The organism is Candidatus Limnocylindrales bacterium, assembly GCA_035626395.1.
GTDB lineage: Bacteria > Desulfobacterota > Binatia > UBA1149 > CAITLU01 > DASPNH01.
In genome coordinates, this window is record DASPNR010000042.1 from 345,368 (window position 1) to 576,053 (window position 230,686).

General features: G+C 68.1%; 171 protein-coding genes (1 of these 171 only partly in view). 76 read left to right on the forward strand and 95 right to left on the reverse strand.

Features of this window, described 5'->3' with window-relative positions; genetic code table 11:
- Nucleotides 1-351 carry the beginning of an NAD(P)/FAD-dependent oxidoreductase gene (locus VEC57_17275; protein ID HYC00888.1) on the reverse strand. The gene continues 1,038 nt to the left of window position 1, outside the view, so only the first 351 of its 1,389 coding nucleotides appear in the window; its start codon is at nt 349-351; the stop codon falls past the left edge of the window.
- A gap of 204 nt (nt 352-555) precedes the next feature.
- On the opposite strand from VEC57_17275, the gene VEC57_17280 reads away from it, so the two are divergent.
- The 10 genes from VEC57_17280 to VEC57_17325 all read left to right on the forward strand — a co-directional run bounded on the left by VEC57_17280 (nt 556) and on the right by VEC57_17325 (nt 12,383).
- Complete coding sequence (locus VEC57_17280; protein HYC00889.1) at nt 556-1,440, forward strand: ChaN family lipoprotein; 885 nt, start codon at nt 556-558, stop codon at nt 1,438-1,440.
- A gap of 183 nt (nt 1,441-1,623) precedes the next feature.
- Complete coding sequence (locus VEC57_17285) at nt 1,624-2,649, forward strand: DJ-1/PfpI family protein (protein HYC00890.1); 1,026 nt, start codon at nt 1,624-1,626, stop codon at nt 2,647-2,649.
- Entirely contained in the window at nt 2,624-3,262 is a 639-nt protein-coding gene (locus tag VEC57_17290; protein HYC00891.1) for a DJ-1/PfpI family protein, read from the forward strand. The genes VEC57_17285 and VEC57_17290 overlap by 26 nt, the downstream gene beginning before the upstream one ends.
- 257 nt (nt 3,263-3,519) lie before the next feature.
- Nucleotides 3,520-4,383 carry a DUF2911 domain-containing protein gene (locus VEC57_17295; protein HYC00892.1) on the forward strand — a complete coding sequence of 288 codons (864 nt, stop codon included), beginning with the start codon at nt 3,520-3,522 and terminating at the stop codon, nt 4,381-4,383.
- 29 nt (nt 4,384-4,412) lie between these two features.
- The gene (gene bshC / locus VEC57_17300; GenBank protein ID HYC00893.1) at nt 4,413-6,059 is read left to right on the forward strand and encodes a bacillithiol biosynthesis cysteine-adding enzyme BshC; all 1,647 of its coding nucleotides are present in this window, start codon (nt 4,413-4,415) and stop codon (nt 6,057-6,059) included.
- Nucleotides 6,056-7,264 (forward strand): N-acetyl-alpha-D-glucosaminyl L-malate synthase BshA, encoded by a 1,209-nt coding sequence (gene bshA / locus VEC57_17305; GenBank protein HYC00894.1) that lies wholly within the window; start codon nt 6,056-6,058, stop codon nt 7,262-7,264. The genes bshC and bshA overlap by 4 nt, the downstream gene beginning before the upstream one ends.
- The gene (locus VEC57_17310) at nt 7,261-9,813 is read left to right on the forward strand and encodes a PIG-L family deacetylase (GenBank protein ID HYC00895.1); all 2,553 of its coding nucleotides are present in this window, start codon (nt 7,261-7,263) and stop codon (nt 9,811-9,813) included. The genes bshA and VEC57_17310 overlap by 4 nt, the downstream gene beginning before the upstream one ends.
- Before the next feature lie 19 nt (nt 9,814-9,832).
- Nucleotides 9,833-9,985 carry a hypothetical protein gene (locus VEC57_17315; GenBank protein ID HYC00896.1) on the forward strand — a complete coding sequence of 51 codons (153 nt, stop codon included), beginning with the start codon at nt 9,833-9,835 and terminating at the stop codon, nt 9,983-9,985.
- A gap of 103 nt (nt 9,986-10,088) precedes the next feature.
- Nucleotides 10,089-11,768, forward strand: coding sequence for a sodium:solute symporter (locus tag VEC57_17320; protein ID HYC00897.1), 1,680 nt, complete (start codon nt 10,089-10,091; stop codon nt 11,766-11,768).
- A 171-nt stretch (nt 11,769-11,939) separates the two neighbouring features.
- Nucleotides 11,940-12,383, forward strand: a complete 444-nt coding sequence (locus VEC57_17325; protein ID HYC00898.1) for a low affinity iron permease family protein — start codon at nt 11,940-11,942, stop codon at nt 12,381-12,383.
- A 66-nt stretch (nt 12,384-12,449) separates the two neighbouring features.
- On the opposite strand, the gene VEC57_17330 is transcribed toward VEC57_17325, so the two are convergent.
- Nucleotides 12,450-13,649 (reverse strand): hypothetical protein, encoded by a 1,200-nt coding sequence (locus VEC57_17330; GenBank protein HYC00899.1) that lies wholly within the window; start codon nt 13,647-13,649, stop codon nt 12,450-12,452.
- Nucleotides 13,650-13,942: 293 nt separating this feature from the next.
- On the reverse strand, nt 13,943-15,493 hold the full coding sequence (locus tag VEC57_17335) for a choice-of-anchor L domain-containing protein (GenBank protein HYC00900.1): 1,551 nt from the start codon (nt 15,491-15,493) through the stop codon (nt 13,943-13,945).
- 137 nt (nt 15,494-15,630) lie between these two features.
- On the opposite strand from VEC57_17335, the gene VEC57_17340 reads away from it, so the two are divergent.
- Nucleotides 15,631-16,146, forward strand: a complete 516-nt coding sequence (locus VEC57_17340; protein HYC00901.1) for a GNAT family N-acetyltransferase — start codon at nt 15,631-15,633, stop codon at nt 16,144-16,146.
- A 159-nt stretch (nt 16,147-16,305) separates the two neighbouring features.
- Here the strand turns inward: VEC57_17340 and VEC57_17345 are convergent, their stop codons facing one another.
- Entirely contained in the window at nt 16,306-19,974 is a 3,669-nt protein-coding gene (locus VEC57_17345; GenBank protein HYC00902.1) for a hypothetical protein, read from the reverse strand.
- 769 nt (nt 19,975-20,743) lie between these two features.
- Between VEC57_17345 and VEC57_17350 the strand changes: the two genes are divergently transcribed.
- Nucleotides 20,744-21,088 carry a hypothetical protein gene (locus VEC57_17350; GenBank protein HYC00903.1) on the forward strand — a complete coding sequence of 115 codons (345 nt, stop codon included), beginning with the start codon at nt 20,744-20,746 and terminating at the stop codon, nt 21,086-21,088.
- A 108-nt stretch (nt 21,089-21,196) separates the two neighbouring features.
- On the opposite strand, the gene VEC57_17355 is transcribed toward VEC57_17350, so the two are convergent.
- From VEC57_17355 to VEC57_17365, 3 genes are read right to left on the reverse strand one after another with little or no spacing between them, the layout of a single operon-like run.
- Nucleotides 21,197-24,559 carry a multidrug efflux RND transporter permease subunit gene (locus VEC57_17355; protein HYC00904.1) on the reverse strand — a complete coding sequence of 1,121 codons (3,363 nt, stop codon included), beginning with the start codon at nt 24,557-24,559 and terminating at the stop codon, nt 21,197-21,199.
- A gap of 6 nt (nt 24,560-24,565) precedes the next feature.
- Nucleotides 24,566-25,984 carry an efflux RND transporter periplasmic adaptor subunit gene (locus tag VEC57_17360; GenBank protein HYC00905.1) on the reverse strand — a complete coding sequence of 473 codons (1,419 nt, stop codon included), beginning with the start codon at nt 25,982-25,984 and terminating at the stop codon, nt 24,566-24,568.
- Nucleotides 25,977-27,599 (reverse strand): TolC family protein, encoded by a 1,623-nt coding sequence (locus VEC57_17365; GenBank protein ID HYC00906.1) that lies wholly within the window; start codon nt 27,597-27,599, stop codon nt 25,977-25,979. The genes VEC57_17360 and VEC57_17365 overlap by 8 nt, the downstream gene beginning before the upstream one ends.
- A gap of 44 nt (nt 27,600-27,643) precedes the next feature.
- On the opposite strand from VEC57_17365, the gene speA reads away from it, so the two are divergent.
- Entirely contained in the window at nt 27,644-29,569 is a 1,926-nt protein-coding gene (gene speA / locus VEC57_17370; protein HYC00907.1) for a biosynthetic arginine decarboxylase, read from the forward strand.
- Here the strand turns inward: speA and VEC57_17375 are convergent, their stop codons facing one another.
- Nucleotides 29,570-31,861: an HNH endonuclease signature motif containing protein gene (locus VEC57_17375; GenBank protein ID HYC00908.1), complete on the reverse strand. Its 2,292-nt coding sequence runs from the start codon at nt 31,859-31,861 to the stop codon at nt 29,570-29,572.
- A gap of 408 nt (nt 31,862-32,269) precedes the next feature.
- On the opposite strand from VEC57_17375, the gene VEC57_17380 reads away from it, so the two are divergent.
- Together VEC57_17380 and VEC57_17385 are read left to right on the forward strand one after the other, a co-directional pair.
- Nucleotides 32,270-33,292 carry an archease gene (locus VEC57_17380; GenBank protein HYC00909.1) on the forward strand — a complete coding sequence of 341 codons (1,023 nt, stop codon included), beginning with the start codon at nt 32,270-32,272 and terminating at the stop codon, nt 33,290-33,292.
- Nucleotides 33,293-33,410: 118 nt separating this feature from the next.
- A complete protein-coding gene (locus VEC57_17385) occupies nt 33,411-34,847 on the forward strand; it encodes an RtcB family protein (protein HYC00910.1) in 1,437 nt (478 codons plus the stop codon).
- 11 nt (nt 34,848-34,858) lie between these two features.
- Here the strand turns inward: VEC57_17385 and treZ are convergent, their stop codons facing one another.
- Genes treZ through glgX form a run of 3 tightly spaced genes read right to left on the reverse strand, consistent with a single transcriptional unit; the run spans nt 34,859 to nt 41,356 of the window.
- A complete protein-coding gene (gene treZ, locus VEC57_17390; GenBank protein ID HYC00911.1) occupies nt 34,859-36,562 on the reverse strand; it encodes a malto-oligosyltrehalose trehalohydrolase in 1,704 nt (567 codons plus the stop codon).
- Nucleotides 36,559-39,192 (reverse strand): malto-oligosyltrehalose synthase, encoded by a 2,634-nt coding sequence (gene treY, locus VEC57_17395; GenBank protein HYC00912.1) that lies wholly within the window; start codon nt 39,190-39,192, stop codon nt 36,559-36,561. The genes treZ and treY overlap by 4 nt, the downstream gene beginning before the upstream one ends.
- Nucleotides 39,182-41,356: a glycogen debranching protein GlgX gene (gene glgX / locus VEC57_17400; protein ID HYC00913.1), complete on the reverse strand. Its 2,175-nt coding sequence runs from the start codon at nt 41,354-41,356 to the stop codon at nt 39,182-39,184. Before glgX ends, treY begins: the two co-directional genes overlap by 11 nt.
- A gap of 195 nt (nt 41,357-41,551) precedes the next feature.
- Between glgX and VEC57_17405 the strand changes: the two genes are divergently transcribed.
- On the forward strand, nt 41,552-42,550 hold the full coding sequence (locus VEC57_17405; protein ID HYC00914.1) for an LLM class flavin-dependent oxidoreductase: 999 nt from the start codon (nt 41,552-41,554) through the stop codon (nt 42,548-42,550).
- 58 nt (nt 42,551-42,608) lie between these two features.
- Here VEC57_17405 and VEC57_17410 read toward each other — a convergent pair whose 3' ends face one another.
- On the reverse strand, nt 42,609-43,586 hold the full coding sequence (locus tag VEC57_17410) for a TerC family protein (protein HYC00915.1): 978 nt from the start codon (nt 43,584-43,586) through the stop codon (nt 42,609-42,611).
- Nucleotides 43,587-43,700: 114 nt separating this feature from the next.
- Between VEC57_17410 and nhaR the strand changes: the two genes are divergently transcribed.
- A complete protein-coding gene (nhaR, locus tag VEC57_17415; protein HYC00916.1) occupies nt 43,701-44,630 on the forward strand; it encodes a transcriptional activator NhaR in 930 nt (309 codons plus the stop codon).
- Between the two features lie 18 nt (nt 44,631-44,648).
- On the opposite strand, the gene VEC57_17420 is transcribed toward nhaR, so the two are convergent.
- The 3 genes from VEC57_17420 to VEC57_17430 all read right to left on the reverse strand — a co-directional run bounded on the left by VEC57_17420 (nt 44,649) and on the right by VEC57_17430 (nt 48,334).
- Nucleotides 44,649-46,325 (reverse strand): transporter substrate-binding domain-containing protein, encoded by a 1,677-nt coding sequence (locus VEC57_17420; protein ID HYC00917.1) that lies wholly within the window; start codon nt 46,323-46,325, stop codon nt 44,649-44,651.
- Between the two features lie 402 nt (nt 46,326-46,727).
- Nucleotides 46,728-47,363, reverse strand: coding sequence for a methyltransferase domain-containing protein (locus VEC57_17425; protein HYC00918.1), 636 nt, complete (start codon nt 47,361-47,363; stop codon nt 46,728-46,730).
- Between the two features lie 14 nt (nt 47,364-47,377).
- The gene (locus VEC57_17430; GenBank protein HYC00919.1) at nt 47,378-48,334 is read right to left on the reverse strand and encodes a pyridoxal-phosphate dependent enzyme; all 957 of its coding nucleotides are present in this window, start codon (nt 48,332-48,334) and stop codon (nt 47,378-47,380) included.
- Nucleotides 48,335-48,483: 149 nt separating this feature from the next.
- Between VEC57_17430 and VEC57_17435 the strand changes: the two genes are divergently transcribed.
- Both VEC57_17435 and VEC57_17440 read left to right on the forward strand, forming a co-directional pair.
- Nucleotides 48,484-49,710: a lytic murein transglycosylase gene (locus VEC57_17435; protein ID HYC00920.1), complete on the forward strand. Its 1,227-nt coding sequence runs from the start codon at nt 48,484-48,486 to the stop codon at nt 49,708-49,710.
- A 1,144-nt stretch (nt 49,711-50,854) separates the two neighbouring features.
- Nucleotides 50,855-52,174 carry an HNH endonuclease signature motif containing protein gene (locus VEC57_17440; protein HYC00921.1) on the forward strand — a complete coding sequence of 440 codons (1,320 nt, stop codon included), beginning with the start codon at nt 50,855-50,857 and terminating at the stop codon, nt 52,172-52,174.
- A 195-nt stretch (nt 52,175-52,369) separates the two neighbouring features.
- On the opposite strand, the gene VEC57_17445 is transcribed toward VEC57_17440, so the two are convergent.
- From VEC57_17445 to VEC57_17500, 12 genes are all read right to left on the reverse strand, one after another.
- Complete coding sequence (locus VEC57_17445; GenBank protein ID HYC00922.1) at nt 52,370-52,681, reverse strand: cytochrome C oxidase subunit IV family protein; 312 nt, start codon at nt 52,679-52,681, stop codon at nt 52,370-52,372.
- Between the two features lie 9 nt (nt 52,682-52,690).
- Complete coding sequence (locus VEC57_17450; GenBank protein ID HYC00923.1) at nt 52,691-53,338, reverse strand: cytochrome c oxidase subunit 3 family protein; 648 nt, start codon at nt 53,336-53,338, stop codon at nt 52,691-52,693.
- Nucleotides 53,331-55,019 carry a cytochrome c oxidase subunit I gene (gene ctaD / locus VEC57_17455; protein ID HYC00924.1) on the reverse strand — a complete coding sequence of 563 codons (1,689 nt, stop codon included), beginning with the start codon at nt 55,017-55,019 and terminating at the stop codon, nt 53,331-53,333. Before ctaD (VEC57_17455) ends, VEC57_17450 begins: the two co-directional genes overlap by 8 nt.
- On the reverse strand, nt 55,019-56,062 hold the full coding sequence (coxB, locus tag VEC57_17460) for a cytochrome c oxidase subunit II (GenBank protein HYC00925.1): 1,044 nt from the start codon (nt 56,060-56,062) through the stop codon (nt 55,019-55,021). The genes ctaD (VEC57_17455) and coxB (VEC57_17460) overlap by 1 nt, the downstream gene beginning before the upstream one ends.
- Nucleotides 56,063-56,068: 6 nt before the next feature.
- The gene (locus VEC57_17465; protein HYC00926.1) at nt 56,069-56,926 is read right to left on the reverse strand and encodes an SCO family protein; all 858 of its coding nucleotides are present in this window, start codon (nt 56,924-56,926) and stop codon (nt 56,069-56,071) included.
- A complete protein-coding gene (locus VEC57_17470) occupies nt 56,923-57,555 on the reverse strand; it encodes a hypothetical protein (protein HYC00927.1) in 633 nt (210 codons plus the stop codon). Before VEC57_17470 ends, VEC57_17465 begins: the two co-directional genes overlap by 4 nt.
- The gene (locus VEC57_17475; protein HYC00928.1) at nt 57,552-58,751 is read right to left on the reverse strand and encodes a hypothetical protein; all 1,200 of its coding nucleotides are present in this window, start codon (nt 58,749-58,751) and stop codon (nt 57,552-57,554) included. The genes VEC57_17470 and VEC57_17475 overlap by 4 nt, the downstream gene beginning before the upstream one ends.
- Nucleotides 58,744-59,319, reverse strand: a complete 576-nt coding sequence (locus VEC57_17480) for a cytochrome c (protein HYC00929.1) — start codon at nt 59,317-59,319, stop codon at nt 58,744-58,746. The genes VEC57_17475 and VEC57_17480 overlap by 8 nt, the downstream gene beginning before the upstream one ends.
- Before the next feature lie 239 nt (nt 59,320-59,558).
- Nucleotides 59,559-60,098: a DUF3341 domain-containing protein gene (locus VEC57_17485; GenBank protein HYC00930.1), complete on the reverse strand. Its 540-nt coding sequence runs from the start codon at nt 60,096-60,098 to the stop codon at nt 59,559-59,561.
- Between the two features lie 3 nt (nt 60,099-60,101).
- Nucleotides 60,102-61,481: an NrfD/PsrC family molybdoenzyme membrane anchor subunit gene (gene nrfD / locus VEC57_17490; protein ID HYC00931.1), complete on the reverse strand. Its 1,380-nt coding sequence runs from the start codon at nt 61,479-61,481 to the stop codon at nt 60,102-60,104.
- Between the two features lie 115 nt (nt 61,482-61,596).
- Nucleotides 61,597-64,764 carry a TAT-variant-translocated molybdopterin oxidoreductase gene (locus VEC57_17495; GenBank protein HYC00932.1) on the reverse strand — a complete coding sequence of 1,056 codons (3,168 nt, stop codon included), beginning with the start codon at nt 64,762-64,764 and terminating at the stop codon, nt 61,597-61,599.
- 11 nt (nt 64,765-64,775) lie between these two features.
- Nucleotides 64,776-65,504 carry a cytochrome c3 family protein gene (locus VEC57_17500; GenBank protein HYC00933.1) on the reverse strand — a complete coding sequence of 243 codons (729 nt, stop codon included), beginning with the start codon at nt 65,502-65,504 and terminating at the stop codon, nt 64,776-64,778.
- A gap of 386 nt (nt 65,505-65,890) precedes the next feature.
- Between VEC57_17500 and VEC57_17505 the strand changes: the two genes are divergently transcribed.
- A complete protein-coding gene (locus VEC57_17505; GenBank protein ID HYC00934.1) occupies nt 65,891-69,373 on the forward strand; it encodes a S8 family serine peptidase in 3,483 nt (1,160 codons plus the stop codon).
- A 65-nt stretch (nt 69,374-69,438) separates the two neighbouring features.
- Here VEC57_17505 and VEC57_17510 read toward each other — a convergent pair whose 3' ends face one another.
- A complete protein-coding gene (locus VEC57_17510) occupies nt 69,439-70,323 on the reverse strand; it encodes an alpha/beta hydrolase (GenBank protein ID HYC00935.1) in 885 nt (294 codons plus the stop codon).
- 185 nt (nt 70,324-70,508) lie between these two features.
- Here VEC57_17510 and VEC57_17515 point away from each other — a divergent pair, with 185 nt between their 5' ends.
- A complete protein-coding gene (locus tag VEC57_17515; protein ID HYC00936.1) occupies nt 70,509-72,029 on the forward strand; it encodes a hypothetical protein in 1,521 nt (506 codons plus the stop codon).
- Between the two features lie 181 nt (nt 72,030-72,210).
- Here the strand turns inward: VEC57_17515 and murI are convergent, their stop codons facing one another.
- Nucleotides 72,211-73,035, reverse strand: coding sequence for a glutamate racemase (gene murI / locus VEC57_17520; protein ID HYC00937.1), 825 nt, complete (start codon nt 73,033-73,035; stop codon nt 72,211-72,213).
- 227 nt (nt 73,036-73,262) lie between these two features.
- On the opposite strand from murI, the gene lnt reads away from it, so the two are divergent.
- Nucleotides 73,263-74,798, forward strand: coding sequence for an apolipoprotein N-acyltransferase (gene lnt / locus VEC57_17525; protein HYC00938.1), 1,536 nt, complete (start codon nt 73,263-73,265; stop codon nt 74,796-74,798).
- Here the strand turns inward: lnt and VEC57_17530 are convergent.
- The 3 genes from VEC57_17530 to VEC57_17540 form a co-directional block, all read right to left on the reverse strand.
- Nucleotides 74,780-74,959 carry a hypothetical protein gene (locus VEC57_17530; GenBank protein ID HYC00939.1) on the reverse strand — a complete coding sequence of 60 codons (180 nt, stop codon included), beginning with the start codon at nt 74,957-74,959 and terminating at the stop codon, nt 74,780-74,782. The genes lnt and VEC57_17530 overlap by 19 nt on opposite strands.
- A gap of 521 nt (nt 74,960-75,480) precedes the next feature.
- Entirely contained in the window at nt 75,481-76,011 is a 531-nt protein-coding gene (locus VEC57_17535; GenBank protein HYC00940.1) for a peroxiredoxin, read from the reverse strand.
- 104 nt (nt 76,012-76,115) lie between these two features.
- Nucleotides 76,116-77,501: an LLM class flavin-dependent oxidoreductase gene (locus VEC57_17540; GenBank protein ID HYC00941.1), complete on the reverse strand. Its 1,386-nt coding sequence runs from the start codon at nt 77,499-77,501 to the stop codon at nt 76,116-76,118.
- Between the two features lie 166 nt (nt 77,502-77,667).
- Here VEC57_17540 and VEC57_17545 point away from each other — a divergent pair, with 166 nt between their 5' ends.
- Nucleotides 77,668-78,777 carry an LptF/LptG family permease gene (locus VEC57_17545; protein ID HYC00942.1) on the forward strand — a complete coding sequence of 370 codons (1,110 nt, stop codon included), beginning with the start codon at nt 77,668-77,670 and terminating at the stop codon, nt 78,775-78,777.
- Between the two features lie 111 nt (nt 78,778-78,888).
- Here VEC57_17545 and VEC57_17550 read toward each other — a convergent pair whose 3' ends face one another.
- Complete coding sequence (locus VEC57_17550) at nt 78,889-80,631, reverse strand: ABC transporter ATP-binding protein (protein ID HYC00943.1); 1,743 nt, start codon at nt 80,629-80,631, stop codon at nt 78,889-78,891.
- A 157-nt stretch (nt 80,632-80,788) separates the two neighbouring features.
- Between VEC57_17550 and VEC57_17555 the strand changes: the two genes are divergently transcribed.
- The 5 genes from VEC57_17555 to VEC57_17575 all read left to right on the forward strand — a co-directional run bounded on the left by VEC57_17555 (nt 80,789) and on the right by VEC57_17575 (nt 86,900).
- Nucleotides 80,789-83,236, forward strand: coding sequence for an ELM1/GtrOC1 family putative glycosyltransferase (locus VEC57_17555; GenBank protein ID HYC00944.1), 2,448 nt, complete (start codon nt 80,789-80,791; stop codon nt 83,234-83,236).
- Complete coding sequence (locus VEC57_17560) at nt 83,233-83,961, forward strand: 2,3-bisphosphoglycerate-dependent phosphoglycerate mutase (protein ID HYC00945.1); 729 nt, start codon at nt 83,233-83,235, stop codon at nt 83,959-83,961. The genes VEC57_17555 and VEC57_17560 overlap by 4 nt, the downstream gene beginning before the upstream one ends.
- Before the next feature lie 2 nt (nt 83,962-83,963).
- On the forward strand, nt 83,964-85,205 hold the full coding sequence (locus VEC57_17565; protein ID HYC00946.1) for a CDP-alcohol phosphatidyltransferase family protein: 1,242 nt from the start codon (nt 83,964-83,966) through the stop codon (nt 85,203-85,205).
- Between the two features lie 52 nt (nt 85,206-85,257).
- Complete coding sequence (locus tag VEC57_17570; GenBank protein HYC00947.1) at nt 85,258-86,037, forward strand: NTP transferase domain-containing protein; 780 nt, start codon at nt 85,258-85,260, stop codon at nt 86,035-86,037.
- 65 nt (nt 86,038-86,102) lie between these two features.
- A complete protein-coding gene (locus tag VEC57_17575) occupies nt 86,103-86,900 on the forward strand; it encodes a DUF72 domain-containing protein (GenBank protein HYC00948.1) in 798 nt (265 codons plus the stop codon).
- 77 nt (nt 86,901-86,977) lie between these two features.
- Here VEC57_17575 and VEC57_17580 read toward each other — a convergent pair whose 3' ends face one another.
- The 7 genes from VEC57_17580 to glgP form a co-directional block, all read right to left on the reverse strand.
- On the reverse strand, nt 86,978-87,670 hold the full coding sequence (locus VEC57_17580) for a glutathione S-transferase N-terminal domain-containing protein (protein HYC00949.1): 693 nt from the start codon (nt 87,668-87,670) through the stop codon (nt 86,978-86,980).
- A 75-nt stretch (nt 87,671-87,745) separates the two neighbouring features.
- Complete coding sequence (locus tag VEC57_17585) at nt 87,746-90,283, reverse strand: FtsX-like permease family protein (GenBank protein ID HYC00950.1); 2,538 nt, start codon at nt 90,281-90,283, stop codon at nt 87,746-87,748.
- Nucleotides 90,280-90,987 carry an ABC transporter ATP-binding protein gene (locus tag VEC57_17590; GenBank protein ID HYC00951.1) on the reverse strand — a complete coding sequence of 236 codons (708 nt, stop codon included), beginning with the start codon at nt 90,985-90,987 and terminating at the stop codon, nt 90,280-90,282. Before VEC57_17590 ends, VEC57_17585 begins: the two co-directional genes overlap by 4 nt.
- Nucleotides 90,975-91,703, reverse strand: coding sequence for an arylesterase (locus VEC57_17595; GenBank protein HYC00952.1), 729 nt, complete (start codon nt 91,701-91,703; stop codon nt 90,975-90,977). The genes VEC57_17590 and VEC57_17595 overlap by 13 nt, the downstream gene beginning before the upstream one ends.
- Before the next feature lie 151 nt (nt 91,704-91,854).
- A complete protein-coding gene (locus tag VEC57_17600; protein HYC00953.1) occupies nt 91,855-92,589 on the reverse strand; it encodes a hypothetical protein in 735 nt (244 codons plus the stop codon).
- Nucleotides 92,590-92,717: 128 nt separating this feature from the next.
- Complete coding sequence (locus VEC57_17605) at nt 92,718-93,215, reverse strand: hypothetical protein (protein HYC00954.1); 498 nt, start codon at nt 93,213-93,215, stop codon at nt 92,718-92,720.
- Between the two features lie 12 nt (nt 93,216-93,227).
- Nucleotides 93,228-95,351 carry an alpha-glucan family phosphorylase gene (gene glgP, locus VEC57_17610; GenBank protein HYC00955.1) on the reverse strand — a complete coding sequence of 708 codons (2,124 nt, stop codon included), beginning with the start codon at nt 95,349-95,351 and terminating at the stop codon, nt 93,228-93,230.
- Between the two features lie 365 nt (nt 95,352-95,716).
- On the opposite strand from glgP, the gene VEC57_17615 reads away from it, so the two are divergent.
- A complete protein-coding gene (locus VEC57_17615) occupies nt 95,717-96,388 on the forward strand; it encodes a hypothetical protein (GenBank protein HYC00956.1) in 672 nt (223 codons plus the stop codon).
- 155 nt (nt 96,389-96,543) lie between these two features.
- Here the strand turns inward: VEC57_17615 and VEC57_17620 are convergent, their stop codons facing one another.
- The 4 genes from VEC57_17620 to VEC57_17635 form a co-directional block, all read right to left on the reverse strand.
- Nucleotides 96,544-97,590, reverse strand: coding sequence for a right-handed parallel beta-helix repeat-containing protein (locus tag VEC57_17620; protein ID HYC00957.1), 1,047 nt, complete (start codon nt 97,588-97,590; stop codon nt 96,544-96,546).
- A gap of 207 nt (nt 97,591-97,797) precedes the next feature.
- Complete coding sequence (locus VEC57_17625) at nt 97,798-99,354, reverse strand: DUF3536 domain-containing protein (protein HYC00958.1); 1,557 nt, start codon at nt 99,352-99,354, stop codon at nt 97,798-97,800.
- A gap of 8 nt (nt 99,355-99,362) precedes the next feature.
- On the reverse strand, nt 99,363-101,600 hold the full coding sequence (gene glgB / locus VEC57_17630; GenBank protein HYC00959.1) for a 1,4-alpha-glucan branching protein GlgB: 2,238 nt from the start codon (nt 101,598-101,600) through the stop codon (nt 99,363-99,365).
- Nucleotides 101,597-103,645 carry a 4-alpha-glucanotransferase gene (locus VEC57_17635; GenBank protein ID HYC00960.1) on the reverse strand — a complete coding sequence of 683 codons (2,049 nt, stop codon included), beginning with the start codon at nt 103,643-103,645 and terminating at the stop codon, nt 101,597-101,599. The genes glgB and VEC57_17635 overlap by 4 nt, the downstream gene beginning before the upstream one ends.
- Before the next feature lie 123 nt (nt 103,646-103,768).
- On the opposite strand from VEC57_17635, the gene VEC57_17640 reads away from it, so the two are divergent.
- Complete coding sequence (locus VEC57_17640; GenBank protein HYC00961.1) at nt 103,769-105,937, forward strand: choice-of-anchor Q domain-containing protein; 2,169 nt, start codon at nt 103,769-103,771, stop codon at nt 105,935-105,937.
- Entirely contained in the window at nt 105,937-106,644 is a 708-nt protein-coding gene (locus tag VEC57_17645) for a hypothetical protein (GenBank protein ID HYC00962.1), read from the forward strand. The genes VEC57_17640 and VEC57_17645 overlap by 1 nt, the downstream gene beginning before the upstream one ends.
- 195 nt (nt 106,645-106,839) lie before the next feature.
- Here VEC57_17645 and VEC57_17650 read toward each other — a convergent pair whose 3' ends face one another.
- The 6 genes from VEC57_17650 to bfr all read right to left on the reverse strand — a co-directional run bounded on the left by VEC57_17650 (nt 106,840) and on the right by bfr (nt 111,424).
- Complete coding sequence (locus VEC57_17650) at nt 106,840-107,475, reverse strand: response regulator transcription factor (GenBank protein HYC00963.1); 636 nt, start codon at nt 107,473-107,475, stop codon at nt 106,840-106,842.
- 10 nt (nt 107,476-107,485) lie between these two features.
- Nucleotides 107,486-108,595 carry a histidine kinase gene (locus tag VEC57_17655; protein HYC00964.1) on the reverse strand — a complete coding sequence of 370 codons (1,110 nt, stop codon included), beginning with the start codon at nt 108,593-108,595 and terminating at the stop codon, nt 107,486-107,488.
- A 313-nt stretch (nt 108,596-108,908) separates the two neighbouring features.
- Entirely contained in the window at nt 108,909-109,604 is a 696-nt protein-coding gene (locus VEC57_17660; GenBank protein ID HYC00965.1) for a nucleotidyltransferase, read from the reverse strand.
- Nucleotides 109,605-109,720: 116 nt separating this feature from the next.
- Nucleotides 109,721-110,485, reverse strand: a complete 765-nt coding sequence (locus tag VEC57_17665) for a metallophosphoesterase (protein HYC00966.1) — start codon at nt 110,483-110,485, stop codon at nt 109,721-109,723.
- Nucleotides 110,478-110,732, reverse strand: a complete 255-nt coding sequence (locus VEC57_17670) for a BON domain-containing protein (protein ID HYC00967.1) — start codon at nt 110,730-110,732, stop codon at nt 110,478-110,480. The genes VEC57_17665 and VEC57_17670 overlap by 8 nt, the downstream gene beginning before the upstream one ends.
- A gap of 215 nt (nt 110,733-110,947) precedes the next feature.
- Nucleotides 110,948-111,424 carry a bacterioferritin gene (bfr, locus tag VEC57_17675; GenBank protein HYC00968.1) on the reverse strand — a complete coding sequence of 159 codons (477 nt, stop codon included), beginning with the start codon at nt 111,422-111,424 and terminating at the stop codon, nt 110,948-110,950.
- A 621-nt stretch (nt 111,425-112,045) separates the two neighbouring features.
- On the opposite strand from bfr, the gene VEC57_17680 reads away from it, so the two are divergent.
- Together VEC57_17680 and VEC57_17685 are read left to right on the forward strand one after the other, a co-directional pair.
- Nucleotides 112,046-112,375, forward strand: a complete 330-nt coding sequence (locus VEC57_17680; GenBank protein ID HYC00969.1) for a DUF6370 family protein — start codon at nt 112,046-112,048, stop codon at nt 112,373-112,375.
- A gap of 141 nt (nt 112,376-112,516) precedes the next feature.
- On the forward strand, nt 112,517-113,188 hold the full coding sequence (locus VEC57_17685; protein HYC00970.1) for a lysophospholipid acyltransferase family protein: 672 nt from the start codon (nt 112,517-112,519) through the stop codon (nt 113,186-113,188).
- An 18-nt stretch (nt 113,189-113,206) separates the two neighbouring features.
- Here VEC57_17685 and VEC57_17690 read toward each other — a convergent pair whose 3' ends face one another.
- The 4 genes from VEC57_17690 to VEC57_17705 form a co-directional block, all read right to left on the reverse strand.
- Nucleotides 113,207-115,333, reverse strand: coding sequence for a hypothetical protein (locus VEC57_17690; protein ID HYC00971.1), 2,127 nt, complete (start codon nt 115,331-115,333; stop codon nt 113,207-113,209).
- Nucleotides 115,330-116,460 (reverse strand): hypothetical protein, encoded by a 1,131-nt coding sequence (locus VEC57_17695; GenBank protein ID HYC00972.1) that lies wholly within the window; start codon nt 116,458-116,460, stop codon nt 115,330-115,332. Before VEC57_17695 ends, VEC57_17690 begins: the two co-directional genes overlap by 4 nt.
- 84 nt (nt 116,461-116,544) lie before the next feature.
- The gene (locus VEC57_17700) at nt 116,545-120,849 is read right to left on the reverse strand and encodes a transglutaminase-like domain-containing protein (protein HYC00973.1); all 4,305 of its coding nucleotides are present in this window, start codon (nt 120,847-120,849) and stop codon (nt 116,545-116,547) included.
- 429 nt (nt 120,850-121,278) lie between these two features.
- Nucleotides 121,279-123,603 carry an AI-2E family transporter gene (locus VEC57_17705; protein ID HYC00974.1) on the reverse strand — a complete coding sequence of 775 codons (2,325 nt, stop codon included), beginning with the start codon at nt 123,601-123,603 and terminating at the stop codon, nt 121,279-121,281.
- A gap of 723 nt (nt 123,604-124,326) precedes the next feature.
- Between VEC57_17705 and VEC57_17710 the strand changes: the two genes are divergently transcribed.
- Nucleotides 124,327-126,447, forward strand: a complete 2,121-nt coding sequence (locus VEC57_17710) for a CRTAC1 family protein (GenBank protein ID HYC00975.1) — start codon at nt 124,327-124,329, stop codon at nt 126,445-126,447.
- A gap of 144 nt (nt 126,448-126,591) precedes the next feature.
- Here VEC57_17710 and VEC57_17715 read toward each other — a convergent pair whose 3' ends face one another.
- Nucleotides 126,592-129,282: a hypothetical protein gene (locus tag VEC57_17715; protein HYC00976.1), complete on the reverse strand. Its 2,691-nt coding sequence runs from the start codon at nt 129,280-129,282 to the stop codon at nt 126,592-126,594.
- Nucleotides 129,283-130,218: 936 nt separating this feature from the next.
- Between VEC57_17715 and VEC57_17720 the strand changes: the two genes are divergently transcribed.
- Genes VEC57_17720 through VEC57_17750 form a run of 7 tightly spaced genes read left to right on the forward strand, consistent with a single transcriptional unit; the run spans nt 130,219 to nt 139,156 of the window.
- Nucleotides 130,219-130,683: a chemotaxis protein CheW gene (locus VEC57_17720; GenBank protein HYC00977.1), complete on the forward strand. Its 465-nt coding sequence runs from the start codon at nt 130,219-130,221 to the stop codon at nt 130,681-130,683.
- Nucleotides 130,673-132,160, forward strand: a complete 1,488-nt coding sequence (locus tag VEC57_17725; protein HYC00978.1) for a CheR family methyltransferase — start codon at nt 130,673-130,675, stop codon at nt 132,158-132,160. Before VEC57_17720 ends, VEC57_17725 begins: the two co-directional genes overlap by 11 nt.
- Nucleotides 132,157-132,723: a chemotaxis protein CheW gene (locus VEC57_17730; protein ID HYC00979.1), complete on the forward strand. Its 567-nt coding sequence runs from the start codon at nt 132,157-132,159 to the stop codon at nt 132,721-132,723. The genes VEC57_17725 and VEC57_17730 overlap by 4 nt, the downstream gene beginning before the upstream one ends.
- Nucleotides 132,724-132,754: 31 nt before the next feature.
- Nucleotides 132,755-134,506: a methyl-accepting chemotaxis protein gene (locus VEC57_17735; GenBank protein ID HYC00980.1), complete on the forward strand. Its 1,752-nt coding sequence runs from the start codon at nt 132,755-132,757 to the stop codon at nt 134,504-134,506.
- Nucleotides 134,507-134,539: 33 nt separating this feature from the next.
- Complete coding sequence (locus VEC57_17740) at nt 134,540-136,831, forward strand: response regulator (GenBank protein HYC00981.1); 2,292 nt, start codon at nt 134,540-134,542, stop codon at nt 136,829-136,831.
- A gap of 13 nt (nt 136,832-136,844) precedes the next feature.
- The gene (gene cheB / locus VEC57_17745; GenBank protein ID HYC00982.1) at nt 136,845-137,918 is read left to right on the forward strand and encodes a chemotaxis-specific protein-glutamate methyltransferase CheB; all 1,074 of its coding nucleotides are present in this window, start codon (nt 136,845-136,847) and stop codon (nt 137,916-137,918) included.
- Nucleotides 137,915-139,156, forward strand: coding sequence for a response regulator (locus VEC57_17750; GenBank protein ID HYC00983.1), 1,242 nt, complete (start codon nt 137,915-137,917; stop codon nt 139,154-139,156). The genes cheB and VEC57_17750 overlap by 4 nt, the downstream gene beginning before the upstream one ends.
- Before the next feature lie 99 nt (nt 139,157-139,255).
- Here the strand turns inward: VEC57_17750 and VEC57_17755 are convergent, their stop codons facing one another.
- A complete protein-coding gene (locus VEC57_17755; GenBank protein ID HYC00984.1) occupies nt 139,256-139,951 on the reverse strand; it encodes a hypothetical protein in 696 nt (231 codons plus the stop codon).
- A 225-nt stretch (nt 139,952-140,176) separates the two neighbouring features.
- On the opposite strand from VEC57_17755, the gene VEC57_17760 reads away from it, so the two are divergent.
- A complete protein-coding gene (locus VEC57_17760) occupies nt 140,177-140,875 on the forward strand; it encodes a hypothetical protein (GenBank protein HYC00985.1) in 699 nt (232 codons plus the stop codon).
- 100 nt (nt 140,876-140,975) lie between these two features.
- Here VEC57_17760 and VEC57_17765 read toward each other — a convergent pair whose 3' ends face one another.
- Nucleotides 140,976-142,100, reverse strand: a complete 1,125-nt coding sequence (locus tag VEC57_17765; protein ID HYC00986.1) for an SGNH/GDSL hydrolase family protein — start codon at nt 142,098-142,100, stop codon at nt 140,976-140,978.
- Between the two features lie 163 nt (nt 142,101-142,263).
- Entirely contained in the window at nt 142,264-144,468 is a 2,205-nt protein-coding gene (locus VEC57_17770) for a hypothetical protein (protein HYC00987.1), read from the reverse strand.
- 300 nt (nt 144,469-144,768) lie between these two features.
- Between VEC57_17770 and VEC57_17775 the strand changes: the two genes are divergently transcribed.
- Nucleotides 144,769-145,458, forward strand: coding sequence for a DsbA family protein (locus VEC57_17775; GenBank protein ID HYC00988.1), 690 nt, complete (start codon nt 144,769-144,771; stop codon nt 145,456-145,458).
- Nucleotides 145,455-146,060, forward strand: coding sequence for a DsbA family protein (locus tag VEC57_17780; protein ID HYC00989.1), 606 nt, complete (start codon nt 145,455-145,457; stop codon nt 146,058-146,060). Before VEC57_17775 ends, VEC57_17780 begins: the two co-directional genes overlap by 4 nt.
- Before the next feature lie 10 nt (nt 146,061-146,070).
- On the opposite strand, the gene VEC57_17785 is transcribed toward VEC57_17780, so the two are convergent.
- Nucleotides 146,071-146,541 carry a DUF1330 domain-containing protein gene (locus VEC57_17785; protein HYC00990.1) on the reverse strand — a complete coding sequence of 157 codons (471 nt, stop codon included), beginning with the start codon at nt 146,539-146,541 and terminating at the stop codon, nt 146,071-146,073.
- A gap of 63 nt (nt 146,542-146,604) precedes the next feature.
- Nucleotides 146,605-147,300, reverse strand: coding sequence for a DUF938 domain-containing protein (locus VEC57_17790; protein ID HYC00991.1), 696 nt, complete (start codon nt 147,298-147,300; stop codon nt 146,605-146,607).
- 160 nt (nt 147,301-147,460) lie between these two features.
- On the opposite strand from VEC57_17790, the gene VEC57_17795 reads away from it, so the two are divergent.
- Both VEC57_17795 and VEC57_17800 read left to right on the forward strand, forming a co-directional pair.
- The gene (locus VEC57_17795) at nt 147,461-150,118 is read left to right on the forward strand and encodes a DUF6351 family protein (protein ID HYC00992.1); all 2,658 of its coding nucleotides are present in this window, start codon (nt 147,461-147,463) and stop codon (nt 150,116-150,118) included.
- Between the two features lie 167 nt (nt 150,119-150,285).
- On the forward strand, nt 150,286-151,164 hold the full coding sequence (locus VEC57_17800) for a VacJ family lipoprotein (GenBank protein HYC00993.1): 879 nt from the start codon (nt 150,286-150,288) through the stop codon (nt 151,162-151,164).
- Nucleotide 151,165: 1 nt separating this feature from the next.
- On the opposite strand, the gene VEC57_17805 is transcribed toward VEC57_17800, so the two are convergent.
- Nucleotides 151,166-151,828 (reverse strand): ABC transporter substrate-binding protein, encoded by a 663-nt coding sequence (locus VEC57_17805; protein HYC00994.1) that lies wholly within the window; start codon nt 151,826-151,828, stop codon nt 151,166-151,168.
- 213 nt (nt 151,829-152,041) lie between these two features.
- Between VEC57_17805 and VEC57_17810 the strand changes: the two genes are divergently transcribed.
- From VEC57_17810 to VEC57_17820, 3 genes are all read left to right on the forward strand, one after another.
- Nucleotides 152,042-153,331: a Glu/Leu/Phe/Val dehydrogenase gene (locus tag VEC57_17810; GenBank protein ID HYC00995.1), complete on the forward strand. Its 1,290-nt coding sequence runs from the start codon at nt 152,042-152,044 to the stop codon at nt 153,329-153,331.
- Between the two features lie 11 nt (nt 153,332-153,342).
- A complete protein-coding gene (locus VEC57_17815; GenBank protein HYC00996.1) occupies nt 153,343-154,650 on the forward strand; it encodes a multiheme c-type cytochrome in 1,308 nt (435 codons plus the stop codon).
- A gap of 386 nt (nt 154,651-155,036) precedes the next feature.
- Nucleotides 155,037-156,227 carry a class I SAM-dependent methyltransferase gene (locus VEC57_17820; GenBank protein HYC00997.1) on the forward strand — a complete coding sequence of 397 codons (1,191 nt, stop codon included), beginning with the start codon at nt 155,037-155,039 and terminating at the stop codon, nt 156,225-156,227.
- Between the two features lie 128 nt (nt 156,228-156,355).
- Here the strand turns inward: VEC57_17820 and VEC57_17825 are convergent, their stop codons facing one another.
- The gene (locus VEC57_17825) at nt 156,356-157,960 is read right to left on the reverse strand and encodes a tetratricopeptide repeat protein (protein HYC00998.1); all 1,605 of its coding nucleotides are present in this window, start codon (nt 157,958-157,960) and stop codon (nt 156,356-156,358) included.
- A gap of 202 nt (nt 157,961-158,162) precedes the next feature.
- Here VEC57_17825 and VEC57_17830 point away from each other — a divergent pair, with 202 nt between their 5' ends.
- Nucleotides 158,163-158,945, forward strand: coding sequence for a hypothetical protein (locus VEC57_17830; protein ID HYC00999.1), 783 nt, complete (start codon nt 158,163-158,165; stop codon nt 158,943-158,945).
- Here VEC57_17830 and VEC57_17835 read toward each other — a convergent pair.
- The gene (locus tag VEC57_17835) at nt 158,942-159,487 is read right to left on the reverse strand and encodes a VOC family protein (GenBank protein ID HYC01000.1); all 546 of its coding nucleotides are present in this window, start codon (nt 159,485-159,487) and stop codon (nt 158,942-158,944) included. The genes VEC57_17830 and VEC57_17835 overlap by 4 nt on opposite strands.
- 62 nt (nt 159,488-159,549) lie before the next feature.
- On the opposite strand from VEC57_17835, the gene VEC57_17840 reads away from it, so the two are divergent.
- Nucleotides 159,550-160,314 (forward strand): rhomboid family intramembrane serine protease, encoded by a 765-nt coding sequence (locus tag VEC57_17840; GenBank protein ID HYC01001.1) that lies wholly within the window; start codon nt 159,550-159,552, stop codon nt 160,312-160,314.
- A 9-nt stretch (nt 160,315-160,323) separates the two neighbouring features.
- On the opposite strand, the gene VEC57_17845 is transcribed toward VEC57_17840, so the two are convergent.
- The 5 genes from VEC57_17845 to VEC57_17865 are packed head-to-tail and all read right to left on the reverse strand — an operon-like array spanning nt 160,324 to nt 164,176.
- Nucleotides 160,324-160,551: a (2Fe-2S)-binding protein gene (locus tag VEC57_17845; GenBank protein HYC01002.1), complete on the reverse strand. Its 228-nt coding sequence runs from the start codon at nt 160,549-160,551 to the stop codon at nt 160,324-160,326.
- A complete protein-coding gene (locus VEC57_17850; GenBank protein ID HYC01003.1) occupies nt 160,548-161,633 on the reverse strand; it encodes an FAD:protein FMN transferase in 1,086 nt (361 codons plus the stop codon). The genes VEC57_17845 and VEC57_17850 overlap by 4 nt, the downstream gene beginning before the upstream one ends.
- 10 nt (nt 161,634-161,643) lie before the next feature.
- The gene (locus tag VEC57_17855; protein HYC01004.1) at nt 161,644-162,186 is read right to left on the reverse strand and encodes a hypothetical protein; all 543 of its coding nucleotides are present in this window, start codon (nt 162,184-162,186) and stop codon (nt 161,644-161,646) included.
- A gap of 3 nt (nt 162,187-162,189) precedes the next feature.
- A complete protein-coding gene (locus tag VEC57_17860; protein HYC01005.1) occupies nt 162,190-162,720 on the reverse strand; it encodes an FMN-binding protein in 531 nt (176 codons plus the stop codon).
- Between the two features lie 25 nt (nt 162,721-162,745).
- Nucleotides 162,746-164,176 (reverse strand): hypothetical protein, encoded by a 1,431-nt coding sequence (locus VEC57_17865; GenBank protein HYC01006.1) that lies wholly within the window; start codon nt 164,174-164,176, stop codon nt 162,746-162,748.
- Nucleotides 164,177-164,340: 164 nt separating this feature from the next.
- Between VEC57_17865 and VEC57_17870 the strand changes: the two genes are divergently transcribed.
- Nucleotides 164,341-165,669, forward strand: a complete 1,329-nt coding sequence (locus VEC57_17870; protein HYC01007.1) for an FAD:protein FMN transferase — start codon at nt 164,341-164,343, stop codon at nt 165,667-165,669.
- 183 nt (nt 165,670-165,852) lie between these two features.
- On the forward strand, nt 165,853-166,833 hold the full coding sequence (locus tag VEC57_17875) for a nitronate monooxygenase (protein HYC01008.1): 981 nt from the start codon (nt 165,853-165,855) through the stop codon (nt 166,831-166,833).
- Nucleotides 166,834-166,917: 84 nt separating this feature from the next.
- Here the strand turns inward: VEC57_17875 and VEC57_17880 are convergent, their stop codons facing one another.
- The 15 genes from VEC57_17880 to VEC57_17950 form a co-directional block, all read right to left on the reverse strand.
- On the reverse strand, nt 166,918-170,775 hold the full coding sequence (locus tag VEC57_17880) for a hypothetical protein (protein HYC01009.1): 3,858 nt from the start codon (nt 170,773-170,775) through the stop codon (nt 166,918-166,920).
- Complete coding sequence (locus tag VEC57_17885; protein ID HYC01010.1) at nt 170,775-172,604, reverse strand: hypothetical protein; 1,830 nt, start codon at nt 172,602-172,604, stop codon at nt 170,775-170,777. The genes VEC57_17880 and VEC57_17885 overlap by 1 nt, the downstream gene beginning before the upstream one ends.
- Nucleotides 172,594-174,771: a heme-binding protein gene (locus VEC57_17890; protein HYC01011.1), complete on the reverse strand. Its 2,178-nt coding sequence runs from the start codon at nt 174,769-174,771 to the stop codon at nt 172,594-172,596. Before VEC57_17890 ends, VEC57_17885 begins: the two co-directional genes overlap by 11 nt.
- Entirely contained in the window at nt 174,771-176,471 is a 1,701-nt protein-coding gene (locus VEC57_17895) for an FHA domain-containing protein (protein ID HYC01012.1), read from the reverse strand. The genes VEC57_17890 and VEC57_17895 overlap by 1 nt, the downstream gene beginning before the upstream one ends.
- A gap of 5 nt (nt 176,472-176,476) precedes the next feature.
- The gene (locus tag VEC57_17900) at nt 176,477-177,313 is read right to left on the reverse strand and encodes a hypothetical protein (protein ID HYC01013.1); all 837 of its coding nucleotides are present in this window, start codon (nt 177,311-177,313) and stop codon (nt 176,477-176,479) included.
- A 251-nt stretch (nt 177,314-177,564) separates the two neighbouring features.
- Nucleotides 177,565-178,323, reverse strand: coding sequence for a ferritin-like domain-containing protein (locus tag VEC57_17905; GenBank protein HYC01014.1), 759 nt, complete (start codon nt 178,321-178,323; stop codon nt 177,565-177,567).
- Nucleotides 178,320-179,513 (reverse strand): hypothetical protein, encoded by a 1,194-nt coding sequence (locus tag VEC57_17910; protein ID HYC01015.1) that lies wholly within the window; start codon nt 179,511-179,513, stop codon nt 178,320-178,322. Before VEC57_17910 ends, VEC57_17905 begins: the two co-directional genes overlap by 4 nt.
- Before the next feature lie 126 nt (nt 179,514-179,639).
- On the reverse strand, nt 179,640-180,632 hold the full coding sequence (locus VEC57_17915) for a cytochrome c oxidase assembly protein (GenBank protein ID HYC01016.1): 993 nt from the start codon (nt 180,630-180,632) through the stop codon (nt 179,640-179,642).
- Nucleotides 180,629-181,006: a hypothetical protein gene (locus VEC57_17920; protein ID HYC01017.1), complete on the reverse strand. Its 378-nt coding sequence runs from the start codon at nt 181,004-181,006 to the stop codon at nt 180,629-180,631. The genes VEC57_17915 and VEC57_17920 overlap by 4 nt, the downstream gene beginning before the upstream one ends.
- 8 nt (nt 181,007-181,014) lie before the next feature.
- A complete protein-coding gene (locus VEC57_17925) occupies nt 181,015-181,620 on the reverse strand; it encodes a cytochrome c oxidase subunit 3 (protein ID HYC01018.1) in 606 nt (201 codons plus the stop codon).
- Nucleotides 181,617-183,593, reverse strand: coding sequence for a cytochrome c oxidase subunit I (ctaD, locus tag VEC57_17930; protein HYC01019.1), 1,977 nt, complete (start codon nt 183,591-183,593; stop codon nt 181,617-181,619). The genes VEC57_17925 and ctaD (VEC57_17930) overlap by 4 nt, the downstream gene beginning before the upstream one ends.
- Entirely contained in the window at nt 183,590-184,603 is a 1,014-nt protein-coding gene (gene coxB, locus VEC57_17935) for a cytochrome c oxidase subunit II (protein ID HYC01020.1), read from the reverse strand. Before coxB (VEC57_17935) ends, ctaD (VEC57_17930) begins: the two co-directional genes overlap by 4 nt.
- A 19-nt stretch (nt 184,604-184,622) precedes the next feature.
- Complete coding sequence (locus tag VEC57_17940) at nt 184,623-185,144, reverse strand: c-type cytochrome (GenBank protein HYC01021.1); 522 nt, start codon at nt 185,142-185,144, stop codon at nt 184,623-184,625.
- A gap of 68 nt (nt 185,145-185,212) precedes the next feature.
- The gene (locus tag VEC57_17945; protein HYC01022.1) at nt 185,213-186,154 is read right to left on the reverse strand and encodes a substrate-binding domain-containing protein; all 942 of its coding nucleotides are present in this window, start codon (nt 186,152-186,154) and stop codon (nt 185,213-185,215) included.
- Between the two features lie 28 nt (nt 186,155-186,182).
- Nucleotides 186,183-187,994 carry a methanol/ethanol family PQQ-dependent dehydrogenase gene (locus VEC57_17950; protein HYC01023.1) on the reverse strand — a complete coding sequence of 604 codons (1,812 nt, stop codon included), beginning with the start codon at nt 187,992-187,994 and terminating at the stop codon, nt 186,183-186,185.
- Between the two features lie 258 nt (nt 187,995-188,252).
- Between VEC57_17950 and VEC57_17955 the strand changes: the two genes are divergently transcribed.
- Nucleotides 188,253-189,053, forward strand: coding sequence for an enoyl-CoA hydratase (locus tag VEC57_17955; protein HYC01024.1), 801 nt, complete (start codon nt 188,253-188,255; stop codon nt 189,051-189,053).
- A 13-nt stretch (nt 189,054-189,066) separates the two neighbouring features.
- On the opposite strand, the gene VEC57_17960 is transcribed toward VEC57_17955, so the two are convergent.
- From VEC57_17960 to VEC57_17980, 5 genes are all read right to left on the reverse strand, one after another.
- A complete protein-coding gene (locus VEC57_17960) occupies nt 189,067-189,519 on the reverse strand; it encodes a hypothetical protein (GenBank protein HYC01025.1) in 453 nt (150 codons plus the stop codon).
- Between the two features lie 197 nt (nt 189,520-189,716).
- Entirely contained in the window at nt 189,717-192,167 is a 2,451-nt protein-coding gene (locus VEC57_17965; GenBank protein HYC01026.1) for a cyclic nucleotide-binding domain-containing protein, read from the reverse strand.
- 93 nt (nt 192,168-192,260) lie between these two features.
- Nucleotides 192,261-192,620, reverse strand: coding sequence for a hypothetical protein (locus tag VEC57_17970; GenBank protein ID HYC01027.1), 360 nt, complete (start codon nt 192,618-192,620; stop codon nt 192,261-192,263).
- Between the two features lie 57 nt (nt 192,621-192,677).
- Entirely contained in the window at nt 192,678-193,379 is a 702-nt protein-coding gene (locus VEC57_17975; protein ID HYC01028.1) for a M15 family metallopeptidase, read from the reverse strand.
- Nucleotides 193,380-193,486: 107 nt separating this feature from the next.
- Nucleotides 193,487-194,512 (reverse strand): magnesium transporter CorA family protein, encoded by a 1,026-nt coding sequence (locus VEC57_17980; protein ID HYC01029.1) that lies wholly within the window; start codon nt 194,510-194,512, stop codon nt 193,487-193,489.
- A 204-nt stretch (nt 194,513-194,716) separates the two neighbouring features.
- On the opposite strand from VEC57_17980, the gene VEC57_17985 reads away from it, so the two are divergent.
- The 8 genes from VEC57_17985 (at nt 194,717) to VEC57_18020 (ending at nt 202,805) form a co-directional block, all read left to right on the forward strand.
- Entirely contained in the window at nt 194,717-195,418 is a 702-nt protein-coding gene (locus VEC57_17985) for a hypothetical protein (protein ID HYC01030.1), read from the forward strand.
- Between the two features lie 168 nt (nt 195,419-195,586).
- Nucleotides 195,587-196,537 (forward strand): hypothetical protein, encoded by a 951-nt coding sequence (locus VEC57_17990; GenBank protein HYC01031.1) that lies wholly within the window; start codon nt 195,587-195,589, stop codon nt 196,535-196,537.
- 39 nt (nt 196,538-196,576) lie between these two features.
- Nucleotides 196,577-197,032 (forward strand): GNAT family N-acetyltransferase, encoded by a 456-nt coding sequence (locus VEC57_17995; GenBank protein ID HYC01032.1) that lies wholly within the window; start codon nt 196,577-196,579, stop codon nt 197,030-197,032.
- A 115-nt stretch (nt 197,033-197,147) separates the two neighbouring features.
- Nucleotides 197,148-198,110, forward strand: coding sequence for a serine O-acetyltransferase EpsC (gene epsC, locus VEC57_18000; protein HYC01033.1), 963 nt, complete (start codon nt 197,148-197,150; stop codon nt 198,108-198,110).
- A 141-nt stretch (nt 198,111-198,251) separates the two neighbouring features.
- On the forward strand, nt 198,252-199,406 hold the full coding sequence (locus VEC57_18005) for an acyl-CoA dehydrogenase family protein (GenBank protein ID HYC01034.1): 1,155 nt from the start codon (nt 198,252-198,254) through the stop codon (nt 199,404-199,406).
- A gap of 58 nt (nt 199,407-199,464) precedes the next feature.
- The gene (locus VEC57_18010; GenBank protein HYC01035.1) at nt 199,465-200,601 is read left to right on the forward strand and encodes a hypothetical protein; all 1,137 of its coding nucleotides are present in this window, start codon (nt 199,465-199,467) and stop codon (nt 200,599-200,601) included.
- Nucleotides 200,602-200,744: 143 nt separating this feature from the next.
- Nucleotides 200,745-201,395, forward strand: a complete 651-nt coding sequence (locus tag VEC57_18015; protein HYC01036.1) for a DedA family protein — start codon at nt 200,745-200,747, stop codon at nt 201,393-201,395.
- A gap of 12 nt (nt 201,396-201,407) precedes the next feature.
- A complete protein-coding gene (locus tag VEC57_18020; protein ID HYC01037.1) occupies nt 201,408-202,805 on the forward strand; it encodes an ATP-binding protein in 1,398 nt (465 codons plus the stop codon).
- On the opposite strand, the gene VEC57_18025 is transcribed toward VEC57_18020, so the two are convergent.
- On the reverse strand, nt 202,756-204,870 hold the full coding sequence (locus VEC57_18025; protein HYC01038.1) for an ATP-binding protein: 2,115 nt from the start codon (nt 204,868-204,870) through the stop codon (nt 202,756-202,758). The two genes, VEC57_18020 and VEC57_18025, sit on opposite strands and share 50 nt — an antisense overlap.
- A complete protein-coding gene (locus tag VEC57_18030) occupies nt 204,854-206,356 on the reverse strand; it encodes an ATPase domain-containing protein (protein HYC01039.1) in 1,503 nt (500 codons plus the stop codon). The genes VEC57_18025 and VEC57_18030 overlap by 17 nt, the downstream gene beginning before the upstream one ends.
- Before the next feature lie 450 nt (nt 206,357-206,806).
- Between VEC57_18030 and VEC57_18035 the strand changes: the two genes are divergently transcribed.
- Together VEC57_18035 and VEC57_18040 are read left to right on the forward strand one after the other, a co-directional pair.
- Nucleotides 206,807-208,660 (forward strand): acyl-CoA dehydrogenase, encoded by a 1,854-nt coding sequence (locus VEC57_18035; GenBank protein ID HYC01040.1) that lies wholly within the window; start codon nt 206,807-206,809, stop codon nt 208,658-208,660.
- Nucleotides 208,661-208,735: 75 nt separating this feature from the next.
- Nucleotides 208,736-209,593 carry an acyl-CoA thioesterase II gene (locus VEC57_18040; protein ID HYC01041.1) on the forward strand — a complete coding sequence of 286 codons (858 nt, stop codon included), beginning with the start codon at nt 208,736-208,738 and terminating at the stop codon, nt 209,591-209,593.
- A gap of 108 nt (nt 209,594-209,701) precedes the next feature.
- On the opposite strand, the gene VEC57_18045 is transcribed toward VEC57_18040, so the two are convergent.
- From VEC57_18045 to VEC57_18055, 3 genes are all read right to left on the reverse strand, one after another.
- Entirely contained in the window at nt 209,702-211,918 is a 2,217-nt protein-coding gene (locus tag VEC57_18045; protein HYC01042.1) for an AsmA family protein, read from the reverse strand.
- A gap of 261 nt (nt 211,919-212,179) precedes the next feature.
- The gene (locus VEC57_18050) at nt 212,180-214,690 is read right to left on the reverse strand and encodes a DUF4215 domain-containing protein (protein ID HYC01043.1); all 2,511 of its coding nucleotides are present in this window, start codon (nt 214,688-214,690) and stop codon (nt 212,180-212,182) included.
- A gap of 141 nt (nt 214,691-214,831) precedes the next feature.
- The gene (locus VEC57_18055) at nt 214,832-215,677 is read right to left on the reverse strand and encodes a MaoC family dehydratase (protein ID HYC01044.1); all 846 of its coding nucleotides are present in this window, start codon (nt 215,675-215,677) and stop codon (nt 214,832-214,834) included.
- Nucleotides 215,678-215,837: 160 nt separating this feature from the next.
- Here VEC57_18055 and VEC57_18060 point away from each other — a divergent pair, with 160 nt between their 5' ends.
- From VEC57_18060 to VEC57_18070, 3 genes are all read left to right on the forward strand, one after another.
- A complete protein-coding gene (locus VEC57_18060; protein ID HYC01045.1) occupies nt 215,838-216,680 on the forward strand; it encodes an LLM class F420-dependent oxidoreductase in 843 nt (280 codons plus the stop codon).
- Entirely contained in the window at nt 216,680-217,852 is a 1,173-nt protein-coding gene (locus VEC57_18065) for an acyl-CoA dehydrogenase family protein (protein HYC01046.1), read from the forward strand. Before VEC57_18060 ends, VEC57_18065 begins: the two co-directional genes overlap by 1 nt.
- 99 nt (nt 217,853-217,951) lie before the next feature.
- A complete protein-coding gene (locus VEC57_18070) occupies nt 217,952-218,578 on the forward strand; it encodes a class I SAM-dependent methyltransferase (protein ID HYC01047.1) in 627 nt (208 codons plus the stop codon).
- A gap of 5 nt (nt 218,579-218,583) precedes the next feature.
- On the opposite strand, the gene VEC57_18075 is transcribed toward VEC57_18070, so the two are convergent.
- Nucleotides 218,584-219,447 (reverse strand): alpha/beta hydrolase, encoded by an 864-nt coding sequence (locus tag VEC57_18075; GenBank protein HYC01048.1) that lies wholly within the window; start codon nt 219,445-219,447, stop codon nt 218,584-218,586.
- 92 nt (nt 219,448-219,539) lie between these two features.
- On the opposite strand from VEC57_18075, the gene VEC57_18080 reads away from it, so the two are divergent.
- The 6 genes from VEC57_18080 to VEC57_18105 all read left to right on the forward strand — a co-directional run bounded on the left by VEC57_18080 (nt 219,540) and on the right by VEC57_18105 (nt 226,744).
- The gene (locus VEC57_18080; protein ID HYC01049.1) at nt 219,540-221,879 is read left to right on the forward strand and encodes a thioredoxin domain-containing protein; all 2,340 of its coding nucleotides are present in this window, start codon (nt 219,540-219,542) and stop codon (nt 221,877-221,879) included.
- A gap of 108 nt (nt 221,880-221,987) precedes the next feature.
- A complete protein-coding gene (locus VEC57_18085) occupies nt 221,988-223,355 on the forward strand; it encodes an ATP-binding protein (GenBank protein ID HYC01050.1) in 1,368 nt (455 codons plus the stop codon).
- 151 nt (nt 223,356-223,506) lie between these two features.
- Entirely contained in the window at nt 223,507-224,343 is an 837-nt protein-coding gene (locus VEC57_18090; protein HYC01051.1) for a DUF5715 family protein, read from the forward strand.
- Complete coding sequence (locus VEC57_18095) at nt 224,340-225,056, forward strand: gamma-glutamyl-gamma-aminobutyrate hydrolase family protein (GenBank protein ID HYC01052.1); 717 nt, start codon at nt 224,340-224,342, stop codon at nt 225,054-225,056. Before VEC57_18090 ends, VEC57_18095 begins: the two co-directional genes overlap by 4 nt.
- Nucleotides 225,053-226,003: a TIGR03560 family F420-dependent LLM class oxidoreductase gene (locus VEC57_18100; GenBank protein ID HYC01053.1), complete on the forward strand. Its 951-nt coding sequence runs from the start codon at nt 225,053-225,055 to the stop codon at nt 226,001-226,003. Before VEC57_18095 ends, VEC57_18100 begins: the two co-directional genes overlap by 4 nt.
- 108 nt (nt 226,004-226,111) lie before the next feature.
- Nucleotides 226,112-226,744: an outer membrane beta-barrel protein gene (locus VEC57_18105; protein HYC01054.1), complete on the forward strand. Its 633-nt coding sequence runs from the start codon at nt 226,112-226,114 to the stop codon at nt 226,742-226,744.
- On the opposite strand, the gene VEC57_18110 is transcribed toward VEC57_18105, so the two are convergent.
- On the reverse strand, nt 226,732-228,057 hold the full coding sequence (locus VEC57_18110; GenBank protein ID HYC01055.1) for a hypothetical protein: 1,326 nt from the start codon (nt 228,055-228,057) through the stop codon (nt 226,732-226,734). The two genes, VEC57_18105 and VEC57_18110, sit on opposite strands and share 13 nt — an antisense overlap.
- Before the next feature lie 336 nt (nt 228,058-228,393).
- Between VEC57_18110 and VEC57_18115 the strand changes: the two genes are divergently transcribed.
- From VEC57_18115 to VEC57_18125, 3 genes are all read left to right on the forward strand, one after another.
- Nucleotides 228,394-228,939, forward strand: a complete 546-nt coding sequence (locus tag VEC57_18115) for a porin family protein (protein ID HYC01056.1) — start codon at nt 228,394-228,396, stop codon at nt 228,937-228,939.
- A 70-nt stretch (nt 228,940-229,009) separates the two neighbouring features.
- Nucleotides 229,010-229,738 carry an outer membrane beta-barrel protein gene (locus tag VEC57_18120; GenBank protein ID HYC01057.1) on the forward strand — a complete coding sequence of 243 codons (729 nt, stop codon included), beginning with the start codon at nt 229,010-229,012 and terminating at the stop codon, nt 229,736-229,738.
- A gap of 58 nt (nt 229,739-229,796) precedes the next feature.
- Nucleotides 229,797-230,462 carry an outer membrane beta-barrel protein gene (locus VEC57_18125; GenBank protein HYC01058.1) on the forward strand — a complete coding sequence of 222 codons (666 nt, stop codon included), beginning with the start codon at nt 229,797-229,799 and terminating at the stop codon, nt 230,460-230,462.
- The last annotated feature ends 224 nt before the right edge of the window (nt 230,463-230,686 follow it).

Consider the following 230,686-nt stretch of genomic DNA (forward strand, 5'->3'; position numbering starts at 1 on the left):
GACGACCTCGCCGAGCAGGACCGTGACGTTGCGGCGCTCGCGCAGGACCTCGCGCAGCGGCGCGGCGATGTCGCCGGGCGAGAGCGCGCCCGTGGCTACCTGGTAGAGCAGCGGCTGGAAGAGATGGAAGTTCCGTTTGTCCAGGATGGTGACGTGCACGTCGGTGTCGGCGAGCTCGCGCGCCACGTGCAAGCCGGCAAAGCCGCCGCCGATGACGACGACCCGATGCGGCCGCGACAGGCCGGCACTCTCTTTTTCAGCGCCATCGTCGCGCGTGGTCGCTCGCGCCGCGGTCGCCTCGACCGGCTGCTCGCTTGCGACCATGGACCGCAGGACGGCCGGCAGGTTCACGGCCGCCGCTCCTGGCGAGCGCCCGTGCGCTCCATGCGCTTCTCCGATGGCGGCCACAGCTGGAAACGGCGCCTGCGCGGCAAGCGCCCGAGCGCCGTCGCAATCATCGTCCTCTCCCTCTGGGTGAGCGCGTGCACCGCTTCGCCTGCCGTTTTGCCCTCTGTCACCGGCGATCAGCATAGCTTGTCAGGAAAACTCTGGGATGTGGCGCGTCAAAAATTCGTCTCGCCCGACCATCTGGTGCGTGTTGCCGGCAGCGCAGATGCGGTGCTGCTCGGCGAGCAGCACGACAATCCCGACCATCACCAGCTCCAGGCGTGGGTGCTGCAGAGGCTGGTCGAGCGGCGCCGACGGCCGGCCGTGGCGTTCGAGCAGCTGGATTTCGAGGACCAGCCGGCCGTGGACGAGGTCCTGCAGCGGCGGGGCGACGCGGAGCAGCTGGACGTCGCGGTGCAGTGGAGCCGCAGCGGGTGGCCGCCGTTCGAGATCTACCGGCCGGTGTTCGAGGTCGCGCTGCAGGAGGGGCTAAGCATCCGCGCCGCCAATCTGTCGCGTGCGCGGCTGCGGGATCCGAATCTGCTCGACGAGATCGCAGTGCCGCTGCCGCAGCGCCTGCGCAACGAGATGGCGCAGGAGATTGCCGAAGCCCATTGCGGGCACGCCAGCGGGCGCATGACGGAGGCGATGATCCTGATGCAGCGCCACCGCGACGCGCATATGGCCGCGGCGCTGGCCGATGCGTGCGGCGTGGCGGCGACGCGCGACGGCCCGGCGTCAGCGGCCGGTGTCGCCAGCGAAGCGAGGCGCGACGTCGGCGACAGCGACGGATCCTGCGTGCTCATCGCCGGCTTCGGGCACGTGCGGCGGGACCGCGGTGTTCCACTCTATCTGCGGCACCAGTGGCCGCAGCTTCGCGTGGTGTCGGTGGCTTTCCTCGAGGTCGCCGAGAATCTCGAGCATCCGCAGGACTACGCCGCCGCCTTCGGCGACGACCCGCGCCCCTTCGATTATTTCTGGTTCACGCCGGCGATCGCGCGGCCCGACCCATGCGTCGAGTTCCGGCGTCAGCTGGAGGGGCTGGCGCGCTGAGCTCGCGCTGCGGCCGCAGCCGTTGCGTCCCGCCCGCGCCGCCGGCGGCCTGAGCTCGCGCTGCGGCCGCAGCCGTTGCGTCCCGCCCGCTCCGTGGCCGCATCGATGGCCGGATACGCCATGGCAGGATCGGTGGGCTCGTAGTCATTGCGGCCAAGGCGGCGCCAGCCCATACTCCGCGCCATGAGCCCGCAGCCTCGCCATCCCCGCCGCATCGTCATGGTGACGTTCCCGCAGGCCGAGATGCTCGACGTGGTCGGACCGCTCGAAGTCTTCTCGGTGGCCTCGCGCTTTCTCGAGCAGACCGGCCGCACCAGCGGCCCTGCCTACATCGTCGAGATCGTGGCGCAGGCGCCGGGCCGGATGACGATGGCGTCGGGGCTGCAGATCGTCGCGTCGCGATCGCTGCGTGGCGTGCGCGGTCCGATCGACACGCTCTTCGTCCCCGGCGGCGAAGGCACCAACGTGGCGATGCGCGACGCCGTGCTGATCGACTGGATTCGCCGCACCGCGCGCACCACCCGCCGCGTCGCCTCGGTCTGCACCGGAGCGTTCCTGCTCGCGCGCGCCGGGCTGCTCTCGCGCAAGCGGGCCACGACGCACTGGCGCTTCTGCGACCGACTCGCGGCCGAGCATCCGGACGTGCAGGTCGAGCCCGACTCGATCTACGTGCGCGACGGGAGGGTTTTCACCTCGGCCGGCGTCACCGCGGGCATGGACCTGGCGCTCGCGCTGGTGGAGGACGACTACGGAAAGGAGGTCGCGCTGACCACGGCGCGCCTGCTGGTGCTGTTCCTGAAGCGTCCCGGCGGACAGTCGCAGTTCAGCACGCAGCTGGCTTCGCAGTTCGCCGAGCGCGAACCGATCCGCGATCTGCAGGCCTGGATCATCGAGCATCCCGAGGCCGATCTGAGCGTCGAGGCGCTGGCCAGGCGCGTGGCGATGAGCCCGCGCAACTTCGCGCGAGTGTTCACGCGCGAGGTCGGCGCGACGCCGGCACGCTTCGTCGAACGCGTTCGCGTCGAAGCGGCACGCCGGCGCCTGGAGCAGGCCGGCGGTGGAGTGGAAGAGGTCGCCGCCGGCTGCGGCTTCGGCACCGCCGAGACCATGCGCCGCGCATTCCTTCGCAACGTCCAAGTCAGCCCGAGCGCGTATCGCGCACGCTTTCGAACGGAGAAGAGCCATGGAGATCTGCGTAGTCCTGTATGACCATTTCACCGCCCTCGACTGCATCGGTCCCTACGAGATCCTGAGCAGGCTGCCGGGAGCTCGCCTGCGGTTCGTGGCCAAGAAGGCAGGGCCGGTCACGGCCGACACGGGCATGTTGTCGATCGTCGCCGAAGCGGCGCTGAAGGACGTCAGCAGGCCCGACATCTTCCTCGTGCCCGGCGGGCCCGGCGACGAGGCGGCGGCGCACGACGCCGAGATCGTCGACTGGCTGGCGCGCGCGCACGAGACCAGCAAGTGGTCGACGTCGGTCTGCACCGGGTCGGTCATCCTCGGCGCCGCTGGCATCCTGCGTGGCCTGGATGCGACGACACACTGGGCGAGCGTGCCGCGCCTCGAGTCGTACGGAGCGCGTTACGTGCACGACCGCGTGGTGCAGCGAGGCAAGGTGGTGACCGCAGCCGGGGTCTCGGCAGGCATCGACATGGGACTGACGCTGGCGGCGCTGGAGGCTGGCGAGGACTTCGCCAAGATGGTGCAGCTGGGCATCGAGTACGATCCCCAGCCGCCCTTCGACTGCGGCTCTCCGCTGAAGGCGCCGGCGCATCTGCGAGAGGCGTTGCAGTCTTTGATGGAAGGCACCCGCGCCGCGTAGGGCGGACGCCGATAGTGCCCGATCTGCTGCGTTGCGCGGCGAGTGCTCGCTCCGGCGGGCCTCCAGCCCGCCTACGCTGCGCGCTCGCTGCGCGCCTTGCATCTCGGGCACTCTCGGCGCCCGCCGCGTAGGGCGGACGCCGATAGTGCCCGATCTGCTGCGTTGCGCGGGCACGCTCGGCGCCGGCGGCGTAACTCGCATCGGCGAGCGGCCGTGGCAGACTCCTCGCACACATCTTTTCCACGAGGAGTTTGCCGATGCCGCAGGTGTTCCCGTCTCGCGTTCCGCTCGCCGTCCTTGTTGCGTTGATCTGGATCGCGCCTGCGTGGGCGCAGACGGCGGCGCCCGAACTGCCGCAGCCGAGCCCGCTGGCCAAGGTCGAGCAGCGCGTCGGCGTCACCAACTTCTCGATCGAGTATTCGAGCCCGGCCGTCAAAGGCCGCACGATCTGGGGCGCGCTGGTGCCGCACGACCAGCTCTGGCGCACCGGCGCCAATGCACCGACCAGGCTTACCGCCAGCCGTGATTTCGCCTTCGGCGGCAAGCAGGTGCCGGCCGGCAGCTACGTGATCCTGACCATCCCCACCGCCGGTCAATGGACCGTCATCCTCAACTCGAACCTCAAGATCCAGGGGACCCGCGACTACAGCGAGAGCGCCGACGTCGCGCGCGTGACCGTGCAGCCCGAAACCATCCCGCACCGCGAGCGCCTGACGTTCCTCTTCTCCGATACCACCGACAGCTCCACGCGGCTGGATCTGGAATGGGAGACGATGCGCGTGTCGGTCCCGATCACCGTCGACACGGCCGCGCATGCGCGCGAGAGCATCGACAAGACGCTGGCGGAGGCGTGGCGGCCTCACTGGGCATCCGCGCGCTATCTGCTCGACACCGGCGGCGACCTCGATCTTGCGATGAGCTACATCGACACGTCCATCGGCATCAAGTCGACGTGGTGGAACCAGTGGATCAAGGCGCAGATTCTGGCGAAGAAGGGCAGGAAGGCCGACGCTGCCGCCGCGGCCGAGCAGGCGCAGACTCTCGGCAAGGGCGACGTCATCTACGAAGCGGCGTTCAAGACCGACGTCGAGAAGAGCCTGACCGAGTGGAAGCAGCCCTGACCGGCCGGCGCTGAGCGCGGCGGCCCGACGTGCCCCAGAGCATCTTCGAAGCGTATCTCGGCGGCGCAGCGACGCCGCTGTACGGCGCGCATTTCGCCGACGCGCCGGCGCGTCGCGCTGCCGTCGCGCGCGCCTGCGGCAGGCCGCTCGACGGCCGCGTCGCCGGCGTGCTCCAGCGGCAGAATGCGGCGTACGCGACCAGTGCCGCACGTGACGACAACCTGCGCGCGCTGCGCGACGGCGCCGCTGCGGTCGTCACCGGGCAGCAGGTCGGGCTGTTTGTCGGGCCGCTCTTCAACCTCTACAAGGCGGCAACGGCCATCGCCGCCGCTCGTGCGATGTCGCGGGAGTCGGGCACGGCGGTGGTGCCGGTCTTCTGGCTGCAGACCGAGGACCACGACCTTCCCGAGATAGCCGAGATCCGCGTGCTTTCCTCGCACCCGCGGCGGCTGTGCGTGGCCGCTTCTCCTGACGAGCGTATCTCGCTTGCTCACCGAACGCTTCCTCCGGAGATCGACGACTGCCTGGCCCAGCTGCACCAGGATCTGGCAGGGCTGCCCTATGCCGACGAGCACTTGCAGCGGCTGCGACGGCATTATCGGCCGGGGCGGCGCTGGGCGTCGGCATTTGGCGGTGTGCTCGCGGAGCTGTTCGCGCCCGAGGGGCTGGTGCTGATCGACCCGCGCGACGAGGAGCTGGCGGCCGTTGCGGCGCCGGTGCATCGACGTGCGCTGCAGGAGGCCGCCACCCTCGCCGACGCCCTCGTGCAGCGAACGAGCGAGCTGGAGAACGCGGGCTATCCGGCGACGGTGCACGTGCGCGAGGGAGCCCCGCTGGCATTCTTCCATCCGCATGGAAGCGAGGGCCCGCGATATCGCCTCGAGCCGCGCGACGGCCGCTTCGCCGAAGTCGGCGGCACGGGCTCGCACTCGCTCCAGGATCTGCTGGCGGCGCTGGAGCAGGATCCGCTGCGCTTCAGCAGCAGCGCGCTGCTGCGGCCGGTGGTGCAGGACGCGCTGCTTCCCACCGCCGCCTACGTCGGCGGCCCGGGGGAAGTTGCGTACTTTGCGCAGCTCGCGCCGCTGTACGCCGCCTGCGGCATGGCGATGCCGCTGGTGGTGCCGCGCGCGCGCATCCGACTGATCGAAGAGCGCGCGCGCCGCGTGCTCGCCCGTCTCGGCTTGCACGCCGACGATCTCGGGCGCAGCGACGACGCCATCCTGGCAGCGGCCGGCATGGCCGCGACGCAGGAGAATCCGGCTGCCGAGCTGCTGCGGTCCTTCGACGCCGCGCTCGACAGGTGCCGCGCGGACATCGAAAGCGCCGGCCCCGGACTTCCCGATGCGTTGGCCAAGACGCATGCAACGGTGGAGCGGGCGTTGCTGCGCCTGGCCGAGAAGATCGAGCGCGCGCGGCTGTATCGCGATCAGTCGCTGGTCGAGGACGTGCGGCGCCTGCGCACGTGGCTGCGGCCGGAAGGCCAGCCGCAGGAGCGCTACTACGGCCTTGCCTATTTCGCCGCGCGCTACGGGGAGCGCGCGGTGCTCGAGACGGTGCTGCACGCGATCGACCCGTTTGCCGGAGCAGCCATCGACGTCGACCTGGGCGAGCCGTCGCCGGCAGCGGCGGCGGCCGCAGGTAGGACGATGAGCGCGAGCGTCACAGGAGCACGATGAGCGCGAGCAGCGTCAGCGCGAGCCTGGCCGTCGGAATCGTCTGCTATCCGACGCTCGGTGGCAGCAGCGTCATCGCTTCCGATCTGGCGGTCGGGCTGGCCGGTGCAGGGCATCGGGTGCACGTCATCGCCAGCGCTCCGCCGAGCCGCCCGCTGCCGGAGTCGGACCGGCTGTTCTTCCACGAGGTCGCGGTGTCGACGACGCCGCTGTTCGAGAACCCGCCGTACGCCATGGCCGTGGCGGCGACGATCCTGGGCGTATGCAGCGAGCACGAGCTCGATCTGGTGCACGTCCACTACGCCGTGCCCCATGCAACCAGCGCCTACCTGGCGCGTCAGGTGCTGGCCGCCGGCAACGGCGCGAAGCGGCCGCGGATGATCTGCACGCTCCACGGAACCGATGTCACTCGCACCGACGGGGACCCGGCCTACCGCGACCTCACCCGCTTTGCCGTCGCCACCTGCGACGGCGTCACGGTCCCGTCGCAGTTTCTCCGCGAAGCGGCGTACCAGCGGCTCGGCCTGCCGCGCCACCTCGAGGTCGAGGTCATCGCCAACTTCGTCGACACCGAGCACTTCACTCCTGCCACGCAGCGCGACCGCACGCGGCTGGAGGACCTTTTCGCGGCGGCGGCCGGTCCGCAGTGCGAGCACGACGGGCCCGTGCTGTTCCACGTCTCCAACTTCCGTCCCGTCAAGCGCACCGGCGATCTGTTCGAGGTTCTGGCGCGCGTGCGCAAGCACGTGCCGGCGCGTCTGGTGCTGGTCGGTGACGGTCCCGAGCGCAGCCACGCGGCGCAGCGTGCGCGCGAGCTCGGCCTGACGCGGGCGGTGTGCTTTCTCGGCAAGCGCGGCGACTTCGTCGAGCACCTGCGGCACGCGGACGCGTTCGTGCTGCCGAGCCAGAGCGAGAGCTTCGGCGTGGCGGCGCTGGAGGCGATGAGCGCGGGCGTGCCGGTGTTCGGCTACCGCGTCGGCGGACTGCCCGAGGTCGTCGGCGAGGACGCGGGTACGCTGGTCGAGCCGTTCGATGTCGATGCGCTGGCCGCGGCGGTGGTGGCCGTGCTGCAGGATCCGCAGCGGCGCGGCGCCATGGGAAGCGCGGCGCGCGCACGCGCGGTGGAGCGGTTCCGATGCGAAACCGCGCTGGAGCGTTACGTCGCCTACTACCGGCGGATCCTCGCGAGCGGCCGGTCGAAGGCATGAAAGCTACGGTGAACGTTGCCGGCACGCGCGATGCCCGCACGCGCGCGCCGAGTGGGCGCAGCCACCGGGCGATCGGTGCGACGTGCATGCTGGCGGCGATGCTGCTGGCGGCGCCGCCGGTGCAGGCTCAGGAGCCTCTCATGCATGCAGGAATGCTGGCACATGCGCTCGATCGGCTCACGGTGACGGGCCGCGTGCTCTACGTGGCCGCGCATCCGGACGATGAGAACACGCGCCTTCTCACCTACCTCTCCAACGGCCGCCACTGGACGGCGGCCTATCTGTCGATGACTCGCGGCGGCGGCGGCCAGAACCTGATCGGCACCGAGCAGGACGCGCTTCTCGACGTCCTGCGCACCGAGGAGCTGCTGGCGGCGCGCAGGCTCGACGGCGCGCAGCAGCGCTTCACGCGCATGCGCGACTTCGGCTTCTCCAAGAGCGCGCAGGAGACGCTGTCGATCTGGGGGCATGAGGAGGCGTTGTCGGACGTCGTATGGGTGATCCGCACGTTCCAGCCCGACGTCGTCATCGCACGCTTCAACGAGCTTCCGCCCAATCACGGCCACCATACGGCCTCCGCGATCCTGGCGCGCGAGGCGGTGGAGGCGGCGGCCGATGCCGACCGCTTCACCGATCAGCTCGGGCGCGGCGCCAGCGTGTGGAAGGTGCATCGCCTCGTGCTCAACGTTCCGTCCTGGAGCGAGGCTCCGCCGCCGCCGGCCGATGCCATCGTGCTGGACGTGGGGCAGTACGACGCGCGGCTGGGGCTCGGCTACTCGGATCTGGCCGCGCGCTCGCGCAGCCTGCACAAGAGCCAGGGCTTCGGCACGGCCGGCGAGCGCGGCGCAGTGCTCGAGCGCTTCGTGCCGGTGTCCGGTGCGCCGCTGGCGGGCGATATCCTCGAAGGGATCGATGCCAGCTGGATGCGCTACGGTGCAGCTGCCGCACCGCTGGTCGAAGCGCTGAGCGCAGCCGGGCGCGCGCTCGACCGCGACGCGCCCGAGAAGGCGGTTCCCGCGCTGCTGTCGGCGCGGACGGCGCTGGCGGCACTGCCGCAGCACGACGTGCGCGTGCGCGATGCACGCGCCGCCCTGGAGGCGGTGGTTGCGGCAGCAACGGGGCTTTACGTGCGCGCGACGGCGGAGCGGCCGGAGGCCGTGCCCGGCAGCAGCGTCAAGATCAAGCTGGAGGTGACCGCGCGGCGCGAGCACCCGATGCGGCTGCGGCGCGTGTCGTTTCCCGGCGCCGAGCCGGTGGCCGACGACTCGGCGCTGGCCGTCAATCAGAAGAAGGAGATCAGCGTGGTCGTTGCCGTCCCGGCCGATGCGCCGATCTCGGCGCCGTACTGGCTGGCGGCTCCTTCCCGTTCCGGACACCAGGTCGTCGAGGACCTGCGTCTGGTCGGCGAGCCGAGCGGCCCGCCGCCGCTGTCGGTCGGCGTCGATCTCGACGTCGGCGGTCACGAGATGCACGTCGACGTGCCGGTGGTGTTCGCGTGGGTGGATGGAGTGCAGGGCGAGCGGGTGCGCAGCTTCCTGGTGGTGCCGCCGGCCACGGTGACGCCGTCGCGTCAGGCAGTGATGCTGCGCAGCGGGGCGCCGGCGCCGGTGTCGCTGCGCATCCGTGCAGGCAGGGACGAGCTCAGCGGCGAAGTCGGTCTCGAGCTGCCGGCCGGCTGGACTGCGCAGCCGCCGGTCGTGCCCGTGACGCTGGCCAAGGCGGGCGACGAGACCACGGTGCAACTGCTGCTGACGCCGCCGGCCGGCGCCGCCGGCGGCGTTCGCATTCGCCCGTACTATCAGGAGCATGGCCGGCGATGGTCGCACCGCCGCGACGTCATCGATTACGCGCACGTGCCCATGCAGGTCGTGCTGCAGCCGGCCGAGATCGCCGCGGTGCCGCTCGAGCTGGAGCTGCCCGGCGGACGCATCGGCTTCATCGAGGGGCCCGGCGATACGGTGGCCGAAGACCTGGGGCACGTCGGCGCGGCGGTGGAGCTGCTCGACGATGCGGCCATCTCCGGCGGCGATCTGTCGCAGTACTCGGCGATCCTGGTCGGCATCCGCGCCTACAACACTCGCGCGGTCCTTCGCAGCGCGCACGAGCGCCTCATGCGCTACGTGGAGCAGGGCGGGACGGTGGTGGTGCAGTACAACACCAACAGCCGCCTTGCGCCGCTCAGCACGCCGATCGGTCCGTATCCGCTGACCATCGGGCGCGAGCGCGTGACGGACGAGACGGCGCCGATGACGCCGCTGGATCGCGAGATGGCCGTGCTGCACTCGCCCAACGTGATCACCGAGGCGGATTTCGAGGGCTGGGTGCAGGAGCGAGGGCTGTATTTCGCCGAAAGCTGGGACGACCGTTATCTGCCTGTCTTCGAAAGCGGCGATCCGGGCGAGAAGCCGCTTCGCGGCGGTGTTCTGATCACGACGCATGGTCGTGGCCGCTACGTCTACACGGGACTGTCCTTCTTCCGTCAGCTCCCGGCCGGCGTGCCCGGTGCCTACCGGCTGCTCGCCAACCTGCTGTCGCGCCCGCAGCCATGACGGAGACGCGGAGGCGGCCATGACTGGCATGGACACCGACGACAGGACGGCCGACGCCGCCGAAGCACCGCCGCCGCTCCTTCGAACCTGGCGCAACCTCTACCTGCTGGTGCTAGGCGAGCTGCTGGCGCTGGTGGCGATCTTCTGGGCGCTGACGAGGTGGGCATCGTGAGCGCTGCACGAGTCCTTCACGATGCCGGCGCACCGGCCGGCGACGTCCGTGTCGTGAGCGCGGCATACACGGCGCACGCAGGCCGGCCGGCGAGGCAGGCCCGATGAGCGTCGTCGACTGGGCCGTCATGCTCGGCACCATCGCCTTCATCGTCCTCTACGGGATCTGGAGGACGCGCGGCGCCGCTGATATCGACACCTACTTCCGCGGCGGCAACACGCTGCGCTGGCCTACCATCGGCCTGAGCATCATGGCCACGCAGGCCAGCGCCATCACCTTCCTGTCCACGCCAGGCCAGGCCTACGAAGACGGCATGCGGTTCGTGCAGTTCTACCTCGGGCTGCCGCTGGCGATGATCGTCATCAGCGCCGTCTTCGTGCCCATCTACTACCGGCTGGGCGTCTACACTGCCTACGAGGTGCTCGAGCACCGCTTCGATGCGCGCGTGCGTTACCTCGGCGCCGTGCTTTTCCTCATTCAGCGCGGGCTGGCTGCCGGCATCACGATCTACGCCCCCGCGATCATTCTCAGCGCCATTCTCGGTTGGGACCTCCAGCTGACGGTCCTGGCCATCGGAGCGGTGGTCATCGTCTATACCGTCACCGGCGGAACCAATGCCGTGGCGCAGACGCAGAAGCAGCAGATGATCGTGATGCTCACCGGCATGGTGGTGGCGGCCGTGGCCGTGTACGTGCGCCTGCCGCAGCAGGTCGGGCTTCCCGAGGCTCTTCATCTTGCCGGTGCCCTCGATCGCATGAACGTGCTGAGCTTCGAGCTGGACCCGGACAGCCGCTACAACTTCTGGTCGGGAATCACCGGCGGGTTCTTCCTGGCGCTGTCGTACTTCGGCACCGACCAGTCGCAGGTGCAGCGGTATCTCTCAGGCCGGTCGGTGACCGAGAGCCGGCTGGGCCTGCTGTTCAACGGGATGCTGAAGATCCCGATGCAGTTCCTCATCCTGATGACGGGCGTGCTGGTGTTCGTGTTCCACCTGTTCACGCCCGCGCCGGTCTTCTTCAACGAGCCGGCGCTGGCGAGGATCGAGACGACGGCGCATGCGGGCGAGCTGCGCGAGCTGCAGGGCCGCTACGCGACGGCTGCCGCGCGGCAGACGGCTGCGGCCATGGCCTTCGTGGGGGCGGGAGAGGGGGACGACGTTGTCCGGCAGGAGCTTCGCGCGGCGGCGGCCGAGATCGGCGCTCTTCGCAAGGAGGCCAAGGCGCTGGTCGCCCGCGCCCTTCCCGACGCCGAGACGCAGGACGCCGACTACATCTTTCTCGGGTTCGTGCTGCGCTACGTCCCGGCCGGTCTGGTTGGGCTGCTGGTGGCGGTCATCCTCTGCGCAGCCATGAGCTCCATCGCCAGCGAGCTGGCCGCCCTCGGCGCCACCACCACCGTCGATCTCTACAAGACCCTGGTCGCGTCGGGCAGCTCGCCGCGCGCGGACCTCATGGCTTCCAAGGGATTCACCATCCTGTGGGGACTGATGGCAGTGGCCTTCGCGAGCTTCGCCGCGCTGCTCGACAACCTGATCGAAGCGGTCAACATCCTCGGCTCGATCTTCTACGGCACGGTGCTTGGCCTCTTCCTGGTCGCGTTCTTCCTGCGCCGCGTCACGGCGACGCCCGTCCTCGTGGGTGCCGCGGTGGCGCAAACGACGGTGATCGGCCTGTTCTTCTTCTCCGACCTCGGGTTCTTGTGGTTCAACGCCATCGGCTGTTCCCTGGTCGTGGTGGTGGCGATGATGGCAGAGGCCCTGCGCAAAGTTTCACCGGCTGCCTGACGGCCGCTGCGCGTTCGAAGAATCAGCCGCGCCTTTCGGACCGCCTTCGTCGACAACGGGAGCTGCCAGGAGCCTGACGCGCGTGCGTCCCCGGCGGCCAGGGCATTCCTGGCTCGCCGCCGCCGCGTTAGCCTGGATCCATGATCTCGCCGACGCGACGGAGGTATGGATGTGAATGGTAACTGGTTCGAGCGGTTCGCCAGGGCATTGGCGCTGCGGACGGGCCGTCCTTCGACGTTCGGGGTCGCCGTGGCCCTGGTCGTCATCTGGGCGCTGACGGGGCCGATGTTCGGCTACAGCGACACGTGGCAGCTCGTCATCAACACCTCGACGACCATCGTCACGTTCCTGATGGTGTTCCTGATCCAGAACACGCAGAACCGGGACACCGTGGCGATGCAGCTCAAGCTCGACGAGCTGATCCGCTGCACGAAGGGCGCGCACAACGCGTTGCTGAACCTGGAGGCGATCGACGAGGCGCACCTGTCGGTGTTCCAGGCGAAGTATCAGGAGCTGGCCGAGCTCGGACGCAAGGCGATCCACGACGGCCTGAAAGACACGGGAACCGTCGACTTCGACTTCGACGGGGTGCTGGAGGAGGAAAGGGCGGAGTAGGCCGTGGCGCGGGCCCGGCATCTTCTCGACGGTGTTCCGCGAGAAGGTGCCGGGCCCGCCAGCGGTTCAGCAGGCCGAGCAGTTGAGCTCGACGTTCTGGCCAACCGCCGCCTTCAGCGTCACGAGCGCATCGCTGGCGGTCACGCTGCCATTGCCGTTGGCGTCGCAGACACACAACTGGCAACTGAGCGCGCCAACGGCGGTGCGCAGGATGAAGAGGGCGTCGCTGGCGGTGACGCTGCCGCTCGGAGGAGCCGGATCGCCGCAGCTGCCGGCCGGGCCTTCGGTGGTGGTCGTGGTCGAGGACGTCGTGGTCGAGGACGTCGTGGACGTGCCGATCAGCAGCGTCACGTCGAACTCGGCGTAGACCGGCTTGTGATCGGACAGGTCGTCGCCTTCGGCGTCGTCGAAGAGGTCGTCGGGCACGTCGTAGGCCACAGCCTCCAGCATCACCTCGTCGCTGCTGCGGTACATGATCTTGTCGATGCGCTCGCACTCGGCGCCCGCCTCGTCGGCTGCGCACCCGCCCATGATGTCGGTGCCGGGGCCGGGCACGACGCCGCCGCGCTTGAGCTCGACCCAGACGTCGGTCAGGCCGGCCTGCGTGATCAGCGTTTCGACGTTGTCGTTGCCCGAGCGCGTAAACAGGCTGTTGGTGTCGCCCATCAGGATGATGGCGTCACCTGCCAGGTTCGTGTTGATGTAGTTGACGAGCTGCGTGATGTTCGCGCGCCGTGCCGTGCGGCTGCCCGTGTCCTGTCCGGCGTCCGCGTGCAGATTGATGACCTTGACGAAACCGCCCGGCACCAGCTCGACCGTCGCCACCGAGAAGCCCTTGTTGGTGTCGCAGTCGCTGCCGGCCTGGCCGAAGCTGCCGAAGCAGTTCGCCCACTGCACCTGCGTGTAGTCGGTGAACGCATAGTCCGACATCATGTCGAGACCGTCGCCGATGTTGTTGGGGCCGCCGTTGTCCTTCGCGGTCTCCTGATCGTAGGCGGCGCCGCCCATGATCGTGTTGTAGTAGGGGACGTAGAACAGCTCCTGCAGGAGGACGAGCGAATCGGTGCCGGCGTATTCCCCGCCGGCGGTGTGGAAGTCTTCGAGCTTGGGCGCGATGGCCGCGATCTCGGCCGTGCGGTCTTCGATGACCTGCGGCGGCAGGCCGCGAACGTTGTAGGTCAGGACGGGAACGATTTCGGCGCTCGCTTGCGCCGCCAGTGAGCATCCAAGGGCCGTAGCGGCCACGACGAGGTACGCTTGTTTCATCTTTCTCCCCGGAATTCTTAGCCGGATATCGTCAAGGGAATCGGGAGGATCATCGGAGTCAGCCGAGAATCCGCCGGCTCAGTCAGCCGAGAATCGTCGGCTCCGCACATTGCCGCACCCCGATGGTCCAGGTTCGTGGAGGGAGAATAAAGCCGCGAGTCCTCGAAAATCAAGGCAGCTTACGAATCTGGCGATGAGCTGAAGCATAACTTGCGCCAGTAAGGGCGGTCCGACGCGGCTGCGCCGAGAAGCCGGCGTATCTTCCATCGTTCTGGCGCGCAGGGCCGGCCCCTTCAGGGCACTCCGCCCGCCAGGCCCCATCGGAGGTTGTCGATGAGCACTACGCTGTCGCCGCTGCCGTCCGTCACGTCGAAGACCATCAGGTCGAGTGTGATCTCTTCACCAGGCACGACCGGCGCCGTTGCTGTCGTCCAGATCGTGCCCGCCCCGAGCACGTCATCCATTCCCGTGCCGGCCAGCTCCGCGGTGCCTCCGGCGCAGGAGACGCACGGCTTGGAATTGGCGCACAGGTCAAAGCGAGTGTTGTTGAGGCTGACTGGATTGCCGCCGTGCAGGGCGATGTTGCCGTCGGCCGGCAGACCGGCGGCTTCGGACGTCAGCAGCGCCAGGAAGAAATCGTTGTAGGCGGTGCAGTAGTACGTCTGGTAATCCGCATTGAAGAATCGGAAATCGAAGCTGACGGACACCGCATTGGTGGGCACGCGGATGCGAAGTCTCGTATCGATCGGGTCGCGAGAGTTATTGCCGGTCGCGCACGTCTCCTCGCAGCCCTGCGACGGCAGCGTCCCGCCATGCGCTGTCAGATAGGCGGCGGGCGGCGTGGACGTCACCGAAAAGTCGGTTCCGCTGGCGGGGACGACGTATCCGGGATCGTTCTCGTCCCTCATGCGGCCGCTCGACAGCCCGGCCATCGTCACGTTGGCTGTTGGAACGATGGCGGTGCCGTACCCCGTCAGCGCTGCCGCCTGGTAGTTCTGCATGTTCGCGAGCTGGGAGCTGGTCGGCGCGCTGCCGTCGGACAACAGGAAAGACGCCGAGAGAAGGCCCCACTTCCGCTGCGCCAGCGCAGCGTTGGGCGTCGTGGTCTGACACAGATCCATGGCAGCGGCGATGTCGTTTGCCGTCACACCAGTGACGTCCTGTCCGAAGCTGCACGCCGCAGCCGGCGTGTCGTCCGATGTCGACGCGTCGCAGTCGTCGTCCATGCCATTTCCCACCATCTCGAATGCGCCCGGATTGACGAACTCGGGGTTCGGCGTGCACGCGGCGGTCTCGCAGCAATCTCCGTCGTTGGCGCTCCAGCCGTCGCCATCGTGATCGACTTCCGGCTCCAGAATGGTGGTGGTCGTCACCAGTGTGGTCGTGGTCGTGGTCGTGACGATGCCCTGCACGGCGGGCACGCACAGCCGCGCAACCGACTTCAGTCTGGTGGCGCGAAAGCCGAACTGGTCTGTGAACGCGACCGGCGCCACGTCGATGTCGGGACACTTCACCTTGTAGCAAAGATAGTCGTTGGACTGCAGATCCTGCGCAGGCGGCTGTCGCGGGGGCACGGGCGCGGTTCCCGGATCGATGAGGGCTTTTGCCGCAGGCACGCACACCTGCACCGTCTTTCCCTTGACCTCACACGATGATGGAAGCTGGAACGCCGCCGCCATCGTCGTCAGGTGAACGACGGCGGCCCTGAAGCTCTGCGTGTCGGCGGCCTTGAAGCATTGCAGATGGTCGAACGTCGGTGCAGCCACGCCGGCGAAAGGCGATGCGAGCGCCAGGAACGGAAACGACAGGGTGAGAACGCGAACGGAAACGGACCTGGAACGCATGGCTGCCTCCAAACCGCGGCCCGACTGGCACGGGCTGCCTCCGGCGACCTTTTCTCGGACGGATGGACGCAATGACGGGCAGGCGCCGTGCCAGGCGCGCTTGCTACGGCCGGCTTCGCAGGCTGACATGGGCGCCGATGAGCTACAGCATAGGCTTTGCGAGCGCCGAGGATCTGCCGCAGCTGCCGCCGATCGAGGAGCGTGCCGCCGCGATGTTCGACCGCATCGAGGCGCTGAGAAGCGTGCCTTTGATCAACTCGGATCCCACGGCGTTCGAGCATGCGCATGCCGCCGGTCTGCTGTGGGTGGCTCGCGACGCCGCGGGCGCTCCGGTCGGCTTCGCACTGTGCGAACGGCTCGGCTCCGACATTCATCTCGAGGAGCTCGACGTCGACCCCGTTCACGGATGCCGCGGCATCGGCCGCGCCCTCGTGCTCACCGTCTGCAACCACGCTGCCGGCCTCGGCCATGATGTGACCCTGACAACCTTCCGCGATGTTCCGTGGAACCAGCCTTTCTACGAACGCCTCGGCTTCCGGGAGATCCCGCGCGACGAGATCACGCCCGAGCTGGCCCAGCGGGTCGCCGACGAAACATCGCGAGGGCTTCCGCGCCATCTACGCATCCTCATGCGCCGCCGCCGAACGTCCTAGCCGGACCGAGCGCGACGTCGCAGAGTAGGCCAGAGGCAAGGCGGCGGCGCGTAGAGCGAGCGCAGGCGCGCTGGAGGCCCGCCGGAGCGAGCGATCGTGCCGCCAACGCCGCAGATGGCGCGCCATGCGACGTGGCCGGCCGCGCCCCCGCAACACGCATCACTCATCCGACGGCGGGATGCAGTTGAGCTTCAGCAGATCCGAATCCTTGCTGCCGCCTGCACTGGTGGCCGCCGCCTTGAACGTCATGCGCGTGGCGCGGTCGGCCAGCGGGCCGCTGAGAGGCACGACGATCTGCGTCGTCTCCGTGCACATGTCCTCGGTCAGCAGCGGCGTCGCGAACGTGACGATGTTCTGGCGCGAGCCGCCCACGGTGCCGCCGCCGAGCGCCGCCACCGCATCGCGCAGCGCCAGCGCGGCGTCGGCTTCGTGCGGCCGCGCGCTGATGGGCAGCGGCTTCTTGAGCTCCCACGTTGCGGTGTCGCTCGGATCGCAGAGCTGAACGCCGGCCGCATCGCTCAGGCGCGCGTCGTCGACGTTCAGGCACACCGCGACCTGGAACGTGCAGGCGCCATCGGCAAGGCCGTCGCCGTCGCAGCTCGGATCGCCGTCGGTGCACGTCTGCTCGAGGTTGAGGAAGCCGCGCTTGTCGCTCTCGGGCTCGTTGAAGGGATTGACCACCGACCACTCGGACTGGCAGTCCGTGGCCAGGCTTCCGCGTCCGGGGATGAGCGCGCCTTCGAGGCGCCCGAAGTAGAACTCGGAGAAGTAGCACGTCTGGAACGGCCATTTGTTGGCCGTGCGGTTGCAGCAGTTGGCCACGCTCGAGCGCCCCGTGCCGGGCGTATCGGCGCAGTTGCCGGGCGCGGCCGCAGCGCTGCAGAACGCCGTGTTCTGCTGGTGCACGTCGCCGCACTCGTCGAGCGGGGCCGGGTGGAAGCCCTCGTGGTCGAACAGCTCACCGTCGCGGCGCAGGCGCAGGTTGTCCTCCTGCGTCGCGCCGCCGCCGACGCAGTTGCCGCAGGCGCAGTCGCCGTTGGCGTCGCAGCTGGGCTCGCCCACTTCGGTGCACGCGCCGTTGTCGATGCACACGCCCTTGTCGACGACGTTGTCGTTGTCGCGATCGTCCCAGCACAGCTCGATCGTGATCGGCGCGGCGAAGGTCTGATCGTCGGGCAGCATGATGATCTTCATGACCGAGGTCGTGCCGCCCTTGAGCTTGATCGGGTCGCTGAAGGGCTGGCCGGTGGCAGGGTTGATCGGATCGTCCTCGCCCACCGAGACGCTGATGCTGGTGTCGGTCGCCAGCGCGCCGGCCGGCACCGAGATGGTGATGCAGTTGCCGAGCGTGAAGCTGCCGCCATTGGGGCCGATGGACTGGCCGCCCGAGATGTCCTGGTCGCAGCGCTCGTTGATCGCGTTGGCCGGGCATGGATCGCACACGTCGCCGCCGTCGCAGCAGCCCTTGCGACCGTCGGGCACCAGCGAGGGGTCGTCGCAGCCGCCGAGCGCGAAGAAGTCGGGGTCGGGGCAGTCGGTGTTGAGCTGATCGGGGTTGAACTCGGTCGGACACGTGTCAGCGGCCAGGCAGTGGCCGTCGCCGTCGGGGTCGGTGTCCACGCACTGCTGCGTGGCGGTGTTGCAGACGAAGCAGATGTCCTGCGCCGGGCACGGATCGCCGGGGCTGACGCAGGCGCCGCTGCCGTTGCACTGCTCGACGCCGGTGCAGAACTGGCCGTCGCTCGTGCAGGCCGTGCCTGCCGGGCGGTTGCAGGTGTCCTGCGACTCGTTGCACAGGTTGGCGCAGAACGCGCCGCCCGTGCACGGATTGCCGGGGCTGATGCAGCTGCCGGCGCCGTTGCACTGCTCGACGCCGTCGCAGAACACGTTGTTGCTCGCGCAAGGCGTGCCGGAGCCCGCAAAGCCGTTGGCCGGGCACGTGGTGCTCGCGCCCGAGCAGGTCTCGGCGACGTCACACGCGTTGGCGGCTGCGCGGCAGACCGTACCGGCGTTGCCGGCAGGATGCGCGCACGTGCCGGCGCCGTCGCACTGGTCGAGAGTGCACGGATTGCTGTCGGCGGCGCACGCGGTCCCCGAAGGCTGGAAGCCATTGGCCGGACATGCGCCCGAAGTTCCGTTGCACACTTCGGCCACGTCGCACGAAGACGCGGCCGCGCGGCACACGGTGTTGGCGGGACGCAGCGGGTGCGTGCAGGTGCCGGCGCCATCGCACTGGTCGGCGGTGCAGGCCTGGCCGTCGTCGGTGCACGCGGTCCCCGAGGATGCGAACGTATTGGCCGGGCACGTGACCGAAGAGCCGGTGCAGTTCTCGGCGGGATCGCAGGTGCCGTTGCCGGCGCGGCAGACGGTGCTCGATGGCGCCAGTGCATCGGCAGGGCACGCGGCCGACGTACCGCTGCAGGTCTCGGCAACGTCGCAGACGCCGGCCGCGCCGCGGCACGTCGTCGCCGCTGGCTGGAACCTGCACGTGGAGGTGTTGCAGCAGGCGCCGGTCTCGCAGTCCTCGCCTGGCTCGACCGTGCCGTTTCCGCACTGGGCCATCAGATAGCGGGCGACGGCGAATCGGTCGGTGCCCGAGGCGATGGAGCCGCCGGCGACGACGAGCTTGAGATCGGCCGGCTGCAGCGCGGCCGAGAAGATGCGGTCGTCGGCGCTGGAGCCGAAGTCGGTGGTCACCTTGCCGTCGCCCGAGAAGGTCGTGTCCAGCGCGCCCGTGGTGCCGTAACGGGCGACGGCGAAGTTCTGGTTGCCGGCGTTGTCGACGAGGCCGCCGGCGACGATCAGGACGTTGCTGGCGTCGATGCTGTGCACGCGCACGGCGTTGGCCTCCGAGTTGGCGCCGAAGTCGGTGACGACGCGGCCGCTGGTGCCGAACGTGTTGTCGGTGATGCCGAAGGAGGTGGTGCGGGCGAGGAAGAAGTCGGTGTTGCCGCCGGAGTCGGTGGTGGTGCCGGCGATGGTCACCTTGGTGGAGGGACCGAACGACATCGCATGCGCGCGTGCCTCGGTCAGGCCGAAACGATCGACCTTGACGCCGTCGCCGAACGCCGAGCTGTCGAGGCTGCCGTTGGAGGTCAGGAACAGCATGATCACGGCGTCGCCCGTGACCGAGCTGATGTCGCAGATGCCGAAGCCGACCGCGACGATGCGGCCGGTGCCGTCGCTCTGCACGCCCACGCCGCGGATCTCGGGAGCATCGCAGTTCAGGAAGCTGTGGGTCATCGTGCCGTCACTGTCGAAGGTGGTGTCGATGCTGCCGTTGGCGGTAAAGCGCGCCACGCGCACGGTGCTCGGACCGACCAGTCCGGCCACGACGTACTTGCCGTCGGGCTGGACAGCCAGTGCCTGCGCGAATCCGTCGAAGTCCGTCGGCGAGATGGCGCCGGCGCCGCCGGGGCCGAAGGTCGTGTCCAGGTTGCCGCTGTTGGTCAGACGGCCCAGCAGAAAGTCGGTGCCGCAGCGGCCGGCAAAGACGATTCGGTTGCTCGCATCGATCAGGATCGCGTTGATGCGCAGCGAGCTGCACCCTCCGATCACCGTCTGCAGGCCATCGGTCGAGAAGGTCGTGTCGAGCGTGCCGTCGGCGTTGAAGCGCGCGATGGCGCCGGTGCCCGGGCTCGTCAGCTTCTCGCCGGCAACCACGATCTTGCCGTTGCCGTCGACCGCCACGGCGTAGGCGGTCTGATTGCCGGTGCCGGAGAAGGTCTGGGTCGTGATGCCGTCGGTGCTGAAGGTCGTATCGAGATCGCCGGGAGCGGCGTACGCGCCCGTCGGGGGCGCAAACAGGGAGACAATGAGCGAACACACGAGCAGAACGCGGACGAAGCAACGCTGCATTCGAGCAACCCTCCAGACTTTCCGGCGCCGCTGCGGACGGCGCGTGAGCGACGCGCCGTTTGGCAACGGCGCGCGGCGAGCAAACGCCGCTGTGGACGGCGCGCGAGCGGCGCGTCGCTGCCGACGGCGCGCGACGCAAGAACCCCACCGCAAACTTAGCCGCGCACTCGAAGGCGAAGAAGAGGGTTTACAGGAAAGTCGGTAGCATGATGCGGGGATGGCGCGCGCTGCACGCATTCCTCGGCGCCGAACGCACCGGCGGACGACCAGTGAACTGCCAACGCCGAGGCGTCGGCGCGCGCGCACGGGCGAAAGAACGTGAAGCGGCAAGGCTGACGACCGTTAGGCGAAGGCGGGAGCTCGCGCAGCGGCGAAGGCGGCAAGAACAGCGAAGGCGGCGTCGGCGCAGGGACCGACGCGGGAGGGAGTTCGTCGGTTGATCGCTGCGTCGGCGCCGCCACTGGCGCGAGCACGCGAAGCATCGCGCATGCATCGGGGATGTCCGGGTAAGGCAGGGAGGAGAGAAGCCGGCTCGCTCGAACGTCCCCGACATGGCGATCGTGGCATGCGAGGGGAGGGCCAGGAAGAGCGGCGGCGTGTGTTCGCCCCGCATCGGCGTGGCAATGCGCCGTAGCATGCGGCGCAGCTACAAAGATCCTCGACAATCGGCCGGCAGGCGCGGATCATCGACCGAATTCGGGGCTGCCTCGCGCGCGCCGCGCGGGGAAGTGGGGGAACGGTGAGAGTTCGATCGATTGCAGCAGCGCTGGCGGCAGCCGCCGCGCTATCTCTGACCGCGCCGCAAACGGCGAGCGCGGATTCGAAGACCGAGCAGTTCCTGGCGCGCACCGCGCTGCTGGGAAGCCCTAGCCAGTGGGGCCTGGTCCAGCGGCTCTCGGGCGTACTTCAAAAGGATGACTTCATCGCTTACGCCGACCGCGGCTGGGCACGCAAGGTCAAGACGGGGGCCTATCTGCGCATCGGCCAGTCGTTCGACGAGGAGCGGCGCGCGGGCTTCTACATCGGCCTGGAGCAGGAAAGCGTACGGCTGATGTTCAAGGTCGATCTGGGCGTGCCCGAGTAGGCGCGATCTCCAGGGCCGGCTCGCCCCGAAGCCGAATCACGAGCGCGCGTCGAGCGTGGCTGCGGGCGCCACGGTTCGAGCGGCCGGTCGGGCGGCGCCGCCGTTCGATCAGCGTTCGGTAGCGGCCGGCGCGACCGGGCCCGGCAGGGGCTGGCGGCGCCGCGCGGAGCGTTCGGTCAGGCCGCGAATGACCGTATAGAACACCGGCGTGAAGAAGATGCCGAAGATCGTCACGCCCAGCATGCCCGAGAAGACGGCGATGCCCAGGGCGAAGCGCATCTCGGAGCCGGCGCTGGAGCCGCGGATCAGCGGCAGCACACCGAGCAGGAACGCCAGCGACGTCATCAGGATGGGGCGCAGGCGCACGTGGCTCGCCTCCACCACCGCCTCCAGGCGGCCCTTTCCCTGATCCTCGAGCTGCTTGGCGAACTCCACGATCAGGATCGCGTTCTTGGCGGCCAGGCCGATCAGCACGACGAAGCCGATCTGCGTGAAGATGTTGTTGTCCGAGCCGGTCAGCCATACACCCGTCAACGCCGCCAGCAGGCACATCGGCACGATCAGCACGATGGCCAGCGGCAGCGACCAGCTTTCGTAGAGCGCGGCCAGCACCAGGAACACCAGCAGCGCGCCGAGCGCGAACACGAATACGGCGGTGTTGCCCTGCTGCCTCTGCTGCAGCGCGATCTCGGTCCACTCGATGCCGGTATTGGGCGGCAGCTCGCGCCGCGCGAGCGCTTCCATCATCGCGATCGCATCGCCCGTGCTGACGCCGGGACGCGAGGCGCCCGAGATCTCGGCTGCCGGGAACATGTTGTAACGGTTGATCGCCGCCGGGCCCGTGATGTCGCGCACGGCCACCATCGTCCCGAGCGGCACCATCTCGCCGCGGTCGTTGCGCACCTGCAGCTTGGCGATGTCGCTGGCTTCCATGCGCTCGCTGGCCTCGGCCTGCACGATCACCTGCCAGTTGCGGCCGAAGCGCGTGAAGTCGTTGGCGTAGGCCGAGCCGAGATAGACCTGCAGCGTCTCGAAGACGTCGTCGAGCCCCACGCCGAGCGCTTTGGCCTTGGTCCGGTCCAGGTCCAGGTAGATCTCGGGCATGCTGGCGCGGAAGCTCGAGAACAGCCCGACCAGCCCCGGCTGCGCGTTGCCCGCGCGAATCAGCCCTTCGGTCGCGGCCTGCAGCCGCTGCGGCCCGAGGTCGCCGCGGTCCTGCACGTACAGCTTGAAGCCGGCGGTGTTGCTCAGGCCCGGCACCGCCGGAGCGCCGAAGACGACCATGGCGGCGTCCTGGATCTCCAGGAAACGCTTGCGCAGGTTGGCGGCCACCGCGTTCGCCGAAAGGCCGCGCGCGACGCGCTCCTCGTGCGGCTCCAGGATGATGAACAGACCGCCCTGGCTCGAGATGTTGCTGCGCGCGAGCAGCGAGAAGCCGGGCAGACGGATCGTGTGCGCGACGCCGGGCGTGGAGTGCAGGATCTCATCCACGCGCGCCATCACTTCCTTGGTGCGTGACAGGCTCGAGCCGTCGGGGAGCTGGACGTTGCCGATCAGATAGCCCTTGTCCTGCTCGGGAATGAAGCCGGCCGGAACGCTCTCGAACAGCAGGCCGGTCACTCCCATCAGCCCTGCGTAGACGACCAGCATCAGGACGCCGTGACGCACCACGCGCGAGACGCCTGCGCTGTAGCGCGTGGTCAGCCGCCCGAAGCCGGCATTGAACAGGTCGAAGATGCGCAGCAGGCCGCGGTTGATCGGCGCCGCGAAAATCCAGCCGACGATCGCGCCGATTGCCGCCAGCGCGAGCCAGGGGCCCCACGCCGACCAGCCGGTGGCGGAATGCGCAGCGTGCGACGGGTCGCCGAGCAGGGATGTCATCGTCGGCTCGAGCAGCCATGCCAGCGCAACGCCCGCGGCCAGCGCGATGCCGATGCGCGGCAGCGCCTCGCGCTCTTCGACCTCGTGACGAGGCTTGATCAGCAGCACCGCGCGCGCCGGCGCCATCGTCATCGCGTTGATCGCCGAGATGATGGTGGAGGCGGCGATGGTCAGGCCGAACTGCCGGTAGAACTCGCCGCTGATGCCGGTGACGAAGGCGGTGGGAATGAAGACCGAGGCCAGCACCAGCGTGATGGCGATGACGGGGCCGGTGATCTCTTCCATCGCCTTCAGCGTCGCTTCGCGCGCGGGCAGCCCCTTGTCCATCCAGCGCGAGACGTTCTCGACGACGACGATGGCATCGTCGACCACGATGCCGATGGCCAGCACCAGGCCGAACAGCGACAGGTTGTTGAGCGAGAAGCCGAGCAGCGACATCACCGCGAACGTGCCGATCAGCGACACCGGCACGTCGATCATCGGCAGCAGCGTGGCGCGCCAGTCCTGCAGGAACAGCAGCACGACCAGGAACACCAGCACGAATGCCTCGATCAGTGTCTTGTAGACCTCGTTGATCGACTCGGCCACGAACGTGGTGGTGTCGTAGACGATGCGGTACTCGACGCCCTCGGGGAAGGATTTGGCCAGCTCGTCCATCGCGTCCCGGACGTCCTGCGCCAGCTCGACCGCGTTCGCGCCCGGCAGCGGGAAGATGGCCATGCCGGCCGACGGCGCGCCGTCGAGGAAGCTGGCGCCGTCGTAGCTGCGCGCGCCGAGCTCCACGCGCGCAACCTCGCGAAGCCGCGTGATGGCGCCGTCCTCGCCTGTCTTGATGACGATGCTGCCGAACTCCTCGGGCTCGAGCAGGCGCCCGAGCGTGCGCACCGTGTACTGGAAGTCGGTGCCGGCGGGCACCGGCTCCTGCCCGATGCGCCCGGCCGCGACCTGTACGTTCTGCTCGCGAAGCGCGCGGATGACGTCGCCGGCCGACATGCCGAGCGCCGCCAGCTTGGCGGGGTCCAGCCACACCCGCATGCTGTAGTCGCGCGCGCCGAGCAGGCTGAGGTCGCCGACGCCGGGCAGGCGCGCGATGTGCTCGCGGATGTTCAGCGTCGTGTAGTTGCTCAGGTAGATCTGGTCGTAGCGTTTGTCGGGCGAGATGACGTTGACGACCAGCAGCATGTTGGGCGAGCGCTTGCGCACCGTCACGCCCTGGCGGCGCACTTCTTCGGGAAGTCGCGGCTCGGCGATGGCGACACGGTTCTGCGTCAGCACCTGCGCGGTATCGAGGTCGGTTCCGAGCTGGAAGGTGACCTCGATGTTGAGCGCGCCGTCGTTGGTCGACCGCGAGAGCATGTAGAGCATGTTCTCGACGCCGTTGACTTCCTGCTCGATGGTGGCCGCCACGGTCGACGCCACCACCTCGGCGTTGGCGCCGGGATAGACGGTGGAGATGCTGATGGTCGGCGGCACGATCTCCGGATACTGCTCGACCGCCAGGTTGGGCAGCGCGACCAGTCCGAGAACGACGATGACGACCGACAGGACGGTGGCGAAGACGGGACGGTCGATGAAGAAGCGAGCGAGCACGTGGCGTCAGTTCGCGGCGCCGCGCCGCGGTGGCGATGAGCCTGTGCCCGGCTGCTGCGCCGCAGCGTTGCCCGTGCCGGCGCCGGGCTGCGGCGCGGCGGCGCTGCCTGCGCCGGTGCCCGGCTGCTGCGCCGCTGCGCTGCCTGTGCCGGCGCCGGCCGGCGTCGCGGCGGCGTTGCCTGCGCCTGGAGTGCCTGCCGGCCCGTTGCTTGCGCCGGCCGCGCCGAGAATGCCGCCGGAGGGCTCGGGCGCCGCGGCTACCGCATCCATGGTCGTTTCGTGCGCGACGACCGTGATGCCCGGGCGCGCGCGCAGCAGGCCGTTGACGATGACGCGCTCGTGCTCGCCGACGCCGCTGAGCACCGCTCGCATGCCATCGTCGGTGCGCTGGCCCAGGCGCACGATGCGGGGCTCGACCACGCTCTGATCGTTGACCACCAGCACGTACTTGTTGCTCTGATCGGTGCCGATGGCGCGATCGGGCACCAGCAGGGACGGCACCGGCGGCCCCAGGCTCAACCGCACGCGCACGAACAGGCCCGGCTGAAACAGGTTGTCGGGGTTGGCGAAGACGGCGCGCGCGCGAATGGTGCCGGTGGTCGGGTCGGCCTGGTTGTCGACGAAATCGAGCACGCCCTTGTGCGGATAGCCGGTCTCGTTGGCCAGACCCACGTAGACGGGCAGGTTGAGACTTCGGATGTCGGCCGGCGCCACGCGCTGTCCTGCGGCAAGACGCCGCTCGCGCTGGTGCAGGACCATGCGCTCGTCGCAGTCGAAGTAGGCATAGAGAGGGTCGGTCGCGACGATGGTGGACAGCACCGGCGAGTTGACTCCGGCCTGCACCAGGTTGCCGACGGTGACGGCGGTGTTGCTGATGCGGCCGCTGATCGGCGCGGTCACGCGCGTGAACTCGAGGTCCAGGCGCGCGGCATCGAGCTTGGCCTGTGCCGCGCGAATCTCGGCGGTGGCCGAATCGCGCGCCGCCACGGCCGTCTCCAGCTCGCTCTTGCTGGCGGCGCCCTGCGGCAGAAGTCTCGTGGCGCGCGCGACGTCCGCCTCGGCCTTGCGCAGCGCCGCCTGCCAGCGGCCGACGTCGCCGCTCGCCTGCGCGGCCGCGGCCTCGTACGGACGAGGATCGATGACGAACAGGATCTGGCCTTTCTCCACCATCGCGCCGTCGGTGAAGTTCACCTCGACCAGGTAGCCCGAGACTCGTGCGCGGATCTCGACCTTGTCGACCGCCTCCATGTGGCCGCTGGCCTCGAACATGTCCTCGACCGGCCGGACCACGGGACGGGCCACGCTGACCTCGGGCGGCGGCAGCTCGGCAACTGCCGGGCCGCGGTTGCCGCAGGCGGTCAGCGCGGGCAGCGCCGCGAGCATCATCGCGGCCAGCAGGGGCGAGCGCGGGCGAGCTTCAATCATGATCGTCCAGCATGCTGCCCCAGGCGGTGCGTGCCCGCATCTGTGCCTTGGCGCGCTCGGAGACGAAGTCGCTGCCCTCGCGGATCTCCCAGCCGCCGCCGAGGGCGCGATAGAGCGAGACGAGGCTGGCCGCCTCGGTGCCGCGGATCTGGACGTAACGGTCGTGCGCCTCGACGAGGAACTGCTGGGTATCGAGGACACGCGTATAGTCGGCGGCGCCTTCGCGGTACTGGATCAGCGCCAGGTCGACGGCGCGCTGGGCCGCGGCGATGCTGTGCTCGAGCGCAATCGCCTGCTCGCGCGCGCCGCGGTAGCTGGCGATGGCGTTCTCGACCTCGCGCTGCGCCTGCAGCACCTGGCCTTCGTAATCCGACAGCAGCGACTGGAAGCGCGCGTCCTGGATCCGGACCTCGTGGGCTATGCGGCCGAAGTCGAGGATGCGCCAGCGGAACTGCGGGCCGCCGAACGCTTCGAGCGCGCTGCCCTTGAAGAGATCGACGCCGTCTTCGGCCGCCACGCCGATGCTGCCCGTCAGGGACAGGCTCGGCATGTACTCGGTCTTGGCAATGCCGATGCGCGCACTCTGGGCGGCGAGCCGTCGCTCGGCAGCGCGAACATCGGGCCGGCGGCGAAGCAGCTCGGCTGGCACGCCCACGCGAACGACGTCGGGAACGACGGGGATCTCGGCCCGTCCTTCGTGCAGCTCGGGCAGCGCGGTGGGAGCCACGCCCAGAAGCACCGACAGGGCATGCTCGCTGATGCGAAGCTGCGCTTCCAGGTTGGGCAGCAGCGCGCGGGTGTTCTCGAGCAGCGAAGCCGCCTGAGCGGCGTCCAGCTCGGTGACGGCGCCGCCGCGGAAGCGCACGTCGGCGATCTCGAAGCTCTGCTGCTGGATGTCCAGGTTGCGGCGCGCCACGGCCATGCGCTTCTGCAGCGTGCGGTAGCGGACGTACTCGGAAGCGACTTCGCCGAGCAGGCTCACCAGCACGTCGTCGTAGGTGGCGATGCTGGCCAGCATCTCGGCGTCGGCAGCTTCGATGGCGCGTCGGTACTTGCCCCACAGGTCGATCTCCCAGGATGCGTCGTAGCCGAGGGACCACTCGCGCAGCGCGCCGCTCGGGCCCGAGCCTCCGGCCGCCGCCGAGGCCCTGGCCGTCGCGGTCTGCGCGCTGGGATCGGTGAAGGCCAGGCCACCGCGGGCCGAATGGTCCTGGGGAAAAAGGTCGGCGCGCGCCAGGCCTCGTCGCGCGCGCGCCTCGAGCACACGGGCGCCGGCGCTGGCCAGGTCGGTGTTGTTGGCGTACGCCTGCGCGATGAGCGAATCGAGCGCGGGGTCGGCGAAGATGCTCCACCAGGTCCGGTAGTCGGCGGGCTCGGCGGTGACGGAGATCCCGTCGGCTCCGCGCCACTGCTCCGACAGCGGCGGCGGCGGCGTGGCGTAATTGGGCCCTAGCATGCAGCCGCACAGGAGGGCGGATGAGACGGCACACGGGAGCAGGCGCGCGCCGGCACGGGAGGCGTTGGATGAGAGGTGCGGCAACGGAGACCCCGCTGCGGTCTGTTTCGCCCAGGCGGAGGTGATTCGCAATAAAGGGCGTGCGCCCGGGCAACGCACGCGCTAGTTAGGCGCGCGCGCGGTTTTGTGGCAACGAGGACGACGTGAGCAACGGCGAACAAGGCAACGGCTGGTCCATCATCAAGAGCTCCGATCTGTATCAGGTCCGGGGCTGGGGCGAGCCGTACTTCTCGATCAGCGAGCAGGGCACGCTGCTGGTCACGCCCGATCCGGAGAAGCCGAACCGCAAGATCGACCTCTACGAGCTGGTCGGCGATCTGGAAGCGCGCGGGCTGGATCTGCCGCTGCTGATCCGCTTCAGCGACATCCTCAAGGACCGCATCCGGCGCCTCAACGAGTGCTTCCACAAGGCGATCGCCGACTACGGCTATCCGGGCACCTACCGCGGCGTCTTCCCGGTCAAGGTCAATCAGCAGAAACACCTGATCGATGAAGTGGTCGAGTTCGGGCAGCCCTGGCAGTACGGGCTGGAGGCCGGATCGAAGCCGGAGCTGCTGATCGCGCTGTCGGCAATCAGCGATCCCAACGGCCTGATCATCTGCAACGGCTACAAGGATCGGAAGTACATCGAGACCGCGCTTCTGGCGCAGCGATTCGGCAAGACGGTGATCGTCGTGCTGGAGCGGCCCGAGGAGCTCGATTTCGCGCTGGAGGCGTTCGAGAAGACCGGCATCCGGCCCTGCCTGGGCGTGCGCGCCAAGCTGTCGTCGCGCGGGGTGGGGCGCTGGAAGAACTCGGCCGGCGATCGCGCCAAGTTCGGCCTGACGGTCAGCGAGATCGTGGAGGTGTGCGACCGCCTCGGCGCCGCGCAGATGCTGGACTGCCTGCAACTGCTGCACTTCCACATCGGCAGCCAGATCTCGAGCATCATCCCGATCAAGAACGCGATGCAGGAGGCGGCCAACCTCTACGTGGAGCTGGCCAAGCTCGGTGCCGAGATGCACTACATCGACGTCGGCGGCGGCCTGGCGGTCGACTACGACGGCTCCAAGACCGACTACCACGCCTCCAAGAACTACAACGTGCAGGAGTATGCGCACGACGTCGTGGCGGCCATCCAGGAGGCGTGCACGAAGGCATCCCTGCCGTGCCCGACCATCATCAGCGAGAGCGGGCGCGCGGTGAGCGCGCATCAATCGGTGCTGGTGTTCGAGGTGGTGGGGACGCACGAGGTGCGGACCGATGAGGCGGCCGATCCGGGCCCCGGTGCGCATTCGGTGCTGCGCCACCTCTACGAGACGTATCTCGGAATCCAGCCGAAGAACCTGCAGGAGGCGTATCACGACGCGCAGCAGGGCAAGGAAGAGGCCGAGAGTCTGTTCAAGCTGGGCTTCCTGAGCCTGCGCGAGCGCGGCCAGGCCGAGCGGCTGTTCTGGGGATGCTGCGCCAAGATCGCGGCCACGGCGCGGCGCCTCAAGCGGGTTCCCGAAGAAGTGGCCGAGCTGCCCGAGCAGCTGGCGGCGATCTACTACGGCAACTTCTCCGTGTTCCAATCCGTGCCCGACAGCTGGGCGATCGACCAGCTCTTTCCGATCCTGCCCATCCACCGGCTCAACGAGGAGCCGACGGTGCGATGCGTGGTGGCGGATCTGACCTGCGACAGCGACGGAAAGATCGACCGCTTCATCGACGTCGAAGATCCCAAGCAGGTGCTCGAGGTGCACAAGGTGCGGCCGGATCAGCCGTACATGATGGCGATCTTCATGGCGGGCGCATACCAGGAGATCCTCGGCGACCTTCACAACCTCTTCGGCGATACCAACGCGGTGCACGTGCGGCTGTCGGAGGACGGAGAGGACGACTACGAGGTCAGCCACGTGGTCAAGGGCGATTCGATTCACGAGGTGCTCGATTACGTGGAGTACGAGCCGAGCGTGATGGTCGAGCGGATGCGGCTGCAGGCCGAGCGCGCCAAACGCGAAGGGCGCATTACCGTCGATCAGGTCAAGCTGCTGCTCAAGCATTACGAAGAGAGCCTCGGCAGCTATACCTATCTCACCGACGATTGATCATGCCGCGGCGGCGGCGCCCGCCTCGGCCGGCTCGCGTCTTGCGGAGCCGCTGTCCGCGGCGGATGCGGCGGGGGCATTTCTTGGGGGTGCGTCATGATCATGCCGCAGCCTTCGCGCGCCTGTATCGGCCGGCTCGCGTGTTGCCGCGGAGGTGTCTGCGGCAGATGTGGCCGGAGCACGACTTGCAGATGCGTCACGCGCCGCTGCGGCCGATGGCGCCGCCGGCGCGCGCTCATAGTAGTCGCCGCGAAGTTGCAGAATCGGCGTGCCGTCCGGCTTGAATCCGATCTGCCATACGAGGTCGTCGGGCGCGTGACCGCTGGCTCGAATGACGTAGCCGTGCAGGCCGCGCTGGTGGTGCCACAGGCATACGGCCACGCGGTTCCACGGATCGTCGGGGCCGCGCAGCGACCGGAAGATCACGTGATGATCGTGAAGCTGAGCACGCGCGGTGCAGCCGGGGACGCTGCAGCGCCAGCCGTCGCGCGCGAAGATCGGATCGCGATGGCCCGGAAGCGCGCGCCATTGCGCGAGGATGTCTTCGAGCATGCGTCGCAGCCCATCGCCGCGCCGGTCGCCCGGCTGCATGAAGCACGTCTGAAGGTGATGGAACCACTCGACGATCCGGGCGGGACCTACGAAAGAGACCGTGCACGGCATCGGCGCCGGTACGACGCGGAGGTGGGCGCCACGCATTTGCCGGCTCTCATCGGCCGTGCGGGGCGACTGGCCGGCGGCGGGATCATGGATTGTCGCGTGTCGGCGCAGCTCGTCCCAGATGCCCTCGAGCGACATGCGCGGCGGCGGCGGTGGCCCGATGGTGCAATGGTGGTCGATGTGCGCCCGCGCCTTGGCGTACAGAAGCTCCTGTCGGAGCCGTCGAAGCGTGACGAGGCGCGCGCGCTCGGCCCACGCCCTGGCATGAACGCCGTGCGACACGGGCGCGAGAGCGGCGACCTTGGCGCGCGTCAGCTTTCCGGCCCGATAGGCTTCGAAGATTCCGGAGCCGCGTCGGGAGCTGTCGCGTGCCATTCGAAGAAGGTCGCGAGTCTTGCGCGGGCAGATGCCGAGTCGAGCATGCGCATAGTCCTCGAGCGTGGCGTGGCCCAGATGACGGTAGAATCCGGACGGCGCGTGCCGAGCCATCAGGTCGGCCAGGCGTGCATCGTTGGTCTGCATCACCGCAACGACCTTGCGCATGCGCCGATCGAGCCGCGATGGGTGACACGTCCGAAGTGCGTGCATGCCGAGCGTATGTCGCAGGTTCGGCGGCAGGGCGGAGAGGCAGCCGTCGTCGTCGCGGCTGCCCGCGCGGCGGTGGTCGCACTCGCCGCCCCACGCCTGCAGTTGCCGCTCTGTCTCGTCCGCACGTGCGTCGATGTCTTCAGCGGTCTGTTGCCCTTCCAGCGAAGCCAGCATTTCCCGATTGATGGTTGCCGATGAGCTGGCTTCCATGCACATCGCCTCGACGAGATTCCAGGTCGCGGCTTCGCGACCGATGAGGCGCGCGGCGTATTCACAGGCTTCCAGCCATAGTCGGTGGGTGCGCTCGCTGCACGGCACGGCCACGCGAGCTGCACGTTCGCCGTCGATCATTCGTACCGGCGCCGATTCGTTCCACCATTGCTGGTAGAGCGTGTCGTCGTCGGCCTTGGCTTGCGCTTGGGCCGCGGTGTCGTCGGTGTCGATCGCGTTCTGCCGCTGCTCCGCCGGATCCTGTTCTGTAAACGCCGTGCCGGCCTCGGCGCCCGTCGCAGCATCGTCTGTGCACGCCGCACCAACCTCGAGGCCCGTCGCATCATTGTTCGTCGTTGCGGCGGCGCTCTCCGCGCCCGGCCTTGCCATCGTCGCCGCGTTGCCCGACCCACCAGTCGCCGCAGGCCGCTCCGCCATCAGAACCGCAACAAGCTCATGGTTGAGGAACGGGATCCGCTCGATCGGCACCCCTTCATTCAAGGCGTGGACCTTGGCTTCGAGCGCTCGTCCGGTTGATGCACGCGCTTCCGCGAGCCACAGGTCCGGATGGCGCAGGTGCTTGATCGACGCGATGGCTCGCACCTGCGTCCAATTGAGCTCGCCGCGTGTGTAGGCGGCATCCATCGATGGGACGCTTGCGAGCCGAGCCGAAACCCTTGCCATCGTGGCGAGCTCGCTTGCCGAGATGCCGAGCCGTTCGCGACACCAGTCGCTGAGCCGCGCAAAACCAAGCGCCTGCCATGCCTTGCGCTCACGCAGCGCCACGGCGAGCTCGCCAAGGACGCGGCGGCAACGCGCATCGAGCCGTACCACCGCCGCGATTTTTCGGTGAACCTCATACGCTCCGACAGTCCCACGCTGCGTTTCGGACAACCGCGGGACGGAGGCATCGCTGGCAGTATCCGTGTGCGCACTGCGCTTCAGCCCTCGAAGTGGCAGACGATCATCGACTCCGGGGGCTCTCGCGCCATCGTCGCGTTGGCAGCGCATGTACGAAGATTTAGCGAAAGCGCGCGACCTCGACAAGCGATTTTCGCCTATTTTCATGCTGGATCCGTAATTCTTCGTCCGGCGGACCGACGCGTCGCCGCCGCCGGTCTTGCGTGCCGCGTCCCCGCGTCGAACAGGCTGCGGTACCGAACTCGCGCGGACGCGCGTGGCGGTCGCGCCGCGTCGTTGCGGCTCGCGCGCGGTGGCAGGCGGCACGTAAGGTTGGTGCACGTGCGCGAGCGGACCACCCTCACCAAGGCAGCGTTGCTTCGGCGCGACGGTGCAAGCCCGAGCAAACCGCTCTACCCTCACTTCATGGCCGCACCGCAGCGCAACTCCACACTGCAACGCACCTCCACACCGCCATGCACCGCGGCGCCGCATCGCACCTTGTGGATCACCGCGAGCGATCCGAGCAGCGAGGCCTGGCTGCGGTACGGGATCGACCGGATCGGCAGCGGAGTCGTCGACGCCGAGGCGTGGCGGGCGGACGACGTACTCATTGCGCGTGTCGAGGCGACCGCGGAGGCACCGACGCGGCCGCCGCATCTCGCATGCTCGCTCGAGCCGCCATCGGCGTGGACGCAGGAGCTACCGCGCGTCGCACTGCGCTCGCGCTTCGTCACCGAGGAAACGGACCACACTGCCGACGAAGGCTTCCTCGTCAACGCCAGCACGCGCGGCGACCTGCTCTGTGCTGCCGCCGAGGCTCTTGCGGCGCTGATGGTCGAGCCGGAGAGCATTGAGCTGCGAGAGGAGCGTCCGTGCAGCGTCGCACTGGAACCGCCGCCGACCGCGGCAGGCGCGCCGCACGCCACCACCAGCGACACACTCGCACCTCTCGAAAGGAACGGCCGCGGCCGGCAGCCCTCGCCTTTCGCCGCCGACCGCCTCGATCCGCAGGCCGCACCGGACCGGCTCGCGCCCACCGCCGGCGACGCCCCCGTTCATCAATCCGCGCCCACCGCCAACGACAGGCTGCATCTCGAGCATGCTTCACCCGACGATGACGAGCGGCTCTTTCGCTGGCTTTCGGAGATCCTCTTCCTCATGGACGCGCGCCGCTTCGCGATCCGGCGCGTGGTGCTGACCCGCGACGACGATAGCGGCGTCGACGGCTTCGCCTGCGGCGAGCCGCTCGACATGGAGCGGCATGCGGTTCGCGGAGCGATCAAGGCAATCACGTACCACGGCATGGAGATTGGCCGCGAGCCCGACGGCACGTGGCGGGCGCACGTCGTGGTCGACGTTTGAACGGCGCGGCAAGGCTACGAACGGGTGCACCCATGACGCAGCCGAAATCTCCCGCCCAGGTCGGCAGTCGCCCGACGCCGCCGCGCAGGCACCGCGAGGTCACGAACCCATGCAACCCATGATGCAGCTCGAACGGCTCGACGAGGTCCGCTGGCGCCTTCCGCGTCAGGGCAACATGCGGGTCGACGGGATGATCTATGCCGACGACCTGCTGATGACGCACATCCAGAACGACCCGTGCGTCCAGCAGGTCGCGAACGTGGCCACGCTGCCCGGCATCGTCGGGCGCGCGCTGGCGATGCCGGACATCCACTGGGGCTACGGCTTTCCCATCGGCGGCGTGGCCGCGTTCGATCCGGACCAGGGCGGCGTCGTCTCACCGGGCGGTGTCGGCTACGACATCAACTGCGGCGTGCGGCTTCATGCGACGCAGCTCGAGCGCGGGCACGTGGCCCGCGATCGCGACCGCATCGCCGATGCGCTCGCGCATGCAGTGCCGGCCGGCGTCGGTGTCGGCAAGCCGGACGCACGCGTGGCCGACCTCGACGCGATTCTCGCTGACGGTGCGCGATCACTCGTCGGCACCGACATCGTCACGCCGGCCGATCTCGACTCCATCGAAGAAGGCGGACGCATTCCCGGCGCCGCGCCGCAATGGGTCAGCGATCGTGCCCGCGAGCGCGGCCACGGGCAGATCGGGTCGCTCGGCAGCGGCAATCACTTTCTCGAGCTCGATGTCGTTGCCGAAGTCTACGACGAGGAGGCGGCGCAGCGCTTCGGGCTCCAGGAAGGCGGCGTGACGCTTCTCGTGCACAGCGGCTCGCGCGGGCTGGGACACCAGGTGTGCGAGGACATGCTGGCGCTGATGCTGCGCGCGTCGCAGGCAGCCGGCATCGTGCTTCCCGACAAGCAGCTGGCGTGTGCACCGCTGTATTCGGACGACGCCAGGCGCTACCTCGGCGCGATGGCGGCGGCGGCGAATTTCGCCTTCGCCAACCGCTCCCTCATTGCGCACCGCGCGCTGAACGCGCTGGCGGCCGCGACCGCGCGCAAGAAGCCGGACCTCAAGGCGCGGCTGGTCTACGACGTGTGCCACAACATCGCCAAGTACGAGGAGCACGTCATTGACGGCCGGCCGATGCGCGTGTGCGTGCATCGAAAAGGCGCCACGCGCGCGTTCGGTCCGGGGCATCCGGGCGTCCCTGCGAATTACCGCGACGTCGGCCAGCCGGTGATCATTCCCGGCGACATGGGCCGCTACAGCTACGTGCTCTGCGGCCAGAAAGGAGCGATGGACGAGACGTTCGGCAGCGCCTGCCACGGCGCGGGGCGGCTGCTCGCTCGCAATCAGGCCAAGAAGCTCGCGAGCGGCAGGGAAGTGCAGAAGAGAATGGCCGGACTCGGAATCGCGCTGCGCGCGGCGAGCATGTCGGCGGTCTCCGAGGAAGCGCCCGAAGCCTACAAGGACGTGGCCGACGTCGTCGGCGTCGTCGAGAAGGCAGGCATCGCCCGGCGCGTCGCGCGGCTGGAGCCCCTCGTGGTCGTCAAAGGCTGACGCGCTGCCGCTCAGCCCCGCACCGCAACGATCACGCCCGGCCCCGGCAGCCGCTGCCACTCCGCATTTGCCTGCGACCGCAGCACGATCCGCCACGGCCCTTGCGGCGGCGCGATGAGCGCGGGCTCGGTGCCGACGTTCGCAGCGACGAGCAGCGACCCGCGCCGCAACACCAGCACGCGCTGGCGCTCGTCCCCGTCGACCTGCACATCGGCGGCGTCGATCGGATGGTCGCGCCGCAGCCGCAGCAGCTCGCGATACCAGCGCAGCATGTCGTCGTGCGCGCCGTCCTGGATCTCTTCCCAGCGAAGGCGCGAGGCCTCGAAAGTCTCGGGCGCCTGCGGATCCGGCACCTCGCCGCGCCACTGGAACGAAGCGAACTCGCGCCGGCGTCCTTCGCGAACCGCGCGCGCAAGCTCCGCATCCTGGTGGTCGGTGAAATAGAGGAACGGCGTCGACGCCGCCCACTCCTCGCCCTGGAACAGCAGAGGCACGAACGGGCTGAGCAGCGTCAGGGCCGCCGCGACCTTCAGCGCCGGCGGCTCCAGGAGCTGGCTGAGCCGCTCGCCGAAGCCGCGGTTGCCGATCTGGTCGTGATTCTGGCTGAACACCACCAGCTGGTCGCATCGCACATCGTTGGGCTCGCGCCCGTGGCTGCGACGGCGAAAGCCCGAGTAATCGCCCGCGAAGACGTATCCGCGCTGCCAGGCACGGGCCAGCTGACCGAAGCTGCCGAAGTCCGAGTAGTAGCCGTCGCGCTCGCCGGTGAGCAGCGAGTGCAGCGCATGGTGGAAATCGTCCATCCAGTGCGCATGCAGGCCGAATCCGCCGCGCGACACCGGCCATACCAGGCGCGGGTCATTCGCGTCCGACTCGGCGATCAGCAGCAGCGCGCGGCCGCTGTCCTTTTCCAGGCCCGCAACGGCACGAGACAGCTCCTCGAGAAAGTGCGTTGCGCGCATGTCGTAGATCGCATGCACCGCGTCCAGGCGCAGGCCGTCGAAGCGGTAGTCGCGCAGCCACATCAGCGCGTTCTCGATGAAGAACGCGCGCACGGAATCGCTGCCCGCGTCGTCGAAGTTGATCGCCGGCCCCCACGGCGTTCTGTAGCGGTCGGTGAAGTAGGGGCCGTAGCTGGCGAGGTAGTTGCCGTCCGGCCCGAGGTGGTTGTAGACGACGTCGAGCAGCACCGCCAGGCCATGATCGTGCGCCGCCTGCACGAGCCGGCGAAGCTCGTGCGGAGTGCCGTACGCCGGATGCGGCGCGTACGGATAGACGCCGTCATAGCCCCAGCCGCGGCTGCCCGGGAATGTCGCCAGCGGCATCAGCTCGACGTGCGTGACGCCGAGGTCGCGCAGGTAGGGCAGCTTCTCGATCACTCCGGCATAGGTGCCCGAGGGGCTGAACGTGCCGACGTGCAGCTCGTAGATCACCGCCTTCGACAGCGGCACCGGCGCGAACGCAGCGTCGTTCCATTCGACGCCTTCGAGGGCGATCGCCTGCGAGGGCCCGTGAACTCCCTCGGGCTGCCAGCGCGAGGCCGGGTCGGGGAAGGGCCCGTTGCCATCGACGCGCAACCTGTAGCGCTGTCCCGCCTCCAGGGCGCAGGTCCAGGCTCCGTCGCGCTCTTGGCGCAGCGGTCGCACCTGATCGTCGACGATCGCTTCCACGGCGCGCGCATCGGGCGCCCACACTCGTAGCGTGACCTCGCTCATCGTCGCAGGAGAAGCGCCACCGGGAAGGCACCGAACAGATGCTCGGGCGCCGCCTCGCCGCGAAACGAGCCGCCCCCGAGAACGTCGTCCCATTGCCCGTCGGGCAGCGGCACCACGGTGTCTTCCCACTGTCCGGCGAGCGCGAGCGTGAAGCGCGGCACCACGACCATCAGCTCCTCGGCGCGGATGTACGAAAGCAGGTGCTGCAGCCGCGGCCCGCGCGCGCCGTGCGGATGATAGGCGGCATCGGCGCCGAACAGCTCGGGCCGCTGGCGGCGCAGGCGCAACACCGTAAGGATGAGCCAGAGCTTGGGCATGCCGCTCTCCATCTCGGCCATGGCCTGCGCGGCCGTCATGCTCTCGGCACGCTCGAGCATGCCTTGCAGCGCGCCGAAGTCGACGGGCCGCCGATTGTCGGGGTCGACCAGGCTGAGGCTCCAGCGCTCGGTGCCCTGGTAGAAGTCGGGCGTGCCCGGCGCCGTCAGCTTGATGAGCGTCTGCGCCAGGCTGTTGATGCGGCCCGCTTCGCCGATCTGCGTCACCAGTGCTTCGAGCTCGGCGACGAAGTCGGCGTCGGCGAAGAGCGCGTCCAGGAACTCGTGCACGCCGTTCTCGTAGTCCTCGTCCGGCTCGTGCCACGAAGTATGGATCTTCGCCTCGCGGCACGCCTTCTGCATGTAGAGCCAGGCGCGCTCCGCGTCGATGGGCCAGGCGCCGACCAGGGTCTGGTAGAGCAGGTACTCGGCAAGCTTGTCGGCCTTGCGTCCTTTCCACGCTGGCTGGTTGCGCGCGCTCCACGAGCGCAGGGCGGCTGCCCACGCCTCCACGGCCTCGGTCAGCACGTCAATGCGGCAGCGCACGTCTTCGCTGCGCTTGGTGTCGTGCGTCGACGTGCCCAGCAGGCTGCGCGGCCAGCGCGAGGCGATGTGCGAGCAGAACTGATGAAAGCGATCGGTCGAGATGCCGAGCAGCGACGGCTGCGAGCCGACCTCGTTGCACGAGAGCAGGCGGTCGTAGAGGTAGAACGTGGTGTCCTCGGCGCCTTTGGCCGTTACGGCCGGCGTCAGCTGCTGCCACCGCGCGAGCAGCTCGCGAGACAGTTCGCCGTCGCCCGTCAGCACCTTCTCGAGCGCGTCGAATACCTGCGGCTGCACGCCGGCGGCCTGCGCTCGCGCGGCGCCGAGCGCATCCAGGAGCAGGCGCCAGTTCTTTTCGTCGGCCGAGCCGTCGGCAGCGGGTTCCGTCGCCGACGCTCTCAGATACGTCCGGTACACCGGCAGCATGCACGTGAGCAGCTCGAGTGCCTGCCGCATCTGGCGACGGCTCAGATCGTGCGCCCGACAGCACGCCTCGGCGGCCGCCATCGCCAGCGACGTCAGCCGCACCAGGTCGGCTTCGAAGCTGGTGGCGACGATCTCGAGCTTCTTGGCCCGGACCAGCGCCGGATAGTTGACGGTGTGTCCGGTGAAGTCGTGATAGGCGGCCGTCAGCGCATCGCTCTTCTGCTCGTCCATCCACAGCCGGCCGACGCGGTCGAGGAAGTCGTAGCCGACGGTGCCGTCGACGGGCCAGGAGGAAGGGAGCTCTTCCTCCGCATCCAGGATCTTCTCCACGTAGATGCGGCCCTGCGGAAACATCTGCCGCAGCCGCTGCAGATACCCGAGCGGATCGCGCAGCCCGTCGGGATGATCCACGCGCAGCCCGTCCAGCTCGCCGGCCTCGATCATCCTGCGGATGCGGGCGTGCGTGCGCTCGAAGACGTCGTCGCGCTCGATGGCCACGCCGACCAGGGAGGCGATGTTGAAGAAACGGCGGTAGTTGACCAGCTCGCCCTCGCTCTTCCACCAGCACAGCTTGTAGAACTGCTGTTCGAGCAGGTCGTGCATCGCGTCGGCATCGGCCGACACCGCGGTGCAGCGCTCGCGCAGGTCGCTGCGCCAGCGGGAGTTGCTGCCGAGCTCGCGAATGTCGCCCGCAGCCGTCTCGGCCAGCGCGCGGAGGCGCTCGACCTCTCCTTCACCCGGCAGCTCGCCGTGCTGCAGCCGGCGAAGCTCGTCCAGCATCGCGGTCAGCGCGCCGTCCGCCGGTGGCATCACGCTTGCCCATGAACCGGGCGAAAGCGGCCAGCTCTGTTCGTAGTAGTAGATGCGCGGCAGGCCCGCCTCGGCGGCCTCCACGCGCAACTCTCCCGCAGCCAGCGCCTCGGCGTACGGCTTTCCGAGCGTGCACAGGCGCAGGCACCAGCGGCCGCCGTCGGCGCGCGCCGCGACGTCGAAGGTGCGCTCGCAGGCGCTGAACGGCCCCCGGCTCAGGAGGTCTTCCCACCACGGATTGGCGCTGCTCGCGCTCATGTGGTTGGGCACGATGTCGAGCAGCACCTTCAGGCCGTGACGGCGCACCGACGCCTGCAGCGCCTGCCATCCTTCCTCGCCGCCGAGCTCCTCGTTGATGCGCAGAGGATCGGCAACGTCGTAGCCGTGCGTGCTTCCCGGCGCCGCCTGCAGCACCGGCGACAGATAGACGTGGCTGATGCCGAGCCGCGCCAGATAAGGAACGGCCGCCGCAGCGCAGGACAGATCGAAGCCGCGATGGAGCTGCAGCCGGTATGTAGCCGTCCAGTTATCGGCCACGACGCAGGACCACCATCGAGCGACCGGCGAGCTGGACGAGGCCGCTCTTTCGCAGCCTCTCCTTGTCGGGCGCGAGCTCCGGCCGCGCCGTGTCGAACACGGTGCGCCAGATGCGCTGGCGCAGCTCTTCGGGGACGCGGAACTTGATCGGCTCGTGGTAGGCGTTCAGCAGCAGCAGGAAATCGTCGTCCTGGACGCGCTGGCCGGCCGAGTCGCGGATCTCGGGCGCGTCGCCGAGCAGCAGCATGCCGAGCGTGCGCATCCAGCCGCCGTCTTCCCAGTCTTCGTCGCGCATGGGCTGGCCGTCCGAGCGCAGCCAGCGGATCGTCTCGACGTCGGGCGTGTCGGGGTTCTCGTCGCGGAAGGTGCGGCGGTGGAACGTCGGATGCTCGCGCCGATAGCGACTGAGGCGGCAGGCGAAGTCGAAGAACGCCTGCTGCTCTTCGCTGAGGTTCCAGTCGTACCAGGTCAGCTCGTTGTCCTGGCAGTAGCCGTTGTTGTTGCCCCGCTGGCTGCGCGCGATCTCGTCGCCGCCGCCGATCATCGGCACGCCCTGTGAGAGCAGGAGCGTGGCCAGGAAGTTGCGCATCTGCCGCCATCGCAGCGCGCGGATCTCGGCATCGTCCGTCTCGCCTTCGACGCCGCAGTTCCACGAGGAGTTGTCGTCGGAGCCGTCGCGGTTGTCGTCGAGGTTGGCCTCGTTGTGCTTGCCTTCGTAGGAAACCAGGTCGGCCAGCGTGAAGCCGTCGTGTGCCGTGATGAAGTTTATGCTCGAGGAGCGCAGGCGTCCGGCGTGCTCGTAGAGGTCGGCGCTGCCGCCGAGCCGGGTGGCCACGTCGGCGTGGAGGCCCATGTCGCCGCGCCAGAACCGTCGCACGGTGTCGCGGTAGCGGCCGTTCCACTCGGCCCAGTTGTTCGGGAACTTGCCGACCTGGTAGCCGTCGGGCCCCAGATCCCACGGCTCGGCGATCAGCTTGACCGAGGCCAGCGTGGGGTCCTGGTAGATGGTGTCGAAGAAGGCGCCCAGCTGCTTCACCTCGTCGAGCTCGCGGGCCAGCGCAGCCGCCAGGTCGAAGCGGAAGCCGTCGACGTGCATCTCGGTGACCCAGTAGCGAAGGCTGTCCATCATGAGCTGCAGCGAATGCGGGTGCACCATGTTCAGAGTGTTGCCGCAGCCGGTGAAGTCCATGTAGTAGCGCGCGTTGCCCGGCACCGTCCGGTAGTAGGCGAGGTTGTCGATGCCGCGGAACGACAGCGTCGGGCCCATCTCGTTGCCTTCGGCGGTGTGGTTGTAGACGACGTCCAGGATCACCTCGATGCCGGCCTTGTGGAGGCGCCGCACCATGTCGCGGAACTCCCACACCACACCGAAGGGATGCTCGCGCGCCGCGTACAGCGGATGCGGCGCGAAATAGCCGAGAGTGTTGTAGCCCCAGTAGTTGCGCAGGCCCCTGTCGACGAGGTGGCGGTCGTCGAGAAAGTAGTGCACCGGCATCAGCTCGACGGCAGTGACGCCCAGGCGCTGCAGGTGCTCGAGCACCGGGTCGCACGCAAGGCCCGCATAGGTGCCGCGCAGATTTTCGGGGACTGCCGGATGTCGCATCGTCAGTCCGCGCACGTGCGTCTCGTAGATGATGCTCTCGTGCCACGGCACGCGCGGTGGCTCGTCATCCTGCCAGTCGAAGGACGGGTCGGCGACGACGGCGAGCGGAGCAAAGGGGGCGCTGTCGCGCTCATCGAACGATAGATCACCGTCGGGAGAGCCGATGGTGTAGCCGAAGACGGCGTCGTCCCAGTGCAGGCCGCGGCCGATGGCTTTGGCATACGGATCGAGCAGCAGCTTGTTGGCGTTGAACCGCAGCCCTGCCGCGGGATCGAACGGCCCGTAGACGCGGTAGCCGTAAAGCTGGCCCGGGCGCAGATGCGGCAGATAGCCGTGCCAGAAGTCGTTGGTGCGCTCGCGCAGCCGCAATCGCGCCGATTCGTGGCGATCCTCGGCGCTGTCGAAGAGGCACAGCTCCACCGCTTCTGCGCCGGCGGCGAACAGCGAGAAGTTCACGCCCTCGCCGTCCCACGTTGCGCCTTGCGGGAAAGGTTCGCCCGGGAGCAACACGAGCTCGCGCGTGCCCTCCCGAAGGGGTGCATGCATTTCCATCAGCTTCATTCTCGTCCGATGCCTGGATGCCGGCTCGGGCCGGCGGGGCGAAACCAAGCTTAGCGTGCCTTCCGGCCGTGAGTAGGGGCACTGGAAAAGATGATGCGCGGTCGCGTGTCACCGGGTGCTGCCGCCGCTCCTACGCTGCCTGCCGTCCGCGGACGGCTCGTTGCGCTTCATCGGCGCACGCGTCAGGAGGGGCGCGTGGCGCTGTTGTCGGTTCTCGACCTTGCACCCATCATCGAAGGCGGAACGGCCGCCGAGGCGCTGCGCAACAGTCGCGACGTTGCGCGGCATGCCGAGCGCTGGGATTACCGGCGCTTCTGGCTGGCCGAGCATCACGGAATGCCGGGCATCGCCAGCGCCGCTACGGCGGTGGTCATCGGGTACGTCGCCGAAGGCACCGAACGCATCCGTGTCGGCGCCGGCGGCATCATGCTGCCGAACCATTCGCCGCTGGTGATTGCCGAGCAGTTCGGCACGCTCGAATCGCTGTACCCCGGACGCATCGATCTGGGACTGGGCCGCGCTCCGGGCACCGACCCGGTCACCGCGCGCGCCTTGCGTCGCAACCTGGAATCGGGGCCCGAGACGTTTCCGCAGGATGTTCTGGAGCTGCTGGCGTACTTCTCCGATCCCGATCCCGATCGGACCGTTCGCGCGGTTCCGGGCGCGGGACTGAAGGTCCCGATCTGGATCCTCGGCTCCAGCCTCTATGGCGCGCAGGTGGCCGCGGCACTGGGCCTGCCGTTCGCGTTCGCCTCGCATTTCGCGCCGACGCAGATGATGCAGGCGCTGGAGCTGTATCGCAGCCGCTTCCGTCCCGGCGCGCTCGAGAAGCCGCACGTGATGCTCGGCTTCAACGTCTTCGCCGCCGACACCGACGAGGAGGCCCGATTGCTGTCGACGTCGGTGCAGCAGGCTTTCGTGGCGCTGCGCCGCGGCCGCCCCATCCAGCTGCCGCCGCCGCTCGAAGGATTCGACGAGACGCTGGCTCCGGCCGAGCGCGCGGTGCTCGAGGCGGTGCTGTCGTGCTCGGCCGTCGGATCACCGGAGACCGTGCGTGAAGCGATGGCGGCGTTTCTCGACCGGACGCGCGCGGACGAGCTGATGATCGTCTCGCAGATCCACGATCATCGCGCGCGCCTGCGCTCGTTCGAGATCGCGGCGCAGCAGGCGCGGATGCTGGCGGCCTCGTCGTGACGGTTGGGCGCGCGCCTGGCCGCCGGTACCGAGGACCGGCCGGTGACGCGCGACCGCTCTACTCTACCTCGACCTTGGGGTCCTCGAGCAGCACGTCGCAGCTCACTTCGCGAGCCGACGGCGGCTTCCACAGCGAGACGAGGACGGAGGCTCCGAGGATGCCGGCTATGGCGGCGAGCGAGACGCCGATGGGAATCTTGTAGACGTCCATCAACAGCATCTTGGCGCCGACGAAGATCAGCACGAAGGACAGGCCGACCTTGAGATATGCAAACTGCGTGATCACGCCCGCGAGCAGGAAGTAGAGCGAGCGCAGGCCCAGGATCGCGAAGATGTTGGAGGTGAAGACGATGAAGGGGTCGGCGGTGACGGCGAAGATGGCGGGGATCGAGTCGACGGCAAAGATCAGGTCGGTGATCTCTACCGCCAGCAGCGCCAGCAGCAGCGGCGTGGCGTAGCGGCGGCCGGCGCGCACGATCGTGAACTTGTCGCCCTGCATCTCGTGCGTGACGGGGAACAGGCGCTGGAAGCCGCGCAGCAGCGGATTCTGCTCCGGATGCATCTCCTCGTGGCGCTGCAGCAGCAGCTTGATGCCGGTGATCGCGAGGATCGCGCCGAAGACGTAGATTCCCCAGTGGAACCGCTGCAGAAACGCCGCACCGGCGAAGATGAACGCGGCTCGCATCACCAGCGCACCGATCACACCCCAGAACAGCACGCGATGCTGATAGCGCGCGGGCACGGAAAAGGCGCTGAAGATGACGACGAAGACGAAGATGTTGTCGACGGCGAGCGCCTTCTCGATCAGGTAGCCGGTGGCGAACTCGAGCGCGCGCTCGGTGCCGAACCAGGAGTAGACGCCGAGATTGAAGATCACCGCCAGCACGAACCAGATCGCGCTCCATGCCGCCGCCTCCTTGACGCTCACCTCGTGGGCATTGCGGTGAAACACGCCGAGGTCGATGGCCAGCATCGCCAGCACGAAGGCGAGGAAGGCCGACCACAGCATGGGCGATCCGATGGTTTCCAGTGGCATCTGCAGGCTCCGTTGCGTCGAGGGGCGGCGGCCGTGTCGTCGGCAGCTCGTGCAGCGGTTGTAAGGCCTTTGCCTTATGTCGACAATAACGAAAACCGGACATAATCTGTCGGTATGAGCGACAAGACCGAGAGACGCATCGAATGGCTGAACTACCACCATCTCCTCTACTTCTGGGTCGTGGCGAGGGAGGGCGGCCTGGTGGCCGCAGGCAGGGTGCTGCGCCTGTCGCATCCGACGCTCAGCGCGCAGATCCACGCGCTGGAGAACCAGCTCGGCGAGAAGCTGTTCACGCGCTCGGGGCGGCGGCTGGAGCTGACCGAGATGGGACGGGTCGTTCTGCGCTATGCGGACGAGATCTTCTCGCTCGGGCGCGAGATGCTCGACACCGTGCGCGGCCGGTCCACGGGACAGCCGATGCGCCTGGATGTCGGCATTGCCGACCCGGTGCCCAAGCTCGTCGTGCGGCGCCTGCTCGAGCCCGCGCTCAGCCTGGCTGATCCGGTGCGCCTGGCCTGTCACGAGGACTCCTACGGAAAGCTGCTGGCCGACCTCGCGCTGCACTCGCTCGACATCGTCATTGCCGACGCGCCGGTCCCGCCCGGCAGCAGCGTGCGCGCGTTCCACCATCTACTCGGAGAAACGGGTGTCACGTTCTTCGGCACCGCCGAGCTGGCCAGGAAGTTCCGGCGCGGGTTTCCGAAATCCCTCGACGGCGCACCGATGCTGCTGCCGCTCGAGAATCTCAGCCTGCGCCGCGCGCTCAATCAGTGGTTCGACCGGCTCGACATCAAGCCGGCGGTGACGGCCGAGTTCGAGGACAGCGCGCTGCTGTCGGTGTTCGGCGGCGACGGAGTCGGAATCTTTCAGGCGCCGACCGTGATCGAGAAGGAAGTGACGCGCCAGCACGGCGTCGAGATCATCGGACGGACCCAGGAAGTCCGGGAGCGATTCTACGCGATTTCGGTGGAGCGGCGGCTCAAGCACCCGGCCGTCGTGGCCATTTCCGATGCCGCGCGCCACGAGCTGTTCGCTCGTTCATGAGGCTGCGGGCGTTGATCGTCACGTCTCCACGAACTGCCGGTAGTGCTCGAAGCGCTCGAGGATGCGCTCGACGTACATCACCGGCTCGATGCCTCGGCAGTAGCCGAACTTGACGACGGGGTCGGCCGCGATCTTGGCCTTGGATTTCTCCAGCAGCCAGTAGGACACGTCGCGCCAGCTTTGGGGGTCGCCGCCATACTTCTCGGCGAGCCGGCGCGCATCGTCGACGTGACCGGGCCCGACGTTGTACGAGGCCAGGATGAACTTGAGCCGCTCCTTCTCGTCGGCGATGCGATCGGCCCAGCGCGTCTGCAGCGACTGCAGGAAACGGACGGCGCCGCTCACGTTGTCCTCCGGCTTGAACAGATCGGTGACTCCGACTTCCTTGGCCGTGCGCGGCATCAGCTGCAGCAGTCCGGCCGCGCCGGCCCACGACTTCGCCTTCGGATTGAAGCGAGACTCCTGGTAGGCCTGCGACGCGAGCAGCCGCCAGTCCCAGCCGAGCGAGGGCGCGTAGCGGCGCAGCAGATCGTCGAACGGTGACAGCTTGCCCGTCGCGGAGGTCAGGTACTCGCTCTCGACGCGCTCGGTGAACGCTCGGCGGTCGGCGAAGTACTTCCTGTACATGACCGCCAGGTGCCCCGACCTCTCCTTGCCTTCGAGCCAGGCGTTGAGCGCCGCCAGCAGCTCGGTCGATGCCGCGGGCAGCGCCCATACGATCTCGTGCGTCTCTCCGAGGATCGGCTTGATCTTGAGGTTGGTGAAGTAGACCTCGGTGAGCCTGCCGATGTTCTCGTGCGCCACGGTGTAGGTGATCTGGCCCTCGGCCACGCGCTTGATGAGCGCTTCATCGCCCGTCTGCACCTCCACAACATGGATGTCGCCGGAGATGCTGTCTTCCAGCTCGATCAGCGTGCGTTCGTAGGCGGAGTCCTGGGGAACGTCCACTCGCTTGCCGGCCAGCTGCCACGGCTTCTCGATGAGACGAACGCCGGCCTCGATCTCCTGGATGGTTTTGCTGCGCCCGCTCGCCGCCTGAGTGGCTTCCGGAGGAAGGTCCGTCGCGACGATCGGCCGCTCCTGCTGAACGAGCACGGGGTCGGACTGATAGAGCGGCCGTGTGTAGGCGATGCGTCCTTCGAGCACGTCGGTGCGCGCCAGGCGTCCGGCGGCGATGTCACCCGCGCCCTGGTCGAGCCGATCCAGAAGGGTCGTCGGATCCGAGACGACTTCCACTCGCAGCGTCAGGTGGTTCTCTTCGGCGAACTGCCGCATCAGCTCGTATTCGAATCCCATCGGCTCGCCGCGGTAGAGAAAGTAGGAGGTCGCGTTGGTCGGCGTCAGCATGAGGATCTCGCCGGCCGCGCGGATCGCGGCAAGATCGCGCGAGTGTGCGGGCTCGTCCTCCTTCGCTGCCGCCGCCAGCTCAGGGGACTTCTCCGTATCGGGCGCCTTGTGCACTCCGACGGGCCTGGCCGCTTCGGGAGGATCGGACGGCTCCTGCGCAGCCGCGGGCGGCGCCTCGACGAGCTCGGGGAACGGCGAGTCCTGACCGTCGTGGATGACGTCGTCGTCGCTGCGAGAAGGTGTGGCTGCCGCCGGCGGGTCCGGCGCGCGCGAGTCGGGATCGCTCTGACACGACACCGTTGTCAGGAGCAGCACGAGGCAGATTGCAGGGCGCGTCAGCAGCTTCATTGTGGGAACGTCGCGCAGATCCTTCGCCGCCTGATGCCGCGCTGACGTGCGTGCCGCCCCGGCTCGCTCCAGCCCAGCCTTCCGTGCACGAGTATTGAGCGGCTTTGCGCGCTCAGCCAGCCTTCGCGGGACGATGCGCATCATGCGGGGCGAAGCGACAGTGGAAGCGGTCGCGCAAGCAGTTGCGATTCCTCGCTCCTTGCGTTCAAGCAGGGGCAGCAGACGAGCGAGGCGGGCACGGCGCGCGTTTCCGCCACCGCTGCGGGCGTCGCACCGATCGAGGCATGGTTCGAGCGTTGCGCACCAGCCTCGCCACCACCACGCGCGTCATGCCGTCGACCGGGCGCGCGGCGAGGCACGAGTGCGCGGCCCAGCTGACGGCGTTGCAGCACGAGAACTGCATCATCGCGCGAGCCCGCCGTTTGTGTGCAGGCCGGCGCTTGCCTTGCTGCCGCAGAACAATCCGAGCGTCCCCGGGAAGGCGTCGTGGGTGGAGACCTCGCTCGCGTCGGCAAAGCCGGCCTGCTGCATCATCCGGACAAGCTCGCCGCGGCATGCCGCGGCGGTTTGCAGGAAGCCGTCCGTGGCGCGCACCGTCCAGAACGCGAGCCGCAGCGCTGCCGTTGCCGGCCGCGTCCAGTCGAGCACGACGATGCGCCCGCCCGGCCCCAGCACTCGATGCATCTCGCGGAGCACGCGCTGCTTGCGCGCATCGTCGAGGTGGTGGAACAGCAGGCTCGAGACCACGGTGTCGAAGGACATCGGCTGGAACGGCAGAGCCTCGGGCCGGCCATCCATGAGCGCGACGTCGACGCCTGCCGCTGTCAGCTTCCGCTGGGCGGACGCGCGCAGGCGCTGGTTCTCGTAGACCGCCGTGACGACGGCGCCATGGCAGGACCGTTGGATTGCGATCGAGATCGGCTGCTGGCCGTGACCGAGGCGGCCGTAGAGGCTCACGTCCAGAACCCGCTCGCCGGCGGCAAAGCCGACATGGCTGGTGATCATGGAGGCGCGAAGGGTTGGCGAGTCGAACGTCATGCAACGCTCGCGCCTCACCAGGGCAGGTAGTCGAAGTCGACGTTGCCTCCGCTGAGCACCACTCCGACCCGGCGCACCTGCGATGCGGCAGGGAAGCTCGGCGCCAGAACCGCGGCGACGGCAACTGCCGAGCTCGGCTCGATGAGCAGCTTGGCCCGCTCCCACATCAGGCGCATGGCCGCGATGATCGACTCTTCGCTGACGGTGATGACGGCTTCGACGTGATCGCGAAGGATGGGCCACGTAAGCTCGCCCAGGCTCGTGCGGAGCCCATCGGCGATGGTTGCAGGGGCGGTCTGCGGAATCAGCCGCCCTGCGGCTACGGACCGCGCCGCATCATCGGCTCCTTCGGGTTCGGCTGCGAAAATACGAACGCGCGGGTGCAGCGACCGCGCAACCACGCTCATTCCGGAAATGAGCCCGCCGCCGCCGACCGGAGCGAGGATGGCATCCAGATCCGCGACCTGCTCGAAGAGCTCGAGCGCGGTCGTGCCCTGTCCGGCGATGATGGCTGGATCATCGTATGGCGGCACGTAGACCGCGCCCGTCTGCGCGGCCACATCGGCTGCGGTCCGCTCTCGCGCTGCCAGCGTCGGAGCACACAGGATCACGCGTGCGCCGTAGTCCGCGACGGCTCGAAGCTTCACCGCCGGCGTTCCTTCCGGCATGACGATGTGCGCCGGAATTCCTCGCTGCCGCGCCGCCAGCGCCAGCGCCTGTGCATGGTTGCCCGAGCTGTGCGTGACGACGCCGCGTCGCGCGCGCTCTTCGTCGAGCTGCAGGACCGCATTGCACGCGCCGCGGTACTTGAACGCTCCAACCTTCTGGAAGTTTTCGCACTTGAAGAAGAGCGAGCGCCCGGCGCGCTCGTCTATGGTGGAGCACGTGAAGACGGGAGTGCGGTGGACGTAGCCGGTCAGGCGACCGGCGGCCGCTCGGACTGCGGCCAGATCGGCGGCGTAGGCGGGCATGGGGGCGCCATAGCACCGGCCCGGGCGGACGGCCAGCCACCCACTCCGATTCGCTGCGCCGCCAGTGGCCAACGCGGCCGCGCGCCCCTGCCATCAAGCGTCGGCGTCGCCAGCTTCCTCGTGCGCGCGGAGGTGCCATTGTCGTGATCATGGTTCAGCGCCGACTCGTTCCCGCACTGCTCATCGCGGCGATGCTGGCGGTGACCACGCCCGTCTGGAGCGCGCAGGCCCCGAAGGCGCGCACCTCTTTCAACCAATGGGTCAAGGATTTCCGGCCGCGTGCCCTCGCGCGCGGCATCTCCGCGGCGACGTACGCTCGGGTGACCGAGAAGCTTCAGCCCGACATGACGGTGTTCGAGAAGGTCGACGCGCAGCCCGAGTTCCAGGAGCAGCTGTGGCAGTACCTGAACCGCCGCGTCTCCGAGTGGCGCATCAACGTCGGCAGAGAGAAGCGAAAAGAGCACGCCGCGCTGCTCGAACGCATCGAAAAGGATTTCGGCGTCCCGCCCAGCGTCCTTCTCGGCCTTTGGGGCATCGAGTCCGGCTACGGCGACCCGCTCGTGCAGAAGAATCACATGCGTCCGGTCTTCCCGGCCCTCGCCGCGCTGGCATGGGGCGAGCCGCGGCGGCGCGACTTCTGGCAGCAGCAGCTGCTGTTCGCGTTCGTCATTGTCGAGCGCGGGTGGTCGACGCCGGGGGAGATGAATGGCTCGTGGGCAGGGGCGATGGGACACACGCAGTGGATGCCCGAAGTGTGGGTCAACGTGGGCATCGACTTTGATCGGGACGGGCGGGTCTCTCCCTTCGGAGCGCCGGACGACGCGCTAGGCTCCAGCGCACGCTATCTCGTGCAGCGCGGCGGATATCGGCGCGACGAGCATTGGGGATATGAGGTGCGACTGCCCGCTGGCTTCGTCGTGACGTCTGCCTCCAGGAGCTACAGCAACTGGGAGAAAGCTGGCGTGCGGCGAGCCGACGGCCAGCGATTTCCACAACCGAAGGCAACGGCGAAGCTGTGGGTGCCGGCCAAGGGTGGACCGGCGTTTCTTCTCGGACCGAACTTCTACGCGGTGCGCACGTACAACCCGTCGAACAATTACACGCTCGCGATCCTGCACCTCGCCGACCGCATCGCCGGCGGCGGCCCGTTCGTTCAAGCTTTCCCCGGCGGCGAGCGTGCTCCAACGCTTGCCGAGCTCCAGGAGGTTCAGCGGCGGCTCACCGCGCTCGGCTACGACACCGGCGGTACCGACGGACGCGTCGGTACCGGTACCATGCAGGCGGTGCAGAAGTTCCAGAAGGCCAACGGAATCAAGCCCGCGGATGGTTACGCGGGCGTGACGTTGTTGGAGAGATTGCGGGAGATGGGGCGGTAGCGCCGTTCGCGCGACTCTGGCGTCGACCGTCGCAGGTACTTGGACATCATCGGAGGCACCACGCGCGTTCGCTTCCCATGCCGCGTGTGGATCCGGACCATCAGGCAGGCCAATCGCGGAACCTTCTTCGATTTCGCCAAGCGGACAATCGACCTTCTTTCGGACGCTGCGCTCGATGATGCGAGCGGTGCTGCGGATCACATGTGGTCCACGGAATAACAAAGAAATATGGCCGAAAATGGGCGACAAAGCGCTTGCCCATTGGATCGTTTTCGTATTACGTTCGCCACGATGATCGACGCCTGCCGAGGCTTTGGTGCCGGCGATCCTCAGCCTTTCGGCCGTCTGCCGCTGGCCGGGACGCCTATCACTGCAGAACGCTGCAACTGGCGCTCGCAGTCCGAGCCGGAGCCGGAGCCGCGGCCTCCGCAGCAGCCGAATCCGTACGCGTCGATGCCCGCGGCGCTGCCTCCGGAGGCTGAAGCGCTGGATCGGCAGGCGTGCTCTGTCGCAGCGATGGAGACGCAGTGCCGTCTGGTCGAAGCGAGGATCGTCGCCGAGCTATTGAGGCGGAAGCTGTGGCGGCCGCTCGGCTTCAGCCGCTTGCGCGACTACGCTGCCGAGTGGCTCGGCGTCTGCGATCGCACGCTACAAGAGGACGCGCGCGTGGTAACGGCGCTCGAGTCGCTGCCGGCAATTCAGCAAGCGTTTCTCTGCGGAGCGATTCGCTGGACGCACGCGCGGATGCTGGTTCGCATCGCGACGCCTCAGACCGAGCGCGGATGGCTGCGCTTGGCTCTGATTTCGACCACACGCCGACTGGCAGAGCTGTTGGACGCCGCACGCCGCGGTGATCCTGCGCCCGGCGAGGGTGCGGCTCCAAATGCGTGCGCATCGGGAGGTGGTGATGGTGCGGCTCCAGATGCGTGCGCGCCGGGAGGTGGTGACGGTGCAGGTCCAAATGCGTGCGCATCGAGGTGGTGACGGTGCAGGTCCAGATGCGTGCGCGCCGGGAGGTGGTGATGGTGCAGGTCCAGATGCGTGCGCGTCCGACCGAAGCGACGGCGCGGGGCCGCATGCGCGCTCGCCGCTTGGCGCCGCGGCTTCATCCGCTGCCAGCGACGACCCGCTCGTCCACTGGACCATGACAACCACGCGCTTTGGCCGGCAGCTCTGGCGCGTGATGATCGATCTCGCCTCCCGGATGCACGGCCAGGACGTTCCGGCATGGCGCGTTGCCGAAGCCGTTGCCGGCGAGGCGACGAGCTGGCCGTATTGCGACCCGCCTGGGCCCCAGCCTCCGCCGCCTCCGCGCCCGGGCCAGCGCAGAGAGGCCTTCGTCAAAGCCTTCGAAGCTCTCCACGGTACCTGCGAGGGGTTCGGCTGGGTGCGGCCGCCGCAAAGGCCAGCCGTCGTCTTCGAACTCGACCGACTGCTCGTTGGCCTGGCCGACGCCGACGCCTTCGAGATCGACGCCCGCCTGCGCATTGCCCGCGAGGCGATGCAGCGCATCGATGCACAGCTCGCCACAACTCTGCGCAGGATCGCCGACGGTCGGCTGCACCAGAGAATGGGCTTCGCCGATCTTCGGCTGTACGCGGAAGCGCGCCTCGGCATGTGCGGCAGCAAGGCCATGGCTCTTGTCCGCCTCGATCGCGAGTGCGCGTACAAGTCGCCGCTTCTACTGCAGGCCTACCGCGACGGGCGCGTCGGCTGGCTGGCCGCCACCGCGCTGCTGCGCGTGATCGGCAGGAACCATGAGCAGGCCTGGATCGAGCGCGCACGGAAGGTGACGCTGCGGCGGCTGAGCGCCGACATCAGCTGGGCGCTCGACCGCGCCGACGACGACCGCGGCGATGCTTTCCAGCCCCCGCCGCCGCTGGACCTGGACGTGACGGCCGACGCGCTCGGTCGCATCGATGAGGCCAACGTCCAGATGCGTGCGCACACGCAGGCCGACATGGAGAGCTTCAGCCGCCGCGTCGGCTCCCGAATTGGAATACTGATGCCTGCCAGCGTTGCCTCACTCCTCGAGGACGCCATCGAAGGGTGCCGCCGGGCCATCGAGCCCCGTTGGCGAAGCTTCGAACGAATTCTTGCGCACGCCTATCTGACCTGGACCTCACTGCCGCAGCACGAAGACCCGCTGTTCGCGCGCGACAGCTACCGCTGTCAGGTCCCCGGCTGCAGCCGGCGCGGCATGCTGCACCGGCATCACGTCTGGTTCCGCTCTCTTGGCGGCCCCGACTTCAGCTGGAATCTGACGTGCGTGTGCGAGGAGCACCACGGCGACTTCATCCACCGCGGCTTCATTCGCGTCGACGGCTGCGCGCCCGACGGCCTGATCTGGGAGCTCGGCTGCCGCGCCGGCAAGCCGCCGCTCATGCGGCTGCGTGGGGATGTGTACCTGTGGAAGGCACGGGCGAGTGAAGCCGGAAACGCGCAAATGGAGGCCGCAAGGTGAGGGCGGTGCAGGGTGGCGCGCCACCTTGTCGCAGGAGCCTTGCGTCACCTGCGCACATCGGGACGCCGACCGCCCAACGCCAATCGCCGACCGCCCAACGCCAATCGCCGACCGCCCAATCGCCGACCGCCCAATCGCCGACCGCCCGCTGCCGCGACAATCCGCCGCCGCGGCGCGTCCGCCGCCGCCGCCGACCTACTTTCCGAGAATTCCCATCAAGCCGCGCGAGGTCATGTCGACCATCGTCAGCCCGATCATGATCACGAAGAACAGCACCCCCGCGCCTACCGTCAGCCAGATCAGCGGCGAGCTCTCACGCACGTGCATGAAGATCAGCATGACCATGAGAGCCTTGGCCACCGCAATGGCGAGCGCGACCACGTTGTTCATCGCTCCCATGTCGACGTACGCAGCGCCCACCGTCAGGGCGGTGAAGACCATCAGCGCACTGAACACCATCAGGTACGCGCGAACGGTGGCCTTGGGATCGTAGTGATGAACCGACATCGCGCGCTCCTAGCTGTGCCGCCCGATCAGATACAGGAGCGGGAACAGGAAGATCCAGACAAGGTCGACGAAGTGCCAGTACAGGCCCATCACCTCCACCGGCGTGTGCCATCGCGGCCCGTACTGCCGTCGCAGCGCAGCCACCAGAATCACGGCCAGGATCCCGATGCCGATGATCATGTGCACCGCGTGCAACCCGGTCAGCGTGAAGTAGATGGAGAAGAACAGCCGCTGCAGCGGGGCGTCGTCGGCCTGATAGAAGAAGTTCCCGGGGAACAGCCCCTCGTGCCATTTGTGCGTGTACTCGTAGGCCTTGACCCCGAGGAATACGAGCCCGAGCGCCATCGTCCCGAGCAGATACATGGCCAGCTCCCGCTGCCGGTCCACGCGAGCCGAATGCACGGCCATGGCCATCGTCAGCGAGCTGGCAATCAGCACGACAGTGTTGAAGGCCCCCAGCACGACATCGAGATGATGGCTGCCGTGGACGAAAACGTCCGGGTAATGCGCGCGATAGACGACGTACGCGCAGAACACGCCGCCGAAGAACAGGATCTCGGTGACGAGGAACACCCACATCCCGAACGTGGAGGCATCGAGCTGCTGCTGCTCGGTGGCGAAGTGGTGCTGGAGGCGCGAGGCGGTGCTGCTAGACATGGACGTTGCCCTCGGCGGGGAAAGCGACACCTTCGGCGATGGCAGCATGCGGGCGCACGGCCTCGCCGATGCGCGTGGGCAGCTTGTGGATCTCCGGGTAGTCGTACGGCTCCCAGGTCACCGTCGGCGTGTGGTCGAAGTTGTGGGGCGTCGGCGGCGACTGGATCATCCACTCCAGGCCGAATGCCCCCCACGGATTGCGGCTGGCATGGCGCCCGAAGCGCAACGACGCCAGCAGGTAGATCAGCGGCAGCAGATAGCCGATCCCGAGCACGCTGGCGCCCGCCGTCGAGAGCACGTTCAGCACCTGGTACTCCTCGGGATAGTAGTGGTAGCGCCGCGGCATCCCGGCGTAGCCCGCGATGAATTGCGGGAAGAACGTCAGGTTGAATCCGATGAAGATCAGCAGCGCCGCCGTCTTGGCCGCGATGTCGTTGTAGAGCCGCCCCGTGATCTTTGGCCACCAGAAGTGCAGCCCGGCCATGTAGCCCATGATCGCGCCGCCGACCATGATGTAGTGGAAGTGCGCGACCACGAAGTAGGTGTCGTGCACGTGCAGGTCCAGGCCGAGCGCACCGAGGAAGAGCCCAGTGAGCCCTCCGACCAGGAACAGCCCGATGAAGCCGAGCGCGTAGATCATCGGCGCCTCGAAGCTGACGGCGCCCTTGTAGAGCGTGGCGGTCCAGTTGAAGACCTTGACCGCCGAGGGGATGGCCACCGCGAACGTCAGCACCGAGAACACCAGCGCCGCGTACATCGACTGCGTGGTGGTGAACATGTGGTGTCCCCACACCAGGAAGCCGATCAACGCGATCGCCAGAGAGGAGGCCGCGATGAAGCCGTACCCGAAGATGCGCTTCTTGGAGAATGCGGGGATCACCTCGGAGATCACGCCCATCGACGGCAGGATCATGATGTAGACGGCCGGGTGGGAGTAGAACCAGAACAGGTGCTGGAACAGCACCGGATCGCCGCCCGCCTTGGGATCGAAGATGCCCAGGCCGAACCCGCGGTCCAGGCCCACCATCAGCACGGTGATGGCGATGACCGGCGTGCCCAGGATCATCACCAGGCTGGTGGCGTAGTGCGCCCACACGAACAGCGGCAGCCGGAACCACGTCAGCCCCGGCGCGCGCATCTTGTGTACGGTGACGATGAAGTTCAGCCCCGTCAGGATCGACGAGAATCCGGTGATGAAGATGCCGAGCGCCGGAAAGACGACGTTCGTCGTCGCGTACCCGGTGCTGTACGGCGTGTACATCGTCCACCCGGTGTCCAGGCCGCCGCCGACGGTGGCGGCAATCCCGATGCTGGCGCCCACGATGTAGATGTACCAGGACAGCAGGTTCAGCCGCGGAAACGCCAGATCCTTGGCGCCGATCATGATCGGCAGCAGGAAATTGCCCAGGGTGGCGGGGATCGACGGGATCAGGAAGAAGAACACCATGATGATCCCGTGCAGCGTGAACGCCTTGTTGTAGGTGTCCGACTGCATGAGGTCGCCCTGCGGCGTGAGCAGCTCGGCTCGCACGGCGCCGGCCATCAGGCTGCCCAGGAAGAACATGATGGTGATCGAGACCAGGTACAGCAGCCCGATGCGCTTGTGGTCCACGGTCAGCAGCCAGCTGCGGATGCCGTGATCCACGTTCAGGTAGTTCACTCTTCGTTCGGTCGCTTCCATCACTGGACTCCGACTTGGTGGCGCGCGTCCACCGCCGTCGCGCTGCCGGCGCCGGGCTCGGCGCGCAGCGATTTCACGTATTCCACCAGTGCCCGCAGCTGCTCCTCGGTGAGCTGACCCTGGAACGTCGGCATCACGGGCGGGTAGCCCTTCACCAGCTTGGTCATCGGCGTCAGGATCGATTCGCGAATGTAGGCGTCATCGGCCGTCACCGTCTCGCCCGTGGCCAGCTCCACCGAATGTCCGGCCAGGCCGGCAAGCTGCGGGCCGATGCCGCCGGGCGTGCTGAGGTGACAGGTCTGGCACGCCTTCTCGAGGAAGAGCTGCTCGCCGATCTTCGCGGGCGTCGGGGCCTGACCCGAGGCGGTGGCCGATGCCGTCGACAGGCCGCCGGTGGCGGCCAGGTCGGTGACGTTGCCGGTGGTGAGCCAGGTCTGATACTCCGCCGGCTCCATCACGATGACGCGGCCGATCATGCGCGAGTGCTCGGTGCCGCAGTACTCGGCGCAGAACAGGTGGTAGGTGCCGAGCTCGGTGGCCTCGAACCAGGTGGTCGAGTAATGGCCAGGCACCACGTCGGCCTTCACGCGGAACGCCGGCACGTAGAAGCTGTGAATCACATCCTCGGAGGTCATCGTCAGCTTGACGGGCGTACCGACCGGGACGTGGAGCTCGTTGATCTCGCGCCGCCCCGCCATGTGCTGCACCTTCCACATCCACTGCCGCCCGGTGACGAAGACTTCCATGGCGTTGTCGGGCGGCCGTGACAGCTTGAAGTACAGGCTGGCGCCCCAGGCGAAGATGAACATCACCGTCACGAAGGGAATGAACGTCCAAACGATTTCCAGCGGCGTGTTGCCGTGAATGTCCGCGCCGATGGTGTTGCCGGCGCGCCGGCGGAACCGGTAGGCGAACGAGATCATCGAGAAGACGACGCCGAGCGCCACCGCCGAGCACACCGCGATCAGGAAGCCGTAGAGCGCGTCCACCTCGAACGCGTGAGTCGAGGCCTGCGGCGGAAACAGGAACAGGGACGGAAACATTTCTGATCAGCTCCTCGACGGAGAGCGCCTCTCGTGCCTGCGGCTGAGCACGATGAAGCCGAGCAAAGCGATTAAGGTTGCCACGCCGCCCGCCCGCACCGCAGCCATGGCTTCGGTGCTGTATTTCCCGATCGAGGCGTCATAGCGGAAACAGAACAGCATCAGCGCGTCGACGAGGTTGCCGATCTTCTCCTCGGCAGCCTCCACCAGCGCCAATCGGATGTCGCGCGACGAATACTCGATGCCGTACAGGTAGCGTGCCAGGCGTCCCTGCGGCGTGGCCACGATGATCCCCGCCGCATGCGCGTAGTCGCCCGTCTGCGGCAGATAGCGGTAGGAGAAGCCGGCAGCGTCGGCAACGGCACGGATCGACTGCTCGGTGCCGGTCAGGAAGTGCCAGCCACCGCCGCTGCCGCGCCGCTCGTAGCTCTCGAGGTAGACGTCCTTCTTCTTGCGCGCCAGCTCGGGCGTCTCGGTTGGATCGATGCTGATGACCACGACGTCGAACTCGTCGCCGGCGGTGAAGCTCATCGGCCGCAGCGCCTTTACCGTGCCGTTGAGCACCAGCGTGCACAGCATCGGGCACTCGTAGTAGGCCATCACAAGGATGACCGGCCTGCTGCCGAAGTAGTCGCCGAGCATGACCTGCTTGCCGTTCTCGTCGACGAAAGGCGTCTGCAGCGGGAGCTGCTCGCCCAGCCGCTGCTGGAAGTCCACGCCCTGCAGCGAGGTCGGCCCCTGGCTGGCGCTGGGGGCGGCCTGCGGCGTTCCCTGCGCAACCGGCGCGAACGGAGTTGCCATCGCTGCCGATGCGGTCAGGACCACCGACAGCGCGGCAGCCGTCATCGGGAACGTGCGCCTCATGGCCGTTCCTCGGGCGAGATCGGGTCGTGCGCGTCATCGGGACGCGGGGCGCTGGTTCCGGTGTCGCCCTGTGCGCCTGGGTGTGCCGGCTGCATGGACGGTGCCTTGCCATCGAGCGCCGGCTCGGCGGTGGAAGGCGCAAGGTCGGCGGCGACTGCTGCTGGTGCACTGCTGGTGGACCGGGCCGCCGGGGCGGCCGCAGGCGCCGTCGTCGCACGCACGGGAAGTCCCTTGCTGACGACGATCTCCATCGCACGCTCGATCGGCACCTGCACGATGCCGTTGCGGCGGTTGACCCAGGCCAGCTTGGAAAGCGCCGCATCCTCGGCCGCGCGCAGCGCCAGCAGGTCGGCGCGCGGATCGGCCTGCAGGCGAGGCTCGGGCGGCTCCTTGCGCGCATGCTTCGCGGCTAGCGGATTGGCCGGCGGGCTGAGCGCAGCTTCGCGTCCGCGCAGGTACTGGAACGTGCCCCACGCCAGCGCGACGAACGTGACCGTGACGACGGTGCCGTAGATGGCCGCCAGCGTGATCGGCCGATAGTTGATGTCGGTCTCTTCGAACTGGATGCCGGCAATCTCGGTGTGCTCGTGGCCTTCGTGGCCCGGCTCGTGGGCTTTCTCGTGCTTCATGCCTTCTCGAGCTCCACGGCGACGATGGGATCGTTGAACGCGATGATGGGCCGGGCCACCAGGCTGCCGAGGTACATCGAGGCCCAGATGCCGCCGATGCCGACCAGCGCGGTCAGGTGCAGCGGATGCAAGGTGAAGTCGCCCGGCGAGAACGAGGGCGTGATCAGCCAGTACACGTCGATGAAGCGGATCACGACCATGGCCACGGCCACCATCCCGAGCACGCGCGGATCACGCTTCACCTGCCGCGACAGGAGCACGATGAACGGCAGTACGAAGTGCGCCAGCACCAGAAGGACCGACACCGGGTACCAGCCGCCGGTGGTGCGCGCGGTGTACCACGGCACCTCCTCGGGCAGGTTGGCCGACCACATGATCAGGAACTGCGAGAGGTGGAAGTAGGCCCACACCATGATGAAGGCCAGCAGGAGCTTGCCGAGATCGTGGAAGCGCTCGGGAGTCAGCACCTTGGCGGCGCCGCGCTCCAGCGACAGCACCGAAGAGACCGCGATCATCGCCGTCATCGCGGTCAGGATCTGCCCGCCGGTGAAGAGGACGCCGTAGATGTGCGAGAACCAGTGCGACTCCAGCGACATCGCCCAGTCGATGGCCGCGAACGTCATCGTCAGCGCATACAGCATCAGGCCGCCGCGGCTGAGGAAGTGGAAGTTGCGTCCGATCTTCTCGGTGTGGCCGGTCTCGTCCTGCTGCTTGGACCAGGCCACCAGCTTCCTTGCCAGGATCGTCCAGATGACGAAGTAGGCGACGGCGCGTGCCAGGAAGAACGGCGTGTTCAGGTACGGCGACTTGTGCTGCAGGATCGGATCGTGCGCCACGATCGACGGGTCCGCCCACTCGTAGAGCGCGCGCAGCCCGATCGCGATCGGAATGAACAGCACCGCCATCAGCGGAACCGTGGAAGCGCCGGCCTCCAGCGGACGCCGCAGCGCCGCGCCCCACCGTCCGCCCGTGATGTACTGCAGCATCAGGATGCCCATCGAGCCGAGCGCCATGCCGAGCCAGAACATGTAGGCGACCAGCCAGGCCTGGAAGAACTGCTGCGGCCAGATCAGCGCGCCGAGCACGCTCAGCACCAGGCCGCCGGCGCCGATCATCATCGCGGGGCGCTGCCAGCGCCGCAGCACGTGCCCGCCGTCGAGCGAGAAGTCCGCGCGATCGTGTCTGGTCTCAGCCACCGTGGTGCTCCTGTTGGGCCGCCGGCTGCGCGGGCTGACCGCCTTCGCCTTGTCCCTCGGCGGCCTCGCCTGCGGTCAGGCGCGCGCGCTCCTCGGCGTTGAGGTCGTCGTAGCTGGCGTTCTGGCTGAGCTGCAGCGCGCGAATGTAGGCGACGATGGCCCACCGGTCCGGGACCTCCACCTGCATCGCGTAGGACGGCATGGTGGCAAAGCCGTTGGTGATGACGTTGAAGAAGTAGCCGGGCGGGCTCATGCGCAGCCGCTCGTCGTGAAACGACGCCGGCTGCTTGTACCCGCGCATGACGATCATCCCGCGCCCGTCGCCGACGCGCGAGTGGCACGGCGAGCAGTAGATGTCGTAGCGCTGCTTGCCGCGCGCCATGATCTCGGCAGTGATCGGGAACGGGAAGCTGGCGCTCGGGCCGTTGGCGTCGCGCCCGGTGGTCAGCAGCAGGTCCTCGGACAGCTCGCCGCGCGCGATGGTGCCTTTCACCAGCGGCCGCGAGGCGCGTTTGTCCTTGAAGAACGTGCTGTTCTCGAGGGGCTCCAGGCGCGGCTGGTCGTGCATGTCGCTACGGCAGGCGCTGAGCGTCGTCAGAAGAAGCAGCGCTCCGAGAGGCCGGGCGACGCGCATAGCGGCCCATCTGCTGCGTTGGACGGCTCGTCCTTCGCTCCGGCGTACCTCCAGTACGCCTCCGCTCGTTCCTCGCCGTCCGCCTTGCATCTGGGCCACTCTGCGCGCCGCCGCCTGATCGGTGCCGATGCACGGTCGCGGTGGGCGGATGGTCGCTTCGCTCCATCCGCTTTTCACGATTCCACCTCGCTGACTTGCCGCGGCTCCAGTCGGAGCAGGAATCTCCAGGTGTCGTCGATGTGGAATTTCGGGTCGCTCGCCTCGATGCAGACGAAGAAGCGGTCTTTGGATGCCAATGCGAAGCGCTTGACGTTGAACACCGGGTGATAGGGCTGCGGCAGGCGGTTCAGGCCGAGCATGCCGAAGATGGTCGTCAGTGCGGCGAACAGGATGATGCACTCGAAGATGACCGGGATGAATGCCGGCCAGCTGTGCAGCGGCCGGCCGCCGACGTTGAGCGGGTAGTCGATGACGCTGGTCCAGTAGGCCAGGCCGTAGCCGAACAGGCCGCCGGCGATGCCGCCGGCGAGGACGAGCTTGGGCAGCACGCTGCCATGCAGCCCCATCGCCTCGGCGGCTTCCTCGATCGGAAGCGGGCTGTAGGCGTCGAAGCGCGTGTAGCCGGCGTGCTTGACGGCCTCGATCGCCGCCACGAACTCCTGCGGATTGGAGAATTCGGCCATCAGGCCATGGATCGGGAGGCGTTCGGACATAGGTCAGTCCTCCTCCTTGATCTCGGCCTCGGGCACCAGGGTCCTCATCTCGAAGATCGAGATCATCGGCAGGAAGCGGATGAACAGGAACAGCAGCGTCGTGAACAGGCCGATCGTGCCGATGAAGACGCCGAAGTCCCAGCGCGTGGGCGTGTACATGAACCACGACGACGGCATGAAGTCGCGGTGCAGGCTGGTGACGATGATGATGAACCGCTCCAGCCACATGCCCACGTTGACGAACATGCAGATCACGAACAGCCACAGCGAGCTGGCGCGGATCCTCTCGAACCACAGCGCCTGGATGACGACGCCGTTGCACAGGATCAGCGACCAGTAGACGAGGGCGTAGGGACCGACGAAGCGATTCAGGATCATGTAGCCTTCGTACTGGTTGGCGCTGTACCAGCCGATGAAGGCCTCGGTCAGGTAGCCGTAACAGACGAACAGGCCGGTGGCGAGCATGACGCGCGCCATGTAGTCGAGGTGCTGCTTGGTGATGAAGTCCTCGAGCTTGTAGACCTTGCGCAGCGGGATGGCGATGGTGAGCACCATCGCAAATCCCGCGTAGATGGCGCCGGCGACGAAATAGGGCGGGAAGATCGTCGCATGCCAGCCGGGAATGACGCCGACGGCGAAGTCGAAGCTGACGACGCTGTGCACCGAGATGACGAGCGGAGTCGAGAGCGCGGCCAGCAGCAGGTAGGCGGTCTCGTAGCGGTGCCAGTGCCGCACCGACCCGCGCCAGCCCATCGCCAGTGCGCCGTAGACCTTCTGCCCCACGACGCTCTTGGAGCGGTCGCGAAGCGTGGCCATGTCCGGAATGAGGCCGACGTACCAGAACAGCGCCGAGACCGTGGCGTACGTGGACACCGCGAAGACGTCCCAGATCAGCGGGCTGCGGAAGTTCGGCCACATCGCCATCGTGTTGGGGTACGGGAACAGCCAGTACGCCAGCCACGGACGGCCCGTGTGGAAGATCGGGTAGATGCCCGCGCACGCCACGGCCATCAGCGTCATCGCCTCGGCGAAGCGGTTGATCGAGGTGCGCCAGTCCTGGCGCAGCAGCAGAAGGATCGCCGAGATCAGCGTTCCGGCGTGGCCGATGCCGATCCACCAGACGAAGTTGATGATGTCGAAGCCCCAGCCGACCGGATTGTTGACGCCCCAGATGCCGGTGCCCTTGAGCACCAGGTTGCCGAGCGAAACGATCAGGACGTTGAGCAGGAGGAACGCGATCAGGAAGCCGATCCACCAACCGCGCGGCGCCTTCTTGGTCAGAACGACCGAGGCGATCTTGTCGGTGACCGTCTCGAAGGTGTGGCCGGCGCCGAGCACGGGCGGCTTGTAGGGCCGATGTCTTGCTTGAACGGGCGCGCCCATCAGTGTTGTCCTCGCTCGCGTCGCCGGCAGGCCGGCGCGCTCGCTGATCCGTGCCGCCGGCTGTCGGCGCCGGCGCCTTCGCACTGCCTACGCATCGGTTGCACTGCGGCCGTCATCAGTCCTGTCCTCGCTCGACCCTGCCGGCCGGCTCGCGGTGCACCGCCTCGTCCTCGCCGGCGCCGTGGGTGCCGCCCTGGCCGTCGACGGGACGTCCGTGCTCGCGGCCGCCGTGCGTGTCCTGGTGCGCGCCCTTGGCGTCGTACTGGTCGTGCCCGGCGGCATGCGGATCGGGCTTGGCCAGCGACGGATGCGGATTGGTCACTGAGGCCAGGTACGTCGTGCGCGGCTTGGTGCCGAGCTCGGAGAGCATCGCATAGTTGCGCGAATCGGCCTTCGATTTGGCCACGGCGCTGTCGGGATCGTTGATGTTGCCGAAGATGATCGCATCCGTCGGGCACGCGCCCTGGCACGCGGTGACGACCTCGCCGTCGCGCACGTAGCGGTCTTCCTTGCGCGCCTGGATGCGCGCCTGATTGATGCGCTGCACGCAGTACGTGCACTTCTCCATCACGCCGCGGCTGCGGACGGTGACGTCCGGGTTGCGCTGCAGCTTGGTGCTCTCGGTGGTCCAGTCCTGGTAGAGATGGAAGTTGAAGCGGCGCACCTTGTACGGGCAGTTGTTGCCGCAGTAGCGCGTGCCCACGCAGCGGTTGTAGACCATGTCGTTGAGGCCTTCGCTGCTGTGGACGGTGGCGTTGACGGGGCAGACGACCTCGCACGGCGCCTTCTCGCAGTGCATGCACGGGACCGGCTGGTTGTAGAGCTCGGGATTGTCGAGGTCGCCTTCGAAATACCGGTCCACGCGAATCCAGTGCATCTCGCGGCCGACCAGCACCTGCTCCTTGCCGACCACCGGAATGTTGTTCTCGCTCTGGCACGCCAGCACGCAGGCGTTGCAGCCGATGCAGGTGGCCAGGTCGATGGTCATGCCCCAGGCATTGCCCTCGTACTTCCAGTCCGGATAGAACGACGCGTTCTCGTCGATGCCGTGGTGCTTGTGCTGCGCGAAGGTCGGGTGCTCCTGGAACGTCGCGAAGCTGGCCGTGCGGAACATGTCGCGGCCTTCCAGGCTGTGGTGCGTCTGCGTGGTAGCCAGCGGATACGTGCTGCCGGTCTTGCGGATGCTGGCGTTCTCGACGAACCACGGCGTCTTCGACGAGCGCAGCATGTAGGTGTTGAAGCCCACGGCCGTGCCGACCTGGCCGGCGCGCTCGCGGCCATACCCGAGATGCAGCCCGATGCTGTTCTCCGCCATTCCCGGCTGGATCCACGCCGCCATCTGCAGGCGCGTGTCGCCGACCGAGATCTCGATCATGTCGCCGTTGGCGATCTTCATCTTCTCCGCCAGCGCCGGAGAGACGAGCGCCGGGTTGTCCCAGGTCATCTTGGTCCAGGGCTTGGGGAGCTCTTGCAGCCAGGCATTGTTGGCGAAGCGGCCGTCGTACGCCGAAGGATCGGGGCGGAACGCGATCTCGATGCCTTCCTCGGCATCGCTGCCGGCCGGCAGCGAGGCCAGGTGCGTGAAGACGTCGGCGGCGGCCGAGATTGTCAGCGCAGGGCGCTGGCTGCCGGTGATGAAGCCGTCGTGCACGCTGCGCTGCCACAGCTTCTCGAAGTCGCCGGTGGCATTCTTCTTCCAGTGGTCGCGCACCCGATCGTAGTCGGTGCGCGCGGTGTCGCCGGTCAGGACCGATAGGACTTCGAGCGCCGTCTTGCCGTGGTAGAGCGGCTCGATCAGCGGCTGCAGGATCGTGACGGTGCCGTCGTAGGCGCGCACGTCGCCCCAGCTCTCGAGGTAGTGCGCCGCGGGCACGTGCCAGAGGCTCAGGATCGATGTTTCGTCCTGGTGCGAGGACAGATGCAGCGTGAACGGAAGCTTCTCGAGCGCGCCGCCAAAGCCGAGATCGGCCGGCGCGTCATAGACCGGATTGCCGCCGAGCATGATCAGCGCATCGACGCGACCCGCATTGATGTCGGAGACGAGATCGACGATGCCGTCGCGCGGCCCCGGCGGCACGTCCTCGAGCGGTTCGGCATAGACGACGGTGCGGCCGGCGTTGCCAAGCTTCTCGTTGATCGCATGACAGAGCGCGTGCACCTCGGGCGGCTGGCTCGGCCCCGCCATGATGATGCTCGCGCCGCGATGGTCGCGGAGATCCTGCGCCGCCGCCTTGATCCACGCCTCGTGCGCCTCCAGGCCCTTGGGCCTTGCGACGCCGACGCCGACCTCGATGGCCAGCGCCCGCGCAAGGGCAGCGATGCGCGCGCTGCGAAGCGGAAGGCGGTGATCCGCGTTGCCTCCCGTGACCGTCGGCACGCTCTCGGCGACATAGAGGCGGTTCATGCGCGAGGCCTTGCCGGTGACCTTGCGGCGCGAGGCGAAGTCGCGCGCGTAGCGGATCTGGCCGGGGCCCTCGAAGAGGAAGTCGCTTTCCAGTGAGACGATGACGTCGGCCTTGGCCACGTCGTAGCGCGCGTCGACGACGCGTCCGAAGGCCAGGCGAGCGCCTTCGCGCACGTTCTCGCGTCCCACCGGCTCCCAGCGGTGCCATCGCGCCTGCGGCAGCGTGGCCAACGCGGCCTGCATGGCGGCGGCGAAGGTGGGCGAGAACGTCGGCGGCGTCAGGATGCGCAGCCCCTTGCCCTGCGTCGCCTTCCACTGCGCGACCTGCGCGGTCAGCTCGCTGACCAGATCATCCCAGGTGCGAATCTCGCCGGCCCGCAGCAGGACCTGCGAGCGGTCCGGGTCGTAGAGGTCGAGCACGCTGGCCTGCATCAGCGCACTGGTGCGGCCGAGGCTGGCGGGATGCTCCGGATTGCCCTCGATCTTGGTGGGCCGGCCCATGTGGCTTTCGGCCAAGACGGGAATGGCGCCGCCGCTGAGCGGAAAGGCGGTGGCGAAGAACAGCGGCTTTCCCGGGATCAGCTCCTCGGGCTGCTTGACGTACGGCAGGATCTTCTCGACCGGCTGCTTGGTGCAGGCGCCGATGCCGGCCAGGGCAAGCGAGGCGCCCATCAGCTTGAGGAACTGGCGCCGGTCCAGGCTGGACGTCAGCGTCTCGGCGCTGGTCGGGAACTCCGCATGCAGGAACGCCTGGAATTCGGGCGTGTCGGCCACTTCCTCCAGGCTGCGCCAGTACGAGCGGCCGGTGGACCGTGCCAGCCGCTCGCGGACGGCGGCCAGGTCGAATGCGGGTGCTTCGGGATCGATACCGATCTTCATAAAGATGATGCTCAGCGGTGACAGGTCGAGCAGTCGGTGCGCGGCCGGACTTGGTACTCGGCGATCAGCTGCCTGCCCAGTGTTTCCTGATCCAGCACGGCGTGCGCCTCGCCGTGGCCCTCGCCATCCACGGCGCCCGGCGCGCCTTCCAGGCCGCCGTGCGGCTGATGGCCGCGGAGCACCCACGACGTGTCGAAGACCTTCTCGCGCGGGCGCAGGTTGCGGCCCGGATCGCGGTGGCAGGACAGGCACCATTCCATCGTCATCGGCGCCGCCTGCCAGGTCAGGTTCATGGCCGCGACATCGCCGTGGCAGCTTGCGCAGCCCACGCCCTTGGCGATGTGGATGCTGTGGTCGAAGTAGACGAAATCGGGAACGTCGTTGACACGCGTCCACTCCAGCGACTGGCCGGTGCGGTAGCTGGCCCGGACCGGCTCCAGCATCGGAGCGTCCTTCCAGATCTGGCTGTGGCAGTTCATGCAGATCTGGGTGGCCGGGATTCCGGCAAAGGAGGAGGTCTCGACGGCGGTGTGGCAGTACCGGCAGTCGATGCCGAGCTCGCCGACGTGATGCTTGTGGCTGAAGGGAACCGGCTGCTCCCGCGCAACCGACTCGTTGGTCATATAAGAGGAGCGGTTGAATTCGTTGAGGCCCATCAAAAGGCCCGCGACGGCAAACAACGCTCCGAAGATGCTGAGCTTCGCGTAGGTATTGCTGCTCGGTTTGAAAAGCTGCGCCATGCTGCCCGAGGAAACTACAAACCAGTTTCGGTAACGCAAAGCGTTACCCATGTTGCGACTAAGAGGATTTGGAAGCGTTTCTAATCTTCGGGTCCGCCGACCCTAACGTCTGCTGAAGGTCGCTCCTTAGAGAAAACTGACGCGGACGTCGAGCGCACCGCGTCGCAGATGCGCACAGGCGCGGATGGGGAGTCTTGCGCACGCCGCGGATGTTCAAACCCTGGTCACGCCGCGCGTCGGTCCGCTGTCTTCACGGCATCGGCCCGCCCCGCGCGCCGTCGCGTTTTGCGTCGAGTGCGGTCAGCCCGTAACGCAGTGCCGTGGGGGAGAGGTTGGCAACATCGGGCTCATCCGTCGCCGCACGGCTTGCGGCCACGCTTGCCGCGATGATCGCCGTCGCATTCCTCTCTTCCCCGGCAGGCGCGGCCGTTTCTGCGCAGCCTGGCGGTGCGCATTCGGCGCCCTCTCGCGTCATCGTCAAGCTCCGGGCCTGCGCACGCATGGACCTGGCCTCGCAGCTTCGCGAGCGCACCGCGACCGCGGCTCCGATCGCCGGTAGCCAGCTGCACGCGTTGATGTCGCGTCACGGCGCGCACAACGCCCGCCGCCTGGCGGCAGCGGCGCGCGTGCGGCGTCAGCTTCGTCAGCGCTTCCCTGTGCGAGCGGTGCGCGGCGAGCCTTCCCCCGACGTCGGGCTTTCGCGCGTCTGGATTCTCGACCTCGCCACCGCCGATGCCGGCATTGCCGCGCGCGACCTGGCCGCCGATCCGGCCGTCGAGTACGCGGAGCCGGATCGCGAGCTGTCGGTCGCGCTGATGCCCGACGATTCATTCCTGCGCACCTCGGGGAGCTGGGGACAAGCCTTCGCCGATCTCTGGGGCCTCTTCAGCATTCGCGCACCGCAGGCGTGGGATGTCGCCACCGGCGCCGGGATCGTCGTGGCCGTGATCGATACGGGCGTCGACCACACGCATCCGGATCTGGCGCCGAACCTGTGGACCAACGCCGCAGAGATCGCGGCCAACGACCTCGACGACGACGGCAACGGCTACGTCGACGACATCCTGGGCTACGACTTCGCCGATTCCGATGCGTCGCCTCTCGACGATCACATGCACGGCACGCACGTGGCCGGAACCATTGCCGCGGTGGCAGGCAACGGCCGCGGCGTCGCCGGCGTCGCCTTCGACGCGCGGATCATGGCCGTTCGCGGCCTGGGCAGCGACGGCAGTGGCGCGACCTCGCAGCTCGCACGATCGATCGTGTACGCAGTCGACAACGGCGCCGACGTCATCAACGCGAGCTGGTCCGGTAGCGGGCTCTCGCAGCTGCTAGGCGACGCCGTCGCCTACGCGCATGCTGCCGGCGTCGTGTTCGTGGCCGCGGCGGGCAACGCAGGCCGCGACACCGCTTCCTTCACGCCTGCCGCAGAGCCGGGCGCGATCGCGGTTGCCGCCTTCAACTCGCAGGACGTTGCCGCGTCCTTCAGCAACTACGGCGTCAAGCTGGACGTGGGAGCGCCCGGCGGCGGTGACGTACCGCCGCCGTCGCTCGGCCAGACGCCGGTCTACAGCATCCTGTCGCTGCTCTCCGCCTTCGGCGATCTCGCGCGATACGGCAACCACCTCGGCGTCGGCTCCGGCTACGCACGCCTTGCCGGCACCAGCATGGCGGCGCCGCACGTAAGCGGCGCGGCTGCGCTCATCCTGCAGCTGCATCCTTCGTACACGGTCGAGCAGGTTCGCCAGGTGCTGCGCACGTCGTCGCGCGACGTGGGGCCGGCCGGGGCCGATGCTGCTTCCGGCTACGGACTGCTCGATGCGTCTGCCGCGCTCGCTGCGCCCGAGCCGCTGGTGGCGCACATCGAGAGCCCGCGTGCCGGCGAGCTCGAAGACACCGCAGCGACCATCGAGATCCGCGGCAGCGCCTACGGAGCCGGCTTCGAATCGTACACGCTCGAGCTCGGCGCGTCCGCCGAAACGCAGTGGACGGCGATCGTTGCCGATCAGGCGACGCCCGTCGTCGCCGGCACGCTCGGTGTGCTCGATGCCAGCAATCTTCTCGATGGATCCTACGTGCTGCGGCTGACGGTGCGTCGCGGCGCCGACGTCTACGTCGATCGTGTTGCCGTCACCGTCGGCAGCGCCGAGCTGACCTCGCCGCGGCCCGCCGAAGCGGTTCGCGCTTCGGGCACGCTCTCCATCGTCGGCACCGCCGCCGGCGCCGGGTTCTCCTCCTATGTCGTCGACTGGCGCCGCCCGGCCGTCGATCCCGACGTCTGGAGCACGGCCGGCATCGTCCGAACGTCGCCGACATCGCCGGTCCGCGGCGGTGTCCTGGCCACCTTCGACATGTCCGCCATCAGCGAGAGCGACCGCTACGACTTCCGCCTTCGCGTCTTCAACGCCAACGGCGTCGTCGAGCGGACGCGCCAGGGAATCGCGCTGGATCCGGCGTTGCGCAGCGGCTGGCCGCAGCAGATCCAGCCGGTGGCCGATCATCAGTACCTCACCGTTGCCGACCTCGACGCCGATGGACGAAAGGAGATCCTGGTCGGCTCCGCCCGCGAAGTGCTGGTGTTCGAGCACGACGGAACGATGAAGACCGGATGGCCGCAGTCGGTAGGCGGCGGCTTTCCGTCGTCCACCACGACCGGCTCGCCGGTGGTGGCGGACATCGACGGAGATGGAGCGAGCGATGTCGTCGCCACCAACCGCCATCAGCTCTTCGCCTGGTCTGCCGATGGCCAGAGCAAGCCGGGCTTCCCGGTTCTCACAACCGTCTACCGCGGGACGACTGCGCACCTTGCGGCCGGCGACCTGGACGGCGACGGCGACGATGAGATCCTGTGCAGCGCCGACACCGGTTCCGAGGCGTTCGACGGCGACGGCACCGTCGTGCCCGGCTGGTCGTGGGTGTCCGGCCTCAACGACAGCGCGCTAGCCGTCGGCGACGCGGCTGGCGATGCGCGCGTCGAGATCGTCTTCTACACCCGCGACGACCATCCCGGCACGCGCCGCCGCACGCTCTCGCTGCGCGACGCCCTGCGCCTGCCGCTGCAGGGATGGCCCGTGCGGGCGCGGTCGAACTTCCTGCATCCGCGCATGGGAATGGCCGACATGGACGGCGACGGCGCGCTCGATGTGTTCAGCCTGGCCGAGACCGCCGGATTCAAGCTGCGCGCGAGCGCTCACTCCGCCACCGGCCGGCGAATGCCCGTCGGCAGCGCGCGGCTGCGCGATGTGTGCCAGGCCAGCGGCGCGCGCTGCGATCCTTTCTCCAACGGACTGGCCGCCTACGGCGACGTCGACGAGGACGGCCGCGCCGAGGCCTACCTGTACGCGCACACGCCGGCGCAAGCGCCGATCGGCGAAGGCTTCAATCAGTTCCTGCAGATCCGCGCCGATCGCGCGGCGACTGCGCCGGCCGCCATCCATCGCGCGTTCAACATGGAGATGGCGATGCAGTCGCTGGCCATCGGCGACATCGATGGCGACGGCGAGCAGGAATTGGTGACGGGAAGCTCCGGGTACGACGGCCTCGGCATCGTTCGCAAAGCCGTCGTGGCAGCCTCGGTGCAAGGCGACCTGCACCCGTTCTTTCCGCGCGTCGTGCCGATCCCGATCCATGGCACCGGCGATGCGCCCGAGCTGCCCGTCACCGACTTCGCGCACTTCGACGACGAGCGCTTCGCCTCGCCCGCGATCGCGGACCTGGACGGCGATGGCTTGAAGGAAGTCGTCTGGGTCGATCCGCTCCTGATGCGCGTGTTCGTGTGGAACGTGCCCGGCGTGGCGTCGCCGGAGAAGAGCGACTGGCCGATGTATCACCACGACCCGCGCCACGGCAACGCACTCGCCGTGCCGTGAGTGCGGGGCGGCGTGCACTCGGCAGGCGCGGTCGGGCCACGCAACCGCCAGCCGCGAAGGGATCGCTATTCGTCGGGCGTTGCGCCGGCGGCGCCGCCGAGCGGAAATCGCTCGTCGAGCCAACTCGTGACGGCCGACGCCAAGCCCGCAGGATCGTCGTGATGGATCCAGTGGCTGCCGGCGAGCGTCACCAGCGTCGCATCCGCATAGGCGAGCACGTTCGTCTGCGCCTGCCACACGCTTTCGCCGGCAACGACCAGGAGCGTCGGCAACTGCGCCGCGCGTGCCAGGATCTCGGAGGCATCGGTCCACAACACGCCGCGGCACAGCGCCGTCAGCTCGGCGCGGCCCGGCCGAAGCGACCACTTTCCGTTCTCCTGCCGCGCGAGCCCGCCAAGGAACGCCGCGGCAATGTCGTCATCCCATCGGCTGTAGCGCGGGATCGTGCGCGCTGCCGTCGCGGCCTCCTCGGCCGAGTCGTACTCGGCGAGCTCGACGCCAAACGCCATCTCCACAAACGATTCGATGTCGACCGGCACCGCATGCGAAGGCGAGGGATCGATCAGCACCAGACCCGCGCACAAAGCCGGATCGGAGGCGGCCATGCAGCCGGAAAGCTTGCCGCCCCAGGAATGGCCTCCAAGGACCGCGCCGCGGCCGACTTCGGTCTCGATCACTTCCCGGACGACGTCCGCGGTTTCGTAGAGGTCGTGCGTGGGACCCTGGCTGCTTGCGCCGTGCCCGGGAAGGTCCAACGCCAGCACCTGCCGGCCGGCGAGCGCACGCATGAGCGGCAGCCACGATCGCGCATTCGATCCGGCACCGTGCAGCAGAACCACGGCCGGCCCCTGGCCCGGCGATTCCAGGACACGCAGGCGCACGCCGCCCGCAGAAACGTCGTACTGTCGGATGGAACGGGGCAGGGCGGCGGAGTCCGGGATTCGGCTCATTCGGCCTTATTGCCACCTACCGGACCATTCGCGAACCGCGCAAGAGCAACGGCAGGCGGCGCCGTCTACGGCGGCCCGTGACCGGTTGACGGCTTTCTTCTACCTCGCCGCAGTTTCCTTTACTGTCCAACGGCCATGCACTGCATGACATCAGGCGTCACCAGGCCTTTCGTCAGTCGCGCTCCATGAGAGTGGCGGTGCTGACGGCGCGCGTTCCATTTGCGGCGGCGGCAGCGGCGGCTCTGATCGTGCTCGGCGTCGGCCTGCGCCTGCGACAGCTGTGCACGTGGCGCTCGTTGTGGATGGACGAGGCCATGCTTGCCGTCAATGTCGTGGAACGATCCGCCGCGGCGCTGGCGCAGCCGTTGGAATACAACCAGGGTGCGCCGCTGGGCTTTCTGCTCATGCAGAAGGCGGCCGTGCTCATGCTGGGACTTCAGGATTGGACGCTGAGGCTTCTTCCGTTTGCAGCGTCGGTCGTGGCGCTGGTGCTGATGGCGCGGGTTGCCACTTCGTGGCTGGGCGGTGCAGGCTTGCTTGCCGTTGGGCTGCTGGCGGTGGGCACGCCGGTGGTCGAGTATTCCACCGAAGCCAAACAATATGCCGTCGACGTCGCCGCTGCGCTGGCGCTGCTGTGGGCGACAATGCCGTGGCTGGACGGCGAGCGGTGGCGACACGCGACCACGCCGCCAACCTGGTCGAGGAGGTGGGTCGTCGTGCCCGTCGGTGCCATCGCGGTGTGGTGCTCCCATCCCGCGGCATTCGGCTTGTGCGGCACTGCCGCGGTGGTCATCGCCGCCGCGGCACGGCAGCGAAGGGCGTTGCCGATTGCCGTAGCCGCGATTACGACCTGGGCGGCATCGGCGGCGCTTCTTTACTGGCTGTCCCTGGAGACCCTCGCGAGCAATTCCGCCTTACTGCAATACTGGCGAGGCGCGTTCTGGCCCGCCGGCGAGGCGGGTTCGCTGTCGTGGCTGCGCGATGCCGTGCGCGCGTTCATCGCTCAGGTCGGTGCGCTACAGCCGGCTTCCTGGGCCGCAGGCCTCGCCGTCGTCGGCGTCGCGTCCCAGGTCCGGCGATCGCCGCCGATTGCGATGCTTTTCACCGCCCCACTGCTTGCAGCCGTTGTGGCGTCGGCAGCAGGCAAGTATCCCTTCAGCGGCAGGCTCCTCCTGTTCGCAGTGCCATGCCTGTACCTGGCGGTCGCTGCAGGAGTGCGCGCTCTCGCCTCGGCCGCTGCCCGCGCGCACCGTGCGGCAGGCGTCGCGGTCGCCGCGTCGCTCACCGTTGTGGTCCTGTATTCGCCCGTCGGCGGCGCGTTGCGCAGCGCGTTGCAGCCGCGTGCGCCCGAAGACCTGCGGCCGGCTCTCGAGCATCTGCTGCGCCGCCTGGAGAGCAGTGATCGCGTCTACGTCTACTATGGAGCGAAGCCCGCATTCCGGTTCTACGCGCACGCTCTGCCCTTGCCGAAGGACGGTGTTGCTCTGGGTCGTGCCCATCGCGGCGATCCGGCGGCTTACGCTGGAGAGCTGGACGCGGCGGCACCGCAGGGACGTCTATGGCTGGTCTTCGCCCACGAATGTCCGACCTGCGCTGTCCCGGAGCGCTCCGTCCTGATCCGACACCTCGAGGCACGAGGACGCCGCCTGGACGCATACGAGACCAACGGTGCCGGTGTCTATCTCTACGAGATCGAGAAGCGGTGAGATCATCGTATGAGCTCGATGGTGCTCAAAAAAATCGCGGCGGCGTCCTTCGTTCTTGCGCTCCTGATATCCGTGTGCGGGCTTCTCCATCGTCTCGACCGCTATCCAGCGCATATGGATTTCGACTAACTGACGCCGTCTCAGGCGTGACGTCGGCCGGTGTGGCGGAGCGGGATCCGTCTTACAGGTCCACCAGCTCGAACGTCGCCAGCGGCTCGCCGAGGAAAAGCGGGGCGAGCTCCTCCAGTCGCGAGGTATCGGTGGCGAAGCAGTGAAGCTCGCCGCGGCCGGCGCCGCCATGATCGCCGCTGAGCGTCTGCCGCGCCGCCTCGGCCATCGCCGTGGCCGAATCGACGACGGCGACTTCGCGATCGGCGATCTCGCGCGCCGTACGCGCGAGCACAGGCTGCAGCAGCGGGTAGTGCGTGCAGCCGAGCACGAGCGTGTCCATCTGCGCATCGCGCGCGAAGAGCTGCGTCAGGTATCGCCTGGCCACGGCGGCGGCCACCTCGTCCTCACTCCATCCCTCTTCGGCCAGCGGCACCAGCAGCGGGCAAGCCAGCGAGGTCACGCGCGTGTCGGCGTCGCGCTGAGCGATGGCCTTCTCATAGGCGCCCGAGCGCACCGTTGCCAGGGTCCCGATGACGCCGATGTGTCCATTGCGCGATGCAGCCAGCGCGCTGAAGGCGCCTGGCTCGACGGCGCCGATGACGGGTACGGGGCTGGCCGCAATCAGCGCCGGCAGCGCCGTGGCGGAGGCGGTGTTGCACGCGATCATCACCAGCTTGACATCACGGTCGAGCAGGAAGCGCTGGCACGACAGCGCGTAGCGCTCGACGGTCCGCGCACTCTTGCTGCCGTAGGGCACCCGCGCCGTGTCGCCGAGATAGACGATGTCCTGCTCCGGGAGCGCGCGTCGAAGCGCGCGCACGACGGTCAGGCCGCCGACGCCCGAGTCGAAGACGCCGATGGGACGGGCGTTGCGAGGCGGGATGGGATCACTCATTCTGCAGGTGCCAGGGCGGCAACGAACGCCGCAAGACAACGGCTAGCTTGCACGCTGGGCCGGTGCCAGCAAGACGTGGTGCCGTCATGCGGACGGCGGCGCCGGCAAGACGTGGTGCGATGATGCAGGCGGCGGCCGCAATCCGACGCGGGACGAGGAACGGCGCTCCGGCGCCCGGGGCGCCTGAGCCCGGTCATCGAAGCGCGCCCACGGCGCGCACGGCGACGGTGCTGGCAGTCCTCGCGCTCCTGTTCTCCGGCGTGGTCCAGGCCGCCATTTCGCCGCCATGGAACCTGCTCGTGCTGCATCCGGTGGCCTGGGTGCCGGCAATGTGGGTCATTCGCCGGCTGCGCGGTGGCAGTGCCCTGATGGCGGGCTGGCTGGTGGGCATGTCCGCCAACCTGACGATCTTCTACTGGCTGCCCGGAACGATGATCCGTTTCGGCGACCTGCCGCTGCCGGCCGCGCTCGCCGCGTGGCTGCTCTTCGGCGCGGCGATGGGCTTCTACGCTGCAATCTTCGCGTGGGGCTTCGGCCGCATCCGCGCAGCCGCGGGCATGATGTGGCCGGTGGCGATCGCGGCGTGGTTCTGCGCGCTCGAGTTCCTGAACCCGCAGATCTTCGGCTACCTGCAAGGGCACGCGTGGTACCAGGTGCCCGAGGTCTTCCTCCTCAGTGCCGTTACCGGCGTCAGCGGCGTCAGCTTCCTGGTGATGTCGTGCAATGCAGTGGTGCTGCAGGGGCTGGAGGCTTTCCACGAGCGCCGCCTCCCGATCCGGTCGTTCGGCGTGAACGCGGCGGTGCTCGCGATCTTCTGCGCAGCTGCGGTGATGTATTCGCACACGCGTCTGCAGCGCATCGCCGAGGCCGAGCAGCGGGCGCCGGTGCTGACCGTGGCCGTGATTCAGCCCGATCACACCATCGAGCGGCGCCGCGAGCTCTCGCGCATGAAGCGCGACGCCTTCGCGCGCGACCTCGTGGCGTTGTCGCAGAAGGCGATCGCCGAGGCCGGCGGACGCAAGATCGACGTCTTCGTATGGCCCGAGGGTGCGCTCCCGACCGATCCGTCGCAGCCGGAGAACCGCGTCGTTCTCGATTTCGTCCGCGCAACGGGCGCCGAGGTATGGACCGGCGGCAATCACGAAGAGGGACGCGGCGGGTCCGAGCACAACTCGGCCTTCCGAATCCATCCCCCCGGCCAGATCGACCGGCGCTACGACAAGAACATCCTGGTTCCCTTCGGCGAGTACGTGCCGCTGCGCGACGTCATTCCCGGCTTCGACCGCATCCGCACCGTCGGAAGCTTCGAGCCGGGGGTCGAGGTGCCTGCCTACGAGTCCGGCCCGGCGCGCTTCGTCTTCTCGATCTGCTATGAGGCGATTCATGCCGGCTTCGTGCGTAGCAGCCTGCGGCCGGACACCAACCTGCTGGTCAACGTCACCGTCGATGCCTGGTACGGCGACAGCTCCGAGCAGAGTCAGCATCTGATGCTGGCGGCGGCACAGTCGGCGACACACGGCATTCCGCTGGTGCGCTCGACGACGACGGGAATCAGCGCGATCACCGACGCGCGCGGTGTGCTGGTTGCTCGGAGCGGAAAGTTCACGCGCGAAGCACTCGTGCGGGAGGTGCGGCCGCTGCGCGTGCCCGCGCCTTACACGCGGTGGGGGGAGTGGCTTGCGTGGCTCTGCGTCGCGGCGAGCGTGCTTCTGCTCGCCGCGACGTTGCGCCTACGGCAGGCCGTTCAGTTCTCGTCGAGCTGACGATCCATGTTGAGGAAGTACGGCGTCAGCACGTCCTGGAGATTGGAGAGGGTCTCTTCGAGGGTGGTGCCGTAGATGCCGGTGCCCGGCATCTCTTCGATGAACGCGATGTAGCCACCCGAAACCTTCTGCACGACGGCGGTAAAGTCGTTCTGGATCATGGCTGTCACTCCTTCTCACAGCTCAGGGGCCGCCTTCGTGCCGGCCCTCTTCATGTCTCGAAGCGTAACGAGCCGTGGTCCCGCCTACCATGTCCTTTTGCGATTTCTTGCAAGGAATTTCATTGCAAACACGCCAGCCCTGGCTGCGGGTCAATCGGTCTAAGTATCGGACAGCACGCGATTATCGACGGAAACCGCGTCTCGTGGGGTGGCCGGAGGCTCGCAGCTTTGCACTGCAAAAACGGCCTCGCTTCGGCGCACGATGACCGGCGCAGCACTCTAGCACGCGTGCGAGAGTGGCGGCGCGCGCCTTCCGGAGCCGCCCCGCGCGCCGGAGCGCGAGCCTCCGCCCTCGCACGGCATCGCCACCGCGGCCTGGTCCTGCGGCGGCGCCTTCGGCACGAGCGCGCCAGAACGCGAACCTCCGCGATCGAACGAATGGCTATCGGGATCGGGTCCTGAGCGTACGGTATCCAACCCCGATCGGGCCGATACCGTCGCTCCAGGACCGCACCTGGCCCCTAAAGAGTGGCTTCGCCCTGGCGCCAGTTGCACGGGGTGAGGGCGCCGGTCTGGAGGGCGTCGAGGATGCGCAGCGTCTCGTCGACGTTCCGGCCCACCGAGAGGTCGTTGACGCTGACGTGCCGGATGTCGCCTTCGGGGTCGATGATGAACGTCGCGCGCAGCGGCACGCCTTCGTCCTTGTGCAGGATGCCGAGCAGGCGCGACAGCTCGCGCTTGGTGTCGGCGAGCATCGGAAAGCAAAGGTCGCGCAGATCGGGATGATTGTTGCGCCAGGCCAGATGCACGTAGTGCGTGTCGGTGCTGGCGCCGAGCACCTGCGCGTTTCGCTGCTCAAAATCCCCGGCGCGCCGCCCGAACTCGGCGATCTCCGTCGGGCAGACGAAGGTGAAATCCATCGGCCAGAAGAACAGCACCTTCCACTTGCCCGCAAAGCTCTCGTGGGTGATCTTGGTGAACTCCTTTCCTGGCTCGGTGCTTACCACCGCAGTCAGTTCGAACTCGGGAATCCTGTCGCCAACTGTCAGCATCACTCACTCCTTGTCGGGTAGGTTTTCGATGCGCACGACCTCAACACGGCAGCGGCGATCCGTAAAGACGCCTCCACGAAAGTCGCTCCGCTAGAGGCCCGCTCCTAGGAGGGAAACGGATCACGTCCTTCACGCCATCCCCGGATGGTCGGGCTGTCGCCGTCGACGGCCTCTTCGGCAACCTTGTCGAGCATACGGTGGAACTCGTCTGCGCCGACCCGGTCGGCCATCGCTCGAGGGATGGCGGGGAACGAATAGCCTGCCGGCAGCGGCGGATGATCGCCGGCCGGCTTGCGCGCCATCACCTTGTCGATGACGGGCGCCAGGCGCTGTGTGCGCGCGGCGGCCGCTTTCTCTTCGCGCTCGCGGAACTCGGGCAGCACCTCGCGACCGAACAGCTCGAGGCTCTCCATGATGTGCTCGTGCCGCGTCTTGCCCGACTGGCTGACGAAGATCAGCTGATCCACGCCCGCTTCCTCGAACCGGCGCACGTACTCGCGCACCTGCGCCGGCGTGCCGACGGTTCCGCGCAGGCCGCTGACGCCGCTTTCGACCGCCTTGGCACCGAGTCGTCCGGCATTGGCCGCAGCCAGGCGGACCGCCTCCGGATCGTATCCCCTGTCGCCGCGCCGCTTCTGATACTCCGCCCACACGTCGGTACGACCCGGCTCGTGGCGGCCGAAGACGTAGTAGTGTGCGAGCGAGTAGCCGAAGAAATTGGCGCCCTCCAGGCCGCGCCGCATCGCCTCATCCTCGTCGCGATGGCACAGGAACGGCGAGACGCAGGCGACGCCCGCATTGACGGCATCGCCCACCGGCACGCCTTCGTTCTCGAGCACCGAGTAGTAGTCGCTGACCCAGTGCCTGGCGTCCTCCGGATCGACGAAGGCGAACGTCAGCGCGCCGATGCCCATGCGCGCGGCCAGCAGCATCGTGTCGCGACGGCTGCACGCGACCCACACCGGCGGATGCGGCTTCTGCCGCGGCTTGGGAACCACGTTGCGCGGCGGCATCGTCACGTACTTGCCGTCATGCCCGGCAAACGGCGTCTCGCTCATGCAGCGCAGCGCCACGCGCAGGCCCTCTTCCCACATCGCGCGCTTCTCGGCGGGATCGATGAGGAAACCGCCGAGCTCGGCCTCGGACGAAGACTCGCCGGTGCCGAAATCGACGCGGCCGTCCGAGATGAGGTCGAGCGTGGCGATGCGCTCGGCCACGCGCGCCGGATGGTTGAACGGCGGCGGCGTCTGCACGATCCCGTGCCCGAGCCGCATGCGCCGGGTGCGCTGCGACACCGCCGCCAGGAATACCTCCGGCGCGCTGCTGTGGCTGTACTCTTCCAGGAAGTGATGCTCGACCTCCCAGACGTAATCGAAGCCGAGGCTGTCGGCGTATTCGCACTGCTCGAGAGCCTCCTGCAGCAGTCGGTGCTCGCTGTCCTCATCCCAGGGTCGCGGAAGCTGGTGCTCGTAGAACAGGCCGAATTTCATCGTGCGCCTCGCAAGACGGTTTGGCTCGCCGTAGCCGAGCCGCAGGTTGCTTAGCACCTTCGGCGGCGCGTGCGAGCGGTGCCAACTGGTGCATCGGCGCCGAGCCTCGGTTGAATCGCCAGCCCGGCGCCGTCTACATTCGCCCCGTGGGCGGCCGCTCAAGGATGTGGGGCTCGAGCGCCAGGCGCCGGGGCCGCTTGTGAGCGTTCTCGGCCGCTACCTGGTCGGCCTGTACCTGCGCGTCTTCGCGCTGTGCCTGACCAGCGGCGTCGGCCTGCTGCTGGTCGTCCAGTTCTTCGGCCGTATCGGCGACTTCGTCCAGTACGAATCCAGCCCGGCGCTGGTGGCCGCCTACTTCTTCCTCCGCATCCCCGAGGTCCTGGTCGAGGTCTTTCCTGCCGCCGCGCTGCTGGCGGTCATGCTCAGCGTGGGATCGATGGTGCGCTTCAACGAGGTGCTGGCGTTGCAGAGCTGCGGCGTCAACGTGCTGCGGCTGGCCCGGCCGCTGCTGATGGCCAGCATCATCCTGAGCGTGGCGACGCTGCTGTGGAACGAGACCATCGTGCCGCCGTCGGCAGCGCGCGCGCGCAACGTCAAGGACCTCGGCATCAAGGGCCTGCGCGACCGCGGCCTGCTCGACGCGACCTCGCTGTGGTTCCAGCTTCCGGAGGGTTTCCTCAAGATCGAATATTTCGATGCCACGCGCGAGATCCTGCACGGCGTGACGCTGCACGTGCTCGACGAGAGCTTTCGCGTTTCGCGTCTGGTCGAGGTCTCCTCGGCGATCTGGCGCGGCGGGCGCTGGGAGCTCGGCGAAGGCACCGTGCGAACGTTCGCGCCCGGCGGCGGCTTCGCCTACCGGCCGTTGCAGGGCGGTGAGCTCGAGCTGGTGGGAACGCCGTCGGACTTCCGCAGGAAAACTCCGCGTCCGGACGAGTTCAACTTCCTCCAGCTTCGCCAGCGGATCCGCATGCTCGAGGCCAAGGGGCTCGATCCGGCCGAGTTCCAGACCGACCTTCAGTTCAAGCTCGCGCTGCCGATGTCGGGCGTGATCACGGTGCTGCTCGGCTTGCCGCTGGCGCTGCGCAGCTCGCGCCGCGGGGGCGGGATGGCGGCGCAGCTCATCACCGGAGTCGCCGTCGTCTTTCTCTACTGGCTGACGCAGGCGATCTCGGTCTCGGCCGGCCATGCCGGCGCGCTGCCGCCGGTGATTGCCGCGTGGACGGCCAACGTGCTGTTCGTGCTCGTCGGCGGCCTGCTGGCGCTGCGAACGTAAGGGCGAGCGCGGACGCAGCGTGGCAACTGCGCGCACGCGAGCGCCGGTGCCACCGGAGCGCGGCCGATCGAGCCGGGCGGAGCCGGCGAGCGCACGACGCGGCGACGGCGCTCAGGCCGTCCGCGCGCGAAGCGGCGTCTCGTCCGTGCACCATGCGCCGGTTTCGTCGCGCTCGAGCATGGTGATCCGTCCGTCTTCGAGCCGGTAGACGCGGTCGGCCACCGCCAGCAACGCCGGCTGGTGCGAGATCGCCAGGATCGTGGTCTTGCCGCGCAGTGCGCGCACGGTCGCGTGGATCTCGGCCTCGCTGCCCGGATCGAGCGCCGCGGTGGCCTCGTCGAGGATGACCAGGCGCGGCCGGTGCACGAGGGCGCGCGCGATGGAGATGCGCTGGCGCTGCCCGCCGGACAATCGCGCGCCGCGCTCGCCGAGCGGCGTATCCATTCCCTGCGGCAGCTCGCACACGAAGTCCCACGCCCCGGCCGCGCGCAGGGCTTCTTCGACGTCGGCTTCGGTGACCTGCGGATCGCCGAGCGTGACGTTCGTCCGCACGCTCTCGTGCAGCAGCAGCATCTCCTGCGGCACGTAGCCGACCATGTGCCGCCAGCCCATGATGTCGACCTCCGACAGCGGCAGATCGTCCAGGTAGGTCTCGCCGCGCTGCGGCCGCACCAGGCCGAGCACCAGATCGGCGATCGTGGTCTTGCCGGCGCCGGAGGGGCCGATGACCGCGGTGATCTCGCCGGCAGGAATGGCCAGCGAGACGCCGCGCAGGAGCGGCCGCTCGCCGTACGCGAAATCCACGTCCCGCAACGAGACCGCGCGCTCGAAAGACGGCTCGCGCGTGCCGGTGTTGGTCTCGGCCTCGCGATCGGAGTCGGCGATGGTCTTGCGGATCGACCAGAACGCGCTCTCCGTGGCCGTCATCGCCTGATAGAACTTCTGCGCCTTGTTGAGCGAGAACAGCGCGCGGGCGAACACCAGCGCCAGCACGATGACGCTGTCGAGCTGGAGCGCCCAGATCTGTGTGGCCGCGAACAGGCCGCCGGCCAGCGAGACGACGATGAACGGCTCCTGCAGCGCGCGCACCGCTTCCTTGCTCAGCACCTGGCGCCGCAGCACGCGGTTGAGCCGCTGCGTCTCGCCTTCGAGCAGCGGCGCGATCAGCGGCTCGCGGCCCATCGCCTTCAGCGGCTTGACCGCGTAGAGCACGTCGGAGAGGCGCCCGAGCACGGCGCGCATGATGTTGGTCTGCTTCTTTCCGGCGCGGCGCGTGGTGCGCACCAGCCGTCCGAGCGTCGTCACCGACACGATGCCGACCAGCGCCGAGGCCAGTGCCGTCTGCCAGGAGATCATGACGGCGACCGCGCCGTACAGGAGCGTCTCGATGACCTGCGCCACCATCAGCGCACCGTTCAGGTAGGCGTCGGCGGCGCGTGAGGCCTCGGTCGCGAACGAGTTGGAGAGCATGCCCACGGGCTGTCGCACGTAGTAGGGCCAGCGCGCCGCCAGCACTGAGCGCAGCAGCTCGAGGCGAAGATCGGTGGCGACGTGGGCGACGGTGTAGCCGACCTGCTTCTGCGCGATCAGCACCAGCGCAGCCTTGACGACGCTGCCGGTCATGATGATGCCGAGCAGCACTTCGACGGTCGGAGTCAGCCCGACCGTGGACAGCAGCCGCCGAAGCGTGAGCTCCAGCCCCGTCGGCTCGCCGCCGGAATCGGTGACCATGCCCAGCAGCGGAAGCATGCTCGAAAGCCCCACGCCTTCGGCCATCGCAGCCAGCGACAGGCATACGAGCATCAGAACGCTGCGACCGGGATAACGGCGGCCGAAGACCAGAAGAAGGCGCATGAGGCGAACTTGGTGCCGACCTACAGCGGGCGCCCCCGGCCGTCAACAGCGCCGGGCGCTGCGCAGGATGTGCGCTCGCCACTTTCGCGGTCGCCGACTAAGATCGGCCGTCGCAAGGATGCAGCCGTGTGCACCGGCTGCTTGCGCGCACGTCGCGATGATCGGTTTTCTGTCGGGCAGTTTCGTCAACGAGCAGATCCATGGGCGCGGCGCCGGCCGGCCGCCGGGGCAGCGCCCGCAGCCCGACTGCGTCGTGCTTGCGCCGCGTGCCGGCAGCGCGCCGAGCCAGCGCGAGCCCGTGCGCATCTTCGTCGGCACCGAGCCCGGGCAGTACCGCGCCGAGCGCGTGTTCGTGCACTCGGTGGATCGGACGCGCGATCCGGCACGGCGATACGAGATCTACCTGATGCGCGATCTGGTCGGCTTCGACCGCGCCAGATGGCTCACGGGCTTCACCAACTACCGCTTCGCGATCCCGCATTTCGCCGGCAACCGCGGCCGCGCCATCTACAACGACGTCGACCAGATCTATCTCGGCGATCCTGCCGAGCTCTTCGACATGGAAATGGACGGCGCCGGCTTCCTCGCGCTGAGCGACAAGGACACGGCCGTCATGCTCATCGACTGCGAGCGCATGGCGCCGATCTGGCGCATCGAGGACGCGCGCAAGGAGCGGCGCAAGGCGCTCGAGGCCAGGTCTCGCAGCGCCGGCGTGTGGGGCCCGCTGCCGCGCCAGTGGCATTGCCGCGACGAGGAGTATCGCGCGGGCTGGTCGAAGGTCCTGCACTACACCACGATTCACGAGCAGCCCTGGCAGCCTTTCCCGCGGGTGTTCGCATACCAGCCGAACGCGGTGGGGTACGTCTGGCACGACATGGAGCGCGAAGCGCGCCGGATCGGAGCCCACGTGTTCACTCGCGAGCGGCCGAGCCCGCGCTTCCAGGCGCTGGCTGCGCACGCTGCTGCGGGCGATGTGCCGATGCCGGTCACGACTTCCCCCGTTGGCGACGCAGTGCCGGACGTCATCGCCGCCTCTTCCGCGAAGACCGCGCTCGAGGTCGGCTGGCGCCGCGACGGTGTCTGCGGCGCCGACCTGGCAGCGGTCGTCGGAGATGCACAACGCTGCGCCTACGCCAGCGTGCTCGACCTCGCCTCCACGGCATTGGCGTTGCGCTGCGACGCCGTGGTCTGCCGGCGCGGACTCGAGCAGCTTCCGAGCGAGGACGTGCCGTGGGTGATCGAGGAGCTGTTCGAGCGCGCCGGGCGTGTCGTGCACATCGAGGTCGATGCATCCTCCCACGCGTTGCGCGCAGCCGCCGTGCACGAGGGCCCGCGCGGCGAGAGCTGGTGGGACGAAGTCGTCACCGAAGCGGCTGCGCGCCATCCGCACGTGCGCTGGCAGCTGGCGGTGCAGGGCGGCCCGGCACGGCTCGTCGTGCGCCGCGGCGGGCCGCGGCCGGACGGAAAGCCGCCGGCAGTGTGGATCCTCGCCGACCACAAGCTCGGGCACACGACGCAGTCCGTGGGCCTGGCCAGCGCGCTGGGCTGGCCGTACGAGATCAAGCGGCTCGCGTTCAACGCGCTTCAAAAGCTCGACAACCGTCTGCTCGGCGCCAAGCTTCTCAGCCTCGACGCTCGCCGCTCCGACCCGCTGACGCCGCCGTGGCCGGACCTCGTGATCGCCACCGGCCGGACCGTGGCGCCGATCGCGCGCTGGATCGGCGAGCAGAGCGGCGGCCGCAGCCGCATCGTGCAGATGGGCCGCCGCGGCGCGCTTGCGCGCGCCGACGCCTTCGACCTCAGCGTCGTCTGCGGCTTCTTCGGCTATCCGGTGCATCCGCGCCGCTTCGAGACGCTGGCGCCGCTGACGGCCATCGACGATGCGGTGCTGACGAGCGCGGGCCAGCGCTGGCGGGACCTGTTCGCCGACATGCCGCGGCCGCACGTGGCGCTGCTGGTGGGCGGCTCATCGGCCGCGCATCGGCTCGACGGCCCAACCGCTGCGCGCATGGCAGCGCAGGTTGCGGAGAAGGCGCGCGATGCCGGCGGCAGCCTCTACATCGTCACCAGCCCGCGCACGGGCGAGGCGGCGACGGCTGCGCTGCGGCAGGCCGTCGCGCGCATCGGCGAGCATGCGCGCCTGTACGAATGGAAGCGCGGCGATGACGGCAATCCGTACATGGGCTGTCTTGCGGTTGCCGACGTGCTGGTGGTCACCGCCGACAGCGAGTCGATGCTGGCAGAAGCTGCCGCCACCGACCGCCCGCTCTACATCTATCCGGTTCCCACCGTCGAAGGCGGATGGCAGCGTCGCATGCGCGGCAGGATCGTGCAGCGTGCCAGCGCGCGGCCTCGAAAGGCCAAGGGCACGGTGCGCCCGCAGCAGGGCCTCGAGTACGTCTGCGCCCGGATGATCGAGCGCGGCATCGTCCGGCCGCCGCGCAACATCGCCGAGCTGCACCGGCGCCTGGTGGCCGAAGGGCACGCGCGCTTCTTCGGCGAAGCGCTCGACCTCACACGCCGCGTGCCGCTTCGCGAGCTGGCTGCGGTGGCCGAGCGCGTGCGTGCGCTGCTCGGCGTGCCGCCGGCGGGACATTCCTCGTGAGCCACGCAACGCTGGTGCTGCTGCGCCACGGTCAGAGCGAATGGAATCGCGTCGGCCGCTTCCAGGGCTGGACCGACGTCGGCCTGACAAGGGCGGGCGCCGCCGAAGCCGAGCAGGCCGGGCGCATCCTGCGCGAGGCCGGCCACAGCTTCGACTGGTGCGCTTCCTCCATTCTGTGCCGCAGCACCGACACCGCGCGCATCGTCCTGCAGACGATGGCGCTCGAGCACGTCCCGATCCGCGCGAGCTGGCGCCTCAACGAGCGTCATTACGGCGCGCTCCAGGGCCTGGGGCCGGTCACCTCGGTCCTGCGCTACGGCATTCGGGTGCTGCGCTGCCAGCGCAGCTTCACGTGCCAGCCGCCGCCTCTGGAGCGCGCCGATCCACGCTATCCCGGCCACGATGCACGCTATGCCGATCTGCGGCCCGAGGAGCTGCCGCTGACCGAAAGCCTGCACGATACGTATCAGCGCATGCTTCCGTTCTGGGAACAGACGATCGTTCCCGACCTGCGCGGCGGCGCGCGGGTGCTCATCGTGTCGCACAAGAACGTGCTGCGCGGCCTGCTCAAGATGCTCGACGGGCACGGCGGCGACGACGTCAAGGGCATCAAGGTGCCGACTTGCGTGCCCATCGTGTTCGAGTTCAACCAGGAGATGAACGTGGTGGCTCGCAGGCTTCTGCGCCAGCCACCCGACCGGCGCCACGCGACGGCGCGGGAGTGATCATGTCGGCTCGTCCATCTTCTGCGCAGTCGCCCACCGTTGCCGCCATTCTCGGGCGCTGCCCCGTGCGTCTGTGGGGTCTGACAGGGGAGGAAAGGCTCGCGCGCCAGCTGCGCGCAGCCGGAGTGCAGCGCGTCCTCCTGGACGCGCCGCCCGAATCGCAGCCCATGCTGCTGGTGCGCGCCGACTTCCTCTTCGATGCTCGCACGCTGCATCAGCTTCTCGCCGAGCCCGGCACGATCCTGGAAGCCCGCGACGGCGCAGGCCGCACCGTGGCCGTGGCGGCCAACGTCTCCGGCACGCAGATCGCGCCCGCGCGAGATGCCATCGAGAATGCCGGTCCGTCGCCGTCCATCGACGGTGTTGCCGTGCAGACGGCCGCCGAGCTTCGGCCGAGCTACATCGCCGGGCTGCTCAAGGCCGACCGGCCGTTGCTGCTGCCGATCCGCGCCGACCGCGTCGCCGAGCTGGAGGCATTCCTCTTCGACGCGTCCTACAAGGGCGTCACCGATCTGGTGACGAAATGGGTGTGGCCTTTGCCGGCGCGCTGGACGGTCCGGCTGTGTACGCGCCTCGGCATCCGGCCCAACGCCGTCACGGCCACCGGCCTGATCCTCGTGCTGGCTGCGACGTGGCTGTTCTGGCACGGGCATTTCGCCGCGGGGCTCGTGCCGGCCTGGCTGATGACCTTTCTGGACACCGTCGACGGCAAGCTGGCGCGCGTGACGGTGACGTCGTCATCGTTCGGCCACTACCTCGACCACGTCACCGATCTCGTCCATCCGCCGCTGTGGTATGCGGCCTGGGGCGCCGGCATCGTCGGAGGTGCGGCGCATCTGGACAGCCTCTCGACGACGCTCTACTGGATCCTTGCCGGCTACATCGGCGGGCGGCTGGCCGAAGGTGCGTTCAAGCACTTCGTCGCGGGCTTCTCGATGTTCACCTGGCAACCGTTCGACTCCTACTTTCGCCTCGTGACGGGTCGCCGCAATCCGAACCTGCTGCTGCTGACGGGCTCGCTTCTTGTGACCGCGCCGGCAGCCGGCCTGACCGCCGTGGCCGTCTGGACGGTCGCATCCACCGTGATTCTTCTGGTGCGTCTGGTACAAGGCGCCGCAGCGCGGCTGCGCGGCGAGCGATTGACGCCGTGGCTCGAGGCGATCGACCCGGATGCCGCCGACCGGCCCAGATATGCACAACCCTTCACACCCGATGGTGCGGCACTGGCACGACTGACGCGCTGAGGATACACACGTAAGTCGTGAGGCAGTCACAAAAAAAGGAAGGGGGAGGCGGGTGAGGGCGATCATTCTCAACGCCGGCCAGGGACGCCGGCTGCTGCCGCTGACGGCAGACCGGCCCAAATGTCTTTTGACGCTCAACGGACCCACGGTCCTGGAAGCGCAGCTCCTCGCCCTGGCGACTGCCGGCATCGACGAGGTCGTGGTCGTGGTGGGTTTCGGCGCCGTGCAAGTGGAGGCCGAGCTTCGCAGGGTCTGCCCGCCCGGCGTTCGCGTGCGCACCATCCACAACCCGCTCTTCGACCGCAGCGACAACCTGGTCAGCTGCCTGGCGGCGCGCTCGGCGATGGCGCGCGAGTTCCTGCTCCTCAACGGCGATACGCTCTTCCATCCGGGCATCATCGCACGCCTGCTCGACAGCACCGGTGAGGCCGTCTCCATCGCGGTGGCCTGCAAGGACGCCTACGATCACGACGACATGAAGGTGCAGTGGCGGCGTGGCCGCGTCACGCGCATCGGCAAGGATCTGCCGAGCGACATCGTCGACGGCGAGGCCATCGGGGTCTCGCTGTTCCGCGGCGAGGCGCCGCGTCGCTTCCTGGCCGCGCTGGAAGAGGTCGTCAACCGTCCCGGCGGCCAGGGGCGCTGGTATCTGTCGGCGGTCGACATGCTGGCGTCGCAGGGCCTGGTGCAGGGCATCAACATCGACGGCTTCCACTGGATCGAGATCGACACGCCGCACGACCTGGCGCGCGCGCGCGAGCTGATGCCGCTGCTGTCGGAGATTCCGACGATCGCGGCCGATCCGCTGCAGGCCGAGCTCGAATCGATCTGATCGGCAAGCGCGGCGGCAGGATCTTCGTCGGCATCGGCGGCTGGACCTTCGAGCCGTGGCGCGGCGTGTTCTATCCGCCGGGCCTGCCGCACTCTCGCGAGCTCGAATTCGCCAGCCGCGCCGTCACGGCCATCGAGATCAACTCCACCTACCACCGGCTGCAGAAACCGCAGAGCTTCGCCGCGTGGGCCGCGGCCGTGCCCGACGGCTTCGTGTTCAGCGTCAAGGGCTCGTTCACCTGCAGCAACCGAAAGAATCTCGGCGAGGGCGCCGAGGCCGTGCGGCGCTTCTTCTCGCAGGGCCTGACCGAGCTCGGCCCCAAGCTCGGACCCATTCTGTGGCAGCTCATGCCGCACAAGGCGTTCGACCCGCAGGAGGTGGCGGCGTTCCTGGCGCTGCTGCCGCGCAAGCTCGACGGAGTGCGGCTGCGCCATGCGATCGAGCCCCGGCACGAGAGCTTTCGCACGCCCGAGTTCATCGCCCTCGCGCGCCGCGCCGGCGTCGCCGTCGTCGTGGCCGATTCGGAGGAGTACCCGCAGATCGCCGATGTCACGGGCAGCTTCGTCTACGCGCGCCTGCAGCGGTCGCGCGAGGACATCGAGACCGGCTACGACACGCGCTCGCTGACGCGATGGGCGAAGGCGGCGCGAGAGTGGGCAGGCGGGGAGCAGCCGGCGGGCTTGACCTACGTGTGCAAGCGGGCGCGCGCATCGAATGCCGCCGAGGCTTCGCCGCCGAGCAAGATCAGCAGGCCGCGCGACGTGTTCCTGTTCGTCATCGACGGCGCCAAGGTGCGCGCGCCGGCGGCGGCCTGCGCGCTCCTGCAACGGCTGGGCGGCGAACGATCCTCGCGGCGGCGCTGAGCCGTCACTGGTCGAGCCGGAAGCGTGCCGCTGGCAGCGAGGCGGTCGGCGCTCGTCGCGAACGGGATGCGCGATCCTCAGCGCGCGTACGTCAGCTCGAGATACGCGCAGATGTCGGCCGACTCGAACATCTCCGAGCCGGTATTGGGATCGTGGAGATAGGGAACCATCATGCGGCCGGAGCGCGAGACGAAGTCGGCTCGCCTGGCGCTGCCCTTGGCGACGTTGTGCAGCAGGTAGGGCAGCTCGAGCTCGCAGAGCTTCTCGCGCACCAGCCGGCAATACGGTGAGGCTTCAAAGCTCCACAGCTCCAGAGGCTGCGCGGGCATCTTGGCATTGCGATAGCTGCGGCCGCCGAGGAGGCGCCACGCCGATGCCAGGCTGGAGGTGACGTCGGTGACCACCGGCAGCGACAGCGCCCACGGAACGCGGCCGTCGCCGTAGCGCGAGTAGAGGTAGCGCACGATCTCGTCGGATTCGTACATCTCGGCGCCCGTGTTCGGATCGACCAGATACGGGAACTGCTCCTTGCCTCCCTTCTGGCGCACGACGGGCCGGAAGGTCGGGCCGCCCTGCGGGCACGGGTGGATGTTCGCGTCCAGGTCGAGCAACGATAGCGCTTCACGGACCTTGCGGCAGTACGGGCAGGCCTCGAACTCGTACAGGTCGAGCGGCCGCTGCGGCCGTGCGCCCAGCGTTCCCACCTGCATGCCGGTGCCGGCGCGAGCGATGCTCGCGGCATAAGAGGTTGCGACGTCCAGAGCCCGCATGCGCGGTTCCTACCCGGAACGATGCGGCAGGTACATTGCGCGCCGTATCCGGCGCCCGCGGCACGTGCCGTCCGGTCAAGCCTGAAGCGACAGCAGTGGTCGTTCCTGCAGGACGCCTCGCATCGCCATCCGTGCGGTCAGCGCCGTCAGAAACGGCAGCCCCGCCACCACGCCCAGCAATGCCGGCCACGCCAGCGCCAGCTCCGCTTCCAGCAGCGTCGTTGCCAGCACGGCGCAGCCGGCCACGCCGATGGTGCACCCGACGATGGCTGCGCTCACGCCGAGCGCCGCGAACTCGATGGCCACGCTCGCGCGCAGCAGCGAGTGAGGTGCGCCCAGCACCTTGGTCAGGTTGAGGTCCCAGCGGCGCTGGTCGGCCTCGTCGCGTGCGATGGCGAAGATCAGCGCCAGCCCCACGGCCAATGCCGTCCAGGCCGTGGCCGACACCGCCCACTGGAGCTGCTGCAGCAGATCGAGCGCGCGCTCGACGCCGCGGGTGACGTCGATCATCGACACGTTCGGGAAGCGCTCGACGATGCTCGCCTGCAGGCGCTCGCGCTGCTCGCGCGGCAGCGACGGCACCGAGGCCAGGAAGACTGCCGGCGCACCTTCGAGCACGCCCGGCTGAAAGGCGACGAAGAAGTTGGGCTGAAGGCTGGTCCAATCGACCTCGCGCAGGTTGACGATGCGGCCCTCGACCGGCACGCCCTGCACGTCGAAGCGCATCGTGTCGCCCAGTGACAGGTCGAGTCGGCGGGCAAAGCCCTTCTCCACGGAGATCTCGGCCACGCCGCTGCCGTCCCAGCTCCCCGAGAACGGCATTCCCGCCACCAGCGTTTCCGTCGCCGCCAGCTCCTGCTGCCAGGTCAGGTTGTACGTGCGTGCCTGCATGCGCTCGACGTCGCCGCCTGCCCCGGGACGCCGGCCGCCTGCGGCTGCAACTTCGCCGGCGACCGGGTCGCCGTTGATGGCCTGCAGGCGCGCGCGCACCATCGGCGCCACTCGCTGCAATTCCACGCCCGCCGTGCGCACGTGCTCGCGCAGCGGCTCGGTCTGCTCGGGCTGGATGTCGAAGAGGAACAGGCTCGGGATCGCGCCTTCCTCCGGCGGGTCCAGCTGCGCTGCCAGCAGCGCGCGCAGCTGCGGCGGGAGGCCCAGCAGCAGCGCCGCCAGCGCCAGCGCGACGAAGGCGGTCACCGAGCCGCGCCGGTGCGGAGCGAGCTGGCGAAGCGCGAGCCGCACCGGAACGCTCGACCTCTCGCCCAGCCGCGCGGCCGCAGGAAGAATCACGCGCCCGAGCGCCGCCGCGATCAGGAACGCGACGGCGACGACGCCGACGAAGTAGGCGCCCTGTCGAAGATCGCCGGCCCGCCACACCGCCAGCACCAGGAACACCAGCGCAGCGGGCACATGCCACAACGCCTGCAGGCGCTTTCGATGCAGGTGCAGCGTGGCCTGCTCCTGGAACAGCTCGGAGACCTGCAACGAGTCCAGCCGTGCCAGCATTCCGAGGCACGAGACCGGCCCCACGAGCAGCGCGACGACGAGCGCAGCCACGGTCTCGCGCGCGCCGACGCCGAGCGTGAGCTCGCGCGGCAGCACGTCGGCGAACGCGCTGGCCGCGGCCGGCAGCGCGGCAGCGACGACGGCGCAGGCCACGATCGCGGACGCGCCCGCCAGCACCACGAGCTCGAGCAGCAGCAGCACCTGCGCGCGGCGCCGCCGCGCTCCCAGGCTCATCAGGATCGCCAGGTCGGGTAGGCGACGTCGCAGGAAGACGTGGAACAGATACGCGCAGGCCACCGCCGCCAGCGCCAGCGCGCACAGCGACACGAGGCCGAGGTAGCGCGTCACGCGCGTGTAGGCGCCGGAGATCTCGGCTGCGGCCTCGCCGTGGCTGGTGATGCGCACGCGCGCGTCGCTGACGGATGCGCGCAGCCGCCGTGCGGCGGCGTCGGCGTCGGCCTGGCGCGGCAGCAGCTGCAGGTGCTGGTACTCGACGCGGCTGCCGGTCTGCACCAGCTCGGTCTGCGCGATGCGAGACAGCGCGACGTAGAGACGCGGGGCCAGCGAGGCGGCGCGGAGGGAAAGGCCGGTGTCTCGCGCAAGCGTATCGGTGATGCGCACCTCGAGGCTGCCGATGCGAACCGTGTCGCCGAGCTCGATGCCGAGCTGGCCGAGCAGGGCGGGGTCGGCCCACGCCTGCGCCTCCTTCTCCAGTCGCTGGTGATGCGCGGGCGTGACGGCTCCGCCACCGGCCAGGACGATGCTGCCTGCCAGCGGAAAGCGTGCGTCGATGCCGCGCAGCTCGACCAGCCGGGCGTGACGGCCGGCAGCCATCGAGTACATCTGCACGAGGTCGCAGGAGGCGGCGGCGGGCGAATCGGCGTCCATGCGCGCGATCTCGTCCGGCTGCAGCGGCCGCATCGAGGCGATGCGCACGTCGGCGCCGAGCATGGCGCGCGAGCGGGCGTGCAAGGTGCGTTCGATGGAGCCCTGCAACGAATCGAGCAGCAGCGCTCCGCTGAGGCCGAGCGCGAGGTTGGCTATGAAGAACAGCGCGAACGCGCGCTGATGCATCAGATCGCGCAGCGCCAGGCGCAGCAGCGTCATGCGCTGGCCGCCCGCGCCGCGGCGCCGCGCTCGGTCAAGACGCCGTCGTGCAGCAGCAGCGAGCGCGAGCAGCGCGCCGCCAGTGCCGCGCTGTGCGTGACCAGCACGAGCGTGGCGCCGGCCGCCTCGACGAGCTCGAAGAGCAGGTCGGCGACCTGCCGTCCGGTGCGCTCGTCCAGGTTGCCGGTGGGCTCGTCGGCCAGGAGCAGGGCAGGCTCGGTCACCAGCGCGCGCGCGATGGCCACGCGCTGGCACTCGCCGCCGCTGAGCTGCGCCGGGAAGTGATCGCGCCGATGATCCAGCCCCACCGCCGCCAGCGCGCGCGCGGCGCGCCCGTCGGCATCGGCACCGTCGCGCAGCTCGAGCGGCAGGCGCACGTTCTCGATGGCGGTGAGCGAACGGATCAGGTGGAAGTGCTGGAAGATGATGCCGACGGTGCGCGCGCGGAAGTCGGCCAGCGCATGCTCGGGCGCCGAAGCGATGCGCACGCCCGCCACCTCCAGCTCGCCGGCCGTCGGCACGTCCAGGCCCGCCAGCAGCGCGAGCAGCGTGGACTTGCCGCTGCCCGACTCGCCGGCCACCGCCAGCGTCTGCCCGCGCGCGACCTCGAGGTCGATGCCGCGCAGCACTTCGATGGCACCGGCCGCGCCGGGGTAGCTCTTGTGCAGCGCCGCCGCGCGCACGACAGGGGTCAGGCCTCGCATTCGAGCTTTTTTCTTCGGTGCGTCGCGAAATGCTCCAATGGGAGACCTGGCCCCAGCTTCGAGGAGGCGTCGAGCCCTTCGAGCAGCGGCCGCAGGTGGCGCGTCACGTTCCTTGCCACGATCTCGTATCCGGAGGCATTGGGGTGAACGCCGTCGGGCAGGTTCTTGGTCGAATCGGCTGCGACGCCTTCGAGCAGGAACGGCAGCAGCGCCACGTTCTTCTCTCGGGCGAGGTCCGTGTACATCTTCTGGAACGTCTGCGTGTAGTCGCGGCCGTAGTTCGGCGGCAGCAGCATGCCCGCGAGCAGCACGACGACGCCGTTGTCCTTGGCGAGGTCGATCGCCTCGGCCAGGTTCTTCTTCGTCTGCGACAGGTCGATGCCGCGAAGGCCGTCGTTGGCGCCGAGCGCGAGCAGGAGGATGTCGGGCTTGCGGCGAAGCTGCCACTTCAGGCGCGCGACCGCGCTGGCGGAGGTGGAGCCGCTGACGCCGGCGTTGACGACCTCGATGTGCGGATATCCGCTCGCACGCAGCTCCTTCTCGACCAGGGCCGGATAGGCCTGCTCGGGTGGAAGGCCGTAGCCTTCGGTCAGGGAGTCGCCGAGGCAGACCACCAGCGGCTTGCCTGTGCCGGTTTGCGGCGGCGCTTCCAGGGCGAGCGCAGGTGGCGCGGACAGCGTTGCCGTCAGGAGAGCGGCGGCCAGTCTTCGCATCATGCATTGCAACGTAGCAGCGACTGCGGTGAGCCAAAAAGCAGGATCGGCTCGCGCCACGCAGACTGCGCAGGCGCTTTCGTGCGCGGGCGCCGCCGGGGTGACCCATGTCGGTCTCGCTGTCGGGCCTGCGCCCGGCCGGAGGCGTGCCGGTTCAAGGCTGCAGCGGCCGGTCGGGATCCTCCTCGATGGGCGCTCCCTCCTCCGGCGTCAGCGTCTCCACCGGCAGCGGCGGATCGAAGCCGTGGTGGCCGTAGAGCTGGATGGCGCGCCGGGCGACGATGTTGAGGATGCTCGGCTGCAGCGTGCGCACCGCGACGTTGGAAACCGTCAGCGTCACCCACATCAGCGGCGAGTTGTACTGCATCGCCTGCCATGCCGGCCGGATGTAGCGATACCACTTGTTGGCGGTGACGTAGGTCGGGTGGCTCTGCACCGCCTTGCTGAGGTGCCAGGCGCGATGGGCGGTATGGGCGCTGACGTCGACGAGGCGGCCGACGCGGCTGTTCTGCAGGAAGTGCCCGATGTCGGCGGCGGTCAGCTCGACGGCGCGTGCGAAGCGGCTCAGGCCCGGCGCCAGCACGGGGTTTGGCGACTCGGGGTGATAGACCTGCGCGATGGCCATCACCAGGCGCGGCACCTCGTCGACCAGAGGGCGGACCCATTCCGGATACGGCGTGGCCTGCCAGCGCATGCGCGCCTTGGCCGCTTCGACGACCTCGCGCGCGCGGCGGTCGCGTTCGTCCTCGACCACGCCGCCGAGCGCCTCCTCCGTCTCCTGCAGCACCACGCGAGCGCTGATGAGAATGCGCAGGCCGTGATACGCGAGAAACGCCAGCGTCACCGACGCGGCACCGATCACGAAGCTGAGGAAGTCAAACTTGCCCACCTCGGTGCATTCTATCCGGCCCCGTCGTCGGGGACAGGAGCGCTCGCATGGGACTTCGATCGATCTGCAGGCAGCACGTCATCCGATGCTGCGGGATCAGGGGGTCGGACGGCGCACCGGGACTCGCATCACGGCGCCTGCGGCTCCTGTTGTCGTGCGGCAGGGTCGCTGGTGACGTAGGCGCTGGCCGCACCGTGCTGGTAGATGAGGCGCCCGCCGGCGATCCCGGTGCGATAGCCGAGGACGAGGACCACCAGCATCGCGCCCACCGACACGGCCGCCAGCGCCTGCGCCGCGCCGGCGTTGCCCATGGCCGGCACCGTCAGCGTGATCAGCAGGACGACGCCGCTGACCCATGCGAAGGTCTCGCCGGCATCCTCGTGCACTCCGACGGCGTGCTCGGCGACGAGCTGCTCGATGCGTTTCTCTTCCTGGTGGCCGGTGCGCTCGGCCGCCATCGCGGTCACGAACAGCACCGCCTGCAGTGCCACGACGATCAGCCACGCGGCGCGCGGCAGATGCTCGCGCCGCCACGCCAGCAGCACGCCGAGAGCCACGAACGGCATGAGCAGCGAAAGCGCCAGCGGAAGGTGTGCGATCTGCGCGTGCAGCGGGACGATGTCCATGCCGATGCGGGCTCAGTCGCGGATTTCGGCGCTGACGCGGCCCGCCGCCGGCGCATACAGGCGCGTTCCGTAGTCCAGCACCATGCGATCGGCGCTGTAGCGATAGGCCATCGTGGCCAGCGCGTGCTTGACGCGGGCCAGCCATTCCATGGGGATGCCGTCGTCGCCGCGCTCGTAGAACAGCGGGACGACCTCGTTCTCGAGCACGGACATCAGCGCGATCGAATCGCGCTCGTCCTGCACCGCCGGATCGACGTGCACGCTGCCGTCGCCGACCGCGAAGCCGCCGGCGCCGTCGTAGGCCTCGTCCCACCAGCCGTCGAGCGTCGAGCAGTTGAGCGTGGCGTTGAGCACCGCCTTCATGCCGCTGGTGCCGCACGCCTCGAGCGGGCGGCGCGGAACGTTCAGCCACAGATCGCATCCCGCCAGCAGCATCCGGCTGACGGCCTGGTCATAGCCTTCGACGAAGACGACGCGGTGCTGGAGCCCCTGCTCGAGCGTCAGCTCGTGAATGGCGGCGATGACCTTCTTGGCCGGCTCGTCGGCCGGGTGCGCCTTGCCGGCGACCAGGAATTGCACCGGGCGATCACGATCGGTCACCAGCTCGCGAAGGTGCTCGTAGTCGTGGAACGGTAGAAGCGCGCGCTTGTAGAGGGCGAAGCGCCGCGCCAGCCCGATCGTCAGCGCCTCCGGATGCAGGTCCGGCACGGGCTCGGTCAGACCGAGGCGCGCGTAGCGCGCGGCGGCGCGCGCCTTGACGAACTCGAGCAGGCGCGCCTTCAGCTGGCGCTTGGTGCGCCAGAGCGCATCCTCGTCGATGACCATCAGCTCGCTGCGCGTGCCCTCGGCGTGCGTCGGATCGAATGCCTCCCGCGCCAGGTTGCGCCCGTACAGCTCGGCCAGCTCGGGCGCCAGCCACGTGGCCACGTGCACGCCGTTGGTGACGTGCCCGATGGGGACCTCGAGCTCGCGGCGTTGCGGCCACAGCCTCTTCCACATCCGGCGCGAGACGTGCCCGTGCAGGCTGCTGACGGCATTGGTGTGGCGCGCCAGCTTCATTGCGCACACGGTCATGCAGAACGTCTCGTGCTCGTCCTCGGGGTGGACGCGGCCGAACGCGAGCAGCTCCTGCGGCGTCAGCCCGAGCCGCTTGCGCACCGGCGCGAGCATCGCCAGCAGCGGCTCGGCCGCGAAGCGGTCGTGTCCTGCCTCGACCGGCGTGTGCGTGGTGAAGACGACCGCGGACGCAACGTCGGTGGCCGCCTGATCGAAGGGAAGCCCGGTCTCTTCCATGCGATCGGCGATGGCCTCGAAGGCGGCGAAGGCCGAATGTCCTTCGTTCATGTGCAGGACCGAGGGGCGGATGCCGACGGCCTTGAGCGCGCGGTAGCCTCCGATTCCGAGCACGACCTCCTGCACCAGGCGCGTGATGCTGTCGCCGCCGTACAGGCGCAGCGCTCCGGGCAGCACGCTTTCGGGATACTGGTGCGGATCGAGCAGCAGCAGCCGGCAGCGTCCCACCTGCACCTGCCACAGGTCGGCCGCGATCACCGAAAGTCCGAGCGGCACGTGCACCGAGACCGGCTTGCCCTGCGCGGTGCGGACGCGCGTGATCGGCGCGCGGTCCGGATCCAGATCCTCGTATTCCTCGGCCTGCCATCCGTCCTTGCGGATGTGCTGGCGGAAGTAGCCGTGCCGGTACAGCAGGCTGACGCCGACCGTGGCGATGCCGAGATCCGAGCAGCTCTTGAGGTGGTCGCCGGCAAGCACCCCGAGGCCGCCCGAGTAGATCGGCAGCGACTCGTGAATGCAGAACTCGGGGCTGAAGTAGGCGATGGTGCTGGCGGCCAGGCCGCGACAGTGCTGCGAAGCCCACGTTCGCGGCGGCTCCATGTAGGCGCGCAGCGCGCGCTCGATCTTGGCGAGAGGAGCGGCGATGGCGCCCGCGTGCTCGCGCAGCTTGTCGTCGGAGACATCGATGGAGAAGGCGGTGGGATTGTGTCCCGTCGCCTCCCACAGATCCGCATCGATGCGGCAGAAGATCGTTTCGAGGCGCCGGTCCCAGCTCCACCACAGGTTGTCGCCGAGCAGGCGAAGGCGAGCACGAAGCTCGGAGGGGTCATGTTGTTTGCGCACTTCCGGTTGCTCCAGGATCCCCGCGGCCGTCTATAGCGGGACCACGCCTGCGGTGCGAAGGGGCGACGTTTCTCCGATCCAGTGTGGCCGCCGCCGCGCGGCAAGGATTCTTGGTGCCGTCGGGAATTCGGACTTCGAGACCGCCGGCGATGCTTCGAGGTAGCGCCTCCTGTGCCGGCAGGTGTGCAGTCGGTCGTCGCCGCGCCCCTCGCGTCGACGCAGCTCGTAGGCAATCCGGAAGTTCGCCCACCTGGGTAGAAAACAAAGAAGTGAGATTGGCCCCCGCAAAAGCGCCGACTCGACGCTGGCGCAGCGATACTCATCGCCGTAAAACCTCCGCTCCGCTGCTGCGGAAGGAGGGAAACATGCTTTCCACTATCGCGCGTATGACCGGCATTCTGGTCCTGGGCGGCGTCGTCGCTGCCACGCCGGGTATTGCCGGCGTGAGCGGGGATCATCTGACCTGCTTCAAGATCAAGGACTCGAACACCAAGACCAATGCGGTGATCAATCTGACACCGACGTCGGATGACTTTCCGGTCACCCCGGGCTGCACGCTCAAGACGCGCAGCAAGGAGCTCTGCACGCCGTCGTCGAAGGCGCACGTGGATCCGCCGAGTCCCGTCGAGGACGTGGGCGGCGAGCACCTCGAGAATTCGTTCCTCTGCTACAAGATGAAGTGTCCGAAGCTGGACGTTTCCGACATGGCGGCCGTCGACCAGTTCGGCGCGCGCACCGTCAGCGGCTTCAAGACCAAGCGCCTGTGTGTTCCTGCCGAGACGAGCGTCGTCACGACCACGACGCTGCCGGTGACGACCACGACGCTGCCGGTGACGACCACGCTCGACGCCACGACCACGACCATTGCGCCGACGACGACGGTTCCTGCCGCCGTGTGCGGCGACGGGATGATCGAAGGCAGCGAGGAGTGCGACGATGCCCCGCCGGCCGAGAATGGCGACGGCTGCAGCGCGCAGTGCCTGGTCGAGTCGGGCTTCATCTGCAGCGGCCAGCCCAGCGTCTGCCTGCCCCTCTGAATTTGGGTGCGGCGGCAGCGGGGCCTCGCGCCTCGCCGCCGCCGCTGCCCGAGTCGGAACCGCGGACGCGGCCTCGACGGCGCGTCAGCCTCGCTTTGCGCACATGCCGGTCAGCCAGATTGCGCCAGCGGTCGATCCGCGCAGGTCAGGTTCTGCTACTCGATGCACGGATCGTTGCTGGTTCGAAACGTATTGTCCGTCCAGGTGGACGAAGCACAGGCGGTCGTGTCGCGCACGTCGTTCGTGCCGCCGCTCTCCAGCGCCACACTGCCGGTGATCTCGTTGCCCGTACCGCCGGCGACCTGAATTCCGTTGCCGCCGTTGTTGACCGAGCGCACGCCGCGGACGTGGACATCGTCGTCGTCCACGTAAACTCCGTCGCCGGAGTTGCTGGTGGCGGCGCTGGCCTCCAGCGTCGTGCCCGGCCCGGTAAGCTCGTAGCCACGCTGCCCGTTGTTGCTCGCGTCGCTGCGTTCGATCGAGTTGTCCCCGCCATTGACGACGAAGCCCGAGCCCGTGCTGCGCGAAGCCGTGCAGTTCCTGAGTCGGTTCGCCGTGCCATTGACTTCGACGCCGTCGTTGCCCGCGCTGACCGACTCGCAGTCGTCGATCTTGAGCGACTCGCCGGTGACGACGATGCCTTGCTTGTCCGCCTGTGCTGCCACGATCGAGGAGACCTTGCTGCCGGTTCCGCCCAGGATGAAGCCTTCATTGGTCAGGTTCGTGGCCACGAGCGAACGCATGCTGTTCTTGTCGCTTTCGATGAAAAAGCCGGGACCGGTCCCCGAAACGTTGGTGACGGCCACGCCCGTGAGCTTGTTGCGGTCGGAGCCGAGGAATACGTGCACGCCGGTGCCGTCGATGCCCTTGATCGCCATGTTCGACAGCGAATGCTTGCCGGTGCCGGCAAGGCGCACGCCGTAGGTCGCGCAGCCGCGCACCGAGCCGCCGGTGATCTGCGCGCCTTCGCCGGATACATGGATGCCGGCCCCCGGGTTCAGTGCATCGCACTGGATCTGGTGTCCCGCCATATCCAGCTTGACCGGGCCGATCACGATGAGGGACGCGTTGCCGGCCCCGGTGCAGCCTGTGATGTCCGCGCCCAGCGTCACCGTCGCGCCGGGTCCGACGGTGTCGCCGCAACTCTGCGCGGCGGCATTGCCGGCGGCGGCGACGATGAGCAGCCCACAGAATCCGAACATCCGAACGTGATCGTACATCTACCTTTCCCCTCGGCGTTGCAGTGGATCGTCACGGCTACGGCGCGACCTGCAAGAGCGCAGGCACACCGAGCTCCGGCGACGACGCCATTGGCTCTCTGAGCGTTATGTCCGCCAGGCACCGCTGACGCCAGTACGCCGCGCAGCGAGGGCTGCGCGGCGCGGTGAGGTCGAGCGTTTGCAGCGTCCTCACCGCGCCGCCGAACGCCTCCGTGCACCTGGGGCCCGCACCCCCTGTGGCCGTCTCTGTGCGACGACGCGGCGGTAAAGCTCGTCACCCACGTCGCCGTCGTTGCCTCGCACCTGGGCAAGCACCGCGACGAAGCGCTGCTCGATCTCCTCGGCCGCCTTTCCGGAAAGCTCGATGGCTCGCGCCGCATGGGCAAGCCCCTGCAGCGGCTCGATGTCGGAGAGATCGTCGAAGAACCACGCACAGCTCGCATACATGTGCAGCGTGTGGCGCTGCATCTCCAGCAGCTCGAAGATCCGCGCGCGCTGGCGCGGCTTCGGCTGCCCGCGGCCGTGGCGTGCGAGAAACTCCCGCTCGCTCTCCGGCGTCCTCTCGACGAGAAGCTCGACGTAGGCGTCCCGCGCTTCCCACGGCGACGTCAGCAGCGCACCGCCTTCGCGCTCGAAGATGCCGCCGAGCCGATCGCGCAGGTCGTCGAGCGCCTCGCGCAGCGGCCCGCGCCAGCGCTGGCAGCCGCCGCCGCGGCGACCTGCGTGGCAGCCGCAGTCGGAGCGCCACCGCTCCACGCCATGGATGCAGCTCCAGGAGCTGCGCTCGTGAAGCCGCACTTCGACGACCGCCGGATGCTGCTCGAGCCATCGCCCGTAGACGGTCAGGTCGAGCCGGCTGCGACCGAGCGCCGCCGACTCCAGGATCCAAGCCAGGCCCATGTCGGCGAAATGATGGTGATGCCCGAACGTCTCCCCGTCGGTGGCGAAGTGGATCAGGCACGGCGAAGTCGCCGCGAGGCGGCCGGCCCCTTCGTGGCGGGCGGCTTCCTCGAGCGTGCGAAGAAACGCCGCGCCGTCGCTCAGCGCTCCGCCGAAGGCGACGTCGTGCGCAAGACCGCCATCGTAGAGAAACACGGCGATGGTGCGGTCCGACGGCAGCCGAACGAGATACGGCCGCCGGGTGTCGAGCATGCCGCTGGTGGCGCCGACCTGACGCCACGCGCCGCCCGGCTCTCGCACCTGCGCCGCCTGGCGCTGTGCCAGCACGGTGAAGCGCACGCCTTCATCCACCAGCGCCTCCAGCGTCGGCGTGTCCACCGCCGCTTCGGGCAGCCAGATGCCTTCGCTCTTGCGGCCGAAGCGCAGCTCGAAATCGCGCAAGCCCCAGCGGATCTCGGTGCGGCGGTCGCGATCGCACGCGAGCGGCAGAATGGCATGCGAATAGCTCTGGGCGATGGCCGGCCCATGCCCGCCGAAGCGTTCGCGGCCTTCGGCGTCGGCTGCCAGCACGGCTGCATAGACGTCGCGCTGCTCGCGCGCCAGATAGCGCAGCAGCGTCGGTCCGAAGTCGAAGCTCATGAACGCGTAGTTGTTGATGGTGCGGTCGGGCAGCCCCGCTCCGGCCATGATGCGGGCACGCGAATTGGCGCGATAGCACTCGTCGGTGATGCGCTCGTTCCAGTCGTGGAACGGCGCGGCGCTCGGCTGCTCGTCCAGCAGCTCGGTCCACGGGTTCTCGCGCGGCGGCTGGTAGAAATGGCCGTGGATGCAGAGGGCACCGCGCATGACTGGCTCTACCATTCGATCGCCGCCGCGGCCTCGTCGTCTCCCTCGTAGCGAAGGACGATCGCGGCCAGAGGCGGCAGCACCAGGCGCAGCGAACAGGGACGGCCGTGCATCGGCATCTCGTCGGTGGAGGCGCCGCCCATGTTGCCGAGGTCGCCGCCGCCGTAGAGGGCCGAGTCCGTATTGAGGCGCTCGCGCCAGTGGCCCGCCTTGGGTGCGCCGATGCGGTAATCGTGACGCGGCACCGGCGTGAAGTTGAACACGGCCATGACCGGTGTCGAATGCAGCGCGTCCCAGCGCAGCAGCGACAGCGTGCTTCCGGCGGCGTCGGCGCAGTCGATCCATTCGAAGCCGGCCGGATCGAAGTCGCGCTCGTGCAGCGAGGGAATCGACGTGTACAGGGCGTTCAGATCGGCGACCAGGCGCGAGATGCCCTGGCGCTCCGGGCTCGCCTCGAAGCCCTGCCAGTCCAGCGGCGCGTCATGGTTCCATTCGTAGGGCTGGGCCAGCTCGCCGCCCATGAACAACAGCTTCTTGCCGGGCATCATCCACTGGTAGGCCAGCAGCAGGCGCAGGTTGGCCAGGCGCTGCCACGGGTCGCCGGGCATCTTCGCCACGAGCGCTCCCTTGCCGTGCACGACCTCGTCGTGCGACAGCGGCAGCACGAAGTTCTCGTTGAACGCGTAGATCATCCGGAACGTCAGCGCGCTCTGGTGATAGCGGCGGTGGATCGGGTCGCGCGAGAAATAGGCGAGGGTGTCGTTCATCCACCCCATGTCCCATTTCATGCCGAAACCGAGGCCGCCGGCCGAGGTCGGCCGCGAGACCTTGGGCCATGCCGTCGATTCCTCGGCGATGGTGTGGGCATCGGGAAACTCGGAGTAGACCGCCTCGTTGAGCGCACGCAGGAACGAGATGGCGCCGAGGTTCTCGCGGCCGCCGTGCTCATTGGGCACCCATTGTCCGTGTCCGCGCGAGTAATCCAGGTACAGCATGGATGCCACGGCATCGACGCGGATCGCATCGGCGTGGTAGCGGTCGAGCCAGAAGATCGCGCTGCTGAGCAGGAACGCCCGCACCTCGTTGCGATCGTAGTTGAAGACCAGGCTCTTCCAGTCGGGATGGAAGCCCTTGCGCGGATCGGCATGCTCGAACAGATAGGTGCCGTCGAAATGCCCCAGGCCGTGGTCATCTTCGGGAAAGTGCGACGGCACCCAGTCCAGGATCACGCCGATGCCGGCCTGGTGCAGGCGGTCGATCAGGTACATCAGGTCCTGCGGTGTGCCGAAACGCGAGGTGGCCGCGAAGTAGCCGGAGACCTGATAGCCCCACGACGCGTAGAAGGGATGCTCCATCAGCGGCATCATCTCCACGTGCGTGAAGCCGTGCCGCTGCACGTGCTCGATCAGAGGATCGGCGATGTCCCGGTAGCCGTACGACCACCCGTTCTCGCGATGGCGCCAGGAACCGAGGTGCATCTCGTAGATCGAGATCGGCGAATCGAGCGCATTTCGTGCCCAGCGCGTCTTCATCCACTGCTGGTCGTTCCACTCGTACTCCAGGTCCCAGACCACGGAAGCGGTGCGCGGCGGCTGCTCGGCGAAGATGGCGAAGGGATCGGCCTTCTCGCGGCGGTGCCCGTCGACGCTCGACTCGATGTGGAACTTGTAGAGGCTGCCGCGCGCGGCGCTCTCGCAGAATCCTTCCCAGACGCCCGAGCTGCCGAGCGGATGGAGCGGGTCGCTGCCGCTGTTCCAGGCATTGAAGTCGCCGATGACGCTGACGTAGCGCGCATTGGGCGCCCACACGGCAAAGTGCACGCCGCGGCGGCCGTCGCGCTCGGCCACGTGCGCGCCCAGCTTCTGGAAGAGCCGCCGGTGCGTGCCCTCGTTGAAGAAGTGCAGATCGTGCTCGCCCAGCCATGGCGAGACGGGTCCCGGCGGCTGCGGCGGTGCGGGCGCAGGCTCGATCGCCGGCGGCGGGGTGGTGACGTCCGGCTCCGGTGGTGCCGGCACGCGGGTGATGCGCGTGCGCCTCGGCCGCGGCGTCTGCTCGCGTGCATTCCCGGTCTTGGAAGCCGCGCGCCTGCTGCGCGTGCGTGGCGCGTCGGGATCGGCGGCGCCGCCGCCGGCCTTGGCGCCCGATGCGGTCTTGGCGACCGAGCGTCCGGCCTTGGCCGTTCCGCTCTTTCTCGCGCGGCCCTCGCCGTCATCGCTTGCGGTCGTCTTTTTCTTGCGACTGCTCACCGGCTGCTCCCTCGCTCGGTCGTGGAAGCTGCGCGCGCGTGACGGCGTGCGCGCTCGAGCGTATCGAGAAGTAATCGCACTCCCGGATCGCGGGCAATCTGTTCGAGCGACAGCGCGGCGCGCCGCTGCCAGTTCCCCGAGCTGGTAGCGGTGCCGGGACGGTTCTGCGGCTCGCGCTCGAGCCACAGGTCTTCGAGGTTCACCAGCACGATCTGCGCATCGGAGCGGCCGAGCCACGCCAACAGCAGGCGCTGCGCCTCCAGCAGGTCGGCGCCCGCCGCGGACTCCGATCCTTCCTCGATCCGCCGGCGGATCATTGCCAGGATGCGCTCTCCCCATGGTCCGGCGCTCTCCCACCATGCAGCGAACGGCGCCGTGTCGTGCGTGCCCAGGCACGCCAGGCAGTCGCCGTCGGGCGGCCACACGGGCGCGTCTTCCTCTTCACGGCCTTCGAACGGCAGCACGTACATGCGCAGCGCGCGCCGCTGCTTGATCTGCCGCCGCACCTGTCCCGGCACGGTTCCGAGGTCCTCGCCGACGACGACGGTGCCCGTGCGCGCGGCCTCGATGGCGAGCACGCTCCACAACTCGTTGGCGCGGTAGCTGACGTAGACGCCGTCGGCGGCGCCGGCGTCGGCGGGAATCCAGAACAGGCGGTGGAAGCCGAGCACGTGGTCGACGCGCAGCACGCTGGCGTGCTGGCAGTGATGGCGCAGCGCCGCGCGCAGCGGCGCGTACCCCTGCTCGCGCACGCGCTGCGGGTGCAGCGGCGGAAAGCTCCAGTTCTGGCCGCCGGCGAACAGTGCGTCCGGCGGCGCTCCGGCCGAAAAGTCCATCGCGAACCCCTGGCGCCAGCGCCACGTGTCGTAGCCGTCGCCGTGCGCTCCGATGGGAAGGTCCAGGTACAACCCGGCGTGCGCGGACTGCGCGGCCGCCGCGATCTGCTCACGCGCGAGCCACTGCGCGTACGCGTGATAGCGGAATCCATCGCGGGCGAAGTCGGCCGCGTCGAGCCGGCCATCGCGCAGCGCCTGCGGCCAGCTCTTCCACGGCGAGCGGTGCTCCTGCAGCGCCGCGCGGAAGGCGGCGTAGCGCCCGAGCTCGACGTCCGACGACAGCGCGCGTTCGAAGGCGTCGCGCCGCATCTCGTTGGCCGGCGCATCGAGTGCGCCGGCCAGGTGCTCGAGCACCCGGCGGCGGGCCGCCATCGCCGCGCCGTAGTCGATTCGTGCGCCGCCGACGGCAGCCGCGCACGCGCGGCGATGCTCGCTGCTCTCGAGCAGGCTGCGCGCGGCTTCCGAATGGCGCAGCTCGGGCGCCTGCTGCGCGTCGATGTACAGCTCGTTCCAGAAGCAGCGGGTAAGAGGCGAGTAGGGGCTCGGCTCCAGCGGCTCGTCCAGGAAGCCCGCGAGCAATGGCAGCGTGCCCACGTAGTCGGCGCCGGCGCTACGGGCCGCGCGGCCGAGGTGTGCCAGCTCGCCGTAGGTGGCCAATTCGTCGCGCTCGCTGGTGTGCAGCGCGTACAGCGGCGCGAACAGCGCCCATTTCTTCGTCGCCGGCTGCGGGAACGTTGCCGGTGCGGCCAGCACCAGCGCCGAGTGCACTGCACCGCCGACGTCGACTTCCAGGCGATGGTAACCCGGCGTCGTCAGCGGTGGTGCGGATAGGATCCAGCGGCTGCGCTCAGGCGGAAGGAAGGCCGCGCTACCCTCCTCCGTGCCGGTCTCGATGCTGTCGCCGCCTTCGAGCAGAAGTCGCGCGCAGGGACGGCGTCCGCCACGCTGCGCCTGCAGCGGTACCCACAGAGCCTGCCCGACGGTTGCGCAGATCACCGGCGGCAGGACCCGCCGCGCCGTGCGCTCGCGCAGGTCTCGCAGCGCGGCCGTCGCATCCTCGGGCCGCGCAAGAGGAGCACCGAGCTCCCCGAGTACGGCCATCAGCGACTCCAGGCTCGGAGCGCGTACGGCGCCGGTGCCATCGCGATAGACGCGCTGTACGCCGGTGGCACGGCAGAGCCGGGCGATGGGGAGGGGGACGTTCTTCATGCACGGGCGGTCGCGCAGCCGCAGCGATCGTACAGTCACTGTGGCAGAAGCCGAGTCGACAAGGCAGCGGCCGTCGGTCATTCTTCCTCCCGTCTGCGTGGGGACGCAGCGCAGGGGGGAAGCATGACGAGGCGTTCCAATGTTGCCGCATGGCCGCTTGCCTGGTGGTGCGTATCGGGTGCGGCGGCGGTTGCCAGCGCAGCCACGATTCACGTTCCGGCTCAGCACACGACGATTCAGGCAGCGCTCGACGCGGCCGGCGCCGGCGATACCGTACTGGTGGCGCCAGGCACCTACGTCGAAAAGATCCACTTTCCGTCCAGCGGCAGCCCCGGCAGCCCCATCGTGCTGCAGTCCTCGGGCGGTGCGGCCGCGACGATCCTTTCGGGCGCGGGGGTGCCCGGCGACAACATCGTGCTCATCGACGGCAGGAGCCACGTCTCGATCGTGGGGTTCACGGTTCGCGACAATACCGGCGTCAACGACGGCTCGGGCATCCGTGTTCTCGGCAGCGGCAAGGGCATCGAGATCCGCGACAACGTCATCCGCGAGATCCGCGGCAACAATGCGATGGGCATCACCGTCTACGCCACCGAGCCGCAACCGATCGAGGATCTCGTCATCGAGGGCAACGAGATCTTCGACTGCGAGCCGGAGCCGAGCGAGGCGCTGGTGCTCAACGGCAACGTGCGCGCCTTCGAGGTCAGCGGCAACTACGTGCACGACGTCAACAACATCGCCATCGACTTCATCGGCGGCGAGACCGACATCCAGCCGAACCCGTCGCTGGTCGCGCGCGAAGGCGTCTGCCGCGACAACCTGGTCGAGCGCTGCGGCAGCGGCTTCTCGGGCGGGATCTACATCGACGGCGGGCGTGACATCGTCGTCGAGAGCAACACCGTCACCGGCTGCGACCTCGGCATCGAGGTCGGCGCCGAGAACGCCGGCATCGTCGCCAGCGGCAACGTCGTGCGCAGCAACGTGGTCTACGGCAACCGGGTGGTGGGCATCATCTTCGGCGGCTACAGCGCCGGCGTCGGCCGCGCCAACGCCAACTTCTTCTACAACAACACGCTCTACAAGAACGGGACCGACCCCGGCGACGGGGTTGGCGAGATCTGGGTGCAGTACGGCAACGACAACGTGCTCGAGAACAACCTGGTCTGGGCCCGCGATGCCGGCGACGGCGCTCCCTCCAACACGATGGTGGCCTCCTTCAACGCTGCCGAAGGCAATTCCTTCGACTACAACCTCTACTTCACCGTGGACGGAGCGGCCGCCGCGCAGTTCGGCGACGACGGCGCATCCTACAGCGGCTTTTCCGCGTGGCAGGCGGCCGGGCAGGATCCAAGCGGCATCTTCGCCGATCCGGCGCTCGTCGATGCCGGCGCCGGCGATCTGCATCTGACGGCCGCATCGCCCGCCGTCGATGCGGGCAATCCTGCCTACCCCGGTACCGGACAGACCGACATCGACGGCGCCGCACGCGTCTCGGGCGGCCGCGTCGACATCGGCGCCGACGAGGCCGGCTGCGGCGATGGCAACGTCGATGCCGGCGAGCAATGCGACGACGGCGATTGGATCAGCGGCGACGGCTGCGACGCCAACTGCACGTTCACCGCCTGCGGCAACGCCGTCCTCACCGGCGGCGAAGCCTGCGACGACGGCAACCTCGCCGCCGGCGACTGCTGCGACGGCGCCTGTCAGCTCGAGGCGCTCGCGTCTGCATGCGACGACGGCGAGGCCTGCACCAATGACGACGCCTGCGACGGCGCCGGTGTCTGCACGGGTCAGGCGCAGCCGATGCCGACGTGCGAGGTGCCGCAAAGCGGCGGCTCGGGCATCAAGCTTTCCGAGGACGGCAGCTTCGACCGCCTGCAGTGGAAGTGGGGAAGGGGCCCGGCGGTGAGCAGCTTCGGCGACCCGACGGCCGGCGACGACCATCACCTCTGCATCTACGACGACGGCGCGGCGGCCGTGCTCGTCAGCAGCGCCATTCCGGCGGGCCCGGCATGGGTGGCGCTGGCCGCCGGCAGCTACAAGTACCGAAGCGCCGACGGCGCGCCGGCAGGCATCTCCTCGGTGCTGCTGAAGACCGGCGGCGAAGGCCGGTCGCGCATCAAGCTGAAGGCGCGCGGCCCGTTGCTCGCGCTGGCGCCGCTGGCGGTGGCGCCGTCGAGCACGGTGACGGTGCAGCTGCACAGCGCCAGCGCCGGCACCTGCTTCGGCGCCGTCTTCAGTGCGCCCTTCGCGCGCAACGACGCCAGCCAGCTCAGCGACAAGAGCGATTGATGAGCGCGATGTCGCATCACCAGGTGCTTCGGAGGATCGGCCGCTGCACGGCGCTGGCGCTGATCGCGGCCGGCGCGGCGACGGGGGCAGGCGCACAGCCGCACGATCACCTGCAATGCTTCAAGCTCAAGGACGCCGCCTCCTATTCGGGCATCGTCGACCTGCGCCCGTTGCACGAGCCGCCGTTTGCCGTCGAGGCCGGCTGCCGCCTCAAGATCCGAAGCCGCGAGCTGTGCATCCCGGTGAAGAAGACGCTCGGAGACGCCGATGCTCCCTCGCTCGACGTTGCCGGACAGGATCTTCAGAACGCCTTCCTCTGCTACGCGGTCAAATGTCCCGACCTGTCGATGCCACCGTCGCTGACGATGAGCGATCAGTTCGGCACCCGCACGCTGTCCGGATTTCGCACGTCCAAGATGTGCGCGCCGGCCGTTTTCGGCGCGCCCGCCGCGACCACGACGACGACCCAACCGGCGGGGACGCCGCGCAGCTGCGTGGACGCAGTGCCGCCGGCCTGCGATGGTACCTGCGGCGATCAGAACTTCGCCTGCGTTCCCGACAACGGCGCATGCATCTGCGACGGCGTCGACGTCTTCTTCCCCTGCGGCCTGATCGAAGGGCCGCCCGACTGCCTCGGCTCGTGCGACGGCCAGCATTCCTGCGTGCACGAGATGGGGTCGTGTCAGTGCGCGCTGGTGCTGGAGTAGCAATCGAAGGCCGATGGAAGTTGCGGCCCTGCCGGCAGAGGCCCGGCAAGGCCGCGCAAGGCACGGCCACCGGGACTGCGGCCGCGCCTTACTTCGGGTTCGTCTGTACGGAGCGCGGGCAATCTATGTTCGAAGCCACGCATCCGGCAATAGGCGAAAGGATGGAATTTCGTCTCCAACCGTTGGGGGAGAGCGTCAGCGCTGAGGCTGGCTCGTGCCTACGATGCCGGTGCGCACCGCGAACAGCGTCAGCTCGACGCGATCGCGGATCGCGAGCTTCTGGAAGACGTTGTTCAGATGCGACTTCACCGTCTGCTCCGTGATGAACAGCGCGCGCGCCACCTCGGCATTGCGCATTCCGCCGGCGACGCAGCGAACGATCTCCAGCTCCCGCTGCGTCAGCACGCTGGTCTGATCGGGCGTGCGCATGCCAGCGGCCAGCAACTCCTGCACTTCGGGAGGGAAGTGCACGTGACCGCGGCCGACTGCATCGATCGCTTCGAGCAGCGTCTCGACCGCGAATCGCTTGAGCACCAGCGCGCGCGCTCCGGCACGTACGGCTCCGAGCATGTCTTCCGGCCTTTCGCTGGCGGTCACGACGATGACGGCGACCCGCTTGGCCAACGCGCTCACGTCCAGCAGCGCATTACGCTCCATCTGCAGGTCGAGCAGAAGGATGTCGCAGTTGCCGCGCGCCAGGATGGCGGGAAGGTCGGCGGCGCGATCGGTCTCGGCGATGACGGTGATGTCCTGGCGCAGCCGCAGCAGCGAGCGCAGGCCCTGCCGGAACAGTGCGTGGTCGTCGGCGATGACGATGCGGATCTCTTTCATCGGCGTCCTGTCATGTCACGGGCAGGATGATGGACAAGTGCGCGCCACGCCCAACCCGCGGAACGATGTGCAGCTGGCCTCCCAGCTCGCGTACCCGCGAGGCGATCGACCACGGCTGCTGCTCGGCGTGGTCGAATCCCACGCCGTCGTCGTCGATGGAAATGGTCAGACCCTCCTCCGTGCGCTGCACGTGCAGGTTGGCCGAGCACGCGCTGGAATGGCACATCACGTTGCTGGTGGCTTCGCGAAGGATCTGCAGTACCTGCCCGACCAGCTGTGCCGATCCCTCGAACTGCGCACCGACGGTGACCGCCACGTCGGTCTTGGGCGCGCGCGCCGTGGTTGCAGGCGACGCGACGCCTGCCAGCGAGCGCATGAAAGTGCGCAGATCGTCGTACTCTCGGTTGACGCCTTCGCGCAGCTCGGCCAGCTCCTGCTGGGCCGCTTCGTGTTCGCCGCGCCGTAGCAGCTCGCGGGCTGCCTCGATGCGAAGATTGATGCCCGCCAGCGCCTGCGCCCATCCGTCGTGCAGATCGCGAGCGATCCGGTTGCGCTGCTCGGCTGCCGCCAGGCGACGGATCTCGCCCTCCAGGTTGAGCCGCTGCTGGCCGAGGTACGCCACGAGGTACCCGATGATCGCGAGGTAGACCGGCCGCATCAGATACGTGTTCATCTGGCCCGGCGCAGACAGCGCGATCATCGCCGCGTACAGGATCATGCTGACCAGCGTGACGGTCAGCGCCAGCCGGAAGCCGCCGCGGAATCCCACCTGCACGACGGCGAAGATGAAGAAGGCGTAGAAGGGGCTGCTGGCGCCTTCGGTGAAGAAGGCGATGGTGGCGCCGAAGACGACGTCCATCCAGGTCGTGACCGTCGCCAGCCTGTCGGGGCTGACGAGCCGGCGGACCAGGCTCAGATGCACCAGGCTTCCATAGAAGAGGTGAACCGCGAAGACGGTCAGCGTGTAGGGGTCGATCGAGAACCACTGAGGCTCGCGCGGCTCGCGGAACACCGTCGGCTGGGTGGGATCGATGAACAACGCCAGCAGCGCCACCGCCGACAGGATCAGCCGGCAGCGCGAGATGTTGCGGTCGATGTCCGGGACGATGCCCCTCTGCATGGACAGCTCCTCCGTGCGCGACGCCGCGGGCGGGCCGGGCACCGGGGCAACTATACCGAGGCAACGGGCGGCCGCGACTTGCGGCAGGCACGCCGGCAGCGCCTTCGTCCAGTAGCCGGCGCTGAAGGCGATGATCGGCCGCTCGTCGGCTGCGCCTCGGGTACGGAGCCCATCGCGGCGTCGCGACGGCGCGCGAACTGCCACTCCGCTCATCGTTCCGGCTCGACGACGGCGTGAAGGCGCGGCAGCGGCGGCTGCGGCATCTGCAGGCCGCGCCGCCGCCGGCGTGGCTTACGCGCCACGGGCGCGCGCGTCAGATCGGGCTGAACCAGGGGCGGCTGTCGATCCTGCGAATGCGGTCGTCGTCCCGTTGCAGCGAATCGGAAGGCTGCGGGAGCCCGAGCTTTTGCCAGACCCATTCCGGAATCGTTCGGGCCTGTCCGGGCGCCAGCCAGGTGTAGAGCGAAACGACGGATGCAAGCAGCCGCTCTTCGCCGTCGAGCCGCTTCAGCAGACCGGCCCAGTCCATTCGCGCTCCGCAGGCGTACAGGATGTTGACGATGTCGGGGAAATCGCAGCGGTCGCGCTGCACGACATGGATCTTGCTCCAGATCATCTCTTCCGGCGGCACGAGCCGCAGCCGGTCCCCATGAATGGAGACTTCGGGCCCCGACGCGAGCCAGCCGTCATCGACCTCGCCGCGGTAGTTCGCCAGCTGCCAGATGATGTCGACGATGAGCCCATCGACCGTGGCCCGATAGATCCAGCCACGATCGTACGGCTTCTCGTCGTGCAGATCGCCGAAGCCCGCGTCTTTGGTGATTTGAACCATGGCATCGCGGTCTTGCGGCAGCACGCACAGGTCCAGGTCCTTCGTGTTGCGCCAGAACGCGGTGTAGAACGACGTCGCAAAGCCGCCGCCCACCGCGAATCGCAGTCCACGCTCCTGTGCCAGGCAGGTGACGCGTCTCAACACTTCCCAATCGGACTTGGCGATGAATTCTTCCATGCAAGCCGGCGCGTAGACCGGCACCTGCCCGGCATCCCGGCCGGGCGCACAAACCGGTGGGCAATCCGGCACCCGCACACCAGCGCCGTTCGGTCCGTCGTCGCAGCCGGAGCCCCTCATAACGTCGGCCGGTCGTCCTCGGCCGCAATGCCCGGGCCGCGGGCGACTTCGTGGTTCAGCGTGTAGACGGCGTACGGCCGCTTGAGCAGCGGCATGGAGACGTTGCGCACCGGGACGCCACCCGGGGTCACGCCTTTCTCGGCTCCATGATGGGCGTGCCCGTGAACGGCAAGATGCGCGCCGCCGCGATCGATCGCTTCGCCCAGCTGGTAGGCGCCGAGGAACGGGTAGATCTCCATGCGCTCGCCGGCGAGCGTATCCTTGACCGGCGCATAGTGGACGAGAGCGATCTTGTAGTCCGCATCCAACTGGCGAAGGTTGCGTTCCAGCGCAGACGCCGTCCGTTCGGTGAGCTGCATGAATGCCTTCATCTCCGGCTCGCCGAAGTTGTGACCACAGGCGCCGGTGAAGCCGCCGCCGAAACCCTTGGTTCCGGCGATGCCGACCCTGCAGCCGGCAACGTCGAGGGTCACGCTCTCGCCTTCGAGCACGATGATGCCGACGCCTTCGAGAGCCCGCCTCACTCCATCGGGCGCGTCGGCGTGATAGTCGTGATTTCCGAGCACCGCTACGGCGGGCACGGGAAGATCGCGCAACTCGCTGGCCAGCACTTCTGCCTGCGCTTGATTGCCGAGGTTGGTCAGGTCGCCTGCCAGCAGCAGCACGTCCGCGTGTTCGTCGAGCTTCATCCAGTGCGGCCTCAGCCGCCCGTGCGAATCCTCGGCGACGTGAATGTCTCCGACTGCAGCGATCCTAATCATCGAGCGCCTCGGGCTTGCCCGCCTCCGCCAGCTCGAGCACGGTAATCTCGTTGCGGACGTCGAGCTGCGGCAGCACTTCCTGCGCCACGGTGAGGATGGCGGCTCGCCGCTCCTCGGTGGTCACCTCGCCGGTCAGGTGAACGCGCCCGTGCGCGATGGTGATGCGGATGTCGAGCGCGTTGACGCGACCGTCGACCGCCAGCGCCTCTTCGAGCTTGCCGATGAGATACTGCGTTTCCTCGCTCATGGGCGACCTTCTTCTCGCTGCCGCAGGGGGCCTCCTGCAGCGCTGGAGCTCCAGGTCAACAACTGACCAGTGTTGCGGGATCGGTCAATGCAGAATGCAGGAAAGTCGCAGGCCGTCGCCGTGCGGGGGCGTCGATGGCCGCGTCTCCGCCGAGATCGGCGCAGACGATTCCTCCGGCGCTGGTCGAAGGCGGGACGGGGAGGCGAGCCGGCTCGTCAATCCTCCGACCGTATCTGCTCGGTCAGGTAGTTTTCGACACCGACCTGATTGATCAGGTTGAGCTGCGCCTCGAGCCAGTTGGCGTGCTCTTCCTCGGCTACGAGAAGATCCTCCAGAAGCTCTCTCGAGCCGTTGTCGCCGACGCTGCGACACAGCTCGATTCCCTCGTTGAGCATCCCTACGGCCACCTTCTCCACCTCGAGATCGTTTTCCAGCTGCTCAGGCACGCTCTGCCCGACGTTGAGGGTTCCCAGGCGCTGCAGGTTGGGTATCCCATCCAGATAAAGGATGCGCGCGATGAGCTCGTCGGCGTGCTTCATCTCGTCGATCGACTCGGCTCGGATCTTCTTCCACAGACGCTGGTATCCCCAGTTCTCGCACATGCGAGCGTGGATGAAGTACTGATTGATCGAAGTCAGCTCGTGCGTGAGCAGGTTGTTGAGCAGCTCGATGACCTTGTCGTTACCCTTCATGGCGGCCTCCAACGGCAGGGAAACACAGTCGAGCGGGCAAGTACACTTCTCGGTGACGGAGACCTCCATCTGGGCAGAAATCGCGAAAGTCCTGGGATTCTCCGGCACAGCGGCGCGTTACCGTCGCGCGTGAACAGGGGCGGCCGCCTAGCCGGCCGAACCGCCAGAGGTCGGGCGTTCGCGCCGGGGGCCTCGCAGCCCGCGGCCGCCCCGCGTCAACGGAGGGGACCGCCGATGGATCGTGCATCCCTCATCATCGTTCGTCAGCTCATCGCCGGCTTTGTCTGCGTGTGCCGTCGTGCTGCCGACGCAGGCGCACGGTGCCGTGTACTTCTCGCGGCTCACCGAAGCACGAGCGTGACCGCCGAGGTTCGCAGCTCCGACGTGCGCTTCGTGCGAACGTGGACGAGGGATCAGGTAGCGACGTCCACGGAGAAGAAGCTCGTCCTGAAGTAGCGCGGACGCCAGGGCCTGTCCCGGCTGCCCGGCGTCAGGACCACGACGCGCGGGCCGCGGCGCCGGTCGCGAACGCAGAAGTCGCAGAGCCGCTCTGTCACGGCTACCGTCGCGAAGCGGACGGTCGGGCCCACCCGGCCGTGAACGCGAGGAGGCCTACGGACCATGAGACTCGTTTTCGCAGCTCTTGCAGCTTTGCTTTTTCTTCAGCCCGCGACGGCGGCGTCCGCCGACGAGACGACCATCGAGGGCAACATCATCTGCGCCAAGTGCAACCTGAAAACCGAAGGTCTCCGGGAGTGCCAGAACGTCCTGTCCGTCAAGGACGACGCAGGCGCGGAGACACACTACTGGCTGGCCAAGAATGAAGTCGCCAAGGCGTACGGCGAGGTCTGCATGGACGTTCGGCCCGTGACGGTGACGGGAACCGTCGAGGACAAAGGGGGAAAAAAGTGGATCGCTCCGAGCAAGATCGATCCCCGTCCCGGGTCCTGAAGTAGCGCCGGTTCCGCCGGCACCGCATGGCAGCGAGCCTGCGCGTTTGCACCGGCACCGATCCGTCGTACGACTGCCGTTGTTGCGCCACCGACGCATGGCCTTGCAGGTCGGCCGGCGAGGAGCCCTGCCGTGCAACCGATGAAACGACTTCTCTTCGGCGTCCTTGGGGCCTACGACTGGATGCGCTTCGGCGTCTTCAACCGCCTGCACTACGAGGGGCGCGAGCACCTGGCCAACCTTCCCTCCAAGGGAGTGCTCTTCGTCTCCAATCATCTCACCTACTACATGGACGTGCTGGCCATCCATCACGCCATCGCAGGCCCGCGCTGCTCGCCGCTAGACGGCTTTCGCGCCAACCTCAACGTCCGGTTCGTGGCAGCCGTCGAGACGCTCAACAACCGCGGGCTGGTTCCTAAGATCTTCAACTACACGGGTGCCGTTCCCATCCGCCGCACGTGGCGCACGGGCGAACGCGACGTCAAGCGCGCGGTCGATCCAGGCGACGTGCAACGCATCGGTGCGGCGCTGCGGCGTGGCTGGCTCATCACGTTTCCGCAGGGCACCACGACGCCCGGCGCGCCCGTACGCAAAGGCGCGGCCCACATCATTCGAGAGCACATGCCCGTCGTCGTCCCTGTCAGCCTCGAAGGGTTCGACCGGGCATTCAGCAAAAAGGGTTTTCGCCGCATCGCCAGCGGTGTCGACCTGATGGTGCGTTTCGGGACGCCGCTGGCGATCAAGGCCGACGACACTGTCGACCACATCACCGACCTGCTGACCGAGGTGATGTCGCAGCGTGCGCTAGCTTGAGCGACGCGGCGGTCCGGATCAGTCCTCGGCTTCCGGCGTCGGCGCGACCGTTGTCGTGGTGGTGGAGGCTTCGACCTCCGCCGCTGCCGCCGGCAATGGACAATTGGGTGCGACCACGATCCCCACGGCAAGCTTCAGAATGGCCAGGGCGTCGGATGCGGTGACCGTACCGTTGCCGTTGAAGTCGCAGACCGCCAGCGGGCAGGTCGCGGTTCCGACGGCCGTGCGCAGCGCACCGAGCGCGTCGCTCGCGGTGAGAGTGCCGCTCCCGTTGAAGTCTCCGCACAGCGGGCCTTCGGGCAGCGTCGTGGTCGTCGTCGTGGTGGTGTCGCCGCAGCCCGGGATCGGGGTACCGGTGCAGACGCCGAGCGCACAGTGGTCACCGCTGGTGCATTCCTGCCCGTCGTCGCACGCCGCCGTATTGTTGACGTGCGCGCAGCCGGTGGCGACCTGACAGACGTCGTTGTCGCAAGGGTTGGCGTTGGCGCAGACGGCGTCGTTCGGCGTGTGCGTGCAGGCGTTCTCGGTCTCGTCGCAGCCGTCTGCCGTGCAGGCATGAGCATCGGCACAATTGCGCGTGCCGTCTACGCAGCCCTCCTCGGGGTCGCACACCTCGTCTCCGTTGCAGAAGAGGTCATCGGCGCAGGAGGCGTGGTCGGGCGCGTGCGTGCAGGAGTCGGTTGCCTCGCTGCACGAGTCGATGGTGCAGGGGACGTGGTCGTTGCAGTCCGGAGCGTAGTCGGGATGAGCCGGCCCGCAACCGTCCTGCTCGTCGCAGACCTCGGCGCCGTTGCAGTATTCGCCGTCGGAGCAGAGCGCATCCGTGGCCACATGCGTGCACTCGTCGGTGACCTCGTTGCACGCATCGGCCGTGCAAGCGACCTCGTCGTCGCAGTCCGGCACGTCCTCGGTGGCGCAGCCGTCGACGAGATTGCAGACCTCGACGCCGTTGCAGAAAACACCGTCGTCGGGTGCGAACAGCGCGCTCATCGCCAGCGCGGTGGCGTAGGCGTCGTCGTTCCAGCAGCCGTCGTCTTCCTGCTCGCCGGCAAGATAGGCGGCGGCAGCATCCAGAATGGCGGGCGAGCTGCCGCCACCGCGTAGCGCGAGCAGAGCGAGAGCGGTCTCGTAGACGGTGCTGGCGTCCTGGCCGAAACCGCCGCCGTCGTTCTGGTGGCTCTCGATGGAATCGATGGCGGAACCGAGCATCTCGGGCGCATCCACCGACTCTCCAAGCGCACGCAGCGTCTGCACGACCTCGGTCGTGATCATCAAGAGACTGTCCTCGCCTCTGCGCAGGCCCCAGCCGCCGTCGGGGTTCTGCGCAGCCTGGATGTAGCGCAGCGCCTGCGGAATCCGCGAAACGTCGAAGCCGCCGGCTTCGAAGCCGATGTCCAGCGAATAGGTATTCGGCGATCCCGACACGCTCTGTACGCGCAGGCCGTAGGTGCCGGGCTCCTCGAGAATGCCGACGGCGATGGGCGACGAAGTCGTGAGCTGGAACGTGCCGCTCTGCGGCGTGTCCACGAGCACCCGGATGCTGCCGGTGACGCTACGAACAAAAAGTGCCAGGCCGTCGGCGCCGGCGGGGAACTCGAATGTGTAAGTGTTCTGGCCGGGGGCGGTGACGACGTCGTCGAACACCGTCAGCGCCGCCGGCACGCCGCCGGCGCGCAACGCGTCCAGCGCCAGGGTAGTGGCCAGAGTTTCGGTGCCGAACTGCTCGGCGACGCCCCAGCCGCCTTCGGGAAAATTCGGCTCTGCAGGGAACGGAGCTGCTGCATTCTGCACGTCGAGCAGCTCGTCGATCAACGCAGCGTAAGATGCTCCGGGCGCGCTGAGAGCCGTGATCTGGCGCGCGAGGTAATCGTTGTTGGCGGCATCGAGTCCCTGCAGCGCCACGCGGCCGTCCAGCGCAGCATCCGAGCTGGCCTGGCCGATCGAGCGAAGCGCGCTCAGCACCACGGCCGTGTCGCGCAGGCGCGTGCCCGCCGGGTCGCCCCATGTATGGTCCTCGTTCTGCAGGTCCTGCAGGCACGAGACGGCCGACGCCACGAGATCGGCGCGGGCGCCGGTGCTCCAGAAAAGCATCATCCCGGCAGCAGCCAGGGACGCCAGGTCCCTGCGACGGACGCGCGCGCTCATGAGTCCACCTCGGCGATGCGCCAGGCCGTGCCCTCGCGCACCAGAGCGACAATCCGCGTGCCGTCGATGCCGCCGCCGCGCTCGGCGCGGAAGATGGTGCGGGCGTTCGCGTTCTCGCCGTTGATCTCGACTCCGATCACGTCGCTGGAAATGCGTCCGCTGGCGGCAACGGAACGCTCGACTTCGGCAACGGCAGCGGCACGATCCGCATCGCCCTCGCCCTGCGCCCATCGCGCGCGCAATGGATGGTTTCTCGACAGTTGCTGAACGACAGCGGCCGCGTCGCCGGAATTGTAGGCGCTGGTCCAGGCCTGCACGGCGTCGATGACGGCCTGCGCATCGCCGGCTGCGGAAGCGCGCGGCACCGGTCCTGCCGTCTGTACCAGGACATCACGGCCTTCGATCTCGGCAATGGATACGTCAGGCTCGGCGGCACGCGCCGCCGGTCCTGCGAGGCTGCGCTGGCGCTCGAGCCCGGTTTCCAGGTCAACTGCATAGAGGCTGTGCGGGTAACGCTCGAGCACGCGCGCGACGCCGGCAGCCACCTGCGGCGCTCTGCCCGGCGACCCCGTATGCAGGAAGCGGGCATAATCTGGAGACTGCAAGAGGCGCCATACCTTGGCGTTCTCGCCAGTCGGAGCGCGCATCTCGATCTCGACCGGATCGCTCAGCAGCGGATGCGACGGCGACATCTCGAGAACCTGCACGCGAATGCGGTACACGCCCGGCCTGTCGAATGCGTAGAAGCGGTCGAGCTCCTCGGGATGCTTGGACTCGATGTGATGCAGGATCTTGATGGGAACCGTGAAGCTCTCGCCGGGCTGCAGCGACGTCTCGGGCAGGTGCAGATCCTTGACGCCATACTGCGGGCCCGCGTAGCGGCGGAACGTGTCCTGGCCCGGGTCGGCGATCTGCGGCCAGATCATTCCCGAACGCACGTCGGTGTGGCGCCGGATGGCGATCGGGTCCGTCGATTCGTTGGAGACCTGCAGCGTCAGCTCGACCGACTCGCCGAGGGTATAGACCGTTCGGGCAGCGCGAAGCTCGAGCGTCGGCGGGCCGGACGCGACCGCGGCGCCATGGAGGTTGGCCAGCAGCATGCACGCGCCGAAGAGGGCGGTCGGCATCCGCAGTGACGCACGCGAAGCCCGGCTGACGCGCCGAGCGTGCCTGGTCGCCGGGACATGGCCTGTACGCATCGCTCTCATTGCTCAGGGATGATCCACGTCGCGAAGCTTTTGCAGGCTTGCGTTGGAAAACGAGGATGTTCCTGCGTTGCACGGGCTGGCCATCAAGCCTCCCTCGGGATGCTGCAGGTTGAAGAGATGGCCGACCTCATGAACCACGGTGACGTCCTCGGTGCACCCGGTGCCGGGAAGGCGGACATCGCGTGCGGTCTCGAGGAAGACGCTGGCGCCAAGGCCGTGGATCTCATCGACCTGTCCGAGCGTGCCGCCTCCCTCCGCGTCAGCGTCCTCCTCCGTCTGCATCTGGTAGGCGCCGAGCAGGTAGACGGTCCAGAATTCGTCGTCGGCCTCGGTCGCTACCTGATCGAAGTCGTAGGTGCCCAGCAGCAGCGCTTCCTCGTCGGCGCCGTCGGGCGTGTTGAGCACGAACGGTACCGAGCTGTTGTCATCACCGACGTCGAACAGCGGCCGGATGTAGGCGACCGAGTACACGTTCGTCATCGCATCATCGCTGTTCGACAACAGCGCAAGGGTGGGGTTGCGTACGTCCTCGCCGTCGTCGCCGTCGAGCAGAGCGCCGTCGTTCCCGTCGAGATCGTCGTCGTCCACGACGGTGAATGAGTCCTCGGTCGGATAGGTGAAACCGGCGGCCGACGGAATGTTGTTGACGGCAACCTTGATGTTCGCGCCGTTGGTGTTGTCCGTGACCTGAAACAGGTTCCCGTCGTTGCGCAGGAGCCCAGGAACGAAGCGGGTGCTAGCCGAGGGCATCTCGGTGACCGTGGCGTCGGTGGTTAGCTCCGATATCGCGCCGAACTTGGCGACATTGGTGATTTCTCCCTCGACGACGTTGCCCGTCACCGGGCCCATGGAATCTCGCTCGATGTGCACGCGGCGCCAGATCGTCAGGCGATCGGAGGCAAGCGGCATCAGGCGCGCATCGGAGGTATCGCCGGCGGCGTCGGTGTGCGACTCCACCAGCGCATCGGTGAGATTGCCGATCAGCGCGGAGTTGGTGCTGGCGAAGACCTTGAAGTTGTCGCCCGGTTGCATCGTGACGGTCAGGTCCGTCTCGACGGTGTCATCACCGTCGCTCGAAGGATCGCTGTCGTCGAGGCTGCCCTCGGCCGGGGTTCCGATGATGGGGAATCCCGCATGGTTGGCATCGATGAGGCCGGTGGGATCGACCACGTCGAAGGATGCGAAATACACGCGGAGCCGGCCCGCTGGCACCGGCGCGCTGAGCGTCGCACGAACGGTCACCTCATCGTTGGATGAGCCTGCCGCTGCCGACTGGCGTCCGGCAAAATGCCGCTTGCCCCCAGGCGCAACGGGATGGTCGTTGTCGTCGAGAGGCGCGCCGGCAGCGCTGACGAACTCGACGCTGATGACCTCGACGACCTCGAGGGGGCTCTCCTCGCTGTTGTCCGTTTTGTCGTCGGGCGAGGTGACGCGAATGCTGACATTGTAGGAGCCCGTCGCAAGGAAGGTGCCGCCGTCGGTCTTGCCGTCGAACTGCGCCTGCTGAATGCCGCCGGCATTGGGCAGCGTCATGGTGCGAAGGGCGCCTCCGCGCGGAACCTGCGGCGCGGCCGGCTCCTGCGCGCTGGCCGCGCCGCCGTTGATGAACATCTCGACTTCGGCCGGGACGAAACTCGGCGGCAGGATGGCGTACGTGATGGTGGCCGGCTCCGGATCACCGGCCACCGGGGCGCCCGTGTATCCTTTGCCCATGTGCTGATCGGCAAAGGGCGCGATGATGACGTCGAAGACGGTGAACGGAAGCGTCGCGCCGGTGCCCCAGCCTGCATGGAATACGAACTGGCCCGGCGGGTATTGAAAGTGCGGCATGAACACTTCGGTGACGTCGCGAGGATCGTCCTCGCAGTAGTAGACCGTGTACAGGACGACGAACTGCGCAGGCTGTGTCCCGCCCAGTCCCCCGTACGAGCCGGGATAAGGGAAGTTCGAATTCGGCGCCGGCGACAGGATATTGGCCGTGATGTTGCACACGTCCTGCCCCAGCACGGCGTAGATCAGCGCCCATGGTGAGGTCCACACGTCCACCGTCGCGCCGCCGCTCTGGCCGCCGCTGATGATGTAGCCGGCCGCGCCAGTGTCGGGATCCATGTCGATGTAGCCGGTGCCCGACCAGTTCAGGTAGGTCAGCGGAGCGCGCGGTATCGTCACCTCGTGGCCCTGCGCAAGCGCTGCATTGATCGCGCTGACTACCGGAGCCGGTTGCGACATGCCGGGGCAATCCACCGCGATGCTGGTGGTGATACGGCACAGCACGATGCCCATGTCGCTGGCGAGCTCGAGGATCTTGATCGTCGAGACCGCCTCCTCGTCGTAGAGGTCCTCGAAGATGCGGTTTTCCAGGATGGAGCCGTCGGCGCCGGCCAGCACGAAAAACGCCTTGCTCTCGCTGTCGTCGCCGTCGATCGCGAAGGGGCCGATGATTTTGCGATCGGCATCCACGATCAGGCCCTTCCATTCCCACGCAACCGGCGTGCCCAGGCTGTAGTACACCGCGACGACGTTCTCGACGATGGCCTCGGAGACCGCCGTCGTGATGACCATCTGATTTGTTCCTGCGACCGTGCGGCCGGACTGATCGACGCGGTTCAGGTAGGTCATCGCGGTACGATAGAGCTTCTCGCCGGTCAGGCCGTCGGCGTCGGGAAGGCTCTCGCCCGGCCCGTTGATGAGCGCTTCGGCGGGTACGGCGTAGGTGTCGATGCCGATGCCCTGGTAGGTCCCGGCCGTGATCCTGTTCTGGACGACGGGAAGAACGTTGTTTTCCTGCGCCGGCGCCAGGAAATGCATGTCGGATGCGTGCAGGACTCCCGCGCCGATCGGGTTGCCCGTAGCCACGGCGACGCCTTCGATCTTCAGGACGGGACGCAGGTCGATCAGGTCGGGCGGCGTAGCGTAAAGATCACCGTAGCTCTCGATGACCGCCTGGTCGGCGAGGGTGGCTGGATCGTAGGAAATCGTCGTTCGTCGGCTGGCGATCTCGGGAAGGTTGAGCGTGTGGTCGAGCAGCGTCGTCTGCTGCTGGTCGCCGAGATGGATGTGGAACCGGATGCGATGGCGATCGGCCGGCGCTATCTCGCTGAACTCGGTGGCAGTCGCGAGCTGCGTGAATGGAAGCGAGCCTGGCAGCACGCCCTCCGTATATGGCTCGATCTCGCCGTTGCGGAAGACGTCGTCCGGAAAGCTCAGCTGCGGGAGATTCTCGGCAACGAACTCCTCGATGCGCTCCAGGTAGAGCTCGACCGGACTCAGCTCGTGGAGCGTCGAGATGTACTCATCGATGAACTCCTCGGCGTCGAAGCCCATCGCCTCGGGAGCATCGACGGCGGGCGCGAACGCCAGCGGCTTGAAGCTCGGATCGAGCGCAACCCAGGTGCTGCCCGTCGGATCGTTCGGCACGCCGCGATAGTTCCCGTAGGGCACGTAGGCGCTGACCCAGACGTGCTCGAACTGGATCTCGACGATCTGTCCGCCGCTCGTGTAGGCGACGGGGTCGAGACCTGCGGTGCCGAGAATGTTGGCTGCCGTGGCCGCATCGGTGACGCCGAGCCAGTCCATCACCTGAGCGGCCGGCATCAGGACCGTACCTGCCACGTAACGCGCCGGGAAGCCGGCCGAGCGCAGCAACGCGATCAATGCCGAGGCCTGGTCGTACGCATTGCCGGACTGCACGAGCAGCGTTTCGCGCGATCCTTTGCGGGAGCCTGCGTAGGGCTCGAAGCGGAAGTTGTCGCGGACGTGCCGGTAGAGCGCGAGCGGCGAGCTGCCCAGCTCGGCGACGAGAGCGGACGCTTCGGCCGAAAGATCCACGTCTATGGTTGCCGCAAGGTCGGCCGGCAGCGGCTCGCCGCGCGGTGTGACGGCAGTGGCGACGCTTCGGCGCTTGTCGCTCGCGACCTGACGCTGGCTGATGTCTCGGACCGGCGCATCCACGCGAATCGCGGAAAGCGGAAGATTGGACTGGCTGAGGAAGCGCTGAGGGTCGGCCGCTTTGTGCCGCTTCAGGTACCGTCGAGCGGCGCGGACTGCCGCGGGAAGATCGGTGCCGCCCCGCTGGCGCGAAGCGGCGTCGAGCTCGTCCAGAAGCTTCAGCAGCGTCTCGAACCTTTCTTCGTAACGCCGGACGGTCGTCCGATGACGTTCGAGAATTTGCTCGGCGAGGCCGGCGTCGAGGAGCCTGGCCTCACGCCGGGCAAAGCTTTCGCGCATTTGCGCGTCCATCTCGAGCAGGTCCTGAGCGGCCCCCTCGACTGCCTCGCGCTCTTCGCTGACGTCAGCGCCTATTGCCAACTTGCGCGCCATCGACGCGAGCAGCGACTCGATCGTCTGCGCGCGGTGCGCAAACTGCTTCTCGATCTCGAACTTCGGAGGGTCGGCGGCGAGAGCCGACGACGTAAGGCAGAGAAGGGCAATCGCCGACGATCTGCTGGCGAAGGCGCCGAGGCAGCGTCGGACGCAATGCGGAGGGAAGCGCATGGATGCGGTAGTTGCTACCACCCCCGTCGCTTTCAGTCCAGGCGAAAAATCGTGGCTGAGCTGCATCTGTGCCCACGTGACCTCATTCGCGCAAAGATCAGTGCAGCATCCGCACGAACAGCAGCTCGGAAAAATGGCTCGGTAAGCTTTCCCGCTCGTCGTTCGGCCCGCCGTGCTCCGCGACCGAAGAAGCGCGAGCCTGCGATGACCGTCCAGGTCCCGATGTTCGGCTTCGTCTGGAGCTCAAGGGTACGAGTGCTCGACGTTCCGGTCGCAGCGGTCGTGGTCATTGGCGCGCTCCGTGGTCTCACGTTCGAGCTCGGCCATGATCTTGTCCGCGAGCGTGCACAACAGTCTCTGCTCGCTCTTGGAAAATGTGCGCGGCGTCGTGTCGATGACGCACAGCGACCCGATCGCGAGCCCGGAGCGCGTGCGCAGCGGCACCCCGGCATAGAAGCGAATGCCGCGTTCGCGCAGAAAGGGATTGTTCGCGAAACGCTTGTCTTTCAGGGCATCCTCGATGACGAGCGGCTGATCGGCCGCCACCACGTGCCCGCATATCGACGTCTCGCGCGGCGCCTCGCGCACGGCGTCCAGATCGGGCGGCAGCCCGCAGGCGCCCGGCCATCGCTGATGGTCCTCGTCCACGAGCGACACCAGTGCGATCGGCACGTCGAAGGCCTCGGCCAACTCGCGCGTGATGGCCTCCAGCGCCGCTATGGGTTTACCGTCGAGGTTGAGCCGCTTCAGCGCCTCGAGCCGCTCGGTTTCGAACGGCGGTATCGGCGCTGGTGTCATCGGAGTCTCCGCCAGCGCGTAGGCGCATCGCTCGACGACCGCGACCATTTCGGCGAAATCGCGGACGATGGCGTCGGCGGGAATGTCGCTCGAGCCCTCGGCCCCATCCGCGGTGGCAGACGGATGCCATAAGCCGACGAGCAGACGTACGTGCGGCAGGCGGCTGTGCAGGCGGCGGCAATGGTTGCGCGCGTACGTTCGCGCTGACGCGGCCAGGTAGATCAGGCAGATCGCCTCCACACCCTTTGCCGTGAACGTGCCGAGCGCTTCGGCGCTCAGCACCTCGCGCGGAGCGACGCGCGTACCGATACCGCGGCGCGATAGCACCTGGGCAAGCAGACTGGCAGCCGCCGTGTCGAGACCGCTGCGCGCGCCGATGCAGAGCACGGCTTCCGTGGACCACACGGACGGCGGACGCGAGACATTCTCTGCTGCGTCGCCCGCCGCCGCGGCCGGCTCTTCGTAGTCGGCGAGCTCGCGCACCAGCCCGAGCAGGCTTTCCGTCACTACAGCCTGGCGTTCCGCGCTCAACGCCCCGCGCTCTCGATCCCGCTCGGCCAGTCGCAGTGCCGGCAACACCACTTCGTCGCAGAACGCGAGCAGCGACTTCTCTTTGAGATAGGCGGCGGCGATCTGCTCGGCCTCGAAGATGTCGCCGGCGAGCATGCGCTGGTAGAGACGCTCGGGCGGCTCGAAGACCGGTGCAGCGCCGAGCAGTACGTCGAGAAAGTGCAGCGCAGGGACGTAGCGGCCGATGACGGCGAGGCACACCGTAAGCGGCGTCGACAGGAACAGGCCTATGGGCCCCCACAGCGTGGTCCAGAAGATCGCGGCGATGATGATGGCGACGGCGGAGATGCCGGTGCTCGCCCCGTAGAGCCACGGCTCGACCACGTTGTTGCTGATCAGCTCGAGCGTCACGACCAGCGCGATCGTCCACAGCAGCATGCTCCAGCCGGGATCGACGGCGAAGGCGAGCGCGAGCGGAAACATCGCCGCGATGAACGGCCCGACATAGGGGACGAAACGAAGCACGGTTGCGAGCAGCCCCCACAGGACCGCGTTCGGTACGCCGATCAGCCACAGGCCAAGGCCGATGGGGATGCCGTACGTCGCATTGACCAGCAACTGCATCAGCAGGTACCGGCTGACGCGGACCGCCGCTTCATCGAGCGCCTCCGTGGTCACATGCAATTCCCGCGTGCCAATCAACGCGATGAAGCGGTCGCGCAGATTTTCGCGCTCGAGCAGCATGAAGATGACGAAGACGATGACCAGACCCGCCGTCAGGAACGGCGACAGTATCGGCACCGCGACGGTTCGGATGACGTCGATAGCCGTGAGCTCCGGCTCTTCGATGCGCACCGGAACGGCTTGGGTTGCTTGGCCGCTTCCGGCGAGGTCCGACGCCTCATCCCCGGCCTGCGACGCGACTTCGCTTTGCAGCTCGCGAATCATCGTTGCGGTGCGACCCACGACCCCGCTGCCGGTCGTGGACGGCCGCAACGACTTGATCTTCTGCTGAATGTTCTGCTGGTAGTCGGGCAGGTTGCTCGCAAGCTGCACCAGTTGTGAGCCGATGACGACGGCGATCCCGCCGATGAGCGAGAACGCGAGCGTGGCAGCGATCACGACCGACAACACCCGCCCGAGCCGAAGGTTTCGCAACCGGCGCACCAGCGGCGCAAGCGCGAAGCTGATCAGGACGGCAAGTGCGAACGGGATGAGAATATCGCGACCGAAGTAAAGGGCCCCGATCGCGACGACCATGATCACGGCCGTTCCCGAGCCCGAGACGGCAAGTGCGCGGCCAGGAGCGCGTGGGCTGCTGGAGGATGGTTCGGGAAGCTTCATACGTTACGTCCCGCGCTGCGCGTTCCGGGGCTGATCGTGACCGCCACGGCTCGGGGTCGGTCTCGCTCCTCGCGTGCGCCTGCCATGCCGCGCCACGTGCGCGGTGGTGCGGTGCAGGCTCGCAGGTCGCTGCGCTTCGGATCGACGTTAGCCTGAAAAACGGTCATTGGGTCGCATATCGTTCGACACGCCGTTGGGCGCCCCCGCAGGATGGGCAGATCCCGCGCCGCTTGCACAAGAACGCCACCGCGCGTTCGTCCGTGCGTAAGCGGCCGAAGCTCGCGCGTGATGGTCGCGAGCGAGTGCGACGGAGATCGGCGCGTTGGCGCGTAAGGACATGGACGAGGCGATCAGGCGACGGCTTCGGGCGCGGTGAGCTGTGCACGGTCGGTGCGTAGCGATGCGGATCTGCAGCACTGGCCGACGTCTCGTCGGCATTGTCTTCCTGCCGATGGCGCGGTATCACCGGCCATGCGGGGCAGGCTTCAAAATCTCCTGTACTGCACGTCGTTCCTCTTCGTGGCGACTTGCACCGAAGGTGAACGAGGCGCGCCGCCATCGGCTTCTCGCCTGCCGGCGGCAGCAGCCAAGGCGTCTCCGACCGCTCCGGCTATGCAAGTGCCGGCTGGGAGCGGCCGCATGGTGGCCGCACTCGACGAGATCGCCCGGCGCTCCGAGGTCGAGCACCCGACCCTTGGAAGCCACAACCTGGAAATGCTGCGCCAGGCGAGCGACCAGACCGGCGCCGACCGGACGGAGGAACTGTTTCCCATCTGGCTGATGCGGTCTCGTGTCGAGATGTGGCACGAGCATTACGATGAGGCCGAGAAAGCACTCGCGCGCGCCGAGAGTTACGCCATACCGCGCGGCGAGCAGTGGCAGACGGTGCGCTTCTGGCAGGGGGTCCTGTGGCTGCGGCAGGCGGAAGTCGCCAATTGCATCGCTCGTCATGCGCCCGAAAGCTGCATCGCTCCCCTTCGCGGAGCGGCGATCCACGAGGACAAGACCCTTGCGCAGCGGGCGATCGCGACCTTCCAGGAGGCCCTCGCCCACAGCGATCCGGCGCACTGGGTGGCGCACGCGTCACGCTGGCTTCTCAACATCGCGTACATGGCCGTCGGCGACTACCCTGATGGCGTCCCGGCAGCCCACCTCCTCCGCTTCGACGCCGACGAGGAGTTCCCGCACTTCGTCAACGGTGCGGCGAGGGCAGGGATCGAATTCGTGCAGCTTGCCGGCAGCGTCATCGCCGACGACTTCGACGGCGACGGATGGATCGACGTGCTCACCTCCAGCTCGGACCCCCAGGGTCCGATGCATTTTTTCCGGAACACGGGCGGCCGCTTCGAGCAGATCGACGACGAAGCCGGCCTCAGCGGCCTGACCGGCGGTCTCAACCTCGTCCAGGCGGATTACGACAACGACGGCGACCTCGACGCGCTGGTACTGCGCGGCGCATGGCTGCGCGCCTTCGGACGCCAACCGAATTCGCTTCTGCGCAACGACGGAAAGGGGCATTTCACGGACGTGACGTTCGATGCGGGCCTCGCGGACGTGAACTACCCCACGCAGACCGCGGCGTGGGGAGATTACGACGCCGACGGTGATCTCGATATCTACATCGGAAACGAAGGCGGGGAAGAAGACCCGCGCCAGGGCGCATTTCCGAGTCAGCTGTTCCGCAACAACGGCAACGGAACCTTCACGGACGTCGCCGAAGAGGCCGGCGTCACCAACCTGCGCTTCGCCAAGGGCGTGCAGTGGGGAGATTTCGACGACGACGACAAGCCGGACCTGTTCGTGTCGAACTGGCACGCGCCGAATCGTCTTTATCGCAACCTCGGCGACGGCACCTTCGCCGACGTCGCCGCCGACGTCGGCGTGCAGGAGCCCGAAGCCAGTTTCACGAGCTGGTTTTGGGATTACGACAACGACGGCAGGCTCGACCTGTTCGTCGGTGGCTACTCGCTCGAGCCTGAAGCGTTCGCTCCACCGGACATCTGGCGCGTCTCCGCCAGTCATTCCGGCGTACCCGATGTTGGGGCATTGCCGGCGCTCTACCGCAACGAGGGTGGACGTTTCTCGGACGTGGGGCCGGCACAAGGCTTCGATCGCGTGCTGCTACCGATGGGCGCCAACTTCGGCGATCTCGACAACGACGGCTATCTCGACGCCTATCTGGGAACAGGATACCCCGGCCTGGAAGCGCTGCTTCCGAACGTGATGTATTGGAACCGGCGAGGGCAGCGCTTCGCCGACGTCACCACGGCCGGCGGGTTCGGCCACCTACAGAAAGGTCACGGCTTGGCGTTCGCCGATTTCGACGAGGACGGCGATCAGGACGTTCTCGAACAGATCGGCGGCTTCGTGCGGCCCGACCGTTTCGCGACGGCCCTTTTCGTGAATCCCGGCTTCGGCAACGGGCGCATCATCGTGCATCTTCGCGGAGTGCGCTCGAACCGTTTCGGCGTAGGCGCTCGCATTCGCGTGGACGTCCATGACGGAGGTGTCGCGAGGTCGATCTACCGCACGGTCGGAAGCGGCGGCACCTTCGGCGCGAATCCGTTGCGGCAGGAGATCGGGGTCGGCAAGGCCGAGCGCGTCGGTCGCATCGAGGTCCATTGGCCGACCACCGGAGAAAGCCAGGTTTTCGAAGACCTCGCCGTCGGCCGTCACTACCGCATCACCGAAGGCAGCGACGAGATCGAAGAGGTGCCGCCGCGACAGGCGCAGGCCGGCAGCGGCACCATCCACGAATAGCCGCGGAGGTCCGCGCGCAGGCAGCCACGATCCGTGCGAAGCGTTCTTTGGCTCGGTGGACTCGTCGAGCCTTCTGCGCGCATTCGGCGCGGGCGACCGCGGCCGTACAGGCCGCGTCCTGCGCGATAGCGCGCCGGTTCGTTGCTACTGGCTCAGCGCCGCCCCCCGCGCCTCCGCCTTCTCCCACATGCGAAGGTACGCTTCGGCCGAGCGGAACAGCGGCTCGAGCTCCTGATCGCTGACGCCGTCGCCGCGCACGTCCTGGATCAATTCGGCCACCATGCCGATGTGGGCGAGGCCCTCGGTGTTGAAATCGATCGTACGCGTGCCCACCGCCGGCTCCGTGAAGGTGACGTCGCCCGCGTAGGACGTGAACGGATACGTCACGGGGTCGGTCTGCGGGTCCGCGCAATCGGCTCCGGCGCCGAAGCGCGGGCCGGGCGCGCCGGCAAAGCCGTTCAGATCGAAACCGAAGCCGAGTCCGGGGTAGGCGCCGTTGGCGACCATCGTGGCCAGACGGTTCTGGAACCCGTCGTCCATGGTGGCCGGAGTCGATGCGCTGCGGCAGCGTCCGAAGCCGGAGGTGGAAATCCCGCCGAGGGCATACAGCGCACCGTGATTGTCCTGGCCGTGCGTGCCTGCAGCCGGGTAGTCGTTCTCCATCATCATCTCGAAGACGCGCGCGTAGGAGCGGCGCGGAAGATGGTCGATCTCCAGGATCATCCCGCGGCGCATGACTTCGCTGACGAAGAACTCCCCGAGCGGGGTCAGCCCGTGGTTCTGACAGAAGTCGCCCTCGGCCGGCGGTGCGCTCAGGACGTCCAGGAAGGGCGCGAGCGCGAAGATGGGATCCTCGGGGAACCAGCGCCGGATCGAGCTCGTCGCCAGCGGCAAGGGTCCCATGTACTCGGTGCGCGGCACGTTGATGCCGGGAAAGCTCAGCGGCCCCTTGTCGAACGCCGTCGGCAGATTGGCGTCGCAGTCCTGCGTGTAGTTGTTGAAGTAGCTGCTCTGCAGGAAATTGCCGAGCTCCAGGATTCCCTTGTCGCCGTCGCCGGCCGAGAAGGCGTTGTCGTACTTGTGCACCGGAAACAGCGCCCGCACCCCGCGTGCATGGTAGTCGTCGAACTTGGCCCGCACGTCCTCTTCCGTGCAGGCCGGGAACTCCCTCGTGGGGCGCACGAAGCAGTCGAAGATGTGCGCGGTCTCGATGCCGAGCACCACGGCCATCTTGCCCTCGTTGATCACTTCGCGAGCCTCCGCCGGGCTGAGCACGATGCGGAACCAGCCCTTGCCCGGGCCGCCTGACTGCGCGTCGATGTAGCGCTCCATCGCGTACGTCTCTTCCAGGATTCGATCGACCGCGACCATGTCGTTGCACGCGTAGCGCACCGGCTGCAGCCCCAGCCCGACCAGGAAATCGCAGATGACCGAGTTGGTGGTTGCGTGCTGCACGACCAGGCGCAGGCCCGCCATCCATGCCCGCTCCAGCCACTTGTAGTACTGCACCTGGTGCGTGGAGCTGTCGTGAGCGCTCGGCCAGTCGGTGAAGGTCGGCCAGCCATCGGTGGCGTGGTTGGGCTCGGGGAGCTGTCCGCTGCTCACCACCTCCAGAAGGATGCTGGAATCGAGGCTGTCTTGCCGGTCGTAGCCGAAGCCGAACACGTCCTTGCGGCCGTCCACGCCGTGAAAGCGCGAGCAATCGGTCAAGGCATGCTCGACGCCCAGGCGATGGAATGGGGCGCCGTGGTAGATGCCGCCGCCGCCAAAGGCGAAGTTCGAGAGGATGTGGGAGTGGGCATCGACGAAGCCGTAGACCGATCCGTCGTCGAAGGTCCGCGGCGTCACCGTTCCGGTCGCGTCGAGCGTCAGCTCCGGAATGGTGCTGCAGCCCGTGGTGGCAAGGAACTCTATGGGAGCGGCCTGCGTTTCATCGGCGGACAGGCCGGTGGCCGTGACGAACTGGCGCAGCCGGTAGCTGTAGAGCACGACTTCTTGCGCGTCGCTGGTGGAGCGCAGCAGCACCCACTCGGCCTCGGAGATGTAGGAGTCGTCGATCAGCATGATGTCGGAGTCGAGGCTCTCGTCGCGTCCCAGACCCGTCGGGAGGCCGGTCAGGTAGAAGCCGGCCGGATCCCGCAGCAGGTAGGTGGCCAGATCGCTTGCGCGGACATGCATGGGCGTGGCGGAGCCGGCGTCGGTTGCAGAGAAAGCGAAGTCGGAGGTGCCGGCCACCAGGAAGCGCTTCGCATCGTCTCTGCCTGCGCTGACGGCATAGCAGCCGCCGGTGAACTGGAAGAGGTCGACGGGCGGGGCCGGCGCCTCTTCGCATTCCGCCTGGTTGGGGTCGGCGGCACAGGTGTCGGTGCCGCGTCCGCCGCGAACGTCGTCGTCGTCGTCGCCGCCGTCGACCCAGTCATCGTCGAAACCTCCCGCCAGGCTGTCGACGCCCTCGTTGCCTTCGAGCCGGTCGCGGCCTCGACCGCCATTGAGGAAGTCGGCTCCGGGGCCGCCCACGATGACGTCATTGTCGCTACCGCCGCGCAGGTAATCGTTGCCGGGCCCGCCGTCGAGCCGGTTGAAGCCGGCGGCATTGCGCAGCCGGTCGTCGCCCGCGCCGCCGCAGATGATGTCGTTGCCGCGCATGCCGAGCACCAGATCGTCGCCGCCAAGGGCCACGATCACGTCGTTGCCGCGGGTCCCGCGGATCCGGTCCTTGCCCCAGGTGCCGATGCAGGGCCCGATCTTCCCGTTGACGCGGCAGCCCTCGGTCGGAAGGACACCGAGGCAGTGCTCCGCGGCGACCGAAGGGGTCGCCGTCAGTAGAACAGCCATCGCGGTCGCGCGCGCGAGACGGGGCCGGAGCAAGGGCCGGGCAAAGAAACGCTTCATGAAGATCCCCCTCATTGCAGGTGTGTGCGCCGACGGTCCGCGGGCGGCCGTGCCGGACGAACGGTCGCGATTCGTCGGCGGCGCCGGATCGCGGCGAATCCGCGGGTTCTATGAGTGGCGCGGGGCCGATGCCAGCCGCGGTGGGCGAGAATGGCGTCGGGTGCGCACCGTCGACCGAGAATGGGCTTTGGCGCTCACGCCGCCGGCATGAACGGGAATTGGGTAGCTGTCAGCGCCGGGCTAGAAGGAACCCGACCATGGCCTCCCTCATCCGTCATCCGTCCGGTTCGCGACGGTGGAGAGCTTGCACTCGGCGGTGTGCGCGCCGACACGTGTCGCGGCTCTGGATGTGTTGCGCGGGGTTGTCGCTTCTCATCGGCTGTGGCGCCAAGCAGGCCGCGATCGAAACAGAGGCCCCGGCAGGCAAGCCGCCGCAGGTCCGGCCGGCCGCCGACAAATGTGGACCCGTACTGGACCTGCAGAAGTGGAAGATCCAGTGCGAGAACGACAACCTTGCCATGATGTGCCGGACGTCGGATCCAAACGATCGGCGCTGCGCATGCAAGCAATCGGGCAAGTACCGCTGGACATACGGTGTCTACTGCAAGAAAGCACTGCCGTGCGGTCGGCGCGCCTGCCGGTAGTGGTGGCGGTCGAGCATTGCATGTCGGGAAGCGGTATCGAGCCCTCACGCACGCGCTGACGGCTTCGCCACCGCGACGGGCGGTGATGCGCATTACCTGACAACGGCCAAAAAATTACGCCTCGCGGGCACCGGCAGAGGCGTGAGCGCGCGCTCGATTGCGCCCTGCGCCTCTATACGTGGCTCGAGCTTGCGTCTATCATCGGCCACACGTCGCCTTGCAGCGGTGGATTTCGATGAACGCGACGGTGCAGATTCTCGTCTTTCGCGCAGCCGGCCGAACTTTCGGCATTCCCTTGTCGCAGGCCGAACGCGTCATCCCCTGCGTATCATGCACGCCGCTGCCGAATGCGCCCGAGATCGTCCTCGGCGTGATCGATCTTCATGGCCTCATCGTGCCCGTGTTCGACGTGGGCACACGCTGCGGGCTTCCCTCGCGCGACCTGCGTCTCGAAGACCAGTTCGTCATCGCGCATGATGGCCATCGCACCGTCGCCTTGCTGGTCGACTGCGCCGTCGGTGTGGTGGACCGCGCCATCATGCCGGCCCACCTCATCCTGCCGTATCTGGACGGCGTCGCGGGCGTGACGCGGTTCGAGGATGGCCTCATCCTCATTCACGATCTCGAGCGCTTCCTGTCGGCCGAAGAGGACGCGGCGCTGACCGATGCGCTCGCACACGAGCAGGCGCGTGACAGCTAGCCTTTCCGATTCGCTGCTTGCCGACCTCGGCGAGCTCGTTGCGCAAACGATGGGCCTTCACTTCCCGCGCCCTCGATGGCCCGACCTGCAGCGCGGGCTCGTCGCAGCGAGCGAGTCTCTCGGAATCGGCGATGCCGCTTCTTTTGCGCGCAAGCTGCTGTCGGCGCCTCTCTCCATTCGCGAGGCCCAGGCCCTTGCGGACGCGCTGACGGTCGGGGAGACATACTTCTTTCGCGAGCCGTCGGCGCTGGACGCGCTTTCGCGCGACATCATTCCTCGCTTGCGCGACGCACGCGGAGCCGGCCGGCCGCGACTGCGTCTATGGAGCGCCGGCTGCTGTACGGGCGAGGAGCCGTACTCGATCGCGATCACGCTTCACCGAACGCTCCCGGACTACTCGAGCTGGGACATCGACATCGTCGCCACCGACCTCAACTCGCGCTTCCTCGACAGCGCGCGTGCCGGACTGTTCCGGGACTGGTCGTTCCGCGGGTCGCCGGATTGGCTCAAAGCCGGCTATTTTCGCCGCACCGCCGCCGGCCAGTTCGAGATCCTGCCGGAGATCCGGCGCATGGTCCGATTCGTCCATGGCAACCTCGCGGCCGATGCGGCTCCGTCGATGCAGTCCGACGGCGGCGGCATGGACGTCATCTTCTGTCGCAACGTGCTGATGTACTTCGAGCCTTCGCAGGCTCGCAAGGCGGTCGGCAACCTCTATCGCGCCCAGGCCGATGGCGGATGGCTCATCACCAGCGCAAGCGAGCTGCCGCTCGTATCCGCGGCGCCCTACGCCGCCGTCCGTTCTTCGGACCTGATGCTGCACCGTAAGGAGACGGGCGGCGATGCGCTGAGCCGTGCCCCCGTGGCATCCCCGCCGCCCGCCGCGCGGGCGCCGCAGCCGCAGCGCGCGGCCGGCGCAGCCTCGCGACGGGTGTCGGCATCGCTCGCGCACATGCCACGCGTCCGGCACGAGCCGCTGGATGCAGGCGCACGCGCGGCGGCGCTGTGCGCGCAGGGTCGCCACTTCGAAGCTGCCGGCGTCCTGGAATCGGCGCTGGCGACGCGGCCCCACGACGCGGCTCTGCTGGCTCTGCTCGCGCGTTGCCGCGCCGACCAGCGCCAGCTCGAGCCGGCCCTGGCCTCGTGCGACCGCTGGCTCGCCGCCGACAGGCTCAATCCAGCGGCGCATCTTCTGCGCGCGGCCGTGCTGCACGACCACGGTCGGCTCGACGAAGCCGCGCAGTGCTCGAGAAGAGCGCTGTATCTGGATCCGGGGCTGGTCATCGCTCAGGTTCTGCTCGCGAACATTGCGCGCAGCCGCGGTCGCGAGCGCGAGGCGAGGAGGCATTTCGCGCGCGCGCTGCACCTGCTGCAGGCCTGCAGCGCCGATGATGTCGTTCCCGAGTCTGGCGGGATGACGGCGGCCAGCCTCGTCGAAATCCTCTCGGCCATCCTCGCCCAGGAGCGAGCGGCATGAGCGAGCGGTCCAGCGCTTCCACCGAACGGTCCGGTGCCACAGCCGGTGTCGCACACGTTCAGGAGGTTCTGGAGGCGCGCGCCCGCATCCTGGCCCGGCCGCCGCAGCCGCAGACCGCTCAGGCCGAGGGCCTGCGGGTCCTGGAGTTCCGGCTGGGCCCCGACCGCTACGCGATCGAGCAGCGCTACGTGCGGGAAGTGCAGGCGCTGAGCGACCTCACTCCGCTGCCGTCGGTTCCGAGCTTCGTGCGCGGCATCGTCAACGTTCGAGGCCAGATTCTGGCCGTCATCGATCTGTTCGAGCTTCTCGAGCTTCCCCGGAGTGCCGGCACCGACGAGCGGATGCTGGCGATCGTTCAGTGGAACGATGTGGAATTCTGCATTCTTGCCGACGCGATCGTCGGCGTCGGTTCGGTGACGAGGGCCACCGTACAGCCTTCCCTCCCGAGCCTGTCCGGTGCCGCGGCGAAATACCTGGTGGGCGTCACCGTCGAGCACGTTGCGATCCTGGATATAGGCAGGATTGCAGCGGATCCCGGCTTCCTCGTACAGGACGAGGGGTAGACGCTCGGACCCGCGAAGAAGGAATGGCGACATGACATGGTTTCTCGATCTCCGGACCAGCACCAAGCTGCTGACGGCCTTCGGCGTTCTGCTCCTCCTGCTGCTGGCGGTGGCGGCACTGGGCTATCGCACCATCAGCGCGATCCGCGATTCGCAGCGAGCGCTTGTCGAGCGCGACCACGTCCTGGTCGAGAACCTGCTCGACCTTCGCGTGGTCCAGAACGCCCAGCGCTGGCGCATCCTCGAGATGTCGTTGCTCAGCGACCAGGCCGCACAAAGGGCCCTCGCCGAGGAGATCGAAGCCGGAAGCAGACAGACCGACGAGGAGCTGCGGAAACTGACCGAGCTGCTGAGGGAGGACGCGCTCTTCGCCCAGCCGCTCGAAGAGCTCAAGACACACGTCGTGGCCAATCGCCAGAAGCGCAGCGAGCAGATCAGCAAGCTCCTGACCGGCAGGATCGACGAAGCGCGGGCGGCAGCGCTGACCGAAGGACAGGAGATCTTCCAGAGGATCCGCCAGCTCGCGGGCACGATGGCCACGAGCGCCAAGAAGCGCATCGAGGAGAACGTGGCCGGCTCCAACCAGCGAGCGGCGAGCGCGACGAGGCTGTTCATCATGCTCGCAGCGACCGCTCTTCTGGCGGCCGCCGCCATGACGGCGGCGATGAACCGGGCGATCGCCGAACCCTTGCGCGAAATGACCACGCGGGCGGAGCGCATCGCCACCGGCGACGTCTCGGTCAGCGTACCAGCCCGCGCGCGTGCGGACGAGGTCGGAGAGCTGACCCTGTCGTTCTCGCGCATGACGCAGTCGCTGCGCTCGATGGCGGAGGTCGCCGGCAGGATCGCCGACGGAGACCTGCGCGTGAAGGTCGCGCCGCAGTCCGACAAGGACGTGCTCGGAAAGGCCTTCGCGGCGATGGTCGCCAACCTCCAGCGGCTGATCGCCCAGACCGCCGAGGGCATCAACGTTCTCAGCACGTCGGCCAACGAGATCTCCACCTCGACGGCCCAGTTCGCATCGACGGCGTCCGAGACCGCGGTGGCGGTGGCCCAGACCACGACGACCGTGGAGGAGGTTCGGCAGACCGCGCACGTGGCCAGCCAGAAATCCAAGCTGGTCTCGCAGAGTGCTCAGCAGGTCGCGCAGACGACGCAGGCCGGCAAGAAGGCCACCGAGGAGACCGTCGAGGCGATGGCGCACATCCGCACGCAGGTCGAATCGATAGGCGACAGCATGATGCGGCTGAGCGAGCAGTCGCAGGCCATCGGCCAGATCATCGCCACCGTCGAGGACCTGGCTGCGCAGTCGAGCATCCTGGCAGTCAACGCGTCGATCGAAGCGGCCCGAGCGGGCGACCATGGCCGGGGTTTCACGGTCGTCGCGCAAGAGGTCCGCAGCCTGGCCGAGCAGTCCAAGCAGGCGACCAACCAGGTCCGGTCGATTCTCGACGACATCCGCAGGGCGACCAGCGCCGCGGTGATGGCGACCGAGCAGGGCAGCAAGGCGGTGGAGGCCGGCATGAAGCAGTCTCGCGAAGCGGGACAGGCAATTCATTCGCTGGCCACCAGCGTGGACGAAGCCGCTCGCGCAGCTACGCAGATCGCCGCCTCCAGCCAGGAGCAGCTGGTGGGCATGGATCAGGTGGCCACCGCCATCGAGAGCATCAAGCAGGCCAGCGCGCAGAACGCCGAAAGCGCGCGGCAGCTCGAAAGCGCGGCTCTGGATCTGAAGCAGCTCGGCCAGGCCCTCAAGCAGGCCATCGAGGCATACAAGGTCTGACGCGGAGCCGGCAGCGTCCGCATCGAAGAAGCCATGGCAAGGAAGGATGAAGAGTTTCTCGACCGCTTGCGCGCCACGTTCCTGGAGGAGGCGCAGGACCACCTTCAGAGGATGGCGGACCTGCTCCTGCAGCTCGAGAAGGCTCCGGCGTCGGCCACGCCGCCGGCAATCGTCGAGAACCTCTACCGGGAAGCGCACAGTTTCAAAGGAGCTGCGCGCGCGGTCGATTTCGTGCAGGTCGAATCCATCTGCCAGGCGCTCGAGAGTGTCCTGGCGGCGTGGCGGCGCCACGCTCCTCGTCCGTCACGCGAAGCGTTCGACCTTCTTCATCAGGCCATCGATGCGATTCGCGCGTCTCTTGCCGCACCCGCCTCGGCAGGCACGGCCGCTCGCGACTCGCAGGATTCGCTGATCCAGCGCCTCGCCTACCTGCAGTCGCAGTCGGCCGGTGATGACGGTCCGACCGCTGCGGCCGGCGTCGCATCGACGCCCGCAACCGCGGTGCCTCGAGCTGCGCCCGCCGCCGTACCGCAAGCGGCGGCGGCAGCCGAAACGGTGCGAATCGCCGCCGCGCGTCTCGAAGAGCGGCTGCTCGAGGCGGAGGACATGCTCGTGGTGAAGGCGGCCGTCAGTGAGCGTGCAATCGAGCTTCGCGAGCTCGTTGCGCTGCTCGAGCCGTGGCGCGCCGAGTCGGCGAAGGCCGCAGCCGACGCATCCCGGCGCGCCCGCTCGCGGCAGGCGCGCGAGCGGGGCCAGGACGGCGGATCGCGGCCGGCAGCTGCGCCCGATCTCGACGACTTCCTCGCTCGCAACTCCCGCCACCTGCATTCGCTGCATGCGAGACTGAGCGCGCTGACGTCGAGAGCCGAAAATGACCGCCGAAGCGTCGGCAGGCGCATCGACGACCTTCTCGAGGCTTCCAAGAAGCTCGTGATGCTGCCGTTCTCCACTCTGGCGGTGATGTTTCCGAAGCTGGTACGTGACCTCTGCCGCGAGCAGGGAAAGCAGGCCGAGCTGACCGTCCAGGGAGGAGACGTCGAGCTGGACAAGCGCATCATGGAAGAGCTCAAGGACGGATTGATCCATGCGTTGCGCAATTGCGTGGCGCATGGCGTGGAGGAGCCTCAGGTACGACTGCGCAACAACAAGCCTGCCTGCGCCAGCATAACCGTGACCGTCTCGCCGGTGGAGGCGAACAAGGTGGAGATCGTCGTCGCCGACGACGGCGGCGGCGTGGACCGAGCGCGCCTGAAGCAGGTGGCGGTCAGCCGCGGCATCCTGTCCGAAGCCGACGCTCGCTCCATGAGCGACGACGACGCGCTCGAGCTCGCTTTTCATTCGCACATTTCCACCAGCCCGATGGTGACCTCGCTGGCCGGCCGCGGCGTCGGCATGGCCATCGTTCGCGAAAAGACCGAGAAGCTCGGCGGCCGCGTCGCCATCGAAAGCCGGCCCGGCGCGGGCACCACGCTTCGGCTGGTGCTCCCGGTCAGCCTGACCAGCTCACGCGGGATCCTGGTGACGGCGGGCGGGCGCACGTTCGTCGTGCCGACGCTGCACGTCGAGTCCGTTCTGCTGGCCAGGCCGGCCGACGTGCGCAGCGTCGAGAACCGAGCCACGCTGTCCGTGCACGGGCGCGTCGTGTCCATGGTCACGCTGCAGGCCGTCCTGGGTCTGGAGCGCCCGCAAGCCGACGATCCGTCGGCGGCCATTCCGGTCCTGGTGCTGCGCGTCGGCGAGGATCGGCTGGCGCTGGCTGTCGACGAGCTGCTGCGCGAGGAGGAAGTGCTCGTCAAGGCACTGCGCAAGCCGCTGGCGCGCGTTCGCAACATCGCCGGCGCTACCGTTCTCGGCTACGGCAAAGTCGTTCCCATCCTCAACGTCGGCGATCTGATCCGATCCGCGCGCACGCACGGCATGGCGGCCGAGCGCCGGCCGGCCGGCGCGGCCGCACCACGACCGGCGGCGAGGATTCTCGTCGTGGAAGATTCGGTCACCTCGCGCGTGCTCCTCAAGGGCATCCTGGAGTCGGCAGGCTATCAGGTGGCGACTACGGTCGACGGCGTCGAAGGCTACATGGCGCTGCGCGAGGAGCATTTCGACCTGGTGGTTTCGGACGTCGAGATGCCGCGAATGGACGGCTTTGATCTCACCGCCAGGATCCGCGCCGATGCGCGACTGGCCGATGTGCCGGTCGTCCTCGTCACTGCTCTCGAGTCACGCGCGGAACGCGAGCGCGGGCTGGATGCGGGCGCCAACGCCTACATCGTCAAGAGCAGCTTCGACCAGAGCCATCTGCTGGAAGTGGTGGAACGGCTGCTGTGAGGAAGCGCAGGCAGTGAGCGCCGCACGCGTCAAGGTCCTGGTCGTGGAGGATTCGCTGGTGGTGCGGCGGCTGCTCGTGCATCTGCTCGACTCGGATCCGGAAATCCAGGTCATCGGTACTGCCGCCACCGGGCGCGAAGCGCTCGAGTTCTTGAACCACGCCTCGCCCGACGTGGTTCTCATGGACGTGGAGATGCCCGACATGGGCGGCTTCGAGGCCACCCGTCGCATCATGGAATGGAAGCCGCTGCCGATCGTCATCTGCAGCGGCAGCGGAGATCCGCGTGAAGCGTCGACGACGTTTCGGCTGATGGAAGCCGGCGCCGTCGCATTCGTGGAGAAGCCGCCGGGCACCCAGCACCGCGATTTCGAATCGATGGTCGCGCACCTGTTGCAGACGGTGAAGCTCATGTCGGAGGTCAAGGTCGTGCGACGCTGGCCGAGACCGGCGACGCCCGCTCCCGTGGCACGGGCGACTCGGCGCGCGAAAAGCGCCAACGTGGCGCTGATCGGGATCGGCGCGTCCACCGGCGGGCCGGTGGTGCTGCAGACGATCCTGAGCATGCTTCCCAAAGACTTCGCCGTTCCCATCCTCGTCGTGCAGCACATTGCCGCCGGCTTCGTGCGAGGGCTCGCCGACTGGCTCAACGAAACCACCGGCGTCAAAGTGCACGTCGCCGCCCATGGCACCGAGCCTGTGCCCGGGCACGTGTATCTGGCGCCGGACGACTACCACATGACCGTCGACTCGCCGATCCGGATCGTGCTTCAGAAGGGAAGCACGGACCGAGGACCACGACCTTCCGTCGCGTGCCTGTTCGAGTCACTGGCGCGAACGTGCGGCAGCAAGGCCGTCGGCGTGCTGTTGTCGGGCATGGGCAAGGATGGCGCGAGGGAGCTCAAGCAGATGAAGGACCGAGGTGCGATGACCATCGTGCAGGACCGTGAATCGTCGGTCGTGCACGGAATGCCGGGAGAGGCCATCCAGCTCGGCGCAGCAGTGCGCGTGCTGCCGGCGGAACAGGTGGCCGACGCGCTGGTGTCGCACGTCAACGGGCAGACGCCGAGCGAAGGAGGGGGACGATGATCACCGCGGGAGCTTTCGAGGAACAGGTCCATGTTCTCATTGCCGAAGACAGCCCGACACAGGCCGCCAAGCTGCGGCATACGCTGGAATGCCACGGCTACCAGGTCACCACGGCCGTCAACGGGCGAGAAGCCCTGGAGATCGCACAGGCCAGCCCTCCGACCATCATCATCAGCGACGTGGTCATGCCGGAGATGGACGGCTATCAACTCTGCCGCGCCGTCAAGGACAGCGCACTCCTGGCCAACATTCCGGTGATCCTGGTGACGACGCTCTCGGATCCGCAGGATGTCATCCGCGGCCTCGAGTGCCGAGCCGACAACTTCATCATCAAACCGTACGACGAACGATACCTGATCTCGCGCATCCGCTTCGTGCTGCTGAACTACGAGCTGCGTCAGTCCGATCACACGGGCATGGGACTGGAGATCTATTTCAACGGCCAGCGACACGTCATCACCGCCGATCGCCTGCAGATCCTCAACCTTCTGCTGTCCACGTACGAAGCCGCTGTCGAGCGGAATCGCGAGCTCAGCCGTGCCAAGGAGGATCTGCGGGCGCTCAACCAGTCGCTGGCGGAGGCCAACGAGGAGCTGGCGGCGTTCAGCTATTCGGTCTCCCACGACCTGCGCGGACCGCTGCGCGCCATCGAGGGTTTCAGCAGCTCGCTGGCAGAGGACTACGCGGACCGGCTCGATGCGCCGGGCAAGGACATGCTCGCGCGCGTGCACAACGCCTGTCAGCGCATGGCCCAGCTGATTGAGGATCTCCTGAAGCTGTCGCGCCTGGGACGCCAGCAGATGAACCGCGAGCCCGTCGATCTCAGCCAGCTGTGCCAATCCATTGCCGACAGTCTCCAGCTGGCCGAGCCGGCGCGGAAGGTGCAATTCGAGATCGCGCAGAATCTGCGTGCCAATGCCGACGCTCGTCTGGCACGCGTGGCGCTGGAAAACCTTCTCGGCAACGCCTGGAAGTTCACGCAGGAGCGGCCCGACGCCCGCATCGAGCTCGGCAGGATGCCCGACGGCACGTTTTTCGTGCGCGACAACGGCGCCGGCTTCGACATGGCTCACGCCGACAAGCTCTTCCGGCCGTTCCAGCGCCTGCACGGGAGCGAGGATTTCCCCGGAACCGGCATCGGCCTGGCCACCGTGCACCGCATCATTCAGCGCCACGGTGGCCGCATCTGGGCCGAGGCGGACGTCGGCAGCGGCGCCACCTTCTACTTCACGCTGTAAGACGCCCGTTCGCCGTTCGCAGGCCGATGTCGCCGGATCAACCGCCGGCATCGCGCCTGGCGCGGGGAACGAAAGCGCAGGGGCCGCGTCAGCGGTGGTTCAGCTGCAGATCGGACAGTGTGTGTTGAACACGATGCCCACCGCTACGCGCAGGGCGATCAATGCATCGGTAGCCGTTTTGCTCGAGTTGCCATCGAGATCGCAGACGCACAGGTCGCAGCCGAGCACTCCGACGGCGGCGCGCAGGACAGCCAGCGCATCGGATGCCTGAAGTGTGCCGTCGTTGTTGAAGTCGCCGCAGACCGGCGCCGGCAGCGTCGTCGTCGAGCTGGAGGTCGTCGTGGTCGTCGTCTCGATGGTGCCGTCGCAGTCGATCTTGGAAATCGTGATCTGCGCGTTGACGGGCTGGAAGCTCGTATTGAATCCCGACTGACCGCTGAGATTGAAATCACTTGCCACCGGAAAGCGGCTGGTCGGTGTCCAAATGCAGCGTGCGAAATCCTTCGGGCCGTTGATCGGGGTGGGCGTGCCGGAGGCGGTCAGGGTCAGCGTGCGGGTCTGGTCGGCGTCGGCGGCGGCACCGATCGTGTTGTTGAGGAGGGTGCAGCCGACGTTGGGACCGGTGCCGGCGAACTCGCCGGGCGCGTTCTGGTAGATCGCGAAGACCGACGCGCTGAACAGCGGCGTTGCCGTTCCGATACGAAATGTCAGCTCGCACGACGGGCCGGCGGCGGTCGCCGACGTGGCTGCAGCCAGCAGCGCGACGGCTGCAACGAAAGGCAACGAACGGATCATGGAATCTCCCCAACCGCCGGAATTTTCGGTTCTCCGTTTGGCGGCAGCGCTGTCTACCGAACGAGCGGCGCCGACGAAAGCGGGTGCGTGCGTGACTTCGGCGCCGCAGCGCGCGCACCCGTGGCCAACCGCTCTGGCGGGCGGCCCGGAGGGCAGAATCTTCGTGATCTGCATGCGGTGAAGGCGTTGTTGCCAGCGAAGCGCGCCTGACTCATGCTTGCGGGCATGCGCAAGAACGGTCACGCACGCGGGTTCGTTACGGGTCTCATCGTCGGACTGCTGATCGGCTCGGTCAGCGTCTCCATCGCTGCCGTCGGATACAAGGCATGGTCCCGTGTCAGCCCCGACTATCGCATGGGCTACGTCAACGGCTATTTCGACATGGCGATGCTGGCACGAAATCTCCACCCGGGCGGTTTCGTGGATGAACGCTATCCCGTCTTTCCACAGGCCAGAGCTCGGGACTGGGTGGAGGCGGTCGACAAGGCGTACCAGAACCCTGCCAATCAGAAGTACAGCATGTACTCGATCCTTCAGGTGGCTGCGGGCGAGCTCGAAAAGAAGTTCGGCAAGCCGCCGACGCCGCTCGAGCGTCTCGCGCCGCGACTGAAACAGCAGCTCGAGGGGGCACGCGAGCACACCGAGCTGATGCAGAAGCAGAAGCGGACCGCGGCTGCCAAGCCCGCCGCTCCGGTCGTTCCCAAGCCGCCCAAGAAGAAGATCTGGTGCAAGTGCGCCGAGATGGAGAAGGCCTGTCCTGAGCTCGCCAAGGAGTTCACGACGCGCAAGCCGAAGGACGCGGCCGCTCCCAAAGCGGACCCGTCGCCTGATGAGCCCCCGGTCGATGAGAAGCCGGGTGCGGACACAGGCAAGCCAGCGGACTCGGCCAAGCCGTCAGCACCAGCGACGCCGCCGAAGCCGTAGCGAGAGACCGTAGCCCGGAGCCAGTCGCGCGGTGGCGGCGCGGAGCATTGCGCGAGCGTACTTGCGCACAACCGGTTTCGACGGCGCAGGCATCGCACCGCTACCGGCCTGGTTGCGCTCGATGCTCCTCGACCAGCGGTCGAAGAATGTTCACCAGCTCTCGCCCCAGAAGCCGATTGGTCTCCGGCGTGTAGTGCGGATCGTATTTGAAGGAGATCGGGCGCTTGCGTGACTCTGCGACGAGGAGCGGGGCCAGGTCGTGGTAGACGATCGACGGATCCACCGTCGGGACGAAGCTCAATGACGCCCAGGAGCTGATGTTGATGATCATCAGCCGGAACCCGTTCGCTTTGGAGAGCTCGACGAATTTCTCGAGGACGAGGCGAACACGAGGGGAAGCTTCGGGGAGGTCGGTAGTGACATCGGGCGTTCGGCGCCCTGCGTTCTTCTGCTGCCATCGCGCGGCGTCCTGCTGCTCGAGTGCACCGCGACGCTGGGCAAGGTTGACCCTGAACGTCAGATAGCTAAGCGCGTACGAGCTCCGCGTAAGAACGCTTCGCTCCTTGAACATCGGATCATCGGGACGCAGGTACCATGTGTCGCCGCCGCCGGCGACGCCCTGGTTCCTCGGCGACAGCGGAGGCTGTGCCGACAGTTCGACGCGGCCGTCGCGCACGAGACCGGGCAGCTCGCGCGTCAATCCCACGAAGTTGATGAAAATCACGACCCAGTCCGGCGCATAGCGCAAGCCTTCGCGAGCAAGATAGACGAGCTCCGAGTCCAGGCCCCATCCCGGAACGCTCGCGTTGATGATCTCGAGGCCGTCGAGCTCATCCTCGGGAATGTCGGTGAAGCGGGCGCCGTAGGGAACACCTTCGCCGAACGTGATGCTGTCGCCCAAGGCCAGGATGCGAAGCCTGTCCTGTGGCTTCTCGTACGCGTACTCCTGGTCGCGAAGACCCTTGCTATTCGTACGGTAGATCACGGAGAAATCGGATGTGACCGCCAGAACCTCCGTGTTCGGGGCCAGCGCTGCCGTGGTCTGCGGGTCCGCGCGAAAGAGCGCACGCGGCAGGCGATCGGAGTTCTTCAGTTCTTTCAGGTAGAGGCGATAGTCGATGCCCTGCGCGTAGCCGACCAGCCGAAACATCGCCTCGATCAGGGTTAAAGCGAAGGCGAGAGAGGCCGTCAGGAGCAGAAGCTTTTTGCTCAGCTCGGCCCGCATGGGCCCACGCCTCCCGATACCACGCTGCCGCCACGGCCGCGGCGAATACCATCACCGCCGCCGCTCGGGTGCGAGCTACGAGGGTCTTCGACGGGGTGAACGATCACCCGATGTTCCTACCTCAGAGTCGCGGATTATCAAGACATGTCGCAGCGGCTGTCCGCTAGCCGCGGACGTTCGCGGCTAGCAGCTCCACCAGCGCGCGCGCCTGCAGCTGCAGTGCGCAGTCGTGTATGCCGTCGTTGTTGTCGGCGTCCGGGCCGCAGCCATCGAGCTTCCGCTGCAGCGACGCGAGCGTTGCCAGCGAGCTCGCCTCGTCGCCGTGCAGCAGCGTTCTTTCGATCCCGTCCAGTCGGTGCAGCAGCGAGCGGCGGCTGCCTCGGTTCTTGAAGGCATCGCCGGGGAGACCGGCAAGGAACGCCTGGACGAACTCGACATCGTGCCCGTCGAAGAGGCCGTCATCGTCGCTATCCTCGTCCAGGGCTCCGGTGCCGAGCTCCACCTCCAGGCCGTCGTCGAGGTCGTCATCATCGCTGTCGGAATCGGTCGGGTCGGTACCGTGGATGGACGTTTCGTCGCCATCGCTGAGGCCGTCATCGTCGCTGTCGGCGTCGTTTGGATCGCTGCCGTGGGTGTGGATCTCGTCGCCATCGCTCACGCCGTCGTCGTCGCTATCGGCGTCCAGAGGGTTGCTCTGGTGCACGTCGACCTCCTCGCCGTCGCCGAGACCGTCATCGTCGCTGTCGGCGTCATCGGCAGCGGTTCCCAGCGCAAGCTCCCGGCAGGTGGTCAGGCCATCGCCGTCGGCGTCGATGCCGGTGTGGCCGATGTCAAAAGCGACCTCCATGTCGGGCGACGTCACGGCGTGCGAGCCGAGCGCGAATCGGGAGATCTCCACGTGCACGCCGAGCAGCGCCTGGTCGCCGTCGGGATTGAGCTCGCCGACGGGCCCATCGTCGTCGTCCCAGGCCTGCAGCGTCGCAACGGCGGCGTCGGCCTGCTCCGGCGTCAGGCACAAGGAGACGGGGCCGGGAGCGGAATCGTCGCCGACGACCGCGCCGCTGTGCACGGTCAGCGCGGTCACCTCTTCACGCGCCGAGCGCGTAAGGTCGTGCGTATAGACCACGAGCACGAAGTTGAGGTCGCCGGGATTGTCGCCGTCGTCGTGATCGTCGAGCACTTTGATGCTGTCCACGTCCACCGTCACTTCGACCGTCCCCGCAGGCGTTGCCTCGCAGGGCGTGCCCGGCGGATGGGGCGAACCTGCTCCGCTGTCGGCGGTGGACTCCCGCACCCAGTACGCCATCGGGATGCTGACGCCGGCGAAGCCCCAGACGCGGCGCGCGAGATGGAGAAGCCGGCACCATTCATGCGCCGTCTGCCGTGTGGCGAACTCGGCCGCGGCATAATGATCGTCGGGCACGCCGCCGTGATACTGGATCGTCATCCTGGTGCTGTCCTTGTTGAGATTGGTGTGGGTCTGGCTCATCTCGGCCGGACATTCCTCTTCCTGGAACGCGGACCCGTGCGTGGAGCCGCTGATCACGCCGATGTAGCGCGCATCGATTCCCTCCGGGAGGATCATCGGAATGTTGTAGGGCTGCTCGTAGGGGCTGGTCGTGTGCCAGTCGTCGCTGAACCCGTCCTCTTCCGTCAACACCACGAAGTTCTCCAGCGGATGCGGATAGCGCGCTGCCAGGAACCGCGCATCGACGGCCAACGGCTGCCAGCGCCGGACGCGGAAGACGTCCACCGTCGGGTCCATGAGCGGCGGCGGCGTGTCATTGAACGGGTTCCATGGCTGCGCGCTGGACAGGTCGGTGCCAGGCGGCACACGCGAATCCGACCAGCCGCGAAAGATCTCGACCCAGTTCGAGTGAGAGTAGAAGTCCTGGATCGGATGGAGCGCGTATCCCAGAACGGCAGCCGCGTCCGCCGGACGTGGATTGGAAGGATTGAACAGGCCGGTGATGCCCCAGAGGTCTTCATGCGGAAGCGTGCAGTGCCCGGGCACGCAGACACCCTGGAAATAGTTGTGATCGACCGAGCTCGAATAGATGCCGTTGATGTTGTCGGCGGCGCTCTCCCAATCGCAGCCGTCCATGTGGCTCCACAGCGTGTCGATGTGCTCGTGGTCCATGTGCAGGTTGGTGCTGACGGTGCGGCTGAGCAGATGGGGACGCATGAAGGCCAGGCCGTCTCGCGTGATCTGGGCGTGGCAGCGTGGAGTGCCGAGATCGTTGCAGACGTCGGCATGCTCGATGCAGAAAGAGTCGGTGTCTTCGCAGAATGCGGTTGAAGCGGCAGGGCGCAGAAGAACGGAAAGGAAACAGCCGGCGAACGCAGCCGCCGTCAATCGTGAGCTCATTGGACCCTCCGACACTTGGCGACGGGAAACGTCGCCGGCCCCGGCGGCCGGAGTCGGCCGCCTGCGCATGCGCGCGATGTGTCGAGCAGAGTGGAACACCTTTCGGCGGATGCGCCTAGGCAGGTGCGCGGCCGATTGGCGCATCACGCGTAGATTCTTCGGTTACACCATCATCGCGGGGCAAAAGACGTGCGCATACTTGCAGCCGCCACGCCGATCCGCCGGCGCCGGCCGCGTGGCGAAAATCATGGCTCGCCGGGTACGATTTTCTCGGCGGCGGGCGCCGGCTAGAGCTGTCCCATGGACCCGCTGCGCTCGGACCGCCCGCTGATCGTCTACATCGATTTCAAGAGCCCCTACGCTTTCATCGCCGTCCAGCCGACCTACGAGATGGCCGGAGAGCTGGGAATCTGCATCGACTGGCGTCCACTGACGCTGGACATCCCGTCGTTCGCGGGCTCGGCGCGGCTCGATCGCAACGACCAGGTCCTGGAGAGCGAACGCAGCCAGAGCCAGTGGTCGTGGGTCAAGTATGCCTACCGCGACGCCCGCCGCTACGCCCGGCTGCGCGGCTGGACACTTCGCGGCACGATCAAGATCTGGGACACCACCGTGGCTGGCATGGGCCTGGAATGGGCAAAGAGGCACGGCGACGACGTCACGCGCCGCTACATCGAGACGACCTACGAGCGTTTCTGGAAGCGCGAGCTGGACGTCGAGGACATCGCCGTCGTCGAGTCGGTGCTGAGCGAGTCGGGCGCCGAGCTTGCCGGATTCCGCCAGACCACCGAGGGCGGGGCGCGCCAGGCCTACCTCGCGCGGCAGGAAGCGATCTTCGACGCCGGCATCTTCGGAGTGCCCGGCTACGTCGTCGACGGCGAGTACTACTGGGGACGCGAGCACCTGCCGCGCATCCGCTGGATCCTGACGGGGCGCCGGGGGCCGTCGCCCGACATCGCCTATACGCGCATGGCGAGGGCGTCGGCGTGAACGTCCGCGTCCTCGTCGACTTCGCCAGCGCGGCTTCCTATCTGGCCATCGAGCCCGCGCGCGCCCTCGAATCTCGTGTCGGCGCCACCTTCCAGTGGCTCCCGTTCCACGGGCCGGCGCTGACGCTGACCGAGCCCGCAGAGGCGACCACCGACCGCGGCACCAAGCACCGGCGGCTTCGCGCGCAGTACATCGCGCGCGACCTGCAGCGCTATGCCGAAGCGCGCGGCCTTCACCTCACCGACGTCCACCGCAAGGTCGATGCAGGGCCGGCGTCGCTGGCGTTGCTGTGGCTGAACCGATGCGCGCCCGAGCGCGCCGGTGATTTCGTCGAGCGAGTCTTCCAGCGCGTATGGCGTCACAACGAGCCCGCCGATGCGGCGTTTCTCGAGAACGCGCTGGGAGAATTCGGCAGCGGCTTCCGGGACTATCGCGCCGGCGACGCGGCGCGCGACCTCCAGCGCGTGCGCGACGAAGCGACCGAAATCGGCGTTTGGATCTCGCCGGCCTTCGTCGTCGGCGACGAGCCGTTCATCGGCCGCCAGCACCTGCCGATCGTCGAGTGGCTGCTCGCGGGCCAGAAGGGCCCGCCGCCGATCTGAGCGCCTGCCGCTATGCCGGAAGAAGCGGCCTGCTGACCACCACGATCGTCCGCGCCAGCCCGGCATCGCGGTGCACGAGCGCCGCCGTGTAGTCGGGGTCGCGCAGCATGTCGATGAACGCCTCCGTGTTCGGATATTCCATCGTGGCGATCTGATGCCAGCGTCCGCCGTCACCGATGATGCTCTGCTCGACGTCGTTGTAGAGCGTCAGCCGGCCGCCGCGCCTGGTGACGTGCGCGAACGCGACGGCGCCGTATCGCGCATACGCTTCGGCGCCGGTGAGCCCGGCGTCGGCCAGCGCGTGTCCGGCCGGGTAGCGTGCAACGTCGTGATACTCGAGCAGGTTGACGAACTGCAGCGGTCCGTCGCGGTCTTCGGTCACCAGCTCTCGCAGCTGCTCGAGGCTGGGGTTGATGCCGCCGAGGCCATGCGCCGACAGCTCTTCGATCAGTGCATCGATCTCGCTCGCCGTTCTTGCCATGGCCCACCATGCGGCGGCGACGCGCCGGTCACAAGCGGGCAGGCGCGACGAGCGCGCGCTGCCTCAGGACTTGTGCCATACCAGCGTCCGGTTGTTCGCCGGCATCGCGTGATCGGCCACCAGGTTCATGCCGGCTGCTGAGGCCTCTCGGCGCAGGTCGGTGATATCGCGAATCCCGCTGGCCGGGTCGCGCTGACGCAGCATGCGGTCGAAGTCGGCATTGCTCGCGGACGTATGGACGCCCTCGTAGGCGAAGGGCCCGTAAAGGACGAAGCTGCCCCCGTCTTTCAGCACGCGTCCGACGCCGGCGAACATCGCCTGCACCTGTGGCCAGCTCATGATGTGCGCGGTGTTGGCGCTGAAGACGGCATCGAATGTTCGCTGCGGCCACTCGCGCTCGACGTCCAGGTCGAGCGGCGGTCGTACGTTGCCAGCACCCTCGGCTTCGATCCACGCGCGAATGGCCGGATGATTCTCGCCGCGGTCGCTGGTGTGCCAGGTGATGTGCGGCATCGCTCGCGCGAAGAAGACCGCATGCTGGCCGGTGCCGCTGCCGATCTCCAGGACCTCGCGCGCCGCCGTCAGCTCGGCACGCAGAACCTCGAGAATCGGTTCTCTGTTGCGCTCGCAAGCGGGAGAGAAGGACGGGCCCGAGCCGCCAAGGTCGCCGGCGCTGCGCCAGGGCCGATCACCGGACCGGGCCGATGGCTGGCCGGCAATCGGCCGGCGCTTCTCTTCATCGTCACGAGCATCCGCCATCCCTCCTCTATATCGCTCCGCCTCGCCTCGCGCATTGCCGTCAGGAGGGTGGCGGGCGGGCCACTTTCTGCTGACCCACTTGTAGGTATCGGGCTGCCGGCTAAGGTTGAGGAAACTTTCCGCTGAGCTCGTGCGGCTCGCTTCGGCATTGGAGGCCTGCATGAACACTGTTCCTCGAACGACCGTGGTCGCTCTCGCCATCGGTCTGCTCGCGGCCGGCCCGGCAGCCGCGGCGACCCAGCTCATCCTCGGAAGAAGCTTCCAAGTCGGCGATCCCTCAGGGGATCCGTCGGGCCGCCGGATCGTCGGGTCGGCCCAGGAGTCCTCCAGCGCCAACACCGTCGAAGGCGATCCGACGTCCAGCGGGGCGACGCTGACGATCATCGCCGACGGCGCGACTCCAACCACCCAGACCTTCGAGCTTCCGGCCTCGGGGTGGTCCGCGATCGGCGATGTCGGCTATCAGTGGTCGAACGCGAGCCATCCCGCCAGCCCCGTCCGCCGCGCGATCATCAAGCGGACCACGCGCGGGGTCTTCCTGCTCAAGGTCCAGGTCGACGGCCGCAGCGGCCCCGTCGAAGTCGTGCCGCCCGCTCCCGGCGTCAGCGGCAGCTTCATCCTGACGATCGGCAACGGCGACGGCTATTGCGCCGGCTTCGGCGGCGCCGCCGGCGGCCAGATGCCGCGCAACGACAGCCGCCAGTGGACGGTCAAGCGCCCCACCGCCGAGGGCTGCGCCCAGGCGCTCACGCTCGGCGTCCTCTCCAACCGCGCGGATCTGATCAGCGGCGGCAACGCGCTGGTGCAGGTCGTGCTGCCGCCGGGGACCGACGCATCCGACGTCACCGTCGATCTCGACGGCATGGACGTGACCGGCGCCTTCGCGCTGCGCGACGACGGCCGCTATCTCGGCGTCGTCACGGAGCTCGCTCTCGGCGACAACGTGCTGACTGCGCGCGCGCCCGGAGTGCGGGCCGCGGCCATCACGATCACCAATCATCCCATCGGCGGACCGGTGTTCTCGGGCGAGCAGCTCCAGCCGTGGCTCTGCACCACCGACGGCAACGGCCTCGGCCCGGCGCAGGACGAGCAGTGCAACGCGGGAACCATCGTCGAGTACTTCTATCGGCCCACCGGCGGCGTCCGCTTCATGCCCTACGATCCGGAGAACCCGCCGAGCGACGTCGCGACGGTGACGACCGATCAGGGCGAGATGGTCCCGTACGTGATCCGCCAGGAGACCGGCACGCACAATCGCGGCATCTACCGCGTCGCGGTGCTGTTCGATCCGGCACAGCCTTGGGAGCCGTGGTCACCGCAGCGCGGATGGAACCGCAAGCTGCACTATCTGTTCGGTCCGAGCTGCGGCACCGTGCACTCGCAGTCCAACGCGCAGAACGTCCAGAACGATCGCGCGCTCTCGCGCGGCTTCATGGTCGCCACGTCCTCGCTCAACGTTCTCGGCAACAACTGCAACACCACCACCTCTGCCGAGTCGGTGATGATGCTCAAGGAGCATATCGTCGAGACCTACGGCGAGATCCGCTACACGACCGCCGAGGGATGCTCGGGCGGCTCCATCGGCCAGCACATGGTCGCCAACAACTACCCGGGCCTGCTGCAGGGCATCCAGCCGAATTGCAGCTTCACCGACAACTGGTCCACGGGCCTAGAGGTCGTCGACTGCCATCTGCTGCTCAACTACTTCACGGCAGTATCCCCACAGCTGTGGGCGGCGCCGAACCAGCAGTCGGCGGTCAGCGGACACGCAAGCTTCAGCTCGTGCGTGGCATGGGAGGCGCTGTTCGCGCCGGTGGTCGATCCCGAAGGCGGCTGCGGCCTGTCCGCCGACCAGGACTATGATCCAGTCGACAACCCGACCGGCTGTCGCGGCAGCGTTCCCGACTTCAACGTCGCAGTCATCGGGCGGCGTCCGCCCGAGCTGTGGGACCAGAGCCCCGAGCCGACGCGCAGCGCCGAGTACGCAGCCGGTGGCTTCGCGCGGCTCCCCTACGACAACGTCGGCGTGCAGTACGGGCTGGAAGCGCTGCTGGCCGGCCAGATCCTGACGGAGCAGTTCGTGGACCTCAACGAGAAGATCGGCACCGTCGACATCGACTTCAACTACGCCTCCGGTCGCCGCCACGCCGATACCGGGTCCGAGCTGCTGTACCGCGCCGGCGGCGTCAACGACGGCGGGCAGCTCGACCAGGTCGCGATCATCGATCTGCGCGGCACGAGCAACGCCGAGATCCACACCGACTACCACAGCTACGTGATGCGCGAGCGGCTGATCCGCTCCAACGGCCACGCCGACAACCACATCATCTGGACGACGCCCGCGCCTCTGGTGCCGCCGCCGGCCGTGGCCGATGCCGCCTTCGACCTGCTCGACCGCTGGCTGGCCGCCATCGAAGCGGACACGACCGCCGATCCGCTGGAAGTCAAGGTGACGCGCAACAAGCCGGCCGACGCGGTCGATGCATGCCTGATCAACGATCAGATGGTGACCGACATGGCGGCGTGCAGCGCCGCGTTCCCGTACTTCGGCTCGCCGCGCCTGGTGGCCGGGATGCCGCTCTCGCACGACATTGCCGCCTGTCAGACGCGGCCGCTCGATCGGGATGATTATGCGAGCGTCGTTCCGCCGCTCACCGACGAGCAGTGGGCGCGCCTGCAGGCGGCGTTCCCCGAGGGCGTTTGCGACTACGGTCTGCCCGGCGTGGGGCAGGAGCCGTCCGTACCGTGGCTGACGTACAAGGACGGCCCCGGCGGGCAGCCGCTTGGCGAGCCGCCGGTGTCGGCGCCGGCGGATTGAGGGATCCGCGAACTTCGCGGTACGTGCGCGTGCATCGGTCTTCGCGCACCGCCACAGTCGCGCGCCATCGTGATTTTGGGTAGGGAGGTTGCAGGTTCAGCAGGCAGCCATGCGACGCGGCCGAAGGCGCGCTTCGCGGTCGCCGCGGCCGACGGAGTCACGAATCGGTGCGATGGCAGCGTGATCGGCGGGCAAGCCTGCGGGCAGCATTTCTGCTCGTACTGGCGCTCGTCGTCCCCTCGCCAGGCGTTGCCGACGAGACGTCCGGCGACCCGCTCCTCGAAAGCTTCGAGGCCGAGCTCGAGACGCAGGCGGTCGCCTATCCGGACCCGCTCGAAAATCTCAACCGCCGCACCCAGCGCCTGAACGCGGGCCTCAACGAGGCGATCTTCGATCCGATGACGCGCCTGTACTCGTGGATGATTCCCGAGCCCGGCCGCAAGGCCATCCGCCGCTTCCTCAGCAACCTTGCGGCGCCCTCCACGTTGATCAACGACCTGCTGCAGGGCCGGCCCCGTGATGCCGCGGTCACCGCCGGCCGATTGGTCATCAATACGGCGGTGGGGTGGGGCGGCCTCATCGATGCGGCTGCATGCATGGGGCTGCCGCCGCACCACTCCGACTTCGGGCAGACGCTGGCGATCGCCGGAGTGCGCAGCGGCCCGTACCTCATCCTGCCGATGCTCGGGCCGACCACGGTCCGCGATGCGTTCGGCGACGCCGTCGGTCTGCTGTTCCGTCCGACGACGTACTTCCTGGCCGGGGCCGAATCGCTCTTCTACACGACGGCCTACGGCACGGGCACCGGACTGGTGACGCTCGAGGAGCATGCGCGATCGCTGCGGCGCCTGGAGAGCGGATCTCTCGACTACTATGCGGCCTTGCGCAACGCCTATTACCAGAACCGCACCGCGCAGATTGCGACGGCGCGCACGTCGCGGCCACTGGGCACCGACGAAGCCTACTGCCACTGTCCGGGCGGATGCCGCCGCATCGGGGATGACGGCGCGCTCGGCGACTCGGTCGAGCCCGAGCAGCCGCGCTGAGTCACTCGAGCTTCTTGCCCGATTCGAGGTCGGCGATCTTGCCTTCGAGCGATGCCAGCAGCGCCTCGAAGCCGCTGGACTTGAGCAGCGCCGCGTATTCCGCGCGCCGCAGCGCGAGCTCGCTGACCGTGCCCTTGGCGTAGACGTCGATGATCTTCCAGGCGTCGTCCGCCTTGCGCATGCGATAGTTGAGCTCGACGTTCTCCGCGCCCGGATCGATGACGCGCGTCAGGACCATGACCGTGTCGTTCTCGCCCTTCTGCTCGCCCAGAGACTCGAAACGCTGCCCGCTGTCGCGGTCGAGGCGGGCGGCATAGTTGGCGATCATGAATCTCTTGAACGTCTCCGCCCACCGCTTCTGGTCGGCTTCGCTCAGGTCATTCCAGGCGCGGCCGATGACGGCACGTGCCATGAACGTCGTGTCGTAGGCGTTCTCGATGGCTGGCGCCAGACGCTCGTATCGGGCGGCGTACGGTAGCCGCGCCGAGTCCTTCAGGACGCCCGCGTACGTCTGATGCAGCGCTTCGACGACCTTGGCCGGCGGCGTCTCGCCCGCTGCATCGGGCGCGAGCGCAACCACGGCCGCGATGGCCGTGGCGGCGACGGCGCGGCGCAGCCGCCGCACGCGCGCGAGGACCCGAAGCTGGTTGGCGGCAGGCGGCACGGCGCGCGGACAATGGCATCGGTGGTGGCGCGGGGCAACTTCGTGCGCGGCGCACCCGGCGCCGCGACGACGAGGACGGGACGGCTCGGCAGCGAGCGTCGTGACGGCCGTTCGCGGTTGCGCCGGCATTCAGGACTGCCTTTTCTCCGATCGCCGGCATGCATCCATTGCGTCGGCAGCGACACGAGAACACAACGAGCCGGCGGAGGTCCCGTGAAAGCCACCACTGTCTTCGACGATGCCATCGTCCGCCTCGAGGAGCTGTCGCGCATTGCCGGTGTGCACGACGAAGTCGTGGATGCCCTGCGCCGCCCGATGGCCACGCTCAGCGTGACGCTGCCGGTGCGGATGGATGACGGGTCGATGCGCTACTTCCCCGCCTTCCGTTGTCACTACAACGACATTCTCGGGCCCACCAAGGGCGGCATCCGCTATCACCCCGGCGTCACCATTCAGGAGGTGGAGGCGCTGGCATTCTGGATGACGATCAAGTGCTCGGTGGTCGGTCTGCCCTACGGCGGCGGCAAGGGCGGCGTCGTGGTCGATCCCAAGACGCTGTCGCCAATGGAGGTGGAGCGGCTCTCGCGCGCCTACGTCCGCGCGATGGCCGACTTCATCGGTCCCGACATCGACATACCGGCGCCCGACGTCTACACGAACGAGCGCATCATGGGATGGATGGCCGACGAGTACGAGGCCATCAAGCGCGTCAAGGCGCCAGCCGTCATCACCGGCAAGCCCATCAGTCTGGGCGGCAGCCTCGGCCGCGGCGAAGCCACGGGGCGCGGCGCGTTCCTGGTGATCGAGGAGCTCGCGCGTGTGCGCAAGCTGGATCGCAAGGCGACGCGGGTGGCGGTCCAGGGCTTCGGCAACGCCGGCTATCACGTGGCCAGTCTGCTGTGCGCGGCAGGCTACAAGGTCGTGGCGGTGAGCGACTCGCAGGGCGGAATCCACTCCGACGCCGGCTTCGACGTCGACAGCCTCTTCCGCATCAAGCAGGAGTCGCGACAGCTTCGTGCCGTCTACTGCAGCGGCTCGGTGTGCCAGCTGGTCGAGCACCGCAGGATCTCGAACGAGGAGCTGCTCGAACTGGATGTCGACATCCTGATTCCGGCGGCGCTCGAAGGCGCCATCACCGAGGACAACGCACCGCGCGTGCGTGCGCCGATGATCGTGGAGGTCGCCAACGGACCGATCACGCCCACTGCCGACAAGATCCTGCAGGCCGCGGCCAGGCTGGTCGTTCCCGACGTGCTCGCCAATGCCGGCGGCGTCACCGTCAGTTATTTCGAATGGGTGCAGAACCTGCAGGGATACCGCTGGACGCTGGCCGAGGTGCGCACGCGTCTGGCCGAGATCATGCAGCGCGCCTTCGCCGAAGTGTGGGCCTTGCACGAGACGGAGGGAATGCCGCTTCGGACCGCCGCCTACGTTCTGGCCATCCGCCGCATCGGGGAAGCCATCGACGCGCACGGCTCGCGCGACTTCTTCCGGCAGGACTGAGCATGCGGAACGTGGGCCGACGGATCGCGCTGGGGCCGACGTTCGCGGTCGGCTTGCTGGTGTCCGCGGTCGCGACGGCGGCGGCGCAGGAACCGCGCTACCTCGGCGCGGCGTCGTGCGCGAGCAGCGTCTGCCATGGCGCGCTCATCGGCCGTGACGGCGCGAGCGTCTTGCAGAACGAGTACATCGTCTGGTCGGAGGAGGACCGCCACGCGCGCGCGTACGAGGTTCTGCTCGAGCCGAGGTCGGCCGCCATCGCCGCCAACCTCGGCATCCCCGCCGCGCACGAAGCGGCGCTGTGCCTGGATTGCCACGCCACCAACGCGGCGCGTGCGGCACGTGGACCGAAGTTCCAGATCAGCGACGGCGTCTCGTGCGAAAGCTGTCACGGCGCAGCCTCGCGCTGGATCGAGACGCACGACGACAGCGGCCGCAGCCACGCCGACAACGTCGCCGCCGGCATGGTCGCGCTCGAGGACGTCGGCGTGCGCGCGCAGGTGTGCGTGTCCTGCCATGTCGGCGACGACGATCGCTTCGTGTCCCATCGCATCATGGCCGCCGGCCATCCGCGCACCAGCTTCGAGCTGGACACGTTCACGCATCTGCAGCCGCGCCACTATCGTGTCGACGAAGACTACCGCCGGCGCAAAGGCGAGGTGGACGGCGTGCAGGCATGGGCTGTCGGGCAGGCCGCGGTGCTGGTCGACTACTTCGATCGCCTGGCCGGACATGCGGGAGGCGACGCGGTCTGGCCCGAGTTCGCGCTCTTCGACTGCTTCAGCTGCCACCACTCCATCGGATCGCAGCGCGCCGGCGGCGGCGTTCGCCCGGCTGCCAGCCTGGGCATTCCGTCGGTGCTGCGCGCCAGCGCCATCATGTACGAAGCCGCGGCGGCGACGGCGGGCGTTCCTTCCTCCGCTCGCATCGACTCCGGGTTGCACGAGCTGGAGGCGGCGCTGGCGCGTCGCGGCGGCGATGCGGTTTCGCAGGCGCGGTCGCTTCGCCAGAACGCCGACAGCGGTCTGCGGCATCTGGCGCGCTGGCAGCCGCGGCGTGGCGATCTCCACGAGCTGCTCGCGCGGCTGTCGTCGCGGGCGGCGGTTGCAAGGTACCGCAGCTACAGCGACGCCGAGCAGGCGACGATGGCGGTGCAGGCGGTCGTCGCCTCGCTGGCGGATCGCGGCGAGCTGGCCGGCGAGCGCGGGCGCCTGACGGCGGCCGTGGACGGCCTGTTCGATGTCACGTCCAGCGAGGCCGCGTTCCGGCCTGAGGATTTCGCTTCGGCCATGGCCAGAGTGGCCTCGCTCGCGGCCGACTGACCCCCCGTGGTTCCAGCGCCGTCTGCGCGCGCAAGCAAGGGAAATGGGCCGATTCGCACCGCCTGGACGCGTTTTCCCGCGCACCGTCTTGACGGCCGCTCGATGCCGGACCACGACGGGAGAAGTCTGCGCCTGACGACTGCGGGACGTGGCCGAGCGGGTAGCAACGACTTCGGTCGTTGCGTTCGACTCGGCAACGTCCCGCTCCTGTCTGAGGCCGGAGATCCCTCCCGACGAGCTTCCGACGGCTTCCTGGCATCGCTCGGCCTGCGGCCGTTCTCGCGCACGTCAGCGCCGGCATCCTCACGGACGCTGGCCCTACGCCGCACCGCGTAAGACGGACGGGCTGCGTTGACTCGCCGCCACGGCGATGGGAGAGCCCGCACGTGTCTTCCACACCTGTCATTCGGCTGCGAGGCGACAAGGAGCGCTCGCTGCTGCGACGCCATCCCTGGATCTTCTCCGGCGCCATCCTGCGCGAGGATGCAGGCATCGAGCCTGGCCAGACCGTGGACGTGGTGGGCGAGGATCACGCATTTCTGGCGCGCGGCGCCTACTCGCCCTCCTCGCAGATCCGCGTGCGCGTATGGACGTTCGAGGAAGACGAAACGGTGGACGAGGGGTTTTTGAGGCGACGCCTGCAGGTGGCGATGCACGCGCGCCGCGACCTCGTGCGCGGGTCTACCGCTGTGCGCATGGTCAACGCCGAATCGGACGGTCTTCCCGGCCTCGTCGTCGATCGCTACGGCGACGTCCTGGTCTGCCAGTTCCTGTCTGCGGGCGTGGAAGCGTGGCGTGCGGCCATCATCGAAGCACTTGCCGATCTCGGTGCCGCCGCCTGCCTCTACGAGCGCTCCGATGCCGAGGTGCGCGCCAAGGAAGGGCTCGAGCAGCGCAGTGGATTGCTGCGGGGGCAGGAGCCGCCGGCGCTCGTCGAGGTCGTCGAGAACGAGCGGCGCTATCTCGTCGACGTTCGCCGCGGTCACAAGACCGGTTTCTACATCGACCAGCGCAGCGGGCGCGATGCCGCCCAACGATGGGCGGGCGGTCGCAGCGTTCTCAACGCGTTCTCCTATACCGGCGGCTTTGCCGTGGCGGCGCTGCGCGGCGGCGCCGCCGGCGTCCTCAGCATCGACAGCTCGCGTGACGCGCTGGAGCTGGCGCGCCGCAACCTCGAGCTCAACGGCCTCGCCGATGAGCGTAGCGAGAATGTCGAAGGCGACGTGTTCGCGCTTCTGCGGCGTTTTCGCGACGCGCGCCGCAGCTTCGACATGATCGTGCTCGATCCGCCCAAGTTCGCCGAGTCGCGAGCGCAGCTGGATCGTGCCGCACGCGGGTACAAGGACATCAACCTTCTCGCGTTCAAGCTCCTGTCTCCGGGCGGAGTGCTGCTGACGTTCTCATGCTCGGGGCTGATGCAGCCCGAGCTGTTCCAGAAGATCGTCGCCGACGCCGCGCTCGACGCGCGGCGCGATGCGCAGATCCTCGAGCGTCTCGAGCAGCCGCCCGATCACCCCGTGGCCACCACCTTTCCCGAAGGCGGCTATCTGAAAGGCCTCGTCTGCCGCGTCGCCTGATGCGCGCGCTGGCCGCGAAGCGACGCGACGGTGCGTCGCTCCGCCGCCACGCAGGATGGCCCGGCTGGTGCCGGTCCTCGCCAGGCGTCCGTCGCAGGAGCCTTCGCTCGCCGCCGGCGTGGCAGCTCTCACCGCTGCGGCAGCCGCGCCAGTGACTCGCGCGCCGGCGCAAAGGACGGATCGATTTCCAGCGCGCGTTCCCACTTGCGGCGCGCATCCTCGTAGAGTCGCTGGTTGGCATCGAGAGTCGCGAAGTTGCTCCACAGCGCGGCGCTGCCGGAGTCGAGGCCGATGGCGCGTTCGTAGGCGCGCCGCGCATCCTCGTCGCGCCGCAGATGCTGATAGGCGATGGCGAGCTGGCCGTGTGCCTGCGCATCGTGCGGGGCAATGCGTACGCAACGCTCGTAGACCGCTGCCGCCTGCGCATGCTGTGCGCGCGCAAGGTGCAGGTTGCCGAGGTTGAAGCACGCGCGCGGGCTCGGCGAGTACGCCAGCGTCGTCCGATAGACGCTCTCGGCGTCGGCGAGCTGATGCTGGCGCGCGAGCACCGCCGGCGTCCACGCCGCCGCCAGCACCAGCGCGCTGGCCACGACGATGGCGCCGCGCTGTTGCACCGGCAGCCAGCGAGCGAGCGCGCCGGCGGCAAGCGCCGACAATGGCGCCAACGGAAGATACGCGAACTGCTCGCCGGTAAAGATCAGGTGCTCGGCGATGCGCGGATGGACCGGGATCAGGCCGCAGACGGGCAGATACAGCAGCACGGCAAGCACGGCCGCAAGCCGCGGCGCGGTCGGCCGGCGAAGGAACGCGGCGGCCACGCCCGCAGCGGCGACGACGAAGGCCAGGCCAAGCAGTGCAGCGCCGCCGCCTCCGGTCGGCGTCAGGCGGTCCAGATGCAGATCGCCGGGCCAGAGCGTGAGCCGCAACAGGATGGCCAGCGTGGTTCCGGCCGCGCGCAGCCGTAGCCATGGCGGAACCGCGGCCGAGACCGCGTCGCCCGGCCATACCAGGAACAGGCCGGCGCCGGACGCAATCAGCGCTGCCACCGCCACCCACGGCCGCGAGTGCTCGGCGCGCCCCCGCCACGCCCGATGCCACCAGAGCGCGGCCACCGCCGGTCCGGCCATGACGCCGCTCTCCTTGGACAGCGCCGACAGAAGGCACAGCGCCGCTGCACCGGCGGCGGCCAGAGCCGGGCCGCTGCGGCGCTCGGCCAGCGCCACGTGCAGCGCGGCGAGGAGGAACAGGGCGGCCAGCAGATCCGTGCGGCCCGAGACGTAGGCGACGGCGGCGGAGCACAGAGGATGGGCGGCCATCAGGATGGATGCGGCGGCCGCCACCGGCACCGCGGCGCCCAGGCGCAGAAGAAGCAGCGCCAGCAGCGCGACGGCGGCCCCATGGATGGTGGCGTTGAAGAGATGCAGCGCGGCGGGCGAGGCGCCGCCGAGCCGTGCCTGCGCCGCATAGCTGACCATGACCATCGGCCGTGCGTACTGGCCCGGCGCCGGCCGAATCAGCTCTGCCGCCGGCGCGGTGGCCGCGGCGGGAACGTGCAGCTCGTCGTCCCACACCAGCGGATTGCGCAGGCTCGGAAGGTAGAGCAATGCCGCGAGGATGGCGGGCAGCACCACAGCCGATGCTCGAACGTACCGCGGCGGCCGCCGCCGGCGCGGCTCGTCGCGCTCGCAGCCTTCGCGCGCCGCGCCGGAAGCGCGCCGTTCGAACAGCCTCATCGACTGCGCGCGTCTGGACACCGGCATCGGTCGAACCCTATCATGGGCCGGCTTGCCGGCGACGGGCCCTGGTCCCGCGCTCGCAGCACCCTCGGAGTTGTCCCATTCCTGGTCGGAGGCGGGCGGTGTCGGCGTGTGCGTCCTGCGACGCCGCGGCCGTCGAGGTTCGATCCACGCAAGGCAGGAAACAAAGAGAACGGAGATGATGCGGAAAGTGAATTGGAAGATTTCGGTAGCAACCCTTGGATTCTGCTTTGTCATCGCACCGGCCGGCGCGGCTCTGGCCCAGCAATGCGGGGACGTGACCGATGACGGCAAGGTGGCGGCCAGCGATGCGCTGGCGGTCCTGAATGCGGCCGTCGGGCGGCCCGTCGAGCTGATCTGCACCGATTCCTGCGCCGTGCTCGAAGAGCGCGTGGCGGCGCTCGAGGCGCTGCTCGATCACGTCTCCGTGGTCGGAAACAACCTGCGCATCACCGGCCAGAACCTGCAGGTCGTCAGCGGCGCCGGCGCGACCTACTCGCCCACCAACGGCACCGGCAACATCATCATCGGCTACAACGAAGACGACGATGACGATCGCAGCGGATCGCACAACCTCGTCATCGGCTCCTTTCACAGCTACAGCGCGGCCGGCGGCGCGGTCCTGGGCGTCGACAACGACATCAGCGGGGATGCGGCCACCATCCTCGGCGGCACCGCCCACGAGGCCAGCGGCGACTTCGCCGCCATCCTCGGCGGCTTCCGCAACGACGCCCGCGGCGAGAGCTCGACCATTGCCGGCGGCGAGGACAACCGCGTGGACGGGCTGAGCGGGGCCATCAGCGGCGGCGTCGAGAACTTCGTCGATGGCGACGTCGGCGTGGTCAGCGGCGGCGGCGGCAACGAGGTCAATCATGACGGCGCCGCCATCAGCGGCGGATCGGGCAAGCAGTCTTCGGCCCAGTTCCAGTGGATCGGCGGGACGCCGTACTCCGGTTTCTAGTCATTGCGTGACGCGTTGGCCTGCTCGCTCGGGCAGGCCGACGCCGCGCCTTCCGGCCTCGCGCGAGCCAGGCCCGCCTTCTGCACGGGATTCTCGAACTCGGTCAGCTCCTCCCAGTGCTCGACCACGAGAGTGCGCATGCGGCGATGGGCGACGATCTCCAGACGGATTCCGTCGGGGTCCTCGAAGAACGTCGCGTAGTAGTCCTCGGCATATTGCGGGTACAGGGCCGGCTCGCTGGCATCGATGCCGAGCGCGCGCAGGCCGGCGGCGGCCGCGTCCACTTCGGCACGCGACGCTACGCGGAAGCAGTAGTGGTGAAGGCCGGGGCGGTACGGGTCGTGTGGTGGCCCGCTGCGCGAAGGCCGGATCGAGTACTGCGTGACCTTGTTGAAGTAGTGGAAGTGAGGCTCACCGCCGATGGCGAAAATGCCCTTGCGGAAGCCGAGCAGGCGCATGACGCCGTCGTAGAACCGCTCGGAGCGATCGAGGTCGGTGACGGTGACATAGACGTGATCGACGGCCGTGACCTCGATGCTCATGAGTTTCTCCTGGCGAGCGGGCGGGAAGCATCGCGCCGGATTCCGGGCTAGGATCGATTCGCGTGTTTCCCATTCGTGACGACAATCCTTCGCTTTCGACCCCGATGTTCACCTACCTCGTCGTGGCTCTCAATGCTGCCGCATGGGTGTTACTGCAAGGAATGGGGGCCGAGCCGGCGCTGAGCGCCTCGGTGTGTCACCTGGGACTGATTCCCGGCGAATTGCTGGGACTTGCGCCCGATGGTCTCAAGGTTCCCATCAGCCAGACTGCCGCGTGCGTCATCCATCACGACGCCGCCAACTGGCTGAGCCCGTTCACCTCGATGTTCCTGCATGGAGGCTGGTTCCACATCCTCGGCAACATGTGGTTCCTGTGGCTCTTCGGCGACAATGTCGAGGACTCGATGGGGCACGTCCGCTTCGCGTGCTTCTACGTCATCTGCGGTCTTGCCGCCGCCGCCGCGCAGGCCTTCTCCGATCCTGCCAGTGCGGTGCCGATGGTCGGCGCCTCCGGCGCCATCGGCGGGGTGATGGGTGCGTACGCGGTGACCTTCCCGCATGCGCGCGTCGACATGCTGATCACGCTCGGCTTCTACGTCACGCACGCGGCCGTGCCGGCCTATCTGATGCTCGGCTACTGGTTTCTGCTGCAGATCATCGGCGGCGTGCCCGCGCTGCAGAGCGAAGGAGGCGGCGTCGCGTTCTGGGCGCACGCCGGCGGCTTCCTTGCCGGAGTCGTGTTGTCGTTCGTGTTCCGCAATCCCGATCGCCTGGCCGCGCAGCACCGCGCGCGGATGCGACAGCAGCTGTTCGGTTACAGCGATTGAGCTGGTGGCTCAGCCGACGACGGCGGGAGCTGCGAGGGGGGGCGCGGCGTTGCCGGTCTCTTCGGCCGCGCGCGCCGCAGCGGCATTGCGCAGCATGCGGGCAATCTGAGGATGGCAGGAGCGGCAGCACCCGCCGGCGCCGCAGCGTCGGGTGACTTCGGCAATGGTGCGCGCACCCTTGGCGATGGTCTCGCGGACCCTCGTATCGGAAACGTTCTCGCATTCGCAGACGATCATCGCTTACCCCGTCCTGTGCCCGCACTATGCGGAAGTTGAATTTCATGTTCAAGCACGTTGGGGGCGGTTTCGACAGAATTCTGCGGACTTGGGGGCGCCAGTGCCTCGAACGCGGGGGTGGCGAAGTAGCCGTCGCCGTCCTCGAACCGCACCTCGATGCGGGCGGCCCGTGCCGCCTGCAGGCCGGCCCGACCACGGATGACTGCCGCCTTCGACCATGCCTCGGCGGTTGCGGCATCTGAGGCCTGGACGGTAGCCAGACGCGGCGGGGCGACGGGCATTGCCGACTCCGGGTCGATGATGGGCCCGGCAGCGCCGGTGCCGATCGCCCGCGACGTCGAGAGCGCGCGGTCACGCAGCAGCAGGAGGCCTGCGACCTGGCCGGTGCGAAGGCCGGTCACCAGCACGTTCCACCCCTGCGCCGATCCGGGCGGTGCGCCGACGGCGATCTGGCTGGAGCCTCCGAAGTCGGCGAACGCCGCCTGCGCTCCGCCCGCGCGCAGCAGCCCGGCGATGCGATCGAGCGCGATGCCCTTGCCGATGCCGCCGGCATCCAGTGCGGTGCCTTTCGCCAGCGCCGCCTTGCCGTCCCTCAGCGTCAGCGCGGCTGCGATGCGATGAAGCGTCGGCTGCGGCGCCGGCTTCGGCACCGATTCGTCGCGCCAGTGAAGCGACAGCGCTCCGGCCACCGGATCAAAGGCGCCGCCGGTCGCCACCGACAGCTTCTGCATCTGTTGCAGTGCGGCAAAAAGGTCCGCGCTGACGGGAACCAGGCCGGTGCCGGCGCGCGCGTTGAGCCTGGCCAACTCGCCGTCGGAGCGCCACGTCGTCAGGATGTCGTCCCAGCGTCTGGCCTCGGCGATCGATGCGTCGGCGAGGCGCCGCGCGGCGGCATCGTCATCGGCAATGACCGTCACCTGCAGGATCGTACCCATCACCGGCGCGCCGGTGCGGGCCATGGCCGCGACAGCAGCCGAAGCGGGGACGATCGGAAGCGCGAGCAGGAGCGCTGCTACGGCGGCAACGCGGCGGCAGCGGTCGCGCGGCGAGCCGGCACGCCTGCATGGCCGCCCGCTGCTCATCGTGCGGATGTCAGCCTTCGAGCTGGCGATCGTCCGGATCCGGCTCGAACGTAGGATCGCTGTCTTCGTACGCGCTCGGCTGCTCGAGCAGAAGCGCGCGGGCGACCACGATCATCAGCAGCAGGATCGTTCCCTCGAGCAGCAGGAAGAAGAAGATCTTCGCGTACGCGAAGCCCGGGTGAACGAAGCGCACGCCCCAGCCGCTGAGCTCGTCGGCAATCCCGGCGACGAAGGAGGTGGTGATGCCCCAGGCCTTGATGCGCATCGAGATGGGCACGAACAGCAGAAGGTGGGTCAGCGTCAGCAGCAGGATGCCCATGGCGAAGCTGTGGAAGTGCAGCACCTCGAGCATGCCCTGGAAGGATCGCGGCTGCAGGAAGCGCTCCTCGCTGCCGCGGTAGTACTCGATCACCGAAGTCGGGGTCAGGCTCATCTTGGCGAAATAGAGGCCCGCCGACGTCGCCCACAGGAAGAGCGTGTAGACCAGGAAGCACCACACGATCATCTTGAGCAGACTGTTGCGCGTCCACTCCCCGCTGACGACGAACCGCATCGACTACTTCCCCTGCAGCAGCACCGCATGGATGGCGAGCACGCGCCGGATGCCGTCGGTGACGGCCTGCGCGCTGAGCGTGGAGCCGGTGATGGCGGCGATCTCCTGCCCGAGCCGCAGCTCGTCGGCTGCGGTCTTGCCCTTGAACAGACCGAGCCACCGCTCCGTCGGCAGGTATTCGAGCGGCTCGTGAAACGCCAGCACGTGCGTTGCCCGAACCTCGCCCGCGGGGCTCAGCACGACCAGAAACGTCTCGGGAAGGGTGCGGACGATGTGCGTGTCGAAGATGGCATAGCCGAGGAGCTCGCCGCCGCGATGCCCGGTGTACACGGTGACGAGGCTGGACTCGACCTTGGCGCGCGCGCGCTTTTCGATCTGCGCGCGCTGCTCGTCGGTCAGATAGTGGTTCTGGGGCTCGACGCGGTCCGCGTCGGGAAAGGCAAGCTGCAGTGCCTCGTCGCGCGCATGGAAGACGGTGGCGCCGGCCGGCGCCGCAGGCCCTGCCAGGACGGCAAGGCCTGCGGCGACCAGCATCGCCAGTGCGTAGTGCCGTCGCGCGTCAGAACGCGAAGCCGGCACCGAGTCGGATCTCGTCGGCAAGCTCTCCGCCATCGGAGTTCTGATTACGATAATCGGCCTTGATGATCACCTGCGTGATGGGCTTGTAGGATAGACCGACTTCCCAGATCTCGCGGTCCTGCGTCTCGTCGTCCGCGAAGCCGTCCGGCACATCGGCCAGCGTGTCGAACTGCGAGTAGCGCACCCACGGCGCCAGATAGTGGCGCGTGCCCGGCCGGATCCACGGCAGGACGTCGTAGGCAGCCTCGGCGTACCAGCCATACTGCTGGCCGCCGATGGTCTGGTCGGCCACCAGGCTCAGCTCGGCCGCGTCCTCGATGCTGCTGAACGCGCCGAGAGCCCGCAGCTCCAGGCCGTAGCCGCGGAACTGGGCGTGGGCTTCATAGATCTGCGTGAAGACGTCGGGCTTGAACGTGACGTCGTCGGCCGGATCGTTGGCATTGGCACCCTTGTCGATGAAGTTCTGGTTCTGGCCCGAATTGCCGAGGTACGCGGATGCGCCGACCGTCAGCATCTCGATCGGCGAGTAATCGAGGCGCCCGACCCATGCCCAGTCCTCCGCCTTCTCGAAAGCGCCGTTCTGGCGGCCGCCGCGCAGGCCGCTGGAGCGGAAGTCGAGCGCGTCCAGACCGGTGATCGCGTAGGTGCGATATTCGAGCCCCGGCAGCAGCTCGCCGAAGATGCCGGCGCCGTTGGCACGCCACGTCGACGGGATGATCTGCTGCTCGACCTGCGGCCGGACGTTGCCATGGAAGAACGGCGGCTCGTGGATCTCGTTGATGAAGCCCATCGGCACCAGCAACAAGCCGGCGCGCAGATTGGCCATGGGGTGGAGCAGGAAATCGAGCGTGGCGAATTCGACGGACACCGATCCGCCGCCGCCGGTCGTCGCATGCTCGTACTCGATCTCCGAGTTGAAGACGATCCAGTCGTTGAACTTGTAGCCGGTGTAGAGCACCAGCCGGAGGTGATCGAACTCGTCGCTGACGCCCGCGCCGTCGCCCACCTTCTCCCGGTAGTTGAACTCGCCGTAGCCGCCGAGCGAGAGGCCCTGGCTGACGCCGTATACCTTCGACGCCGCAGGTCCCAGTCCGTACGTGCTCTTGAGCTCCTTCTTCTCCGGCAGAACCATCGCTTCCTTCAGGACACGCACCTCATCGGTGAGAATGTCCTGGCGGCGCTCCACTTCCTCGACACGAGTGGCGGGCCCGGCCGGGGCGGCGGCCGGCTCGGGAAGACCCAGCTCCTGGCGCAGCTGCTCCATCTGCTGCTGGATCGCCTGCTGCTGGCGCTCGAGCTGTTCCATCTTGCGCAGAATCGCCGTCTTGTCGGCCGCTCCCGCCGTCGGGGCGGTGGCCAGGGTCACCAGGACCGCGGCGGCCCCCGCGGCCGTCCATCCTTTCCATCTCATTGCAGGTTCCCTCCAAATCGGCGCATGTGGCCAGGATTTTGACTTTCATTTTCAGTTTGCTGCGCGCGTGTCAACCCGGCGGCCGGGGGCGCGCCGCGCTCGACCGCCGCCGGCCCGGCCATGCACGTGCGGTACGGCGGTGGCAGTGCCGGCCAGGATTTGACTTGAGCCTCGCCCGCCACGACCTCAGCGCCTTGGCGAGCCCCCGCTTCACGCCGCTGCTCGCGGCAACCCTTTGCCTTCTCGGCGCGGCGGCGCCGGCGCCGGCCGAGGAGGTGCGCGAGGCGCAGCGTCTGCTCGGCGCGATCGTGGAGACCGTCGTCGACGCGCCCGATCGCCAGACCGGCGAATACTGGATCGATCAGGCCGTCGAGGTCGGACGCAGGCTCGAACGCGAGCTGCGAACCGACGACGAGCGCAGCGAGGTCGGCAAGCTCAATCAGCAGGCAGGGCAGGGCCCGGTGCGCGTCACGGTCGATCTGTACCGACTGCTGACGCTTTCGCAGCTTCTGTCGCGGATCACCGGCGGCGCCTTCGATCCGACGGTCGGCGCCCTCGTTCGTGCGCGCAGCATGGCAGCCGAAGCCGGTCGCGAGGTCGAGGATGCTGTCGATGCCGCGCTCGGCCACGTCGGCTACGATCGCGTGATCCTGCATCCACCGGATCGCGTCGAGCTGGCGCGCGCCGGCATGGCGCTCGACTTCGGCCTGCTGGCCAAAGGCTACGCTGCATCGCGGATGGCGGCGCGGCTTCGCGAGCTCGGTGCAACGCGTGCGCTGCTGCGCTTCGGCGACGTTTACGTCGCCATCGGTCCGGGCAGACGCGACCCGCCATGGCGCATCGACGTCCCGCGCGGCAACGCCATCGCCGGCAGCATCGCGCTTCGCGATCGCGCAGCCGCCATCGTGCACTCGCTGCAAGGCACCGACGACGGCCAGCGGGCGTCCGGCGCACGCAGCGGTGGCGGCCATGGCCCTCACATCATCGATCCGCGCAGCGGTCGCTGGATCGAGGCCGATCGCCAGGCCGTCGTCGTCGCACTCGATGCGGCCATCGCCGCCGGATGGGCGGTGGCCATGATCGTCGATCCCGATGGCGTGGCGGCGCTGCTGGAGACGCCGCGCGACGTCCATGCGCTCGGCTACGACGAGCATGGCGAGCACCGCACGTCCCGCTTCGACGCCGTCGCCGGCTACGACAGCGCCAGGCGCTCGACGCGAAGGGACGCCGGCGCGGACGCCACCGGCAAGGCGGCAGCGACCCACGGCGAACGCGATCGAGAGGCAGGCAGGAACGACGCCGGCGCGGGGGAGCATCGCGGTGCCGAGGAAGAGGCCGCCGCCGAGCAAGGCAATCCACCGCCCCCGCCCGACGACCCGACCCCTCTTCGTTCGCCCGCCGACGAGAGCCACGAGGAGAACGAGCAGGCCGCGTCGCCGATGGAGGAGGACCTGCGCGAGCAGCAGCCGCCCAGCGGCGACGGTAGACAGTGACAGCAGACCTGCGGCTGCGGCTCCGGCGTCGCCACTGCGGTCAAACGCTTGCCGCCGTGCGCTCGACCTCGAGCTGAGGGTCGCGCTGGTGAGCGACAAAGAAGAGGCGGTCCGCCGTCGCCGCCTCGACCGAGAGTTCGCTGGATGCACCTATTCTTGCCGGCGCCGTCAAGGCGGTGGTAGATGGCGACCATGCTACCCACCGCATTCACCACCCTCGTCGGATGCGCCCGACCGCTGCAGCTCGCGGCCATGCCGCGCATCAACACGCCGGAGCTGATCTCGGCAGTGGTGGGCGCCGGCGGCCTCGGCATGATCGGGCTGCCGATGCTGCCGCCGCCGCTGGCGGCGACGGTGCTCGACGAGCTTGCCGGCTGCTGCCGCGGTCCCTTCGGCGTCAACTTCCTGATGCCGTTCCTCGACGTCGAGGTCGTCGATGTCGCGGCACCGCGCGCGCGCGTTCTGGAGTTCTTCTACGGAGAGCCCGACGCGGAGCTGGTTCGCCGCGCCGCCGCCGGCGGCGCGGTCGTCGGATGGCAGGTCGGCTCGCGCGCGGAAGCCGAAGCGGCGGTCGCCGCCGGGTGCCGCTACGTCGTCGCGCAGGGCCTGGAGGCCGGCGGGCACGTGCGCGGCACGACGCCGCTGCGCGATCTCCTGGTGGAGGTGAAGGCGGCGGTATCGGTTCCCATCGTTGCCGCAGGCGGCATCGGATGCGCGCGCGACGTTGCGGACGCGTTCGACCGTGGAGCGGCAGCGGTGCGCGTCGGCACGCGTTTCGTCGCGACGGCCGAATCGGACGCGCATCCGCTGTACGTGCGTGCGCTGCTGGAGGCCGAAGCCGACGATACGGTGCTGACGGAGAAGTTCTCGGCGATGTGGCCGAACGCGCCGCATCGCGTGCTGCAGTCGGCGGTCGATGCCGCCGATGCCGACACCAACGAAAGCGTGGGCGAGACCGACATGGGCCCGGGCATGCGCATCACACTGCCGCGCTTCGCCGTCGTCGCGCCGACGCGCGACACGACCGGCAACGTCGCCGCGATGGCGCTGTACGCCGGCCGCTCGGTCGCGAGCGTGCGGGAGATCGCGAAGGCCGCCGATGTTGTGCGCGAGTTGTGCGACGGCGCCGAGCGTCTGCTGCAGGAGGAGCGGCTCGGAGACTAGCGCTGGCGCAGCGCCGCCGCTGATGCCGGCGCCGTCGGCGGCTCCCGCGATCATCGAGCTACAGCGCGAGCATTTCCTGGAGCGTCAGCGGCCTCGATTCGACGCGGGCACCGTCCACGGCCGCCCGCGGTCGTCCAGATACAGCGCGCGCATCTCCTCGAGCGTCAGCGGCCGTGAGCCGATGCGTCCGAACACCGCCACCTGATGTCCGGTCTCGTCCACCGCACGGTCGCGCTCGAGCGGCCGCGAGATCGACAGCGCCGGCGAGTCCGTCTTTCGCCACGCAATCAGCTCGGGGACGAGCTCGGGGCTGAAGCCGTACAGGCGCGGCTGCGAGTCCGGCGAGGTCAGCTGCACGACGGCCAGGCCTTCGCGCCCCGCCGCCAGATACGCGAACAGGGAGGCGTTGGTCATCGCCACCGTCACGTCGCGCACGTCCGAGAGGCGGCCGCCGCCGTCGAAGTACTGCACGAGGCGCGGCCGCTCGGGCCGCTCCACGTCCACGATGGCAAGGCCCTGGCTGCCGGCAGCGATCAGGGCGTAGGTGCGGGCCACGATCACGCGCCGGGCATCGGCCAGCGGCACCGCCGCACCGGCGACGACGCGCGGCTGCTGCGGCCACGTCACGTCCACGACCTTCAGCCCCTCGGCATCGACGACGAAGAGGTAGCGGAACTGCACGAAGCCGGCGCGCGCGCCCGCCAGCGGAATCGTCGCCAGATGCCGCGGCTGCCGCGGATCATCCAGATCGACGACGACCACGCCTGCATCTGCGGCGACGTAGAGAATGTGTCCGGCAAAGGTGGCATGCACGGCGCCGTCGAGCAGGCCCTCCGGGTTCCAGACGACGTCACGGCGCAGGAAGTTGTTGCGCGGCTCGAAGTCTCCCATCGTCACCACGTCGGTCAGGATGAGGCCTTCTTCGGCATCGGTGATCGCGGCGTAGCGGTAGATCGGATGCATGGGCTGCTCGAGGTTGGTGCGCAGCATCAGCTCGTCGAGCTCGGGCGTGCCGCCGTTGCGTTCGGGTCGCACGGGCTGGGTGGTCGGCAGCGCCACGCAGGTGGCATTGCGGCTTTCCACGCGCGCATCGTGCCCCAGCGGCGAGAAGGGCGCCGTGATGATGCGCTCGGAGAAGTTCTTGTTGGCGACGTTGGCCACGTCGTAGGCCTGCATGCCGCGCTTGCCCTCGGCGACGTACAGATACTCGCCCCGCAGCTGCACGCAGGCCGCCCGATGCGAGTCGTGGGAGAATTTCGCCTCCGCCATTTCCCTGGCGCGCAGCTCGCGGCCGCCCGCGAGGTGTCGCGCGTAGTCGTCCGGATAGGCGTAGCGGTGCAGATAGCTGCCGAGGACCGCCTGCGGCTCGTTCCATTCGGTCACCTGCACGGCCTCGACGCTTTCTTCGGTGCCGACGAAGGCGTGAAAGCCGAGCAGGTTCATGTAGGAGGTTCCCAGCCCGAGCAGCTGCGCCATGATCGCGTTGTTGTCGCCGGCCTCCGAGAGGTGGCAGTCGTCGCAGCGCTTGGTCTCCTCCGTTCGCACCGTGTGCGGGAAGTGCGGGTTGAACGCCTGCGAGCTGTAGCCGGAGGAGGCCACCGGCGGCTGCTGCACGTAGATGTGGTTGCGGTTGATGTCGGTGGAGGAGACCACCAGCGCCGACGACGATCGCAGCGGCGCCAGGATGCCGCTCTTCACCTGCCCATGCCGGCCAAGGATGAACGCGTCGTCGCGCACGACCTGCGGGTTGTAGGTCGCGTAGTTGCGCGTCTCGCCGCCTTCGAAGTGATGGCGCTCGGTCTTGCGGTTGGCCTCGATGGGAAGATGGCAGCCGCCGCAGGTCGTCACCCACGCCGAATGGCAGGTGAAGCAGGCCATCTCGTCGTCGCGATGTGCGCGGTCCTGGCGCGCCGGCACCGGGCCCCATGCCTGGGTTCCGGTATCGCGCGTCATCGTCTTGGCGCGAGCGGCCTCGGCGTTGAAAACGGGGCTGCCGGGCGTGACCGTGTCCCTGACCTGCACGACCTTCCACTCGCGTCCCGGAGTCACCAGCGAGCGCTGATAGAGCTCGTCGCCGCGCCACACGAAGCGCAACTGACCGTCGGGATTGCGCAGGTCTGCCAGATTGCGGCCGCCGTCGGGCGCCGCCGGCCCGGACGTTCGCAGCGTCGCGCGCGCATCGACGGTGCCGTGGCAGTCCTTGCACGCGATCTCCACCGCTGCCGCCACCTCCGCCTTGATGTGGCCGTCGCCGTGGTTGTCGGTCGAGTAGTGACAGTCGGTGCAGTGCATGCCTCGCTCGGCGTGGATGTCGCGCAGGTGCACCGCCTTGCGGAACTTGTCGGGATCCTCGTCGGAGACGCGGCGGCCCTTCCCGTCGAGCAGGTGACCCTTGCGGTCACGTTTGAAGATGGCGCGGAAGTTCCAGCCGTGCCCGTGGTAGTCGGCAAACTGCGTGATCTTCGTCCGCGTGTTCAGCGCCGAGACGGCCGCCAGGAACTCGAGGTCGCGCCAGTTGCCGCGCGCGGCCGCGCCTTCAGGGTTGCGTTCGTAGGTGGCGTCGAGCTCGTCGTCGCTGGGGAAATGCTGCTTCTCCGGCCACATCAGCGGCGCATCGGCCTCGTAGTCCCACATCGTGAAGCCGAGATAGGAGTTCACGAACATGTTGGGCTGATGCATATGGCAGACGATGCACTGGCTGGTCGGGATCGATCGCGTCAGCTCGTGGCGGATCGGATGGCCGCTCTCGTCGCGCGGGATCGTCGGATCGGCCGTCTGCGTCCGTCCGCGATGGCCTGCATCGGCCCACGGCCCCGAATGCAGGGGATCGCGGTCGTTGGCGTAGACGACGTGGCAGCCGCTGCAGCCGGAGGCGCGGTAGTCGCCGGGCTGGTCGTTGGTGCCCATGAACCACAGCGCAGGATCGTTGAGGCGCGTCTTGTGGATGTTGAGCACCGGGATGCTCACGCGCGACCCGGTGCCCGGGCCGCGGTTGGACGAGCGGGTGTCGGGCCGCCCCGGCTCCTCGAGCGGATTGGGCAGGCCGATCTCGGGGAACACCGAGCGGATGTTGCGTCCGCCGCGCTCGAAGACGCGGAAGTTGTCCGCCGGCGGCACCGTCTCCCAAGACGGCAGCGGAAAGAGCTGCGGCAGGTTGCCTCGCGCCAGCGCTTCGGGCGTGTCGTCCCCGGCAATGCCGGGCACCGTCGCCGGCTGGCCGTCGCGCGTATAGGCCTCGCCGAGGATCGAGCGCTTCATCGGCAGGATGCCGTTGTTGTAGGCGGCCGCCGCCCAGAACATCGACATCGTGGCCATCATGCTGCGCTCGACGTAGCCGACCTCGTGCTGATGGCAGGCCCCGCAAGCCTCGCGCGCCACTCGCAGGTCGCCGGGATTGACGAACCGGATGAACTCGGGCGCCTCGCGGTTGAGCAGCGTGTAGGTGCGCTCGGGCGTGGCCGACGAAGGCCAGCGCCAGCTCCGCGGGTAGCGCGGCAGCACGTGCGCGCGCTCGATGGCGGCGAGGTAGGCGGGAGGATGCCCTTCCTTTCCATGCCCCGGAGCGTGCACGACGTCGTCCGGCGCGAAAACCGATGCATCGCCGCCGTGGCAGTCGGTGCAGCCGAGAACGACGGCCTCGCTGCGATGCATGGACGCCGAATCGGTGGCGGTGTGACAGGATATGCAGCCGGCCGACTTCGCGTCCGCCTCGGCGCGCGACTGGTCGCGAGGCGCCGGCGGATAGACCGGATACGTGATGTCGCGCGGCTTCTCCTCCGAGGAAGCGTCGGCGGCCGTCGGTAATGCCAGCGCGATCAGCGCGGCGGTCGCAAACGCGAGGGCGACGAGCGCGATCACGGTCATCGTCGGATCGATGAGAGCCAGCGTGGCGGCGCGCAGGCGTCCTCCGAACCATCGCGGCTGTCGATCTTCCTCTCGCATCAGTAGACGAGCGTGACGTTGAGAAGCGTCGAGTAGAAGACGGAGTAGCGGTCGTCGTAGAGGTCGGCCAGGCCTTCGCCCGGAACGAGCACGGCGGCCGAGAGGCGCACGACGATGTTCTGGTTGAAGAGCGGGCGCCACAGCAGCGCCGCCGAAAGATCGTAGCCGATCGTGCTTTCCACGTGCGCCTGCTGGCGCACCACCTGCAGCACCGCCGTGTCGTCGAACTCGAGATAGCTGGCGTTGGCGGTCAGGCGCAGCTGCGGCGTCAGGTCGAGGTCCGCGCCGGCGCCGGCCAGCCAGATGCCCGGGTTGACGAAGTTGGACTGTCCCTCCTCCTTCGAGGAGCGCAGCGACGGGATCAGGCCGTTGCGCGCCGACAGCGCGACGCCGCCGCCGCCCACCAGCGGAATGTTCTGCCGGTGCCAGTAGCTGGTGTCGGCGCCGGCGAGCTGCGGGTTTTCGAAGACGGCATCGAAGCCTTCCGCCTCGCCGTCGAAGGGATCCTCGTCGCCCGGGGTGTGGAACGCGAAGAGCTTGAGGCGATACCAGTCGAAGTCCATCGAGGCTTCGATCGCCATGAGATACGAGAAGATGTCGACGTTGCGCGAGGCGATCGGGCTGCGCTCCTCGCCCAGAGCGAAGAACGCATTGGCGGTCAGGTTGAGGCGCCACAGCCGCCCGTCCAGCCCCGAGCCCAGATAGACGACGTCGTAGTTCTTGGGCCTCTCGTCGCCGATGGAAGCCGGCCTCTCGATGAAGCCGTTGTCGTTGAAATGCGCGCCGCGATCGCCGTCGCGGTTGCGGTTGTACAGGCAGAGGCCCGAGACCGTCAGGCCCGGCCGCAGGAAGTCCTGGTAGTAGCCGTTGACGACGAAGACGTCGTCGCCGCGGTCGCCGAAGAGGGTATTGAGACCGGAGTTGGTGTCCTTGTCGAGACGGTGGAACCACGCAGCGTTGTACTGCAGGCGGTTGCGGAAGCGGTTGCCGAACAGGCGGATGCCCGGCTGGCTGTCCTGATACAGGAAGGCGCGGAAGTCGCTGATGAACGTCTGGATGCCGATGCGGATGCTGTCGAAGTCGTAGGCCTCCGAGACGTTCCGCAGATGCCGGTCGTAGAGCAGCTCCTGGATGCCGAGGTGGCCGTCGCTTCGGTGCTCGCCCTTGTCGGGATCGACGTTGACGATGCCGCGCTCGCCGACGGTCAGGTCGTTGTACTGGCCGGCCAGAACGATTCGGAACTCGTGATCGGGCGGGCGGAACGTCGTGTTGCCGTTGACGATCGAGGTCTCGACGATCACCGTCTCGGCGGCGATGAGCTGATCGCCGGTGCCGAAGACGTCGAGGTCGTCCGGATCGTCGGTGGCCTGGCCGCCGACGCCGACCGGAATGCGGCGGCCTTCGATCAACGTGTCGGAGATGACGCCGAGGTTCAGGAACCACTGCGGCCCGAACCAGGGCAGCAGATGACGGATGGGCCGGTCGGCCTTGAGCGTGTTCTGGTTGTACGGATCGTACCAGCGCTCGCGCACGCCGAGGTTCTCGATGATGCGCCAGCGGTCCGGCAGCGACGTGAACGGCTCGCCCTGCAGGGGTCGCAGCGGCTCCAGCAGCGGCGCCACATCCTGCTCGGGATGGCCGGGACGGCGTCGCGGCGCCTGCGTATCCTGCGCGACGGCGGCCGTCGGCGCTGCCAGCCACAGCGCAAGCGCGACGATCCCGATGCAGGCGAGGGAGGCGGCGACGCGGATTCGCGACGGAGCGTTGCCGGCGCGCCGCGGACCTGCGGCCGGCGCCGAGCGATCGGGCATCACCGCTCTACCTGCCATCGCACGGACTCTGCTCGTCGCTGTTTCGGAACGGTCGCACCGGACAGCTGACGTAACGAACGTTGGAGCCGTTCACCTCGAGGCGGTCGGCGCGCATCTCCTGCGGCGCGTTGTGGATGCTGCCAAGCTCCACGGAGGCGTTGTGCAGACCGAGGAATGCGATTGCATCGTCCTGATCGATGCCGTCTCCGGAGATGCCGACGGCTCCCACCAGCGTCGTGCCCCGGTAGATCGGCACCGCGCCCGGGAAGATCTGGATGCCGTTGTTCACGCCCGCGACCGGGCTGCAGCTCGGTGCCGGCTGCAGATCGGTGCTGCACGGCGCGACGCCGCGGATGCCGGCCGCCGAACAGGCGATGCCTTCGATGACCAGATCGAGCTGGAAGCCGGTCGAGAAAGGGCTCCACTGCTCGAGCGGGCGAGACAGCGGTCCGTTGTCGCGGCGGTCGATGCCGTCGGGAAAGAACGGTCGCGCCAGGTTGCCGATCGAGCGCGCCGCGAACGCGATGTCGCCCGTGAACACCATGTCCGCCGTCACCTCCTCGTCGCCGAAGACGGCGCGCTCCGTCAGGAAGTCGATGGTGGCATCGAGATAGCGCTGGATGGCGTGCGGCGCCGCTTCCAGCCGCGCGCGCGTCTGCGGCGAGGAGGCAAGCACGGCCGCGCGCGCCTTCTGCAGCGAGACGTCGATGCCGAACACCGGTGCGTCGGGCGATCGCACCAGCCCGAGCAGCACCCCCTCGCTGTCGACGACCGAAATGCTGACGCGCGCCGGAGTATCGAGCGGCCTGCGGATCGCGGCTCGCAGGCTGTCGGCCACCGACAGCGCGTGCTCGAGCACCGTTCGCACTTCCAGCGCCGTGAGCTGCTCTCCGGCCGGCGCGGTGCCGGCGCGCGGCGGGAAGCGCGGCACGCCGCCGGCGGTGACCAGAATCTCGGCCGGCAATCCCGAGTCGCCGAAAGACGGCACCGAAAGCACGCCGGAGGCGCTCGTGCCGAGCGCGATGCCGCCGCGAATACCGGCGCACGAGGCGACGTCGGTGAAGCCGGCGACGGCGAGGAAGCTCCCCTCGAGAACCTCGCAACCGTCATCGCTCGGCGGACCGTGCTCTTCCTCGTCGGCGAAGCGCAGCGACTTGCCGTCGACGAAGATGCGCTCGGCGCGCCTGTCCTCGGGCGCCTCCAGGCCGGCAGCGCCGGCAGCCGCGATGCGCTCCTCGACGCTCTCGTCGATGTCGAGGATGTGCGGGTCGAAGGAGTAGAGCGTGGCGAAGTCGTCGGTGCAGGCTGCAAAGGATTCGCAGGTGGGATGGCCGGGGCCGGCAAGCGCCTCCAGCAGCGTGGCCGCTTCCGAGCCCGGCGCCGCGGTGAACGCGCCGCATGCGAGGGCGCTGCAGCCTATCTCGACGCCGATGCCTCCGGCGGCAACCCGCCCGCTCATGCCGCCAGGACCCGTGCTGTCCAGATACAGCGGCATCGAGCCGGGATCGGCCGACAGTCCGAGCGGCATCGGGTGCGGCCCCGCGCGATCGTCGGGCTGGTCGGCGTCGAAGGGCCGCACGAGGTCGCCGCAGGGAAGCTGACTGAACTGGACGCCGAACAGCGGACCGCCGGGACGTCCGCTCTCGCCAGGATTGAAGTGCTCCTGGACGATCTGCCCGGCGGTGCGCGAAGTGAACGCATTGCCCTGGCTCGACAGATAGGCCGCGGTACCCGCTTTCGAAATGGCCGCGGCGGCGGCGGGAACCACCAGCGTCTCCAAGCCCGTGCGCACGTCGCGGCCGCTGGTGATGACGGTGTTGCCGGCTGCGCCGTCCATTGCGAACACGGCCAGCACGTTGCCGATGCGGTCGACGACGGCGATGGTCGCCGAGACGCCGAGCCGCTCGGCTTCGCCGACTGCGCGTGCCAGCGCTCCCTCGACGTCGGCGGCGGTGAGCGCGCGCTGCGCGCAGCTTCCGTCGCAGCTCTGCGGCGTGCCCGTGCTGCTCGATCCGCCGCTGCCGCACGCAGCCAGGCTCGCGGCCAGCCACGCCGTGACGATTGCAAGCGGTGCTGCCGCGCCGCGGCCAGGTTCGGCCCGGCGCCGGCAGCTGTCACCGGCCGCCGTCGAAGCCGCTTTGCGCGCGTTGCGGTGCACAGAGGCGGCGAGGCCGGACGCGCGCATCACGATCCCTCCTCGATCGCCGCGCGCTCCCCATGCATCGCGCCGAAGCGCTCGCGGTGGAAGTCGTGACAGCTCGTGCACGGCGAGGCGATCCTGCCCGTGCGCGGCTGCTCGCCGCCGTGACACTGGCGGCAACGCTCGATCCCCGGCAGCAGCACGTCGGTGGCCGACGCCGAGCGCCGCGCCGCATGACAGGATTCGCACGAAGTCGAAGCGTGCGAGCGGTGCTCGAAGATCGCGCGCGACAGCCAGCGCTCGGATCCGGGAAACGGCACCAGGCGGGCCGGAAGCACCCGAACGTCGCCCGCACTGCGCTCGAGCACGTGGCAGGTCGCGCAGGCGCCGCTGTCGGCGAGCAGCAGGCGCCGCACGCGTGCCGTCTTCTCGCCGACCCAGCGGATCACGCCGGCCTTCTCTTCGGCCGTCAGCTCGCGGCCCGGCCGCCGCCGCGCAACCAGCGGCGCTTCCTCGTCGACCTCCTCGCCGCGCAGCGCGCGCGTGGCGTAGAACTCGAAGAGATCGTTTTCCAGGGCCGCAGGATCGCCGTGAACCGCATGGCGGTCCGGGGCGCGCTCGTCGAAGGCCAGCGTGTGGCAGCGGCGGCAATGCTTTTCGAAATCGATCGCCTGCATCGTCTCGCCGCGCGCATCGGCGACGTGGCAGCTGGGACATTCGAGAACGACGGGGCCGAGAGCGGTCCTGAGCGCACCGGCCAGATGCTCGTCGTGCGGGAAGCGCAGTCCGCTCTGCTCGCGCGGCGATTGATCGAGTGGGATGCGCTGCTGCACCTCCGAGCCCGGCTGCGTCAGCACGGCCGGGCGGAACTCGGCGTGCGCTGCGGCGAAGTCGGCGGCGTCGAGCAGGTCGGTTTCGGGGTAGGTGGCGCGCAGATTGGCGTGACAGCTTGCGCACAGCGAATCGGGAAACGCTGCCAGCGTCCGGCCGCCGCGGTGCTCGTCGTGACAATCGACGCAGCGGGTGCGGTCACGGCCGGCGCCGCCGGCATCCTCGGCCGCATGGGCCCCGATTCCGCCGTGGCAGGCAAGGCAGGCGTTGTCGCTTACTTCTTCGAATCCTTCGACGTGGCAGGCGTTGCACTGCTCGGTGAAGTGCGCGTGCGAAGCCGACAGGGGCCCGCTGCTCCACGCCGTTGCCAGAATGCGTGCCCCGCGTGACCGCTCCGCCTCCGGTTGCGACGGATCGAACGGCGCCGCGTTTCGCTGCGACAGCCATGGCAGCGCGAACAAGCCGGCGGCTGCGGCGAGCGTTGCCGCCCACGCCAGCTTCCGCCGCGTGATCCTGCCGCGATGGATGCCGAGGCTGGTGCGCCGGGCGAGGTCGGCGGCCGAGGCCTGCGCGGACTCGATCTGCTCGACCTCGACTGCCAGATCGGTTCCCGCCTCCGGCGCTCGCACTCGCAGCTCGTGCGGGCCGATGCGGATGGTGTCGCCGATGGCGAGCGCTCGCGCCGAGGCGACGCGGCCGCCCACGCGCACGTCGTCGCCGCGCACCGCCTCGATCCACGGGCGCCCCTGCCGCAGGTGAATGGCTGCGTGCTCGAGGGCTACCGACAGGCCCGGCAGCTGGATCTCGTTGTCGGTGCCGCGGCCGATCCGCACCACCTCGACGTCGAGCAGCACGTCGCGCACGGCGCGGGTGCCCGAACGCTTGACGGTGACGTAGGAGATTCGCGCTCGCACTCGTCCTATCCGTGGTAGAGGACGACGAAGACGTGCGCTGCCACCGCGACCAGCGACGCCATGGCCAGCGGAACGTGGAAAGTCAGCCACAGATCCAGCAGAGCCTTGTAGCGGCCGTCCTTTCGAACCCGGTCGACCAGCGAGCGCTTGATGCTGAGGATCTCGAGCAGGCGTTGGACCTCGCCGCGCCGCGAGCCTTCGGTCTGCGCCGCTTCCGCCGACAGCATCGCCAGCGCGCGCGCCGTGCCGCATCGAGGATCGGTGCCCGACAGCTGGCGCAGCAGGCCGCCGCCGAGCCTGGTCTCCTCGATCGACACGCGAATGGCGCGCGCGACCGCATCGGGCAGACTCTCGGCCATGCTGCGGCATTCCGAATCGATCTCGGCGATGTGCTCGAGCAGCGCCGCCAGCTTCTCGCCGGGCCGGTTCTCGGTCATCCGCTCCGGGATCGCGGTGTAGTAGGCGACGCCGGCGATGCCCGAGACCACGACGGCAACCACCAGAGCATAGGCGGCGGTGTGGATGTTGGCGCCGAACTGGAATGCGCAGTGCAAGGGGACGAGCAGCAGCAGGCAGGCGCCCAGGTAGACGTGGGCGGAAAGCCAGCCGCGCAGCGGCGCTCCGGCGGCGTGGTACGATCGTTTGCGCACGCCGAACCACGACAGCCACGCCATCAAGGCCGCTGCCACAATGCCCAGGCCGTAGCCGACCGCGCTATCGCCGCTGCGAGCGTGGACCGGGCCGCTCATGACGTAGGCGGTCGAGCTTGCTGCCAGCACGACCAGCGACAGCTTCAGCCAGCGAAAGCGCGCGTAGGTCCAGAAGGATTCGTGGACGGCCATGTTTGCCGCGGGCGCGGCCGCTGGCTGTCGATCGGCGGAGGAAGGCGCGGGCCCGACGCGATCCGCCGCAGGCAGTGTCCGCGACCGAGCCGAACCTACCCGACCGCGAAGGGAGACGGAACCGGGACGGCTGCGGCCCATTCCGGCCGGAGCGTTCAGCGGCGCAAACGTCCGTGAGAGAGCGGCGAGCGAAGAGAGAAGAGAGAAGAAAGGGGTCTGGTCATGCGTGTGCACGACCAGACCCCGGGTTGTCAGTGTGTGGTGGCCGAATCGGGGTCGGCGGCTTCGTCGGCCTGGCCAAGGACCGAGGCGCGCACCCACTCCCGGACCTGCGACTCGTGCCGGGCCTCTTCCTCGGCAGCCTGACGGAAGGACGTGGCAAGCTCGGTGTGACCGAGCTGGTCACACAGCTCGATCAGCAGCTCCCATGCCGCCAGGTCGCCGAGCTCGACCGCCAGAATCGTGCCCAGGCACTGCGTCAGCGTGGTCTTGGGGTCGGTCAGTACCTGCAGGAAGCCGCTGGCGGCCACGCCCATGACGTCGGCGCACGGAGTGACCGCCGTGGGATCGGCGCCGAGCATTTCCAGCGCCGATGCCAGCATGCCGGCGTGCCGCAGCTCATCGTTGCGGATCTCCTCGAGCGCCTCGCTCGTCAGCGTCTCGTCGTGCGCATGCGAAGCCGCCAGCTTGACCAGCAGCGCGTCGTAGAGACGCACGCCCGTGCGCTCGTAAGCGAGCCGCTCGCCGAGCTTGTCCAGCAGCACGGTGGCCTGCTCACCCTTCAGGCGCGCCATCACGTCCTTGGCAAGGCCGCGCAGCTTCATCGGCGGCGGCATCGTTCCGACGGGATCGGCCTCGTCGCTGTAGGAGACGCGGATGGAGTACATCGCACTGGTGTCGGGCGTGGGCGCGTCCGCTCCTATTTCGGAGAGGTTGGTGTAGCCGATGGGAGAGGTGGCGATTCCGGTTCTGTTGTGGCCGATCTCGGTCGGCTTGGTCGGATTGCTCAATGGATCCTCCTGTCTTCGGCCAGGGCGACGGCGCGCTGCATGAGCTCGGTGCCCGGCTGCCACTGGTAGTTGGTGCGGACGCTCTCGGAGGGCGAGCCGGAGGAGTTGATGTAGCTCCTGTACTCGAGCGTGCGCTCGGGCTCGCCGTCCTCGACGTCGATGAACTCGGGGCCGTCGGCGCGCAGGTTCACTTCCGCCGACAGCGTCTCGCGCACGAACTCGCGGTGGCTTTCGTAGGCGATGGGGTCGGGAAGCTCCGCCGGCAGGATCTCGGCGGCGTCGCGCTTCTCCATGCGCTCGAAGTGCTCGATCGCGAAATGGAGCTGGCCCAGCTCGTAGTCCAGGAAGCGCTCCCAGATCGCCTTGATGCGCGAGTTGGTCTCGCTCTGCATGCAGCTCCAGTAGTTCCAGACCTCGCAGGCCTCGTGCATGACCCACTTCTCGAGCCACGTCTCGGTCGCGTCGATGAGCGACTCGTACTGCGTGACGTGCTGCTCTTCGATCGAGGCGATCTCGGCGTAGAGCTGGCGCGCCACCGGATCCGCGAAGATCGGGCCGACGTTCATGTAGTAGTTGCGCGTCTGCTGCTCGCCGGCCAGGATCGTCAGCGCGTTGAGCTTGCTCAGCGGATGCGCCGACATCTTCTCGTACGGCATGCGCAGGTCGTCCTCGGGCGCGCGGTGCTCCTCGACGGTGCGCCGGCCGGGCAGCACGTCCGAGTAGCCCTGCAGGATCGTGTTGGAGTCTTTGCCCTCCAGGCGGTCCAGCAGCGCGCTGTACGCGTGAAGGTGGTCGAAGTCCTCGAGCATCCCGAAGCGATACACCTGTGCCAGGTACTCGTCGGGCTCGTGCAGCGCCACGTGCGCCGTCACCTCGATGGCCACCTGTTCGTAGGCGATGGTGGTCTCGAGCGGTGAGTGATCGGGGGAAAGCAGCCAGTTCACCATCGTGGCCTGATGATGATCGATGCGGCGGACCTGCGCGGCGGGGATCTGCAGGTCGCGGTTGAAACGCGCCAGACTGTGGAGAAAGCCCACAGACTCGCTCTCGATTCCGTTCATGAGGATGACGCGGACCCGCGTGAATGCGTCATCGTTGAGCTTGCTGATCGGACGGCCGACGAGCTCTCGCCAGGTGAAGCGCTGCTCGTCGAGCGGCACGCCCTTCTGCTGCATCAGATCGAGTCCCATAAGTACCTCCAGCCGTTTCCGCCATGCTGATGGCCGTGGCTGGAAGCGCAAGACGTTGGCACCCCCGCTTCGTCGCGCTTTTTTCGCGGTTGCCGCTACGTCAGGTGCAGGAGCCGTTGCGCGCCGTCACCGTGTCGTGCGCGTCGTGGCCGTGCCGCCGGCCGCCATGCCCGCACGCGACCGCTGGAGCCGCTGCGCCCGCTCGTGGCTTTCGCGCAGCCAGCCGGCCGTCAGCGCCAGTCCTGCGAAAAGGTAGGCGAGCGCCGCGGGAACCCACATGATGAGGCCGCCCAGCTGCTGGTCCTCCAGAGCCGTCAATCCCCATGCCGAGGCGGTGCGCTCGTAGCTCGGGTACCAGACCGTGCGCGCGAACGTGAGCAGAGCTCCGAGCGCGCCGCTGTGCACCGAGGTCGTGAAGACGTAGAGAATCGCTGCGCCGTAGCCGGCCAGATCGCGCGGCCCATGCACGAGCGCCCACCAGAACAGCAATGCTGACCCGAGGAAGGCTGCGTGCTGCAGCGTGTGCACGAGATCGCTTCGCAGGGTGGCCTCGAAAAGCGCCGGAACGTGCCAGATCCACAGCGCCACCGCGTGCACGAGCCACGCCACCAGCGGCATCGTCGCCAGCGCCCATGCTCCCTGCACGCCGCGCACCCGCGCGGCGGCGCCGACGACGTGGCGCCATCGCGGCGGCAGCGCCCACATCAGCGCAGGCAGCGGGCGTGCGAGCACGAGCAGCGGGGCCGCCACGAGCATCAGCACCTCGTGCTGTGTCATGTGCGCGGAGAACAGGACCTCGCCCAGAGGATGAAGAGGAGAGGCCAGCGCCACCACCAGCGCCGTCCAGCCGGACCAGAACAGGACGGTCTCCGCTCGGCGCGCGCGCCGGCCCGCCGGCGAGGATTCGCGCGCCAGGCGGCGCGAGCCGGCGGCGTAGAGGAGGGCGGTCAGGACGAGCGGAACCAGCACCCATGGATCGCGGCTCCAGGCCCACCACAGATCGGCCGCAGGCTCGGCCGCGGCAGCGTCGCCATGCGCCGCCGCCGTGCCGGCGGCCAGGCACAGCGCAAGCGCGATGGTGGCGGCGTGCCGCGCGGACGAGGACGGAGGCGCGGTCATCGCATGCATGGGTCGATGAAGGCAGTGGCCATCCACTGCGCGATCAGCACGAGGACGATCAGAGCCGAAGTGCCCAGGCCCAGCGCCGACAGGAACCGCGCCCGCGTCAGCACGTCGCTGGCGGTGTCGGGCCAGTGCGCTCCCGCACGCCGCCACGTCGCCACCGACATCGCCGCACCGCTGGCCGCGATCAGCACGAAGAGCGCGGCCAGCACGTGCAGCCACTGCCGGTCGTAGCGCGAGCACACCAGGTGCACCAGGGCGTAGTTGATCAGCAGATGCGCGGCCAGCGCCAGCGGCGCCGCCAGCATCCCGTAGAAGAGCATCGCGATGCCGCGCGAACGCCGAAACTCCTGCTGCGCACCCATCGTCATGGTCGTCCTCATCCGAGACGCGGCACCAGGTACAGCGTTACGTAGCAGGGGACCCACACCAGGACGATGAAATACCAGTACAGCGCGTTGTCCGTGGCATCGACGAAGACCTTGGGGTCTGTGTGCCCGCGGGCGAACAACAGCCCGATCACGGCGGTCTCGGCGACCTCCGCCAGCAGATGGTAGGTGTGGATGCCGATGATCGTCCACACGATCGATCCGTAGGCATTGGTATCCCAGCCGACGTTCAGACGCGTCAGCTCCAGTGCCCGCACGGCGATGATGAGGATTCCGAGGACGACGCACAGGACGTGCCCGCGAATGACCGCTTTCGTGTCGAGCTTCCTGGCAACCGATTCGGTCCACCGCATCGGCGCCACGCTCAGCAGAAGCAGCGCCATCCCGATGGTCGGCACCAGCAGGTCCGGCAGCATCGTCGGCGCAAGCGGCCACTCGAAGGACCGGTCGCGCAGGTAGTAGTACGAGACCAGGCAGATGCCGAGCATCGTGCTCTCGATGGCCAGGAAGCTCGTCACGCCCCACCACATCATGCCGCGCGGCCCGAACGTGAAGCGCGGCAGCCCCGACACGTCGATCTGTTCTCGCGACGTCATTTCCTGCGCCTCGCTCCGTCCTTCTTGTCCTGCTCGCTCATCTCCTCGGCACGCGGCGGCTCGCACTCCTCGTCGCGCTGGGTCGGCCATGCCCAGCCGATCAGTCCGATCGCGCCGAGGGCGCTGCCAATGGGCAGCGCCCATGGCGTGAAGCAGGCCGTGACGAACGTCGCACCGGCGGCCAGCGCGGTCACCAGCGGCCAGATGGACGGCTGCGGCAGGATCATCAGGCTGTCCGGCTCGGCATCGATGCTGGTGAGGACCACCTCGCGGCAGTCGCTCTGCAGGCCCACGATCACGGGCGACTGCGGCGTGCGCGTCCAGGCCGGATCGCGGCTGTCCAGAATGGGAATGTACAGGAAGTTGTACGAGGGCGGCGGCGAGGTTGTCGTCCACTCCAGCGTATCGGCATCCCACGGATTGTCGCCGGCCACCGGCCCGTTGCGTCGGCTCCACCAGGCGTTGAAGAGGAACAGGGCCACGCCGAGCGCGAGCATGACCGCGCCGGCCGTCGACACCGCATTCAGCGAACCCCAGCCGGTTTCCGGCAGGTACGTGTAGACGCGCCGGGGCATGCCCTCCAGGCCGAGAATGTGCATGGGAAAGAAGGCCAGATTGAAGCCTACGAACATCAGCCCGAAGTTGATGCGCCCGAGCCTTTCGCTCATCAGCCGGCCCTCGAATTTGGGGAACCAGTAGTAGAGCGCGCCGAACAGCGGAAAGACGGCGCCGCCGATCAGCACGTAGTGGAAGTGGGCGACCACGAAATAGGTGTCGTGGAGCTGGTGATCGAGCGGCTCGGCAGCCTGCATCACGCCGGTCATTCCGCCGAGGATGAAGACGAACAGGAAGCCGAGGATGAACAGCATCGGCGTTCTCAGCACCAGGCGCCCGCTCCAGATCGAGGCGATCCAGCAGAAGACCTGGATGCCGCTGGGAATGGCGATCATCATCGTGGCAGCCGTGAAGAAGGCGGCGCCCAGCTGCGGCAGCCCCGTCGTGAACATGTGGTGGACCCACAGCCCGAAGCCGATGAAGGCCGTCGCGATGAGCGACAGGACCAGCGCCGTGTACCCGAACACGGGGCGGCGCGTGAAGGCCGGCAGCATGGCCGAGACGAAGCCGGTGGCCGGAATGAAGATGATGTAGACCTCCGGGTGCGCGAAAAACCAGAACACGTGCTGCCACAGCAGCGGATCGCCGCCTTCGACGGGATTGTAGAAGTGCGTGCCGACCAGCCGGTCGGTGGTCAGGAACAGGCTGGCCGTCATCACCGACGGCATCGCGAACACGACCATGAACGACGTGACCAGCATCGCCCACACCAGCAGCGGCACGCGGTTGATCGACATGCCCGGCGCCCGCAGCTTGAACGTGGTCACGATCAGCTCGATGGAGGCCGCCAGCGCGGAAATCTCGGTGAAGTTGATGAGCTGGCTCCAGATGTCGACGCGCTTGCCCGGCGAGAACTCGGGACCCGACAGCGGCGGGTACATGAACCATCCGGCATCGGGACCGATGTTCAGGAAGAAGAAGACGTACAGGACGATGCCGCCGAGCAGATAGATCCAGTAGCTGAAGGAGGCCAGGCGCGGGAAGGCGATGTTGCGCGTCCCCAGCATCAGCGGCACCAGGTAGATGCCGAACGCCTCCATGACGGGAATGGCGAACAGGAACATCATCGTCGTGCCGTGCATCGTGAAGATCTGGTCGTAGAGGTCCGGACCGATCAGGCCCGCCTGCGGCCGGGCCAGCTGCAGGCGCATCAGGAACGCCAGCAGGCCGCCGAGAAGAAAGAAGATCAGCGCCGTGACGATGAAGCGGCGGCCGATGTCCTTGTGGTCGTTGGAGGAGAGCCAGCCGACGAGCCCGCGCTCGCGGCGCCAGGCCTTCTCCAGCCGCCGCGCCAGCTCGGCGTCTTCGCGGCGCTCGGCCGCCGTGCGCTGCTCGCGGCTGCCGGCGCCGCTGCTCACTTCAGGCTCTCCAGGTAGGCGACCACCGCGTCCAGATCCTGCGGCGGCAGCGTCAGCGGCGGCATGTGGTTGCCCGGCTTGATGGACTGCGAGTCCGCGACCCATCGCAACAGATGCTCGCGCGTGTTCGGCAGCGCGCCGGCGCCGATGCGGGCACGGCTGGCCACGTGCGTAAGGTCGGGAGCGACGAATCCGGCGGCATCCGTGCCGCGAACGGAATGGCACATCGCGCACGGGCCGGTCAGGAAGACGTGCTGGCCGTGACGCAGGCGCTCGTCGGACGGCTCGACGGCAGGCTTGCGCTGCGCCTGCAGCCAGGCCTGGAACTGCTCTTCGGTCTCCACAACGACGTGGAAGCGCATGTTGGCGTGCTGGTGCCCGCAGAACTCCGCGCACTGGCCGTGGTAGAGCCCGGGGCGCTCCGCCTTCAGCCACATGGTGTTCTGATGACCCGGGATGAGATCCTTCTTGCCGGCAAGGTTGGGCACCCAGAAGCTGTGGATGACGTCGGTGGAGACGAGGATCAGCTGCACCGTCTTGCCGAGCGGGATGTGGATCTCGTTGGCCGTGATGACGGTGTTGCTCGGCACCGGGTCCTGGTACTCGACATCCCACCACCACTGCTGTCCCGTCACCTTGATGGTAAGGTCGGCCGGCGTGCGAGCGAGCGAGTTCAGCGCATGCCCGGTCGAGAAGCTGGCGAAGAGGAACACGAAGAGCACCACGGCGGTGGCGCCCACGGCCGCGCCGACGACGATGGACATGCGCCGTTCCCGCTCCGGCGCGGTTTCCGCGAGGCGCGTCTGCGGGCCGGTATGCGAGGACCGGTAGGCGGCCATCAAGATGGCACCGCAGACGAGGATGTAGATCGCCGCCAGCACCGCCAGCATCAGCCACCACAGCTCGGACAGATGCCGCGCGTGCTCGCCCGCGGCATCGAGCATGTTCTGCGGCCCCGCGCACGAAGCCGACAGAGCGCACGCGAGCGCCGCGCACAGCGGCGGCGCCATTGTTCTCCGGCTCGTCATGTCACTGCGGCTGCGGCGGAGGAGCCGAATCGGCGGGCGGCACTTCCTCGGCCAGCTGCTCCTGCACCTTGACCTGCATGCTGTCGCTACGGGACGGGGCGGCGGTCTGGTCGACGTTGCCGCTCATGGAGCGCACGTAGGCCGCCAGCTGCCAGACCTGGAAATCCGGAATCTTGCCGCCGAAGGAAGGCATGCCGTTGGGACGGCCTTCGACGATGGTGGAGAAGATCTGGTCGGGCTGGCTGCCGTAGATCCACTTGTCGTCCATGAGCGCAGGGCCCATGCCGCCGCCGCCCTGGGCGTGACAGCCCGAGCAGTTGTACCACTGGAACAGGCGCTTGCCCTCGTTCATGGCAAAGGCGTTCTTCTCGTACTCGTTCTCCTGCGACGGCGTCGGCATCGGCGAGCCCGGCTGCAGAGGCGTCAGGCGCGTGCCGATGGCGAGCTGCGCCTGCGGCGGCTCGACGCGAAAGCCGCGCTCCTCGCGCTCGCACGCCGCCGTGATGACGGCAGTCGCCGCCATGAGCACGCACAGTCGTGCGGGTGCGCCGCCGCGGCGCCGCGCGGGCAACGTCGTCGATGCGCCGCTCATCACGTTCCCTTCCCGGCAGCGTCGCCGTCGCCGCCGTCTGCCTTGCCCGCGCCGGCAGGCGCTGCTGGAGGATCGCCTTCGCGGGCGGCCGCAGCGGCCAGTGGCACGCGGTACTGATCAAGAATGGCCTCGATGTGGCTGCGACGCCGGACCAGCAGCGCGTCGAGCGCGTCCCGTCGCTCGACCTCGCCCTTGCGGACGCCGATGGCGATGTCGAAGGACAACGGCAGCCGCGCCTCGGCAGGTTCGGCAGGAATGGGGACGACTCTCATCGCCACCGGCTGCCGCGCGGCGAAGAAGGCCGCCATCGGCCCCCACGCCAGCGCGACGTCGATGTCGCTCCGCGCCACGGCTTCGATGATGCGGGCAGGCGGGTCGGGCTGTGCGTAGTCGCCGTAGACCATGTAGCCGGCCACGTTGCGGACGATGCCGCGGCGGCTCAGAGCATGCGCGGGCGGCGTGTTGGTGCCGTCGTCGCCGATCAGCTGCACGCCCACGTGCAGCGTGCGAAGGCGCGCGTCGTCGAGCGATTGGATGTCGAGGCCGCGATCCGCGCGCGTGACGAAGACGTAGGTCGAGCGGTAGTACGGCTGCGTCGTCAGGACCATCTCGAGGTCGGCCGGCACGCCCATGAGGACGTCGCAGCGCTGCTCGCCGAGCGTGTTGCGGATGAAGCCGCGCCGCTGCGCCCACCACGTGTACTCGACGCTCGTACCGAGCTCGGCGGCCAGGACCTCGGCAATCTTGTTCTCGAAGCCTTCCTGGCGCTCGTTGGAGAACGGCAGGTTGTTCGGGTCGGCGCACACTCGCAGCGGTGCCGGTGCCTGGGCGTGCGCAGCCGCGGCGCCGGACAGCATCAAGGCGAAGACCGCGATGACAGCGCGCAGCGACGTATGGAGCCGGAACAGGTCATGAGCTGCCGGCACGACGTAAGCCGGCATGAGCCGTGCCGCCGCCTTCCCGCGTGCCTCAGGGAAGCGCGAACACATACAGCATGCCTCCCTTGGTCGTCTTGTCCGGAAGGTCGCGCATGGCATTGACGAACCCGAGCGCGGCCGATCCGTCGCGGCGGTCGAGGTCGCCGGCGACGACCGCGCCGGCCCAGCCGCCGACGCCCGAGAGAACGGCAACGTACTGCTTCCCGTCCGGGCCGCGATACGTCACGGGCTGTCCTACGATCCCGGAGCCCGTCTTGAACCGCCACAACGCCGCGCCGGTTCTTGCGTCGATCGCCTTGAACCAGCCGTCCATGGTTCCGTAGAAGACGACGTCGCCGGCAGTGACGAGCGCGCCGCTCCACACCGGCAGGTCCTCTTCGATCTTCCACACCTCCTTGCCTTCGATCGGATCCCAGGCGGTCAACAGGCCGCGGTGGCCGCCGGGTCCCGCGTACATCTTCACGTTGGCGCCCACGAAAGGCGTGCCGGCGATGTAGCTGGTCTCGTAGCCCTCGAAGTCCATGCACAGGTTGTTGTGCGGGATGTAGAGGAGCCCGGTGCGCGGCGAGAATGCCGACGGGTTCCAGTCCTTGGCACCGGGCGCGGCAGGGCAGATGTCGCGGATGAGCTTGCCGCTTCCAGTGGACTTCTCCTCGACGTGGATGAGCTTGCCCGTCTTCAGGTCCACGCCCCTGGTGGTCGTGTTGTGGACGAACGGTCTGGCCGAGAGCACCTCGCCGCTGGCACGGTCCATGACGTAGACGTAGCCGTTGCGCTCGGGACGGATCAGGACCTTGCGGCGCTGACCGCCGATCTCGAGCTCCGTCAGGATCTGCTCGTTGACTCCGTCCCAATCGTAGAGGTCATGCGGGCTGAACTGGTAGAACCAGCGGGCCTGTCCGGTGTCGGCGTCGCGTGCGAAGATGCCGCACGTCCACTTGTTGTCTCCCGGACGTTGATCGGGATTCCAGGGACCGGGATTGGCGGTGCCGTAGAAGATGAGGTTGCTTTCCGGATCGTACGAGATCCATCCCCACACGGTGCCGCCGCCGGTCTTCCACGCCTCGGGCGGCCAGCTCGAGACGCCGAGGTCCCTGCCGCGGTCCTGTTCGTAGAACGGCTTGAACTCGGGGCCGATCAGGCAATCCGAGTCGGGTCCGGTGCTGTAGGCCTTCCACGCCGTGCTGCCGTCTTCGACGCGCAAGGCGGTGAGCCAGCCGCGCACGCCCATCTCTCCGCCGCTGTTGCCGACGAGCACCTTGCCGTTGACGACGAGCGGAGCCATGGTGATGGTCTCGCCCTTGTTGATCTCGCCGAGCTTGACCTTCCACACCTCCGCGCCGGTCTCCGCGTCCACGGCCACGGCGTGCCCGTCGAGCGTGTTGAAGTAGAACCGGCCTTCGTCATGGACGCCACCGCGGTTGACGACGTCGCAGCAGGCCACGCCCTGTGCCGCTGCCGCGGGCTTCGGCTCGTACTTCCATTTCACCGGGGCGCCCGTCTCCTTGAGATCGAGCGCATACAGGATGTTGGGGTAGGGCGTGACGATGTACATCGTCGAGCCGACGATGATGGGAGCCGCTTCGTGGCCCCGCAGGACACCGGTCGAGAAGGTCCAGGCAAGGCGCATCGTGCGCGCATTGTCGACGTTGATCTCGGTCAGGCCGCTGAAGCGCGTGCTGGCGTGGTTCTTGGCCGGCATCGTCCACTGGCCGTCTTCCTCGTGCGGCGGCTGGTTGGGAACGGGCGGCGGCGCTTGTGTCTGCGCCGGGCGCACCTGTGCGACCGCGCGACGCTCCTCTTCGGGCCCCGTGCAACCGGCCATGCCGAAAAAACCGGCCATCGCACAGCAAAGGAAGGAGCGGATGAAAGCGGTGCTCGATGCGCGGCCGTTCCGCAGACGCATGTTGCAACCTGCGGCGCCGTTCTTTCGCTCGACGCAAAAGACCATGTCTCCAACTAAAGCAGCATCCTAGACGGGCAGCCATGGGTTTCCCTCAGCGCCTGGACGCTCACATGCGCCTGCAGTGGGATTTGGTCTGTCGCCCACACCCCGTTAGGAAACCAGCATCGTCACCCAGCGTGCGAACAAGGAGAGCCAATGTCGCAACCGTTGCTGCTCATCGAAAAGAGCGATGGCATCGCCACTGTCACGCTCAACCGTCCTTCAGCGATGAACGCGCTGTCGCGCGCCCTTCGTTCCGCCATCGTCGATGCCTTCGCCGCGCTGCAGCGCGATGCCGACGTCGGTGTCGTCATCCTGACCGAGGCCGGCAAGGCCTTCTGCGCGGGCCTGGATCTGAAGGAGCTCGGCGGGGAGGGCGGGGGCACCGACGAAAGGGAATCGGCCGTTGCCGGCGCGCCCGTGGTCCAGGCGCTGACTCAATTCGACCGGCCGATCGTCGGAGCGATCAACGGTTTCGCGATCACGGGCGGCTTCGAGCTCGCTCTGGCCTGCGACGTCCTGATCGCCTCCACGGCGGCGCGCTTCGCCGACACGCATGCGCGCGTCGGCCTCGTGCCGGGATGGGGCCTGAGCCAGCGTCTTTCGCGCGTGATCGGCATCTACCGCGCCAAAGAGGTTTCGCTTACCGGCAACTACATTTCGGCCGAGCAGGCGGAGCGCTGGGGCCTGGTCAACCGCGTCGTCGAGCCTGACCAGCTGCTGCCCACGTGCCGCGCCATCGCCGGCGACATGCTGTCGTGCGTGCCCGAGACGGTGCGCGCCTATAAGCGCGTCATCGATGAAGGCTATGCGACCACGTTCGCGGAGGGGATGCGCCTGGAGACGAAGGCGTCATCCGAGCATGCGCGTGCGCTGACGGCGGAGCAGATCGCGGCGCGGCGCGAATCGATCCAGCAGCGCGGAAGGGTTCAGAGCGGGCAGGGTGGAGGCGCATGACCGCCCCGAGAAGTCATTGGTCGCGCGTGGCCGATTTGGGCGTGTACGTGCAGACGCGGCCGGTCCGGATCGCGGCGGCGAGGTGATTGGCGAGCGCGGGGTCGGTGGCACGCAGTTTCCCGATGGCGTCGCGGATACCCTGGCTGACCACCGCTACGGCACTGGTGGCTGCGGAGAACGACGCAAGGGCATGCGCTGCAGCCGCTCCTCCGAGCCCGAGCTGCTCGCTCAGAAGGCGAATCTCCGCGCGGATGATCGAGACGCGCTCGCGATCGCGCTTGGTGCGCGCCTCGTCGAGGTCGGCGCGCAGCTCGGCAAGCCGGCGCCGGTAGCGCAATCGCGCTCGGGCATCGAGCGCGTGCGCACCGAGCGCGCGCGGCGCAGCAAGCGCGAGCAGCTCGGTCGCCAGGTAATCCCGGCCGGGATTGCGCAGAAGCTCGGCGAGGTAACGGAAGCCCTTGTCCATCGCTGCCCTCGCGATCTAACAGGTGAGCAGCGGTGTTGGAACCGCGTGAGCATGGTCTGGGCATGGAGCTGCTCGAAGAGGATGGCCTGGCGCGGGCCGCCCGCTCCTTCGAGGCCTGATGCGGCTTGCGTCGCCTCGTCATGCGCCGGCGCGCCGCGGTCAAGGTGCTGCGTCGTTGCGTCCGCTGCGTTCGATTCCTACCTGGCCAGCAGTCGGTCCACGTACGTCTTGGGCGCCACGCGAACGATGGCGCCGGTGGGGCAGGAGGCCACGCACGCCGCGCGGGGCGCGCCGCGTTTCGCCGGAAGGCTCATGCACAGGTCGCACTTCACCGCGACCTTGGCCTGATCGGCCTTCTCCTGGTCGGCGCGGCGCCTCTCGCCCCAGCCGAACAGGAGCCGCAGCAGCACGTTCGGCGCCGGCTTCCGGTCCACCGCCGCCATCTGAATGACGCCGTAAGGACAGTTGCTCGCGCAGTTCCCGCACCCGATGCAGTTGTCCATGATGTAGACCTCGCCGTTGGGATGGCGGCGAAGCGCATCGGGCGGACAGTCGGTCATGCACTTGGGGTTCTCGCAGTGCCGGCACGAGGTCGGGATGTGCACGGTCGCGAAGGTCGGCCCCGCTTCGCGGTCCAGCCGCGAGACGCCGCCGTGCGTGGCCGCACACGCCGACTCGCAGTTGTCGCACCGCACGCACAGCGACTCGTCGATGAGCAGGATGTCGGTGGCCTCGCCGGCGCCGGCGCTCATCAGGAACTCGACCAGATCGCTCGAGCGCTTGTCGGAGGCGCGCACCGCGTTGTCGATCAGGCGCGTGGACTCGAGCGCCTTGAGCTCCTTGCGCAGCTCGGCGTGGCGCTCGACGAAGGGCAGCAGCGCATCGGTCGGTATGCGGATCGTCTCGGTGTAGATCGTCGCGCGCACCGTCGCGCTGCGCTTGCCCTGCGGCGCGAACAGCGCCATCTCGCCGATGATGTTGCCGGCCGGCAGGTAGGCCAGCACCTGGTCGACGCCTCCCCGCCGCCGCGACACGGTGACCGAGCCGCGACGGATCAGATGCAGGCCGTTGGAATCGGCGCCTTCCTCGAACAGCACCTGTCCCTGCCTGAAGGACTCGATCACCGACTGGTGCGCGAGCTCGCGCAGCTCGGCCACGGGCACGCCGGGCGCGAGCTGGGTCTGCAGCTTGCGCAGGATGAATACCTCGTCGATGGCGCGACGCACGGAAGGCACCGAGCTCATCAGCTTGATCATCGAAAGGCGCGGCGTCTCGATGAGCACGCAGCCTTCCCCGGCAATCACCGTTGCCGATCGCCGCCGGCCCGACAGCAGGCTCATCTCGCCGAAGAACTCGCCGGCGCCGACGCGGAAGCGCTTCTCTTCGCCGCCGGCGCCGTCATGGCGATACGTCGTGTCGTTGGCCTCGTCGCTTGGCGGCGCGACGACCTCGACGTATCCGTCCAGCACCGAGTAGAAGCTGTCGGTGAAGTCGTTGCGCCGGTACACGACCTGGTCCTTGGCGGGCGTGTGCACGTCCGAGTCGACGAGGAACTCGCGAAGCTGGATCGCCGTGATGCCGGCAAAGACCGGGAGCCTGTTCTGGATCCGCTCCAGCACCTCGCTGACGCTGCCGCGCAGCGCGGCGAACTTCTCGCGCAGAATCGGCTCGTCTCCGGGCTCGACGTGGTTGCCGAGGATGTGCTCGATCACCTCGTAGCCCTGGTTCATGCAGTGCTTGATGAGCGGGTAGCCTGCGATCGCGCCGACAAGATGGATGCCGGCGACATTGGACTCGTAGCTCTGGGAGATGGGAGGGACTGCGGATTCGCCTTCGGAAGCGAAGGCAACGCCGAGGCCTTCGAGGAACTTGCGCGGAGGCACCGCTCCGAGCCGCCCGATGAGCATCTCGCAGGGCAGCTCGAGCTCGCCGTCACGCGTCTCCAGAACTACGCCGCCTTCGATGATGCGCTGCACCTGCGCGTGCGTGTAGTGCGCGATCGCTCCCTGCTTGATCGCCTGCTCGATGGCCTGGCGGTTGCGCGGCTTGGCGCGGGCGAAGTCGTCGCGGCGGTTGACGATGGCGACTTCGTTGCGCTCGGCCAGCGCCAGAGCGTTCTCGATGCCGGCATCGCCGACTCCCACCACCACCACGCGCTTGTCCGCGTGCTCGCCAGGATCGTCGAGCTGGTAGGTGACGTGCGGGAGGTGAGCGCCTTCGCATTCGAACATGCGAAGGTTTCCCTGCAGGCCGATGGCCAGGACGATGGCCCGGGCGCCCAGGCGGCGGCCGTTCTTGAGCGTGACGGTGAAATCGCCCGCGGCGCCTTCGATGCGCGCCACTTCGAACTCGGCGCCGCTCCAAAGGTTGGTGCCGGCGGCGGCGGTGGCGCTGGCCCATCCCTCCAGCACCTGCTCGCGCCTGCCAGCCTGGAAGGGCAGAGCCAGGTCCTTGCGCAGCTCGAGGGCGGGCGGCTCGTCCATGACGTGCTTGCCCTTCTGGTACTTGAAGATCGTGTTGGCCAGACGACCGCGCTCGAGGACCACGTGCGAGACGCCGCGCCGGGCTGCCTGCGAGCCGGCGGCCAGGCCGGCGGGTCCGCCGCCGACGATGACGATCTCGAAACCATCGGCCGCGCTCTGCGCCACGAACGCCTCCCGCCAGTGCAACGGCCGCGATGATCGCGGCGTGCGCCGACCCTATCGCAGCGTCCGCGGCCAGGGAACCCGCTGCGCCGCGCGCTACGGAACCTGCTGCCAGCGCGCAGTGGCGCAATGACCGTGCGCGTCGAAAAGGATCAGCAGCTGGGGGCCGGCCTTGCCCGGCGCAGAGAAATCGTAAACCCATGCCGCGCTCGTCTCGCAGTACGGCGCGTTGTCGCACGTGGTCGGTCTGCCCAGGCTGCTGGCGATCTGCGTGCGCGTCAGAGTCCGCAGCGAAGTCAGGTCGATGCTGGCCGCCGACATGTCGGCGCCGGCGCGGGCAGCGTCGAGCCCCGCCCGAAGCTGGCTCAGAAGCTGCTTGGACAGCCGCTCCTGCTCGGCCTTCTCCTCGGCACTGGCGGCCACTGCGGGCGCAGGGGGATCGGGCGCGAAAAGCATGAACATCGCGGTGAAACAGCAGGCTCGGACCAACCTCCAGCGCACGCAGCGGCTCCCTCAATCACCGATCGGGACGTCGAAGTGGCTGTCGGGATACGGCTCGTTCACCAGAGCGTAGTGCCACCACTCCTTCTCGTAGTTGCGGAAGCCGCCCTCTTCCATTGCGGCCCGTAGAAGGTCGCGGTGGATGCGGGCCTGGGCGGTGATGGCCGGGTGATCGGTGGCCGCGGAGGGGTCGAAGAAGTCGTAGGTGGTGCCCATGTCCAGCTCGAAGCTGCCTGCCGCCGACGATCGCACCAGCGTCAGGTCCACGGTGCTGGCGCGGCTGTGGCCCGAGCACTCGGCAATATATCCGTCGGCGATGATGCGGCTCTTGTCGACGCCAGGATAATAGCTCCCCTTGGTCGACGTGTCGGCGTGGTCGCGCGCCCAGCGCACGAAATCGTCGACCGCTCGCTGCGGGCGGTAGCAGTCCAGCACGCGCAGGCCCAGCCCCTGCGGTCGCAGTCGCCGCTGGACCCGAGCGAGGGCCTCGGCCGCGGGGCGCGAGAGCAGGCAGCGGGCGCGGTGGTAGCCGGCGGCCGGCCGGCCAAGGAAGTTGTCGTCGCCAGCGTAACGGATGTCCTCCTCGATGGTCGGATCGACCTCCTGGATTGCGACCAGCTCGGGTTGCGCGCGCGCGCTCGGACATCGTGTGGCAGCCGGCGGGGACAGCGCGGCACAGGCGGGCAGCCATGCGCCAACGAGCAGGGCCGCCATGGCCGCGCGCTTTGTCGTGGCAAAGCCGTCGACCGCTGGGACGGCCGGGGCCCGCGTCGCGGCCGCGTCGGCCGCGGTGGCAGTCGCGCCCGTGTTCACCACCAATCCTACAGGAGCCGGCCGCGGCGCAGCAGCCAGACGAGCGTGCCGGCCAGCGCCAGCGCCGCCGCCCAGAAGGCGGCGTAGCCGTACTGCCATTCGAGCTCGGGAAGCACGCGAAAGTTCATGCCGTAGACGCCGCACAGGAACGTCAGCGGCAGGAAGATGACGCTGACCGCGGTCAGGCGTTTCATGACGGCGTTGGTGCGGTGGCTGACCATGGACATGTAGAGGTCGAGCGAGCCCGACAGGATCTCGCGGTCGGCCAGCACGTCGGTCAGCACGCGCTCGACGGTCGCCTCCATGTCCGCGAGAAAGGGCCGCGTCTCGTCGCTGACGAAGGCCGACTTTCGCATGTGCAGCTCGTTCATGACGCTTCGCGCCGGCACCAGCACCTTGCGGAAGGACAGCACGTCGTTGCCGAGCTCGGAGATGGCGGCGAAGACCGAGTCCTCGACGTCGCCGATCAGCATGGCCTGAAGCGCCTCCACCCGGGAGAGCAGGCAGGACTGCCCATCGATGTAGTTCTCGGTCAGGTGCTCGAGCAGCTCGTAGATCAGGAAGCTGGGGCCCTTGGCGAAGCGGACGAAATCGGACCGGTATTCGCGCTTCATCTGGTCGAGGAAGCGCACCGGGCCGTGGTGGACGGTCAGCAGGAAATGCTCGGAGATGACCGCCGAGACCCGCTCGAACGCCAGCCGCTCGCCTTCGATCCGGCAGCCGGTCAGGGCCAGGAACAGGTAGTCGTCGAAGCGGCTCAGGCGAGTGTCGGGCCTGGCCGAGGCGACTTCGCCTACGAGCGCGGCATCGACCAGCTCGAGCTCGGCGAGGAAAGCGGCAGCGGGCGCGGCCTCCTGCACGTCGACGTCGATCCATGTGTAGCGGCCTTGTTCGAGCGCATCGGCGAAGCGGGCGAGCTCGGAGGCGTGAAGCGTCTTGGCAGCGAAGTCGAACTCGACGACCTCGAGCCGGCATCCTGCAGGTGCCGGCGACAACGGTGCAGGTGCATGCAGCATGACGCGCAGCATAATCATGCATGCCCCCCTGATGTAACCCGGCAGGAATTCGCTTGCCGTAGCAGCGCCGCACCATCACAGATGCATGAATCGCGGCATCCAACGCGGCCCATCGATTCGACAGGCGATCTCGGTGGTGGGGTTCTTGTTGCGGCCTGAATGAAGGTGCAGTTTGGGGTCGTGCGTGTGACGGGCGTAAGCAGCAAGAAACGGATTGCGGCAATGGCCGCGTGGTCGGCCATCGTGCTATGGCCGTGCTCAGTGCTTTGTCAGCAAGCGGATGCTCCGCTGTCGCTGGCCGCCACTGCCGGCACGCACGTCCGTCCCGTCACGTTCGGGCCCGACGCGATCCGCAGCGGCCAAGGAGCCGGCGAGCTGTTCGGCTTCGACGATCCGGTGCCGGGCGGAAAGCGCAGCGAGATCGGCGGCGCCGTCGGCGCGCGCCTTCCGCTCGGGACGCACGGCTATGTCGAAGGGTACGTGCTCGAGTACGCCGAGGACGATCTGGAGCATTCCTTCGAAGTTCTGCGGCGCGCCACCGGCTACAGCGCCGGCGCCCGGCAGGTCTTCCGGCTCGGCGGGCGAGGCCTGGAGCTGGCCCTGGGGCTGAGAATGGATTCGATGCCCTCGGATCCGTTTGCCGGGCGCGGCTCCCGATACGAAGGTCGCGAACTGGAGGCTGGCCTCGGCTGGACCTTGCCCGGGTCGGTCGGCGCCAGGGCGTTCTATGGATATCGCTCCGGCACCTCGGACCGGTTCGCCGACAACAAGGAGCGTCATCGCATCCGCCTCGAGATTGGCCACAACGTATCGGACTGGCTGCGGCTGCGCGCGTCCTTCCTCAGCCGCATCCACGACTCCAGCGCGCTCCCTTCGGAGCGGGGCCGCTATCTCGCCTGTATCGGCTTCGAGGCCAAGTACTGAACGCTCGAGGCGCCGCTGACGCAGCGCGCCTCTCTCGATTGACCTGCCCGCACCCTCCCCGGTAAATGAACGCGTCGGCGGCGTTGCCGTCGTTCATCTTCAACGGATGCAGATCGGGTCGCCGGCCGCCTGGCGAACCTGGCGCGGCTGAGAGCACAGGAGAGGCACATGGCGAGGGTGGCTGCGGCAAGGCCTGGCGGGACGAACGGCGTACGCGGAATGCGCGATCGGCTGCTGGCCATCGCCGGCTGCTGCGCCATCGTCGCCGGCTGCGGAACGCTCGAGGCGCGGATGTACGATCTGCAGCAGCTGGCGCCCGATGCGCTGGTCGGCCCGGGTGCGCCGCAGGGCCTGCAGCTGGCGCCGCTGGTCTCCAACCAGCGCAACGTCTTCACGCGCAGCTACCACATCGGCGAGACCTACACGTCGCGTGCCGGCGAGGCCATGATCAGCGTCAAGAACTACACGGTCATGGAGCGCATCGGACGGGCGACGGCGCTGGCGGATTTCGAGCAGACGTGCGGCCGCAGCCTCCTGGGACGCCGCGGCGTCTCCTGCCGTCGCATTCCGCTGGCGGCGGTCCGCGGCACGGCCGGCGCAGTGTTCTCCGTCGTCGGCGCGGTGCGCACGGCCGACGGCGACTACTTCGCCGTGGCCATGCCGGCCGAGCCCGGCACCGAAGTCTACCTCCTCGTCGATCGACGTGGCGCCCTCCGCAAGGGCGCGTACGTCGTGTGGCGACGGTCGAAGGTGGCCGGCCTCAACGCCGGCGGCGTCACGCTCGATGAGGTGGTGCCCGACTCGCTGCTGTTCGAGGAGGACAAGCCTCTGTTCCGGTTCGAGACCGTCGAGCGCTTCGTGGCCAGCGGGCCGGGCTACCTCAACTTCGACGTCGTCTATTCCGGCTTCCGGTCCGGCTCGCGCACCGACAACTACGTGCTGACCTACCGGGAGTACGGACGCGACGCGACCGATCGGGCCAGCTTCACGCAGCAGCTTCCGTTCTCGATCGCCAATCGCGACATCGACATCATGGGGCTGCGCGTGCACGTCGAGGACGTGACGCCCGACAGCATCACGTTCCAGGTGCTGCAGGACGCGCAGTCGACGGCGCGCTGAGCGGTGGGCCTTTCGGTTCGCGCGGGCACGCCGCGGGACGTGCGCTTCGTCTTCGGCTGCATTCGCGCGCTGGCCGAGTTCGAGAAGCTCACGCACGAGTTCCACGGCAGCGAAGAGCAGCTTCGCGAGCACCTGTTCGAAGGCCGCACCTACGCCGAGCTGCTGATCGGCGAGATCGACGGGATGCCCGCCGGCTACGCGCTGTTCTTTTCCACCTACAGCACGTTCCTGACGCGGCCGGGACTTTTTCTGGAGGATCTGTTCGTCCAGCCGGCCTGTCGAAGCCGCGGTCTGGCCACGGCGATGCTCATCGAGTTGGCGCGCATCGCGGTGGAGCGCGGCTGCGGCCGTCTGGAATGGTCGGTGCTGGACTGGAATCAGCGCGCGATCGCCTTTTACGATTCGCTCGGCGCCGCGCCCGTGCGCGGCTGGATTCCCTATCGCATCAGCGGGCCTGCCCTGGCGGGCCTGGCCGCCCGGCCGCTGCCGAAATAGCGGTGTCTATCGCCCCGGATGCGGCCTATACTCGCCGCCACCGGGAGCCACCGCGCCTTTGCGGCGTCCAACGGGCCGCGCGCCCGCTTGGCCCGAAGGCGCATCGAGGGAACCGATGAGCAACATCCGAACCAGCGCCCACAGCCATGAGAAGCTCGAGCAGGTCATTCAGGCCGCTGCCGAGAGCTACAAGGCCGGGCGCGGCATAGACAGCCTGGAGAGCGCGGCGCTGCCCAACTCGCGCAAGGTCGTCGAGGCGCTCGAGCACCTCAAGCACGTCATCTACATGGGCTTCTACTCCACCCGCGACCTGGACGAAGCCAACCTGCGCCACTACATCGCCGAGCACGTCTACGAATCCTTCGAAATCCTGGTCGAGCAGATCTCTCGGGCCGTCGTCTACCGGCGGCTTCGCGGCGGGGCGCCCGAGAAGCAGGACGTCGAGTGGAGCGAGGACGTCGTCCTGTCGGTGCTCGGCCGCATTCCCGACCTGCGCTCGGATCTGCAGCTGGACCTGCAGGCTGCCTACGACGGCGATCCGGCGGCGGAAAGCCTCGAGGAGATCATCTTCAGCTATCCGGCCATCGAGGCCATCACCTGCTACCGCGTCGCGCACGAATTCTTCACGCACCACACGCCGATGATCCCGCGCATCATGACCGAGCATGCGCACATGCAGACCGGCATCGACATCCATCCGGGCGCCACCATCGGCAAGGCGTTCTTCATCGACCACGGCACCGGCGTGGTGATCGGTGCGACCTGCGAGATCGGCGACCGCGTCAAGCTCTACCAGGGCGTGACTCTGGGAGCGCTGTCGATTCCGCGCGACCAGTGCGGCAGCGTGATCCGCGGCAACAAGCGCCATCCTACGCTCGAGGACGACGTGACGATCTATGCCGGTGCGACCATTCTGGGCGGCGACACCGTCGTCGGGCGCGGCTCGGTCATCGGCGGCAACGTGTGGCTGACCGAGTCGGTGCCGCCGTACTCGCGCGTGACCTACTCGCCGCCCACCTGCAGCGAGAATGCGACGCAGACGGTGACACAAAGAGCTGCAGGCGGGCAGATGCGATAGTCCTGCACTCGGGCGTACGCAGGCGGCCGGCCAGCACGCGGGCGATGCCGCGGCGTAGCCGGCAGCCCGAAGCCGATGTTGCGGCCCGCACGGCCGCTGGCGCGCTTGCGGCAGGCGGCGGCGCGGGACAAAACCGCCGCCATGACGACGGCCATCTCGACCGAAGATCTCCTGTTCAACCCGACGCCCGAGCACACGATGCTGCGCGAAACGGTGCGTCGCTTCACCGAGAGCGAAGTCGAGCCGCAGGCCGAAGAGCACGACCACACCGGCACGCTCAACATCGGGCTGCTGCGGCGCTGCGGAGAGCTCGGTCTGCTCGGCCTGACCGTTCCCGAAGAGGACGGCGGCGCCGGCATGGACGCGGTGGCTGCCGTCATTGCGCACCACGAGCTGGCCAAGGCCGACCCCGGGTTCACGCTGGCCTACCTGGCGCACTACGTTTTGTTCGTAAACAACTTCTACAACGCCGCCAGCGCCGAGCAGCGCGCGCGTATCCTGCCGAAGGTGGTGGCCGGCGAATGGGTCGGCGCGATGGCGATGACCGAGCCCGGCGCCGGCACCGACGTTCTCGGCATGGCCACGACCGCCGAGCGCCGCGGCGACGCCTACGTGCTCAACGGCCGCAAGATGTTCATCACCAACGGCTACGAGGCCAGCGTCATCCTGACCTACGCGAAAGTGGAAGGCCGCATTACGGCGTTCGTGGTGGAGCGAGGGTTTCCGGGCTTTTCCACCGGTGAGCCGATCAAGAAGATGGGCATGCGCGCCTCGACGATGTGCGAGCTGGTGTTCGACAACTGTCCGGTGCCTGCCGCCAACCGCCTGGGCGAAGAAGGCGGCGGGATCACGTGCATGATGCGCAATCTGGAGATCGAGCGGCTGTGCCTGGCGGCGATGAGCCTCGGCATTGCCGATCGCTGCGTCGCCGAGATGATCGCCTATGCCGGGCAGCGCAAGGCGTTCGGCCGGCCCATCGCGGAGTTCGGACAGATCCAGCGCTACATCGGCGACTCTTTCGCCGAGCTGGAGGCGGCGCGGTGCCTGATCTACCGCGAGGCGGCGCGCGTGGCGCCCGGCAGCCGCAACCGCGTCGGCACCGATGCCGCCAAGCTGTTCGCGGCGCCGATGGCCAAGCGCGTCGCCGACAACGCCATGCAGGTGCTCGGCGGCTACGGCTACACGAGCGAGTACAAGATCGAGCGCTTCCTTCGCGATGCCAAGCTGAACGAGATCGGCGGCGGCACGCTCGAGAGCCATCAGAAGAACATCACCCGCGACCTGGTGAAGGCATGACGGCCATGGGGCCGGGCACGCCCGCGCCGCGCTCGACGCTGCCTCTGCCGGTGCGCACGTGCAGCCGAAACGCGAGCGAGAGCCGTCCGAGGCGATCATGCTGACGGCCTACGACGACTACCCGCTGCATCAGGCGCCCTGGCCCATCGATCGGGTGGCCACCAGCGACCGCAACTTCTACGACCGCTACTACTTCAACGTCCATGACACCGGCTGCCAGGCGTTCCTCGCGCTGGGCCTCGGCGTCTATCCCAACCTCGGCGTCATGGACGCGTTCGCCTGCGGCGTGCGCGGCAGCCGGCATCACATCGTGCGCGCGTCCCGTGCGCTGGCGGGCGACCGTCATGCCACGGTCGTCGGGCCGATCCGGGTCGACGTCATCGAGGGCCTGCGCCGTCTCCGCATCGCCTGCGATGCGCCGGAGCGGCCGCTGTCGTTCGACATCACCTTCGAAGCCTGGAGCGATGCGTACGAGGAACCGCATTTCCTCTATCGCAATCCGCTCGGCCGCACGGTCATGGACTACACGCGCCTGACGCAGCTCGGCACGCCGACCGGATGGATGCGCATCGGCGACGAGAAGTTCGCAGTCGGCGGCGAGGGCTGGCGCTCGGCGCGCGACCGGTCTTGGGGAATCCGGCCCGTGGGCGACAGCGAGCCCGACGGCGCGCTCGTGGATCATCCCGAGCGCATGCAGTTCTTCTGGAACTGGTCGCCGGTGCACCTGGGCGACGTCGGCGTCCTGTACACGGCCAGTGAGCATGCCGACGGCAGGCGGTGGCACCAGTCCGGTGCATTGCTGGCGCGCGGCGGCGGCGCGCGCCACGCCGTCGGCGTCGACCATGATCTGCGCTTCGAGCCGGGCACGCGCCGGTTCGCCGGCGCCGAGGTCGTCGTCGATCTCGGCGACGAGCGCATGACGCTGCAGTACACGCCGCGGCTGCGCTTTCTCATGCCCGCCATCGGCTACCGCGGCCCCTGGGCGCACGGGCAGTACCAGGGAAGCCTGAAGGTCCAGGACGACATCTGGGATGCCGACGATCCGGAAACCGCCATCGTTCATGGATGGCTGACCGAGACGCTGTGCGACGTCCGGGCCGGCAGCCGATGCGGGCAGGGCATCTTCGAGATGGCCGTCATCGGCCCGCATGCCAAGTACGGCTTCGAGGACGTTTTCGACGGCTGGAAGGGGTGAGGGGCAGGCGCCCGTGCGTCTGCGCAGCCCGGGTCGCGAAAGGCGAAAGTGCAGCGATGGTTGCAGGGGCGTGCCGTGACGGCGCGGGTTCCTGCGGCGCTGCATTGCCACCGGCTCGGCCCTCTGCCATTTAGGCCCGCTCTATGGACTGGCTGACCGGTTTCCTCCAGACCATCCTGCACCTGGACGATGCGCTGCCCCAGTGGGCGGCGATGTACGGGACGTGGATCTACGGCATCCTCTTCCTGATCGTGTTCTGCGAGACCGGGCTGGTGGTGACGCCGTTCCTTCCCGGCGACTCGTTGCTGTTCGCCGCCGGAGCGGTTTCGGCGGCGGCCCCCGAGCACATGAACGTGCATCTGGTCGTGGTGCTGCTGATCGTCGCGGCGGTGATCGGCGACGGCGTCAACTACTCGATCGGTGCGATGCTCGGAGATCAGGTGCGCGAGGGGAACCGCTTCATCAAGAAGGAGCACCTCGAGCGCACGCACGCCTTCTACGAAAAGTACGGGGCCAAGACGATCATCCTGGCGCGTTTCGTTCCCATCGTGCGCACGTTCGCGCCGTTCGTGGCCGGCGTCGGGCGCATGACCTACGCCAAGTTCGCGACCTACAACGTCGTCGGCGCCATCATCTGGGTCACATCGCTGACCTACGCCGGCTACGGCCTGGGCAACGTTCCCTTCGTCAAGAAGAACTTCGAGATCATCGTCCTGGCCATCATCTTCCTTTCCATCCTGCCGGGCATCGTCGAGCTGATCCGCGCGCGCCGCGCGCCGGAAAAGCTGATCTAGCCGCGGCGCCCGATGACCGGCGAGAGGCCGCTCGAGGAACCCTCCCAGGCGCTGGCGGCGCAGCGACGCGCGCGACAGGCCGAGATCGAGCCGCTCGTCCTGCCCGACATGCGCGAGCGCCTGCGGCAGGGCATCTTCTTCATCGCTGCCGCACTGGCGATCTACACGTTCGCGGTCATGGTGACGTTCGAAGAGCGCGAGGCGCTGCGTTTCGAGCTCAACGCAGGCCGCGTCCTCGGCTTGGCCGCGTGCTGGTGGGCGCTGCGCGTGCCGCGCTCGCGCCGCTTCGTGCTGGGGACCGGAATGGTCGCGGCCGTGTTGGTGGTAGGCGTGGCGCTCGCTCTTTCCCGGCTGCGCAACGACAGCGTGGTGCTGCCGGTGCTGACGGTGGCGACGGTTCCCTTCGCCGCCACGCTGGTACCGTGGGGGGCGCGCGCGCAGGCGCTGTTCGCTTCAGTCTGGGTGCTCGGCTGCCTGGCCAACGGCGCACTGAGCTACGGCAACCTCGGGGCCTGGGCGTTCTCGCCGCTGAACCTGACCGTCTACAACGTGTGCGGCCTCTCGGTGTACGTTGCCGCCGTCTACGAACGCTCGCGGCGCGCGATGGCGGCGCGGCTGGACGATGCCCGCCGCAGCGACGAGGAGCTGGAGGCGCTGCACAGGGAGCTCGAGCGCCGCGTGCGCGACCGGACCGCCGAGCTGGAGCTGGCGAATCGCGAGCTCGAGGGCTTCAGCTACACGGTATCGCACGACCTGCGCTCGCCGCTGCGGGCCATTCACGGCTTCGCGCACCTGCTGTCGGAGGAGCTGAGCGACACCGCGCCCGAATCGGCACGCGAGCATCTGGCCAAGATCCAGCGCGCGACCAACCGCATGGACGGGCTCATCGACGACATGCTGACGCTGGCGCGGGTCGGCCGCAGCGAGGTGCGCTATGACACGGTGGACGTGGCCGAGCTCGCGCGCTCGGTGGTGGAGGAGCTTCAGACCGAGCAGCCTGACCGCCGCGTCGAAGTGCGCATCGGCGACATCCCGCTCGTGCGCGGGGACCGCGCCTTCATCCGCCTGGTGATGGACAACCTGCTGCGCAATGCGTGGAAGTTCACGCGCTCGCGCGAGGTGGCGCGTATCGAGGTCAGCGGCGAGGCGCGCGGCGACGTCGTCGAGTGCACGGTGGCCGACAACGGCGTCGGCTTCGACATGGAATTCGTGGGCAAGCTCTTCAAGCCTTTCGAGCGCCTGCATGCCGATGACTATGACGGAACCGGCGTGGGACTGGCGACGGTCGCGCGCATCGTGCAGCGCCACGGCGGCACGGTCTCGGCGATGAGCGCGCCCGGCGGGGGCGCCAGGTTCTCGTTCACGCTTCCGCGTCCGGCTCCGCAGACGTCTCTCGTGCACGGTGCCTGAGGGTCGTACCGAGGCCCGCCACGATCCTCTCGAGCTCGCCCGGGTCCATCGGCTTGGTGAAGTGCCGGTCGAAGCCAGCTTCGCTGGCGCGTGATTTGTCCTCCTGCTGACCCCAGCCCGTCAGCGCCACCAGGTGCATCGATTTCCCCCATCGCTCCTGCCGGATGCGGCGCGCGGCCTCGTAGCCGTTCAGGCGCGGCATGCCGATGTCGAGCAGGACGACGTCGGGACGGAAAGTGGCGGCCTCTTCGACGGCCTCGATGCCGTCGTGCACCGTTCGGACATCGTTGCCCATCAGCCGCAGCATCATGCCCATGCTCTCGGCGGCGTCGCGATTGTCGTCGGCGACCAGGATGCGGCAGGACTTGCGCTGAGCTGGCGGCCGCCGCGAGGGCCGCGGCGGTGCCGCCTCGGCCGCGGTTGCCACCGGCAGCGTCACGCAGAACTCGCTGCCGCGGCCGACGCCCTCGCTGCGCGCCTCGACGCTGCCGCCGTGCATCTCCACCAGGCGCTTGACCAGTGTCAGCCCGATGCCGAGGCCGCCCTGCGACTTCTCCAGCGAGCGCTCCACCTGCGTGAACATGTCGAAGATGGACCGCAGCGCGGGCGCCGGAATACCGATCCCGGCATCGCGCACCGACACCGTCACCTTGTGATCGTAGTGCCGGCAGGTGAGCCAGATCTTGCCGCCGGGATCCATGTACTTGGCGGCGTTGTTGAGAAGGTTGGAGAACACCTGCGCCAGGCGCACCGGGTCGGCATCCAGATGGATCGGGTAGGGCGCGACCTCCAGCTCCAGCTCATGATGAGCGGCATCGATGGAGGGGCGGGCCGTATCGACGGCATTCTTGATGATGTCGCCCAGCTCGACCCGTTCCTTGCGCAGCTCGAGCTTTCCGCGCGTGATGCGGCTGACGTCGAGCAGGTCGTCGATCAGCCGCACCATCTGTGCCAGCTGGCGCTCCATCATCGTCCGCGCCTGCTCGCTCGCGCCCGGATCGCCCTGTGTCAGGGACATGATGTGGAGGGCGTTGCGGATCGGCGCCAGCGGGTTGCGCAGCTCGTGCGCCAGCGTGGCCAGGAACTCGTCCTTGCGCCGGTCCGTGTCGCGCAGCTCATCGATCAGCCGCACGCGTTCGTAGGCGGAAGTGACATAGCGCGTGATGGTCTCGAGGAACTCGATCTCCTCCAGGTCGAAACGGACACGCTGGCGACTGGCGAAGGCGAGCGCGCCGAGGAGCTTGTCGTCGGCCATCATCGGCGTGCACGCGTAGGCCTGGAAGCCGAACTGGCGCACGTTCTCGAGCAGGGGGTCGTTGGTGTGCTGGATGTAGGAGAACGCCATGGGCTGGCGTTGTCTGGCAACGGCTCCGCAGATGGATGTCGACATCGGCAGGTGCGCAAGCCGTTCCTGAAGCTCGGGCTCGACGCCTTCGCTGGCTTCCAGCCGGAGCGCTTCGCCGCCGTCGTCGCACACGAAGCTCAGGAACGCGTCCAGGCCGAAGTGCGGCGCGATCTTGTAGAAGAGCGTGCGCATCATCGCCTCGGGGTCCTCGCTGGTCAGCAGCACCGAGGCGGATTCCCACAGCAGGCGCAGCCGGCTGGTCTGCCTGCGCAGCGAGGTATCGGCCCGATGGAGCTCATCGAGATGGTCGCGAAGCTCGTACTGGCGGCGCCGCGCCCGGACGGCGGTGTGGAGCGCGCTCACCAGCGTCGTCACTCGCACCGGCCGTTCGAGCACCGTGATGTTGCCGAGCAGCTCGGTGGCCATGGCCGCCGCGGCCGAGTCGGCGCCGGAGGTGCAGAGCATGATGATGGGGATGTCGGACCACGCCGGCTGCCGCTGCAGCGCCTCGGCGAGCAGGTAGGAATCCGGCCACGACAGCACTTCGGGCGTCAGCAGGATGGCGCCGGCGCCGTCGAGCATCTGCGACGCGACCTCGGCGACATTGGCGCAGAGGTGACAGCCGAGGCCGGCGTCGCCGAGGACGGAGCGGCTGATCTCGGCGTCGCCGGGCGTCGGCGCCAGAACCAGAATGCGCTCGGCTTCAGTCGTTGTCGCCATTGCGCGCCTCGATACCGTGGAACTGCGATCCCACGAGCACGGGCGTGCCTGTCAGTACGCCCTGGAACTCCCGAATCGGCTCGCCGATCTGGATTCCGTGGCGGTCCATGAAGATCTCGCGGATTTCGGACTCATGGACGCCAGTGCGTTTCTTGATGACGGAAATGGCCTTGCGCACCGACCCGTATGCCTCGAAGTAGCGAAGCGTCAGAACGGTGTCGGCCAGATAGCTGGCATCGACCGGAACGTGAATCTGCGCTCCGACCAGCCCGTGGTTGGTCATCGTCAGCAGCGAGGTCACTCCCTGGCTTCCGAGGTAGGTGAGCAATTCGTGAAGATGGAGTGTCAGGAAGCGCTCGGTCGGCATCGCATTGAGGTAGCCGTTGAGGCTGTCGACGACGACGATCGTGACGCCGCGGTCTTCGACGGCGCGCCGCAGCTCGTGCGAGAGCTCCCCGGGCGTCATCTGCGCCGGATCCACGCGTCGCAGCTCGAGCGTTCCTGCATCACGGAGCTTGAGAACGTCCATGCCGAGGCCGGCCGAGCGCTCGATGAACGTCGGAACAGACTCGTCGAAGAGCAGGACGATCGTCTTCTCGCCGCGAGAAGCGGCGGCGCAGACGAACTGCCCCACGACCGTGGACTTGCCGGTGCCGGCCGCGCCGAGGACCAGCGTGCTGGTGCCCTTGGCCAGGCCACCACCGAGGAGGTTGTCGAGCGGCACGATGCCGCTCCGGATGTTGTCGCGCTCGAAATCGCTGCTGTAGTGGGCCGCGACCAGGCGCGGGAAGACGCGAACGCCGCCGGTATAGATCGAGAAGTCGTGGTAGCCCTCGACATAGGCGCGCCCGCGCAGCTTGGAGAGCTGCAGGCGCCGCCGCGAGGCGCCGTACTCCGGTGATGTGCGCTCGAGCGAGATCACGCCGTGCGCGAGGCTGTGAAGATGCATCTCCTTCTCGTCGCCGGTGCGATCGTCGATGAGCATGACCGTTGCCCGCATGCGCGCGAAGTGATGCTTGAGCGCGAGGATCTGGCGGCGGTAGCGCAGCGAGTCCTCGGCCAGAAGCCGAAGCTCGGAGAGGGAGTCGAAGACGATGCGCGAGGGACGCAGCCGCTCGGTCTCGGCCAGCACCTGCTTGGTCGTGGCGGCCAGCTCGACCTCGGAAGGATGGTACATCGTGTAGCGCGCGTCGGGCTTGAGAGTCTCCTCGGCCGGGATGATCTCGAGCATGTCGATTCCTGACAGGTCCCAGCCGTGTGCGGCTGCCGAGGCGCGCAGCTCGCGCTCGTCTTCGGAGAGCGCGACGAACAGGCAGCGCTCCCCGTTGCGCGCCCCCGCCATCAGGAATTGCATTGCCAGCGTGGTCTTGCCGGTGCCGGGATGGCCCTCGAGGAGATAGAGCTGCCCGGGGGCCAGGCCGCCGCGGAGAATTTCGTCGAGTCCTTCGATGCCGGTTTCGAGCAGGGCAGGAGAATCGGGCTGCACGGTTCCTCGATCGGTGCCGGCACCGCCGAGGCCGGCTCACGACAATGGTGGTATTCGGTATGCGCCGGTTTGCAATGCCGGGCAGGAGACCTGCAACGAAGATAGGCCGAAGCGGCGGCGGCAGGTACCGGGTTGCACGATGGAGGCAGGAAAATCGTGCGTCCGCGCCCCACCCGGCGGCGCCCCCGGTGACGTCGGCAGGGATCCTTTGCGCTCCAATGTCGCCTAGATGGACCGTACCATCCGGTACGCCGCAGCGCGTAAATCACTTGATCGAGCACGGCGCCTTCGCCAACATCGGTCGCCTCGCCGAGAACCTTCGATTCGCGGCCAGGCTCATACCACCGGCTCCGTCAGGAGTTCGCCGCCCCGGCGACCAGCGTCACAGGGGCATGGGCTGTGGGGGCCTGGCGATTCATGGGGGACCAGAGCTAAGGAGGAGCATCGGCGATGGCCGAAGCGGCGATCAATTTCTTCAAGACCGACCTGCGCTCGATCCAGTTCACGCTGTACGAGCACATCCGCATTCAGCAGCTGTTCGAGCACGAGTTCTACGCCCATCTGTCGCGGCAGGAGTGCGATCAGGTCATCGACCAGACGGTGCGCTTCTGTAACGAGATGATCGGGCCGCTCAGCCAGATCGGTGACCGCCTCGGCTGCAAGCTCGAGGACGGGGTGGTCAGGACCCCTCCTGGATACAAGGAGGCGTGGAACAAGCTCTACGAGATGGGGCTTCCCAACTGGCGCCTATCGCTCGAAGAGGGCGGCTTTCAGGGCCCCTCCTCGATCGGCGTCATCCTGGCCGAGCTGCAGTCGGGCGCCAACACCGCCTTCTCGATGTACCCGGGCCTGACGCACGGCGCGGCCGAGCTGGTCGCGTACTTCGCGCGGCCCGAGGACAAGGCGCGCTTCCTTCCTCCGATGCTCGACGGCCGTTTCTCGGGAACGATGTGCCTGTCGGAGCCGCAGGCAGGTTCCGACGTCGGCGCCGCCAAGACCAAGGCGGTTCGCATCGACGGCAACCGCTACAAGATCAGCGGCACCAAGTGCTGGATCAGCGGCGGCGACCAGGACATGTCGCAGAACATCGTGCACATGGTGCTGGCGCGCGTCGAAGGCGCTCCCGAGGGCACGGCCGGCATATCGCTGTTCATCGTGCCCAAGTACCGCGTCAACGACGACGGCAGCGTCGGCGAGTTCAACAACGTCGTGACCGCGTCGATCGAGCACAAGCTCGGCATCAACAGCTCCACCACCGCGGTGCTCAATTTCGGCGAGAGCGGCGACTGCATCGGCTATCTCGTCGGCGAGCAAGAGAACGTCGGCATGAAGCAGATGTTCCACATGATGAACGGCGCACGCATCGAGGTCGGGGTGCAGGGGCTGGCCGTGGCTTCGACCGCCTACCTGAACGCCCTGCACTACGCGCGCGAGCGCAAGCAGGGAACCTCGGTCAAGCGTTTCAAGGACCCGGCCGCGCCCAAGGTGCCGATCATCGAACACTCCGACGTGCGCCGCATGCTCATGGAGATGAAGAGCAAGATCGAGGGCATGCGCGCGCTGACGGTCAAGCTGGCGTTCAACGAAGACATGCACCGTGCGCTGACGGCCGAGGGCAAGCACGACGAGGCCGCGTTCTACAAGGGCCGCGTCGACCTGCTCACGCCGATCGTCAAGGCGTACTGCTCCGATCAGAGCTTCCGCGTCTGCGAGCTGGCCATCCAGGTCTACGGCGGCGCCGGCTACGTCAAGGACAATCCGGTCGAGCAGTACCTGCGCGACTCGAAGATCTTCTCGATCTACGAGGGCACCAACCACATCCAGGCCCTCGATCTCGTGGTGCGCAAGCTGCGCGGGCGAAGCGGCCAGGACCTGACCGACTTCCTCAGCGACATCACCGGCTTCGTGCAGCGCTACTCGGATGATCTCGCCGTCGGCAAGGAAGTGCAGATGCTGGGCGAGGCCTCCCAGGCGCTGCAGGAGGCGGGCGGCGCGCTCATGCAGTACATGATGACGTCCAAGCTCGATCAGCTCACGCTCTGCTGCTCCCCCTTCCTGGAGGCGATGAGCGAGCTGACGGTCGGGCACCTCTTGCTGGAGGCGGCGGTGATCGCCGAGCGCGAGCGCACGCAGGACGAGCGGCAGAACCAGGAGGAGTTCGACTTCTACGCGGGGCGCGTCATGTCGGGCAAGTTCTACGCGAACTTCGTCCTGCCCAACGTGCTCGACCGCTGCAAGGTCATCACCAGCGGCGACCGCAGCGCGCTCGACATACCGGACGCTGGTTTCTCCACCGTGTGGTAGAAGAGAGGGGTCAGGTCCTGCGTTCGAGCATTTGCTCCTCGAAAGGCTCGAACGAGACCTGACCCCATTCCCGCCATGCCGCATCCGCTGCTAGACGAGGTCGTCTCGCTCCTGGACGTCGAGGAGCTCGAGGTCAATATCTTCCGCGGCTACAGCCCCGAGGAAGACCGCCCCCGCGTCTTCGGCGGCCAGGTCGCGGCGCAGTCGCTGATGTCGGCGGCGCGCACGGTGCCGGCCGATCGGCGCGTGCACTCCCTGCACAGCTACTTCCTGCGGCCCGGCGACATGCATGCGCCGATCCTGTTCCTGGTCGACCGCATCCGTGACGGCAAGTCGTTCACGACCCGCCGCGTGGTGGCGGTGCAGCACGGCGAGGCGATCTTCAACATGGCGGCATCCTTCCAGGTCGCCGAGCAGGGCGTGGAGCACAGCCTGGAGATGCCGGCCGCGCCCGATCCCGAGTCGCTGCCGACGCAGGCGCAGCGGCTGGCCGCCTTCGACCGCAAGCTTCCGCGCCGCGCGATCGAGCCGCGGGCGATCGACATGCGCTGGTGCGATCCTCCCGGATGGAAGCCGAACAAGGGCGAGGAGGGCAGGGCGATGGTGTGGATGCGCGCCGACGGCAGGCTTCCCGCCGATTCGCTGCTGCACACGTGCGTTCTGGTCTACGCCTCCGACTACACGCTGACGGAGACGGTGATGCGCCCGCACGGCGTGCACTGGAGCGATCACGGTGTGATGGCGGCGAGCCTGGACCACGCGATGTGGTTCCACCGCGATTTCGCGGTGGACGACTGGTGGCTGTACGTGGAGGATTCTCCGGCCGCCTCGGGCGCGCGAGGCCTTGCGCGCGGCGTGATCTTCGATCGTGCCGGCAGGCTGTGCTGTTCGGTGGCACAGGAGGTTCTGCTGCGGGTGCCTCCCGCTTCCTGATCCGCTCTCCGTGGTGATGCTACGCGCGTCTGCAGCCAGACCGTCGCTATGCATGCGCGCGAATGACTGCGGCGGCGCGGCATACGCGCGGCGGCGGTTCTCGCCCGTCTACCTGCGCGTCGCCTTGGCCGGCTGGCTGCCCTGCGAGCCGCTTTCGGCGGCCGGATAGGATCTGCGCACGCTGCGCTCGCCAGCCTCGTTCCCGGCCTTCTCGTCGTCGCCGCCGATGCGATCGACGACGTCCTTGGCGGTGCCGGTGACTTTGTCGAAGGCGCGCTCGACGATGTTGTCCTTCTCGCCGTCGCCGTCGGGATCGTCCTTGGCCGCCGCCTCGGAGGGCGCGGCCGCGTCGCCGGCGCCGGTACCGCCGACGCTGGCCTGCTGCGGCCCGCGTCCCTGCATCTCGCGCAGGTAATGGCCGCAGCCGTTGTCGCCCTTCTCCGTGTCCAGGTCGAACGGCGTCAGCAGTCCCACCACCGGCGCGAGCAGGAAGTTGACCTTCTGCATGGTGCTGCCGACCGGCCCGAGCTTGAGCGGGTCCGGGTAGACGTCGAGGTTCTCCAGCGGACCCTCCACCCTCAGGGCCTGTCGCAGCGCCAGCAGGCTGACGTCCTTCGGATGCGGCTCGATCGTCAGGTCCAGGTGCTCGGTAGCCAGGTCCAGCTTGAGGTCGGCCGTGATGTTGCTGGCCTTGGTGTCGATCACGAACAGTTCGCTGCGCGCCTTGCCGTTCTCGGCGGTAAGGTCGAAGGCGGCGCAGCGGATGAACAGCGGCTCGTCGCCTTTCAGCAGCACGCCGATGCTCTTCATGATGTCGAGGCCGATCAGCTCCATGAGAAGGTGGCTGACCTGCGCATCCGCCATCGCCAGCTGTGCCTTGCCGTCGGCCGTCGAGGCCATCTCGCGAAGGGAGCCGCCTCGCATCGCAAGCTTGATGTCGCCGCCCAGGCGGCCGCGCGTCTCCTCGGTGAACGGGGTGTCGCCGAGGATGCGCTCGACCAGCAGGTTGCGCGCGTGCAGATCGGCTTCCATGCGCAGCGGCTGGCGGTCCGAGTACAGCGTCGAGAACAGGTTGACGCGGCCGCCGGCGACGTCGAAGGCGGCCGGCGTCGTACGCAGCGTGCCGTTCTCGAGCTTGATGTTCAGATCGAGCTTGTCGATGGGCAGCCGCGTCGGCGCGATCACCTTCTCGGCACGCAGCCGTCCGTCGATGTCCATTGCATGCAGGCGAGGCACGTCGACGGCGTCGTCCGGGATGACGCGTCCGTCGCCGGTGCCGGCGGCGGCCTCCGCGCGCTGCTCGGCCGATGCCGTCTCGCCCGGCCCCGTCGCGGGAGGAGCGCCGACGAGCGGGCCCAGGTCGTCGAAGTCGAGCTTCTTGGAACGAAAGTCCGCCGTCATCTTCGGACGCTCCGGCGCCAGATCGATCCTGATGTCCCCGCTCATGTCGCTGTCGCCGAGACGTCCCTCGAAGTTCGTGAACGTCCACACCTCGCCTTCGTGCGCCAGCCGGCCGCTGAGCGAGTAGGGAGGGGTCTGTGGGAAGACGACGCCGATGAGCGGATAGAGCCTGGACAGCGAGTCGCCTTCGACCTTCATGGTCGCATCGACGCCGCTGCCGTCGCGCGCGCCCACGAGCTGGCCATCGATCATCGCCGACGTGTCTCCGGCGGTGACGGCGATGTCGAGAGGGAACGGTCTCGATTCGTCGTTCAGCTCGGCGATGGAGCCGGCCCGCAGCGTCAGGCGCGCCGGGAGCTTCTGGTATCGGCCTTCGGCGACGACGTTGACTCTCTTCGACAAGCGTCCGGTGGCGGTGTCGAGATCGAGGTCGACGTTGGACTGCGGCGCGCCTTCCTTGGTGTAGATCACCCGCGTGTTGCGAAGATGCAGGCGCCGGATGCCGGGCATCTCCGAGCGCTCGTCCGGTGCCGGGTCCTCGGCGTCGGCCGCACCGAAGGTCCAGTTGTTGCTGCCGTCGGCGCGCTCCTCGAGCCTGGCCACAGTGTCCTCGATGCGGATGCGCGGAAAGACGAGGTCGCCTCGCAGAAGCCTTCTCAGCGCGAGAGAGATGTGGAAGCGCCCGACCTCGAGCATGTGCTCCTCGTTGCTCCAGTCGGCATTGCCGAAATACACCTGCTCCACGCGCAGGTGCGGCTTCCACGACAGGATCTTGACCTCGACGTCGCCGCGCACTTCCAGATCGCGCCCGGTGGCATCGGAGATCGCTGCGACCACCAACGGGCCGAGGCGATGCCAGTTGAGCGCGATCAGCCCGACGAACACGACGAGCAGGAGCGCGAGCGACCCGAACGTGTACATCATCACCCGTCCCAGACGGGAGCGCGGTCGCCTTATCCTTGGCACGTGCTTTCGACGCGGCGAGGCCCGTCCCTCTTCGACGCCGGTGCGGCGTTGTCGGCGAAAGAATCCTCCGAGCGGGGGACGCGGCCGCGGGCAAGGGCGATGGCGGCCCGGTGCACCGCGCGGTGCGGGCATTCGCGCTAACGCACGAACGAAGAACGCCCGGCCTCTTTCGAAGCCGGGCGTTCATGCGTTGCGTCCGTGCCGGAGCGCGGACCGTTATCAGGGAATGTAGAACGTGCCGATGGGGATGAACATCTCATCCTCGGTGGTGACGCCGCCGGTCAGCACGCAGGCATCGCACACCGAGCCCGGGCACAGCGTGTCGTTGCCATCGCAGTAGCCGCCCTTGTTCGGGCCGCCGAGGCAGCGCGACCGCTGGTTGTCGCTCAGCACGCACGTGGACGAGGGACAATCGCCGTTGTCCTCGCACGGCAGGCCGCCACGCGAGCCGCTGACGCAGCGGGCCGTATCGTCGCACGGTCCGCCCGGGAGCAGATTGGTTCCCGTGGGCTCGGGCGATCCCGACTTCGTCTTGACGTCGGCAGGATCGCTGAAGCCGTTGTCGAACAGGCCGCAGAACTTGATCGTGCGGTTGGCCGTGGTGCCCGAGAACACCATGGGCGGATCCGGATACAGGTTCAGCGCGTCCGAGTAGTCGTAGTTCTCGAAGAAAAGGTCTTCGGGATCGCCCGGCAGGCAGTTCGGATCGGTGCGCAGATAGCCCTCGGGAGTATTGCCTCCGTTTCCGCACGGCGTCTGCGGCGGCAGGTACATGCGGAAGCGCTTCCCGCGCTTGTGCGTATGCGAGAACAGGTGGAACAGGTGCGTGTTCTGCGCGAACGTGTGCGTGGCGCAGTACTCGCGCTGCTCGAACGGCGGCACTTCCTGCGTGAAGATGTAGCGCGAATCGAACAGGCCCTGCGCCGGCCACTGGCGATCGCTCGTGTAGGTCAGGTTGATCCACGCCTCCATCTCGGTGTTCTGCGAGGTGAGGTTGAAGGCGTGCGAGTTCCACACGATCAGGCCCTTCAGGGGCAGCACGCTGTAGACGCCGGCGGGGAAGCCGAAGTTTGCCGTCGACTCCTGCGAGCCCGAGAACTGCGGCATCTTGTTGCCGAACGTGCTCGCATCGGGCGCGCCGTAGCCGAGGCATGCAACCGCTGCCTCGAAGTCGCTGCCGCATACGCCGCCGCTGCCGCACGCATTGGCGTTGGCAGGGTCGCACGCCGCGTTCGGCGTCGGGCCGCCGTAGCACTTCCAGCCGCCCCAGCCTGGATCGGTGTAGTCATAGGCTCCCGAGTAGATGTGGATGATCGAGTGATGCGACTGCGCGTCCTGGAACAGCTCGTTGCCGCTGTAGGTGAAGCACTTGCCGGCGTTGGTGCCGTGGTCGTTGGTTCCGGGAAAGGCTCCGGGGCAGTCGACGATCATCTCGGCGGGCACGGCGCCTGGAGCGCTCAGGTCGTAGTAGGTGGACACGCAGCCTTCCACTTCCGAATTGGCCTGCAGGTTGTAGCCTGGCTGCGCGAACTGCACGCCCACGCTCGGATCGGGAACGTCGGGCTGCGGGATGTCCAGAGGCGTCGGCTCGGGCAGGCAGCTTCCGAGAAGCTCGGCCGTTCCTTCGACCACCCCGGTCTCGGGCGCGCCGCCTCGAATCCACAGGCGGAGGGCCTCGAGGTGCTCTTCGGTCATCGTCGCGCCGCCCGAAGGCATCGGGGTGCCGGGCGTCTCGTCGTAGTCGGGTTCGATCCCGTCGTCGTCGGGCGCCAGGGTCTTGGCCGCCAGCTTCAGGTAGAGCATCGACTTGTCCTGATCGCCGGGGAAAACGCGATCGGTGGTCGGGTCGATTTCCGAGGCAACGCCGACGAGGCTCGCATGCGAGGCGCCTTCGCGCAGATCCATGCCGCCTTCCTGAGCCGACCCGTGGCAGATGTCGTTGGAGCAGCCGTAGACGGGATTGTCGAAGATCAGTTCCTGGATGCCTTCGAAGGTGCTGTCGAACTCCGCTTCGGAGGGATTGCAGCCGAGGCAGAGGTTCGAGCAGGTGTCGGTATCGTCGAAGTTGCCATCGTCGCACTCCTCGCCGATCTCGACGACGCCGTTGCCGCAGACCGCGGCGCACTCGGTCGGCGCAAGGCTCGTCTTGGCCGACACGCGGCCTTCTTCATTGAGCGAGAACTCGGCCTGACGGTCCTCGGAGTATTCGGCGCAGAAGGAGTGCTCACCGATGGTCAGCGTGATCTGGACGGCGTCCTGAGGGCCGACGATGGCGAAGGGCCAGTGAATGCCCTTGCCTGCGATCTGCAGCGCGCCGCCAGCGGCGCCGCTCTTGACCATGATCTTGGAGACGCCCTTGTAGGGCCCGTACAAAGGGCTGAGGTTCTTGTACTTCCAGCCGGTGGGCGCGTCGGCCGGCCCGATCGGCGACCAGAAGTCCGGGTTCAGCTCGATGACGCCGGTGGAACCGGCGTAGTCGCCGAGGCCGCGGACGATCAGCGTGCTGCGCTCGACTCGCGGGTCCTCGCCGATGCTGATGGCGTTGATGTTGATCTGGTCCTTGGATTTGAAGGTGAATTTGTTGGCCGAGCTATCAGCCCGGTAGGACATCTTCAGCAGGTTGCCCGCCACGGGCCAATGATCGCCATCGTGCGCCGCCGCCGCCGTCGCCCACAGTCCCGCTCCGACCACCGCGAAGGTCAGTCCCAGATTTTTCCAAGATTTTGCCATGTTCCCTCCCCGGAACCCCAGCCTGGTGAATTGTCGTACTGATTATTCGCCAGACCTTGCACAGTCAATGCAAAATCTGCACGCGTGTGGGCGAGTGTGTGCGGCTCCGCTCCCGCGCCGCACGGCCAGCCCAGGCTCGAGTCAGCGCAGGGCGCTGGCAGTGCCGACCACGACCCGGGTTCCGTCGGCCTTCTCCACCCAGACGTCCAGATGGACGCGCCGCCGGTCGGCCTCCGGAACCTCCTCGACCTCCTCGGCGCAGGCCCGGATCGTCTCGTCGGCCCACAGCACGTTGACGAGGCGCACGTCCATCTTGCCGCCGGCCAGGAAGCCGAGGCCGAAGTGGCGCGTGAGCAGCTCGGAGGCCACGCAGATCGGCAGCATCCCCTGCACGACGATGTCTGGAAACCCGAACGCCTGCGCGACCTTGCGATTGGTATGGTAGTTCTCGGTGGGCCCCGAGAAGGCCATGCAGACCGGCTCGGTGACGGTACGCTCGAGCGGCTCCAGCGCGACGCCGCGCCCGCCGATCTCGAAGCGGCGGTCCGATCGCTTCTCGCGCTCCTTGTCGACGGCGACGGTGCCGGCGGCGGCGTTGTCGATGACGAAGCTCTGATGCGTCAGGCCGCGGTTGAGCAGGCGGCCGCCGGCATCGAGCACCCAGGTCTCCTTGACCACGTAGTCGCGGCCGCGCTTGCGGTAGCGGTCGCGGATGAAGCCGCGGGTTCGAACGGGAGTGCCGATAGCTATCGGTGCGAACAGCTCCCATTCCTGGCGCGCATGGAGGTTTCCCCAGAAGTTGGCCAGGTACCAGCTGAGGTCCTCGTAGCACTCCGAGTGCAGCACGAGCGCCGGAGCGACTTCGTCGTACAGAGGAAGCCGGTGATCGAGCGCCTTCTGGTAACGCTCGACCAGCGCGCGATCGATGACCAGCTCGCGACCTCCGAAGTCGCGTCCGACATAGACGGGCTCACCGTTGACGTTCATGTCCTGTCTCCTGACCTGCACCGAGGAAGGTCCGCCGGCCACGTCCGCTTTCGCTCCGATCGTCGGCGAACCGCCAGACTCGGACACCGCGTTGTCTTGCGCGGTCCTCTCGCCTAACTTCCCGCATCCGGCCGGGTGAGAAAAGCTGCGAGGTTGCCCAGTGAAATACGGACTCACGATCTTCGTCACCGACTACGCGATGCCCGCCACCGACCTTGCGCGGGAGGCGGAGGCCCGAGGGTTTGAATCGCTCTGGTTTCCCGAGCACACGCACATACCGGCCTCGCGCGCGACGCCGTTTCCCGGCGGCGGCGACCTCCCGAGGCACTACTACGATACGTTCGATCCTTTCGTCACCCTCGGTGCCTGCGCGGCGGTCACCAGGACGCTCAAGCTCGGAAGCGGGATCGCGCTGGTGATCCAGCGCGATCCCATCGTGCTGGCCAAGGAGATCGCTACCCTCGACCAGTTGTCGGGCGGCCGTGTCCTGGTCGGCATCGGCGGCGGCTGGAACGTCGAAGAAATGGCCAACCACGGCACCTCCTTCGCCAACCGCTGGAAGGTGCTGCGCGAGCGCGTCGAGGCGATGAAGGCGATCTGGACGCAGGAGAAGGCCGAGTACCACGGCGAGACCGTCAGCTTCGATCCCATCTTCAGCCGGCCCAAGCCGGTGCAGAAGCCGCATCCGCCGATCATCCTGGGAGCGCACGGGACCAAGGGCATCGCGCGAGTCGTGCGCTACTGCGACGGGTGGATTCCGATCGGAGCCTTCACCGACGTCGAGCGCGATCTGGTCCGGCTGCGCGAGGCGGCGCGCGAGGCTGGACGGGATCCTGACAGCATCGAGGTCAGCGTCTTCGGTGCGCCCGCCGACGCGGAGGTCCTGCGAAAGTACAAGGACATCGGCGTCTCGCGCGCCGTCTTCGGGCTGCCGTCCGAAGGCGCCGAGCAGCTTCTGCCCATGCTCGACCGCTTCGCGGCGCTGGCGCGCGAGATCGGCTGATGCCCGCAGCTCGCTGGCGGACGCCCGAGGTCGAGGCGTTTCGCGCCTCGCTGCGCGCGTTCCTGCAAAAGGAGATCGTTCCGCATCTTGCGAGCTGGGAGGCGGCGCGCCGAACCCCGCGCGAGTTCTGGCTGGCGATGGGCCGGCACGGCTTCCTGTGTCCGTGGCTGCCCGAGCAGTACGGCGGGGCGGGCGCCGAGTTCGGGTTCTCGGTCGTGCTCTGCGAAGAGCTCGGCCGAACCGGCTTCATGGGCCTGCAGACCGGCGTCTCGGTCCATTCCGACATCACCGTGCCTTATCTTGCGGAGCTGGCGAGCGAGGAGCTCAAGGGCCGATGGCTGCCGGGATGTGCCAGCGGCCACACCGTCACGGCGATCGGCATGACCGAGCCATCGGTCGGCTCGGACCTGGCCGCGCTCAAGACGACGGCGGTTCGCGACGGCGACCACTGGGTCATCAATGGGCAGAAGACGTTCATTTCCAATGGCATCGACTGCGACCTGATCGTCGTCGCGTGCCGCACCGACCCCGCCGCCGTTCCCTCGCACGCCGGCATCAGCCTGATCGTGGTCGAGGAGGGGACGCCGGGATTCATCAAATCGCGCCAGCTCGAGAAGATGGGCCAGCACATCCAGGACACCGCCGAGATCTTCTTCGAGGACTGCCGCGTCCCGGCCACCAATCTGCTCGGCGAGCCCGGCCGCGGCTTCCGGTACCTGATGGCGAACCTGCAGCGGGAGCGGCTGATGATCGCCATCGCTGCCCAGACAGCGGCCGAGCAGATTCTGGAGAAAACGCTGCCTTACGTGCGCGATCGCAAGGCGTTCGGACGCCCGATCGGCAGCTTCCAGCACAACGCGTTCAAGATCGTGGAGCGGGCCACCGAGGTCGAGATCGGGCGCACCTTCCTCGATGCCGTCATTGACGAGTTCGAGGCCGGTGAGGACATCACGCGCCGCGTGTCGATGGCCAAATGGTGGATGAGCGACCTAGCCAACGCCGTCGCCTACGACGCCGTCCAGCTTCACGGAGGCTACGGCTACATGAACGAGTATGCCGTCTGCCGCGACTACATCGACGTGCGGGCGATGCCGATCTACGCGGGTTCGAACGAGGTGATGAAGCTGATCCTGGCTCGCATGATGCGCCTCGATCCTGACATACGCGATTGACTGGACGCGTCGCCGCTTGCTAGGTTCCCGCTGATTTTTCCGAACATGCACGTCGGACGCGTTGGGGCGCCCGACAACCGCGGGAAATCCTTGGGTCAGATGGCGGGGAAACAGCTCAGGCCCGGCGAGGCCGACAGCCGGGACATTCGTCGCGATGAGCGCGCGGCGGTCAACAAGGCGCTACGATCGGTGGGCAAGGTCCGCACTGTCCTCGACGTCGCGTGCGGCAACGGGCGCTGGTCCGACGTCCTGGCCCGCGGCCGCGGCCGCTCGCTCGTGGACCTGGACATCTCGGCGGTCGCGCTCGAAGCGGCGCGCCAGTCCAAGAACGGCACCAACATCCGCGGCTACGTGCGCGGCGACGCCGGCACGCTGCCGTTCAGCCCGCAGTCCTTCGACCTGGTCGTCTGCCTCGAGTTCCTCTGTCACGTGCGGGGACCGGGGCGTCTGCGAGCGCTGCGCGAGATGCGGCGCGTGAGCCGCCGCTGGGTCCTGGTCGAGTATCAGCATCGCGAGGGCTTGAAGTTCGCCTGGCAGCGCGTGCGCCGGCGGATGGGCCTGGAAGCCCGGTTCCCACGCAATCATCTTTCGCGCGAGCAGATCGACGTCGAGCTGCGCCGCGCCGGTCTCGGCATCAAGCACATCTTCCCGGTAGGCGGCGCCTTCTCCAGGCGCTGGATCATCGTGGCCGAGGCGCCGTCGCCGGCCTGGCTGGCCCACAACTGAAGCCGTCAGCGCGGGCGTTGCAGGAACGAGACGATGTCGTCGAAGACGGGCGCCAGCAGGAAGCCGACCTTGTGCGACAGGGCGCCCAGGATGTTCGTGTGGGTCAGCGTGTCGTAGAAGATCGCGCGAACCTGCCCGCCCGCCTCGCGCACCGCGCTCGCCATGCGAGCGCTGTTGTTCGGATGGACCGTCCGATCGCGGCGGCCGTGCAGGAGCAGCATCGGTGGTAGACCGGCCCGCACGTACCGGATCGGCTGCGCTTCGATGTGGCGCTCCTCCTCCCCGAAGATCGCGCGCAGCGAGTCTCCCTTGATCGGATAGAAGTCGAAGGGCGTCGACATCAGCACCAGCCCCGCGACCTTGTTCGCGCCGTTGCCGTGCGGCTGCAGGTAGCGCTGGTCCATCGCGGCCAGCGACGCGATGTGCCCGCCGGCGGAGTGACCCATCAGAAAGATTCGGGACGGATCGATCCCGTATGCCGGCAGATTGGCGACCGCCCAGGCGATGGCGGCGGCGCCGTCCTCCACGAAACCTGGAAAGTGGACGTCCGGGAACTTGCGGTAGTCGCAGACCGCGCAGGCGAATCCGGCCGACACCATTGCCCGCGCCACGAAGCGGTACTCGCTCTTGCGCCCGAAGCTCCAGCGCCCGCCGTGGAAGAAGACCACGGCGGCGCACGGGGCGGCCGCAGCGGAGGGCGGAAGGTAGAGGTCGAGCCGCTGCAGCGGACCGTTGCCATAGGGCAGATCGAGATGCTCGACGCAGTCGCCGTCGCCGGCCAGGACGTCCAGCGCGGCCAGCGGGTCGCGCCGAAGAATCGGCAGGATCCGCGCAACGTCGAGCGCGGCGGTGACGGCTCGCTTGACCATGACCGTTTGTACTCCGGACGCGCGCTTTCTCCGAGCAGGTTTTTTTCGCTGTCGTTGGTGCCTCCGAACCGCCGCGAGGACAATGCGGCGCGATGCTGCAGTCTGTTCCACCGTCGCCCACGCGGCGTCACCGCCGATGGGTGTGCGCCGCGGTGCTCGCGGCTCTGGTGCTGGGCTGTCGCGGTCAGAAGGAGACGCAGGCACCGTCGCCCTTGGAGAACCCCGCGCTGCCAGGCCTGCAGGCGCACGCGACGCTGGTCGAGCGGTTGGAGCTCGAGCGCGAGGCCAAGGGACCGGCTTACCGGCCACGCACCCGCCATCTCACGGCTGACGGGCGGCCCCGATTCACCAACCGGCTGATCCTGGAGACGAGCCCGTACCTGCTGCAGCACGCCCACAATCCGGTCAGCTGGTTTCCGTGGTCGGATGCGGCCTTCGAGCGTGCCGCGCGCGAGGACAAGCCCGTCCTGCTCTCGATCGGCTATTCGACCTGCCACTGGTGCCACGTGATGGAGCGCGAGTCGTTCGAGGACGAGGAGATCGCGCGGCTGATCAACGAGCGATTCATCGCGGTCAAGGTGGACCGCGAAGAGCGGCCGGACGTCGACGGCCTCTACATGACGGCGGTTCAGATGCTGCGCGGTAGCGGCGGCTGGCCGATGACGCTGGTGCTGACTCCGCAGCGCGAGCCTTTCTTTGCCGCCACCTACATCCCGGCGCGCGACGGCGATCGCGGGGCGCCCCAGGGCTTCCTGACAGTGCTGCGGCAGCTGGCCGACTCCTACGCGAGCGAGCGCGACGCGGTCGTTGCCCATGCGGGGCAGCTCAGCTCTCGCATCGCGCAGGCAATGGAGCCGCCGCCGCCGGCGGGCGTGCCCGGAGCCGAAGCGATGGATGCCGCGGTGGCGCAGCTGACTGCGGGTTTCGACGCCGAGCATGGCGGCTTCGGCCGCGCCCCGAAGTTCCCGCAACCTTCCATTCTGGAGCTGCTGCTGCGGCACCATCGGCGCACGGGAAGCGCGTCCTCGCTCTCGATGGTCACGCGCACCCTGGATGCGATGGCCGCAGGCGGAATCCGCGATCATGTCGGCGGCGGCTTCCATCGCTACGCCACCGACCGCGCCTGGCAAGTTCCGCACTTCGAGAAAATGCTCTACGACAACGCGCAGCTCGCAGTGGTGTATCTGGACGCGTTCCAGGCCACCGGGCGCGCCGCCTACGCCGACATCGTACGGGAAATCCTCTACTACGTGGCGCGGGAGATGACCTCGCCGCAGGGCGCGTTCTACTCGGCCACCGACGCCGACAGCCTTTCGCCGCAGGGGCATGAGGAAGAAGGCCGCTTCTTCACGTGGACGCCAGCCGAGCTGGTCGAGACGCTGGGGGAAGATGATGCCGCGCTGATCGCATCGCACTATGGCGTCCGCCAGGCCGGCAACCTCGAAGGCCGCAGCGTGCTGTCGATTCAGAAGCCGCCGGCGCAGCCTGCCAGTCCGGACGGCATCCATCCGGATGAGACCGAGACGCGGCTGGCGCGAGCCCGTGCCCGCCTCTACCTGCAGCGTGCGAAGCGGCCGGCGCCGCTTCTCGACGACAAGGTCCTCGCCTCGTGGAATGGACTGATGATCAGCGCGATGGCGCGGGCGTCGTTCGTGTTGGCCGAGCCGGAGCATCTCGAACGTGCGTCGGCCGCGGCCGACTTCGTCCTGACCGAAATGCGCGACGGGGACGGGCGCCTGGCGCACGTCCATGCGGGCGGCCGCGCCGGGCAGCCGGCCGTCCTGGATGACTACGCGTTCCTCATCCAGGCCCTGCTCGACCTCTTCGAAGCCAGCGGCCGGGCGCGCTGGCTGCAGGAGGCAGTGGGGCTGCAGCGTGTGCTCGACCAGCACTACGGCGATGAGGCGGGCGGCTACTTCCTGGTTGCCGCCGACCACGAGGCGTTGCTCGCGCGGGCCAAGCCGACCTTCGACGGCGCCGAGCCCTCCGGCAACGCCGTCGCAGCGCTGAATCTGCTGCGGCTGGCCGAGCTGACGCTCGACGACGCCTACCGCGAAAATGCCGCGCGCGTGCTGGGCGCCTTTGGACAGCCCCTTCGCCGATCGCCCGCCGGGCTGTCGAAGATGCTGAGCGCGCTCGACTTCTCGCTTGGACCGGTGCGGGAGGTCGTCGTCGTCCAGGCACACGGAGACGCAGGGGCGCAGGACCTGCTGGGCGTGCTCCGGCAGACCTACCTGCCGAACCGGGTCTACGTGCTCGTCCAACTCGGCCAAGCGGACCAGCGGCTCGAAGCGCTGGTGCCGCTGGTACGGGAAAAGCTCGCCATCGATGGCCGCGCCACGGCCTATGTCTGCGAGCGCGGCCGCTGCCAGAGGCCGGCTCAGGACGCTGGCCTCCTGGCCTCGCAGCTCCTGTCCGATGTCCCCCGTTAGCGAACTTTTCCCAACCTCTGCTGACTTGCCGGTCGATAGCGATTGCGCATGACCTCAGGTTGCCTGTTATAAGACCTTGGCTGGGGGGAAAGCGCTTTGCTGAGGTCGATGGTGGACAGCCTGACGACAGTCGCTGCAGGTTCAGCCGAGCCCACGGATCCTGAAACGCACGAGTTCGTCGCGCGTAAGTGGGCGCCGGTCCTGGCGGCGCGCACGATTGTCGGCAGCCGCATGCTGCTGGCGGGGATCTGCGCGTTCATCGCCGCCAGCCCCTGGGTCACCATCCCCGAAACCCGCGGCATCTACCAGACCCTTCTGCTGTGCCTGGCGGTGGTGCAGACGACCATCCTGTTCTCGATGTACCGCGACCGCAGCCGCACCCGGAGCGCCGACCTCGTCGTCATGGCTACGGTCGCGACCTGCGCCTTCATCGCTACCGCCGGTACGCTGGAAGGACGGACCGAAACGGTTGAGGTGCTGATCGTCGCCTATGCCATCGGCTGCGCCGGCCTGATGCCGTGGTCGGTGCTGCATCAGGCGGCACTGGCGTTCGGAGGCGCCCTGGCCATAGGCGCAAACGCCTACGCCGTCCACGGCAGCCTCCTTTATGGTATCGGGCTGCCGCGCGCGGTGTCGGTGTCGGTGACGCTGCTGCTGTCCGTGTACATCAGCTACGAGCTGGCCCGGCGGCGCATGGAGGCGGGGCGCGAAGAGCTGGCACGCATCCGGGCCGAGGAGGCGCTGCAGGCGCTCAACGCGCGGCTGGAGCAGCGCGTCGCGGAGCGCACGGCCGAGATTGAAGCGGCCAACGAGAGTCTTCGCTCCTTCAGCGCATCGGTGTCGCACGACCTGCGCGCGCCGGTTCGCGCCATCGGCGGCCTTGCCCACACGTTCCTGGAGGACTTCGGCGAGCAGCTGACGCCGGAAGCGGTGGCCCGCGTGACGCGCATCCACGACGCCGCCGGCCGCATGCAGCACATCATCGAGTCGTTGCTGCGGCTCGCTCAGGTCGTCCACGCACCGATGAAGCACGAGCGGGTCGACCTCAGCGAGATCGCGCGCAGCGTCGGCGAGCGCCTCGCCGCATCGGAGCCGACGCGCCGCGTCCAGCTCGAGATCCAGCCGGGTGCACGTGCGCACGGGGATGCGTTCCTGCTCGAACTGGTCCTGGAGAACCTGCTGAGCAACGCCTGGAAGTTCACGCGCGACCGGGAGGTGGCGCGCATCGAGTTCGGCGTGACGCTGCGCGATGGGCTGCACGTATATTCCGTGCGTGACAACGGCGTCGGTTTCGACCCGGCTGCGGCCTCACGCCTGTTCGGCGCATTCGAACGTCTGCACGCCGCCGAAGGTTACGAGGGCACCGGCATCGGCCTGACGACGGTCGAGCGCATCATCCAGAGGCACGGAGGCACCGTGTGGGCCGAATCCGTGCCCGGCAGCGGCGCAACATTCTCGTTCACGCTGGCGCCATGACCGCCGCGCCGCGGGGCCGACCGTATTGCGAACCGAGGTCAGCGGCGTACAATCGGTCGTTGGCACGATCTCCCGCCGATGACGTTCTGCCGGCGCGCAAGAGCGCACCGGCACGCAGGGCAGGCGAACACACGGTGTGCAGGTGTGGAGGATGAGACCGGTGAAGCTCTTCATGGCGGCTGCCGCGGGTGCAGCAATCCTGGGTGCAGACATGACTGCACACGCGCAGCAGGGCCGCGCCATGCTGGCCAGCCGGACCTCCAAGCCTGAGGTCTTCTCCTCGGCCGCTCCCCGGCAGAACGAATCCAAGAAGGACCATCTGGCGCGCATCTTTACCCGCAGCCTCGTCGAGGAGCTGTGGATGGAAGACTACGCCGACATCGATCGCGCCTGCGAGCGCGGCTGGCTCGTGGATGTGCCCGACGATCCGATCGGGCTCGGAGTCTCGATCCGCAAGAGCGGCAATTCGCCCGTCGGTGAAAAGGAGCGCGACCCCGTCAAGCGCCACAAGCTCTACCGTCTGGCAAAGCCGGCAGCCGGCCTTCTCTACCGGATCGCCGCGCGGCTGCGCGAGATCGAAGGCGACGCGTTCACGCCGCTGCAGGTGACGAGCCTGGTGCGGCCGTGGTCGTACCAGAAGCGGTTGATGGCCAGCAACGCCAACGCCAACACGATCAAGGCCGGCGTCCCGCCCACGCACGTGTTTGGGCTGGCCTTCGACATTCCGCGTGGAGACATGCCGGCCGCGCGCGAGCGGCGGCTGCAGGCGTACCTGGACGACCTGGCCGAGGACGGCAAGATCGTCTACTTCAAGGAGGGCCGCGCTCAGGCCACCTACCACGTCATCGCGATGCCGGCGGCGCACGGCGAGTTCGAAGCCGACTACCACCAGCTGTCGGCGCGCGCGGGATCGATGGCTACGGGTTCGGCGATGACCTGCGCGGGCAGCTCGAATGTCGAGCTCCTGCAGGACGAGATCTGGTGGTGAGCGGCCGGCGTACCGTCGTCGGCGTCACCGTCAACATCGACCGCGCCGGCCGTTGGCGTACCGGCCGTGAGTACGTCTACATCGCACGCGACTACGCACGCGCGCTGCGTTCCGTCGGCGCCGCTCCGGTGCTGCTCAGCCCCGACATCGATCCCGATGAGGCCTTTCGCATCTGCGACGCACTCGTCATCTCCGGCGGCGGCGACGTTCCCGCCGAGCTGTGGGGCGAGGAAGAAGACGAGAACGAGGCCACGCTCGAAGACGCCGAGCGCATGAGCTGGGAGCTGGCGCTTCTCGAGCGCTTCGTCGACGCCCGCCGGCGTGTCCTCGGAGTCTGCTATGGGATGCAGCTCCTCAACGTGTGCTTCGGCGGAACGCTGGTGCAGGACGTGCGCACGAGCAATCCGCGGGCGCTCGACCACGGCGGCGGCGACAAGATCACCAACCACGCCATCGCCATCGAGCCGGGGACGATGCTTTCGACCCTGCTCGGCGAGAGCGCGATGGTTTCCTCCTGTCATCACCAGGCCATCGCCAGGGTCGGCGATCCCTTCCGTGTCAGCGCCCGCTCCGGCGACGGCATCATCGAGGCGCTCGAATGGGAGCACGTGCTCGGCGTGGAGTGGCATCCGGAGATCGACGCCACGGCCGAGGCGATCTACCGGTTCGTGGTTTTGCCGGAGTCGGTGGCGTCGCCTAGAAGAGGGGAATGAGCACCAGGCACCCCTTCCGCATCGGCATCCAGACGGGCCAGCAGAACTACACGTGGTCGCAGCTCTCCGAGCTGTGGCAGAAGTTCGACCGCTGGGGATACGACTCGCTCTGGAACTTCGACCACTTCTATCCGATCTTCACGGATCCGACCGGGCCTTGCCTGGAAGGATGGACCACGCTGACGGCGCTGTCGCAGGTCGCGCCCACGGCGCGCATCGGCCATCTCGTCAACGGCAACAGCTACCGCAATCCATGCCTGCTGGCGAAGATGGCGGTCTCGCTCGACCACATCAGCAACGGCCGCCTGAACCTCGGCATCGGCGCCGGCTGGTTCGAGCACGAGCACCGCAGCCTCGGCTTCGAGTTCAAGCCGGTGCGGGAGCGGCTCGAGGCGCTCGACGAGGCCTGCCGCATCATCAAGGGGATGATGCGCGGCGACAGCGTCACGCTCGAGGGCAAGCACTACACGGTGCGTGATGCGATGGCGGTGCCGGGGCCGGTCCAGGCCGGCGGGCCGCCCATCATGATCGGCGGCGCCGGGCGCAACGTGCTCCTGCGCATCGTGGCCCAGTGGGCGGACATGTGGAACTACTTCGGCTCGCCCGCCGACATGGCCGATCTGGTCGGCGTCATCCGGCGCCATGCGGACAAAATTGGACGCGACAGCGACGAGATCGAGAAGACGGTGGCGATGCCGCTGTGCTATTCGGTCGACGCCGACCGGCAGGCCACGGTCTGTCAGATGCTCGCGCACACTTATCAGATGAGCCCGGAACAGGCGCGAGGCCGCATCATGATCGGCTCGCGCGACGAGTGCCTCGAGCGCATCGACGAGTACCGCAAGATCGGCATCAGCCACTTCATCTTCATGCAGTTCGGCCCCGTCTTCGAAGACGAGGTGCAGGCCTTCGCCGAAGAAGTCGCGCCGGCGGCGCGTGCAGCCTGAGAACAGTTTCGGCCGCCAGACTTGACACCTGGCCGCTGGTCCGCTGAAAGAACATGGAGCAAGGCCGTTTCGGGCCGCGCTTCCGTTTCCGATCGAAAGGAGGACCGAATGTATATCGGACGAGTTCTTGCACTCTCGTTGGCGGCGCTCCTGCTCACGGCTCAGGGAGCGACGGCCCAGGACGACGACCTCGGCGAGCTGACCACCAGGAAGCCGGTCAAGAAGCAGCAGACGGCCGCCGAGGAGCTGGCGGATCAGAGCCGCACGGGCGTCTACATCGGCGTGGGCGGCACCTTCGCGATCGAGAATTTCGGCGATCTGACCAGCGGCGGCGACTTCGAGAACGGCTGGGGCTTCAACTTCCGGCTGGGCCGCCGCATGCACAAGTTTGCGGCGCTCGAGCTCGAGGTCGAGAAGTTCGCCGGATTCGACGGTAACGCTGCCGAGGTCGATGGCTGGATGATCGGGCTCAACGGCCGCGGCTACTTCCTGCCCGGCCGCTTCCAGCCCTACGTCCTGCTGGGCGCCGGTTACGCGGATTACGAATTCACGGACAACACGCTGCCCAATCCGCCGCACGAGACGCACGACGGGTTCGGCATGCGCTTCGGAGGCGGCATCGACGTCTACGCCACCCAGACCGTCGTCGTTACCACCGACATCGCCTATATTCTCGGCGTCGGCGACATCAATGAGTTCGACGTCATCGCGCTGAGCTTCGGCATCGCCTACCGGCCCTGATCACCAGGCGCCCGGCTGCGCGCGGCCACTGCCGCCTGCAGCCGGGCCTCATCGCCTGCTCCCGTCGCAACCTCTCCCAGCAAGCCCTGCTCGCGCAGGAAACCGGCAATGGCTTCGGCCACGACGGCGTGGCCGCCTGCGGTCAGGTGCACGTTGGCGGGGAAGAATACGGGATCGGCCGCCGTGGCGCGTGCGGCGGCGGCCGAAAGGGCCGGCGTCGTGTCGAGGTAGGGAAGGCCCAGCTCCCGCGACCTCGTCGCAAAATAGGCACGAAGGCGCTCGCTGTACTGGCGCATCAGCCGCTCGATGGAAGGATCCTCGAAGCGTGCCACCGAAGCGTAGGCCGTATACGCCGACGGCAGGTACACGAGCACGGGCTGGAAACGGTGCTCCCGGCCCATCGCGCGCAGGCGCTCCAGACCTTCATCGAACAGGTCGGGCGTGATGCGCCCTTCGGCCAGCGCCTTGGCAAAAGTCACCTCGTCGCGGTCTCCGTTGCGGGAATTGAGCTCGAGGATCGTGCCGTCGGCGAGCCTGGCGTGGTAGCGGAAGTCGATCTCGCGCTTGCTGCTCTTGATGGCCATCCGCCAAGCCGACGCGGCAAGGAAGTTGATCGCAAGGCTATGGCGTCCAATTGCCGAGTCGCGCACGCCCGCGACGACGTGACAGGCGGCATCGGCGCCGAACGGACACACGTCGCGAGGGCCGCGGCCCTGGCGGGCGCTGCGATAGATCGATGCATCGCGGAAGTCGTTGCCTTCGTAGATCGTCACCACGACCACCCGCGGCGACTTCGCCAGCCCGAAGCGCTCGAGGAGCTGAAGGTATTCGTAGAGCCCGCGGTTGGGCAGCGCCAGGTTGTACGTCGACGTCCGCAGCATGGGCGCGATGCGGGAAACCCACGTGCTGTCGGCGGACACCGCGGTGCAGAAAGTCAGCGAGTCTCCCACGGCGACAAGGTCTGCCTGCGCAGGCGCCGGCGCGGGGTTGCAGAAGCCCGCGCCATCCATCCGCACCGTCTTGACCACGCCCGGCTCGTCCACGGTCCAGGTGACCTCGGCCTCCGGTCGGTAGACCCACAGGATGTCGGCCGGCCCGCCGTCCGTTCGCGGCACCAGTACCGTGTCCTTGCGCGTGGGGAATTTCAGGCTCGATGCCAGTTTCGAGCGCAGGCGCGGCTCGAACTGCTCGAGCACCTCGAGTGGGATGGCTCTCGGGACCAGGCGCAGGGCCAGTTCCAGGGTGGCCAGGAACAGCACGGTGGCAAGAGCGAAGGTCGCGAGCGCGAAGCGTCTGGACTGGCTGCGTGGCACGGTTGCGGGCTCGCGGTGGTGGCTTCTACGCACGCGACATGTGCGGCGCAACTGCAGGAGAATCCGAAGCATTGAGCAATGGCGCGGTGCGGCAGTTGTGCCCCCGAACGGTGGTCAACCCACGCCGGGGGTGCATTGCGCCCCTTATCCTGGCGGCATATAGTTTGCCGCGGTTGTAGGGCGGGCCCCTCGTGGAACACCTGCCCGGTTGCCGGCGCAGGCGGGTGAGCCCGTCCCGGCGAGCGGATGAGTGGTGGTGGCGATCCCAGGCCTCGATGGCCGTCAGACGGATCACTCCGTATCTAACAACTTGGACTGGAGGGAGGAGGCATGTCGGTGAAACGATTTGCAGCAGGGCTCACAGCTTTGTGCATCGCGGGTTGGGCAGCGGCGGCGTCGGCACAGACCGACGAAGGACGGTCGGGACCGTACATCGGCGCGGGCGCAACGTTCGCCATTGAAAACTTCGACAACAAGGCCGGCGGCGGCTTCGACAACAGCTGGGGCTACGACATCAAAGCGGGCTATCGCTTCAATCCCTTCTTTGCGCTGGAGGCGGAGTGGCAACATTTCACCGGTTTCGACGGCGCGGGTGACCCCGATCTGTGGATGATCGGCGCCAACGCCAAAGGCTTCATTCTCCCCGGACCGGTGCAGCCGTATGTTCTCGCCGGTCTCGGCTACGCCGGCAGCGACGAGCCCAACGGCGCCAATTCCAACAGCGAAACCGCGTTCGGTGCGCGCTTCGGCGCCGGCATCGACTTCTACGCTTCGCGCAACTTCGTGATCTACGCCGAAGCGGGGTACGTGCTCCCGTTCGGTGAGCTCGACCACTTCGGAGCCATACCTATCACGCTCGGCCTGCAGTGGCGCTTCTTCTAGACGCCGGCGACGCTGCGACAAACGGCATCGGAACCTTTCTCCGACGAAGGAAGAGGAGCAACGAGAGACGATGATGAGGAAGAAATCGCTCGCATCCCTGATCTGCCTGTCATTGCTGGCGGGGCTGACGTCGCTCGCGCATGCCGGCGCCTACGGTGAGGAAGAAGAGATCTACGAGAGCCCACGTCCGGCGCCCGCGCCGCGCCGCCAGGAGCGGGTGGAGCGGCGCCGTGAGGTCTCCGACTACGCGCGCAGCGGGCCCTATCTGCAGGCCGGCGGTGTCTACGCCATCGAGAACATCGACGCCGATGTCTTCGTGGCAGGCTTCCCCGGCCCCGGCGTCTTCGGCGGTGAGTGGGACGACAGCTGGGGCTACAACATCCGCGGCGGCTACCGTATCGGTCCGTGGGTGGCAGTCGAGGCGCAGTGGGAGCACTACCTCGATTTCGACTTCGACAAGGCGGACGTTCCGGTCGCCGGCGTCACCAGCGCCGGCCGCGATCTCGAATCCTACATCCTGACCGCCAATGGCAAGTTCTACCCGCTGCACGGAATGGTGCAGCCGTACGCGCTCATCGGCATGGGCTGGCACAACGCGCAGATGGAGCGCAGCCGGTTCCATGACTTCGACCACGATGCCTTCGCGTTTCGCTTCGGCCTCGGCGCGGACGTGTACTTCACGGACATGGTCGGCATGGCGGCCGAGGCTGGGTACGTGCTGCCGGTGACGGGAGAGCTGTCGGATCAGGACTTCGAGATCATTCCGATCAGCGTCAATTTCTTCGTACGGTTCATGTAGCAGCCGGGCAGTGACGGGCGATGTCCGGCCAAACGCGACGATGTGGAATGACCGGAGGATGAATCGCTCGCTCCATCTGTTGACGGCGCTGGCGCTGCTGTCGGCCGCAGCGCAGTCATTCGCCGGTGCCTACGGCCAGAGCGGGCATGCAGCCGGCAGGTCGCAGCCTGCGAAGGAAACGAGCGCGCTTTACGTGGAGACGCGAGTCCGGATCGACGATCCCGCCAGGTCCGGGCCGTATCTGCAGATCGGCGGGGCGTATGGCGTCGAGGCCCTCGACGTCGACGGATACGCAGCGGATTGGCAGGACTCGTGGGGCTACGACATTCGCGGCGGCTACCGGTCGCACGCGATGTTCGCGACTGAGGTCGAATGGCAGCACTACCTCGGCTTCGACGGCCGCCCATCGAGCGCCGCTGCCGGCAGCGGCGCCGAGATCGAGGCGTCGATGCTCAGCTTCAACGGCAAGCTCTATCCGATGAGCGGCCGTGTTCAGCCGTTCCTGCTGACGGGCGTCGGATGGCAGAACGTCGAGCAGAGACGGGGCTTCGAAGAGGATGGACTGTCGCTGCGCTTCGGCGCGGGTGTGGATGTCTATGTAACCTCCAACGTCGGCGTGGCCGTCGAGGGAGGTTATGTGTGGCCGGTGAGCTCGCAGCTTGCCGATGCGGAAGAGGTCAACATAATCCCTGTGAATGCGAGCATATTCGTTCGCTTCATGTAGGGACGGTGTCTGCGGGGTCGGTCGGCATGATCCGGCCCGGCCTTGCTAGCCCGGCGCATCTGCTACTCCTCGGATGTGCCGGTCATATGGAGGTTGACAGACCTCTGCTGGGACTTACGGGTGGGCACAGGAATTGATCCCTATGCCTTTTGCCTGTTAAGTTAGGAGTGTCCGATCGAAATCGATAGAGCGGAGACGCTTCCGAGATCGAATCACCACCATCG

Excerpts from the sequence above, each read along its gene's own strand:
- VEC57_17285 (HYC00890.1), top strand. The coding sequence starts at position 1,624 with ATGAGCCCGCAGCCTCGCCATCCCCGCCGCATCGTCATGGTGACGTTC.
- VEC57_17290 (HYC00891.1), top strand. The coding sequence starts at position 2,624 with ATGGAGATCTGCGTAGTCCTGTATGACCATTTCACCGCCCTCGACTGC.
- VEC57_17295 (HYC00892.1), top strand. The coding sequence starts at position 3,520 with ATGCCGCAGGTGTTCCCGTCTCGCGTTCCGCTCGCCGTCCTTGTTGCG.
- bshA (HYC00894.1), top strand. The coding sequence starts at position 6,056 with ATGAGCGCGAGCAGCGTCAGCGCGAGCCTGGCCGTCGGAATCGTCTGC.
- VEC57_17310 (HYC00895.1), top strand. The coding sequence starts at position 7,261 with ATGAAAGCTACGGTGAACGTTGCCGGCACGCGCGATGCCCGCACGCGC.
- VEC57_17315 (HYC00896.1), top strand. The coding sequence starts at position 9,833 with ATGACTGGCATGGACACCGACGACAGGACGGCCGACGCCGCCGAAGCA.
- VEC57_17320 (HYC00897.1), top strand. The coding sequence starts at position 10,089 with ATGAGCGTCGTCGACTGGGCCGTCATGCTCGGCACCATCGCCTTCATC.
- VEC57_17330 (HYC00899.1), bottom strand. The coding sequence starts at position 13,649 with ATGAAACAAGCGTACCTCGTCGTGGCCGCTACGGCCCTTGGATGCTCA.
- VEC57_17335 (HYC00900.1), bottom strand. The coding sequence starts at position 15,493 with ATGCGTTCCAGGTCCGTTTCCGTTCGCGTTCTCACCCTGTCGTTTCCG.
- VEC57_17340 (HYC00901.1), top strand. The coding sequence starts at position 15,631 with ATGAGCTACAGCATAGGCTTTGCGAGCGCCGAGGATCTGCCGCAGCTG.
- VEC57_17360 (HYC00905.1), bottom strand. The coding sequence starts at position 25,984 with ATGATTGAAGCTCGCCCGCGCTCGCCCCTGCTGGCCGCGATGATGCTC.
- VEC57_17385 (HYC00910.1), top strand. The coding sequence starts at position 33,411 with ATGATGCAGCTCGAACGGCTCGACGAGGTCCGCTGGCGCCTTCCGCGT.
- treZ (HYC00911.1), bottom strand. The coding sequence starts at position 36,562 with ATGAGCGAGGTCACGCTACGAGTGTGGGCGCCCGATGCGCGCGCCGTG.
- glgX (HYC00913.1), bottom strand. The coding sequence starts at position 41,356 with ATGAAGCTGATGGAAATGCATGCACCCCTTCGGGAGGGCACGCGCGAG.
- VEC57_17410 (HYC00915.1), bottom strand. The coding sequence starts at position 43,586 with ATGCCACTGGAAACCATCGGATCGCCCATGCTGTGGTCGGCCTTCCTC.
- nhaR (HYC00916.1), top strand. The coding sequence starts at position 43,701 with ATGAGCGACAAGACCGAGAGACGCATCGAATGGCTGAACTACCACCAT.
- VEC57_17420 (HYC00917.1), bottom strand. The coding sequence starts at position 46,325 with ATGAAGCTGCTGACGCGCCCTGCAATCTGCCTCGTGCTGCTCCTGACA.
- VEC57_17425 (HYC00918.1), bottom strand. The coding sequence starts at position 47,363 with ATGACGTTCGACTCGCCAACCCTTCGCGCCTCCATGATCACCAGCCAT.
- VEC57_17430 (HYC00919.1), bottom strand. The coding sequence starts at position 48,334 with ATGCCCGCCTACGCCGCCGATCTGGCCGCAGTCCGAGCGGCCGCCGGT.
- VEC57_17435 (HYC00920.1), top strand. The coding sequence starts at position 48,484 with ATGGTTCAGCGCCGACTCGTTCCCGCACTGCTCATCGCGGCGATGCTG.
- VEC57_17440 (HYC00921.1), top strand. The coding sequence starts at position 50,855 with ATGACAACCACGCGCTTTGGCCGGCAGCTCTGGCGCGTGATGATCGAT.
- VEC57_17445 (HYC00922.1), bottom strand. The coding sequence starts at position 52,681 with ATGTCGGTTCATCACTACGATCCCAAGGCCACCGTTCGCGCGTACCTG.
- VEC57_17450 (HYC00923.1), bottom strand. The coding sequence starts at position 53,338 with ATGTCTAGCAGCACCGCCTCGCGCCTCCAGCACCACTTCGCCACCGAG.
- ctaD (HYC00924.1), bottom strand. The coding sequence starts at position 55,019 with ATGGAAGCGACCGAACGAAGAGTGAACTACCTGAACGTGGATCACGGC.
- coxB (HYC00925.1), bottom strand. The coding sequence starts at position 56,062 with ATGTTTCCGTCCCTGTTCCTGTTTCCGCCGCAGGCCTCGACTCACGCG.
- VEC57_17465 (HYC00926.1), bottom strand. The coding sequence starts at position 56,926 with ATGAGGCGCACGTTCCCGATGACGGCTGCCGCGCTGTCGGTGGTCCTG.
- VEC57_17470 (HYC00927.1), bottom strand. The coding sequence starts at position 57,555 with ATGAAGCACGAGAAAGCCCACGAGCCGGGCCACGAAGGCCACGAGCAC.
- VEC57_17480 (HYC00929.1), bottom strand. The coding sequence starts at position 59,319 with ATGCACGACCAGCCGCGCCTGGAGCCCCTCGAGAACAGCACGTTCTTC.
- VEC57_17485 (HYC00930.1), bottom strand. The coding sequence starts at position 60,098 with ATGTCCGAACGCCTCCCGATCCATGGCCTGATGGCCGAATTCTCCAAT.
- nrfD (HYC00931.1), bottom strand. The coding sequence starts at position 61,481 with ATGGGCGCGCCCGTTCAAGCAAGACATCGGCCCTACAAGCCGCCCGTG.
- VEC57_17495 (HYC00932.1), bottom strand. The coding sequence starts at position 64,764 with ATGAAGATCGGTATCGATCCCGAAGCACCCGCATTCGACCTGGCCGCC.
- VEC57_17500 (HYC00933.1), bottom strand. The coding sequence starts at position 65,504 with ATGGCGCAGCTTTTCAAACCGAGCAGCAATACCTACGCGAAGCTCAGC.
- VEC57_17505 (HYC00934.1), top strand. The coding sequence starts at position 65,891 with ATGATCGCCGTCGCATTCCTCTCTTCCCCGGCAGGCGCGGCCGTTTCT.
- VEC57_17510 (HYC00935.1), bottom strand. The coding sequence starts at position 70,323 with ATGAGCCGAATCCCGGACTCCGCCGCCCTGCCCCGTTCCATCCGACAG.
- VEC57_17515 (HYC00936.1), top strand. The coding sequence starts at position 70,509 with ATGAGAGTGGCGGTGCTGACGGCGCGCGTTCCATTTGCGGCGGCGGCA.
- murI (HYC00937.1), bottom strand. The coding sequence starts at position 73,035 with ATGAGTGATCCCATCCCGCCTCGCAACGCCCGTCCCATCGGCGTCTTC.
- VEC57_17530 (HYC00939.1), bottom strand. The coding sequence starts at position 74,959 with ATGATCCAGAACGACTTTACCGCCGTCGTGCAGAAGGTTTCGGGTGGC.
- VEC57_17535 (HYC00940.1), bottom strand. The coding sequence starts at position 76,011 with ATGCTGACAGTTGGCGACAGGATTCCCGAGTTCGAACTGACTGCGGTG.
- VEC57_17540 (HYC00941.1), bottom strand. The coding sequence starts at position 77,501 with ATGAAATTCGGCCTGTTCTACGAGCACCAGCTTCCGCGACCCTGGGAT.
- VEC57_17550 (HYC00943.1), bottom strand. The coding sequence starts at position 80,631 with ATGCGCCTTCTTCTGGTCTTCGGCCGCCGTTATCCCGGTCGCAGCGTT.
- VEC57_17555 (HYC00944.1), top strand. The coding sequence starts at position 80,789 with ATGATCGGTTTTCTGTCGGGCAGTTTCGTCAACGAGCAGATCCATGGG.
- VEC57_17565 (HYC00946.1), top strand. The coding sequence starts at position 83,964 with ATGTCGGCTCGTCCATCTTCTGCGCAGTCGCCCACCGTTGCCGCCATT.
- VEC57_17580 (HYC00949.1), bottom strand. The coding sequence starts at position 87,670 with ATGCGGGCTCTGGACGTCGCAACCTCTTATGCCGCGAGCATCGCTCGC.
- VEC57_17585 (HYC00950.1), bottom strand. The coding sequence starts at position 90,283 with ATGACGCTGCTGCGCCTGGCGCTGCGCGATCTGATGCATCAGCGCGCG.
- VEC57_17590 (HYC00951.1), bottom strand. The coding sequence starts at position 90,987 with ATGCGAGGCCTGACCCCTGTCGTGCGCGCGGCGGCGCTGCACAAGAGC.
- VEC57_17595 (HYC00952.1), bottom strand. The coding sequence starts at position 91,703 with ATGATGCGAAGACTGGCCGCCGCTCTCCTGACGGCAACGCTGTCCGCG.
- VEC57_17605 (HYC00954.1), bottom strand. The coding sequence starts at position 93,215 with ATGGACATCGTCCCGCTGCACGCGCAGATCGCACACCTTCCGCTGGCG.
- VEC57_17615 (HYC00956.1), top strand. The coding sequence starts at position 95,717 with ATGCTTTCCACTATCGCGCGTATGACCGGCATTCTGGTCCTGGGCGGC.
- VEC57_17620 (HYC00957.1), bottom strand. The coding sequence starts at position 97,590 with ATGTTCGGATTCTGTGGGCTGCTCATCGTCGCCGCCGCCGGCAATGCC.
- VEC57_17625 (HYC00958.1), bottom strand. The coding sequence starts at position 99,354 with ATGCGCGGTGCCCTCTGCATCCACGGCCATTTCTACCAGCCGCCGCGC.
- VEC57_17635 (HYC00960.1), bottom strand. The coding sequence starts at position 103,645 with ATGAAGAACGTCCCCCTCCCCATCGCCCGGCTCTGCCGTGCCACCGGC.
- VEC57_17640 (HYC00961.1), top strand. The coding sequence starts at position 103,769 with ATGACGAGGCGTTCCAATGTTGCCGCATGGCCGCTTGCCTGGTGGTGC.
- VEC57_17645 (HYC00962.1), top strand. The coding sequence starts at position 105,937 with ATGAGCGCGATGTCGCATCACCAGGTGCTTCGGAGGATCGGCCGCTGC.
- VEC57_17650 (HYC00963.1), bottom strand. The coding sequence starts at position 107,475 with ATGAAAGAGATCCGCATCGTCATCGCCGACGACCACGCACTGTTCCGG.
- VEC57_17655 (HYC00964.1), bottom strand. The coding sequence starts at position 108,595 with ATGCAGAGGGGCATCGTCCCGGACATCGACCGCAACATCTCGCGCTGC.
- VEC57_17660 (HYC00965.1), bottom strand. The coding sequence starts at position 109,604 with ATGGAAGAATTCATCGCCAAGTCCGATTGGGAAGTGTTGAGACGCGTC.
- VEC57_17665 (HYC00966.1), bottom strand. The coding sequence starts at position 110,485 with ATGATTAGGATCGCTGCAGTCGGAGACATTCACGTCGCCGAGGATTCG.
- VEC57_17670 (HYC00967.1), bottom strand. The coding sequence starts at position 110,732 with ATGAGCGAGGAAACGCAGTATCTCATCGGCAAGCTCGAAGAGGCGCTG.
- bfr (HYC00968.1), bottom strand. The coding sequence starts at position 111,424 with ATGAAGGGTAACGACAAGGTCATCGAGCTGCTCAACAACCTGCTCACG.
- VEC57_17680 (HYC00969.1), top strand. The coding sequence starts at position 112,046 with ATGAGACTCGTTTTCGCAGCTCTTGCAGCTTTGCTTTTTCTTCAGCCC.
- VEC57_17685 (HYC00970.1), top strand. The coding sequence starts at position 112,517 with ATGAAACGACTTCTCTTCGGCGTCCTTGGGGCCTACGACTGGATGCGC.
- VEC57_17690 (HYC00971.1), bottom strand. The coding sequence starts at position 115,333 with ATGAGCGCGCGCGTCCGTCGCAGGGACCTGGCGTCCCTGGCTGCTGCC.
- VEC57_17695 (HYC00972.1), bottom strand. The coding sequence starts at position 116,460 with ATGCCGACCGCCCTCTTCGGCGCGTGCATGCTGCTGGCCAACCTCCAT.
- VEC57_17705 (HYC00974.1), bottom strand. The coding sequence starts at position 123,603 with ATGGTCGTCGCGATCGGGGCCCTTTACTTCGGTCGCGATATTCTCATC.
- VEC57_17710 (HYC00975.1), top strand. The coding sequence starts at position 124,327 with ATGGTGGCCGCACTCGACGAGATCGCCCGGCGCTCCGAGGTCGAGCAC.
- VEC57_17715 (HYC00976.1), bottom strand. The coding sequence starts at position 129,282 with ATGGCTGTTCTACTGACGGCGACCCCTTCGGTCGCCGCGGAGCACTGC.
- VEC57_17720 (HYC00977.1), top strand. The coding sequence starts at position 130,219 with ATGAACGCGACGGTGCAGATTCTCGTCTTTCGCGCAGCCGGCCGAACT.
- VEC57_17730 (HYC00979.1), top strand. The coding sequence starts at position 132,157 with ATGAGCGAGCGGTCCAGCGCTTCCACCGAACGGTCCGGTGCCACAGCC.
- VEC57_17735 (HYC00980.1), top strand. The coding sequence starts at position 132,755 with ATGACATGGTTTCTCGATCTCCGGACCAGCACCAAGCTGCTGACGGCC.
- VEC57_17740 (HYC00981.1), top strand. The coding sequence starts at position 134,540 with ATGGCAAGGAAGGATGAAGAGTTTCTCGACCGCTTGCGCGCCACGTTC.
- VEC57_17750 (HYC00983.1), top strand. The coding sequence starts at position 137,915 with ATGATCACCGCGGGAGCTTTCGAGGAACAGGTCCATGTTCTCATTGCC.
- VEC57_17755 (HYC00984.1), bottom strand. The coding sequence starts at position 139,951 with ATGATCCGTTCGTTGCCTTTCGTTGCAGCCGTCGCGCTGCTGGCTGCA.
- VEC57_17760 (HYC00985.1), top strand. The coding sequence starts at position 140,177 with ATGCGCAAGAACGGTCACGCACGCGGGTTCGTTACGGGTCTCATCGTC.
- VEC57_17765 (HYC00986.1), bottom strand. The coding sequence starts at position 142,100 with ATGCGGGCCGAGCTGAGCAAAAAGCTTCTGCTCCTGACGGCCTCTCTC.
- VEC57_17770 (HYC00987.1), bottom strand. The coding sequence starts at position 144,468 with ATGAGCTCACGATTGACGGCGGCTGCGTTCGCCGGCTGTTTCCTTTCC.
- VEC57_17775 (HYC00988.1), top strand. The coding sequence starts at position 144,769 with ATGGACCCGCTGCGCTCGGACCGCCCGCTGATCGTCTACATCGATTTC.
- VEC57_17785 (HYC00990.1), bottom strand. The coding sequence starts at position 146,541 with ATGGCAAGAACGGCGAGCGAGATCGATGCACTGATCGAAGAGCTGTCG.
- VEC57_17790 (HYC00991.1), bottom strand. The coding sequence starts at position 147,300 with ATGGCGGATGCTCGTGACGATGAAGAGAAGCGCCGGCCGATTGCCGGC.
- VEC57_17795 (HYC00992.1), top strand. The coding sequence starts at position 147,461 with ATGAACACTGTTCCTCGAACGACCGTGGTCGCTCTCGCCATCGGTCTG.
- VEC57_17825 (HYC00998.1), bottom strand. The coding sequence starts at position 157,960 with ATGAGGCTGTTCGAACGGCGCGCTTCCGGCGCGGCGCGCGAAGGCTGC.
- VEC57_17830 (HYC00999.1), top strand. The coding sequence starts at position 158,163 with ATGATGCGGAAAGTGAATTGGAAGATTTCGGTAGCAACCCTTGGATTC.
- VEC57_17835 (HYC01000.1), bottom strand. The coding sequence starts at position 159,487 with ATGAGCATCGAGGTCACGGCCGTCGATCACGTCTATGTCACCGTCACC.
- VEC57_17845 (HYC01002.1), bottom strand. The coding sequence starts at position 160,551 with ATGATCGTCTGCGAATGCGAGAACGTTTCCGATACGAGGGTCCGCGAG.
- VEC57_17850 (HYC01003.1), bottom strand. The coding sequence starts at position 161,633 with ATGAGCAGCGGGCGGCCATGCAGGCGTGCCGGCTCGCCGCGCGACCGC.
- VEC57_17855 (HYC01004.1), bottom strand. The coding sequence starts at position 162,186 with ATGCGGTTCGTCGTCAGCGGGGAGTGGACGCGCAACAGTCTGCTCAAG.
- VEC57_17860 (HYC01005.1), bottom strand. The coding sequence starts at position 162,720 with ATGCTGGTCGCCGCAGGCCTTGCCGTCCTGGCAGGGCCTGCGGCGCCG.
- VEC57_17865 (HYC01006.1), bottom strand. The coding sequence starts at position 164,176 with ATGAGATGGAAAGGATGGACGGCCGCGGGGGCCGCCGCGGTCCTGGTG.
- VEC57_17875 (HYC01008.1), top strand. The coding sequence starts at position 165,853 with ATGGCGACCATGCTACCCACCGCATTCACCACCCTCGTCGGATGCGCC.
- VEC57_17880 (HYC01009.1), bottom strand. The coding sequence starts at position 170,775 with ATGCGAGAGGAAGATCGACAGCCGCGATGGTTCGGAGGACGCCTGCGC.
- VEC57_17885 (HYC01010.1), bottom strand. The coding sequence starts at position 172,604 with ATGGCAGGTAGAGCGGTGATGCCCGATCGCTCGGCGCCGGCCGCAGGT.
- VEC57_17890 (HYC01011.1), bottom strand. The coding sequence starts at position 174,771 with ATGCGCGCGTCCGGCCTCGCCGCCTCTGTGCACCGCAACGCGCGCAAA.
- VEC57_17900 (HYC01013.1), bottom strand. The coding sequence starts at position 177,313 with ATGGCCGTCCACGAATCCTTCTGGACCTACGCGCGCTTTCGCTGGCTG.
- VEC57_17910 (HYC01015.1), bottom strand. The coding sequence starts at position 179,513 with ATGGGACTCGATCTGATGCAGCAGAAGGGCGTGCCGCTCGACGAGCAG.
- VEC57_17915 (HYC01016.1), bottom strand. The coding sequence starts at position 180,632 with ATGACCGCGCCTCCGTCCTCGTCCGCGCGGCACGCCGCCACCATCGCG.
- VEC57_17920 (HYC01017.1), bottom strand. The coding sequence starts at position 181,006 with ATGACGATGGGTGCGCAGCAGGAGTTTCGGCGTTCGCGCGGCATCGCG.
- VEC57_17925 (HYC01018.1), bottom strand. The coding sequence starts at position 181,620 with ATGACGTCGCGAGAACAGATCGACGTGTCGGGGCTGCCGCGCTTCACG.
- coxB (HYC01020.1), bottom strand. The coding sequence starts at position 184,603 with ATGGCGCCGCCGCTGTGCGCGGCGCTCGCGTGCGCTCTGTCGGCTTCG.
- VEC57_17940 (HYC01021.1), bottom strand. The coding sequence starts at position 185,144 with ATGGCGGCGACTGCCGTCATCACGGCGGCGTGCGAGCGCGAGGAGCGC.
- VEC57_17945 (HYC01022.1), bottom strand. The coding sequence starts at position 186,154 with ATGCCGGCTTACGTCGTGCCGGCAGCTCATGACCTGTTCCGGCTCCAT.
- VEC57_17950 (HYC01023.1), bottom strand. The coding sequence starts at position 187,994 with ATGGCCGGTTTTTTCGGCATGGCCGGTTGCACGGGGCCCGAAGAGGAG.
- VEC57_17955 (HYC01024.1), top strand. The coding sequence starts at position 188,253 with ATGTCGCAACCGTTGCTGCTCATCGAAAAGAGCGATGGCATCGCCACT.
- VEC57_17960 (HYC01025.1), bottom strand. The coding sequence starts at position 189,519 with ATGGACAAGGGCTTCCGTTACCTCGCCGAGCTTCTGCGCAATCCCGGC.
- VEC57_17970 (HYC01027.1), bottom strand. The coding sequence starts at position 192,620 with ATGCTTTTCGCGCCCGATCCCCCTGCGCCCGCAGTGGCCGCCAGTGCC.
- VEC57_17975 (HYC01028.1), bottom strand. The coding sequence starts at position 193,379 with ATGGCGGCCCTGCTCGTTGGCGCATGGCTGCCCGCCTGTGCCGCGCTG.
- VEC57_17980 (HYC01029.1), bottom strand. The coding sequence starts at position 194,512 with ATGATTATGCTGCGCGTCATGCTGCATGCACCTGCACCGTTGTCGCCG.
- VEC57_17985 (HYC01030.1), top strand. The coding sequence starts at position 194,717 with ATGGCCGCGTGGTCGGCCATCGTGCTATGGCCGTGCTCAGTGCTTTGT.
- VEC57_17990 (HYC01031.1), top strand. The coding sequence starts at position 195,587 with ATGGCGAGGGTGGCTGCGGCAAGGCCTGGCGGGACGAACGGCGTACGC.
- epsC (HYC01033.1), top strand. The coding sequence starts at position 197,148 with ATGAGCAACATCCGAACCAGCGCCCACAGCCATGAGAAGCTCGAGCAG.
- VEC57_18005 (HYC01034.1), top strand. The coding sequence starts at position 198,252 with ATGACGACGGCCATCTCGACCGAAGATCTCCTGTTCAACCCGACGCCC.
- VEC57_18015 (HYC01036.1), top strand. The coding sequence starts at position 200,745 with ATGGACTGGCTGACCGGTTTCCTCCAGACCATCCTGCACCTGGACGAT.
- VEC57_18020 (HYC01037.1), top strand. The coding sequence starts at position 201,408 with ATGACCGGCGAGAGGCCGCTCGAGGAACCCTCCCAGGCGCTGGCGGCG.
- VEC57_18025 (HYC01038.1), bottom strand. The coding sequence starts at position 204,870 with ATGGCGACAACGACTGAAGCCGAGCGCATTCTGGTTCTGGCGCCGACG.
- VEC57_18035 (HYC01040.1), top strand. The coding sequence starts at position 206,807 with ATGGCCGAAGCGGCGATCAATTTCTTCAAGACCGACCTGCGCTCGATC.
- VEC57_18040 (HYC01041.1), top strand. The coding sequence starts at position 208,736 with ATGCCGCATCCGCTGCTAGACGAGGTCGTCTCGCTCCTGGACGTCGAG.
- VEC57_18045 (HYC01042.1), bottom strand. The coding sequence starts at position 211,918 with ATGATGTACACGTTCGGGTCGCTCGCGCTCCTGCTCGTCGTGTTCGTC.
- VEC57_18050 (HYC01043.1), bottom strand. The coding sequence starts at position 214,690 with ATGGCAAAATCTTGGAAAAATCTGGGACTGACCTTCGCGGTGGTCGGA.
- VEC57_18055 (HYC01044.1), bottom strand. The coding sequence starts at position 215,677 with ATGAACGTCAACGGTGAGCCCGTCTATGTCGGACGCGACTTCGGAGGT.
- VEC57_18065 (HYC01046.1), top strand. The coding sequence starts at position 216,680 with ATGCCCGCAGCTCGCTGGCGGACGCCCGAGGTCGAGGCGTTTCGCGCC.
- VEC57_18070 (HYC01047.1), top strand. The coding sequence starts at position 217,952 with ATGGCGGGGAAACAGCTCAGGCCCGGCGAGGCCGACAGCCGGGACATT.
- VEC57_18075 (HYC01048.1), bottom strand. The coding sequence starts at position 219,447 with ATGGTCAAGCGAGCCGTCACCGCCGCGCTCGACGTTGCGCGGATCCTG.
- VEC57_18080 (HYC01049.1), top strand. The coding sequence starts at position 219,540 with ATGCTGCAGTCTGTTCCACCGTCGCCCACGCGGCGTCACCGCCGATGG.
- VEC57_18085 (HYC01050.1), top strand. The coding sequence starts at position 221,988 with ATGGTGGACAGCCTGACGACAGTCGCTGCAGGTTCAGCCGAGCCCACG.
- VEC57_18090 (HYC01051.1), top strand. The coding sequence starts at position 223,507 with ATGAGACCGGTGAAGCTCTTCATGGCGGCTGCCGCGGGTGCAGCAATC.
- VEC57_18100 (HYC01053.1), top strand. The coding sequence starts at position 225,053 with ATGAGCACCAGGCACCCCTTCCGCATCGGCATCCAGACGGGCCAGCAG.
- VEC57_18105 (HYC01054.1), top strand. The coding sequence starts at position 226,112 with ATGTATATCGGACGAGTTCTTGCACTCTCGTTGGCGGCGCTCCTGCTC.
- VEC57_18120 (HYC01057.1), top strand. The coding sequence starts at position 229,010 with ATGATGAGGAAGAAATCGCTCGCATCCCTGATCTGCCTGTCATTGCTG.
- VEC57_18125 (HYC01058.1), top strand. The coding sequence starts at position 229,797 with ATGAATCGCTCGCTCCATCTGTTGACGGCGCTGGCGCTGCTGTCGGCC.